A 230,686-nucleotide genomic window follows, 5' to 3' on the forward strand; every position below is an offset into this window, starting at 1 on the left:
AACGGCGCCAACATCTTCACCGCCTCGCTCGTGCTGGCGGTGATGATCCTGCCCTATATGGCGGCGGTGTTCCGCGAACTGTTCCTCACCGTGCCGGCGCAGGTGCGCGAGGCGGCGTACGGCCTCGGCTGCACGCCGCTGGAGGTGGTGCGATCGATCACGATCCCGTCGGTGAAGCGCAGCATGATCGGCGTGATCATGCTCGGTCTCGGCCGCGCGCTGGGCGAGACGATGGCCGTCACCTTCATCATCGGCAACGCGCATGCGATGCCGCGCTCGCTGTTCGACGGCGGCTCGACGATCGCCTCGACGATCGCCAACGAATTCACCGAAGCGACCGGCGTGCTGCATGAAGCCTCGCTGGTCGCGCTGGGGCTGATCCTGTTCCTGATGACCTTCGCCGTGCTCGCGCTGGCCCGCTTCCTGCTGCAGGGGAGCGAGCGCTGATGCAGTCGCGTGCGGCACAGAGGAAGCTGGCGAACGGCATTTTCGTGGGTCTGTGCGGGCTCGCCACGGCGATCGCGCTCGCCTTCCTCGTGGCGATCCTGTGGACGCTGATCAGCAAGGGGCTGAGCGGGATCGGCGCTACGCTCTTCACGATCGATCAGCCGGCGCCGGGATCGAAGGGCGGCCTGCGCAACGCGATCGTCGGATCGCTGATCATGTGCGGGATGGGCATGGCGGCCGCGCTCGTCATTGGCATCCTCGCCGGCACATGGCTGGCCGAATATGCGGTGGGCACGAAGGCCGGCGCGATCGTGCGCTTCCTGAATGATGTGCTGCTGTCGGCCCCGTCCATCCTGATCGGCCTGTTCGTCTACGAGCTGCTGGTGGCGCCGTTCCAGGGCTTCTCCGGATATGCGGGCGCCGTCGCCCTGGCCTTCGTCGCCACGCCGATCGTGGTGCGAACGACCGAGGACATCCTCCTGCTCCAGCCGGCGGCGCTGCGCGAGGCGGGCATGGCGCTGGGCGCGGGCAGGGCGCTCGTGATCCGGCGGATCGTATGGCGTGCGGCACGCACTGGCCTGCTGACGGGCGGCCTGCTCGGCTTCGCGCGCATCAGCGGCGAGACGGCGCCTCTGCTGTTCACGTCGCTCGGCAATCAATTCTACAATGCCAATCCGTCGCAGCCGATGGCCAGCCTGCCGACCACCATCTTCCAGTTCGCGCTCTCGGCCTATGACGAGTGGCAGAACCTCGCCTGGGCCGGTGCGCTGCTGATTGCGGTGGCGGTGCTGGTCGTGAACATCATCGGGCGTATCCTGGCCCGCGAAAGCCATTTGTCGTGAGCGATCCCGCATGACCATGCCGCCTTTTCCCGATCAGATGAACGCCACGGATCGCCCGATCAGCGAACCCGATCCCTCGACGGTGGTGCTGGAGGCGCGCGGCCTCGATTTCTATTACGGCCAGACGCAGGCTTTGTTCGGCGTGGATCTGGTGGTCGAGCGCAACCGGATCACGGCGCTGATCGGCCCCTCCGGCTGCGGCAAGTCGACGCTGCTGCGTGCGCTGAACCGCATCTACGCCCTCTATCCCGGCCAGCGTGCCGAGGGCGAGATCCGGCTGGATGGCGAGGATGTGCTGGCCACGTCCGATCTCTCCGCGCTGCGTGCGCGCATCGGCATGGTCTTCCAGAAGCCCACGCCGTTTCCGATGTCGATCTACGACAATGTCGCCTTCGGCGTCCGCCTCTACGAAAAGAAGAGCAAGGCGGACATGGATAACATCGTCGAGCATGCGCTCCGTCGCGCCGCGCTGTGGGACGAGGTGAAGGACCAACTCGCCAAATCGGGCCTCGGCCTGTCGGGCGGCCAGCAGCAGCGCCTGTGCGTCGCGCGCGGGCTGGCGGTGAGCCCGCAGGTGCTGCTGCTCGACGAGCCTGCCTCGGCGCTGGATCCGATCTCGACCGCCAAGCTGGAGCAGACCCTGTTCGAGCTGAAGCGCGACCTGACGATCGTGATGGTGACGCACAACCTGCAGCAGGCCAGCCGCATCTCCGATCATACCGGCTTCATGTATCTCGGCCGGATGGTGGAATTCGGCCCGACCGACGCGCTCTTCTCCAAGCCGCGATCGACGCAGACGCGCGATTATCTGACCGGCCGCTTCGGCTAGGCCTCCTCACCTTCGCCGGGATGGCACCCGCGCGCGGCTCGCGCGTTGAACCCGGCATGGATAGGATATCGGCAGTCAGCAGCGCGGTGGGCGCGGGCCTGTTCGTCGGCAGCGTGGTGCTGTTGCTGCCGCCGACGCACACCAAGGCCTCTTGGACCAGCGCCTCTTACACCCATCCCGCGCGGGTCTATGACCAGCCGGCTCCCGTGCCCGAGCAGCCCGCCGCCTATCCGGCCGTTTACGCACCTCCGCGCGAGATCGCCCTGACCTCCGAACCCGACGATCGCTCCGATAGCGGCGCGGACACAAGCGACGCGGCGACCGAGCGCGAAATCGCGATCGCGAACGACGATCGTGCCTATGGCGACGGCTATGCGTGGGCGGCCGATCGCGAAGTGCAGGGCATGCGCGAATGCCGCCGACTGGATGGCCCCGGCGCCGAGGGCTGCCGCGATTATGTGGCCAGTCTCGCACCCGCCATGCAGGATTCCGTCGAGAGGGCGCTCAACTGAGGGTGGCTGTGCTGTCCCTGCAACAGTTTGGAAATGGTTGGCGCACGAATCGGTATCTGGCCACACGTGACTTGGAATTGTCACGGCAATCATGCTTGGGACGGCCCGAGCCGCTGAGGCGGCCAGCAAAGGGGCCATTTCCATGTTTTTGAATAGTGTCGGTCGTTCCGCCAAGTTGTTGGCGGGCGTAGCTTTTGTCGCGCTCGGTAGCGCCGCAGCCGTCGCCCAGACGCCGACGACCACCACGGCCGCCGCCGACGAAGGCGATCTCGGCACGATCACCGTCACCGCCGAGCGCCGCAGCGAAAATCTGATGAACGTGCCGATCTCGGTCGGCGTTGCCTCGGGCGACGCGGTGCGCGATTTCCAGGCGGGCGGCGACGATACGCTGCTGACCCTCTCGGGCCGCGTGCCCAGCCTGTACGTGGAATCGACCACGGGCCGCATCTTCCCGCGTTTCTACATTCGCGGCCTCGGCAACGTCGATTTCTACCTCGGCGCCTCGCAGCCGGTGGAGATCATCCAGGACGAGGTCGTGCTGGAGCACGTCATCCTGAAGTCGAACCCGGTCTATGATATCGCGCAGGTCGAAGTGCTGCGTGGTCCGCAGGGCACCCTGTTCGGCCGCAACACCACAGCCGGCATCATCAAGTTCGATACGAACAAGCCGACGATGAACTGGGAAGGCCGTGGCTCGGTTTCCTATGGCACCAAGAATTCGGTGAACGTCGATGCGGGCGTCGGTGGTCCGATCGTGGCCGACAAGATCGCCTTCCGCCTGTCCGGCCTGTTCCAGCATCGCGACGATTGGGTCGACAATGTCTATGTGGGCCCGAAGACGGACGACACCGTCTCGCCCAAGAAGAATGCGCTCGGCGGCTTCGACGAGAAGGACGTGCGCCTGCAGTTCCTGCTGACGCCGAACGATCGCCTCTCGGTCCTGCTCTCGGGCCAGGCGCGCGACTATAAGGGCACGTCGACGATCTTCTATCGCAACTCGATCACCAAGGGCACGAACGACGTGCCCGCGAATTTCGATCGCGGCCAGGTCGCGCTCGACGAGGGCGGCAACAACCCGCAGCATTACAAGACCTATGGCGGCTCGATGAAGGCGTCGCTGGATCTGGATTTCGCGACGCTCACCTCGATCACCGCCTACGAGACGGCCAACGGCTACAGCCGCGGCGACACGGACGGCGGCGCCGCGACGGTCAACCTCGCGAAGGACGGCGCGCTGTTCTACGGCCAGAGCCAGGGCCGCCTGCGCAATCTCGATCAGTGGACGCAGGAAGTGCGCCTCGCCAGCAACGGCTCGGGCCCGCTGAGCTGGCAGGTCGGCGGCATCTATTTCGACTCGCGTGACAATACCGAGTTCGATCAGCGCGGCTTCTTCCTCAATACCGGCGTCGCCGCCCGCAACCCGAACAACTGGGTGCTGCTGCACGACATCAACACGAGCTGGGGCATCTTCGGTCAGCTGAAATATCAGGTGACCGACAAGCTGACGCTGACCGGCGGCGTGCGCGAGACGCGCGACTCCAAGTCGACCCGTCTGGTGCAGAGCTCGCGCAATGCGCTCGGCGTGGACTCCTATCCGGCCACGGCGCGTCGTTACGTGAAGATGTCGGACACCAAGCCCAGCTGGGATGTGAGCGCGCTCTATCAGGTCACGCCCGAGGTGAGCCTCTACGCCCGCGTCGCGCACGGCTTCCGTGGCCCGACGATCCAGGGCCGTTCGGCCGTGTTCAATTCGGACTTCACGACTGCGAATTCCGAGACGAACACCTCGTTCGAGGCCGGCCTGAAGAGCAGCCTGCTCGACAACAAGCTGCGCTTCAACATCACGGGCTTCGCCTATCGCGTGAAGAACATCCAGCTGAACGGCAACGACTCGAACGGCAACGGCGTGCTGTTCAATGCCGACAAGGCGGACGCCTACGGCATGGAAGCGGATATGGAGCTGCGCCCGATCCGCAACCTGACGCTGACGGGCGGCCTCAGCCTGCTGCACACCGAGATCAAGGACAAGAATGTCTATGCGCAGGTCTGCGCGCTCACGGTGGCGGGCGTCAGCCGCGTGGTCTGCACCGTGCAGGATCCGCTGATCCAGCGCCCGCTGTTCGGCGTTCAGACCAACTTCGCGCAGATCGACGGCAATCCGCTGCCGAACGCGCCGAAATATAATCTGAACTTCACCGCCCGCTACGACCTGCCGATCGGTCCGGGCAAGGCCTTCGTCGCGACCGACTGGAACGTGCAGGGCTATACGAACTTCGTTCTGTACAAGACCAAGGAGTTCTACTCGAAGGGCAATTTCGAGGGTGGCGCCAAGGCCGGCTACAGCTGGAATGGTTATGAGGCGGCGGTGTTCGTCCGCAACATCACCAACGAGAAGAACCTGAAGGGCGTGATCGAGAATTACATGGCGGGCGTGTATAGCGAACCGCGCATCATCGGCGTGCAACTGAGCGCCAGCTTCCGCTGACGTTCACACCACCGGCGGAAAAAGGAAGCGGCTGCGGGGGAAACTCCGCAGCCGTTTTCGTTGGGCGCGTTCGGCACGGTCTTTTCTTCGGGACGGGATTGAAGCGGCGTCGCCGCTATATTACTCCTACAAATAAGATCGGAGGGATCGGTCAAGGAGGCGGGGATGGGTGAACGGGCGATGGCGATCGGACGACGCGTTTTTCTGGGCGGCGCGGCGGCGATCGCGACGGCGGCGGGAATGCCGCGCGTATCGGCGCGCGCCGATCGGGGCGTGGCGCTCGCACCGACCCCGCCGATGGGGTGGAACAGCTGGAACAGCTTCGCCACTACGATCACCGAGGCACAGGCGATCGAGACCGCCGAGATCATGGCGGCCCGACTGCTCCCGTTCGGCTATGATGTCTTCACGGTGGACATCCAATGGTATGAGCCGGACGCCAGCAGCTACACCTACAACAAGCATCCGATCCCGGAGATGGATAGCACGGGCCGACTGGTGCCCGCACCGAACCGGTTTCCGTCGAGTGCGGGCGGGAAGGGCTTCGCACCGCTCGCCGCCAAGGTCCACGCGCTCGGCCTGAAGTTCGGCATTCACCTGATGCGCGGCATTCCCCGGCTGGCGGTGGAGCGCAACCTGCCCGTCTTCGGCACCTCCGTCCGTGCCGCCGACATCGCAGATCGCTCCAGCATCTGTGACTGGAACCCCGACATGTACGGCGTCGACATGACGAAGCCCGGCGCGCAGGCTTATTATGACAGCGTCTTCGCACTCTATGCGTCGTGGGGCGTCGATTTCATCAAGATGGACGATATGAGCCGCCCCTATGCGCCGCACCGCGCGGAGATCGAGGCGGCGCACAAGGCGATTCTCGCGACGGGGCGGCCGATCATCCTGAGCCTGTCGCCGGGCGAGACGCCGGTGGAGGAGGGGCCCCATGTCTCAACCCACGCGCAGATGTGGCGGATCAGCGACGATTTCTGGGACGAATGGCCGATGCTGCGTGCGCAGTTCGATCGGCTGGAGCGCTGGACGCCCTATCGGAAGCCGGGGGCATGGCCCGATGCGGACATGCTGCCGCTCGGCCGGCTGGCGCTCGGCAAGCGCGACAGCCGCTTCACTCCCGACGAGCAGCAGACGCTGATGACGCTCTGGGCGATCGCGCGATCCCCGCTCATCATGGGCGGGGATCTGCGCCATCTCGACGCGCCCACGCTCCGGCTGCTGACCAATCGCGACGTGATCGCGGTGAACCAGGCGTCGACCGGCAACCGGCCGCTGGCGATGCCGGAAGGAAGCCGGGCGTGGGTCGCGCGGGCGGGGAAAGGCGGGGCGGCCTATCTCGCGCTGTTCAACCTGAAGAATGCGCCCGCTGACGTGGCCGTATCGGCGGCGAGTGCAGGGCTCGACCCCCGCAGGACGATGCGCGATCTGTGGTCGGGCGAGGCGCTCGGCGCCGTCTCGGAAAAGGTCAGCCGGACGTTGCCCGCGCATGGATCATGTCTGCTGCGGGTCAGCTGACCCGCAGCGCACGGTGGGCTCAGCCGCCGCTCTTGTCCGCCAGCATGCGCGTGCCGCCGTCCTTCACCGCCGCTTCGATCGCGCCGGAGAAGAAGCCCAGCATCGCGGGCAGCACCAGATGCACGCGGACGAGCGCATCCTGCACCTCCAGCGTCGCGGCGATCTCCTGACCCATCGCCCGGATATTGAGGACCATCTCGTCCTCGCTCGGCCAGGCGGACTGGACCTCGGCGAAGCCGCCGGGAATGTGCCCGGCCAGTTCGCCGACGCGCGCCTTCATCCGTTCCCGCGCGCCGGCCCGACCCAACCGGTGCGGTACATCGATCGTGACCGGGTTCATTTCGCGCTGACGCGCCAGACGGCGTTGCCGACATCGTCGGCCACCAGCAGGCCCCCCGTGCGATCGATCACGACACCCACCGGGCGGCCGCGCGCCTGTTCGTCGGCATCGAGGAAGCCGGACAGCACATCGACGGGCAGGCCGACCGGGCGGCCCTTCACGAAGCGCACGAACACCACCTTGTAGCCGGAGAAGGGCTTGCGGTTCCACGAGCCATGCTGGCCGATGAAGGCGCCGTCCGCGAATTGCGGGCCGAGCTTGGGGCCCTCCGAGAAGGTCAGGCCGAGCGACGCGGTGTGCGGCCCGAGCGCATAATCGGGGCGGATCACATATTGCTGCAGGTCCTGATCGTCCGGATCCTTCGGCCGGGTATCGGGCGCGCCGCCCCAATAATACCAGGGCCAGCCATAGAAGCCGCCAAACTGCACTTCGGTCAGATAATCGGGGACGATGTCCGAACCCAGCGCGTCGCGCTCGTTGACGACGGTCCACAGCGTCTTGCGCGTCGGCTCCCACGCCATGCCGTTGGGATTGCGCAGGCCGTAGGCGAAGACGCGATGCTCCTTCGTCTGGAGATCGATCTCGATGATCTCCGCGCGGTCCTTCTCCGCCGCGGCGCCGCGCTCGCCGACATTGCTGTTCGAGCCGACGGTCGCGTAGAGCAGTTTGCCGTCGGGGCTGGCGACGATATTCTTGGTCCAGTGATGGTTGATCGGGCCGCCGGGCAGATCGATCAGCTTCACGGGCTTGGCGGTGATCTGCGTCTGGCCGGGCATGAAGGGCACGCTCACGATCGCATCGGTGTTGGCGATGTAGAGCGTGGTGCCCACCAGTGCCATGCCGAAGGGCGAATTCAGCCCCGAGATCAATGTGCTGCGCGTCTCGGCGATGCCGTCGCCATCCTTGTCGCGCAGCAGGGTGATGCGGTTCGCGGTCTTGGTGCCGGCGCCCGCGCGGCTCATGATGAGGCCCTGAACCTTCGCGAAAAGGCCCTTATTGTCCTCGGGCTTCGGCGGGGCGTTCGTCTCCGCCACCAGCACGTCGCCATTGGGCAGGGGCAACAGCCAGCGCGGATGATCGAGGCCGGTCGCGAAGGGCTGCACCTTCAGGCCTGCCGCCGGTGTCGGCATCTCGCCCGCCTTCCAGCCCACCGCCTTGGCGACATGGACGAGCGGGATGAGCCCGGTGTGGATCGAATCGAGCTTGGGCTTGGTGCCCTGGCCCGCCGTGATGTCGAGCCGCGCGCGCTGGTTGCGCACCGTGAAGTAGAGCCCCGCCGCCAGAGCGACGATCAGCAGGCCGGCGAGGATGAGGATGCGCTTCAGCATGGCGGCGTAACGTTCCAACAGAAAAAAGGTGGCACCCGGTCACATTGCACCCGTTCGTGCTGAGCCTGTCGAAGCACCGTCTTTCTTGGGAAGAAGAACAGCACTTCGACAGGCTCAGTGCAAACGGGATTGTAAGAAGGATCAGCCCGCCGCGATGATCGGGGGATGCAGGCGGAGCCGCTCCACGCGACGCGGATCGGCGGCGGTCACTTCCAGCCGCCAGCCGCTGGGATGCTCCAGCGTCTCGCCTTCCTGCGGCACGTGGCCGGCCAGCACGGAGGCGAGGCCGCCGAGCGTGTCCACATCCTCCTCGATGTCGGCGAGGCGCGGATCGACGATCTCGGCCACTTCCTCCAGCTCGGCGCGCGCATCGGCATCCCAGATGCCGTCGTCGAGCGCGACCAGCAATGCGGTCGGCGCCTCGTCATGCTCGTCCTCGATCTCGCCGACGATCTCCTCGACGATATCCTCGATCGTGATGAGGCCCTCGGTGCCCGAATATTCGTCCAGCACGATCGCGAGATGCGTGCGCGTGGCGCGCATCTCCGCCAGCAGATCCAGCACGCCCATCGATTCCGGCACGTAGCGCGGCTGGCGGATCAGGTCCGTCAGCGTCTCCGGCGGCTCGGCGCCGGTCGCCAGGATGAAGAACACGTCCTTCACATGGATCATGCCGATCACATGATCGAGATCGTCCTGATAGACGGGGAGGCGGCTATGCCCGGCCTCGGCGAACACCTGCACCAGATCGGCGAACGGGATCGTCTCCGGCACCGCGACGATATCGCCGCGCGTGACGCCGACGTCGCCCGCCGTGCGCTCGCCGAAATCCAGCAGGTTGCGGAGCATCTGCCGCTCGGCCACGGACAGATCGCCCTTGGCGGGCGCGCCGTGATCATGTTCCTCATGTTCCTCGATCGCTTCGGCGATCTGGTCGCGAAGCGTAGGCTCGGCCTCATGGCCGAAGAGCAGGCCGCGCAGACCCGCCCACAATCGACCGCCTTCAGTTCCCTCCGGCATGACGCCCCTCAGTCCTCCCGGACGATATAGGGGTCGGCAATGCCGAGACTGCCGAGCGCCGCGCGCTCCAGCTCTTCCATATGGTCCGCCTCGGCTTCCCCCAGTTCATGATCATAGCCTAGCAAATGAAGCAGGCCGTGGACAATCAGGTGGGTGGCATGGTTCTCGACCGTGACGCCTTTCTCCGCCGCCTCGGCCGCGCAGACGCCGTGGGCCAGGACGATATCGCCCAGCAGCACCTCGCCATCGTCGCTGTTGGCGAGGCCTTCCAGCATGTCCGCCTGCACCATCGGGAAGGACAGGACGTTGGTGGCCTTGTCCTTCTGGCGATATTCGCGGTTGAGCGTGCGGACCTGATCGTCGGAGGTCAGCAGCACCGAAACCTCGGCCGCGTAGCCGGCGGTGACGATCGCGCCATAAGGGGTGACGGACAGCGCGGCCGTGACGGCGCGGGCTGCGAGCGCGTCCCACCCCGCTTCGGTCCAGGGCGCCTCGACGGCGGTTTCAACGTGGATCATGCCAGATCCGTCTTGGCGAAATCGTCGCCCTTGTAAAGCAGGCGGGCGTTGTTCGTCTTCGCGCAGGCATAAGCGAAGCAGTCGCCCATGTTGAGTTTGGCGGGGTGGCGGCCCTTGCCGTAGCGCTGATAGGCATCGAGCGCGGCCTCGCGTTCGCTTTCGCCGATGGGCACCAGGGTGAAACCGAGATGCCGGGTGGTCAGATCCAGATCGCGGCGCGCGTCATCGAGTGACAATCCGTGGGAGCGACGTAGCGCCGAGACCGTCTCCCAGCAGCTCATCGCCGACCAAAGAAGCGCGGTTTCCGCCGCGATTCTTCGCACGAAATCATCGCGCTCCGGCTCCCGTGCGATCAGGGCGACGAGGGCGGATGCATCGACAAACAGGCTCAATCCGGATCATCCCACAACGCATCGAAATACGCTTTGTCGGCCTTAAGCCCGGTTGGTGGCGGCAGTGGGTGTTCGTCCCGATATTGATCAAGCCAGGCGATCAACTCATCCGCACTTCGCCGGGCTGGCGGCTGTAGCGCGTCGCGCTCCTTGCGAAGCGCGTCGATCACGGCGGCGCTCTTGCTCACTCCACGCAGCCGCGCCACTTCGCTGGCCAGCTGCGCCGCCTCGTCGCTCTTGATAAACAGGGATGCCATATCGCGCTCCGGGATATCCTTATCCTACTTGGGATATCCCGTGCCTTCAAGCGTCGTCCGGCCCCTCATAGGCCTGCACGATCTTGCCCACGATCGGGTGGCGGACGACATCGGCCGCGCCGAAGCGGATCGTGGCGATCTCGCCAATGCCCTCCAGCCGGTTGACCGCGTCCGCCAGGCCCGACTTGCCGATATCGGGCAAGTCGATCTGGCGCGGATCGCCGCACACCACCATCCGGCTGTTCTGGCCGAAGCGGGTGAGGAACATCTTCATCTGCGCGGGCGTGGTGTTCTGCGCCTCGTCGAGGATCACGAACGCATCGGAGAGCGTGCGGCCGCGCATGAAGGCGATCGGCGCGATCTCGATCTCGCCGGACACGATCCGCCGCTCCACCTGCTCGGCCGGGAGCATGTCGTACAGCGCGTCGTAGAGCGGGCGGAGATAGGGATCGACCTTCTCCTTCATGTCGCCGGGCAGGAAGCCCAGCCGCTCGCCGGCCTCCACCGCCGGGCGCGACAGGATGATGCGCTGCACCGATCCCTGGATCAGCTGCTGCACCGCCTGGGCCACCGCGACATAGGTCTTGCCGGTGCCCGCCGGGCCGAGCGCGAAGATCAGGTCGGCCGATCCCAGCGCCTCCATGTAGCGCGCCTGCGTGGGCGATCGCGGCACGATCGTCTTCTTGCGCGTGCGGATCATCACCTGGGGCGGCGCCGACACATCGTTGCGGATGATGCCGTCCAAAGTCGGCTCGGACGACATCTGGATCACCGCATCTACCATGCCCGCGTCGATATCCTCGCCGCGCACGATGCGATTGTAGAGGCCGGACAGGACATCCCGCGCGCGGCCCGCCGCCTCGGCCTCACCCTCGATCTGCAGCTTGTTGCCGCGGGCCGAGATATAGACGCCCAGACGATGCTCTATCGCTATGAGATTCTTGTCATATTCGCCGAAAAGGCGGCCCAGCAACTGCGGGCGTTCGAAGCTGATTTCCAGGCGGGCACTGTCGCCTGCGCGGGCGGGGACTGGCTTGCGGCTCATCTTGTCCTTTACGGCACGAGTCGATTGGGAATGTGGGCCCGATGTGTGACGATTGCCAGTGCGATTGTGACGAAAGAGGATCCTGCGTTGCAGATCGGATGGCGGGTGCGACTATTTCGCCTGCATCCGCAGACCGCCATCGCAAGGGGGCGTTCAGGCCTTGCCGGGGGCGAACGTCATCGCCAGGCCGTTCATGCAGTAACGCTTGCCCGTCGGCGGCGGGCCGTCGTCGAAGACGTGGCCGAGATGGCCGCCGCAGCGGCGGCAATGCACTTCGGTGCGCTCCATGCCGATCGTGTAATCGGATGTGACCAGCACCGCCTTGGCCAGCGGCGCATAGAAGCTCGGCCAGCCGGTATGGCTGTCGAACTTGGTCTTGGACGAGAAGAGCGGCAGCGCGCAGCCCGCGCAGGAGAAGATGCCCGCGCGATGCTCGCTGTTGAGCGGGCTGGAATAGGGCGCCTCGGTCGCGGCCTTGCGCAGAACCGAATAAGAGGGGCCGGACAGCCGCTTGCGCCATTCGGCATCGGATAAGGTCAACTCGTAGCGGGTTTCGGCCGCGCCGCCCTGCGACGTCCATAACAGGGCCACGGCCGATGCCATGCCCATTGCCCCGATTGCCTCGCGCCGTGAAACCCGCATCATGCGTCTCCTCCCACCCTTATACGGTGGAAAGCCGCTCAAGGTTTCACCGACGTCCCGCGCCCGGATTTGAGGACGTTGCGACGGAACAGCCGCGCGCCGATCCGGACCATCACGGCCAGCGCCGCCACCTGCCACAGCAGGGCGAGCAGATGCGGCCACAAAGCCGGAAACTGCGCGGCGCGAGCCAGCATCGCGAAGGGCGAGGTCCACGGCACGGCGGCCGCGAGCATCGCCACCGCGCCATCGGGCTTGCCGACCGCGGCGGAGGCGAGTCCGAAGATCAGCAATTGCGCCATCGTCAGCGGCATCGAAAGCGTCTGAACCTCGCGCACGCTGCCCGCCTGCGCGCCGACGCCGAGATACAGCGCGCCGATCAGCAGATAGACGCTCCCGAAATAGACGATGCCGAGCGCCAGGAAGACCGGCCAGCCGACGGCGGGCGCGGGCAGGGCGAATTGCGGCGGCAGGAAACCCGCGAGGACCACGCCCACGCTCGTCCACACCGCCACGCCCGTCAGCGACACGCACAGCATCCCCACCAGCTTGCCGAGGAAGATCGCGTCCACCGGCACGGCGGCGGCCAGCAGCTCGATCACCTTGCTGGATTTCTCCTCGACCAGATTGGAGATCATCATGCCGGCCAACAGCATCGTCAGGAAGAACAGCACGAACTGCGCGCCGCGCGCGAGATCGAGGCGGCTGTCGTCGCGCTGCTCCGCTTGCACATCGGCGCGGGTGGTGATGTGGACCGGCGGCGGCAGCGCATGGCCCACGGCGCGCTCGGCCCGCGCGCGATCCACGATCAGGCCGATCCGCCCGGAGAGGCGCGGCAAAGCATCTTCGGGCGCGGAGAGGGTGGGGGCGTCGAGCGAGCCCGTCAGCACGGGCTGCTCGCCTTTCTCCGCCTGTCTCTGCAGGCGGGGAAGCGCAGTCTCGCCCAGCCGCTCGGCCAGCACCGCGCGCGCCGCGATCATCGCATCCGCATCGGCGCGGGACAGGATGAGCTGGACGGACTGGCCGCTATGGCGGGGCGACGATTGCGTCGCCATGATCGCGCCATAGCCGCCGCCGAACAGCAGGGGCACTAGCGGCCCGAGCAGGAAGAATAGGAAGGTGCGCGACCAGACCGTCGCGACATAATCGCGCCGCGCGATCACCCAGGCGGAGCGGAGCAGCCGGCTCATGTGGTCGGCTCCGCTTCTGGTTCGGCGCCGACGATCGCGACGAACGCCTCGTGCAAACTGGGCGGCTCGATCGCGAGCGTCTCGATCCCGGCTCGCGCCGCGATCAGGGCGGCCAGCAAGGGTTCGATGCCCTCCTGGGGAAGCTGGAACTCCCACGCGCCCTCGCGCTGGACGGCATCGGCCGGGAGCGCCGCGCGCCACGGCCCGTCTGCCGCGCGCGTGGCGAGGCGCACGCGTGAAGGCAGGCGGCCGCGCGCTTCGTCGATCTCGCCCTCGAACCGTACCTGGCCGCCGGCGATGATCGCGATCCGCTCGCACAGCCGCTCGGCATGCGCGATGACATGCGTGGAGAAAAGGATCGTGGCGCCCGCCGCCGCCTGTGCGCGGATCAGCCCTTCCAGCCTCTGCTGGTTGATCGCGTCGAGGCCCGAAAAAGGCTCGTCCAGCACGATCAGGCGCGGGTGGTGGACGATCGTGCCGAGCAACTGGACAAGCTGCGCCATGCCCTTGGACAGCGTCCGGATCGCGCGGTCGGCGGGCAGGCTATGTTCGGCCAGCAAAGCGACCGCGCGACGGCGCCCCTCGGCCAGCGGCAGCCCGCGCAGCGCGCCCATGAAGGCGATCGCCTCGCGCGCCGTCATGCCTGGATAAAGCCCGCGCTCCTCGGGCAGATAGCCGACCAAAGGCGCCACCGCGAGCGGATCGGCCGCCCCGAGCAGGCAGCGTTCGCCGCCATCGGGATCGATGATGCCGAGCAGCATGCGCAGCGTGGTCGTCTTGCCCGCGCCATTGGGGCCGAGAATGCCGTAGATGCTGCCCGCCGGCACCGCGAGATCGATCCCGCTGATGGCGGCCATGCCGCCGAACGTCTTCGTGAGCCCTGTGGCCGTGATGGCGAGATCGCGCATGGGGAGGCGCTCATAGCCCTGCGCCGTGCCGCATGCCAGCGGGGCTTGGCGTTCCGCTATCGTTCCACCCGACCGTCACCCAGACTTGTTCCGGGGCCACCGGGCGACAAGCGCAGCAGGCCGAGGCGTGCGAGGAAAGGTGGATGCCGGAACAAGTCCGGCATGACGAAGAACGAGAGGGGCGGCGCTCCGCCCTGAACCTGCTAAGGCCCCTTCGTGCCTGACACCCCGACCCTCGAAGACCGCCTGAAGGCCGAGGCTGCGCGTCTTGGCTTCGTCCAGTGCGGGATCGCCTCGGTCACGCCGGGCTGGCAGGCGGGCGAGCGGCTGCATGCCTGGATCGCGGAGGGCGCGCATGGCGAGATGGGCTGGATGGAGGAGCGCGCCGATCAACGCGCGCACCCCACGGCCCTGTGGTCCGACGCGCGATCGGCGGTGATGCTGGGCATGAGCTACGCCCCGCCCGCCGATCCGATGCTGCTGGCGGACGAGGCCGACATCGGCCGCATCTCGGTCTATGCGCAGGGGCAGGATTATCACGACATCGTGAAGAAGGCGCTGAAGGCGCTCGCCCGCTGGCTGGTCGCGCAGGGGCAGGCGCTGGAGCTGAAGGTGTTCGTCGATACCGCGCCGGTGATGGAAAAGCCGCTGGCGATGCGCGCGGGGCTGGGCTGGCAGGGCAAGCACACCAATGTCGTCAGCCGCGAGCATGGCAGCTGGCTGCTGCTCGGCGCGATCCTCACCAATCTGGATCTCGCGCCCGATCCGGCGGCCGAGGATCGCTGCGGATCGTGCGACGCCTGCCAGCGCATCTGCCCCACGCAGGCCTTTCCCGAGCCCTATCGTCTGGATGCACGACGCTGCATCTCCTACTTAACGATCGAGCATAAGGGCCCGATACCGCGCGAGTTTCGGGAGGCGATCGGCAATCATGTCTATGGCTGCGACGATTGCCTCGCCATCTGCCCCTGGAACAAGTTCGCCGAGGGGGCCCACGCCAACCGCGCCTTCGCCGCCCGCGCCGAACTCGCCGCGCCCGAACTGGCGGACCTGCTCGCGCTGGACGAGCCCGCCTTCCGGCAGGTGTTCGCCGGCTCCCCGATCAAGCGCATCGGCCGCGACCGGATGGTGCGGAACGCCCTGATCTGCGCGGGCAACAGCGGAGACGAAGCGCTGACGGCCGCCGCCGAACGCCTGCTCGACGATCCGGCGCCCGTGGTGCGCGGCGCCGCGATCTGGGCGCTGGGGAAACTCGATCCGGAACGAGCGAGGGCGGCGGCGTGGAAGAAGGGCGTTGAGACCGAAACGTCGGTGATCGAAGAGTGGGATGCGCTCCGTTCGGGGTGAGTACCCGACGCCGCCGGTCGTCCATGGCCTCGCGGCGCACCTTCCCGAACCCCGTCACCCCGGACTTGATCCGGGGTGACGCTTCCTCGATCGCCCTGCAGAAGAAAAGCGGGATCCCGGATCAAGTCCGGGATGACGAGCGAGGAATGGCGGCTATCGCCCCAATAGCGGTCGTACATCGATCGGGCTAACCGATGCACATGGCAAACCTGCTGCATGAATATTGGGAGAACCAAAACGGGGGCGAGTTCGGCCCCGTTCGCGAGCGCGCCGACCAGCTGCGCTCGATCCTCACACCCGGCGCTCGCCTCGTTTTCAGCGTTCACGCGTCGTCATGGCATCAAGCGATGCGGATGCACAACGACCGGCTTGGTTACGGCGAATACCAGCCGACCGAAGGCGTTCCCGACCACTTCTATAGCGAGGAAGAAGTGGCGGAGCAGGACGCCTACCTGACAAACAGGACTGTCCGCTAACCACCCTCAGCAGCCGTTGACCGACAGCCATTCCCGCCGCGCCCCCGACCACCTAAAAGCTCCCTTATGCGCGCCATTCATCACATCGCGATCATCTGCTCCGATTATGATCGCTCGAAGCATTTCTACACCCAGGTGCTGGGCTTCCCCGTCCTCGCCGAAGCCTATCGGGCCGAGCGGGACTCATGGAAATGCGATCTCGACGCGGGCAATGCCCAGATCGAGCTGTTCTCCTTCCCGTCGCCGCCCGCGCGGGTGAGCCGCCCGGAGGCGTGCGGTCTGCGCCACCTCGCCTTCGTCGTCGACGATATCGCGGCCGAGGTGGCGCGGCTGGAAAGCCACGGCATCGTGACGGAGCCGGTGCGGATCGATCCCTACACCGATCGCAAATTCACCTTCTTTGCCGACCCAGACGGCCTGCCGCTGGAGCTGTACGAGGCGGCCTGACCGGCTCGGCCGTGCGCGCCAGCGAGGCGATGCACGAGGCGCGATCGAAATCGGCGCCGGTGGGCGTGCGCGTGTCGATCCACGTCACCTTGGGTTCGCCGCCGCCCGCCGGCGGATAGAGATAGGTATCCAGCACGCAGGCGGGCGAGCGATATTGCAGCTTGCGCCCGCTCCCCTCGCGTATGTCGAGCGCGGCCGGCCCGAACAGGGTGGTCAGCGTCGGAGCGGTCTGCCCCATCACGCGATCGAGGCCCAGAGCGGGCGCCGCCGGGCGCAGCGGCGGCGGTGGCGGCGTCGAGACGGGCGGCGCGGTCGGCCCGCAGGCGGCGAGCGCCAGCACGAGCAGAAGCGGGGAGGCGGGATGGAAACGCTGCATCCTTCGCTCTCTTGCGCCCCCGCTGCGCCAGGGCAAGCCGGTTGCCGCCGGGGCGCGCTGTCTCTAGGCCGGAGCGATCATTCCTCGGAGACATTTGTGAGCGAACCCACCATCGATATCGTCGCCATCGGCAATGCCATCGTCGACGTTCTGGCCTCGGCCGACGACGCATTCCTGACGCAGCATGGCATGTCCAAGGGCTCGATGCGGCTGATCGATGCCGATCAGGCGAAGGGCCTCTATGATGCGATGGGCTCCGCGCGCGAGATCAGCGGCGGGTCGGCGGCGAACACGCTGGCGGGCGCCGCCTCGCTCGGCGCCAAGTGCGCGTTCATCGGCCAGGTCGCGACCGATCAGCTGGGCGAAGTCTTCACGCACGACATCCGTGCGCAGGGCGTCACCTTCGTCACCCCGGCCCGCGAACTGGAAGCGCCGACAGCGCGCTGCCTGATCCTCGTCTCGGAGGATGGCCAGCGCACGATGAACACCTATCTCGGCGCCGCCCAATATCTGCCGCAGGACGCGATCGTCGAGGCCGAGATCGCCAATGCCAAGGTGCTGCTGCTCGAAGGCTATCTGTGGGATCCGGCCGAGCCGCGCGAGGCGATGAAGCGCGCGATCCGCATGGCCAAGGCCGCTGGCCGCAAGGTGGCGCTGGGCGTGTCGGCGGTGTTCTGCATCCTCAACCACCGCGCCGATTTCCTGGCGATGCTGGATGCGGGCGACATCGACATCCTGTTCGCCAATGAAGAGGAAGTGCTGGCGCTGGCGGGCACCGAGAATTTCGACGAGGCGGTGGCCTTCGCGGCCTCGAAGGTGGAACTGCTCGTCACGACGCGCGGCGCGGACGGCGCGATCGCCGTGGCAGGTGGCGAAACCGCCAGCGTTCCCGCCGAGCCGATCGAGAAGATCGTGGATACGACGGGCGCGGGCGATCTGTTCTCGGCCGGCTTCCTCGTGGGCTATGTGAACGGCAAGGGGCTGGAAGAGAGCCTGCGCATGGGCGCGATCGCCGCCGCTGAAGTCATCTCCCACTGGGGTGCGCGGCCCGAAGTGGCGCTGGACAAGCTCATCGCCGAGAAGCTGGGCTGATCTTTCCCTGAAAGCCCGTCTCCTCCGCGGTCTCCGCGCCTTCGCGCGCAAAAACGGTTCACGCGGAGGCGCGGAGGCGCGGAGAAGGTTGGTTCGAGGCTGTACTGCCGGTCAGGATCTGACGGGGCAGAGGCATAAAAAAGGGGCGCTCCCTCGCGGGGGCGCCCCTTTTGTTTGCGCGATGATGCCTCAGTGCGTGCCGGGCACGTCCACATAGGCATCGGGCTCGGCGACATCGATGATGCCCCGGCCGAGGTTCGAGCGGCTGCGGCTGTAGAGGAAATAGACGACCAGGCCGACGGCCGCCCAGCCGAAGAACAGCAGGATCGTTTCCTTCGACAGACTGAAGAACAGATAGACGCAGCCGATGATCGAAACCGGCGCCGTCACCATGATGAACGGCGTGCGGAACGGGCGGTGGCGCGTCGGATCGGTCTTGCGCAGCACCATCACCGCGATCGAGACGGCGGCAAAGGCGAAGAGCGTGCCCGAATTGGACACGTCCGCCAGCAGGCCGACCGGGAAGAAGGCGGCGAAGAGCGTTACGAACACGCCCGTCAGGATCGTGATGACGTGCGGGGTGTGGAAGCGCGGATGGATCTTCGAGAAGAATTCCGGCAGCAGGCCGTCGCGGCTCATCACGAAGAAGATGCGCGTCTGGCCGAACATCATCATGAGGATGACCGAGGGCAGGGCGATGATCGCGGCCGCACCCACCAGCCAGCCGACGAACGGGAAGCCGACCTGCTTCAGCGTCCAGGCCAGCGCCTCCTTCGAGCAGACGACCGCCTGTTCGTGGATCGCGGAGCAGGCGGCCGAAAGAGCCGGCGTGCCGGGCGACAGCACTTCGTGGTTGGGGCCGAACACCGGCTGCGCTCCGACCGTGCCGATCACGCCCGAGGCGACCAGCATGTAGAAGATCGTGCAGATGGCGAGGCTGCCGATCAGGCCGATCGGCATGTTGCGCTGCGGGTTCTTGGTTTCCTCGGCCGCGGTGGAGACGGCGTCGAAGCCCACATAGGCGAAGAAGATCGAGGCGGCGGCGCCCGAAATGCCGGCGAAGCCGAGCGGAGCGAAGGGCGTGAACTGGCCGGTGCGGATCACCGGGATCGTCAGGATCACGAACATCGAAAGCGCGAGGATCTTCACCGCGACCAGCACGGCGTTGACCGAGGCGCTCTCCTTCGTGCCCTTCACCAGCAACGCGGTGATCACGGCCGCGATCAGCATTGCCGGCAGGTTGATGCTGCCGCCGTCAAACGGGCCGCGCACCAGATCGTGCGGGATCGTGATGTTGAAGCTCGTATTGAGCCAGCCGATGAAATAGCCCGACCAGCCGACCGAGACGGCGCCCGCCGCGATCGCATATTCGAGGATCAGCGCCCAGCCGACCATCCAGGCGACCAGTTCGCCCATCACCGCATAGCTATAGGTGTAGGCGGAGCCCGAGACGGGCACCATCGCCGACATCTCGGCATAGCAGAGCGCCGCCACCGCGCAGACGAAGCCGGCGATGACGAAGGAGAGCATCATGCCCGGCCCCGCCTTCTGCGCGGCCTCGGCCGTCAGCACGAAGATACCGGTGCCGATGACGGCGCCGATGCCGAGCATGGTGAGCTGGAAAGCGCCGAGGGAACGCGTCAGGGATTTCTTCTGGGCCGTCGCCAATATGGCATCCAGCGGTTTGACGCGTCCGAATATCATGCAGATTCCCTTTTTTGCCCGGCTTGCGTGGCGGGCCGTTGCCGGAAGAGTAGCTCCAAAAGCGGAACGCGCAACTGTTTAGCGATATGGCGGCCATTCACGGCCTTCGCATCGCTTTCCGGCAAGAAGCGATCGAAGCGGCTTGGATTCCGTTTCGGCGCTGGATCAGCGCTCGCGCGGCACCATTTCGAGGAACTGGCGCCCGCCGAAGATGTGGACGTGGAGGTGCGGCACCTCCTGATGGCCATGCTGGCCCATATTGGCGAGCAGGCGATAGCCGCTCTCCGCCAGCCCCGCCTCGCGCGCGACATGGCCCACGGCGCGCACGAAGCCGGCGATTTCCGTATCGGATGCCTTGGCCGAAAAATCGTCCCACGAGACGTAACGTCCCTTGGGGATCACCAGCAGGTGAACGGGCGCCTGCGGGGCGATGTCGTGGAAGGCGAGGGCATATTCGTCCTCATAGACCGTCTTCGCCGGGATCTCGCCGCGCAGGATGCGTGCGAAGATGTTGGCATCGTCATAGGGGAGCGTGGGGTCGATCGGCATCTCGTCTCGTCCTCTCTCAGGCCGTGCGACTGGCCTTTTCGGCGATGCCGGACGTGCCCTCGCGGCGATCGAGTTCGGCCAATACCTCGGCCAGCGGCACATCCGCATCGGCCAGCAGCACCATCAGGTGGAACAGCAGATCCGCCGCTTCGCCGATCAGTTCCTTGCGATCCTCGGCCAGCGCCGCGACGATCGCCTCGACCGCTTCCTCGCCCAGCTTGCGGGCGATGCGGGGGCGGCCCTTCGCGAACAGGCTCGCGACGTAGGACGAAGCCGGATCCGCACCCCGGCGGGACGCGATCGTCGTTTCCAGACGCGCGAGCGTATCGCTCAAGCGACCGCCTCGAGCAGGCCTTCGAAGATGCGACGGCCGTCGGCATTGCCGTGCGCGGCCTCGATCGCGCGTTCGGGGTGCGGCATCAGGCCCAGCACGTTGCCGGCGGCATTGACGATGCCGGCGATCCCGCGCGCCGATCCGTTGACCTGCTCGCCATAGCGGAAGGCCACGCGGCCTTCGCCTTCGAGGCGGTCCAGCGTCTCCTCGTCGGCGGCATAATTGCCGTCATGGTGCGCCACGGGCAGGCCGATCTCCTCGCCCGCCTGATAGCGGCTGGTGAACAGCGACTGGCTGTTGCCGACTTCCAGCGACACCGTGCGGCAGACGAAGGCGAGGCCGGCATTGCGCATCAATGCGCCGGGCAACAGACCCGCCTCGGTCAGCACCTGGAAGCCGTTGCAGACACCCAGCACCGGCACGCCGCGCTCGGCCGCGTCGGCCACCGCGCGCATCACGGGCGAGCGGGCCGCCATCGCGCCGGAGCGGAGATAATCGCCATAGGAGAAGCCGCCGGGCACGGCGATCAGATCGATCCCGTCGGGCAGTTCCGTCTCGCGGTGCCAGAGCATGACCGGATCGGAGCCCGTGACCTCGCGAATGGCGACGGCGAGGTCGCGATCGCAATTGGAGCCTGGAAAGACGAGAACCGCAGACTTCATGGGGTTACTCCCGTTCGATGCGATAATTCTCGATGACCGTGTTCGCGAGCAGCTTGCGGCACATCGCGTCGAGATCCTCGTCGCTCACGCTCGCGTCATGATCGATCTCGATCAGCTTGCCCTGGCGCACTTCGTCGACGCCGGAGAAGCCCAGCCCGTCCAGCGCATGGTGGATGGCCTTGCCCTGCGGATCGAGGACTCCGTTCTTCAGGGTTACGTAGATGCGCGTCTTCATGCTCGCCTCTGTTCGTCGGTCGGGGCTGGGGCCGGGGCTGTTCGTGATGCGGGCGCTATGGCGCGATGCGAGCGGATCGGCAAGCGAGGCGTTGCGCGCGCGACGATGCGTCGGCCTTTCACTGGCGGAAAGAAGATGCGAGGACAGGGGTTTGCGGCGCGTTGTTGCCGTTCCCGATCGTCCCGGAGACCGATTTGCGTTTGATGTCTTTGCTGCTGTCCACCGCGCTCGGCGCGGCTCTGCCCATGGCCGCCATCGGCGCCACGCCGGGCGCCGAGGATGCGAAGCTCCAGGTCTTGTTCACCGACAGCGACGAGGCACGGCTCAGCCGCAATCCGCTGTCGGCGCTGGCGCGGGGCGACCTGCGCTTCGCGGACAGCATCGGCATGCCCTTCACCGACGCGCATGATGCGGCGGAATGCGCGGCGAGCGAGCGGGACGGGAAGGATCTCCACGCCATCCGCCGCGCGGCGCTTAATGCCACCGATCGCATCGCCTATGACGTGTTCGACACGAATACGAAGCTGGACCTGATCCCGTGCCACGATCGGGATCTGCTGACCTCGTTGGCCGTACGGCCGATCAATCATTTTCAGGGCTTCCACCTGAATTATGCCGAGATGGCCTCGGGGCAGGGCACGGCGCCGTTTCGCACGCTGGCCGATTACGAGAACAATCTGAAGCGCAACCGGGCCTTTGCCGGCGCGATCGATCGGATCATCGGCCGCTTCCGGCAGGGCATGGCGCTGGGCATCGTCGACTCGAAGCTGACGACCCGCAACATGGTCGAGCAGCTCGATCTGCAGATCGCCAAGGGCGTGGAGGGATCGATCTATGCCGCGCCACTGGCGAAGATGCCCGATACGATCGCGCCCGCCGATCAGGCGCGCATCCGGGACGAACAGCTCGCGCTGATCCGCGACGGCATGATCCCCGCGCTGACGCGCCTGCGCGATTTCCTGCGCGACGACTATCTGCCGGCGGCCCGCGAGGGCGTGGGCCTGTCCGCGATGAAGGGCGGCGACAAGGTATATGCCTATCTGATCCGGCGCAGCACGACATTGCCGCTGACCGCGAAAGACGTGCATCAGATCGGTCTTGGCGAAGTCGCGCGCATCCGGGGCGAGATGGAGGAAGCCGCGAAGGCGGCGGGCTTCAACGGCACGCTGGCCGAACTCTTCACCTACATGCGGACCGAAAAGCGCTTCCAGCCGACGAGCGTGGAGCAATTGCGTGAAGGCTTCGGCGCGATCCGGGCGCGCGTGGAAGCGCGGATCGGCGAGCAATTCTCGACCATTCCCGCGGCGCCGCTCGACATCCGCCCGACCCCCGCCTTCAAGGAGAAAACGGCGGCCGGCGGCGAATATATGCGCGGCACGGCCGATGGGACGCGGCCGGGCGTGTTCTTCTACAACGGCTATGATCTGCCCTCCCGCTATCTGTGGGAGTCGGAGACATTGTTCCTGCACGAGGGCGAACCCGGCCATCATTTCCAGATCAGTCTGGCGCAGGAGAATGCGAACCTGCCCAGCTTCATGCGCTATGGCGGGAACACCGCCTTCGTCGAAGGCTGGGCGCTCTATGCCGAAACGCTGTGGAAGCCGCTCGGACTGGAGAGCGATCCGTGGCAGCGGCTGGGTGGGCTGAACGACGAGATGCTGCGCGCGATGCGCCTCGTCGTCGACAGCGGCATCCATGCCTATGGCTGGGATCGCGATCGATCGATCCAGTATATGCTCGACAATTCGCCGGAGGCGGTGACCGACGCGACCGCCGAGGTGGAGCGCTACATCGCCATTCCGGGGCAGGCCCTGGCCTACAAGATGGGCCAGCTGACGATCTCGCGCCTCAAGGCCAAGGCGATGGCGGAACTGGGCGACCGGTTCGATCCGCGCGAATTCCACGCGCAGGTGCTGATGACGGGCGCGCTCCCGCTGCCGGTGCTGGAGAAGAAGATCGACGACTGGATCGCGGCGAAGAAGGGATAATTCCTCCACCCGTTTGGTTCGAGCCTGTCGAGAACTTGGCGAGGCTTCGAGCGAAGTCGAGAAGCCGGGATACGGAGCACGGGCTCTCGATTTCTCTCGATCCCTGGGAGTTCTCGACAAGCTCGAACCAAACGGAATTAGGGTAGGCCGGGCAACCTCCTGTATTGGCGAGGTCATACACCTGCGCTAGTCTCCGGCTATATCGTACAAGGAGCCCTCTTATGCCCGGTCCCAGCCCCTGGTCCCACAGTCGCAGCGCGAGCGTGGCCGACGATATCGATTTCGAGATCAAGGGGCAGGAGCTCCAGTTCCTCGAGATCGAACTGGATCCGGGCGAGAGCGCGGTGGCCGAGGCCGGCGCCTTCGTGTGGAAGGATGCGGCGATCGAGATGACCACCGTGTTCGGCGACGGCAGCGCCGATCAGGGCAGCGGCTTCATGGGCAAGCTGCTGGGCGCGGGCAAAAGGCTGGTGACCGGGGAAAGCCTGTTCACCACCGTCTTCACGCATCAGGGGCGCGGCAAGGCGCGCGTCGCCTTCGCGTCGCCCACCCCCGGCGCGATCCTGCCGATCAAGCTTTCGGACGTGGGCGGCACGTTGATCTGCCAGAAGGACAGCTTCCTCGCGGCTGCGCGCGGCGTCTCGATCGGCGTCCATTTCCAGAAAAGGATCATGACCGGCCTGTTCGGGGGCGAGGGCTTCATCATGCAGAAGCTGGACGGCGACGGCTGGGTGTTCGTGCAGATGGGCGGCACGCTGGTCGAGCGCGAGCTGGGGCCGGGCGAGGTGCTGCACGTCGATACGGGCTGCCTCGCGGCCTTCACGCAGGGCGTCGACTTCGATCTGGAACTGGTGCGCGGTGTGCGGAGCATGTTCTTCGGCGGGGAGGGGGCTTTCTTCGCGCGGCTGCAGGGGCCGGGCAAGGTCTGGATCCAGTCGCTGCCCTTCTCGCGACTGGCCGGGCGGATGCTGGCGGCGGCCGGCGGATTGGGCGGCCAGAATCGCGGCGAGGGATCGGTCCTCGGCGGACTGGGTCACTTCATCGGCGGGAACGAATAAGGGTAATCGTCATTGCGAGCATAGCGAAGAAATCCAGGCCTTCACGCACGGGACTGGATTGCTTCGCCATGCTCGCAATGACGTAAGAATGTCAGCGATCGATCGTCGCCGTCGCGGGATGGTGGCGGTCGAGATGCTTGCGGATGATCTTCAGGTTGCGGCTGTTCGACCGGAAGAAGAAATCCGGCACCGCGCCGATCCACGGGATCGCACCGAGCAGAAAATCGAAGCCGACATTGCCCATCATGCGCGCCATCTGCCAGCGCGACATGCCGAGGTTGCGGGCCTCCCACACCATCCAGCCGCCCAGCGCCGCGGCGATCGCGCTGCCGGCCACGGGGATGATATCGAGCAGCACATCGAGCCCGACGGCGCGATTGAGGCCGGGAATGACGAAGGCGCGCTCCAGCAAGGCCTCCATCGTCTCGATCCGCTTGCGGACGGAGGCGGGATCGCGGCCGAGGCCGGGCAGATTATCGATCATGGCGTGATAAGGGCGCGTCGTACCGGGCACTTCGATCTCCTGTGCGGCATGAGCGCGCCGTGACCGCGCATGTTCCCGCCCGATCAATATGGGGTGCCGGTACGGGCTTGCCAAATAGGGGCTCCGGCGCGAGATCGGCGCCATGTCGCTGTTCCAGAAACTGCTCTGCCGGTTCGGCATCCACGTCCGCTCGCGCAAGCAGGCGAAGCGGAGCGAGGCGGGCTGGAAGAGCGTGTGCCGGGGGTGCGGGCGACCGATGCTCAAGCTGAAGGGCGGAGACTGGCGCGTGATGCTGCAGCCTGACGGCCCGACGCGGGAGGAGCGCGCCCGCCAGCGCGAGGCGGCGGCCCGCAATCGGCGGATGCCGCCCCCCCGCCGGAAACGCCCGACCGAGCGCTGAAGGCGGGGCGCTTCGGGCCCAAATCCTGATGGTCTTAGGTGAGCCGGCCGGCAAAAGCGGTTCTGTCCCGCTCTCGTGCCCCCGGATCAACGATGATGGTGCGGACGGCGGGACTTGAACCCGCACTCCCGAGGGAAACCGATTTTAAGTCGGCAGCGTCTACCGATTCCGCCACGTCCACACTCGGACACGAAAAGGCCGGAATAAGCCGTGCCGTCAATCGTCCTTGATGTTCAGGCGGGCGCGCATTTCCTTGCCCGGCTTGAAATAGGGCACGCGCTTGGCATCGACCGAGACCGGTTCGCCGGTGCGCGGATTGCGCCCGGTGCGCGCATCGCGTGCGCGGGTGGTGAAGGTGCCGAAGCCACGAAGCTCGACGCGGCCGCCCGAAGCGAGGCGGTTCGTGATGGCGTCGAAGATGCAGGTCACGATCCGCTCGACCTCGCTGGCGGCGAGATCGGGATGGTCCCGACTGAGAGCCGCAACGAGCTCAGATCTGATCACGCGAGCGTCCCCTTATTCGATTCGATCGCGAATCGCCGGTATTCGACCCCCCACGGATCGATCCAGCTGCGTAACGGACTTATGCAGACTTCATATAACCAGATCAACATGCGAGCGCGGAGAGCGGCGGTAAACCGCCCTCCGCGCACGGTCATTATGCCTCGTCGCGTGCCTTCAGAGCCGCGCCGAGAATGTCGCCCAGCGACGCGCCCGAATCGGACGAGCCATATTGCTGCACGGCCTGCTTCTCTTCGGCAAGCTGCATCGCCTTGACCGAGAAGGTCGGCTTCTTCGAACGATCGAAGCCGGTGACCATCGCGTCGAACTTCTGGCCGGGCTGGTAGCGCTCCGGACGCTGCTCGTCGCGATCGCGGCCGAGGTCGCTGCGCTTGATGAAGCCATGGGCGCCATCATCGCCGACCTGCACGTCCAGGCCGCCGTCATTGACCGCGAGCACCGTGACCGTGACGACCTGGTTCTTGTTGACGCCCGAGCCGCCGGCCGACGCGCCCGTCGAAACGCCACCGCGCTCCAGCTGCTTGATGCCGAGGCTGATGCGCTCCTTCTCGGGATCGATGTCCAGGACTTGCGCCTGGATCGTCTCGCCCTTGTGGTGCATCGCGAGGGCTTCCTCGCCGGTCACGCCCCAGGCGATGTCCGACATGTGGACCATGCCGTCGATGTCGCCGTCCAGGCCGATGAACAGGCCGAACTCGGTGGCGTTCTTGACTTCGCCCTCGACGGTCGAGCCGATCGGGTGACGCTCGGAGAACGAATCCCACGGGTTCGACTGGGCCTGCTTGAGGCCGAGCGAGATGCGGCGCTTGTCCTCATCGACCTCGAGAATGACGACCTCAACCTCCTGCGAGGTGGAGACGATCTTGCCCGGATGCACGTTCTTCTTGGTCCAGCTCATCTCGGAGACGTGGACCAGACCCTCGATGCCGCTCTCCAGCTCGACGAACGCACCATATTCGGTGATGTTCGTGACGCGGCCCGAGAACTTCGCGCCGACCGGATACTTGGCGCCGGCGCCTTCCCACGGATCGCTCTCGAGCTGCTTCATGCCGAGGCTGATGCGCTGCGTGTCGCGGTTGATGCGGACGATCTGGACGCGGACGGTGTCACCGATGTTGATGACTTCCGACGGATGATTGACGCGCTTGTAGCTGATGTCGGTGACATGCAGCAGGCCGTCGATGCCGCCCAGATCCACGAACGCACCATAATCGGTGATGTTCTTGACGACGCCATCGACCACCTGGCCCTCGGCCAGGCTCTGGATGAGGCCGGTGCGCTGCTCGGCGCGGGTCTCTTCGAGAACGGCGCGACGCGACACCACGATGTTGCCGCGGCGGCGATCCATCTTCAGCACCTGGAAGGGCTGCGGGATGTCCATCAGCGGGGTGACGTCGCGCACGGGGCGAATATCGACCTGCGAGCCGGGCAGGAAGGCCACGGCGCCGTTCAGGTCGACGGTGAAGCCGCCCTTCACGCGGCCGAAGATCACGCCATCGACGCGGTTGCCGGCGGCGAACTCGCCCTCCAGCTTGTCCCAGGCGGCTTCGCGACGGGCGCGGTCGCGCGACAGCATCGCTTCGCCATGGCTGTTCTCGACGCGGTCGACATAAACCTCGACCTCATCACCCACCTTCAGCTCGGCCTTCACGCCGGGCGCGGGCGCGAATTCGCGCAGCGGCACGCGGCCTTCGGACTTGAGACCGACATCGATGACGGCGACGTCATTCTCGATGGCGGTGACGGTGCCCTTCACGACGCGGCCCTCAAAGCCGGTGGACTCGCCACCAAGGACGTCGTTCAGAAGCGCCGCGAAATCGTCGCGGGTGGGAAATGCCGCAGTGGCCATAAGCAGTTCTATTCCTCAGGTTTTCGTTCCGGCCGTCCGGTTGTCTCCGGAGGTCTTCAGCCGATCCGCCGCCGGGGCCTCATGCCCGTGGCGACATCCTTCGTGCATCCGGTTCGCGTCGACCATTCGGGCTTCGCCGGCACAAGGGCGCCAATAGCGAAAAGGCGCGTCGGACGGCGCCCTTTGTCAGGGAACCGTGCCGCGCGCCATCAGGGCATCAGTCGTTTGCCGCTGACCTGATCCGGGCCTCCACGAGCGCGAGCGCCCGCTGGACGGCCGCGTCTATACCCAAATCGGAGGTGTCGAGCAAGGCGGCGTCGTCCGCCTTGCGAAGCGGGGCCGCCGAACGGGCCGAGTCCCGCTCGTCGCGGGCGCGGATATCGTGCAGCACCGCATCCAGATGAACGGCGAGGCCCAGCCCCGTAAGCTCGCGGTGGCGGCGGTCGGCGCGGACCTCCGGGCTGGCCGTCACGAACAGTTTCGCGTCGGCGTGGGGCACGATCACCGTGCCGATATCGCGTCCGTCGAGGACGGCGCCGCCGGACTGGGCGGCGAAATCCTTCTGCCGCTGGAGCAGGGCCGCGCGCACGTCGGGATAGGCCGACACCTGCGAGGCGGCCTTGGCGGCGGCCTCCGATTTCAGCGCCGGATCGGTCAGCGCGTCGTCCGTGAAGCCGCACGCCGTCAGCGCGTCGGCGGCCGAGGCGGGGTCGCCTCCGGCGCGCAGAACGCCGATGCCCACGGCGCGATAGAGCAGGCCCGTGTCCAGATGGGGCAAGCCGAAATGGCGGGCGAGCGCCTTGGCGATCGTGCCCTTGCCGGAGGCGGCGGGGCCGTCGACGGCGATGATCATGCCTTCGTCTTTCCGCGCTGCGTCCACACCTTCACCAGCCCGAGCAGGGCGATGATCGCCCAGACCACCTCCAGCAGCATCGAGGCGAGATTGAAATGGACGGTGAGTGAGGCGATCAGCAGCAGCGAGCCGACCAGATTCAGGATGTTGAAGAACAGGAAGTTCAGGTCCTTCGCCATATTGCTATAGGCATAAGCGACCACCATCATCGCGCTGCCGAGCAGGCCGATCACGTCGGCGAGGACCGGGTTCATGCCTCCGCTCCCAGCGCGCGCATCAGATCGGTGAAGATCGGGAAGCTGGTGGCGACGGGCGCCATGTCGTCGATCGTGACGTCATTCACCGCCGCGAGTCCCGCCACCGCGAAGCTCATCGCGATGCGATGGTCGAGATGGGTGGCGACGGTGGCGCCGCCCGCGAGCTTCTCGCCGCCGGTGCCGTCGATGATCAGGCCGTCCTCGGTTTCCTCGACATGCGCGCCGATCGCGCGGAGGCCGTCCGCCATCACGCGGATGCGGTCGCTTTCCTTCACGCGCAATTCTTCCAGCCCGCGCGTGACGGTCCGGCCCTTGGCGAGGGCGGCGGCCACGAACAGGACGGGGAATTCGTCCACCATCGACGGGACGATGTCGGGCGACACCTCGATCCCCGTCAGGGCGGATCCGCGCACCCGGACGTCGGCCACGGGTTCGCCGCCCACTTCGCGCGGATCGAGCAGGGTGATGTCGCCGCCCATCGCCTGCAGCACCTCGATCAGGCCGGCGCGCGTCGGATTGAGGCCGACATTCTCGACGACGATGTCCGAGCCCGGCACCAGCAGGGCCGCGACGATCGGGAAGGCGGCCGAGGAGGGATCGCCCGGCACGACGATCTGCTGCGGCTTCAGCTCGGCCTCGCCCCGGATCGAGATCAGGCGCGCGCCCTCGATCTGTTCGACCGTCAGGTCCGCGCCGAAGCCGCGCAGCATCCGCTCGCTATGGTCGCGCGTGGCGACCGGCTCGATCACGCGGGTGATGCCCGGCGTGTTGAGTCCGGCGAGCAGGATGGCGGACTTCACCTGCGCGGAGGCGACCGGCAGGCGATATTCGATCGGGACGGCCGGGCAGAGCCCGCGCACCATCAGGGGCAGGCGCCCGCCGGGCGACGCGGAGAATTCCGCGCCCATCTGCGACAGCGGATCGGTCACCCGCCCCATCGGCCGCTTCGAAAGCGAGGCGTCGCCTGTGAAGGTGCAGGTGATGGCGTGCGTGGCGACGAGGCCCATCAGCAGGCGCGTCGACGTGCCCGAATTGCCCATGTCGAGCGCGGCCTGCGGCTGGAGCAGCCCGCCCACGCCCACGCCGGAGATCCGCCAGATGCCATCGCCGCCGCGCTCGATCGCGGCGCCCATGGCGCGCATGGCGGCGGCGGTGGCGAGAACATCCTCGCCTTCCAGCAGGCCTTCCACCCGGCTTTCGCCGACCGCGAGCGCGGACAGCATCAGCGAGCGGTGGCTGATCGATTTGTCGCCGGGAACGCGGACGCGGCCGCGCAGCGGGCCTGTCGCCTTGAAGCGGGCGGGGGCAGGGCTCATCTGTGTGCTATGTGAAGTCATGGGCGGCCGGCTTTGACAGCGGCCTTCCGTCATGGCAAGGCGCCCGCCGTTCGAATGGCCGGGCGCCTTGCCGCCGTTCGCCTTAGCAAATTCGGAGCAAGAATAACGTGGTCAAACCTGAGTGGGGCGCCAAGCGCACCTGTCCGAAGTGCGGCACCCGCTTCTACGATCTGGGCAAGGACGATCCGGTCGTCTGCGTCGAATGCGGCACGAATTTCGAGCCGGAGCTGATCCTGAAGTCGAAGCAGCCGCTGCCGTTCGATGCCCCGAAGCCCAGCCAGGCCAAGAAGGAGTCGGATGACGACCTCGACGAAAACCTGGACGTGGACGAGGACGAGGAGCCCAGCGCGGACGACGATGTCGATCTGGGCGGCGACGACGATATCGGCGTCGACACCGCATCCGAGGACGAAGACCAGTAATTTTTTTCCCTTGCCGCAAGATCGATGAAAAATCTGTCTTGCGGCATCCGGCGGGCTCCCCTAGTGAGCCCCCCACACCGCCGCCGGCTCCCATCCGGCGGCTTAGTCCGAGCCTCTTCCGAGAGGTGAAGGCATGGGGCCGTAGCTCAGCTGGGAGAGCGTCGCGATGGCATTGCGAAGGTCTGGGGTTCGATCCCCCACGGCTCCACCACCTTTCTAACGTGTTGAGTTAGAAGGGGAAATTCTAGAGAATCGGATTCGAAGCGGCTGATTGCTACACTCGTAGCAGGGGCAGTTCGGTGCTACTCCTCTGGCGAAACGCGGCGCCGTTGACGACGTCCGGCAGCCTGTCGCGCAGCCCTAAGCCAGCGCTTTCCTCAGCATATCGCTCCCAGCCAAGGACCATGACCAGGTCACGCGGCGCATCCCCGCCAATCTGATCAGGTCGAAACGACCGCCAATCAGGACCGATGCCTTCTGAAGATCGGCGAGCGGGAGTGTCGGTCGAGCTTGAAGGCGATTCGCTTCGGCCTGCGGAGATTCGTCGAATATCGCTGCGACGGCCGCGGCCGTATCAGTTGCCCGTCAGGGGCACCGCCAGCGATGCGGCGACCTGCATGAGATCGGTTTGACGGCGCACGCCGATCTTGTCGTAGAGGCGGGACAGATGTGTCTTCACCGTGCTCCGCTCGATCCCGAGTGAAGCCGCCGCAGTGGTCTGGGTGTGGCCGGATACGAGGAGCGCGAACACCTTCGCTTCGGTCGCCGTGAGGTCGAACAGGGCCGCCGCCATTTCGGTGGGCGCGATAAACGGCGATCCCAGTTGGGCGAAGAATATGGCCGCGACGGCGCCATGCCCGGATGACCCGGGTCTGCGTGCGAGCGGCAGGACGTACAAAGCGCCCGCGTCCGAATCCTGGCTCCTGAGCGGGATGCCGAGCCCTCGTCGGCCGAGCGCGCCCTCATCGCGCGCTGCCTGTGACACCGCAGCGGCAAGCGCGCTCGTGGCGCCGGCGGACCGCGTCTGGACATGGCCGTCGGTCAGGCGGACGAGCCCACCTTGGTCGAGCAGGCTCACCCCGGCCGGGTTGCCGTGGATCAGTCGCAATTGGGGATCGACCAGGAGGACAGGAACCGTCAGACCATCGAGGGCCGACCCAAGGGCGGTTCGGGCAAGCTCGGCGCCCTCGATCATGCGATTGATCGTCGCGGCGCGCTGGAGATGGGGCACCAGCAGCCGCGCCACCGCAACCTCCCGGTCCGTGATCGGGCCTGCCGTGTGGTGGCGGCCAAAGGCGAGCGAACCGATCGCCGTCGCATCGCGAGCAACCCCGATCGCCATCACATCGATGATCCCCTGAGGCTTCGCAAAGGCCACTTGATACGGGTTGGTCGCGTCCTCGGGATCGAAAGCCGGGTTCGCCCAGGACAGAACGGCCGGTTCGTCAAGCGGAAGGGACTGGATGACGGCCTCGCCACCCCACCGCTCGACGACAGCCGCCGCATTCTCCGCGATCACCGGAAAATATTCGGGAGGGATATTCGTCGTGACGCGACTAATTGCCCTGCCGGAGGGAAGCAGCAGCAGATCGAGCGACGAATTGTGAAAATTGAGCTCGGTCCGGATCGCCTCCATCGCGATCGGCCATCGTGCGGGATCGATCGCGCAATCGTAGATCAGGCCGATTATGTGCGACAACCGTTCCGGCGAGATCGCTTCATCCATTCCTGGTCTCCGATGCGCCGACTTCCGATGAATAACGATCCATTTGCCGAAATAAAGATCGGGGCATCCCCCTTATGGGGGCGCCGGGCCTGAATGCCGGCCGTAGCCTGACTGTATTGGCACGTCGTCGGGTGCAGGTGCGGACAGCGCGAGCGCGATCTTTCGTCGCCTGGGGCAATGTCAGCAGGCCCGCGCGGCGACCGGTTGGGGAGGGTCGTGATATGCTTGGCGTCAACCTGAAATCGCTGTGTGAGCGGGCTTCGGCCGGGGTGCCGGGGGTAAGATGTCGTGTGCGCACTGCGCTCATGACAGCCGGATTGGGTCTGGCGGCCGCGTCGCCCGCTGGCGCGACCAGCTATTACAATGCGTCGGGCAGCGTCGTTACCAACCTCGGGGTCACCGCGAAATACACGACCGATCCGCTGGTCCCGCAGGAGGTGAACCTGGCCGGCGGCAACGGCTGGAGCGTCATCGCGACCGCCAACGACAATGACGGCGGCACGGTGACGGCCGACGTCGGCGTGCCGCCCAACTGGAGCTACGGCACCGGGAATTACCTCCAACAGATCAGCGCGTCGTCAACGTTGAGCTATGATTTCTCGGTCGTCGGCGCCGCTGTCGGCACGATCGTCCAGGTGCTGGTATACGGGGCCGGCCACGCGACCCAGTCGGATCCCAATCTCGGCGGCTATGCCAGCACGAGCTTCCAGTTGGGCGGTCCGGGAGGCGATCTGTTATATTATTCGATCGATACGGTCGGAACGCAGGGCGCGACCAACGGCGGCAGCTTCGTCGTCAACGACGTGATCTCCCTGCAGGTGGGATATACGTATCGCCTTGCCCTAGGTGCCTATGCAAAGGGCGCATCGGACGAAAGCCTCGACGACACTTCGATGCCGAACGGGAAATATGCCACGTTCAGCGCGGGGGCGGATCCACTCTTCACGATCCTCGGCGACAATGCGCTCTCCTATCGCTTCGAAGGGCTGCCGGCGTCAGCGATCGGCGGGCCTGCGTCGGCCGTGCCCGAGCCGTTGAGTTGGGTCATGATGGGGGGTGGATTTGGCTTCGTCGGTGGCGCGATGCGCTATCGCAGGCGCTCGCGCAGCCCCTCCTGCGCCTGAGTGGCTTCAGTCGGACCTTGCGGAAGGATGTGCGCGGCGTGCGATAGGCCGCGCCTCCTTCAAAGCAATAATAACCGCACGGCCGCGACCGCCGCGATGACCAGTCCGCAAACACTCGGATAGAAGGTCAGCGCGAAGCCGAAGGCGCGTGACCGCGCGCCGTTCGCATAGCCGATCCAGAACAGGAGGCGTCCAACCGCAAAAAGCGCCGCGAGGACGATGATCAGCAGCGCGGACGAGGCGATCAGCATCGCCAGCGCGACATGGACCGGAATCGCCAATGCCACCTGCTCCAGGGTGTTTTGCAACAGTGCGTTGGCACGGCTCACCGCCACGGTGCCGCCTGTGGTGCCGCTGCCGGCGATATCGGCGGCCGAGAAGAAACGCAGCCGGGCGACATTGCCGATCGTCGCAGCCAGCCAGCCCAGAACGAACACGTCCGCCCCAGCAGCGATCATCAGGCGGTCGGGTAACGGGCGGGAAGCCGCCGCACCCCAATGCAGGGCCGCCGCCATCGCGAGAAGAGTGAGGCACAACGCCGCAGCCATTCTGACCGCGACGCCGCGCTGCTCTCGCGCGAAACCGATCGAGGCCGAAGGGCGCACGGTGTCCGTCAGATTCGCGAGGGCAGGGGGAGGCCGGACACAGGCCTATCGCATGATGAACACACCGGTATAGTCGCTGTCCGCATCCCCGATCGTGGTGCTGCTGAACTGATAGGTGCCGCCGGAGCGTGTCGCGGGTGAGCGAAAGCGGATGGTCGCCCGCTCATACGCCTTGAGCACAATTTGCCCGTCGGCGGTCCAGCGCCGATCGGAAGGAGCGACGCGGGCGAATTTGAAAAAGGCCTTCTGGGTGAGGTTGTGCCCTTTGTCGGACCGGTTCGAGATGTGCAGCACGTAGGGCGTATCCCGACGGAGAATGATCCGCCCCGGCTGGTAGCCGTGATCCGTCATCGTGATGGTGATGGCCTTCGCCTTCGCCCAATCCGGCGCTTGTGCGGCGGCAGGGGCCGCCAGGGTGAGGCTGAGAAGAAGAAGCGCTTTCATCGCCGGAGGACTCCCGTTGGATTCATGGCGTTTGAAATCGATGCGCTGCCGCATCGTTCCGTGCCAGGGGCTCAGGCTGGCGATCTGCTGCCTCGCAGACCGCCGTTTTCATGTGCGAATATCGGGATAATCCGCTGTGTCCGGCCGATGGAGCCGGGATCCTGGCCGTTATGCCCCGCTCATTTGAGCAGGGCGTCGTCGATCAGATGGTCCAGCTTGGCCCGGTCCTTGGCGGAATAGCCTTTGGGCTTCGGCTTCGGGCTGGTCCTTGCCGGCACGAGCCCGGTCTTGGCCGCCATTTCACAGGCGGGGCTTCGGCCGATCAGCGTGTAGCAGCCCCGGTCGGGCTGGGCGGCGATATACGCATAGCGGGCGATCACCGAGAGCAGGCCGATCACGATCAGCCACAGCATCCATGCCACGAATCCGGAAGGCTTGCCGCCGCCTCTGCGCGCGGACGAACGTTTCGCAGTCTTCGCCTTCGCCAAAACCTACCTCATGATCTCGTCACGCCGGTGCGTGGTGGCTGGCCCTATCCGGGAAGCGCGCGGGTCCGGCAAGGCGCGTTGCGCGCGCGTGCCGGCCATCAGGCGTCGCGAGGCGGTTCGGGTGGCAGGCTTCCGCTCAGGATCTGCATCTGCTGCGGGCTGCTGCCCAGCTCGATCCCGGCGGCAGGCAGATCGGTCAGGAGCCGGAACAGGATGGCGCTGCGCGTGGAATAGACGTCGCGCGGGCCATTCACATGCGCGAAGCTGTTCAGGTTGATCCGCCCGTCGACGATGCCGTCGATGAAGACGGTCGGCTTGGGCTCGTCCAGAACGGCCGGGGTCTCGGCATAGATGGCCAGCAGCATGTCGCGGGCCCTGGCGACATCCGCGCCGAGCGGCAGCGAGAATTGCAGCTGGATGCGGCCGAGCGGATCGGACAGCGTCTTGTTCAGCACGGCCTTGGTGATCAGCTCGGAATTGGGGACGATCAGCGTCGATTTGTCCGCGATCTGGATTTCCGTCGCACGAACGCTGATCCGCTTGATGTCCCCCTCATCGGTGCCGATCCGCACCCAGTCGCCGATCTTCACCGGCCGCTCCGCCAGCAGGATCAGGCCCGACACGAAATTCTGCGTGATCGCCTGCAGGCCGAAGCCGATGCCCACCGACAGGGCCGAGAGGAGCAGGGCGATCCGCTCCAGCCCGATGCCGAGCGAGGCGAGCGCCCAGAGCATGGCGAGGATGAGGCCGGTGTAGCGCGCGACCATCGCGATCGAGTTGCGCGCACCGGCATCGAGTTCCGTCGCGGGCAGATAGCGATCGATCAACCAGCGCTGGATCACGCGCACCACCGCCAGGCCGACCGCCAGCACCACCAGCGCGCGCAGGATCGCGCCGGGCGACACGGTGATTTCGCCGACCGTCAGCCCCTGCGAAGCGCGGGCGGCGATATCGAGCAGGGAGGTGGCGTTCGATCCGAACGGCCCCATCGCCAGCGTAAACGCCAGCGCGACGAGCATGATCCGCAGCCCGGCCGAGACGAACACGCCCGCCTGATCGATCAGGCTGCCACGGATGCCGAAACCCTGGACCAGCGTACGACCCATCCGGCTCTCCCGCGAGATGAAGCCGGTGCAGAGATCGTCGGCGGCGACGAGAAGCAGATAGAGCGCGGCGACAACCAGCGGCCACCACAGCAGCATCTGCGCGATGCTGAGCGCCAGCGAGAAATAGCCGGCGGCGATCGCGAGCAAAGCCACCGCCATCGCGGTCCAGGCGAACAGCGCAACGATGCCGATCCCCGCGCTGGCGAGGCGAGGGGGCGTGTCGCCGGCCGCTTTATCGGAGGGGTGCCCCGCCTTGCGACGCAACGATCCGATCGTTCGCAGGATAGCGGCGGCGAGCGACAGGTTCAGGATAACGCTGACGGCATCGGCGGCCAGGGTCAGCGGGCCGCCATTGCCGGCGGCCGATGCGGTGAAGGCGGTCGCCAGCCCGACGACGAGAACGAACCCGGACGCGACGCGGACCCAGCGCCTGAGCGCGATGGCGGCCTCGTCGCCGATCGCCGGCAGGCGCCACGACGCGAGCTTCGGCTGGAGCAGCGCCTCGCCCAGCGCGGTGATCGCGCCGGCGACGAAGGCGATGCGGACCAGCGCGTTCGATATGCGGCTCCAGTCCGGCGCGATCATGCCGGCATTCTGCAGCCCCGAGACGAAGGCGATCGCGGCGAGGCCCGGCGCCAGCGTGCCGGAAACCGCGATCCAGAGCGCGAGGCCGGAGCGCCGCAGCCGGCTGCCCGGCGCGCGCTCGATCATGAAGGCGCGCCCGAAGCGGGCCGCCGCGATCCGGAGCGGGAGCAGGAGCAGGATCGCCACGACGAAGCCCGCCACGGCCGGCCCGATCCTGTTTCTGGCGAAGGCGGCGCCGATGGCATCCGCCTCCTTTTCCACGAAGCGGCCGACGCGGTGCAGATCGCGCGGCAGGCCGTCGGCAAAATCCCGCCAGAAGGTCAGCGTCAGGGGCGAGGGCGTATGGGCGCTGATCCGCTCGTTGAACGCATCGGCGGCGCTCTCCTCGATTTCCTGGGCGAGCTGGTCCGCCTCAACGCCCAGCAGCTTGCCGCGCTTGATCGCACTGTCCAGCGTCGCGCGGGATCGGGCGAGCTGGCCGCGCTGGATCCGAATGTCCGGTGCCTCGGCCACGCCGGTCGGCACCGGCCCCAGCTGAGCGATCCGGGCATCGATCAACACCATCTGGTCGTTCAGGGAGGCGACGGCCTTGCCCGCCGCATCGTTGACGGCCCGCGCCCGATCGTCGAGTTCGCGGCGCTCGCTGCCGCTCGTCCTGGGCGTGAAGGCGGTTGCGACGGCCTTATATTCGCGCGCGGCGGCGGTCAGCGCGGCGATCGGATCGTCGGCGGGCGCGGCGTCCTGGGCTTTCGCCGCCATCCCGCAGAGGAACACCAGCACGAACAGGATTCTGCCAACCATGGCGGCGGTCTAGTGAAACGGGGGCAATGCTTCAACGTGGCGCATGCAGCCCGGCGATCAGCGGCAGGCTTGCCCTCCATAATAGCTGTCCGGTGAAGCCATCCGAACGGACCTCTGACGATGAAGGGATGGCGCGCTTCGGGATAGGGCAGGGCCGCCCGAATTGTCGCCTTTCGGGTCGTGCGGACCATCAGGCCTCCATTCTTCCAGGCCAAGGACGCTATTCCCTATGGTCCTCCGTCGGCTGTTGCAAATGTCGCACAGTCTCGATCTATCTCTGAACGAAGAGGGAGATAAGCTCACGAATTTCGTGCAAAATTCGGAAAGTACTGGGCGCGCGGTAAGTCGGAATTAAGGAAGTCCCGGCAGAGAAATGGCATCGCCCGTCGAGCGCGGCTTTTCCTGAAGCGCGTCCTCCGGTCGATCCGATTGGCATTAGGGGGTGGGAATGAAAATGCCGGTTTCGAGCTGACATCCGAGAGCGATTTCGAAGTGGGGGCACCTCTCTCCCGCTGATCCGAAGTTGCCATAAATACCAAACTGGAGCGGCGATCCGGGTCATCGGATCGACTGGCTCCGGCCCATGCCGGGCGTGCGCGGCCCTGTCCGCGACGAGCGCCCTCACATCCAGAATCCTCGCGTTTCTCAGGGCGGCCCATGCCTGTGCCGCCGGCCGGAACGTGCGTGTCCTCGCCGCCGCTCGGCTGGAGCGGGCGGACGATCTCATTCGCTTGGAGTATATCGATGACGAAAACCGCTCTGCTGCGCGCGCTGTTCCTGTCGGGCACGGCCTGCGTCGGCGCCGTCGCCCTTCCGCCCGTCGCCGCTGCCCAGGCTACTGCGGCACTCCCCAGCTATACGCTGGATTCGAGCAACGCCACCGTCGGCACCTGGAGCCTGAGCGCCGGCTCGCTCGGTTCGGGCGTCCTCAGCAACCCCTCGACGCTGACGACGGGCAGCAACGTCTTCAACTATGTCGCCGTTTACTTCAGCCCGACCCTGACGGCGACCTACACGTTCGATCAGACGTTCGCGCCCGTGGATACGGTGATGATCCTCTACAGCGGCATTTTCGATCCGCTCAATCCCGGCCTGAATGCCATCATCGGCAATGACGATACTCCAGCTGCCAGCCATCAGACCGCCGGCATGGGCATCGGCACCAATTGCGGCACCGCCAATTTTTGTCCCCAGGTCTCCGCCGCGCTGACGGCCGGCACACCGATCACGCTGGTCATCTCCACCTTCCGTGCCGGCGCCGCCCTGGGCCTCCCGCAGACCTTCTATGCCAGCGGGCCGGGCGACTTCACCGCGGATCAGACGACGCTGCCGACGCCGCCGGTGCAGACGCCCGCCGTCACCACGCCCACGCCGGGATCGGCGCTGCCGACCGGCGCCTATCTCGACGGCGGCACGGTGCAGCTCGACGGCGACGTGACCAGCGATCTCCCCGTTTCCACCAACGGCGGTACGATCGATACCGCGCAGGGCAGCCACACGCTGAGCGGCAACCTCTCCAACTATCTGGGCGCGGCGACCGCTGGTGACGTGACGGTGTCGGGCGGCAACACGCTGACCCTGACGGGCGCCAACAATGGCTATACCGGCACTATGATCGTCACCGGCAACTCGACCCTGTCGGTCGCCGGCACCAACTCGCTCGGGGGCGGGGGCCTCACGCTCGACAACGGCACCCTCGCGACCACGGCTGCGCTTAACGCTGCAACGGCGGTGACGCTCGCCGGTACGAGCAACGTGATCGACACCGGCAACAACCTCGTCACCCTCGCGGGCGGTCTCAGCGGCACTGGCGGCGTGACCGTCACCGGCGGCAATGTCGTCGCCATCACCGGCGCGAACACCGCCACCGGCGGCCTCACCGTCACCGGCGGCACGACCTTGTCCGTCGCAGGCACCAACTCGCTCGGCGCGGGCGGCCTGACGCTGAACAATGGCACGCTCACCACCACGGCTGCGCTCAACGCCGCTACGGCGGTGGCGCTCGCCGGCACCAGCAACGTCATCGACACCGCCAACAATGAAGTGACCCTCGCGGGCGGCCTGACCGGCACCGGCGGCGTGACCGTGACGGGTGGCAATGTCGTCGCCATCACGGGTGCGAACACCGCCACCGGTGGCCTCACTGTCACCGGCGGCACGACCTTGTCCGTCGCAGGCACCAACTCGCTCGGCGCGGGCGGCCTGACGCTGAACAGCGGAACGCTCACCACTACGGCTGCGCTCAACGCCGCTACGGCGGTGGCGCTCGCCGGCACCAGCAACGTCATCGACACCGCCAACAATGAAGTGACCCTCGCGGGCGGCCTGACCGGCACTGGCGGCGTGACCGTGACGGGCGGCAACGTCGTCGCCATCACCGGCGCGAACAGCGCTACCGGCGGCCTCACCATCACGGGCGGCACGACCCTGTCGGTCGCAGGTACGAACTCGCTCGGCACGGGCGGCCTGACGCTGAACAGCGGGACGCTCAGCACCACCGCCGCTCTCAACGCAGCAGCACCGGTCACGGTCGCTGGTACGAGCAACGTCATCAACACCGGCAACAACCTCGTCACGCTCGCGGGCGGTCTTTCCGGCAATGGGGGCCTGACCCTCACCGGCGGCAATGTCGTGGCCATCACTGGTGCGAACAGCGCTACCGGCGGCTTCACCGTCACCGGCGGGACGACCCTGTCGGTCGCAGGTACGAACTCGCTCGGCACGGGCAGCCTGACGCTGACCAATGGCACGCTCAGCACCACCGCCGCGCTCAATGCCGCAGCACCGGTCACGATCGCGGGCACGAGCAACGTGATCAACACCGGCAACAACCTCGTCATGCTCGCGGGCGGCCTCGCCGGCACCGGCGGCGTGACTGTGACGGGTGGCAACGTCGTGGCCATCACCGGTGCGAACAGCGCTACCGGCGGCCTCACCGTCACCGGCGGCACGACCCTGTCCGTCGCGGGCACCAACTCGCTCGGCACCGGCGGCCTCGCGCTCAACAGCGGCACCCTCACCACCACGGCTGCGCTCAACGCTGCAGCACCCGTCACGGTCGCCGGCACGGGCAACGTCATCAACACTGGCAACAACGCCGTCACCCTCGCGGGCGGCCTCACCGGCACCGGCGCGCTCACCCTCACGGGCGGCAACACGATCGCGATGGGCGGCACCAGCACGCTCAACGGCGCCATCTCGCTCCAGGGCGGGACGAAGCTGATCGTGGGTTCGCCGTCCATGGCAGGCTCGCTGTCGGCGTGCGGCGGCATCCTCGTGGGCGCCAACTCCACGATCGGCGGCAACGGCACGATCTGCAGCACCACCGTGGCGAGCGCGGGCATCATGTCGCCGGGCAACTCGCCGGGCACGCTCACGGTTGCCGGTAACGTGACGCTCAACACCGGATCGGTGCTGCTGCTCGATGTGGACGGCCGCACCTATTCGGCGCTCGGCGGCGCCGGCAGCTACGATCGGGTGAACGTGACGGGCGCCTTCGTCAGCCACGGCACGATCACGCCGAACCTGCGCGGCATCACGGGCTCGGCCAACAACACTTTCACGCCGGTGCTGGGCGATGTCTTCACCGTCGTCACGGCCGGATCGGTCAGCGGCAATTTCCAGACGATCGTCCAGCCCACCGTCGGCATGGCCGCCAACACGCGCTTCGACGTGCGCTACAACGCCATGAGCGTGCAGCTGATCGTGACGCCGGCGAGCTTCGCCACGCTGGCGAACACGAACGGCTGGGTCAGCAATGCGCGCAACACGGCGGCGGCGCTCGATACGGTCCGCCCCGATGCGGCGAACCTGACCGGGCCGCTCGCGCCGGTATTCGCGGGCCTTTACGGCCTCGACGCGAACGGGCTGCGGGTCGGGGTCCAGCAGCTGTCGGGCGAGATCCACGCCCAGGCACTGCAGGCCGTCACCGCGGCGTCGATGGCGGGCCTTCAGGTCGTGCGGGATGCGGCCGGCGACGGCTTTGGCGGCTTCGGTGCGGCGGCGCCGCGGCGCGGCGGCATCTGGGGCCAGTATCTCCGCTATACGACCAGCCCGTCGGGCGACTCGCATGCCAGCGGCTATCGCAGCACCAATGACGGCTTCGTCATGGGCGCATCGATCGCCTCGGGCGAAAAGACAATGATCGGCGTCGCGGGCAGCTATCTGCGCAACACCGTGACCACGGATCTGGCCGCGCGGTCTCAGGCCACGATCGGCGCCGGCTATCTCTATGGCGTCTTCCGCCCGAGCGAGGCGATGCAGATCACCGGCGTGGTCGGCGGTTCGCTCGCCGATCTCTACACGCGGCGCGCGATCGCCACGACGGGAGCGGCCGTCACCGCGACATCGGACAAGCAAGTGCTGGCCGTGATGGCGAGCCTCGATGGCCGGTATCGTGTCGTCGCCAGCGGCGGCCTCAGCCTGTGGGGTACGGCGGGCGTGAGCGTCAACGAATCGTCGATCGGCACCATCGCCGAGCGCGCGACCTCGTCCGCTTATGCGCTGTCGCTCGAGGCGGACAGCCGCGCCAGCACCCAGTCCCGCATCGGCGCGCAGGCGCAATATGCGGTCGGGCCCGCCACTTTGTCCGTCACGGGCAACTGGCTGCACCAGATGGGTGACCTGCCCGACGGGCGCCGGACCGTGCGCCTCGGTGACGCGAACTGGCAGATCCAGAGCGTCCGCCTGAACCGCAACGGCTTCAGCTATGGCGGCTCGCTCCGCACGCGGCTGGGCCAGCGCATGATGGCGCAGGTGAGCTACGAGCGCAGCGATCTGGGCGATCATGCCAATGGCAACCGCCTCGCGGTGGGTCTCCAGCTGCTCTTCTGATCCGGTCCCGGCCTGCCGCGCCGTCTTGTCGGCGGCGCGGCAGGCCGATCACGTATCGCCGGCGGAGCGGCGCTTCCGCCGCATCGACGAGGCCGTCGGCGCCAGGCACCGGAGAGGCTGGCGCATCGCGTAGGCGCGCGCGAATGCTCACCTCCAGCACACGATAGCGTCTTCCATCCGACCGGGGCGTTCCTTCGGCACTGCGCATTGGACTCTTTCCCCCGCGAACCGAGCATGTAGTATGCACGGTGACTCGATTACATACATCGAGCGCAGAGGGGGCGGCGATGCGATCCTTATATGTGATGGCGGGGTTGCTCGCCGTGCCGGCCATGGCCGGGGTGGGGACGCCGATTCCCCGGATCGAGACCAAGGCGGGGCGCCATGCTCTGATCGTGGATGGCGCGCCGTTTCTGATCCTCGGCGGGCAGGTGAACAACGGCTCCAATTATCCGGCGCCGCTGGCCACGGCGTGGCCGGTGCTGGATCGTATCCACGCCAATACGGTGGAAGTGCCCGTGGCCTGGCAGCAGATCGAGCCGGAGGAAGGCAGGTTTGACTGGTCGTTCGTGCAGCATCTGCTCGATGAGGCACGCCTACATGACAAGCGCGTCGTGTTGCTCTGGTTCGGCACCTGGAAGAACAGCTCGCCCGCGTACACGCCCGATTGGGTGAAGCTCGACAATCGCCGCTTTCCGCGCATGAAGCGGCGCGACGGCTCCGATCATGACGTCCTGTCCGCGCACGGGGCGCAGACGTTGGATGCCGATCGCCGCGCCTTCGTGAAGTTGATGGAATATCTGCGCGATCATGATCCGCAGAATACGGTGATCCTCGTCCAGCCCGAGAATGAGGTGGGCAGCTATCGCAATCCGCGCGATTATTCGGCCGGGGCGAACCGGCTGTTCGCGCAGCCCATCCCGGTCGCGCTGGCGAAGGCGACCGGCAAGCGGGGCACGTGGGCCGAGGCGTTCGGCGCGCAAGCCGATCGTGCGTTCAACACCTGGTATGTCGCCTCTTATGTCGGGGCGATCGCGGCGGCCGGCAAGGCGGTGAAGCCGCTGCCCATGTACGTGAACGCCGCGCTGGGCGGCCCGATCGCGATACCCGATCCCGAAAAGGTCGAGAGCGGCGGCCCGCAGCAGGACGTGATCGACATCTGGAAGGCGGCCGCGCCCGCAATCGATTTCGAGGCGCCCGACATCTACGATCGCAACGGCACCAACGCCGCCATCTATCTCGAAAAATATGCGCGGCCGGATAACCCGCTGATGGTGCCGGAGATCGGCAACGCGCGCGATTTCGCGCGGCATGTCTATGCGGCGCTGGGGCGTGGCGCGATCGGCTTCGCGCCGTTCGGCATGGATGAGAGCGGCTATTCCAATTATCCGCTCGGCGCGAAGACGCTGGATGCGCCGACGCTCGATGCGTTCGCGCTGCCCTATCAGGCGGTCGGCTCGGTCATGCGGGATTGGGCGCGGCTGGCGTGGGAGCGGCCGACCTGGGGCGTGGCCCGTCCGGACGATGCCCAGCCGGTCACGACGCGCATGGGCGACTGGGCGGTGCGCGTGAGCTGGGGCGAATGGCAGTTCGGATCGAAGGCCTCGACTTCGCTCAAGGCCGATCCGCCGGCCTGGGCGGACGAGAAGGTCGGCGGCGTCGCGCTGCTGCAGCTGTCGGACACCGAATTCCTGCTCGTCGGGGATCATGCGCGCGTCGAAGTCTCGGCGGCGGCCGGCACGCCGTCGGGCGGGATGGTGGTGCGCGTGGAAGAGGGCGCGTTCAAGGCCGGAAAATGGGAGCGCACCAGCATCTGGAACGGCGATCTCACCGATTACGGCATCAATCTCGTCGATCGCCCGCAGGTGCTGAAGATCGTGATGGGGCGCTTTCGCTAAACCCGTAGAACAGGGACCGACCCGGATGAGGATGAAGCTGATCGTCGCGCTTGTGGCTGGGAGCGCAGCCGGTGGGATCCAGGCGCAGAGCGTCCAGCCTGTTCCGGACGGGATCGTCGTGACGCCCGCGCAGGGGCCGGTGGGTCGGATCGCCCTGTCGGTGCATGGCGACGGAATCTTTCATGTCGTGGCGCGCCCGCGCGCGGGCGGCGGACCGCTCGGCCCGAGCCTGATGGCGCCGTCACCGCCTGCGCCGGGCGCGTTCACCGTCACGAACCGGGCCGGGCACGCGATCGTGAAGACGGCGGCGTCGGCGGCGGACGTCGATCTTACGACGGGCGCGATCCGGTTTCTCGATCCCGAGGGGAAGGAATTGCTGGCGGAGGCGGGGGTGACGGCGTTTCGTCCCGTCTCGATCGACGGCAAGCCGTATGTCGCCGTGTCGCAGCAGTTCAACCGGGGCACGGACGAGGGGCTGTACGGCCTCGGCCAGCACCAGAACATGCAGATGGATTATAATGGCGAAGACGTCGATCTTCTCCAGCACAACATGGACATTGCCGTGCCGTTCCTCGTCTCGACGCGGGGTTATGGCCTGCTGTGGGACAACAATGCGATCAGTCGTTTCGGCAATCCCAAACCCTATAGCTTCGTCGGTGGTACGGAGCCCGGCGCGCTGACGGTGACGAGCGGCAATAAGCCCGGCTGGAAGGCGGAGTATCTGCTCGACGGAAAACCCGTCGTCACCCGGCAGGAAGCCACGATCGACTATCAGTATCTCGACGATCAGGCGAAATGGCCCGAGGCGGCGAAGTCGAAGACCGTCGCGGCGACGGGCGGCCAGAATACGGCCGGCAACGCCACGCAGACCCAGAGCGTGATCTGGACCGGCGACGTGCATCCGGCCGTCACCGGTGTCCACAAATTCCGGCTGTACGGCTCCAGCTACTTCAAGGTGTTCGTCGACGGACGCGAGGTGCTGAACCGCTGGCGCCAGAACTGGAACCCCTGGTACGCCAATTTCGAGGTGCCGCTGACGGCGGGCAAGCCGGCGGCGATCCGGGTCGAGTGGGCACCCAATGCCGGCTATATCGCGCTGTTCCACAGCGATCCGCTGCCGGAGGCGGATCGCCACTCGATCTGGTTTTCCAGCGAGGTGGGGCAGGCCAAGGATTATTGGTTCATCCCCGGCGGATCGATCGACAAGGCGATGGCTGGCTATCGCCATCTGACCGGCAAGGCCGAGATGATGCCCAAATGGGCCTATGGCTTCTGGCAGTCACGCCAGCGCTATGAGACGCAGGATCAATTGCTCTCGGTGGTCGATCGCTATCGGCAGCTGGATATCCCGCTCGACAATATCGTGCTGGACTGGCGCTACTGGCGCGATCCCGAATGGGGCAGCCACCGCTTCGATGCGACGCGCTTCCCGGACCCCGCCGGGATGATCGCGCAGGTGCACGACGCGCATGCGAATTTCATGATCTCGGTCTGGCCGAAATTCTATCCGACGACCGACACGTACAAGGAACTGGCGGCGGCCGGTGCGGTCTATTCCGGCAATCTGCGGCAGGGCAATCGCGACTGGGTGGGGCCGGGCTATGCCAGCACCTTCTACGATCCCTATTCGGCGCAGGGGCGCGACCTCTTCTGGAAGCAGGTCGAGCAGCGGCTGGGCGTGCTGGGCGTGGATGCCTGGTGGGCGGATGCGTCGGAGCCGGACATGCATTCCAACGCCTCGCTGGCAAAGCGCATCGACGCGCTCGGCCCGAATGCGCTGGGCCCCGGAGAGGCCTATTTCAACAGCTATCCGCTGATGAATGCGCGCGCCTTCTACGACGGCTGGACGCGCTTCAAGCCGGATGTGCGGCCGTTCATCCTGACGCGATCGGGCTTTGCCGGGCTGCAGCGTTATGGCGCGGCGATCTGGTCCGGCGACGTCGCGAGCCGCTGGTATGATCTGAAGGCGCAGATCTCAGCGGGCGTGAACGCTTCCATGTCCGGCATTCCCAACTGGACGCACGACATTGGCGGTTTCGCGCTGGAAGATCGCTTTTCGGCCAGGAACACCAGGGCTGCCGATCTCGACGAGTGGCGCGAGCTGAACCTGCGCTGGTTCCAGTTCGGCGCGTTCAGCCCGCTGTTCCGCAGCCACGGCGAGGCGCCCTATCGCGAGATTTTCGAGATCAGCCCGGAAGGCTCGCCGATGCGCGCCACGATGATCGCCTATGATCGTCTGCGCTACCGGCTGATGCCCTATATCTACACGCTCGGCGCGGACACGTGGATGAAGGACGGCAGCATCATGCGCCCGCTCGCCGCCGACTTTCCCGACGATGGCGCGGCGCGTCGTCTGAGCGACGAATATCTGTTCGGGGATGCGTTTCTCGCGGCACCCGTGACCGAATATCGGGCGAGGGCGCGGCAGGTTTATTTCCCCGGTGCTGGCGACTGGTACGACTTCGCGACCGGGGAAATGCATCGCGGCGGCACGACAGCGTCCGTAGCGGCTCCGGCGGAGCGCATGCCCTTGTTCGTGCGTGCGGGCGCGATCGTCCCGACCGGGCCGGTCACGCACTATGTCGACGAGAGGCCCGATGCGCCACTGACCCTGCTGGTGTTCGTGGGCGCCGACGGGCGCTTCTCGCTCTACGAGGATGACGGGCGCTCGCTCGCCTACAAGAGCGGCGCCTTCTCCCGTACCCCGATCACCTATGACGACGGGAGCGGGGACGTCTCGATCGGCACGCGCGAAGGGCAGGGCTGGAAAGGCATGCCCGCGAGCAGGACGATCCGGGTTCGCTGGATCGGCACGGGCAAGGCCGGGATCGAAGACGCGAGCCCCGATGCCGAGGTCACCTATAACGGCGCGCCGATCGTCCTGCACCGTCCGCGCGGCTGATATCGTTTGATCCGGGCGAGCGGGCTGCCCGTCCGCTCGCTGGCTTGCCAGCCGCACAAAAAAATCCCGGCCCTTTGTGGGGGCCGGGATTCAGGGGGAAGATCGTCGGGGCGATCAGAAGTTGACGCGCATGCCCACCCGGTAGGTACGACCCAGGACATCGTAGAGCGCCGGATTGAAACCGTAGGTCACGCCATTCTGCGGCGAGGGTTCCGGAGCCTTGTTGAAGGTGTTGTCCACCTTGAAATAGGCGGTCAGGAACTTCGTCACGTTATACGAGCCGCCCAGGTCGAGATAGAAGGCGCCCTTCATCTTGTTGGTGTTGATCGTCGAGGTGTTGCCCGTCGGATCGGTCGCCGGGCAGCTGCCGGGCGTGCACTCGATATATTCGTTCGAGTAGACGCCGTCCGAGAACCAGCGCTCGGTGAGCGAGAGCGAGAACGTGTCCGTATCCCAGCTCTGGATGCCGAACACCTTCCACTTCGGCGTGTTGCCGCGGTTGTTGCCGGCCTGCTCCGTGGGGATCGTGCCCGGCAGGCCCGAGGTTTCGGTATAATGCAGCGTGCGCGTGGCCAGGCCGCGGATCGTGAAGGAACCCGGCAGGCCGACGCCACTCAGCGGACGGCGATAGCTCGCCTCGATATCGAAGCCGTTGGTGCGCACCTTCGCGAAGTTGAACAGCTGCTCGTTGACGAACAGCGGGCCCCTGGCGATGTCGAGATTGAAGGACGAGCAGAACTGGGTGATGTTCTGCTGGAAGCACTGATTGATCGCCGACTGGCCCGTGAAGGGCGTGATGATGCCCTTCACCTTGATGTCGTAATAATCGAACGACGCGTTGAAGCCGGGCAGGAAGCCGGCCTGCGCGCCGTTGAACACGACGCCGCCCGTGGTGTTGCGCGAGGTTTCGGGCTTGAGCGCCGTGTTGCCGATCGTGTTCGACGGCGCCTGCACGAACTGTCCGGCCGTCGGCGATGTGCCGGGCGCCCGCGTATCGAGATACGTCGCGTTCGCGAAGGTCGGCGTGCGGAACAGTTCCGAAAGGTTCGGCGCACGCACGTCACGCGAGGTCACGGCGCGCAGGCGGATGCCCTTCAGCGGCGTGTCCCACGTGCCGCCGATCTTCCAGCTGTTGATCCAGCCCGACGTGCTGTAGCGCGTGCGGCGGAAACCGCCGTTCAGGTTCATGCGGCCGATCATGTCTTCGTTCGAGATCGGCACGTCGAGCTCGATATAGCCTTCGTTGACATTATACCGGCCGCTGCCGTTCTTGTAGTTGCCGGCGTACCAGTTGCCGCCCGTCGTCGTGTTCTGCGTCGGATCGGCCGGATAGTCGGCCGTGTTCGGATTGTCCGCCGTCACGCCGTTGCCGTACGGATCGGCCTTCGTCTTGAACCATTCCCGGCGATATTCGTATCCGAAGGCGACCGATACCGGGCCGGCCCACGTCTCGAACGGCTGACCGTTGATGTTCAGGGCCGCCGCGTTCTGGCTCGACCAGGTGTGCTGGTACGGGCCGATCTTGGGCTTCACATAGTTGAGCGCCGCTTCGGTCACCCCGCCGTCGCCGATGATGTTGAGCGCGACGCAGCCGGCCGCGCGCGCGGCCGCGCTGGAGCAGCCGATCGTGCCGTCAGGCAGACGCACGGCCTGGTAGGCGGCCCTGAACCGGCTGAGGTTGAGCATGTTGTAGACGTTCAGGTTGGTATAGTTGTGCCCATATTCGTAATAGGCGTCGTAGCTCCATCCCGTGCCCAGCGCCTCGAACTTGCCGGTCGCGCCGATCACGCCGCGCAGGCTGGTGCGCACCGGGACGACCCGGATGAAGTCACCGAGCTGCGCGAGCGCCGAGCCATATTGGAACGAGGTGATGTTGTTGTTGGTGCAGGCCTGCTGGATGGAGGCCGGCAGGAACGGGTTGGCGTTCACGTTGGCCAGGCCGCACTGGATGGTGAGGTTGGCCTGCTGGGCGTAGCCCGGATTCGGCGAGTTCTCCGACTTCACGCGTGACGCGTTGAAGGTGAAGTAGATCTCGTTATCCGGCGCGAAATCGTAGCCGACGCGGGTGTAGGCGTTGAAGCGCTCCAGCTTCGAGGCGAGGCTGGTGCCCGCGCCCACGACGCCGCTGGTATCGCCGCCGGAACAGAAGGACGGCGTACAATTCGTCACCGCACCGGTGCCGGTGGGTACGCCGTTCGAGCCATATTGGAACTGGTAGGGCTGGCCGTTGGCGCCGAAGGCGATGCCCTGCAGCGGGCCGGAGGTGATCAGGCCATATTTCGAATATTGATATTGCTGCGCGTTCTGGATGTAGAAGATGCGCGGCTGGCCGGCGGGTGTGTTGGTGGTGCCGGTCTGCACGAAAGCGGGCGAATTATACCAGTCGCGCCCATTGGCGCCGACAATGCCGAAGCCCGGATTGGGCACGCCGCCCTGATAGCCATATTCACCCGCGACCGCGACGTGCAGACGATCGTCCATGAAGCTGCCACCCCAGGCGGCCTGCGCGGTGACGCCCTTGTCGTCGCCATAATCGGTGATGCCGGCCTGGAAATTGGCCTTGAAGCCCTTGAAGCGCTTGTTGGTCACGAAGTTGACGACACCGCCGACCGCGTCCGAGCCGTAGGAAGCGGACGCGCCGCCGTTCACGACATCGACGCGCTCGACGAGCAACTGCGGGAACTGGCTGACGTCCGGCACGCCCGAATAATTGGCACCGACAAAGCGCTGGCCGTCGAGCAGGGTCAGCGTGCGGATCGCGCCGAGGCCACGCAGCGAGAAGGAGCTGAGGCCCTGGATGCCGCTCGACGTGCTGCCGACCGAGGTGGCGCGCCCGGTGGAGCCCTGTAGCGAAGGCAGCTGCGTGATCGCGTTGAAGATGTTCGGCTGCGACAGCTTGGCGATGTCCGCGGCGCCGATCACCTGCGTCGGCGTCGGTGCGGCGAAGCCGCTGGAGGTGATGCGCGATCCGGTGACCACGATGTCAGCGATCTGCGCAGGACCTTCTGCCGCGGCCTGTGTGGTCGTCACGCTCGGCGTCTCGGCCGGTGCCGCCGGATCGACGGTCTGGGCCATGACGGGTGCGGACAGCAGCGCCATCGACAGAGCCGCTCCGCTCACCGTGAGCGAAACACGCCGCCGGATCAGGGCATGGCGATGGGTGGAATGGATTGTCAGCATCAGGCTCCCCTCTTTTCCCGATCGATCAGGGGAGGGGCGTGAATCCCACGGCGCGCGCCGCCGAAAGGCACGGCCCGGCCGCGGTCAGCCCGCGCTCACGAGCAACGCCTGGGACTTCAAGACAACCTCACCTGTCGATCGTTATGATCAATGTCCACCAAATGAGCGACATTGTCGACAAAATAATAATCTTGTGTGCAAGATTTTTCAACGCGGATTTGCGTTGAAAAAAATCGTGAATTTTCAGGGTTGTGGCTCGCCGTTGCGTGCGATCCAGAGGCGGGTGCATTCGGATTGCACGCGCATGTAGCGGCTATAGCCCGCGCTCCCGAGGACGAAGGGATTGGGCTGGCCGGGCTGGCGATAGCGGAGCATCTCCAGCCGTTCGAGCGCCTCATAATGGAGCGGGTGGTTGCCGATCTGGCTGTCGACCTCGGCCTTCGCGGCGATCGGGATCCAGCGCGCGATCGAGCGGATCTGCGCCGCGCGCAATTCCGGCGTCCAGGGCAGCCCGAGCCCACCGTAAAAGCCCACGACATGGCGCTGGCCGCGATCGTGGACCGGAAAGATGGTCGAAAGCGTGCCGGCCGTGTGGCCGGGCGTCACCTGGAAACGGATCGGGACGCCGCCGATCACGCGTGTTTCGCCATCGGCCACGGCGATGTCGCGGGTCGGGGGATCGCCCCAGCCGGACACCTTCAGCCGATCGGCGCCGGTCATCCCATCCCAGTCGATGGCGGAGGCGATGACATGCGCGCCATATGTCTTCTGGAAGAAAGCCGCGCCGCCATAATGATCGCCGTGCGCGTGGGTGATGATCACCGTGCGGATATCGCGCGGGTTCAGGCCCAGCCGCTCCAGATTGGGCACGATGATGTTGCGTGCCTCGTCCGCATTGTTCAGCGAGTCGAACAGGACGAGGCCGTCCTTGGTCCGCAGCACCCAGGCCGAGACGGCCATCTGCCCGACCGAATAGAGATCGTCAAACGCTGCGAACGGTTCGACGAGGCCATTATATTGCTCGCCCTGGGTGCGCTGCTTGTAGCGCGCGTCGAGGATGCAGCGGTGGGCGAAATCGGGAAACAGGTCGGCGCCCGCGATCGTGCGGGCGGCGTTGAAATGCTTCGCCGCCTCCGCTGTGTCCTCTTTCGGGAAATCCAGCGGCTTGGGAAAGTCCGCGACCGGCGTGGGAGGCGCGGCGGCGGATGCGGCAACAAGCAGGCCCGCCGCCCACAGCGCCGCGCCGCGCATCATTTCGTCTCCGGCAGCCCGAAGACATAGACCGCATAGCCGGTGACGGGGCGATGCACTTCGGTCAGCATCGTGCCCGGCTTCAGCTGCGGGCTGCCGCCGCCCAGCGCGGTCGTCACCGCCACATATTGCTTGCCGTCCACCGTGAACGAGACGGGGAAGCCCTGGACGGTGGTGCCCAGCCGCGTCTTCCACAGCGTCTGGCCGTTGCGGACATCGACCGCGCGGAACACACGATCGAAATCGCCGACAAAGGCGAGATTGCCCGCCGTCGAGATGACCGAGGTGAGGAAGGGCGCGCGCTGCTGCATGGTCCACAGCGGCGTCAGATCGGACGCGCGATAGGCGGAGAGGCGGCCGACATTGCCCGCGCTGCCCGGCATCTCGAAATAGACCTGGCTGCCATTGCCCAGCATCAGCACGCAGCTCTGGCTGAGCGGGATCACCACCGCGTCGCTCGGCTGGTGATAGCTCATCGCCTGCCAGTTATGCCCGCCCTCGGGGCCGGGGCAGGAGGAGAGCCACTGGTCCGATTTCTGGTCGATCACGTCCTTGCGGTAGGTCGGCCGGCCCGTCTTCGGATCGATGCTGGTGAAGACGTTCTGGAACACCGTCTGGGTCGAGCCGAGATATTTGCCCGTCTCGCGGTTCAGCTTCCACAGGATGCCAGCCTTGCCGATCGTCAGCAGGGATTTCTCGCTGCCATGATCGATCAGGACGCGCTCGAACACCTCGTCCAGATCGAAGGTCTCGCCGGGCGAATGGTTGAACGACCATTTGAGTTTGCCCGTCGCGGGATCCAGCGCGAGCGTGGAATTGGCGTAATCGGTGGCGCCGGCAGAGGAGCCGCGCTCGTCGCGCCGCCAGGGCTTGGCCTGCGCCGTGCCCCAGTAAGTGGTGTCCAGCACGGGATCGTAGGTGCCGGCGATCCACGTCTCGCTGCCCTTGCGATCGTCGTCCGGCATGCCGCCCCAACTGTCGCCGCCCTTCTGGCCGGTGAGCGCCACGGTCGTGAACTTCCAGTCGCGCTTGCCGGTCGCGGCATCATAAGCGCTGATATAGCAATGGTCGGGCGTGCCCTTGCGGCCGCAATTGGTCATCCCGACGATGACCTTGCCCTTGATGATGATCAGGCCGCCGGTGGAGAAGCCGACGCCGGGCTTTTCGTCGGTGATGTGCGTCTTCCACACCTCCTCGCCGGTGCGCGCGTCGATCGCATAGACATAGCCCTGCGGCGTGTTGACGTAGAGATTGGTGCCGTAGAGCCCCATCGACCGCGTCTCTTCGGACGAGGGGCCGGGGCCGGCACTCTTGGGGAAGGGACCGAGCCGGTTTTCCCACAGCAACTCGCCGTTGCGCGCGTCGAGCGCCTGGATGATGTTGCCGACGCCCCACATGTACATGATGCCGTCATGGACGATGGGCGTATCCTCCATCGTGCCGTTCTCGGGCATCGACCACATCCACTTGAGCTGGAGCTGGCCGACATTGTTCGTGTCGATCTGCGACAGCGGGCTGTAGCTCCAGCCCTGATAATTGCGGCGGAACATCAGCCAGTCGCCGGGCGGCGGCTCGCGCAGCATCGCGTCCGTCACCGGCGCATAATTCTGGATGTCGCCCTTCAGGCTGAGGCCCAGCTTGGTGGGCAGCACGAAGCGGCCGGGATCGGAATATTTGACGAGCTGGCCCGGCGCCGCGAAGCCGGCCGAGGTGGCGGGGGTGGCGCCGGGTTCGGCACCGGCGGTCGCGTCCGGCGCGGGCGGGGCGGCGGCGAAGGCGTCGGCCGGCGCCTTGCCCGAGGCGACCGTGCCGAGCAGAGCGGGGGAAGCGGGATCGAGCGCCGTGCCGCCCACGGCTCCGCCATTCGCATAGAGGATGTAAGAGACGATCGCCGCATAGGTGGCATCGTCCAGGCTGGCGCCGCGCCCATAGGGCATGGAGGCGTGGATCTTGCTGTAGAGCGCCGCGATCGGCCTTTTGCCCCAGACGTTGAAGAAGGACTTGCCGGCGAGGGCAGGCGCGTCGGTGGCGCCGATCATCTCGGGCTGGTGGCAGACGGAGCATTGCTCGGCATAGGCCGTGCGCCCGGCATCCACCTGCGCGCGGGTGAACAGGCCGGTCGTGCCCTGGCCGAAGGCGAGGCCGGCGGCGAGGGCCGCGCCGGCCGTGGCGAGGAACAGGCTGGTGCTGCGGCGGATCATCATGAGGTGGAGATCCTTCAGCGCGCGGTGACGGCGGTTTGGGGCAGGAACCAAGGACCTTGCTGCGGCACACCCTGTTCGGCGCGGGGATGATCCGGCAGCAGCCAGCCCCACAACGTTCCCTTCGGCCCCCAGCTATAGCCCGGCGGTGCCTTCTCGCTGTCGATCTGCACGTAGAGGCGGCCGCCCTTGAGCGCCTGCATCTGCGCTGAAGAGAGGCGGGCACTGCCGCTCACGTCGCCGTCGGTCGCGGTCGTCACCGTCAGCGACAGGATCTTCGTGCCAGGCACGCCGATCGCCGGGCTCAGCAGAATATGCGCGACCGTGGCGCTGGAGGGCAGGCCGTGGAAACGGCCGCTGACCGTGAGCCGATCGCCCGCGACGGTGGCCGTCGCCTCGCCCCGCCCTGCGATCACCGCCTTGGTTTCGTCGTCGAGCGGCATGGGGCCGAGATCGGCGCGATAATCGGCGGCGATGGCCGATTGCGCGCAGAGCAGGGACATGGATATTGCTGCGAACACTAAGCGCAAGGCCGGCCTCTCCCTTGCCCGTTCCGCCGCGCGATCGCGCGCTTTCGGGCCTTCATTGTTGGCTTGACGTTGTGATGGATCGCATACAAGATGTGATCTGTCCATACAACAATGTCGCAACGACGAGGTGGAAACCGCGCTTTTGGCGCCTTTCCAATGGGAGATGGGGATGAAGGCCTTTCTGTATCTTGGCGCCGCCTGTGCGGCGATCGGCATGACCGTGGCGGCTTCCGCGCAGTTTTCCGGGCGCGAGGATCCGATGCCGGTGACGCAGCCGAAAATGCCCACCGATTATTGGGCGCCGAAGCCGACCAATCCGACGGCCTATGCCGCGCCGAACAAGGTTCACTGGAAGCTTTCCGAGATCCTTGCCGCGCACAAGGGCCAGAGCGACTGGGTGCAGCCGATCGTCCGCAATCCCGAGCAGGACGGCGATTACGTGTCGCTGGGCACGGGCAAGAAGACCAAGGCGAAATTCTATCCGGACGATCGGGTGATGTTCATCGTCTGGGATGGCTCCGTGAAGGTCACGATCGACGGGGTCGAGCCGTTCACGGCGACCAAGGGCTTCATGGTGAGCGTGCCCTTCCGCCACATCTATTCGGTCGAGAATGTCGGCGCGAAGCCGGCGCTCTGGTTCGAGGTGCGGCAAGCGGGCTCCGCGCCGCTTTATCCCGCCAGCGAGACGCCCGATCCGTTCGCCGGCAAGACCTACGTGAAGGTGACGGGCAATCCCGGCCCGTCCAAGGATCGCGACACCAACCCGATCTGGGTGGACTTCTTCAAGACGATCGCGGTGGGCGACAAGCCCTATAACGGCAAGTTCGTGTGGGACGATCACTTCACGTCGAACATCCTGCGCGGGCCCAAGGCCGATGCCGTGCCGCCGGATACGAACAAGGGCCATTTCCACACCGACTGGACCGAATTCTGGTTCATCATGGAAGGCAAGATCGGCTACAAGATCGAGGGCTTCCCCTATTTCGTGTCGGAGCCCGGCGATATCGTGACCGCCGCCAAGGGTCGCTGGCACCGCGCCGGCAACGATCCGAGCGCGCCGATGTCCACGCGCATCCCGATCAATCCGCGCCCGGTGATTCTCCACAATTTCGAGCCGGCTCACTGATCGACGAAAAGGGGGCGAGCCTGCGGCTCGTCCCTTGGCTATGGCTGGCCGAATCATCACCGTGAGACAGGAGTGAATAGATGCGCTTTACCGGACCGCTCGCAGCGATCCTGATCGGTGGCCTGGCGCTGGCTAGCCCGGCCTTCGCCAAAGACATCGTCGTCCAGATGAAGAATCGCGGGGCGGACGGCCTCATGGTGTTCGAGCCGGCGTTCGTGCAGGCCGCGCCCGGCGACAAGGTTCATTTCATGCCCACCGATGCAGGCCATAACGCCGAGACGATCCCCGGCATGCTGCCGGATGGCGTGGCTGCCGCGAAGGGCGCGATGGGCAAGGAATTCGTGCTGACCGCCACCAAGCCGGGCCTCTACGGCATCAAGTGCCTGCCGCATTTCAGCATGGGCATGGTCGCGCTGGTCAAGGTGGGCAACGGCGCCGCGCCGAATGCCGCCGCCGCCAATGCCGTCGCACTGCCGCCGCTCGCGAAGAAGCGCATGACGCCGCTTCTCGCCGCCGCGAAATAGGCGCAAGCGGGGAGGGGGCGATGTCCGGTTCGCAACCGATGGACTGTTCGCGCCGGGCCGTGCTGGCCGGCGGCGTGGCGCTGGCCGCGTCGCGCGCCTTCGCCGCCCCCTCCGCCCCGATGGCATTGATCGCCGGAACCTACGCGCAGGAGGGCGGCAAGGGGCTCTATACGCTGACGCGGTCCGGCAGCGGCTGGTCGGTCGATCCGTCCGTACCGCCGATCCGCAACATCTCCTTCGGCACGCGCTCGTCCCGCCTCGGTCTCTCCTATCTCGTGAGCGAGGGGGACAAGGGCAGCCTCGACGTGTTCGATCGGGGCTATGCGTCCGTCGCCGAGCGGGCGACGCGGGGATCCGGCCCCTGCCATGTCGCGCTCAGCGCCGACGGATCGGCGCTGGCCGCCGCCAATTATTCCAGCGGGGACGTCGCCGTCTGGGCGATCGACCCTGCGACGGGCCTGCCCAGGGGCGAAGCGCAGCTTCTGAAGCATACGGGCAGCGGGCCGAACGCCGATCGTCAGGCGGGGCCGCACGCCCACTGGGTGGGCTTCACCAAGGATCTGCACTGGCTCCATTCGGTCGACCTCGGCGCCGACGCGATCTTCGCACATGCTTATGATGCGAGCGCGCAGAAAGCGGGCGAGACGAAGATCGCCTATCGCGCGCCGGCCGGATCGGGGCCGCGCCATCTTGCCCGGCATCCGCGTCTGCCGGTCTGCTATCTCGCGTCCGAACTGTCCAATACGCTGACGGTGCTGGCCGCCGCGACGGACGGCACGTTCCGCAGCATCGATACGATGCCGACCTTGCCCGCCGGCTTCACCGGCCATTCGCAGGTGGCGCATATCGCCATCAATGCGGCGGGCACGCGCCTCTACATTTCCAATCGCGGCCATAACAGCGTCGCCGTCTTCGCGCTGGCGCCCGATGGCGGCGCGCGCCTGCTCCAGCATGCCCCGAGCGGAGGCGACTGGCCGCGCTTCTTCCTCCTGATCGAGGAGCAAGGCGAGATGCTGGTGGCCAACGAGCGCTCCGGCACGGTCGCGCGCCTTTCGATCGGAAGCGACGGCCGGCTGCGTCCGGAGCCGGGCGTGGTGGCCGTGCCCGGCGTGGTGTTCCTGGCACTGAAATAAAGCGCTCGGCCCCCGGCGGCCGAAGCGAACGACAAGCCTGCAACGACAGGCGGATCATTGAGGATGCGCATATGAGGGGATGGCCTTTGAAGGTCGCGGGCGCGCTCGCGCTGACGGCGACGACCGCGCTGGTGGCGGGCATGCCGGCCGGCGACTGGTGGAGCTTCGGGCGTGACGAGGGCGGCGGGCGTTACTCGACGCTCGCCCAGATCACGCCCGCCAATGTCGCGAAGCTGATCCCGGTCTGGACGTTCGAATTGCGGCCGGCCGACAGCACCAGCAAGCGCCTGCTGGTGAGCAACATGACGCCGCTGGCCATCGGCGGCATGCTCTATGTGGCGACACCCTATCGGCGCATCGTGGCGCTGGACGGCAGCACCGGGGCCGTGCGCTGGAGCTACAGCCTGCCGGACGATGACGGGGTGGCGGGGCGATCGATGGATTATTGGCCGGGCGATTCCCGCTCGCCGGCCAGGTTGTTCTTCGGCACGCGATCCGGCCAGCTGCTGGCGCTCGATGCCGCCACCGGCCGCCCGACCGCGGAGTTCGTGCCGATCGACCTGCGGACGGCCGAGATCATGAACGGTTCGAAGGATGGCGACCAAGGCCCTGAAACCTTCGCCTATGAGATCAACAGCGCGCCCGTGCTTGCCGGCGACGTGCTGATCACCGGCGCGCGCCTGCAGGAATCTCCGGCGCGGGGGCCGGCCGGCGACATTCGCGGCTGGAGCGCGCGCACGGGCAAATTGCTGTGGACCTTCCATTCGGTGCCGCGACCGGGCGAGCCTTTCCACGAGACATGGGGCGGCGACAGCTGGGCCCGGCGCTCCGGCGTCAATGCGTGGAGTGCGCTTTCGGTCGATGAGAAGCGCGGCATCGTCTATGTTCCGTTCGGCGCGCCGACCTATGATCGCGTCGGTATCGATCGGCCGGGCGCGAACCTCTTCTCGAACGCGCTGGTGGCGCTCGATGCGCGCACCGGGCGCTACCTCTGGCACTTCCAGTTCGTGCATCACGACATCTGGGATCTCGACCTGCCGGTGCAGCCGACGCTGATGGAGGTGCGGAAAGACGGGCGGACGATCCCGGCGGTCGCGGCGATGAACAAATCCGGCTATCTGTTCGTGCTGGATCGGGTGACGGGCAAGCCGATCTTCCCGGTCAACGAAGTGCCGATGCCGGCCAGCAGCATCCCGGGCGAGCAGACCTGGCCGACCCAGCCGATCCCGTCCGCCCCGCCGCCGATCATCCGGCAGGCGATGACGGCGGACGACATCGCCACGGTCACACCCGAACTGGAGCAACATTGCCGCGCCCGCCTGGCGACGGAGCGCGCGACCTTCGCCGTGCCGTTCGAGCCGCTGCGCGCCGATCATCCGGTCGTGCGCTTTCCCGGAAGCGGCGGCGGGCCGAACTGGGGCAGCGGCGCCTATGACAAGGCGCGGGGGCTGTTCGTCATCAATACGAGCGAACTGCCCAGTATCGAGCAGCTCGGCCGCGATCCGCAGGGGAATTGGTACAATGTCGCGCCGCAGCCTTCCTGGTTCGGCATGGGCGGCCTGAAGTTTCCGTGCCAGCAGCCGCCCTGGGGCAATCTCACGGCAATCGATGTCGCGCAGGGCCGGATCGTCTGGCAGGTGCCGCTGGGCGTGACCGACGCGCTGCCCGCCGATCGGCAGAAGACCGGGCGCCCCAATGTCGGGCCGCCGCTCACGACCTCGACGGGGCTGATCTTCATCGGCGCGTCCGACGATGCGCGGTTCCGCGCGTTCGATACCGGCACCGGGCGCGAATTGTGGACGTTCCGGCTCGGCGCGTCGGCCCATGCCGCGCCCGTCACCTATCGCGGACGGGACGGGCGGCAATATGTCGCGATCGTCTCGGCGGGCGGCTCCTATCTGGGCAGCCCGAATACGGCGAGCCGGCTGGTCGTCTTCGCGCTGCCGCGTGCGGGCGAGATCGGCGTCGCGGCGGCCGCCTCCGCCGCGCAGGCGCCGGAGCGCGATCCGCCGAAGCATCCCGCCGCCGTCGCGGCGCGCTTGCCGGGCAATCCGGCCGAGTTCGCGCCGGGCCCGATGAAGGCGTTCGCGGAAAAGGCCTGCACCGCCTGCCACGTCGCCTCGCAGGTGACGAGCCAGCGCAAGGGCCGGGCCGAATGGGCCGCCACGGTGGAGAAGATGGTGGGCTTCGGCGCGAAGGTGCCGGACGACCAGTTCGATCCGCTGGTGGAGTATCTGGCGACCAATTATCCGGCGAACCCGTGAACAGCCCTTCAGACAAGGACTGCGGTCGGGCGGAGCGAGCCTCTTTCCATCGCAGGCGGGGAGGGGGCATGCTCCCCATCTCGTCCGATCGACGCGCCTCCCGCCGCAGTGATGCATGCATAATGCGATCTTTGCATGCAATCCGTTGACTTGGTCGCGGCGGGATGCAAACACCTGTCCGGTCGCTCGCCTGCCAGCGGCGGGAATCTGCGGGACGCGATCCTGAAAAGGCGCCCTGCATTCCTCTGCCCGGTCCGGCGGACGCCGCAACGATAGCAAGATGGTCGAGAGGGACGAGGGCATGGCGAGATTGACGCGACGGGCGATATTGTCCTTGCCGGTCGCCACCTGGCTATCGGCGAACCTGCCGGCCTTCGGCCAGATCTCGCCCCGCAAGCGCGCCGCCGGCGATACCGACTGGACGAACTATGCGAACGATCTGGCCAATACGCGCTACGCGCCGCTGGACCAGATCAATGCCGCCAATTTCAACGATCTGGAGATCGCGTGGCGCTTCAAGACCGATGCGCTCGGCCCCCGGCCGGAGTTCGTCTACGAAGGCACGCCGCTCATCGTCAACGGCGTCATCTACGCCACGGGGGGGAGCCGGCGCGACATCGTGGCGCTGGATGGCGCTACCGGCGAATTGCTGTGGGTGCATCGCGAGGATGAGGGCGCGCGCGCGAACAATGCCCCGCGCAAGCTCTCCGGCCGGGGGCTGTCCTACTGGACGGATGGCACGGACTCGCGGCTGATCTATGTGACGATCGGCTATCAGATGGTGGCGCTGGACCCGGCGACGGGCGCGCGGATCCCCGGCTTCGGCACAAACGGCATCGTCGACCTGAAACAGGAGGACGATCAGCATATCGATATCGACAATGGCGATATCGGCCTGCACGCTACGCCTTGCGTGGTGAAGGATACGGTGATCGTCGGCGCCGCGCACACCGCCGGCAACGAGCCACGGACGCACGACAATGTGCGCGGTTATGTGCGCGGCTATGACGTGCGGACCGGCAAGCGGAAGTGGATCTTCCACACGATCCCGCTGAAGGGCGAATATGGCTACGACACCTGGCTGGATGGCACGGACAAGATCGGCAATGGCGGCGTCTGGTCGCAGATGGCGGCCGATCCGGAACTGAACCTCGTCTATCTGGGAGTCGAGCTGCCGACCGGCGATGTCGGCGGCCAGTATCGGCGCGGCAACGGCCTGTTCGGCGAGAGCATCGTCGCCGTCGATCTCGATACCGGCCAGCGCAAATGGCATTACCAGACCGTGCATCATGGCCTGTGGGACTATGATATTCCCTGCGCGGCGATCCTGATGGACGTGCCGATCGGCGGCAAGACCGTGAAACTGCTCGCCCAGCCGAGCAAGCAGAGCTTCCTCTACGTGCTGGATCGCGTGACCGGAAAGCCGGTCTGGCCGATCCCCGAGCGCAAGGTGCCCAAGGGCGACATGCCCGGCGAATGGTATGCGCCGACGCAGCCGGTGCCGAGCAAGCCGCCGGCCTATGACGTGCAGGGCATCAGCCCCGACGTGCTGATCGACTTCACGCCCGAGCTTCACGCCAAGGCGCTGGAGCATATCAAGAATTACCGGACCGGGCCGCTCTTCACGCCCGCTTCGATGTTCGACCGGGATGGCACGTGGGGCACGCTGACCGCGCCGAACCTGACGGGCGGATCGAACTGGCCGGGCGGATCGGGCGACCCGGAAACGGGCATCGTCTACATCTATTCGAAGACGCAGGCGGACGTGATGAGCGAACTGCCCAACAGCGATCTCAAGAAATCCGATTTCGCGTTCATCAACGTGCGCGGCATGCCCAATGCGCCGAAACGCGGCGAGGTGACCTATGGCAACCTCACCGTGGAAGGCCTGCCGCTGCTGAAGCCGCCTTATGGCCGGATCACCGCGATCGATCTGAAGAAGGGCGCGATCGCCTGGCAGGTGGCGCATGGCGAGACGCCGGACGAGGTACGCAACCATCCCAGGCTGAAGGGGATGAAGATCCCGAAGACGGGTCGCCCCGGCTTCGTCGGCACGCTGACGACCAAGACGCTCGTGATCGCGGGCGAGCCGGGCCTGTTCACGCTGCCGGACGGGCGCAAGGGCGCGATGCTCTGCGCCTATGACAAGGCGACGGGCGAGCAGAAGGGCGCGGTCTACATGCCCGCCGCCCAGAATGGCGCACCGATGACGTACATGCTGAGTGGCCAGCAATATATCGTGCTGGCGATCGGCGGCGGCAATTACAGCGGCGAACTGGTCGCGTTCCGCTTGCCCGTCTGATTGTGTGGATGTTGGTCAGCTTGCATTCAATGTGCGCGTACGAGAGGTGAAATCGATGAAGCCGTTCGGTCCACTCGCGCTCTGCGCGTCTGCCTTGATCCTGCCGGGCCTCGCGCTGGCACAGGAAGCGGGATCGGCCGCGTCCACCGCATCGGCTGGTGTCTATACGGCGGCGCAGGCCGAGCGCGGGCAGGCGCAATATTCGCAGGTCTGCGCCGCCTGCCATGGCGAGGATATGGGCGGGATCGACGTCGCGCCCCCGCTGACCGGCACGACCTTCAGCGGAAACTGGAAGGGGCAGACCGCGGCGGCGCTCGCCAACCGGATCCGCACCACGATGCCGCTCAACAATCCCGGTACGCTCGGCATCGCGGCGTCGGCGGACGTGACGGCCTATGTCCTGTCCAAGAACGGTTACCCGGCCGGGCAGGCCGAGCTGCCGAAGGAGCCGAGCCGGCTGCAGCAGATCAAGCTCGATTGACGATGGCGGCGTGGCCCTCCCTCGGCGGGTGCCGATGCGACCATGCGGGTCGGGGCGGCTTGCTAGGGCGAAGGGTGCTGGCTACTTTCCGGGCATGGGTCGAGTGAAGTCAAAGGACGCAGCCGAGGCTGCAGCCGCTCCCGCTGAAGGGGAGCAGAAGCAGCCGCGCAAGGGCGATCGTCATCAGGAGGCGGTGAAGCTGCTGCGCGGCATGATCATCGCCGGCGATCTCGCGCCGGGCGAGCCGCTGCGCGAACTGGCCTTCAGCGAACAATTCGGCATGTCGCGCACCCCCGTCCGTGAGGCGTTCCGCACGCTGGCGGCCGAGGGGCTGATCAGTCTGCTTCCCAATCGCACCGTGCAGGTCGCGCTCCTCGACGAGGAAGCGGTGGCTGAGGTGTTCCTGGTGCTGGGCGCGCTGGAGTCGCTGGCGGCGCGGCTGGCCTGCGAACGCATCACCAAGGACCAGCTCGATATCCTCGAGGAATTGCAGGAGGATCTGGCCCATCATTTCGAGACGGGCGATCGCTCCCGCTACCTCGAGGCCAATCGCCTGATCCACGAACTGATCGTGGAGGCGGCGGCCAGCCCCTCGCTGCTGATGGCGTGGCGCCTGCTGCTGCCGCGCGCCGAGCGGGCGCGGCATGTGACGACGCGCGATCATGATCGCTGGGGCCACGCGTTCGAGGAGCATAAGCATATCTATGCCGCGCTGATGAAGCGCGACGGCGCGACGTTGCGCCGTCTGATGGAAGAGCATTTCGCGAACGGTGCGGCCAGCATCCAGCGCGAGCATCGGCGCGCCCGCTCCGAGAAGAGGTGGGAAGCGTTCGAAGGCGGCCCGTCAAAAAAGACGGGATAGTCGCGACGCGCACGATGTGCGCTCTTGTATGCAATGTAAGCACAATGTATGCATGTCCTCATAAGAGGGCAGGTCAGCTGCTCTCGTCCCAATCGTGGGCGGGGAGAAATAGATGCTACCACTTGCGGGCGTACGCGTGCTCGACGTGTCGCAGGTCATGGCCGGGCCGTTCTGCTGCATGCTGCTGGGCGACATGGGGGCCGACGTCATCAAGGTGGAGCCGCCTGTGGTGGGCGATTCCTCGCGCCGCTCGATGGGGTTCCGCCTGAAGGGAGAGGATAGTCCGGGCTTTCTGGCGCTCAATCGCAACAAGCGCAGCATCGTCCTCGATCTGAAGAGCGAGGAAGGGCGCGAAACCTTCTACGCGCTGGTGGGGACGGCCGACGTGGTCGTCGAGAACGGCCGGCCGGGCGTCGCCGATCGGCTGGGCATCGGCTATGATACGCTGAACGCGATCAATCCGCGCCTGATCTACGCCAGCATCTCCGGTTTCGGCCCCAAGGGCCCTTGGGCGAACCGCCCCGGTTACGATCTGATCGCGCAGGCCATGTCGGGCGTCATCAGCTCCACCGGATTGCCGGGGCATGAGCCGGTGAAGAGCGACATTCCCGTCGGCGATCTCGGCGCGGGCCTGTTCGCGGCTTACGGCATCCTTTCGGCGATCATCGCGCGCCAGAAGACGGGCGTGGGCCAGCTGATCACCGCCTCGCTGTTCGAGGCGGCTTTGGGTCTTTCGATCTGGGAGACGGCCGAATTGTGGGGGACGGGCAAGAGCCCCGGTCCGCTCGGCACCGCCAATCGCATGTCGGCGCCCTATCAGGCGGTGAAGGCGTCGGACGGCTATTTCGTCTTCGCGGCCGCCAACCAGAAGCTCTGGCTGTCGCTGCTGGACGTGCTGGGGCGACAGGAACTGAACGAGGATCCGCGCTTCCGCGACAACAGCGTGCGCGTGGCCAATGCCCGTACCCTGATCGAATTGCTGGAGCCGAGCTTCCTGGAGCGCACCGTCGACGAGTGGGTCGACGCCCTGCTCGCGGTGGGCGTACCGGCGGGGCCGATCAACAGCTATGATCGCGCGCTCGACAGCGAGCATACGGCGGCGTGCGCGATGGTGCAGGACATTCCCCATCCGGTGGAAGGCAGCTTCAAGGCGCTGGGCTTCGCGGTGAAGCTGACCGGCACGCCACAGGAGATGCGCCTGCCGCCGCCGCTGCTGGACGAGCATGGCGCCGAGATCCGGGCGGAACTGGCGGCGAGGGACGCATGAGCGACGACGGTGTCGTGCGCTTCCGGCAGGACGGCGCGGTCGGCCATATCCTGTTCGATCGGCCCGCCGCCTATAATGCGCTCACCTGGTCGATGTGGCGCGAGCTGGGCGCGGTGTGCGGCCGGATCGCCGCCGATCCCGCCGTGCGCGTCGTCACGCTGCGGGGCGCGGGCGGGAAGGCGTTCGTCTCGGGCACCGACATTGCCGGCTTCCAGTCCTTCACCAGCGGTAAGGAGGGCGTGGCCTATGAAGCCGAGATGGACTCCTATGTCGGCGCGGTCGAGACGCTGCCGCAGCCGACGATCGCGATCGTCGATGGCTGGGCGGTCGGCGGTGGGCTGGCGTTGTCCTTCGCCTGCGATTTCCGCATCGCCGCCACCGGCGCACGCTTCGGATCGCCGCTCGCCAAGACGATCGGCAATTGCCTGTCGGCGCGCGGCTATCAGCGCCTGATCCAGCATGTCGGCATTCCGATGGCGAAAAGGCTGCTGCTGGCGGCCGAACTGGTGCCCGCCGCCGAGCTGGACGCGCACGGGCTGCTGACGCGGCTGGTCGCGCCCGAGGAGATCGACGCGGCCGTGCAGGAACTGGCCGAGAAGCTGGTCGCGGGCGCGCCGCTCACCCAGCGCGTGAGCAAGGAGGCGATCTATCGCATCTCCACGCAATCCACGCCGGACATCAGCGACCTGATCGAACTGATCTATGGCAGCGAGGATTTCGCGGCCGGCGTACGCGGCTTCCTGACGAAGACGCCGCCGACATGGCGAGGCCGATAGGCCGCCCCGTCAGGCCACCCCATCCAAGGAGCGAACGTGACACCCGCGTCCATCGAGGATTTCCGCACGCTGGCCCGCAGGCGGCTGCCGCGCTTCCTGTTCGATTATATCGACGGGGGCTCCTACGATGAGGGGACGCTCCACGCGAATATCGCGGACCTGCAGACGCTGAAGCTGCGGCAGCGGGTGATGGTGGACGTGTCGCAGGTCGATCTCTCCACGAACTTGCTGGGGCGGGAGGTGTCCTTTCCGGTCGCGCTGGCGCCGATCGGGCTGGCGGGCCTCTATGCGCGTCGGGGCGAGGTGCAGGCCGCCCGCGCGGCGGAGGTGGCGGGCGTGCCGTTCATCCTTTCGTCTTCGGCCTGCTGCGGGATCGAGGAAGTGGCGGCGGGCGTGACGCGGCCGCCGATCCTGCAACTCTACATGATCCGCGACCGGGCGTTCATGGTCGATCTGCTCCAGCGCAGCGCCGCGCTCGGCGTCGAGACATTGGTGCTGACGGTCGACCTGATCATGCACAGCCCCCGGCGGCGGGACGTGCGCTCCAGCCTGACCGGCTCGCAGGGCCTCGCCGCCCGGCTGCAGCGCGCGTTCGAGATCGGCACGCATCCCGATTGGGCATGGGATGTCGGCGTGAACGGGCGGCCGCACACCTTGGGCAATTTCGCGCCGGTGATGGCGGAGGGTGCCGGACTCGCGCAGTTCACCGCGTGGGTCGGGCGCAATTTCGATGCCTCGATCACCTGGGCCGACATGGTCTGGCTGCGCGAGAATTGGCGCGGGCCGATCGTGGTGAAGGGCGTGATGGACGCCGCCGATGCCGCCGCCGCCTGCGAGGCCGGCGTGGACGGTATCGTCGTCTCCAACCATGGCGGGCGGCAGTTGGATGGCGCGCCCTCGTCGATCGCGGCGCTGCCGGCCATCGTCGACGCGGTGGCGGGGCGGTGCGACGTGCTGCTCGACGGCGGCATCCGATCGGGCACGGATATCGTGCGCGCGCTGGGGCTGGGTGCGAAGGGCGTGCTGCTCGGCCGCGCCTGGGCCTTCGCGCTGGGCGCGCAGGGGCAGGTCGGTGTGGCGCGCATGCTGGAATTGCTGCGCCATGAGTTCGCCGTGGCGATGGCACTCACGGGCCAGACGAGCGCGCGGTCCGTGTCGCGCGACGTGGTGCTGCCAACGGCCTGAGGCATTCAAGCCGCCGGATGGTGGTGCGCGGTCGTTATTTTCTATCGTCATCCCGGACCCTTCTACAGGCTCAGGACAGGCTTGATCCGGGATCCCGCTTTTTCTTCAGTTACTTCCAAGGCAGCGGGACCCCGGGTCAAGCCCGGGGTGACGGTTTGGTGGCGGGCGGACTATTCCTCCACCGGCCGATAGAGCAGGCGCGAGGCGTCGATCCGCAGATACATCAGCCCGGCCAGCGCCGAGAGGATCGCCAGCACATACATCGCCGCGTCCCAGCCGCTCCACTTCAGGATATAGCCGGTGATCACGGCGGCCAGCGCGCCGCCGATATTGCCGAACGTGTTCATCACGGCCGAGACCGATCCGGCGAACACGCCGCCCACGTCCAGCGTGAGCGCCCACGAAATGCCCACGGTCAGCTCCAGCCCGAACACGGCAAGCGCGAACCAGCCGACGCTGGCGAGCGGGGAGGCGGACCAGACCGCGACCGGGATCGCCACGGCCGCCAGCGCGAAGCCCGCAATCGCGACGACGCGGCGCGCCATCGTCACGCGCCCGGTCTGCGCGATCAGCCGATCCGAAATCCATCCGCCCGCGACATCGCCGATCACGCCCGCCATCAGCGGCAGGCTGGCGAAGAAGCCCATCTGGACGATGTCGAAGCTGCGGACCTCGTTCAGATATTTGGGGAACCAGGTGAGGAAGATGTTGATGCTGTAGGCGTAGCAGAAATACATCGCCGAGATCAGCCAGAGCTGGGGATTGGCGAGCAGCTGGCGCCACGGCACGGAATGGCGCGCGCCGGATGTGGCCTGCGCGCCCAGCGCTTCGGCGATCATCGTCCGCTCGGCCTCGTTCGCGCCCGCATGCTCGCGCGGGCTGTCGCGATAATAAAAGAACCAGAAAGCGGCCCAGATCAGGCCGACACCTGAGAAGATCAGGAACGGCCCGCGCCAGCCGAGGTGGATCATCAGCCACACCACCAATACGGGCGTGAGCGCACCGCCGAGACGCGCGCCGGCATGCGTGACGCCCTGCGCGAACCCGCGTTCGGACGGCAGCATCCAGCGGGACAGCGAGCGGGTCGCGTTCGGGAAGGCACCCGCCTCGCCGCAGCCGAACAGGAAGCGACACACCATCATCGATCCGGCCGACCAGGCCCCGGTCGTCAGCGCGGTGAAGGCCGACCACCAGACGACCACGCCCGTCAGCGCGCGGCGCGGCCCGATCTTGTCGCCCAGCCAGCCGCCGGGAATCTGGAACAGCGCATAGCCGATCTGGAACACGCTGAAGATCCAGCCCATCGTGATGACGGAGAAGCCGAACTCCTTCTGGATCAGCGGTGCGGTCGTGGAGATGACCACGCGATCCATATAGGTGATCATGTAGGCGAGGACCGTCAGCCACAGCACGACGTGGCGCACGCGGGTCGGGCGCATGGCGGCGGTGGCGGGCGCCGCCTCGATCGGGATGGCACCGCTCATGGGTGGACCGACGGGACCTTGTTGCCCGCCACATAGACGGCGGCGATCCGGCGGCTGTTGCGAATGTCCTTCAGCGGATCGGCATCCAGCACGACGAGATCGGCCCATTTGCCCTGCGCGAGCGTGCCGATATCGGGATTGCGGAGCCACTTGGCGGCGTGACCGGTTGCGGCCGCGATCGCCTGTCCCGGCGTGAGCCCCGCCTCGACCATGCCGGCCAGCTCCCAATGCTCCGAATAGCCGGGCACGCGGCCGGGAGGCCCTGCGTCGGTGCCGAAGCCATAGGGGATGCCGGCGCGCACCTCCTTCATGAAGTTGACCTTCGCCATCTTGTCGAAGGCGGGGAGGCGATCCCAGGCGGGATTGGAGGCGATCGTCTTCTCGCGTTCGGGGCTTTCCAGCTTGGCGAGGGCGGCCGGGCTCAGCGACTGGCGGAAGAAGGGATCCTTCGTGATCGGATTGGGCGCGCCGAAGGCGTGGACCGCCTCCTCGCGGCTCAGCGTGGGGGCCACTTGCCAGGTGCCGTGCGCCTTCATCATGGCGATGAATTCATCGTCGATCGGCTGATCGCGCACGCTGTGGACGAAGCCGTCGAGCCCCTGGCTCACCAGCCGCTTCGCATCCTCCAGATAGAAGACATGGCCCAGCACGCGCATGCCGCGCGCATGGCCTTCGGCGATGATCGCCTGCGTCAGCTCGGCCGGCATCTTCGGCATCGTGTGCAGCTCGTCATCCAGCCACAGCTTGATGAAATCGACATGCTTGGCGACTTGCGCGTCAACCTCCTTGCGGGCTTCCTCCGCGGTGGTGACGGGATGGTTGATCCCGGGCACGCCGCCATAGCCACCCTTGAAGACGAGGCCCTGACCGGCGGTATAGACGCGCGCCATCGTCGGCCGCCCGGCGCGCTGCGCGTCGCGGATCGCGAAGATCGCGTCGCCGTCCGTGCCCATCGATTGCACGGTCGTCACGCCATAGGCAGCGTAGGTCCGCAGATCCTTCTCGACGCTCGCGGTCGTGAAGTTGGCGGCCTGCTGATCGAGATCCTTCACCGTGCCGATATGGACGTGGAGATCGATCAACCCCGGCATCACATATTTGCCCATCAGCGTGACGGTGGTGGCGCCGTTCTTCTTCGGCACGGCCGCCGCCTTGCCGAGCCAGCTGATGCGGCCGTCGTCGATCACCATCGCCATGCCGGGCCTGGCCGGGCCGCCGGTGCCGTCGATCAGCGTGAAGCCGGTCAGGATCGTGGTTTCGGCCTGTGCGGGCGATCCCGCCGCCATCCCGGCCGCCAGCGCGGCGATGGCCGCACCCAAACCCCACAGCGTCGCCCTGTGCCGCATCATCCGCTCCCTTGTCATACTATCAGTCCGCGCGAGACGAGGTTTCGCATCAGCGCGCCGATGCCCATCGTCCAGGGCGGGGCCTCCTCGCTCGTGACCACGCGATTGACGAGCGCGCCGAGCTTCGGCGTCGCGATCCGGACGATGTCGCCCTTTTTGTGGGTGAAGCCGCGCCCCGGCTCCGACCGATCCTCGATCGGCGCGAACATCGTGCCCAGCAGCAGAGCGAGGCCATCCGGATAGTGATGGCTGGCGCCGATCGTCTGGCCGATCAGGTCCAGCGGATCGCGGCTGATCATCGCCATGCTGGACGATCCTTCGAGCCGGAAATTGTCCGGTCCTTCTATCTCCAGCGTGATCACCGACCGGCGGATGTCGTCCATCGTGAAGCGGTCGTCGAACAGGCGGATGAACGGGCCGAGCGCGCAGGAGGCGTTATTGTCCTTGGCCTTGCCGAGCAGCAGCGCGCTGCGCCCTTCGATGTCGCGCAGGTTCACGTCATTGGCGAGCGTGGCGCCGCGCGCCAGTCCACGCGCATCGCAGATGATCGCCACTTCCGGCTCGGGATTGTTCCATTCGGAATCGGCGCGCACGCCGATATCCGCGCCCGCGCCGACCGAGGAGAGGACCGGCGCCTTCGTGAAGATCTCGGCATCCTTGCCGATCGCGACCTCCAGATATTGCGACCACAGCCCGTCCGCGATCAGGATCGCCTTCAATTGCATCGCGCTTTCGGAGCCGGGCTTCACGGACCGGATATCTCCGCCGAGCCGCGTCTGGAAATCCTCGCGGATGCGATCCGCCTCCAGCGCATCGCCGCGCGCCCGCTCCTCGATCACGCGCTCGATCGCGGAGATGGCGAAGGTGACGCCCGAAGCCTTGATACACTGCAGATCGATCGGGGAGAGCAGGCGCGGTTGCATGCCGCCCTCCCAGTCCGGCCGGAAGGCGAGCGCGTCGATCGCGCCGATCGGCGTCCCACGCGGCGGCAGCTCACCGGGGGCGAGGCGATCGAGCAGATCGGCGACGGTCGGGGCGACGCCGGACAGATCCTCGATCTCGCCATCGCGCAGGACGATAGGGGTCGGCCCCTCGGCCGTTTCGATGCGGCCGAGCAGCACGGCATCCTGATGATCGACGGGAAGAAGCTGGTGCATGTCGCTGACCTGCTTCAATAATGATGGATCGAGCGGACGGCGCGAGCGGCGCCGTCAATATGGCGCGACGGCGGATCGCCCCGGAGCGCCGCAAATGGGATCACGACAAGCGCGTGCATCAATTCCCCTCCAGATCGATTCATGCATACAATATTTTATGTTTGCATGCATCTCCCGATGCCCCGTTACTGTCAAGCCGCGAGTCCGGGGATTTCGGTCTTTCCGGACGGCAGCCTACGTCGGGAGACGCGGGATGCCTATGGCTGCTTCCAGACATCGGCCACGCCGTCGATATGCGCGATCAACCGGTTCGCGATCGTGCGATCGTCGGCCAGATCGGGGTGCGAATCGCACCCGCCGAACCGCAGGCCGTTCATCGGTTCGTAGCCGACCCTCCTGTCGCCCGATGCATGGAGCTGGTCCACGACCCTCGCGACCTCCGTCTCGATCTCGTCGCCGCCCAGATCGGTCGCCCAGAACAGGAGGTAAGCGTGCGGGTGACGGGCGCGCAGCATCCGCACGAAGCGGAGGAAGGTGGCTTCGTAATCGGCGTGCAGGGCGTCGCGGTTCGCCCAGCGCTCGCCATCGTGCAGCGGCGTCGAGAAATCGTTGGTGCCGAGCGAGAGGATCAGGACCTGCGGGCGCCAGTGCAGGGCGTCGGCGCGCGCGGATCGATCGAGCAGGGCGAACGGATAGGCTTCCGGCAGGGTCGGGGCGGCGAAGCCATCATAATTGCGCACGATCCCGCGTCCGGAAATGGCGTTCACCTGATAATCGGCATTGATATGGCGGGCGACGAGTGCGGGAATGCCTTGAGACGTATCGGTCGTCGCCCAGACCTCGCTCTGCGTGCAGTGCCGTCGCGCTTCGGACGTGTTGCCGAAGCCGACCGTATGCGAATCCCCGATGAACTCGATCGCATGCGTCCGGTGGGGCAGCGGGGCGGCGTGGGTGGAGGGTGGCGCGAAAAAGCCGCCGAATATGGTCGGCTCGCGCTGGCTCTCGCTCACCACGTCGATCCGCACGCGATGCACGCCGCTGCCTCCGGCGGACACGCGATAGGATCCGGGCACGGGCTTCACGAGAGCGACCGGCGCCTCGCCATCGATGCTGACCCGCAGGCTGACCTCGCCGGGGCCGACGCGGAAATAGATCGACGGGCCGGCAAAGGCCGTCTCGAAATAGGTGCCAGGCCATTGACGAAGGATGTCGCCGTTGGGCTGCGAGACGGCGCGTCCGTGCGTGGCGAAGGGCAGGGCCTTGAGGCCGGGCGGCCCCTCCGCCTTCATCACGATCTGGGAGCAAACGGGCGCGGCGATCGAGCCGAGAAGGAGTGCCGCCAGCCAATGCGCTTTCATTCCGGTCTCCGTCGCCCGCTTGCAAATCTAGTATGCAAGATTTGAATCATGCGTAAGTATGATCGAGGTGCCGCAGCGATAAAGGCGGCAAACAGCCTTGGGGAGGGGTGATGTCGAACGGAGCCGATCTTTTGCGGATGAATCGCCGCACGGCCTGCGGTGGGCTGCTGGCCGGGCTGGCGATGGGCCTGGCCTCCGCTCCGGCCATCTCGCAGGTCCTGCCGAAGGTGGTGGGCAAGAGCTTTCGGCTCGACAGTCCGCACGCCACCTATGCGTTCGGCGTGAACGAGCGTGGCCAGCTCCAGTCGCTTTACTGGGGCGCGCCGCTTGCCGCCGGCGATCCGCTTCCTCCCGCCATCGCGGCGAAGGAATTGTCGTCGAACGAACTGGCGTCGACGATGACGCCGTTCGAGTTTGCCGGCTTCGGCGGCGGGCTGACGACGGAGCCGGCGCTCAAGGTGACGCTGCCCGATGGGACGCGCGATCTGGAGCTGCGCTACGTCGATCACCGGATCGAGGCCGGGGCCCTGATCATCCATCTTCGCGACATCACGACCGCGATCGACGTGCATCTGCGCTACGCGATGGATCAATCGACCGGGCTCGTAATCCGCTCGGCCGTCGTCGAAAATAACACGCGCGACTGGATCCAGGTCGATCAGCTGGCGGCGGGCAATATCAATCTGCCCGCCGCCGAGGATTATCGGCTCCATTATCTGGCGGGGCGCTGGTCGGCGGAATGGCAGCTGCAGTCGCGCGCGGTCACGCCGGGCTCCACCGTGATCGAGAGCCGGCGCGGCGTCACGTCGCATCAGGCCAATCCGTGGCTCGCCATCGGTCGGGATGATGTGGCGGAGGAAAGCGGGGCGGTGTGGTTCGCGGCGCTCGGCTGGAGCGGATCGTGGCGGATGACGGTCGATCGCGATGCGATCGGCGCGGTGCGCGCGTCCGCCGGCTATAATCCGTTCGACTTTTCCTATCGCCTGAGGCCGGGCGAGACACTGGCCTCGCCAAACCTGTATCTGGGCTTTTCCGGAGACGGCTTCGGCGGCGCCTCGCGATTGTTCCACCGCTATCAGCGCGCGGAGATCCTGCCCGGTGTCGGTCACGTCAGGCCGCGCCCGGTGCTCTACAATTCGTGGGAGGCGACCCAGTTCGACGTGACCGAGGCGGGGCAGATCGCGCTTGCGGAAAAGGCCGCGAGCATCGGCTGCGAGCGCTTCGTGATGGACGACGGCTGGTTCGGCGCGCGCGATTCCGACAAGGCAGGGCTCGGCGACTGGACGGTCAACCGGCGCAAATTTCCGAACGGTCTCGGCCCGCTGATCCGGCGCGTGAAGGCGCTGGGCATGGATTTCGGCCTGTGGGTGGAACCCGAAATGGTGAACCCGGACAGCGATCTCTATCGCGCGCACCCCGATTGGGTGATCAACTTTCCGGGGCGCCCGCGCACCGAGGCGCGCCAGCAGCTCGTGCTGAATCTCGCGCGCCGCGACGTTTGCGATCACATCCTCACATTGCTCGATAAACTCCTGACAGAAAACGATATCGCCTTCATCAAGTGGGACCATAACCGCAACTGGTCCGAACCGGGCTGGCCCGAGGCGGCGCCCGCCGAGCAGCAGAAGATCTATGTCGATTATGTCGACAATCTCTACGCGCTGATCGCCGAACTGCGCCGTCGTCACCCGCGCGTCGAGATCGAATCCTGCGCCAGCGGAGGTGGGCGCGTCGATCTCGGCATCATGCGCCTGACCGATCAGGTGTGGGTGTCGGACAATACCGATCCCTATGACCGGATGAGCATCCAGGACGGCTTTTCGCGCGCCTATACGCCCGCGATCATGATGGCGTGGGTGACGGATTCGCCGAACTGGGTGAACAAGCGCAGCACCCCGCTCGATTATCGTTTCCTGTCCTCGATGCAGGGCGCGCTCGGCATCGGGGCCAATCTTCACCATTGGACGGCCGAGGATTTCGCGACGGCGCGCGCGATGATCGCGGCCTACAAACGGATCCGCTCCACGGTGCAGCAGGGCGATCTCTATCGGCTGTTGCCGGCGCGAAAGGAAGGAGACCGGTCCGCGACCCTTTCCGTCTCGCCGGATCGCAGGCAGGCGGCCTTGTTCGCCTTCACGCGTTCGACCACGATGCGCGAGACGGCGATGCCGGTCACGTTGCTTGGGCTCGATCCCGCGCGGCGCTATGCGATGACGCTGATCGCGGGCGAGGTGGCGCCGGGCACGCCCGCGCAGGCGAGCGGCGCCTTCTGGATGGGGCGCGGCGTGGATTTCGTGATGACGGGCGATTTCCGGGGCTGCGCCGTCCGCTTCGACGCGGTCTAGCGACGCGGTCTAGCAACGGGGCCTCGACGCGGGGCGGGCTCAGCCTTGCCGCGTTCGCGCGATCTGCCGGAGCAGGTTCTGCGCGTCCGCGGCGGTGAGCAGCGCGCCGCGACGTTTGATGCCCGCCTGCGGCGCGCCGGGGCCGCTGCTGCGATATTCGCTGAAGCGCGCTTCCTCCGGCTGCAGCATGTGGCGGTTGTTCCCGGCGCGATCGGTGAACCACATTTCCGTCCAGCCCGCAGGCGCGATGTGGGCGTCCATCCAGCAATCCAGGCAGGCGGCCATGCCGACCGCCATCGGATCGCCATATCGGCCATCGTCGAAGCGCTTCGACGGGCGCCACGGGCGGCCGAGGAACACGCTGCCGTCGGCCACGCCGCTCTCGCGCGTCAGGCGGCAGCGATGAAGGAGCAGGCCCACGGCGCGCTCCGCCAACGTGCTGGGGGCGACGACATATCCCGTCACCTGCGCGGGATCGGGGCGCAGGCGCGAGCGTATCTCGCATCGCTCGAACAAGGCGCTGCCTGCGCCGAAGATGAAATCGTAGCTGCCGCTGATCAGGCAGTCCGAAAAGCGCGAGGAGCCCGCATCGACGAACAGGCTGTCCTGATGGCTGTGGATATCGACACGATCCAGCTGCGCACCGTCGCTGCCCTCGATCAAGGCGAGCGCGATCGCTTGCGGCCCGGCCGGCGCGTCCGACAGGAGGCGCGGTCCGGTCTTGCGCATCTCCGCCGTGCCGTCGAACCGGTTGTCGATCGTCAGCGATCGCGCCGAGAAGCCGGGCGCGGTGACCTTCACGACCGCGGTGCGGAAGGTGCCATAGGGGCGGCCGTCGGGCGCGATCAGGCCGGAGGCGGCCGTGAAGCAGAGGCGCGTGGCGGCGCGATCCTCGCCCACCAGTTCCACATGGGGGCGATCGATCACGAACTGCCCCGTCCAGTCGCCGCGCGCGATCCATATCCGATAGGGGCGCCGCGCGTCGGCGGGGGCCGCCTTCAGCGCCGCGTCGAGATCCGGAAAGCGGCGGCCGGCGGGCAAAGCGGTGCGCTCCGGCGGCGCCACGACGGCGTCATAGGAGGGGGCCGCCGCCCGGACGGCGACGGGCAGCAGCGCGGAGGCGAGGATGCCGGAGAGGGCGGCGCGTCGCGGGATCGGGGGCTGCACGAACATGGTCATGGGAAAGCGCGAACCCCTCCTTGCGCCATCCCCGTTCCCGTCGAGTTGTGCGGTCGGGCTGGCGCTCAGGGCTTGCCGACATTCTTCCGCTCGAGCAACCAGCCGCTGTCCTTGCACAGTCCGCACTCCTTGCCGACGAACGCGGCTGCGGCCTGTTGGCTGCCGTACAATTGCCATTGCAGCCAGTGCAGCGCGACCTGCGCCTCGCTGCCGCCATTGGCCTGGTTGAACGTGCCGAGATGGCCGACGGGGTGATCGGCGAGGAACACGGGGACGTGCGCGATCCGCTCGAAATCGTCCATGCCATTCTCCCAGGCGATGTCGCGCGGGCCGCCGAGAATGTAGAGGACGGGCGTGTGCAGCGCCTTCAGCTGATCCTTGCTGGTGGCCATGCCGGTATTGGGCGCGCGGTCATCATTGAAGAAGCCGGTGTGGAAGGCGACCACCGCCTTGATGCGCGGATCGGCCGCCACCTGCAGCGCCTGCAGCCCGCCGCAGCTGGTGCCGGCGACGGCGACGCGGGCGAGATCGAGCTTGCCCGCATAAGGCGCCGCGCCCGCATTGGCCTTGGTGGCGAGATCGAGGCCGGCCAGCACGTCGGCCGTGGTGGTGTGGCCCAGGTCCGGATCCTTCGCGGGCATCGGCTGCTCCGGACCCGTCAGCATCGCGCCGGGCGCCACGACGAGGAAGCCGTGCGAGGCGATCTCCTCCAGCAGCAGGCGCGCGCTGGCGCCGTCGCCGCGACAGCCGCCATTGGCCCAGAGCAACACGCCGAGCGGACGGCCCACCGCCGCGACATCGCGCGGGCGATAGACGACATGATCGGGGAAAGCGGGATCCACCGCCTTGATCGCGGGATAGGGGCCGGTGCCGGGTCCGTCGGGCATCGTCCATTTGAGCGGGCGCTGGGCGGCGCCATCTTCCGCCAGCGCGACATCGCCCGGCCGCTGGCTGCGCGGCGCCTGCGCGCCTGCGCCCGCCGCGATCATCATCGCCATCACCGCCGCCGAACCGATCCGCATCGTGCCTCTCCTGTTAGTTATGTGAGGTAACAGAATACGGATCGCATTTTCATGCAAGCGATTTCATGCGCTCTCGCGGGCGATGATGCGGAAGCCGACGTCGACATGGCGGCTGGGCACGGTGCCACCCGCCGCGCGCGTGCGGAGGATCGTATTCACCTCGGCCGCGATCCGGCCGCCGTCGATATCGACCGAGGTGATGGTCGGCCGCATGTCGCCCGCCAGCCGCAAATTGCCGAAGCCGGTGACGGCGAGCTGGTCCGGTACGCGCACGCCCGCCGCCAGCGCCTCGACGATCAGCCCCTGCGCGATCCAGTCCGATCCGCACACCACCACGTCAGGCCGCTCGGGCAGATCGGCCAGCCCGCGAAAGGCGAGTCGCCCCTGGCCGAAATGGCTGGGGATGTTGACGATGAGCCGGCTTGGCTCGCTGCCGCCGTCCGCGATCCACTGCTCCGAAAAGCGGCTGGCGCGGCGGGCGGAGCGGGGCGAGCCGGGGACGACGAGGTGCGGGCGCCGATAGCCCCGGCCGTGGAGGAAGCGCGCCATGTCCGCGCCGACCTCGGCGTGCGAGAAGCCGACGGCGACATCGATCGGATCGTCGGGCAGGTCCCATGTCTCGATCACGCTGGTGGCCTGCCGCCGCAGCCGGGCGCGCAAGGCGGGCTCGCCGACGATGCCGGTCAGGATGATCGCATCCACCCGGCGCGAGAGGGCAGCGTCGATCTGCGACTCGAGGCGATGATTGTTCGGGCCGGTCAGGGACATGACCACGCTGTTGCCCTCGGCCGTCAGCCGCTCGATCATCGCTTCCATCGTATCGTTGAAGATCGATTGCGCGATGTCCGGCACGAGGGCCGCGATCAGGCGCGAGCGCTTGGAGGCGAGCGCGCCGGCATTCAGGTTCGGCAGGTAATTGGTCTGCTCGATCGCATCGCGAATCCGCTCGGCCGTGGCGGGGGCCACAACGCCCGGATTGTTGAGATAGCGGGAGACGCTGGCGGTGGAGACACCGGCCAACGCGGCGACATCGTCGAGACGGGGGGCACGGGACACCATCATGGCACTGTAAAGTGCGACGGGCGGAGAGCAAGTCGGGCTTGCAAGCGCTTGCATGAAGGCGTAGCAATATTGTTATGTCGCATGACTTCGATCCCCTGCTGCCCGAAACGTTCGACAGCGCGAACGCCGATTACAAGCGGCTGCGTGCCGAATGTCCCGTGGCGCACAGCGATGCCTGGGGCGGTTTCTGGGCGCTGATGAAACATGAGGATGTCGCGCAGGCCGCCGCCGACTGGCAGACCTACGTGACCTCGAAGCAGAATGTGGTGCCCAAGGTGGCCTTCACCGGCCGCCGCCCGCCACTCCACCTCGATCCGCCCGAACATACGCCCTACCGACGCGCGCTCGCCCCGCTGCTCACCGAACGTAAGGTCGCGCGGCTGGAGCCGGTGATCCGGGGCGTCTGCCGAGACCTGCTGGCGGACATGGTTGCGAAGGGCGGGGGCGATGTCTGCGCCGATTATTCCGCGCACATGCCGGTCGCGGTGTTCGCGCACTGGATGAACCTCGATCCCGAGGCGGTCGCCGCGCTGACCGATGCGGGCAAGCGCTACAATGTCGCGGTCCAGTCCGCCGACATGGAGACGACCAAGGAGACGAGCCTCCTCCTCTACGACATGGCGCGCAAGGTGGTGGCCGATCGCCGCGCGGCGCCGCTGCCGGTGGACGAGGATGCGACGAGCGCTTTGCTCGCCGTCCGTGTCGACGGTGCGGAACTGCCCGAGGAGATGATCGTCGGCACGATCCGGCAGGTGCTGGTGGTGGGGCTGATCGCGCCGAGCGTCGTGATCGGCGCGATCGCCGTGCATCTCGCGCGGCATCCCGATCTGGCCGACCGGCTGCGCGCCGAGCCCGATCTGATGCCCGCAGCGATCGAGGAATTCCTGCGGCTCTACACGCCCTATCGCGGCTTCGCGCGCACCGCCAAATGCCCGGTCACGATCAAGGGACGGCACATCCCGGCCGATGAGCCGATCGCGCTCGTCTATGCCTCGGCCAATCGCGACGAGGATGTGTTCGAGGATGCCGAGAGCTTCCGGCTCGATCGGCCGAACATGAAGGACTCGCTCGCCTTCGGGCGCGGGCCGCACATGTGCGTCGGCGCGGCGCTGGCGCGGCTGGAGCTGCAGGTGGCGGTGGAGGAATTGCTGAAGGCGGCGCCCGGCTTCACGCTGGACGGCGAGCCCAAGCCGACGCGCTTCCCCGAAATCGGCGCGCTCTCCGTGCCGATCCGCTTCGGGACGGCGCAAGCATGACCGGCACCGTCCTCGCCGTCGGCGATCTCGCGATGGATCGCGAGAATTACGACGAGAGCTTCGTCGCCACGGCGGACGTGCTGCGCGCGGCCGATGTCGTCTTCGGTCAGCTGGAGACGAGCTTCGCGGACAAGGGCGTGCGCGCGCCGCAGGCCCGCCATGCCGTGCTCGCGCGACCGGACGGAGCGGCGGCGCTGGGCCGCGCTGGGTTCGATCTGATCTCGATGGCGGGCAATCACGTCCTCGACTGGGGCAATGACGCTTTCTTCGAGACAAAGTCCCATATCGAGGCGGCGGGCATGAGGACGGTCGGCGCGGGCGCCAATATCGCCGAAGCGCGCAAGCCCGTGATCTTCACGCTGGAGGACGGCACCACCGTTGCCTTCCTCGCTTATTCCAGCATCCTGCCGCAGGCCTATTGGGCGGACGAGCGCCGCCCCGGCTGCGCGCCGATGCGGGCCTTCACCTTTTACGAGCAGATCGAGCACGACCAGCCCGGCACGCCCGCGCGCATCCACTCCTATCCCCATCGCGAGGATCTGGCCGCGCTGGAAGCGGACGTGCGCGCCGCGAAGGCGCAGGCCGATCTCGTCTTCGTCTCCTGCCACTGGGGCATCCACTTCGTTCGCGCGACGATCCCCGATTATGCACGGGACGTGGCGCGCGCGGCGATCGCGGCGGGCGCGGATGCGATCCTCGGTGGCCATCCGCATATCCTGAAGGGCTGCGAGATGATCGACGGCAAGCCCGTCTTCCACTCGCTCTGCAATTTCGCGACCGACCTGCGGATGGACGAGGCGCATGCCAAGTCGAAGAGCTGGAACGAGATCCGCGTGCTGGCGGAGGAATGGGAGCCGGATTTCGGCAGCCTCTACAATTTCCCGAAGACGGCGCGCCTCTCGATGATCGCACGGTTCGAGATTGCCGGGGGCGAGATTCTCCGCACGGGTTTCCTGCCGCTCTACATCGATCGCGATGCCGTGCCCCGCATCGTCGGGCCCGAGGATCCGCGCCACGGCGAGGTGCTGGCCTATATGGCGGCGATCACGCAGGAAGCGGGCCTCAACGCGCGCTACCGGATCGGCGCGGACATGGTGGAGATCGTCGCATGAGTGCGCGCACCAGGCTGTCGCTGGAAGCGATCGTCTTCCTCTATTTCCTGTCCTATCTGCCCAACGTCATTCTGACGAAGCTGGTGACGAGCTTTCCGAGCCCCACGCTCGGCCGCCCTCTGACGGGGCTGGAAACGCTGCCCGCCACGCTGATCCTCAACACGCTGATGACCTACGGCTTCATCTGGGCATCGGGCTGGCATCGCGCGGCGAACAGCATGCAGGTGGGCGGCGTGCGCGTGCCGATCCCGACGCGCTACACCTTCCTGTCCGGTATCGGCACCGCGCTCGTGCTGTTCACCGTGCCTCTGTCCTTCACGTTCCAGGGCGTGAGCATCCCCTTCATCCAGTTGCTGATGCGTGGGGACATCCTGATCATCGCGCCGCTGGTCGACCTGATCTTCGGGCGGCGCGTGCGCTGGTGGAGCTGGGCGGCGCTCGTAATGGTGGCATTCGCGTTGTTCATCACGGTCAAGTCGCGCGGGGGGCTCGAACTGCCGCCGCTCGCGCTGCTGACGGTGCTGCTCTACACGGTCGGCTACTTCATCCGCCTCGCCGTGATGACGCGCGTGGCCAAGACGGGCGACGACGCCTCGATCCGCCGCTATTTCGTGGAAGAGAAGATCATCGCGCTGCCGATGGCGGTGATCGTGCTGGGCCTGATCTCGGCCTCGGGCTTCGGCGGGCAGGCGGGGCAACTGGGCTTCGGCTTCATCGGCGTCTGGTCCGATCCGGTGATGCTGTGGCTGGTCGGCATCGCCATCACGCTCACGATCGTCTCGATCTTCGCCGCCGTGATCCTGCTGGATGCGCGCGAAAATGCCTATTGCGTGCCGATGGAGCGCGCGGCGAGCCTCATCGCGGGCATTGGCGGCGCGATCCTGCTGGCGATGTTCTGGGGCCTGCCATGGCCCAGCAGCGCCGATCTCACCGGCGCGGTCATCCTGATCGCCGCCATCGTCCTTCTCTCCGTCGCGCCGCGTCTGACGACCAGCGTGCGCCGCGCCCGTGCGGAGGCCCAGTAACCGAGCAGTTTCGAACACCACCCGTGAAGCGCCGCAACGACGGCGACCGGGATAACAGGAGAGGAAAACATGGAGAGGATCATTTCGTGCGCCGGTCCGCGTCTGGCCGGTATCGCGATCGGCGCGCTGGCCATCGCGCTGGCGCAGGGCGCGTCGGCCCAGACGGCGGCGCCCGCCGCCCCGACCGCGAAGCCGGCTGATGCCGCCACGGCCAGCGCCGCCCCCTCGCAGCCGAATATCGAAGAGATCATCGTCACGGGCAGCCGCATCAAGGGCGTCTCGGCGGTGGGATCGAACGTGATCGCGATCGATCAGTCCAAGATCGCCGCCGAGCCCGTCACCTCCACCGCCGATCTGCTACGCCGCGTGCCGCAGGTGATCGGCCTCGGCCAGAACCGTAACGGCGGCACCGCGCAGAATGCGGGCGCGAACGCCACGCGCGGCGCCGGCATCAACCTGCGCGGCATCGGCACCAACGCCACCCTCATTCTCGCGGACGGGCGGCGACTGCCCGCGCAGGGCACACAGGGGCAATATACCGATCCCTCGGTGCTGCCCTCGATCGCGCTCTCCCGCGTGGAGGTCGTGGCCGATGGCGCGTCCGCCATCTATGGCTCCGATGCGGTGGCGGGCGTGGTGAACTTCATCATGCGCAAGAATTTCGACGGTGCCGAATTCCGCCTCCGCAGCGGCTTCACCGGCGGCTCCTATGGCGAGCAGCAGGCGGCGGGCATCTTCGGCAAGACCTGGACCGGCGGCTACCTGACCGTGTCGGGCGAATATACCCATAACAGCGCGCTCACGGCGAGCGATCTGCCCTGGTATCAGGACGACAATCGCTACCGTGGCGGCCGCGATCTGCGCGTGACGAACTGCCAGCCGAGCACGATCACGGCGGGCGGCCGCACCTATGCGATCCCGCAGGGTGGCGTGACCAACGCCAATGTCGGCTCGCTCGTCGCGGGTACGAGCAACAAATGCTTCTACAACGCCTATGACTGGGTGATCCCCTCACAGACGCGCTACAGCGTGCTGGCCAATGTGAGCCAGGATATCGGCGAGAGCATCCGCATCTTCGGCGACGGCTTCTATTCGCGCCGCAACGGTAGTCTGCTGAACAACAACACGACCTTCACCGCGACAGTGACGCGCGCCAATCCGTTCTTCGTATCGCCCGTGGCGGGTGCCACCTCCGTCACCGTGCCCTATTCGCTGGTGCCGGAACTAGGCAGCGATAAATATCCCTATCGCGCCTATAGCTGGAGCACGTCGGGCGGCGTCGAGGCCAAGCTTTTCAGCGACTGGACCGGCACGGCTTATTACAGCCACGGCGAATCCTACGACATCTCCGATCGGCGCACCGGCGTGAACGCCGCCGCGCTGGCGGCGGCCTTGCTCGACACCAATCCGGCCACCGCGCTCAACGTGTTCGGCGGCCCGAACAATCCCGCGACGCTGGCGCGCATCCACGACAATTATTTCCAGATCATCGGCAAGAACAAGCTGGACGTCGCCAACCTCCAGTTCAGCGGCACGGTGATGGAATTGCCGGGCGGCAAGCTGAAGCTGGCCTTCGGCGGCGAATATCGGCGCGAATATACGTTCACCGATCTCGTCTCGGGCAGCAGCGCCGCGCAGATCCACACCGCCGACAGCGGCAGCCGCAACGTGAAGGCGGTGTTCGGCGAACTCTATGTGCCGATCGTCGGCGGTGGCAATGCGATGACGGGTATCCAGGAACTCAGCCTGTCGGTCGCCGGCCGCTATGAAGATTACAGCGACTTCGGCAGCACCAGCAATCCGAAGGTGGGCGTCACGTGGAAGCCGGTGCGCGGCGTCGCGATCCGGGGCAGCTACGGCACCTCGTTCCGTGCGCCGACCTTCACCGAAGTATCCACGATCGCGGGTGGCGCGGGCCTCTATTACGACACGCTGCCGGGCGCCTCGGGCAACGTGCAGGGCATCGGCATCGCCGGCGGCAATCCGAACCTGAAGCCGGAGACGGCGACCACCTGGTCCGGCGGCGTCGAGGTGAAGCCGCTGGCGGTGCCAGGGCTCACGATCACGGGCACTTACTGGAACATCGATTACAAGAACCAGATCCAGGCGCTGCGCGGCACCTCCGGCATCCTGACCAATCCGCTCTACGCCTCGTTCGTCACGCTTAATCCCACGGCGGCGCAGGTGGCGGCGCTGATCGGGTCGGGCCTGCCGATCAACAATGCGATCAACGCGTCCAACGTCGCCTTCATCGTCGACGGGCGGCGGCAGAATCTGGGCCGCTCCAAGGTGTCGGGCGTCGATTTCGGCGTGAACTACATGATGAGCCTCGGCGACTGGAAGCTCGATAGCGGCGTGCAGGGCACCTATTACACCCGCTACAAATTCCAGGCGGTGCCGGGGGCGGCGCTCGCCAGCGTGATCGGCACGATCAACTTCCCGCAGCGCTTCCGCGTGCAGGCCGATCTCGGCGTGGCGCACGGCAAGGTGAAGGGGCGCGTCACGCTCAACCACCTGAGCGGCTACGACAATACGGGCATCACCCCGATCCAGAAGGTGAGCGATTATGATACGGTCGATGCCTCGATCGGGATCGACATCACGCCGCGCCTGACGCTCTCGGTCGACGTCCGCAACCTGCTGAACGAGGATCCGCCCTTCGTCGATCAGACGCGCGGCTATGATCCGCAGTCGACCAATCCGGTGCCGCGCCTCGTCTCCGTCACGGCCGGGGTGAAATTCTGATGCGGGCGCGCGTCTCCCTCCTCGCTCTGGCCGGTGCGCTCTGGGCCGGGCCGGCGATGGCGCAGGGCTGCGCCGATCTGGCGGGCGATCAGCCGGGCAAGGTGCGCGTCACCGCCGCCGCGCAGGTCGCGGTCGGGCAGGATGTGGACGCGCTGCCGGAGACGCGCGGCTCGTACAAGCCGGTGCCGGTCACGATGCCCTTCTGCCGCGTGCAGGGCGTGATCGAGGGCAATATCGGCTTCGAACTGTGGCTGCCGGCGGGGGATCGGTGGAATGGTCGCCTGCTGGGCGCGGGCGTGGGCGGCGATGCGGGCGTGTTCAACTTCGCCGATCTCAGTCGCCGCGTCAGCGAGGGCTTCGCCGCCGTCACCACCGACAGCGGGCACAAGATCAGCCAGAAGCGCTGGATGGCCGATCTCAAGGCGCGCGTGGATTACGAGCATCGCGCCACGCATCTGGCGACGCTGGCGGCCAAGGCGCTGGCGGCGCGTTTCTACGCGAAGCCGGTGATGCACAGCTATTTCCTCGGCTGCTCGGGCGGCGGACGGCAGGGTCTGAAGGAGATGGAGAATTATCCGGGCGATTATGACGGCATCGTCGCCGGCGCGCCGGGGCCGTACATGCCGCTCATCTCCGTCCGCATGATGTGGTTCTCGCTGATGCAGAAGCACGATCCGGCGGGCGCGCTCACCGATGCCGACTGGGCGCTGTACGAGAAGAAGGCGATCGCGGCCTGCGACGGCAAGGACGGCGTGAAGGACGGAATCGTCGAAAATCCGCTGGCCTGCACGTTCAGGCCCGCCATTCTCGCCTGCAAGCAGGGGCAGGGGAGTGACTGCCTCGCCGTGCCCAAGGTGAAAATGATGGAGGCGATCGTCGCGCCGATGCGGGACGAGAAGGGCCGGCCGATGGATCGCGGCCTGCTGCCCGGCGTCCGCACCCGGCCGGGGCCGCCTTCGCCCTTGCTCGCGGCGATGTGGGGCGATGCGGTCTATGATGATCCGAACTGGAACGAGGACACGTTCCAGCGCACGGCCGATCTGAACAAGGTCAATGCCGTGATGCCCGAACTGCGCGCCGACAAGGTGACGATCGCGCCCTTCATCGCGCGCGGCGGCAAGGCGATCATCTATCAGGGCTGGGCGGACCCGTCCGTGATCGCCGGGCCGACCGTGGATTTCTACCGCAGGCTGGAGGCAGCGCAGGGCGGCGCGGCGAAGCTCTCGCAATCGGTGAAGCTGATGATGGTGCCCGGCATGTATCATTGCCGGGGTGGGCCGGGCGTGGACCAGTTCGGCGGCTCCGGCCAGATCAACGCGCCGGGCGATGCCTCGCGCGACATTCTCTGGGCCGTGATCGACTGGGTGGAGAAGGGGCAGGCGCCGCAGACACTGACCGGCGCGCGCATCGTGGACGGCAAGCCCGTCTTCACCCGCGCGATCTGCCCGTTCCCCAAGTCCGCCCGCTATGACGGGAAAGGCGAGGATAGTGATGCCCGCTCCTATACGTGCGAGGCCGATCCGGTCCTCGCATCCTATCGCTGACCGGGAGGGCGGGACGATGCGCCGGATGTGGATGAGCATGGCCGCCCTGCTGGCGATCGGGGCCGCGTCGCCCGATCCCGCGGGCGTCACCCATGTCGGGGGCAGGCTCGACAATGGCGCCAACTGGGCGGCCGACATGCCCGCCCGGTGGAACGGCACGGTGCTGCTGTTCAGCCACGGATTTAGCTCGGCACCGGGCAACCCGGCGCGCAACCGGACGCGTGAGGGCGGCGCTGAATTGCTGGCGAAAGGCTATGCGCTGGTCGGCAGTTCCTACAGCGCCACCGGCTGGGCGCTGGAAGAGGCCGTGCCCGATCAGATCGCGACGCTGGACGCCTTCGCCACCCGTTTCGGCAAACCCAGGCGCGTGATCGCTTATGGGGAGTCGATGGGGGGGCTGGTCACGGCCGCTTTGGTCGAGCGCCACCCCGAGCGGATCGACGGGGCGATGCCGATGTGCGCGTCCGTGTCGGGCGTGGTGGGCATGGAAAATCAGGCGCTCGATGGCGCATGGGCGCTGAAGACGCTGGTCGATCCGGGCGCGCCGCTGAAGATCGTGAACATCTGGCAGCAGGGCGGCCCGCAGCCGCCGATCCGGGAGGAGGGGCCGGCAGTGGATGCGCTGATCGCCAAGGCGATGGCGACGCCGCAGGGGCGGGCGCGGCTCATCCTCGCCAGCGCCTTCGCCCAGCTTCCCGACGAGCCGGACGACAAGGCTCCGCCGGCGGGTTCTCCCGATACCGAGGCGCGCGCGCAGGCCTATGCGCGCTGGTTCGCGATGGGCGTGTTCTTCCCGCGCTGGGATCAGGAGCGGCGCGCAGGGGGCAATGCCTCCTGGAATATGGGGATCGATTATCGCGCGCAGCTTCAGGCCTCCGGCCGCGCCGAGGCGGTGCGGACCGCGTATCGCAGCGCCGGCCTGTCGCTCGATGCGGATCTCGCGCTGTTGGCCAAGGCACCGCGCATCGCGGCGACCCCCAAGGCGGTCGCCTATATGCGCGCGAATTTCGTTCCCTCGGGCAAGCTGTCGCGGCCGGTCCTCACGCTCCATACGACGGGCGACGGCGCGACGATGGTGACCTACGAACAGGCCTATGGTGCGATGGTCGCGCGGGCCGGTTCGGGTTCCCAGCTACGGCAGGCCTATGTCGCGGCGCCGGGCCATTGCACCTTCTCGATCGGAGAGACCGTCGCCGGGATCGAGGCGCTGGACCGGAGGATCACGCAGGGCCGCTGGGACGAGGCCATGCTCTCGCCTGGAGCGCTCAATCAGGCCACGAAGGAGGCCTCGGGCGAGACAGGACGCTTCGTCGCCTATCGCCCCGCGACGTTCCTGCGGCCCTGCGGCGTCAAAAGCGGATCCTGCCAGGGCGAGCCGCGACCGGCGATGTGACCATGTGCCGATGGGGCAGGCCGATCTCGCGCTTCGCGACGCGCATCCGCTCAGGCATGGTGCGTCCTGGATGGCGGATCTCTCTCCGTCGCGTACGGGAGTGATCGCATGAAGCCGGTATTACGGACGCTCGGTCTGCTGGGCGCGATCCTGTGCGGAACGGCGGCGGCGGCCGGACGCAGCGAAACGTTGCGCGTCATCTTCATCGATGTGGAAGGCGCCGCCGCGACCCTGTTCGTGACGCCGCAGCATCACGCCCTGCTCATCGATGCGGGATGGCCGGCGGCGCTGAGCGGCGGGTCCGTCGCGGGGGCGGACATGCCGCCCGCTCCGCGCCAGACGAGCGCCCAGCGGATCGCCGCGGCCGCGAGATCGGCCGGCGTATCGCGCATCGATTATCTGCTGCTGACCCATTATCACACCGATCATCTCGGCGGCGCGCTGGAACTGGCCGGGCTCATTCCGATCGGCACGTTCGTCGATCACGGGCCCAATCGCGAGCCTCCGTCCGCCGAGCCTCCGGCCAACCGACGCGGCTATCAGGCGGCCGAGCTTTACGCCGCGTACAGCGCCGGGATCGCCGGTCGGCCGCACCGGGTGATGCGGCCGGGAGAGACGATGTCGCTCGACGGGCTGACGGTCACCGCGATCGACGCGGACGGCGCGATCATCGATCATGCGCTGGCGGGAGCGGGTGGGCCGGGAGCGGGTTGCCCGGCCACCGCCCAGACCGTCGATATCGGCACGGACGAGAATCCGCGCTCGCTCGGCACCGTCCTGCAATGGGGTAGCGGGCGCATCCTGGCGCTGGGCGACACGACGCGCGTCGTGGAGGACAAACTTGCCTGCCCGCGCGATCTGATCGGCCCGGTGGATCTGATGATCGCCGACAATCACGGCTCCGCCAATGCGGGCAGCGCGCGGTTGCTCGATACCGTTCGACCGTCGCTTTATGTTTTCAACAACGGCGCGGCGAAGGGGGCCGATGCCGGCTCGCTCGAATTCGCGGCGGCGGCGCCCTACGTCCAGGCCAGCTGGCAGCTCCATTTCGCCACGCGCAGTCCCGATCTGAACGCTCCGTACGAACGGATCGCGAATTGGGGCGATCAGGACGGACATGCGCTTGTGGCGGAGGTGGGCAGGGACGGGACGATCGTCATGATCAATACCCGCACGGGGCTTTCCCGGCGCTACACCCGGGGCGAGCGGCCGAAGTCGCGCTGACTCGGTAGAGGCCCGGCTGAGGATCCGTCATGCGTGCGGTGCAACATGAACGGAAAAGTTCGCAAGCACAGGGAAATGGCGTCACCGGATGGTCGGTCTTATGTGCGCCGCACAATGACTTCCGTATCCACGCGCCCCGCGCTCGGTCAGCAGCCGAGCGTTCAGATCCTGATGAGCGTCCTCTGCACGGCGCTCGCTTACTTCGCCGTCGGCCTGCCTCTGGCGGTGCTCCCGCAATGGGTGAATGGCGATCTCGGCTTCAGCGCCGCCACGGCGGGGCTGGCCATCTCGATCCAATATGTCGCCACCATCGTCAGCCGGGGCATGGTCGGCCCGATGGTCGATACGTCGGGCCCGAAGCGCGCCATCCTATTCGGTCTTTCGTGCAGCGTCGGCAGCGGCGTGGTGCTGCTGGCGGCGGCGCAGCTGACGGCTTACCCCGCGCTGGCGCTGGCGACGTTGTTTCTCAGCCGGATGATCCTCGGCTTCGGGGAAAGCCTGGTGGGCACCAGCGCGATCGCGTGGGGGATCGGCCGGGCCGGCGATACGCACACGGCCAAGGTCATTTCGTGGAACGGCATCGCCACCTATGGCGCGATCGCCGCGGGCGCGCCCGTCGGCGTGATGCTGCTGCATCTGGGCGGGATGGCGGCCGTCGGCATCGCATTGGTCTGCACGGGGCTGATCGGGCTGGTCTTCGTCTGGCCGCAGTCGGCCACGCGCATCATTTCCGCCGAACGCCTGCCTTATTCCGCCGTCTTCGCCCGCGTGCTGCCTTATGGCGCCGCGCTGGGGCTCGGCGGGATCGGCTTCGGCGTGATCACCGCCTTCATCGCGCTCGATTATGCGGCGCATGGCTGGGCGGCGGCGTGGACGGCGATCAGCGCCTTCGGCTGCGCGTTCGTCTTCGGTCGCTTGATGTTCGTCGGCAGCATCGCGAAGCATGGCGGGCTGCAGGTCGCGCTCACCTTTCTCGCGATCGAGACGGTGGGGCTCGTCACGGTCTGGCTCGCCGGAACCGCCTTGGTCGCAGCGACGGGCGCCGCGATCGCCGGGCTGGGCTTTGCGCTGATCTTCCCGGCGCTGGGCATGGTCGTCGTCGATCTGGTGCCGCCGCAAAGCCGGGGAAGCGCGATCGGCGCCTATTCGATGTTCACGGATATCGCATTGTGCATCACCGGCCCGGTCGCCGGCATTCTCGCGACCAAAGCGGGCTATGAGGCGCCGTTCCTGTTCGGCGCGGTCGGCTCGTTGCTCGGCCTCGGCATCACGGTGCTGCTCTTGCGGAAGGTGTCGGGCCCCGTCCGCTGGTTCCAGCTTCGATAGACCGCCAAGCCGGTCCGCCGGCGCCGGGCGTGCCGCTCGCTGCCGCCTCGGCTGACATCGGGCCGCAATCCTTCGACGATCAGTCCAGTCGCGCCAGAAACCCCTCGATCTCCGCCAGCGCGTCCGGCTCGTCGAGCATCGGCGCGTGGCCGACATGGGCGACGATCCGCAGCGCCGCATCGGGGTGGCCAGCCACCATCTCCTCCGCCGCCTCCTGATCCAGCAGATCGGACCGCTCGCCGCGCAGCAGCAGGATCGGCCGCTCGCGGACGAGCGCGTCCCAGCGCTGCTGCGGATCGGTCACCAGCGGTTTCGTCTTGAACGGGGTCGCGATCGCCGGATCATAATCCGCCTCGATCCGGCCGTCCGCCTCGCGATACAGGCGCTTGGCCATGTCCTGCCAGTCGACGGCGTCGTAGTGGGGCAGGGCCTCGGCATTCAGCTGGCGCAGATGGTCCGCCGCCTCCTGCCAGGTCGCGACCGGCCCGCCGGTTCCGACATAGCCCGCGATCCGCTCCAGCCCCCGGCTCGCCAGGCGCGGCCCGATATCGTTGACGATCGCGGCGGCGATCAGATCGGGCGATCGCGCGGCCAGTTCCATCGTGATCAGCCCGCCCATCGACGTGCCGATGAAGATCGCCTGCCGGATCCCCAGCGCGTGGGCGAGCCGTTCGACGTCTTCCGCATAGCAGGGCAGTTGATACGTGTCGGGCGCGGCGCGCGCGGAGAGGCCACGCCCGCGCACGTCCACCGCCAGCACGCGCCGCCGCAACTGGGCGATGCGCGGCGCCAGCTTCGCGAAATCCTTCGCATTGCGGGTCAGCCCGTGAAGACAGATCACCGGCAGGCGCGCATCGCCCTCGGCGGCGGGATAGTCCCGCGCGTGGAGGCGCAGGCCATCCGAGGAGGGCCAGTAGCGATTCATCCAATGCCTCATGGCCGCTCTCCTTTGGGGGCGAGCCCGTTCGCGACCAGATCGCCGCTGACCCGCGTGACCTCCTCGATCGAAATGCCGTCATCCCACACGCCGAAGCGCAGGCCGAGAAACACGTTGATGCCCATCAGCGCCCAGGCGCGCACCTCGGCCGCGCCCGGAGCCGCTCCGGGGCTGATTTCGCCGCGTGCCTCGGCGGCTTCCAGCCGGGCGGTGATGCGCTCGGCCGTGCGCGCATAATGCTCGCGATAGCTAGCCGGATCGACAAATTCCGACTCGTCGATGATCCGGTAGATCTCCTTGTGCTGGCGGACGAAGGCGAGGAAGGCGGCCTGCCCGGCCTGCTCCATCGGGATGCCGCCCTGCACGCCTGCCAGCCGGGGCGTTACGAAATCGCGCACCTGCCCGCTCAGATCGCGCACCAGCGCCGTGAAGATCGCCTCCTTGCTGTCGAAATAGGTGTAGAAGCTGCCGATCGCCATGCCGGCGCGCGCGGTGATCCGGCTGATCGCCGCCTCGTGAAAACCCTTCTCGCCAAATTCCTCGGCGGCGGCATCCAGCAGCGCGCGCAGGGAGCGGCGGCCGCGTGCCGTCTTGGGCGTCTTGCCGCCCGACTGGTCCCCCCCGGCGGTCGGGGCGCCTCGTTCAGCCATATCTCTCCCCGTACGACTCAAATCGGGCCTTGCACCATTTTTCGTATTTGAAACCCGGTTCAGGTTTCAGTATGAGGAGTGAAGACGAAGCGCAAGCGACACGCTCAAGCGCTCGAGAACAGGGAGAGTGATATGGGCCTCACGGCATCTTCATTTCGTGCGCTTCTGGCGGCCGGCGTCAGCCTGACGGCGGCGATGGCACCGGCCAGCGCGCAGGACGCGGCGGCGAGCGCCCCCACCGATACCAAGGCGCAGGCACCGATCAGCACCGACACCGCGCAGGAGATCATCGTCAGCGCCCGGCGTCGCGACGAAACGCTGCTGACGGTGCCGATCGCCGTCTCCGCCTTCAGCGGCGACAAGCTCGCCAAGACCGGCGCGATCGACCTGACCGACATCCAGACGGTGACGCCCAACACCACCTTCAAGGCGGCGCGCGGCACCAATTCGACACTGGCGGCCTTCATCCGTGGCGTCGGCCAGCAGGATCCGGTGCCGGGGTTCGAGGCCGGCATCGGCATCTATCTGGACGACGTCTATCTCAACCGCCCGCAGGCCTCCGTGCTCGACATTTACGAGGTGGAGCGGATCGAGGTGCTGCGCGGGCCGCAGGGCACGCTCTATGGTCGCAACACGATCGGCGGCGCGGTGAAATATGTGACGAAGCGCCTGCCCGACGATTTCGCGGTCACGCTGCGCGGCACCTACGGCTCGTATAACGAGACGGACGGCGTGGTCAGCGTCTCGGCCCCGATCGGTGATCTGTTCAAGGTTGGCGTCACCGGCGCGCGGCTTCGCCACGACGGCTTCGGCCGCAACGTCAATCTGGGCATCGACAATTACAACAAGGACGTCTGGGCCGGGCGCGGCACGATCGAATTCGAGAGCCCGGACCGGCGCCTCTTCGTCCGCATCACCGGCGACTATACGGACGACAGGTCCAACCCGCGCAACGGCCACCGCCTGATCCCCGGCCTCCTTTCGGGCACGCCGGTTCTGTCCGACGTGTTCGATACGCAGGCGGGGCTCAACAATCCGAAGAACAGCGTGAAGGGCGGCGGCATCTCGATGTCGGCTACCGCCGAACTGACCGATCATGTCACCTTCCGCAGCATCAGCGCCTATCGCGGTGACAAGAGCTATACGCCGATCGACTTCGACGCGCTGCCCGCCGTCGATGTCGATGTGCCGGCCGTCTACAAGAACAACCAGACGAGCCAGGAATTCCAGCTGCTCTACAAGAGCGACAAGCTGAACGGCCTGATCGGCTATTATTATCTGGGCGCCGATGCCAGCACCGGCTTCGACGTGCTGCTCTACACGACCGGCGGCACCGCGCTGCCGGGGCTGGACGCCTATACGCGCGGCGACGTGCGGACCGAAACGCACTCCGTCTATGGCGACTTCACCTATGATTTCACGCCGAAGCTGAGCCTCTCGCTCGGCGGCCGCTATACGTGGGACCAGCGCGAGAGCCAGGTGTTCAAGGCCAATTATCTGGGCGGCTTCACCAGCGAATTCGGCGGCAATCCCACCCTGCTCGGGGTTCCGTCGACCAATTTCCAGGGCAAGGCGAACTTCAAGAAATTCACGCCGCGCGCCTCGCTCAGCTACAAGATCACGCCCGAGCATATGGTCTATGCGTCCTACTCGGTCGGCTTCAAGGGCGGCGGCTTCGATCCGCGCGGCACGGGCTCCAACGCGCCGATCAGCAATGCTGCGGCGGGCCGCACCTATCAGGACATCTACAATTTCCTGCTGTTCAAGCCGGAGACGGTGAAGAGCTATGAAATCGGCTGGAAGGGATCGCTGCTCGATCGCCGCATCACCTTCGCGGTCGATGGCTTCTACGCCGATTACAAGGACGTGCAGGTGCCCGGCTCCTCGGGCTGCACGGTGGGCGGCGTGCAGACCTTCTGCGGCATCACCACCAATGCCGCCAAGGCCCGGATCAAGGGCGCCGAGTTCGAGGGCAATGCCATTCTTGCGCGCGATTTCGCCGGCGCCGGATCGTCGGTAAACCTGGGCGGTACGCTCGGCTATATCGAGGCCAAATATCGCAGCTTCATCGCGGGCGTCCCGCCGACCGACGTGTCCGATTTCCGCGTCTTCCAGAACACGCCGAAATGGACGACCAGCGGCACGCTGAGCGCCACTCTCCCGGTCGCGGCCGGATCGCTGCTGGCTTCGACCACCGTCTCCTATCGCAGCCTGACCCACCAGTTCGAGACGGCGAGCCCGTTCCTCGATCAGGCGGGCTACACGCTGCTGGACGGCAACATCGTCTATACGTTCGCGACCGGGCGCTATTCGATCGGCGTCCACGGCAAGAACCTGACCAACAAGAAATACAAGACCGCCGGCTATCAATATATCAACGTGACGGCGGCGGGCGTACCGATCCTGACGCCGACGGGCGGCTATACGCCGACTTTGGGCCGCGAAGGCGTCGCCACCGCTTTCTACGGCAATCCGCGCCAGGTGCTGGCCACCTTCACGGCCAAATTCTGATGATGGTGGACGGCGGCGAGGTCGGCACCGTGTCCGTCGTCCGGAGGGCGGGACGGCGGGCGCCCGGTGTGGTGCTCGCCATGCTGCTGCTAGTGTACAGCTTCAACTTCCTCGATCGGCAGATCGTCAGCATCCTCGCCGCGCCGATCAAGGCCGAGTTCGGGTTGAGCGACAAGCAGCTCGGGCTGCTCGGCGGGCTGGCCTTCGCGATCCTCTATTCGACGATGGGCATCCCGCTGGCGTGGCTGGCGGACCGGACGAAGCGGACATGGGTGATCACGGGCTCGCTCGCCGCCTGGAGCGCGTTCACCGCTCTGTGCGGCGTGGCGGGCAATTTCACCCAGCTGCTGCTGTTCCGCGTGGGCGTCGGGGTCGGGGAGGCGGGGGGCGTCGCGCCCTCCTATGCGGTGATCGGGGAGATCTTCCCGCCGAACAGGCGCGCACGGGCGCTGGCCATCTATTCGCTGGGGATCCCGATCGGATCGGCGCTGGGCGTTCTGTTCGGGGGCTATATCGCGGCGCTGGTCAACTGGCGGGCGGCATTCCTGTGGGTGGGATTGGCCGGACTGCTGATCGCGCCGATCTTCGCTTTGGTGGTGAAGGAACCGCCGCGCGCCGCGCCCACCCTCGAAAAGCCCGCAATCGGGCAGGTGTTTGCGATCCTTGCGGCCAAGCCGAGCTTCTGGCTTCTCTCGTGCGGGGCGGCGTCCAGCTCGATGCTCGGTTACGGGCTGGCCTTCTGGCTGCCCTCGCTGCTGCGGCGTTCGTTCCTGCTCGATCTGCCGGCGACCGGCCGCTTCTTCGCGGGGCTGGCGCTGATCGGCGGCACGATCGGGATGGTCGCGGGCGGCTGGATCGCGGATCGCCTCGGCGAGCGCGACAAGGGCGCCTATGCGCGCGTGCCGGCGATCGCGTTCCTGATCGCGGTGCCTCTGTTCGCGGCCGCGATGCTGAGCCATTCGGTCGCGCTGGCGTTCGTGCTGTTCCTGATCCCGCAGGGGCTGGCCTATGTCTGGCTCGGCCCGGTACTGACCGCCGTCCAGCATCTCGTGCCCGCGCAGATGCGCGCGACTGCCTCTGCCAGCTTCCTCACGATCAACAATCTGATCGGCGTCGGCTTCGGCGCGCTGGCGATCGGATCGCTGTCCGATGCGCTGGCGCCCCGTCTCGGAGAGGAGGCGCTGCGCTGGGCGATGATCGGTTCGCTGGGATTCTATGCGCTGGCGGGGATCCTGATGCTGATCGCCTCAAGGCATCTGTCCCGCGACTGGACTCAGGCGTAGATTGAAGGTCGGGCGCGGGGGCGGAGTCCGTTCGGGAGTCGGTGCGCCGGGATCGTTGGGGGTGACGATGCGGAACATGCGGTTCCTTCTGCTGCTTCTCGGCCTTGCCACGGCACAGCCGTCCTTCGCGGCGTCTCCGAAGAAGCTGCCCGCGCTGGGGGCGGATCCCGCACGCACGTCGGTCTCGGGCCTGTCCTCGGGCGGCTTCTTCGCGATGCAATATGCGGTGGCCTATTCGTCCGGCACGATCGGCGCCGGGATCGTCGCGGGCGGCCCTTATGCCTGCGGGCTGCTGGGCCTCGCGGCGGCCCTGCCGTGCATGCAGGGCAAACCTTCCGGAGCGGGCGCCTTCAACGCGGCGCTCTGGTATGCCGGCTTCGGCGCGATCGATCCGACCGACCATATCGCGCACCAGAAAATCTATCTGTTCCACGGCACGCAGGACAAGATCGTGTTCCAGCCGGCGATGGATGCCGTTCGTGATTTCTACGTCGATCTGAAGGTGCCGGCGGCCAACCTCCTGTATGTGAAGGAAGTCGCGGCGGGGCACGCATTCATCTCCGATCGGATCGGAGGCGCCTGCGATGCCAATGGCGATCATTATATCAATCGCTGCGATGTGGGCGGCCAGCCCTATGACCAGCCCGGCGCGATCCTGGCCCATCTGCTCGGCCCGCTGAAGCCCAGGGCGACGACGCTTTCGTCCGTGCCGATTCCGTTCGATCAGCGCCCTTATCTGCCGCTCGCCAGCGCGATGGCGGATACGGGGTATGTCTATATTCCCAAGGACTGCCGGAAGGCGGCCGCGCATTGTGCCGTCCATGTCGTGTTCCATGGCTGCGGCCAGAGCGCGGCCTATGCGGGTGCCGATGTCTATGCCGGCCTCGGCTATAACGCGTGGGCGGATACCAACGGGATCGTCATCCTCTACCCGCAGGTGGACAAGAGCCCGGTGGCGCCCTTCAATCCGCAGGGCTGCTGGGACTGGTGGGGCTATACCGGCCCCGCGCTCGGCGGCTTCCCCCGCTTCCAGACGCAGAGTGCTCCGCAGATGCGGGCGGTGCATGACGTGGTCGCCAGGCTGCAGGCCGCGCGCTGATGATCCTCGACGGGATCGGCATGCCCCAGCATCGCGGCTCGTACATATCCGGCTTCCGCACGGCCTGTCCCGATGCGGAGATTGCGGGGGTCACCCATTACGTCACCGCCCGCTTCGGCGCGAAGCCTTCCCATGTGACGGCCGCCGACGTGAAAGGGCTGCGCGCGCAATGATGTGCCATTTTCCGAGGGAGCGAATGCATGCACATGATCGACTGGAATCTGTATCGCGATCAGCTGGCGGCGGGGGTCGGCGCGCTCGGCAAGCTCACGCCCGAGACGGTGCGCGGATATGCCGGCCTGAGCCATGCCAACGCCAAGACCGGGCATCTCGATGCCAAGATGCGCGAACTGATCTCGGTCGCCTGCGCCATCACGCTGCGCTGTGACGGCTGCATCACCGTCCACACCGATGCGGCGCGCAAGGCCGGCGCGACCGAGGAGGAACTGAGCGAAGTGCTGGGCGTGGCGATCGCGCTGAATGCGGGCGCCGCGCTCGTCTATTCCACGCGCGCGATGGACGCGTTCGCGGCCTCCGGCGAAGTCTGATCGATCGGGCAGGCGGGGCCCCGGTCGTAACGCCGGGGCGCCGCCCCCATATGGCGGGCGCCGCCCATTCGGAGCCAGCCCATGTCCGAGAAGATCGTCAGAATACCGGGACCCGATCACCCCATCACGATCGAACCCAATCCGCATCGCATCGTCGTCAGGCTCGGCGGCAAGGTGATCGCGGAAACGACCGAGGCGCTCACGCTGCGCGAGGCGAGCTATCCCGCCGTCCACTATATCCCTCGCGCGCATGTCGATATGGCGGCGCTGGAGCGCACCGATCATGGCAGCTATTGCCCCTACAAGGGCGAGGCCTCCTATTTCAGCATTCCGGCGGGTGGCGCGCGTTCGGTGAATGCGATCTGGACCTACGAGGCGCCCTACGAGGCCGTCGCCGCGATACGCGGGCATCTCGCTTTCTATCCCGACCGCGTCGATGCGATCGAGGAACAGGCGGACTGACGACAGCGACGTCGGTTTCCCCGCATCCAGCCGCCGCGCGTCGCGCCGGATAGGATAACGGCCCGCTTCCCCGGTGGACCCCGTCGGCACATGGATGCCGGAAGGATGCCGGGGAAACGGGCCGTTCCCGTTCCACGAAGGGAGAGAGCGTTACGGCAGCGTGTAGGCGATCACATAGTCGCCCAGCTTGGTGCCGAACGATCCGTGGCCGCCGGCGGCCGTGACGACATATTGCTTGCCGCCCACCGCATAGGTCATCGGCGTGGACTGGCCGCCCGCGGGCAGGCGTGCCTGCCACAGCATCTTGCCGGTCGTGACGTCGAACGCGCGGATGTAATTGTCCATCGTCGCGGTCAGGAAGGTCACGCCACCCGCCGTCGCCATCGTGCCGCCCAGCATCGGCATGCCGAGCTTGAAGGGCAGCGGCAGGACGGAATCGCGCGTCGTGCCGACCTTATGCTTCCACACGATCTTGTTCGTGTTGAGATCGACGCCCGACATGTAACCCCACGGCGGCGCCATGCAGGGGAAACCCAGCGGCGACAGGAAGGGGTGAAGGTCGACGCCGAAGGGCAGGCCGTACATCGGCTGCACGCCGATCTCGCTGCCCGCCGGATGCGCGCCATTGGGCGCCGGCGGGTTGTTGGGCCCGCGCGGGATCAGCTTGGAGACGAACGGGAACACGATCGGGTTGGCGATCGCGATCTGGCGCTGCGGATCGACCGCGATGCCACCCCATTCGAACATGCCGACGTCACCGGGGAAAACGAGCGTTCCCTGCGTGCTGGGCGGCGTGAACGGCCCTTCATAGCGCATCTGCTTGAACATGATGCGGCAGGCCAGCTGATCGAACATCGTGGCGCCCCACATGTTCGCGTCGGTCAGATGCTCCTTCGGCTGGAAGGTCAGCTCGGAGAAGGGCTGGGTGGGCGACAGGCGATCGCCCGGCGCGGCCCCCTGGGGAACCGGCCGTTCGGGCGCTGCGACGATCAGCTTGCCGGTCTTGCGGTTCAGCACGAAGATGTTGCCGCTCTTCGTCGGCGCGTAGATCGCCGGGATGATGCCCTTGGCTGTCCGCAGATCGAGCAGGCTCGGCTGCGAGGGCAGATCCATGTCCCAGAGATCGTGATGGACCGTCTGGTAGGACCAGACGCGCTTGCCGGTGTTGACGTCGAGCGCGACCAGCGCGCTCATGTAGCGCTCCATCGTCGGCGTGCGATTGCCGCCCCAGATGTCGGTCGCGGCGCCGCCCATCGGCAGATAGACGAGGCCAAGCTTCTCATCGAGCGCGGAGATCGACCAGCTGTTGGGCGAACTGGCGGTATAGTGATGCGTGGCCGAGGGCAGCGCATTCTCGTCGATCGCGCCGGAATCCCAGGCCCAGATCAGCTTTCCGGTATGAACGTCGAAGCCGCGGATCACGCCGGACGGCTCGGTGGTCGAGTAATTGTCGATCACGGCACCCGCCATGATGACGACCGACTTGGTGACGGCCGGCGGCGAGGTGCCCTCGTAGAAGCCCTTGTGCTTGACGGTCATGCCGTCCTTGAGATCGATCTGACCATGGTTGCCGAAGGCGTCGCAGGTCTTGCCGGTCTTGGCGTCGATCGCGAACATCCGGCCGTCATTGGTCGGCAGGAAGAGGCGCTCGGGGCACTCGGCCGGAACGGGCTTGCCGTCCGACGTCAGGGCACCGGCCTGCGTGGCATGATAGGACACGCCCCGGCAGGTGAGATGCTGGAAGGTGGGATCATCGACCACCTTGGGATCGAACACCCACTTCTGCTTGCCGGTGGCGGCGTCCAGCGCGAACACCTTCTGGTGCGGCGAGCAGAGATAGACGGTGTCGCCCACCTTGAGCGGGGTCACCTCGTCGGTGGTCTCGATCGAATCGTTCGGGCCCTTCATGTCGCCGGTGCGGAAGGTCCAGGCGACCTTCAGCTTGCCGACATTGTCGGGCGTGATCTGCTTGAGCGGCGAGAAATGATCGCCCGCGCCCGTGCGGCCATAAGCGTGCCAATCCTCGTCGGGGACGGTGACGGCATCGGTATCCGGCAGCGCGCCCGCGATCTTCGTGGGCAGCGAACCCGAAAGATCGTCATTGGTCTTCGTCAGCGAGACGCCGACCACGATCAACGCGGCGACGATCACACCTACCAGCGGGGTCTTCCACGGGCGACGCGTCGCCGGGAAGGAGCGCACGACCCACGGGGCCAGCAGCCACAGGCCGAGCAGGACGAGGATGTCGCCGCGCGGAGCGAGCGGCCAGAAATTGAAGCCGACCTCGGCCAGCGCCCAGATCATCGTGCCGACGAGCAGCAAAGCGTAGAGCGGGTAAGCGAGGCGGTTACCGCGCCACAGCAGCACCGCATTCGCGATCAGCACGACGCCGGCGATCGCGTAGTAAAGCGAGCCGCCGAGAGCGGCGAGCCAGATTCCGGCCCCGGCGGTGACCAGGCCTATGGCAAGAGTGAGGAGCGCGGAGATGCGCGCCCAGATCCCGGGGCGCTGCGCGCGCTCCGGGGGCGTCAGATGGGGTGGAGAGTCGCTCAAAGATTACGTCCTGATTGCCGCATGACGATCGCGCGGCTCATCGCGGGGCGGGGGCCTCGCGCGGGACATCTGCGACCAACAGCGGACAGTAAGGATCGCCACCGGACCGCTGGGATGCAGACCCGCCGACGAAGCAAATGCTGCCCGGCAACCTCTCTAGGACGAGGGGGCCCCTACGCCCCACCGAACGGGGGCACAACCTCCAAAGACTGGTTTTGCTCCATAACTTTTACAGAGTGGAGAAAATCCAGCAAAAGAAGAGTTTGGCCGAATTGGTCCTAATGTCCACCGGTCAGCAGTCGGCTGGCGCGCAGCCGCGCCACCGCGAGATCGACGAAGGTGCGAACCTTGGCGGGTGCCTGGCGCCCCTGCGGGTGCAGCACGTGGATGGGCAAAGGAGGGTCTTCATGATCCTCCATCACGATCCGGAGCTGGCCCGCCGCCAGCGCCGGCCCCACCTGATATTCCAGCGCCCGCGTCAGTCCCCAGCCGGCGATCGCGGCCGAGATCGCCGCCTGATTGGTGTTGGTCTGCAGGCCGATATGGACGGTCACGCGCTGATCGTCGCGAAAGCGCCACTCGGGCGAGGAAAAGGCGCCGGTCGAGGCGGCGATCCGGTGCGCCTTCAGATCGGCGGGCTCGGTCGGCGTGCCCGCCCGCGCGAAATAATCGGGTGACCCGCAGATCACGTGGCGCACCGATCCCACCCGGATCGCGGCGAGGCCCGAATCCGCCAGGCGCCCGATGCGGACGGCGACGTCTATGCCTTCCTCGATCATGTTCACCGGCCGATCGACGAACAGCGTGCGCCCCGCCATCGTGGGATAGGTATCGAGATATTCGGTCAGGATCGGCAGCACATAGAGGTGCCCGAAGAGAAGCGGCGCCGTCACGGAGAGCGTGCCGGAGGGCGTGGCGTAGGAACCGGCGGCGGCCGCCTCGGCTTCTGCCATATCGGAGAGGATGCGCCGGCAATCCTCGACATAGCGGGATCCGGCTTCCGTCAATCGCACCGACCGGGTGGTCCGCACCAGCAGCCGCGCGCCGATCAGATCCTCCAGCCCGGCGATCGCGCGGGTGACGGCGGGCGGGCTCATGTGCAGATGGCGTGCCGTCTCGGCAAAGCTTCCGGTTTCGGCGACCTTCGCGAAGATCCGCATCGCCTGCCAGCGGTCCATTCCATTCCCTCGTTCGTGCGGCCGGTGTCAAAGAGGAGCGGATCGGCCTGCGTCCGCTCCTTCTATGGCAGGTCCGGCCCACGCGCTTCCGGAATGTGCCGGCCTACCGTTTCTGACGGATTTCACGGTTTTTTCACGATGAATTCGCGCGCATCTTCCGGGTCGTTTGACGCATTGAGGCGAAGAAGGCGGCGTCGGAGGGCGCGGGCCCTCTCGGCTGGAGACGATCTAGCAGGGGTAGGGCAACATGATGAGGAAGCTCTGGAAGTGGACATGGCCGAGCCTTGTGATCGCGGGCAGCATCCTTTCGGGTGCGCCGGCCTTCGCGCAGACTGCGACCCGGCATGTCGCCTATGACGATATCAATCTCGCCTCGGCCGCAGGGCAAGCGAGGCTCCGGCACAGATTGGACAGCGCTGTGACCGCCGTTTGCGGCGAGCAGGCCGCGCTGACGATGCTGAGCGTGGCGCACGCGGTCCAGCGCTGTCGCGCGGATGCACGGCAGGACGCGCAGATGCAGCTGTCCGCCATGTACAACGGATCCCAGAAGTTGGCTGCCAAGGGACGCGACCTAGTCGTCGCTAGCCGCTGATGGGGGCCGGGGCGGTGGTTTGGGGACGCCGCCCCGGCTGTTTTTCTTTCCCTGGTGTAGAGCGTTCGGTTTGAGTTCGAGTACCCGTAGCCCAGCTTACCAGCTCGCTTTGTCCGCGTCGCAGACCTCGCGTTTGCGACGAAGCGATGGGCGACAAACCCCGCCTTTTGGCCGATCACGTGAGGACCAGCTTTACCCGATGCCTAGCCCGGTTTACGTTTCGCGGCAGGAACAAGGGGCGGGCTGTCCATGCCGATCACGTCAGGGGACGCCGAGCCGCGCGCGGCCGAACGATTGCAGCTGCGACTCTTCGGTGAATTCGCCGCGCGCGAAGGCGATAGCGGTATCGAAGTCACCCCGCGGGGACGCAAGGCACGCGGCATCCTCGCTTATCTGGCCCTCACCCATCGCCATCGGGCGAGCCGCGAGGTCGTGGCCGAACTCCTCTGGAGCGATCGGGGGGAGGAGCAGGCGCGCGCCAGTCTGCGCCAGTCGCTGGCGGAGTTGCGAAAGGCGCTCGGCCTGTGCGCGGACGCGATCGAAATCACCCGCGATACGATGGTCCTTCATGCGGGCCTGTTCGGAAGCGACGCATCCGCGATCATTGCCGCGGCCCATGACGGCCGGCTCGCCGAGCTTCCCGCGCTGCTCCAGCAGCTCGATCCCGAACTGTTGCGGGATCTGGAAGGACTCTCGCCCGGGTTCGACGCCTGGCTCATTGCCGAGCGCACCGCCCAGCGGGACCGTCTCGTCGCCGTGCTGCTCGAAGCAGCGGAAGGGCGTCTGACGATGGAGACGGCACGTTACGTCCGTGAAATCGCGAACCAGCTCGAGCGGCTCGATCCCGGCAATGAAGGTGTCGCGCGGCTGGGAATGCGGGCGGATGCCCTCGAAGGCAATCTCGCCTCGGTCCACCGTCGCTATCGGCGGCTGTCCGCCTCGCTGCAGAGCGAGTTCGGCGTCCCGCCGTCCCCTGAAACGCATGCGACGTTCGTCGAGCTCACGGCGCTCCGTCCGATGCTCGATCGGCCGGAGCTGGGGGCCGCCGTCGGTCCGACGACGGTCGCGGCCGGGCTGTCGAGCCCCGTCATCGAACCGCCCGTCATCATCGTGGCGCCGGTCGCGTGGATCGGGCGCAGGAGCGATGGCGCGGCGATCGCCACGATCTCGACGGATGAGATCACCACGGTTCTCGGCCGCCATCGCGACATCCGCGTCCTGGCGATCGACAGTTCGGATCTCCACCGCGTCGCGGATGTCTGCAGCACCGCCGTCGTGACCTATCTGCTTTCGGGCACGCTCCGCGAGGTGGGCGACCAATTCCGGCTGAACGTGAAGCTGGCCTCCAACGACAGCGGCATGCTGCTGTGGTCCGAACAGATCACGATCGAGGAGGCCGATCTCGACAAGGCCGTGGAATTGATCGTGGCGCGCACCGTGGGCGCCGTCGCGCCGGTGATCGAGCGCGACCTGATCCTGAATCTTCCGCCGCGCGTCCACGATACGGACGACAGCTACGCCGTCTATGCGCGGGCGCGAAAGCTGGCCCGCACCGGGCAGACCTTCGCCGAGATCAAGGAGGCGGCCGATCTGCTGGAAGGCGTCGTGCTGCGAACGCCTTCCGACGTCCGCTCGCGCCTGCTGCTCGTCCAGCTCTACAATACCGATTTCTGGCAGACCTCGGCCGGACACGACACGGTCGAACTTCGCGCGCGCGCGCTGACGCTGGCGCGTGAGGCGTGGGCACTGGATCCGCATCATCCGGTCGTCCACCTGCGGATGGGCTGGTGTCATCTGCGCGGCGGCAACTGGTCCGAAGCGGGGCAGGCGTTCGAAAAGGCGCTCGGGCTCGGCGCGAACAATGCGCGCGTGATCAACGCTGTGGGCTCCGGCCTGGCGCTGCTCGGCGAGATTCACGAGGCGCAGGCGACGATCGCGCGCGCCTTCGCGATCAATCCTTTCCCGCCGCCCGATTACCACGCCGATGCCGCCGTCGTGCTGGCGCTCGCCGAGCGGGCCGACGAGGCCGAGGAACAGTTCAGGGGCTCGACCCATGCGGGGCTGCATTATCATGCGGTCCGGTTGGCCAATGCGTCCAGCCATCAGCCGAGAGACCGCGTCGTCGCGCTCGCCGCCGAGGTTCGTCGCGGTTTCGCGCGCGTCTGGCGTGGCGGCATGCCGCTGGACGACGACGCGATCATCGAGTGGACCGAGCGGTTCATGCCGCTGCGCCAGAGGGCCCATCGCCGGCTGATCGACGACGGGCTGACGCGGGGGTTCGCGCTGGCGAGCTGATCGGCCCCCGGCCGGGCGGGAGCTGCATAATTTTATCAACGTGGGAGGCACTTATGGCTGACGATCTGGTTTATGTTTCTTCGCAGCAGACCGAGGGCGCGGAGCCCGCGCTCGCGAAGCCGGTCTTCCTCATCGAGCATGAGGGCAAATTGTATCTCACGCGCGCCGTGTGGGAATATCATGCGGGCGACGACGCCACGGACGCCGTGAAGGTGGGTGTCGGCCAGATGCGCGAACTGTTCGACCAGCATGCCGATGCCGGGGTGAAGGCTGCCGCCCTGCCGCCGCAGCAGCATGTGGCCAGCTCGTTCGAACTGAGCGGCCCCAAAAAATCTTAATCTCGTGAAAGCGGAGATCGAGCGGCGCGCCCTCGCTGCGGCGGCGCGCTGCGAGGTCACGCGTCTCGCCGACATTACAGGCCTGGATCGGGTGGGTGTGCCCGTGTGGCAGGCCGTTCGACCACGAAGCAAAGCCTTGTCCGTCCATCAGGGCAAGGGTTTCGACGCGTGCTCGGCCCGAATTGGAGCTCTCATGGAAGCGGTTGAAAGTGCGTGCGCGGAAGCGTGGTCCGGGATCGGGCCGGATTGTTCGTGGCACGCGCTCCCGCCGGGCCGGCGAAGCCCGGTGGTGGATGATTTCGCCCGCGAGCGCGGAATGCTCGATCCCGGCGAGACCCTTCGGTGGGTGGAATTGGTGTCGATCGGCGGGACGACCTCCTTCTTCGTGCCCGAGAGCATCGTCTCGCTCGACCTGACCCGCGAGGATGACGGTCGGTTCGGGCGATGCAGCACGGGACTGGCCGCGCATTTCTCGGCCGACGGCGCGATCCGCCACGCGCTGCACGAAGTGATCGAGCGGGATGCGCGCGGGGAGTGGCAGAGGCGGGGGCAGGCCGGGTCGCTGGGCTCCCGCATCGCGATCGAGACGATCGCCTATGGCTGGTTTCAGGAACTGGTGAAGCGCCTGAACGAGATCGACGTCACGGTGCGCGTCAATCGCGTGCCGGGCGTCGTGCCGATCGAGGTCTTCGTCGTCGAGCTGCTCGACGGGGCCGAACCGGATCGGGATCATGCGGCGGCGGGTGGCGCCGGCGCGCATGAGGAAACGGAGGCGGCTCTGCGCGCGGCCATGCTGGAGGCGCTGCAGTCCCGGCTGACGATGATCGCGGGCGCGCGCGACGATCTGCCGATCCGGTCCGCTCATCCGCATCGCCGCCCCCTCGGTCTGGGTTTTCCCACGCCGAGCTTCATCAAGGAGCAGCCGCTGGTGGCGGACAATACGCCGCCGCTCGACGATGCCGGAGCCATCCGCAAACTGGTCGGCGCGCTGGCCGCGGCGGGATATGATCAGGTCGGCTGGCTTCGTCTGTCGTCGGACGAGTCGGAAGCGATCGTCGTCAAGGTGGTGGTGCCTGGCCTGGGAGATCTCTGGCGCGAACGCCGGGACGCCGCGACATGCATGTCATAGCCTTTGCCGGGCCGAGCCGGCCGGCCGTTCTCGATCCCGCGATCGATTGGCGACCGCCGGCCGCCGCCGGGGACCTGATGTGCCTGATCGAGGAGCGTCCGGATCGCGTCGTGCTGATCGACGGATATTTCGATGTCCGCCCGGCGCCCTGGCACAAGGAAATCCTGCTGCTCATCGAGCAGGGGATCACGGTGATCGGTGCCGCCAGCATGGGGGCGCTGCGCGCCGCCGAACTGGCGCCTTATGGAATGATCGGCATCGGCGCGATCTTCTCGGCCTATCGGCGGGGACGGCTCGTCGCGGATGACGAGGTGGCGGTGCTGCACGCGCCGGATGCGCTGGGATGGCGGCCGCTGACCGAACCGCTCGTCAACGTGCGCGCGAACATCCTGAGAGCGGTCCATGCGCATGTCGTGGCGCCGGCCTCCGCCAGGATCATCCTCGAAATCGCGACGGACCTGAACTTCCGCGATCGCGAATGGCGGCTTATTCTCGATCGGGCGAGGGCGCGTCTCGGGGCGGACCCGATCGATCTGCTGGCGCGCTGGCTGGCGAACCACCGGATCGACTGGAAGGCGCGCGATGCCGCCCGCGCGATCCGGTTCGCGCGCCACGGCCGGCCGGCCGATGCCGAGCCCGTGCACACGCCGCGCACCTGTTTCCTGCGAAACCTCGGCGATCATAAGCAGATCCGATTGCCGGAGATGCGCCCGCCCGTCGCGGCCGGCTGGGCACGCTCCGATGAAGCGGATGGCCATCGGATCGGCATGCACCCGCTCACGGCCTGACCGGCTGACCAAGGCCTTGCGCGTTGTGCAAGGTTCCCGCAGCGCCGATAGCGCATCGCATCCGGCGCCCGATTGTGCTTCCATATTCGGATTGATCGCCAGGGGAGGTGCGAGAGCGTGGGATCGTGCCGTATTGTAGCGTGTCGGCCGACAGGGTCGCATGGGAGCGAAGATGCGCGTTTTGTTGGTTGAGGATGATCGCGAGTTGGCGGCTCATGTCAGGGCGCGGCTGGAGAAGCAGGACCATGTCGTCGTCGTCGCGGAAGACGGGGCGGACGGGTCCTCGCGGGCGATCGACGGCGATTTCGATGTGGTGATCCTCGATCGCATGCTGCCCCGGATGGACGGCATCAGCGCGCTCAAGGCGATGCGCGCCGGCGGCGTGCTGGCACCCGTGCTGATGCTGACGGCGCGCGGATCGATCGAGGATCGGGTCGAAGGGCTGGATGCGGGCGCGGACGATTATCTGATCAAGCCGTTCGCCTTGGCGGAACTGGCGGCGCGCGTCTCGGCGCTGGGCCGGCGGTCGCGTGCGCCCGATCATGACGGCATCGTCGCGATCGGCAGTATCCGGCTGGACCGCGTCGACCGGTCCGTGACGCGCGCGGGCAAGGCCATTCCGCTCCACCCGCGCGAATTCCAGCTGCTGGACATGCTGATGCGCCACGGTGGCCGCGTGGTGACGCGCGCGATGCTGCTCAAGGCGATCTGGCGGTTCGACTTCGATCCCGAAACCAAGATCGTCGAAAGCCATATGAGTCGGCTTCGCGCCAAGCTGGACGGCGGCTTCGCGACCGGCGCGATCGAGACGATCCGTGGCGAGGGCTATCGCGTCCGTGGCGACGCCTAACCCCACGCGGCGCACCGCCTACCGGATCGCCGGCTATTATGCGCTGAGCTTCGCGCTCGCGTCGCTGCTGCTGGGCGGCGGCATCTGGGGATTTGCCAGGCGCACGCTGCGCCAGGCGCTGGACGATCGCCTGCAGAGCGAATTGACGACATTGCGCGGCGCGGCCGAGCGCGAGGGGCGTACCGCGCTGATCGAGGATATCGTCGCGCGGGATCTGGTGCCCGGCGCGGGCGGCTATGCGCTGATCGGCCGCGACGGTCGGCGGATCGCGGGCAAGGTGGACACGGGGCGGCCGGGATGGGGCCTGTCCGACATTCGCGTGCGCCTGGCCGACGGCACCGATATTCCCGGCCGCTCCGCCGCGCTGCGCCTGCCGAACGGCGAGACATTGGCCGTGATCGGCGAGGCGGAATCGCTGGGGCGGATCGAGCATACGTTGCTCGCCATCGCCGGCGCGGGCTTCGGCCTGATGATCGCGATCGGCGTGGTCGGCGGCTTTCTGATCGGCCATGTGATCCATCGACGCCTGGCTGCCGTCGACGATGCCGCGCGCGCGATCATGGCGGGCAATCTCGCCCGGCGCATCCCGATCGGGGAGGGCGACGACGAGTTCGATCGCCTGTCTGATACGCTCAACCGGATGCTCGACCATATCGGGCAGTTGATGGACAGCCTGAGGCATGTCTCCGCCGACGTGGCGCACGATCTGCGCACGCCGCTGTCGCGCCTCCGCGTCACGCTGGAGGCCGCCAGCGACGCCGACGAGCCTGCCGAGCGCGAGCGACGCATCATGGAAGCGCTGGATCGGGTGGATGGGCTGATGGCGCTCTTTTCCACGATCCTGCGGATTTCGGAGATCGAGCGCGGCGCGGTCCGCAAGCGGTTCACGGCGGTCCGGCTGGATCTGCTGGCGGCGGACCTGATCGAGACCTATGCGCCCGCGGCGCTCGACGGAGAGAGATGCATCACGGCGGCGGTCGAGCCGCACGTGACAACATCCGGCGACGAGGGCCTGATCGGGCAGGCGATCGCCAACCTCCTCGAAAATGCGCTGAAGCACACGCCGGAGGGAACGCGGATCGAGGTGGCGGTCGCCTCCGTCGATGGCCACCCGAGGCTGACGGTGCGGGACGACGGGCCGGGGGTGCCGGCCGAGGACCATGCTCTGGTGCTGCGCCGCTTCGGTCGTCGGGAAGCGAGCCGATCGGGCGACAGCTATGGGCTGGGCCTCACGCTGGTCGCTGCGGTGGCGGCGACGCACCGCGCCGAACTGATCCTCGCGGATGCGCAGCCGGGCCTGTCCGTGACGCTGGTTTTTCCGCCGGAAGTTTGAAACTCTGGTACTTTCGAACGCTCAGGCGCTTTCCGCTTTGCGCTTCCGCCGCCGCCGTCGCCTAGCCGGATCACCCGGATCGGAGACGCCATCATGCAAGCCCGTACGTTCACTCTTCTCGCAGCCGCCCTGATCGCAGCCGCGCCGGCCATGGCGGCGACCCCCGCCTATCGGGTGACCGGCAGCATCGCGGGCCCGGACGGCGGCTGGGACTATGCGAGCGTCGATCCCGCCACCCGTCGTCTCTATGTGGCGCACGGCAATGCGATCATGGCCGTGGACCTCGCCAGCGGGGTCGCGACCCCGGCGCTGTCGCCCGCCGCGCACGCGCATGCGGTGCTGCCCATTCCCGGATCGGGGCTCCTGCTGGAGACGGAAGGCGATACCGCCACCGTCCGTCTCCTGAATGCCGCGACCGGCGCCGAGACGGCGCGCATCCCGGTCGGCAAGAAGCCCGACGCGGCGATCTGGGACCCGGTTCGCAAGCGCGCGGTGGTGATGAATGCCGACTCCGGCACGATCATGCTGGTCGATCCCGCCACCGCGAAGGTGACCGCGACGATCACCGCCGCGCCGGGGCTGGAGTTCGCGGCGCTGGACGCGTCGGGCCTCCTCTATGTGAACAATGAGGATCGCGATCAGATCGCGGTCGTCGACCCCGACAAGGCGCGGCTGCTCGGGTGGATCGCGCTGCCGGGCTGCAAGGGCCCGACCGGCATGGCCTATGCGCCCACGGCGCGGGTGATCGTCTCCGCCTGCGGCAATGGCATCGCCGCGATCGTCGATCCGAAGACGCGCAGGATGATCGGCACGGCCGCGATCGGTATGGGCGCGGATGCGGTGATCCCCGATCCCGCGCGCAAGCGGCTGTTCGTGCCGGCGGGTCAATCCGGCACGCTCACGGTGCTGGACGAGGCGCCGGGGCAGGTGCGTGCCGTCGAGACGGTGACGACGGACGTGTCCGCGCGTACCGGAACCGTCGATCCCACGGACGGCAAGGTCTATCTGCCCGCCGCGAAGATGGCGGCGGCCGACACGCCCGGCGGACGCCCCCGGCCGGTCCCCGGCAGCTTCCATCTGATCGTCGTCTCGCCGCAGTGACACGTCTGCTTCCGTGTACAGGGATAATCCTGCTGTGCGGTGCCCTGGGAGCCTGCGCCGCTTATCGCCCCGCGCCCGTATCCCCTTCGGCCGCCGTCCCCCAGCGTGCTGCCCGCACCCTGCCGGAGGCGCAGAACTGGTCGACCTCCAGCCTGCTGGCGCAGGCGATCCTGTGGTCGCCCGCGATCCGCGAAAGCGCGGCCAATGTGCGCAGCCTCGTGGCGGCCGCGCGCGCCGCGCGCGTGCCGCCGCCGGGATCGCTGCAGCTGACGTCCGAATATTCGCATGACGACAATCCGAGCAAACCGTGGCTCGGATCGGGCCTGTTCGACATTCCGCTGGATATCGGCGGGCGGCGCAACACGCGCATCGACGCGGCCGATCTCGCCACGCTGCAGGGGCGCTACGATTATGGCGAGGTGGTCTGGACGGCGCGGTCGGCGATCCGGCGGGCGCTGATCGATCGCCAGTTCGCCGACAGGCTGACGCCGCTGGCGGCGCGCGCGCTGGCGCTGCGGCAGGACCGGTACGATAAATTGCAGGCGCGCGTGGGCGCGGGCGAGGAGGCACGGCCGATCTCGATCCTCGCCCAGCTGGACCTCGCCAATGCGCAGCGCCGTGCGCGCGATATCACCGCTCGCCGCGCCCAGGCCGATGTCGCGCTCGGCAACGCGATCGGCGCCGATCCGGCCGCCGTCGCCGCGATCGCCGTCGAGCCGATCGAGGGAAGCGCGCCGGTTCCGTCGCACCCGGATCTCGCCGGCTGGCGGCGGGATGCCTCGGCGGGGCGCCGCGACGTGCTGCGCGCGATCGTCGATTACGATCTTGCCGAAAATGCCGTGCGTCAGGAGGTGGCGAACCAATATCCCGCACTCCGCATCCAGCCCGGCTACACCTATGAGCGCGGGCTGGTGAAGCTCCCCTTCGGCGTCGCGCTCCAGCTGCCGCCGATCGACCTCAACCGCGCGGCCCTTGCCGCCGCCGAGCGGAAGCGCGCGCAGGCGGGCGTGAAGCTGGAGGCGCTGCAATCGACGATCCTGGGCGAAGTGGATCGCACCGCGACCGCGCTGGCGGCCCAATCCTATGCCGAGACCGTCACCGCGACGCGCGACGTGCCCACCGCGCGCCGCCTCGCCGAGCGCGCCGCCGCCAGCCTGCGCGAGGGCGCGGGCGACCGGGTGGACGAGGAAGCGGCGGCCGCGACCGCGATCGATACCGAGATCGCTCTGATCGAGGCGATGCGGCTCGCGTGGCTCGCCTCGGTCGATCTCGAGGATGCGCTGCGCCGCCCGAACGATCCGCGTGACGGGCTGGTGCTGGAACAGGCGATGAAGACGTTGGGAGACACGAAGTGAGGCGCTGGCCCGCAATCTGGACGGGGCTGCTTGCGCTGGCCCTCCCGCTCAAGGCCGGGGCGGAAGCGCCCAAGCCGGTGATGCTCGACGGGGCGACCCTGCGCCGTCTGTCCGTGACGACTGCGCCGGCGCGGATGGTGACGCAGGCCGGATCGGTCGCGGGCTTCGCGCGCGTGCTGGATCCGATCCCGCTCGCTCAGCTGGACGCGGACATCGCGGCGGCCCGGCCGACGGCGGCGGCCTCGGCGGCGGAGGCGGCGCGCAGCCAGGCCCTGTTCGCGGAGGATGCGACGGTCTCGCGCAAGGTGGCGCAGGCGGCGGCGATGCAGGCCGGCGGCGACAATGCGCGCCTGTCGCTGCTGGTGCGTCGTCTCGGGCTGGAATGGGGCCCGGCCATATCGCGGCTGAGCGATGCGCGGCGCGGAGCGCTCGTCGCGGCCCTGTCGTCCGGCCGCTCCGCGCTGGTGCGGATCGACAGCGCCAATGGCGTGGGGCAGGCGGGCCTGCATATGGTGCAGCTCGATCTTGGCGAGATGGGGAGCGCGACCGCGACGATCCTCGGGCCTGCCCGCGCGGCCGATCCGCGCCTGCAGTCGCCCGGCCTGATCGCGCAGGTGTCCGGGCCCAAGGCGGCCCTGCTCTCGACGGGTCTGTCCGTGACCGCGAAGCTCGGCGGCACGGCCCACGCCAGCATCTTCGTGCCCAATGCCGCGATCCTGCGCGTCGAGGGCGCATCGTGGGTCTATCGGCGCATCGGCGCGCAGGCCTTCGCGCGGACGCGCCTGATCGCGCCGGTCGCCACGGCCGGCGGCCTTCTCGCGGGAGGATTGCGGGCGGGCGATCCGATCGTGACGAATGGTGCCGCGGCGCTCTACGCGGCCGAGCGCGGCGGCGGCCCGGCGGAAGGCTGATCGCATGCTGACGCATATCGTCCGCTGGTCGCTCGCGCGGCCCTGGCTGGTCACGGCGGGAGCCGCGCTGCTGCTGATCTACGGCGCGGTCGTGCTCGGCCGCGTGAAGTTCGACGTGTTTCCGGATTTCGTGCCGAGCCAGGCCGAGGTGCAGACCGAGGCGCCCGGCCTTTCGCCCGATCAGGTGGAGCAACTCGTCACGCGCCCGATCGAGCAGGCGGTGAACGGTGCGGCGGGCGTCGCCTCCGTCCGCTCGGAATCGATCCAGGGTCTGTCGATCGTGACGGTGATCTTCGCCGACGGGGTCGATCCCTATCGCGCGCGCCAGATCGTGGCGGAAAGCCTCAGCGAGGCGGCGGGCGCGCTACCTCAGGGCGTGAAGGCGCCCAAGGTGCAGCCGCTCACCTCATCGACGATGGACCTGCTCAAGGTCGGCTTCACGAGCGACAAGGTGGACCCGACGGCCCTGCGCGACTTCATCCAGTGGCAGGTGCGGCCGCGCCTGCTCGCGGTGCCGGGCGTGGCGCGGGCGACCGTCTATGGCGGCATCATCCGCCGGGTGGAGGTGCAGGTTCGGCCTGACGATCTGGCGGCGCGCGATCTCGCGCTGTCCGACGTGGCGAGCGCCGTGCAGCAGGCGACCAGCGTGATCGGTGGCGGCTATATCGATACGCCGCAGCAGCGCCTGCCGATCGACGCGCACGGGCAGGCGCGGGGTGCCGGCGATATCGCGGCGGCCCCGCTGGCGCTGCCCCCCACGGCCGCCGGCGCGCCGGCCACAGCGACGCGCGTGGGCGACGTCGCCACCGTGGCCGAGGGGGCATCGCCCAACAACGGCGACGCGCTGATCATGGGCAAGCCGGGCGTGCTGATCAGCCTGTCCAGCCAATATGGCGCGAACACGCTGGAGGTGACCCGCGCGGTCGAGGCGGCACTGGCGGAATTCAGGCCCGCATTGGCCGCGCAGGAGATCACGATGCGGCCCGGGCTTCACCGCCCCGCCAATTTCATCGATGCCGCGCTGCACGGGATCATGGACGATCTGGTGATCGGCGCGGTGCTGATCGCCGTCGTCCTGCTGCTGATGATGCGCAACGTGGCGGCGGTGCTGATCTCGTTCGTCAGCATCCCGCTCTCGCTGCTCACCGCGATCATCATCTTCGATCGCTTCGGCGTCACCATCAACACGATGACGCTGGGCGGCATGGCGGTGGCGCTGGGCGTGGTGGTCGACGATGCGATCATCGACGTGGAGAATATCATTCGTCGCCTGCGCTCCGCGCCGGACGGGGAGGCGCCGACCGCGACGATCCTGGCCGCCTCGGTCGAGGTCCGCGCGCCGGTGATCTACGCGACGCTCGTCGTGTCGCTGGTGCTGGCGCCGGTGCTGATGCTGAGCGGCCTGCAGGGCGCCTTCTTCGCGCCGCTCGCCACCGCCTTCATCCTCGCCACGCTGGCGTCGCTCGTGGTTGCCATCGTCGTGACGCCGGCGCTCAGCCTGCTGCTGTTGCGCCATGCCCGGCTGCCGGAGGAGCCCGCGCCGCTCCGCCGGCTGAAGGATGCGGTCGTCCGGCTGCTGATCCGCTTCACCGAAGCCTCGCGCCTCGTGCTGATCGGATCGGTCGCGGCGGTGCTGATCGCGGCGGCGGCGACCGTCACCTTCACCACCGAATTGCTGCCCTCGTTCAAGGAGGGGCATTTCGTGCTGGGCGTGACGGGGCCGCCCGGAACCTCGCTCTCGGTGATGCGCGCCTATGGCCAGCATATCACGCGCGATCTGCTGGCCATTCCCGGCATCGATACGGTGGAGCAGCAGATCGGCCGCGCCGAGGGCGGCGAGGATACGTGGGGCAGTGAGCGCTCCGAATTCCATGTCGAGCTGAAGCCCGGTTTGTCGGGCGCCGAGCAGGATGACGTGCAGGACCGGATCCACGCGGTGCTGGACGGCTATCCCGGTCTCGTCACCGAAGTGCTGACGTTCCTGGGCGACCGGATCGGCGAATCCCTTTCGGGCGAGACGGCCTCGCTCGCGATCGGCATCTATGGCGGCGATTCCGCCACGCTGGATCGCACGGCGGACCGGATCGTGGCGGTCGTGGAGACGGTGCAGGGCGCGGTCGACGTCCAGCGCGCCACCCCGCCGCGCACTCCGGTGGTGCGGGTCGGTGTCGATACGGCGCGCGCCGCCGCGCGCGGCATCGGCACCGCCGACATCCTGTCCACGGTGCAGGCCGCGTATCAGGGCAATGCGACGGCCCAGATCTTCAAGCAGGATCGCTCGATCGACGTGGCGCTGACCGTGCCGCCCGAACTGCGCGAGACGCCGGAGGCGATCGGCAATCTGCTCGTCCGCTCCGCTTCCGGCGTGGCGATGCCGCTGGGGCAGGTCGCGCGCGTCTCGCTCGATCAGGGGCGTACCGTGATCGCGCATGAAGGCGGGCGGGTGCGCGAAGTGGTCACCACCAATCCACCGCCGCAGCAGGCCGCCGCCGTCACCGCCGCCGTCAAGCAGGCGATCGCCGATCAGGTGAAACTGCCGCCCGGCGTCTATCTGGAATATGAGGGCACGGCCGATGCCGCCGTCGCCGCGCGCAACGAATTGCTGCGCAATGTCGGCTTCGCCATCGCGGGGATGATCGCGCTGCTCGCGGTCGCCTTCGGAAGCTGGCGGTCGGTGGCGCTGATCTTCGCGTCCGCGCCGCTGGCGATGATCGGCGGCGTGATCGCGGTGCTGCTGAGCGGGCGCGATCTGTCGCTGGGCTCGCTGGTGGGGTTCGTCACCTTGTTCGGCGTCGCGGCGCGCAACACCATCCTGCTCCTCTCCCACGCGGACCATCTGGTGCAGGCCGAGGGCCATCCCTGGTCGCTCGACACGCTCGTCCTCGCGACGCGCGAGCGCATGACGCCGATCCTGATGACGGCGCTCGTCACCGGCCTCGGCCTGTTGCCGCTGGCGATCGGCAGCGGGCAGGCCGGGCGCGAGATACAGGGGCCTATGGCGATCGTGATCATGGGCGGGCTGGTCAGCTCGACGCTGACGACGTTGCTGATCCTTCCGGCGCTGATCTGGCGCTTCGGGGGCAGGCGCGCATGATCGACGGTCCGCGTCCCGCCCGTCCCGTCATGTTGCAGGATCGCAATCGCGAGAGCGGCCGGAGGACCGACAGCAATGCGGACCGGGCCTGTCTGGTCGCTCCTACCCTCCATTCGCGAGGCCATTGATCGCAGCCATGTCGTCGGACTGGAGACCTCCCCGCGCGCTGCGCCCGGCCGAGCGCAAGGTGCTGCGCCTGTTGCGCCTGGCCGCGCAGGCCGCCGCCACGGGGCCGGGCGAAAAGCCGGATCCGCTGGCGGATGCGCTGCGCGATCATGATGCATCCCGAAGGATGTTTCTGACCCTGGATGCTCCGTTCATCGCGCCGGAGGAGCATGATTTCATCCAGATGGTCGCGCATCTCCAGCGCAGCGCGCACGGCGGGGAAAGCGACGATCCGATCGTGCATGCGGCGATCACCGTCGTCGCGTGTCTGGGGGCGCTCAACCTGCGATTGCCGCCGCCGATCTCGCCCGAACCCCCGGCGCTTCTGAAGGCCCTGATCGTCGCCACGCGCGCCACGGCGGCGGGATACGCCGATGTCGGTATCCGCCGGGGCACCGCCCGCGCGCGCGCGCTGGAATTGCTCGATCGACAGGGCGGCGCATCGCGCGAGGAATTGGTCGCTTTGGGCCTGTCGCGCCAGAATCTCAGCCTGCTGGTTAAAGCGGGGCTGGCGGTTCGTATCGGGGAGATGTTCTACCGGCCGGGCGGATAGGGCTGCACGCGCTTCGCTTTCGATTTAATGTTACAACATCTCATTCATCTCCAGGTCAGCGTCTGTCGATCATGCCCGCCGCTCACGATCATGCCGGCGAGCATGACGACCGATCACGATCGACGACCGTGCGAGATGAAAAGGGGCGCCCTGAGTGGGGCATGGATCACCAGACAGTGAGGGAATGAGCGGCCCGCGCGCACTGCGGCCCGGCGGGTCGGTGCGGCGCACGGCGCTCGCCGTCGCGATCCTTCTCGCGCTGCTTTGGCAAGGCGTCGTCGCGCGGGCCCATGTTCATCTGCCGCATCTCGCGGCGCAGCTTTCGGTGCAGGACACCTCCGTCCGGATCGGCGCCGCGTCCGAATTCGGACTGTCCGACGACGAGACCGCCTGCCTCCTGTGTCGGGAGCTGGCACAGACGGCGGATTATCTCGCGCCGGCTCCGATCGCGGTGGCCGGGCCGTCCGCGTTCCACGCCATCGTCACGGCCGCCCTGCTGCTGCTCTGGCCGCGTCGTCATCTGCCGCCCGGCTGGCGCGGCCGCGCGCCTCCCATCCTTTCCGAACATCACCAGCCCTAGACAAGGAGCGCGCGTCACGCCGCTCCGCTTGCCATGCCGTGTTGCCCGAGGGGCGCCGGCATCGCGACAGACTGCCGGAGTTTTCCCTGATGCGATCCTTCACCATGCTCAGCGTGGCCGCCGCCGCGTTCGCCCCTGCGGCCGCTTATGCCGATCCCGCCGCTGCGCCCGCCACCGGCGCCGACGACCGGAACACCATCGTCGTCACCGCCTCTCCCTTCGCCACCTTCAGCGACGATACGCCGACGATCGTGGCCAAGGTGGATCGGTCGCAGATCCTGCAGAGCGGCGGCGGCAGCATCGCCGATGCGCTGGCCACCACGCCGGGCGTCTCGGCGACCAGCTTCGCCGCGGGCGCCAGCCGCCCGATCATCCGGGGCATGGACGCCACCCGCGTCCGCCTGCTGGAGGATGGGGCGAGCAGCTCCGACGTGTCCGACATCGGACCCGATCACGGCATCCCGATCGATCCGCTGGCGGCGCAGAGCATCGAAGTGGTGCGCGGGCCGTCGACGCTGCGCTATGGCAGCCAGGCGATCGGCGGCGTGGTCAACGTGCTGAACAATCGTGTGCCGCTCACCCAGCCGACCCAGCCGATCACGGGCGAGGTGACGGGCAGCTACGGCACCGCTGCCGACATGGGCGAGATTTCGGCGCTGACCGACGTGAAAGCCGGCGATTTCGCGTTCCACGCCGACGGCTTTGATCGGCGCGCGACCGATTACGACACGCCGCTGGGCACGCAGGAGAACAGCTATATGCGCGCCCGGGGCGGATCGCTGGGCGGCTCCTATTTCTTCGGCGACAGCCATGTCGGCGCCGCCGTCACCCAGTATAACGCCAATTACGGCATACCGAGCGACGACACCCATATCGTCATGCGCCAGACCAAGGCGCTGACCCGGGACACGATCGCGATCGACTCGGGCCCGTTCAAGTCGCTCGACCTGACGGGCAGCTATGCCACCTACAGGCACAGCGAGGTGGAGCCCGACGGCACGGTCGACACGACCTTCCGCAACAAGGAATATGACGGCCGGGCCGAACTGCTGCTGAACCCGATCGGCCCGGTGCAGAATACGGCGGTCGGCGTGGAGGTGCAGCGGCGCCGCTTCTCGGCGGTGGGCGTGGACAGCAGCTATCTGTTCCCGACGCTCACGCAGAGCGAAGCCGCTTACCTTTTCACCGAAATGCCGCTGACCTCCGCGTTGCGCCTGCAGGCGAGCGGCCGGGTGGAGCATGTCAGCGTCCACGGCACGCCCGCCAGCGACGTCGCGACGAAGGTGGATTATACGCCGATCAGCGGATCGGTCGGGGCGTTGCTGGATGCCGGATCGGGCGTGAAGCTGGGGCTGACCTTCTCCAGCACCGGCCGCGCGCCGGCCCAGACCGAATTGTTCGCGCGCGGCGGGCATGACGGACCCAACACGTTCGAGACGGGCGATCCCAATCTCCGGATCGAGCGCGCCAATTCGCTGGAAGGCACTTTGCGCGTACGCCGTGGCAAGCTGCATTTCGACGGCAGCCTCTACAGCACCTGGTTCCACAACTATATTTACGGCGATCTGACGGGCCGGGTCTGCGACGATGACGGCGTCTGCGCGGTGGATGGCGACGGCGATTTGCGCGAGCTGAACTATCGCCAGCAGGGAGCGCATTTCTATGGCGCCGAGGGCGAGGCGACCTACGAGCTGATCAAATCCTCATTCGGTTCTCTCTCGGCCAGGACGCTGGCCGATTATACGCGCGCCACGCTGGACAATGGCGGCAATGTTCCGCGCATCCCGCCCTATCGCGTGGGCGGCGGGCTGACGTGGCAGAGCAAGCCCTTCGATGCGAACGTGCTGCTCCTTTATGTCGGCAAGCAGGACAGGTTCGGTGCGTTCGATACGGAGACGCCGCACTATAAGGAGCTGAATGCCCAGATCGCTTGGCGGCCGTTCCGGTCGCAGCCGGGCGTGGAGCTGGCGCTGGTCGGACAGAATCTGACCAACGACGTGCAACGCGCGGCAACGTCGCTGAACAAGGACGAGGTGGTGATGCCGGGCCGCAACGTCCGGCTGGTGCTCCGCGTGGCGACCTTCTGATCCGTCCCGCCGCCCGTGGATGTCACGGGCGGCGGAAAAGGGGGGTTACCGCGTCGTCCCGCCGCCAAGCGCCTGATAGAGCGCCGCCACGTCCGCGATCCGCGCAACCCGCGCGTCGACCAGCGCATTGGCGGTCTCGATCCGGGCGGCGGTCGCGTTGAGCAGAGCGAGGCTGCCGACCTGTCCCAGCCGCAGCTGAACATCGAGATAGCCGTAATTCTCGCGTGCGCTGGATGCGGCCGTTTCCGCCGCCGCCAGGCTGCGCCGGTCGGCATCCAGCGCGGTCAGGGCGTTGGCCACGTCCCCGAACGCGCCCAGCACCGCCGCGCGATATTGCGCCTTGGCGATGTCGAGCGCGGCCTCGGCCGAGCGCTGCTGCGCCCGCAATGCGCCGCCGTGGAACAGGGGTTGGGTGATCCCGCCGATCAGCGTCCAGAAGGGATTGCCGTCGCGGAACATGTCGCCGAACGCCACCGCCTGCCCGCCGACCGATCCGCTCAGCGCGATCGAGGGCAGGCGCGCCGCGATCGCCACGCCCACGTCGGCGCTGGCGGCGTGCAGAGCGGCTTCGCTCGCGCGCACGTCGGGCCGCTGGCGGACGAGATCGGAGGGGAGGGACACGGGCAGGTTCGCGGGCAATGTCAGCGTGTCGAGATCCACGCTGGCCGGCAGCGGCTCGTGCGGATCACGCCCGAGCAGGATCGAAAGGCTGGTCTGCTGCGCCACCAGATCCTTCTGCAGCGCCGGTAGCGCGGCCTCGGCCTGCGCCACCACCGTCACCTGCGCCGCCACGTCCGCCTTGCCGATCGCGCCGAGCGACAGCTGGACGCGCAGCAGCGCCAGCGCCTCGCGCGCGGCCTTCAGCCCTTCCTCGGTCGCGGCGATCTTCTTCCGCAGCGCGGCTTCCGTGATCGCGGCGACGACGACGTTGCTGACGACGGTCAGCCGCGCGGCCTGCAATCGGAAGGCGGTCGCCTCCGCCGTCGCCCGCGCCGATTCCACTTTGCGGCGGACGCCGCCGAACAGATCGAGCGGATAGGAGACGGTGAGCGAGGCGGTGTGCAGGCTGTAGCGATAGACCCCCGGATCGGCGAGCGGATCGGACAGCGCCTTCGAAACGCGGGTGCGCTCCGCCTGATAGCCGGCATCGACCTCCGGCAGGAGCCCGCCGACTTCGGCCGAGGCCTGCGACCGAGCTTGCCGCAGCGTCGCGTCGGCGACCGCGATATCGGTATTCTTCGCCAGCGCCATCGCGACGAGCTGGTTCAGCGCCTCGCTGCCGAACTGCGTCCACCAGAGCGACGAGACCGCGCCGCCATTCACGAGCTGCTGACCCGGCGTGGTCGCGGTCGCCGGAATTTCCGGGGCGACTGGTGCCGGCGTGTAATCCTTCGCCGTGGGGGCGGGGGGCGTCTTGAAGGTCGGGCCGACCGCGCAGCCGGCCAGCAGCAGCGCCAGAGCAAGCGGGCTGGCGGCCGTGTGGAAACGGATCATGCCAGCGCCTCCTCTTCCGGCTCGCCGTCCGGATCGGCACCGGGCGGCGTGTGGCGCGAGAACATGTCGATCAGCACGGGCAGCGCGAGCAGGATCAGGATCGGCGCGAGCAGCATCCCGCCGACCACGACGATCGCGAGCGGCTTCTGGACCTGGCTGCCGATACCGCTGGAGAAAGCGGCGGGGACGAGGCCGATCGCGGCGACCAGGCAGGTCATCAGCACCGGGCGGAGGCTGTTCTCGCACGCCTTCACCAGCGCCTCGGCCCGCTCCAGCCCGTGGTCGATCGCCTGATTGAAGGCGGTCAGCACGATGATCCCGTCCATCACCGAAATGCCGAGCAAGGCGACGAAGCCGATCGCCGCCGAGATGGAGAAGGTCGTGCCGGTCAGGATCAGCGCCAGCACGCCGCCCACCAGCGCCATCGGCATCACCGAGGCGGACAGCAACATGTCCCGCGCCGAGCCGAAGTTCAGGAACAGCAGCACGAGGATGAGCGCGAGGCTGATCGGCACGACCAGCTCCAGCCGGTCGATCGCGTCCTGCAGATTGCCAAGCTCGCCCGCCCATTCCAGATGGTAACCGGGCGGCAGCTTCACATCGTGCGCCACGCGCTTCTGGGCCTCGGCGACGGCGCTGCCCAGATCGCGCCCGCGCACCGCGAATTTGATCGGGATGTAGCGCTCCTGATGCTCGCGATAGACGAACGAGGGCCCGCTGATCAGGCGGATGTCCGCCACTTCGGAGAGCGGGACGGGGATGGTGGCGCCATCGGCACCGGGCGCGCCGACCGTGATCCGGCCGATCGATTCGATGCTCTGCCGCTGCGAGGGCTGCAGGCGCACGACGATCGGGAAGTGGCGGTCCGTGCCATGTTCGTAGAGTTCGCCGGCATCCTGCCCGCCGATCGAGGCGCGCACGACCTGGTTCACATCCTCGGGCGTCAGGCCGTAGCGGGCGGCGCGGTCCCGATCGACCGCGACCTGCACGGTCGGCTGGCCGAGCAGCTGGAACACGCCCAGATCGGTGATACCGGGCACCTTGGCCATCGCGTCTTCGATCTTCTTGCCGGTCGCTTCCAGCGTCGCGAGATCGGGGCCGTAGAGCTTGATCGAATTGGCGCCCTTCACCCCGGATGCCGCCTCCTCGACATTGTCCTCGATATATTGGGAGAAGGAGAATTCCACGCCGGGGAAGCGCTCGGCGAAGCGATGCTCCATCTCCTCGGTCAGCTTGGCCTTGGTCATGCCGCGCGGCCATGTGTCGAACGGCTTCAACGGCGCGAAGAATTCGGCGTTGAAGAAGCCGGTGGCATCGGTGCCGTCATCGGGGCGGCCATGCTGGGAGACGACCGTCTCCACCTCGGGATAGCTGGCGATGATGCGCCGCGCCTCGTTCACCACCTTCTGCCCGTCTTCTAGCGAGACGGAGGCGGGCATGGTGGCGCGGATCCACATATTGCCCTCTTCCAGCTTGGGCAGGAATTCGATGCCGAGCGTGCGCGTGGCGAGCCCCGTGCCGAGGACCAGCACGATCACGGCGCCGAGGGTCAGCACGCGGTTGGCGAGCGCGAAGCGCACCGAGGGTTCGTAGACGGCGCGGATCTTGCGGATGATCCACGTCTCCACTTCGTCCAGCCGATCCGGGAGCAGCAAAGCGGAGAGCACCGGCGAGACGGTGAAGGTGGCGATCAGGCCGCCGGCAATGGCATAGGCATAGGTCTTCGCCATCGGGCCGAAGATGTGGCCCTCGATCCCGGTGAGCGTGAAGAGCGGGATGAAGCTGGCGATGATGATCGCGGCGGCGAAGAAGATGCCGCGATTGACCTCTCCCGAACCGCGCAGGATCGCGCCCATCCGGCTGCGCCACGTATAGGCGCCCTCGCCATGCTCGACGGCGTGGCTGCGCTCGACCAGATGGCGGAAGATATTCTCCACCATGATCACGGTGGCATCCACGATCAGTCCGAAATCGAGCGCACCCACGGACAGCAAATTCGCGGATTCGCCCGAGACGGTGATGATCAGCATCGCCACGGAAAGGGCAAAGGGGATGGTGGCCGCCACGATCACCGCCGAGCGCAGATTGCCGAGGAACAACCACTGCAGCACGAAGATCAGGACGATGCCCTCGATCATGTTGTGGATCACGGTGTGCGTCGTCAGCTTGATCAGGCCCGAGCGATCGTAGATCCGCTCCAGCTTCACGCCGGGGGGCAGCACGCCCGATGTGTTGATATCGTGGATCGCCGCCTCGACCGCCGCGATCGTCGGGCTGGATTGCGCGCCGCGATACATCAGCACCGTGCCCTGCACGATATCGCTGTCGTCATTCTGTCCGGCGATGCCCAGGCGCGGCTGATTGCCGATCTTCACCGTGGCGACATCGCGCAGGCGGACCGGCTGGCTGCCGTTCATCCCCACCAGCACGCGATTGACCTCGTCCACCGAGTGGATCAGGGCCACGCCGCGCACGATCGCGCTCTGTGGCCCGATCGTCACGGTCTGGCCGCCGACATTGGCGTTGCTCTTGTTGAGGGCGTCGATCACGTTGGCGACGGTGACGCCCTCGGCGACGAGGCGATCATTATCGATCACCACATCATAGGTGCGCGTCTTGCCGCCCCAGCCGGTGACGTCGATCACGCCCGGCACCGCCTTGATGCGCCGTTCGACCACCCAGTCCTGAATGGTCTTGAGATCCATCACCGAATAGCCGGGGGGGCCGACCACGCGATAGCGATAGATCTCGCCGATCGGGCTGACGGGCGAGATTCCGGGCGAGACGCCGTCGGGCAGGCCATCCACCTGGCCCAGCCGGTTGATCACCTGCTGCTGCGCCTGCTCGAACGTGTAATCGTAGGTGAACTGCACCTTCACGTCGGACAGGCCGAACAGCGAGATGGTGCGGATCGTCTTCACGTGCGGGATGCCCGCCATCGCGACCTCGATCGGGATCGTGATGTTGCGCTCGATCTCCTCGGCCGAGATGCCGCTATTCTGGGTGACGATCTCCACCGAGGGCGGAACCGGATCGGGATAGGCCTCGATATTCAGGTTCGCGAAGGCGAAGCCGCCGGCCGCCAGCATCGCGGCGAGCAGCAGCACGACAAGGACGCGCTGGCGGAGCGCGGCGGCAATGATGAAGTTCATGGCGCGATCAGCTCGGGATGCCGGCTTCGTTGACGAAGATCGCGCCGCTGGTGACGATCATCTCGCCCGGCTTCAGGCCGGCGATCACGTTGACCTGCCCGTCGGCCGCGCCGTCCGCGATCGTCACGTCGCGCGCGACCAGTCTGTTGCCGGGCTGGGCGACCCAGACGCGCGCCGTATCGCCCTCGCGGATCACGGCCTCGGCCGGCACCTGCACGCCGGCGAAAGCGCTGCGGCTCGCCTGCGGGCGGATCGTGAAGCTGGCGAACATCTGCGGCTTCAGCGCACCATCGGGATTGGCGATGACGGCGCGCACCGGCAGGCGATGCGTGGCGGGATCGAGGCCCGAGCCGACGACGCTCACCCGCGCCGAGAAGGTCCGGCCGGGCGAGGAGGGGGTCGTCACGTCCAGCCGGTCGCCGACATGGACGTGTCGCGCGTCGCCCTCCGCCACCTGCGCGATCAGCCAGACCGAGGCCGGATTGGTGATGACGAAGATCGGGTTGGTCTGGCCGGAGCCGAGATATTGCCCGGCCGCCAGCGAGCGGGATGCCACCACGCCGCCGATCGGCGCGCGCACGGTGGCAAGCGCACCGCCCGTGCCCCCCTTCGTGCCGTCGCGAAGATCTCCCGCCGTGCCGCCCTGTATCTTCAGCTGGTCGGCGGCGGTGGCGTAAGCGGCCTCGGCCGTCCGCAGCGCGGCCTGCGCCGCGATCAGATCGGCCTGCGCCTGCAGAGTATCCTTCTGCGCGCCGCCGCCATTCTTGAAGATCAGCTCCTGTCTGTGGGCGGTGCCTTCGGCGATGCGGATCTGCGCGCGGGCATTCTCCCGCTGGGCCGAGGCCGTCACCAGCGCGTCGCGCGCCTGGCTGCGCTCGGTCGAGCGGATGATGGCGAGCGGCTGGCCCTCGCGTACCGTCTGCCCCGGCTCGACCAACACCTTCACCACCTGTCCGGTCAAAGGCGGGACGATCGGCGTAGAGACGTCGTCATTGGTGGAGATCACGCCCGTCGCATGGACGGCGGCGCCTTCGCCGGGCCGGCCGACGCGCTGGATGGAGAGGCTGGCGAACTGCTGCGGGGATGCCTGGAATATCCCCGGCGTCTTCTCCGTCGCGGCCGGATCGGGATCCGCCGTGTGGAACACGGTCGAGGCGACCACCACCAGCAACAGCCCGCCGGCGACGCCGCCCGTGATGAGCAATTGCCGCGAACGGGGCAGCGTCGGGCCTTGGGAAACGGACGACATGGAACCTCGCGAAAACCGGATTTCGCGCCGTAGACTCTGAAGCTGATGCGAAGCTGACGAAGGCTCAGTCGGGGAGAATGATCGCCGCCGTCAGACCGGGACCGTCGCGCTGGTCGAGCCGCAGTGTCGCGCCGAGGATATGCACGGCGCGGCGGGCGATCGGGATGCCGAGCCCGGCGGGGGCGCCATCGGGGCGGGCAGGGGGCGTGAGCAGCGTCTCGCGCCGCTCCGCGCTGATGCCGGGGCCGCGATCGCTGACGACGATGGACGGGCCACCCACGGCATGGGTCACGCCGATTTCGACGATCCCGCCGCCGCGCGCATGGGCGATGGCATTATCCACCAGTGCGGCGAGGCCGACTTCGAGACACGCTGCATCGGTGCGCGCGATCACCCGATCGTCATGCGTGAGCGCGAATTCCAGCCCGGCCTTCGCCGCCACCAGCGCGCGATCCGCGATCGTGCGGGTGGCGAGCGCGACCAGATCCACGTCGGCGGGCTCGAACCGCGCCGTCTCCAGTCGCGCGAGCCGGACCATCTGCGAGACGATCGCACTGGTACGGTCGACGCTGGCGAGCAGGGCATCGGCATCGTCGCGATGCTCGGGCGCGGCATGGCGCGCGAGCAGTTGCGCGCGCACCTTCAATGCCGCCAGAGGCGTGCGGAGCTGGTGCGCGGCATGATCGGCCAGCGCCTGTTCGTGATCGAATGCCTCGCGCACCCGATCGAACAGGCGGTTGATCGCGGCGATGAGATCCTCGAAATCGCCGGGCCAGTCGGTATCGGTCAGCGGATCGAGATCCTGCGGCGAGCGGCTGGCGAGGGTGAGCCGCAGGCGATCGACCGCCGAGAGCCCGCGCCGCAGCGTCCACCACAGTAATGCCGCGCTGCCGAGGATCAATGCCGCCAGCGGGATCAGCAGGCGCTTGGCGCCGCTGATGAGCAGGGTCGTGCGGACCTGCTTCTGCTCGGCGATCACGATCAGCAGATGGTGGCGGGGAATGATGAGGCCGTAGCTGCGCCAGCGATGGCCGTCCGCCTCGAACGTGCCGAAGCCCTCCCGTCGCGGCATGGCCTGCGCGATGCCGGTTCCTTGCGGCGGCACGGCCATCTGCCCGCCGTGAAAAACGGCGAAGCGGCGCCACGGGGCCGAGGCCTGGAAGGCGGCGACGTCCTCGTCACTCAGCAGGCGCTCGGTCGGCCGATCGCGATGCCAGGCGGGGAAGACGGCATCGCCATCCACCTCCTCCCGCATCAGCAGGAAGAGCACCTGCGCCGCTGTCGTCAGCTGTTCGTCCGCGCGCCGGTTGATGTCCGCCCGCACGATCGCGAACAGGAGCGCGGCCATCGACAGGGCGATCACCACCGTGAGCGCGACGAGATAGGCGTAGAGCTGGCCGGCGAGCGACCGCCGGAGCCGCCCCCTCATCGCGCGACCATGTAGCCGAGGCCGCGCGCCGTCACGATCGCCTCCCGCCCCAGCTTGCGGCGCAGCGACGAGACCGCGACCTCCACGGTGTTGCTCTCGATCAGCCGCTCATTGTCGTAGAGCGCGGCTTCGATCTGGGATTTGGTGATGAACTGTCCGGCGCGGCGCATCAGCAGCGCCAGCACCTTATATTCCTTGGCGGTGATGGCGACGGGCTCGCCATTCAGGGCGACCGTCTGCCCGGCCAGATCGATCGCGATATCCCGCACGGTGAGCAGGTCCGTCGCCCGCCGGTCCGCCCGACGAAGCTGCGCGCGCACGCGCGCCGCCAGTTCGTCGACATCCACGGGCTTGACGAGATAATCGTCGGCGCCGGCATCCAGTCCCCGGATGCGCTGGCTCGTGCGGTCCTGCGCGGTGATGATGATGATCCGGGCCGTGTGGCGCAGCGACCGGATCGCGCGGATCACCTCCAGCCCGTCCACATCGGGCAGGCCGAGGTCCAGCAGCACGACGCCATAGGCCTCCGCCTCGATCAGGGCGATGCCGTCCTCTCCGCGCGTCGCCCAGTCGACCGCATGGCCCGCCGCCTCCAGCGCCCGGCGCAGCGCGCTGCCCAGCGACGGGTCATCCTCGACGAGAAGCAGGCGCGAAATGACTCTCTCCGGCGGCACCGGCCGCAGGGGACGGCCTCTGCCGACTGTATCCGCTCATACCCGACAGGCAAACCGGGCGCCGCACTCGCCCCACCCGCGCGCCTCCCTTGCGGCGCGCGGGCATCCCGGTCTGCGGTGGTCAGGCTTTCGTGAGCGGTCTCGGCATCGGCACCTTGCCGTCATGATCCGGCATCCTGGGATAATCGGGCGCGGTGAGGCCCGTGACCAGATCGGCGATCTTCACCGGCTGCCCCGTCTGGAAACAGCGATTGGCGGCCATGCCGATCAGGGCGGAGGCGGCGCCCGCGCGTTCGTCGGCGCGGCGCAGCAGGGGATCGGCGGGCGCGTTCGGATCGAAGATCTCCGCCAGCATCACGGTATCGCCGCCGCCATGGCCGCCGGCACCGGTCGCGGGCGGGATGTCGCGCGGATCGCCCCGCATCGGGATGATCCGCGTCTGGATCTCGTCCCCCATGCTGCTGCCGTTCAGCCCGGAAATGCCGGCCTGCTCGATCACGACATGCTCCAGCCGGCCCTTCGTGCCGTTGAACGCGATCGTATAGCCCTCCCACGCATTGAAGGCATTCAGGCTGTAGCTCAGCGTGGCGCCGCCCTGATATTTCACGATCACGTTCATCGTGTCCTCGATGCTGATCTCCGGCCGCCACACGCACTGATCGCGGAAATAGCCGTCATATTTCTCGGCATCGAGATACATGGCCTTCAGCGCGGGATCGTCCTTCAGGCTGAAGAAGAAGGTGCAGTCGCCGGTTTCGGGGCAGGTGTGGCAGCGCTCGTGACCGCCGACGAGGCCAAAGCGCTTCGCCATGGCGGGCGTGTAGAAATCGCGTTTGCCCACCGCCTGCACCTCGACCGGCATGTCCGACAGCCACCAATTGACCAGATCGAAATGGTGGCTGGCCTTGTGGATCATCAGCCCGCCCGACATCGCCTTGTTCGAATGCCAGCGCCGGAAATAATCCGCGCCGTGGCTGGTGTTCAGCAGCCAGTGGAAATCGACCGACAGGACATCGCCGATCTCGCCCGACATCAGCAGCTCCTTCACCTGGCTGCGATAGGGGGCGTAGCGATAATTGTGCGTGATGCGGATGTGGCGGCCGGTGCGCTTCACGGCATCCAGGATGCGCTGCGCTTTCTCGGGCGTGGTCGTCATCGGCTTTTCGGTGAGGACGTCGCACCCCGCCTCCAGCGCGCGGACGAGATAATCGTCGTGGAACGTGTCCGGCGTGGTGACGATGATCACGTCGGGCCGCTGCTCGCGGACCATCTTGTCGAATTCGGTCGCGAGATAGGGCTTGGGGGCGGGGGCGCCGTTCTGCCCGGCCAGCTTGCCGACCAGCGCAAGGCGGCCGGGATTGGTGTCGACCGCCGCGACCAGCTCGGCATGCGCCTTGTGCGGCCCCCAGATCGCCTGCTGGTACATGCGATTGCGGCTGCCGACGCCGACCGACACGTAGCGCTTACGCTTCGCCTGTGCAGCAGCAGCCGGAAGCGCATCGAGCGACGCCACCGCGATGGCGGAGCCGGCGGCGAGGCCGCCCAGGAGTTCACGCCGCTTGATCGTCGAGCCTTCCAGATCGTTCATCCTATCCTCCTTTGATCATCGTCTTTTTGTTTGCGACCGATCGGTGCGATCGGGTTGTCAGACAGCGCATGTTCCGCGCGCCCAGGGCCGAACGGGGATGTCGGCCCGACCTCGTCTTCGGCCGGCGGGACTGCACCGCACCATGATTCGCGCCGTGCCGCCAGCTGACGAACCTACCTATTCGAGTAACCTGCAACACCACAAAATTACACGGAAAATCTACTCGGAAAAATTATGTTACAAAGGCCATTGCGGGCGCAGACGAGCATGCGAATTCCGCCCCGAATAGATCTGATCGCACCTGCAATAAATGTGCGGAATCGCCTCCGGACTGGATATCCGACATTAGGTCAGAAGATCTGACGCAAGACAGGCCTGTGCATAACTTGTGATACAACTACTTTACAATCGCCCGGCCGATGATATTCCCGGCGACAAGGGCCGAAGAGCCCAGACATGAAGGGGGGCTGAAGAAAACTGCCGTCGTGGGCAGGGCTCTCCCGTGCAAAATGGAGAGAGACATGACCAAGCGACCGCATCGCACCACCGCATCCCTGTTCGGAGCCGCCTCGGGCGCGGCCCTCGTGCTGGCGATGACCGCGGCTCCCGCCATCGCCCAGACCCGCCCCGCTCCGAAGCCTGCGGATCAGACCGCGTCGGGCACCCCCGACACGGATACGGCGGCGGACAATCCCACGCCGAACGCGCCCGGCACGATGGAGGATATCGTCGTCACGGGCTTTCGCGCCTCGCTGAACAGCGCGATCAACCTCAAGCGCAACGAGACCGCCGCGATCGACAGCATCGTGGCCGAGGATATCGGCAAGTTCCCGGACGCCAATCTCGCGGAATCGATGCAGCGTATTCCGGGTGTGGCGCTGTCGCGCGGTGACGGCGGCGAGGGCAAGAACATCTCGGTGCGCGGTCTCGGCGCGGCCTTCACGCGCGTCCGCATCAACGGGATGGAGGGCACGTCCCAGACGGGCGCATCCGATATCTACGGCGCCGGCAATTCGGGCCGCAGCTTCGACTTCAACGCCTTCCCGACCGAAATCTTCTCGTCGCTTGCCGTCCGCAAGACGCCGTCGGCCGACGTGGAGGAGGGCTCGCTCGGCGCGACCGTCGATCTGCGCGCGCCGCACCCGATGGATTTCCACACCGACTTCGTCGCGACCGCGACGGCCAAGGGCATCTACAATCAGGTGAGCAAGAGCGCCGATCCGCGCATCTCGGCGCTCGTCTCCAAGAAATTCCTGGATGGCACGCTCGGCATCCTCGGCTCGTTCGCCTACAGCAAGCGCCACCTGCGCGAGGTGGGCTATTCGGCGGTGAACATCCTGCCGGCCTATATCGACGGCGGCTTCTGCTCGCCGGTCGGCTATGCGCCGCAGAACCCGGCCAACAATGCGGCGCGCGGCACCACCGCCACGGCCTGCAGCACCAATAATCCGCGCACCAGCACGGTGGCGGCCTACAATACGATCCAGAATCTGCGCGGCATCACCAACCAGCCCGGCGGCGGCGCCTTCTTCCCGCGTATCCCGCGCTACGTGAATTCGGAGCAGGATGCGGAGCGCATCGGCGGATCGCTGACGTTGCAGTGGAAGCCGGACGACAATACCGACATCTCGCTCGACGGCCTCTATTCGCGCTTCGACGTGGAGCGGCGCGACAATTATATCGGCGCCATCTCGTTCGGCCGTACCGCCACCAACGGCGGCAAGCCGATGACGTCCGTGCGCGACATCCAGTTCAACCAGAACGGATCGCTCATGTACGGCCTGTTCGACGGGGTCGATGTCCGTTCCGAGGGCCTCGTCGACAAGTTCATCTCGACGTTCAAGCAGGGCAATCTGAACTTCGAGCATCGCTTCTCGGACAAGCTGAAGATCAGCGGCATCGCCGGTTATTCGCATTCGCGCTTCTACAGCCCGCTGCGTCTGCAGACCTTCATGGACATCATCAACGTCAACAATTTCTCGATCGATTTCCGACAGAATAACAAGATTCCGACGATCGGCTTCGGCGTCGATGTCGCGAACCCGGCCAATTTCAGCTACGCGCCGAGCCCGGACAACAATTTCACCGTGCTGGGCGGCTTCAGCACGGCCGGCCGGCCGCTGCGGCAGGACACCAAGAACAAGACGTTCGAGGGCAATGTCGAATGGAATCTGGTCGAGCATATGGCATTCAAAGCCGGTGGCCAGTTCCGCGAGAGCAATTTCCAGATCCGCGGCCAGAATCTGATCCCGAGCCAGGTGCCCGTGCAGGCGCTGTCGGCGGGCACGACGCTCGCCAGCATCACCCGGCAGATCAACAATTTCGGCAGCCTGCTGGGTGACGGCTCGCCCGCCTCGTTCTCGGCGATCGATCCGGCGAAGTGGCGCCAGGCGGTGGGCTTCGACAATTTCCAATATTGCGGCATCGAATGCGGCGCGGCGCGCTCCGGCGTGCGCGAACGCGTCACCAGCGGTTACCTGATGACGACGTTCAACACGGAGGACATGCTGCCCATCCCGATCCGGGGCGATGTCGGCATCCGCTATGTCCACACGCAGCAGGATTCGTTCGGCTACATTCCGGTCGCGGCGGCGGCGGGCGCGCAATATCCCACGGTCGGTCAGCGCGGCGACGTCAACCGATCCTATACCGACTGGCTGCCGTCGGTGAACCTGGTCGCGGAGCTCACGTCCAAGCTGCAGGCGCGTTTCTCGGCGGCGAGCGTGATGTCGCGCGCCGAACTCGGCCTGCTGACGCCCACCTCCGGCGTCACGGTCGCGACGCGCACGGGCACCGTCAACAATCCCTTCCTCGATCCCATCCGCGCGGATACCTATGACGCCGCGCTGGAATGGTATTTCGCGCCGGGATCGCTGCTGTCGGTCGCCTACTTCCACAAGAAAATCCAGTCCTACATCCAGCAGATCTCCAGCCAGGTTCCCTATAGCTCGCTGGGTCTGCCGGATGCGCTGCTGGCGGGGACGCCCTCGACCCCGGCCGATCTCTTCACGGTCAACCGCTCGACCAACACGCCGGGCGGCCCGCTCAACGGCGTCGAGGTCAATGCGCAGTTCCCGCTGACCTTCCTGCCGGGCATCCTGAAGAATCTCGGCGTGCTGGGCAGCTACACCTACGTCAAATCGAAGATCAATTATGTATTGGCCAGCTCGAACGGCGTGCCGACCCAGACATCGACCGACGATCTGATCGATCTGTCCAAGAATGCGGCGAGCGGGACGATCTATTACGAGGACAAGCGCTTCAGCATCCGCTCCACCGCCAGCTATCGCAGCAGCTTCAACCGCGGCATTCCGTCCGGCGCGAATGACAGCGACGTGCGTGCCAATGCCAGCACGCTCTATGTCGATGCCTCGGCCTCGTACAATCTGACGGAGAATATCAAGCTGATCGTCGAGGCGCAGAACCTGACGGACGAGCGCAACACGCTGTATATCGACAGCGTCCGCAAGGACACGTTGTTCCAGACGCGGCAGGGCCGGACCTTCACGATCGGCGCCACGGCGAAGTTCTGAAGGGGCTAGTATCCTTCCCCGCCAGGGGAGGTGTCAGGCGTCAGCCTGACGGAGGGGGAGGAAGCGGAACGGTCGCGGACCTCCCCCTCCGTCGCCACAGTGTCGGGTCGCCCATGCCCCCGGCATGGGCTTGGATTGCCGGGGGCAATCCAAGCCGACACTCCTTGGCGGGGGGAGGATGAAACCAAAAAGGGGCGCCGGTGATGAGCCGGCGCCCCTTTGTATCGAGGATGTGTGCGCGCTTCAGGATGCGCTCTCGCCGAAGATCAGCCCCTGGCCGTTGCCGCCCTCCATCGGGCCGCCCTTGCGCAGCATCGCGATCACCTCGGCGCCCGCCAGCAGGACCGGACCATAGCCGTGGGCCGCGCGGACGTGTCGGGGGCGGAAATAATAGAAAGCGGGATCGAAGGCGACGCCGGTGCCGACGCAGACATCCTCCACTTCGCCCGCCTGCGACACCTTGGTCGATACACCGTTCCACGCGAGCATCGCGACGGGCGCGTAGGCGCGCCGGTCGATCCAGCCGCGATTGACCGCACGGGCGATGGCGTAGGCATACATGGCGCTGGCCGACGTCTCGAGATAGCTGTCGGGCCGATCGAGCAGCTGATGCCACAGGCCGGTGCCGGACTGGACCTTGGCGAGCCCGGCCACATGCGCGCGCAACTGCTTCAGGATGGCGCCGCGCTGCGGATGATCGGCGGGCAGCACTTCCAACAACTCGACCATCGCCATCACGGCCCAGCCGTTGGCGCGACCCCAGTGGAAGGCGGGATGCGGGTCCATGCCCTCGGCCCAGGCGTGCATGTAGAGGCCCTTCTCGGGCACGAACATGCGCTGCGAGAATTGCAGGACCTGACGGACGGCATCGTCATAATAGGCCCGGTCGCCGGTCAGCGCGCCCATCTGCGCGAGGCCGGGCACGCTCATATAGACGTCGTCGAGCCACAAGGTGACGGGCAAGGGACGTTCGCGCGCCAGCGTGCCGTCCTTCATGCGGAACTGTCGCTTGGCCATCCAGTCGAGATAGACGTCGATCTGCGGGCGGATATTAGCGTCGGCCAGCCCCGCGCGCTGGCCCTTGATCAAAGCGGCGGACATCGCCCCGGAATCGTCGAGCCGCTCGGGCGCCAGCATGTTTCGGACGGGCGTGGACTTGGGCTCCGTGCCGAGCTTGCGATAGCGGGCGGCGACGTCCGCCACGAAGTTCATCCGATCGGCCGCGTAGCGCGTATAGCGTTTGTCGTTGGTCACGTCGCCGGCGAGCATCGCCCCCGCATAGGTGACGCCCCATTCGTAGCTGGTGAGCAGGAAGCCGGGCTTGAACTTGCTCTGCGCGGTGATGCTGGCGAGCGGCACGTCGCGGCCGGCGGCGTCGACCATGCCCACGGGCGTCTCGCGATCGATATAGCCGAGCACGCGATCCATCACCGCCTTGATCGCCTGCTCGGACGGGCGGAGATAGGGCATCGGATAAGCTGGCGCGAGGCGGGTGGCGCCGTCGATCGCGACGTTCACCGGCGCCCGGCTCATCGGTGGTGCGGAGGCCATCTGCGCCTGCGCGCCGCCCGCCAGCAGAGCGCATGCGGCCGCAAACGGGGCCGCCTCGAGGATCGTCCTGTGCATCGCCTCTCCTTTCGCCGGCCCGCCCTGTGGCAGTGCCGAATCCGTTTTATCGTACAACATCAAGCCTCGTCGCGGCGTGACTTGCAACCCATGCCGTGCAACATTGTATGACAAGTATGAAGCCCTGCGTGTGACAGCGGCGAAGGAGCAGGATGATGGTGGGGATGCTCGATCGTCGAACCGTGCTGGCGGTGGGTGCGCTGCTCGCCACCGGCCTCAAGGCGCGGCCGAAGGCGGGTGATGGCTGGGAGCGCGCCGCCGGGATCGTCGCCCGCGTGCGCCCGCCCGTCTTCCCCAAGCGTGACGTCGATATCCGCGCCTATGGCGCGCAGGCGGGCGGGCGCGTTCTTTGCACGCGGGCCTTCGCCGATGCGATCGCGGCCTGCGTCGCGGCGGGTGGTGGGCGCGTGATCGTGCCGGACGGCCGCTGGCTGACGGGCGCGATCCGCCTGCAATCGAATGTCGAGCTGCATCTGGAGGAGGGCGCGGTGCTGCTCTTCTCGACCGACCCCGCGCTCTATCCGATCGTGGCGACGCGCTTCGAGGGCGTCGAGCTGATGAACTATTCGCCGCTCATCTATGCCAGCGACGTGCGCAATGTCGCGGTGACCGGGCGCGGCACGATCGACGGGCAGGGGGCGGCTTGGTGGTCGTGGAGCGGCAGTGCCCGCCACGGCTGGCGCGAGGGCCTGCCGAACCAGCGTACGGCCCGGATCCGGCTGTTCGAAATGGCCGAGAAAGGTGTTCCAGTGGCGGAGCGCCGCTTCGGCGAAGGCAGCTATCTGCGGCCTAACCTGATCCAGTTCCAGCGCTGCGACACCGTTTTGATCGAGGGCGTCACGCTGCGCGATTCTCCCTGCTGGAACGTGCATCCGGTCGCGAGCCGCAATGTCACGTTGCGCGGCGTGACGGTCAGCGGCCTCGGCCCGAACAATGACGGCTGCGATCCGGAATCGGTCGACGGGATGGTGATCGAGGATTGCACGTTCGACACCGGCGACGATTGCATCGCGATCAAGTCCGGCCGGAACGCCGATGGCCGCCGCCTCGCTTTGCCCTCGCACGACATCGTGATCCGCCGCTGCACGATGAAGGCGGGCCATGGCGGGGTGGTGATCGGCAGCGAAGTCTCCGGCGGTGTCGAGAATGTGTTCGCCGAGCAATGCACGATGAGCAGCCCGGATCTCTGGTATGCGCTGCGCTTCAAATCCAATGCGGTGCGCGGCGGGCGAATCGCGCATGTCCGGGCGCGCGACATCACGGTGGGGCAGGTCGGCAAGGCGGCGATCACCTGTGATTTTCAGTATGAGGAAGGCAGGAACGGGCCGTTCACGCCCGAACTCGACGATATCGTGGTCGAGCGGCTGAAGGTCGCGGATGCGATCCGCGTGCTGGATTGCCAGGGCCTGCCGAAGGCTCCCGTCGGCCGCATGACCCTCCGCGATTGCCGCTTCGATGGCGTGCGCGAGCCTAGCATCGTCGAGCGGATCACGGCGCTGCGGCTGGACGGCGTGACCGTCAACGGACGCCCCGTCGCGAAACTGTGACGGCCCCCATCTTCGGGCGCCACCTGCCGCCCGCATAAAAATCATTCCGCGCGTGACGGAAAATGCGCGCCGGACACTCTTCGGCTTCAGGGAGAGCAGCCACGACACGTCGAGAGCTTGCGGATTGGGTGGGACGTGAGATCCTGCCGCACGAGCGCGAGGTGCGATCGTGGTTGCGTCGTCGCGTCCCCAGCGATGTCGATGTCGAGGACATTGTCCAGGAATGCTATTGCCGGATCGCCCAGCTGACCGACGTTTCGCATGTGACGATGCCGCGCGCCTATTTCTTCTCGGTGGCGCGCAATCTGGTCCATCAGACGATCAAGGTGGCGCGGGTGGTGAAGATCGAGGCGATGTCCGATCTCGACGACTGGGAGAGCGAGGAGCCTTCGCCCGAGCGGATCGCGGCCGCGCGGCAGGAATGGGGCCGCGTGCAGGCGGCGATCGGCCAGCTCTCCGAACGGGCCCGGCGGATCTTCATCATGCGTAAGATCGATGGCCTGGCGCAGAAGGAAATCGCCCGTGCGCTCGGCGTGACGGAAACGGTCGTCGAGAATGATGCGAGCCGCGGCCTGCGATCGGTGCTGCGTGCTCTGACCGAGCCTGAGCCCGAACAGATCGTCACGCCCCCAGCGGAAGGCCTTGGCCATGCGCGATCGCGTTGAGGACGAAGCCGCGCGCTGGGCGCTGCGCGATCCGCTGACAGCGGAGGAGCAGGCCCAGCTCGACGAATGGCTGGCGCGGAGCTGGCGTCATCCCGGCGCCCTGCTGCGCGCGCAGGCGGCGCTGAGCATGATCGATCATGCGCTCGTGCCGGAGGAGGAGGCAGGGCCCGAGGCCATGGCCCCTGTCCCGAACTCGCGGCTCGCGCCGACGCGCCGTTGGGTACTGGGTGGGTTGAGCAGCGCTGCGGCGGCCGCACTGGGGCTCGTCGGCTGGCGTGCTTTGCGTGGCGAGCGGGTGATGACGGTGCGCGGCGAGATACGGCGCCTGCCGCTGGCGGACGGATCGGTCGCGACGATCGACACCGAAAGCGAATTGCATGTTGCAATGGCGGGCGAGACGCGGCGGATCGCGATCACGCACGGGCAGGCCTGGTTTCAGGTGGCGAAGGATCGGCATCGCCCGTTTGTGGTGGACGCGGGGATCGCGCAGGTGCGCGCGGTCGGCACGGCCTTTTCGGTACGCCGCAATGGCGAGCAGGTGGAGGTGGCCGTCACCGAGGGAACGGTCGTCGCGTGGCCCACGGGCGCCAAGGGCACGATGAACGTGCTGACCGAGGGCCAATATGCGACCTTCTCGATCAATGGCGAGGCGCCCCGCACCGGCACGGCACCCGCTGAGATCAATCGCTCGCTGGCATGGCGCGATGGCGAGATCTCGCTTGAAGGCGAGACGCTGACCAGCGCCGTCTCCCAGTTCAATCGCTACAATGAGCAGCAATTGGTGTTGGCCGACCCCAGTCTTGGCGAAGAGCGGCTCGTCGGCCTGTTCAAGGTCGGTAATCCGCAGGAATTTGCCTCGATGTTGGAAAAGACGTTGAGCATCGAGGTGACAGTCACGCCCCACGAAATCCGGCTCGCCCGAAAATATTCGCGACCGATCTGACGGAAATCTTCCGATCTGCACTCTTCCCCTTCGAGAGCACGCCACATGAGGCGCGCCCGTGATAAAAGGAGGGGTTATCGTGATATTGTCGCGTAGCGCGCTATTGGGATCCGTCGCGATCGCCGCCATGGTCATGATGGCGGTGGAGGCCAAGGCCGAGGTCCGCCGCTTCGATATCCCCGCCCAGCCCGCGCGCACCGGCATCCCGCTCTTCGCGCATCAGGCCGGCATCCAGATCCTCGTGCCCGAATCCCAGACGGACGGCCTCATGGTCGCCTCCGTCCAGGGCGACATGGAGGTGGAGACGGCGTTGCGGCAGCTCCTGTCCCGCACCGATCTGCAGCCCGTGACGTTCGGCAAATCGATCCTGCTGAAGCGGCCGGGTGCGAACGGGGCGGCGGTCCGCACCAATTATCTGCAGTCGGCGCCGATGAGCGCGCCTGCGCCGGCGGCGCCGATCGCGGAGGATCCCGCACCCGGCCAGCCGCCCGAGGATATCGTCGTCAGCGGCTTCCGCTCCAGCCTCGACAAGGCGCTGAACATCAAGGAGAGCGCGCCGGGTCAGGTGGACGCGATCCTGGCCGAGGACATGGCGAAATTCCCCGACCTCAATCTGGCGGAATCGATCCAGCGCCTGCCCGGCGTGACGATCGATCGCGAGAATGGCGAGGGCCGCACGATCAGCGTGCGCGGCCTCGGCTCGCAATTCACGCAGACGCGCATCAACGGGATGGAGGCGCAGGCGGCGCTGGCCGGCAATGGCAATCGCGGCTTCGATTTCTCGATGTTCGCGTCCGAGCTGTTCAACAGCATCAAGGTGAACAAGACCCAGTCGGCGGAGCTGGAGGAAGGCTCGCTCGGCGCGACGGTCGATCTGCAGACGGGGCGCCCGCTCGGCTTCGGCGCCGGGCTCCATTATGCCTTGTCGACGCAGGGATCGTATAACGATCTCGCCAAGAACACGCAGCCGCGCATCGCCGGGCTGGTCAGCTGGTCCAATCCCGACAAGACGTTCGGCGTGCTGCTCTCGGCCGCGTTCAGCAAGCGCAATCCGATCAGTGAGAGCTTCAACACCACGCGCTGGCAGGCGGGCGATCCGACCAAGGGCTATGGCGCGGTCAACAGCAACAATTTCGGCGGCTGCATTCCCTGCACCACCGATGCCCAGCGCAATGCCGTGCTGGGCGCCTTCTATCCCCGCATCCCGCGCTACACGTTCGGGTCGGTCAATCTGCAGCGGCTGGGTCTGACGGGATCGGTGCAATGGTCGCCATCCGACAAGACCGAAGTGGCGGTGGACGTGCTGTTTGGCCGCTACAAGTCGACCGCCGAAAGCCCCAATATCGAGGCGATCGGCTTCAGCCGCTCGGCCGGTGGCGTGCGCGATACGATCGTGGATGCCTATGAGATCGATCCGTCCAAGAATACGATCTCCTACGGCGTGTTCGACAATGTCGACGTGCGCGTGGAGAATGGGCTGGAGAAGACCAAGAGCACCTTCCAGCAGGTGTCGCTCAACGCCCGGCATGAATTCACCGATCGCCTGCGCGGCACGATCAAGCTGGGGGAATCGGAATCGCGGGCGCGCACGCCCCTGTCGGTCGCCTACAAGTTCGATGCGCTCGACAAGGACGGTTATACCTACGATTTCCGCCAGAATGATCGCCTGCCGCTGATCTCCTACGGCTTCGACGTGACCGACGGGCGCAATTTCACGCTGACCGAATGGAGCAAGAGCAGGAGCGGCACCAACTTCCGCCTCCGCAACGCCAGTGGCGGGCTGGAATATGATCTGCTCGACGGGCTCACGCTGAAATCGGGTGGCGCCTATCACACCTACGGCTTCGATACGTTCGGCTATCAGGCGGCGGTCACGGTGCTGAGCGGCGCGGATCGCGCGACGGACGTGACCAACCTCGGCAAGATCGTGAGCCTCGACGGCAAGCTGGGGATCCCGAGCGGGAGCGACCTTTCCTATATCGCGCCCGATATCGACAAGATCAGCAACTTCATCAGCCTGTACGACAATCCGCTGGTGCCCGCGTATAACGGCACGCGGCGCGTGCAGGAGAAGGATGCGGGCGGCTATCTGCAGGCCGATTTCTCGACCGAATTGTTCGGTGTGAAGACGCGCGGCAATGTCGGCGTGCGCTATGCGCGTACGGCCGTGGATTCCACCGGCTTCCTCGCGATCGGCGCCGCCAACAGCAATGTGACGGTGACCAACGATTATCAGGACTGGCTGCCGTCCTTCAATCTCGCGATCGAGCCGCTGCACAAGGTGACGGTGCGCCTCGGCGCGGCGAAGGTGATGTCGCGCCCGTCGCTGGGCGATCTCACGCCGGGCGGCTCGCTCTCCACGACGACGCAGCGCGTGACCTATGGCAATCCGCTGCTCAAGCCGTTCCGCGCGACCAATTATGACGCGTCGATCGAATGGTATTTCGCGCCCGAGGCGCTGATCGCGGTCGCGGGCTTCATCAAGGATATCCAGTCCTTCACCTCGCAATCCACCGAGACGGTGCCGTGGCGCAGCCTCGGCCTGCCGGACAGCCTGCTCGTCGGCACGCCTTCGTCACCCGACATGGATTTCGACGTGACGCGTACGATCAACGGGCAGGGCGGCACGCTGAAGGGCATCGAGATCCAGTATCAGCAGCCTTTCACCTTCCTGCCGGGCGTGTTGCGGAACTTCGGCTTCATCGGCAACGCCACCTTCGTGAAGTCGCGCGTCAATTATGGCGCGGCCGGCACCAACCGGCTCACCGGCCAATCGAACCGCACGTTCAACGCGACGCTCTATTACGAGACGAAGAAGATCAGCACGCGCGTCTCGGCGGCCTATCGCGGCCAGTATCTGGTGGCCTTCCCCGGCGGCAACGGCAACACGGAGGAGGGCGTGAACGGCACGCTGAACATCGATGCCTCCTTCGCCTACAATCTCACGAAGAACATCACGCTGCAGATCCAGGGCGTGAACCTGACCGACGAATATAATGATCGCTACACCGACGTGACCGATCGCGTGTCCAACTATCGCCATTTCGGCCGCGAGATCCTGTTCGGTGCGCGTGCGACCTTCTGATCCCGTGCCTGCCGGCAAACCCGTTCCGGAGAGACTGATGCCCCACGCCCGCCGCCTGTTCCCGTTGCTCGCTGCCGTGGCGGGCATCGCCGAGATGCCGCTTGCGGCCCATGTGGTGGGCTTCAACGGCCCCGCCCAATCGCTGACGGCGGCGCGGATCGCGACGCTTCCGGCAGGCGAGCGGGCGGCGTGGGCGGCGTATCTGGCGCGGTCGGACAAGCTCGGGAAGGCGGATCGGGCCAGCCTCGCGGCGGAGCGCAAGCCCGGCCAGATGTGGGCGCTGCCGCCGGACCATTATGGGCCGGGTATCAAGTCGATGCCGCTGGACAAGGATGCGGGCTGGTATGCCGGGCCGGAGGCGCACCGGATCGCGGAGAACGTCCTGAGCTTCCAGACTCCCGCCGGCGGCTGGGGCAAGAATCAGGACCGGAGCGCACCGCCGCGCCAGCCGGGACAGGATTATGCCAACAAGGCCGAGCAGACCAATCCGGACCGCACCAATCTGGACGCGCCGCACGACATCTACTGGACGTTCGTGGGCACGCTCGACAATGGCGCCACGGTCGGCGAGCTGCGCTTTCTCGCCAAGGTGATCGCGGCCGCACCCGCGGGCTCACCCGATCGGGCGCGCTATGAGGCGAGCTTCGTAAAGGGCGTGCGCTACCTGCTCGACGCGCAATTTCCGAACGGCGGCTGGCCCCAGATCTATCCGCTGGAAGGGGACTTTCATGACAGCGTGACCTTCAACGACAATGCCGTCGCGCGCGTCGCCCAGTTGCTGCGCGAGGTAGGCGAGGAGCCGGGCTATGACTATGTCCCGGCCGAGATGCGGGCCCGCGCCCGCACCGCGCAGGCGAAGGCGGTGGAGGTGATCCTTGCCGCGCAATATCGGATGAAGGGTCGCCCGGTCGGCTGGCCGCAGCAGGTCGATCCGCTGACGCTGGCTCCGGCTCCGGCGCGCAATTTCGAGCCCGCCGCGATCTGCAGCGACGAGACGACCGACGTGCTGTTGTTCCTGATGGAGCAGAAGGATCCCAGCCCCGCCATCCGCCGCGCCGTGGTGGACGGCGTCGGCTGGCTGAAGGCAAGCGCGGTCTATGGCAAGGCGTGGATCACGACGCCCGACGGCCGCAAGCTGATCGATCGCGATTATGGTGGCCCGCTCTGGTCGCGCCTCTATGATCCCGCGACGAACAAGCCGATCTTCGGCGATTGGGACAAATATGTTCGCGATGACGTGAACGAGATCTCGATCGGGCGGCGCAACGGCTATGGCTGGTATGTGACCACGCCCGAAAAGGCGATCGACACCTACCATATCTGGCGCGAAACCTGGCGCGTGAAGGAAACCGAGCCGTCCTGATGCGGAAGGTGATCGGATGGCGGGAGAGGTGAGGGTGGGGCGCGGATTGTTGGGTACGGCGGTGGTTGCCATCGCGGCGATGGGGAGCGGTGTCGTGCAGGCCGCACCGCCGATCGATCGGCAGGCTTTGGTGACGCGTCATGGGGTGCATCTTACCAAAATCGATCCGCATGCGCCGGTGATGCTGGGCAATGGCGAACTGGGTTTCACCGCCGACATTACCGGCCTGCAGACCTTCGCGGATCGCTACACTCCGATCGCGCCCTTGCTGACGATGGCGCAATGGGCGTGGCACAGCTTTCCCAACGAGGCGGGCTATGTCGAGGCGAACGGGCTGAAGCCGATCGCCGTGCCCGGCCGGGGCGAGCAGCCTTATGCCGCGATGGGATCGATGGCGGAGGCGGCGAGCAATCCGGCTTATGCGTGGCTGCGCGCCAACCCCCATCGTTTCTCGCTCGCGCGCCTGTCGCTGGCGTTGGGGACGGAGGGTGCGGCGCCCGATTTCGCGAGCATCACGGGCGCGGATCAGCGCCTCGATCTGTGGACCGGCACGCTCACCAGCCGCTTCACGCTGAAGGGCGCGCCGGTGACGGTGGTGACGCGGGTGGCGGCGGATTCGGATGCGCTGCTGGTGGAGATTACGTCCCCGCTGGTTGCCTCTGGAGCGCTGGGGGTGGCGGTGCGCTACCCGGGAGTGACGCCCGCGATCAATCCCGATCCCTCTGGCTGGACGCCGCGCGCGGGCGATACGATCCGGTTCGAGAAGAGCGGCGCTGGAGAGGTGCGGGTCGAGCGGACGATCGATGCCACGCGCGTCTGGTCGGCGGTGGCGGTGAATGGGTCGGTCGGTCAGGCGGGCGATGGCCTCGTCGCTCGCGCCAAGGGATCGGACAGGCTGGTGCTGGTGGTACGCTTCGATCGGGCGGGTCCGGTCGCGGCGGGCGACGAGGCCGCGCTGGCGGCAGGGACGGCAGCGCACTGGCGCGATTTCTGGACGAAGGGAGCTGCGGTCGACTTCACCGGCAGCACCGATCCGCGTGCATCCGAGCTGGAGCGGCGCGTGGTGCTGTCGCAGTACCTCTCCGCGATCAACGGGGCGGGGTCGCTGCCGCCGCAGGAAGAGGGTTTGTTCTCAAACAGCTGGTTCGGGAAGTTCCATCTCGAAATGCACCCGTGGCATTCGGCGTGGCAGGCGCTCTGGGGCCATCCCGAGCTGCTGGAGCGCAGCCTCGGCTGGTATCTCGGCCATCTGCCGGCGGCGCGCGAGGAGGCGGCGCGGCATCGCGTGGCGGGGGCCTGGTGGCCGAAGATGGTGGGGCCGGAAGGGCGCAACAGCCCGAGCAACATCTCGCCCTTCCTGATGTGGCAGCAGCCACACCCGATCCTGCTGGCCGAACTGGTGCGGCGTGCGGGCGATGGGAAGGCCGCGCTGGCGCGCTATGGCGAGATGGTGGACGCCACCGCCGATCTGCTCGCCAGCTGGCCTTTGGATGGCGCCAGCGGCCGCAAGGATCTGGGGCCGCCGCTGATCCCGGCGCAGGAAAATTATGATCCGCTGACGACGCGCAACCCCACGTTCGAGCTGGAATATTTCCGCTGGGCGCTGGGCGTGGCGGAGGAGTGGCGGCGCCTGCGTGGCCTGCCGCCCAAGCCCGAATGGGAGCGGACACGCGCGCATCTGGCTCCTCCCGCGATGCGCGATGGCCTGTATCTTCCCGCCGAGAGCGTGCCCGATTTCTGGACGGTGGCCGAAAGCGCCGCCTGCCGCACGCATGCGGACAAGGAGGAATGCCGCAATCGCGATCATCCCTCCTTCCTGATGGCGGACGGCTTCATCCCCGGCGACCGGATCGATCCGAAGGCGATGCGGCGGACTTTGGACGCGGTCGCCAACACCTGGGATCTGCGCCAGACCTGGGGCTGGGACTATCCGATGATCGCGATGACGGCGGCGCGCGTCGGCGATCGCGAGCATGCGGTCGACTGGCTGTTCGCCGATCGCAAGAACAACCAGTGGGGCGTGACGGGGATGACGCCGCGCGTGCATCTGGATGGCGCGGCCGACGCGCTGGTGCCGAAGACGGGTGGCGCAGGTGGCGCCCAACTGGCGGACAATCCGGATGGCACCGGCTTCCGTCGCGCGGCCGAGACCTATTTCCCGTCCAACGGATCGCTGCTGATGGCGGTGGGCCTGATGGCGGGTGGCTGGGATGGATCGGAGGGCGCGGCGCCGGGCTTCCCGGCCAAGGGCTGGACGGTGCGCGCCGAGGGGCTGGTGAAGGCACCGTGACAGGGGGCGATCTCGCGCTGACGCGGCGGGCCTTGCTGGGTGCGGGGGCCGTAGTGCTGGCCTCGGGCGCATCCGGGGTGACGCCTCCGGTGACGGGGGATGCGCCGGTCGAATGGATCGATCCCAAGACCGGACATCGCATCACGCGCCTCTCGGGCGACGAGGGCGGCAGCAAGCCCTATTTCTACCGCAACTGCTTCACGCCGCAGGGCGATCTGATGGTTTTCTCCACTGAGGCGGGGATTGCCACGGTCGATCTGAAGACGCTGAAGCGCCGGCTGGTGGTGGCCGATGCGAAGGCCGATCTGCTGTTCGCCAGCCGACGCGCGCGCAAGGCCTATTACAGCGTCTCCGATCCCGGTGACGGCCAGCCGACCGATCGGCCGCGCACCTTCTTCACCGTCGATCTCGACAGCGGCCGCAGCACGCGCATCGGCCGGATCGAGCAGGGGCAGGTGGGCGCGGTCAATGCCGACGAGACCCTGCTGGTCGGCACCGTGGCCTATGGCGACCAGCCGCTGCAGCCCGACGTGGCCGATCCGCGCAACCGCAAGCTGGGGCAGGCCGAATATGCCGCCAACGGCCCGGACGGAAAGCCGCTCAACTTCGCCAAGGCCAAGGGCGTGCGGATGCTGCAGCGCTGGGCGGCGCGCGTGCCGATGGACTTGTTCGTGCTGGATCTGCGCACCGGCGAACGGCGCGTGGTCCACAAGGCCCATGACTGGCTCAACCATCCCCAATTCTCGCCCACCGATCCGGGCCAGATCATCTTCTCGCACGAGGGGCCGTGGCATCGCGTGACGCGGATGTGGCGCATCCGCACGGACGGCTCCGGCCTCGAACCGCTCCACCGGCGGACGATGAACATGGAGATATGGGGGCACGAATTCTTCAGCCCCGACGGGAAATGGGTCTGGTACGATCTGCAGACGCCGCGCGGGCAGGTCTTCTGGGTGGCGGGGATCGAGCTGGTGACGGGGCGCCGTGTGTGGCAGCGGGTCGAGCGCAACGACTGGTCGGTCCATTACAACATCGCGCCCGACCAGACCCTGTTCGCGGGCGACGGCGGCGACGCCGACATGGTGGCGCACGCGCCCGACGGGAAATGGATCGTGCTGTTCCGGCCCGAGCCGATCGTGGATGCGGACGAGGCGGTCTATGATGCGGGCCTCGTCACGCCGCAAACTTGCCGGAGCGAGCGGCTCGTCGACATGAGCCGTCACGATTACCGATTAGAGCCGAACCTGTGCTTCACGCCGGACGGCAAAGGACTGGTGTTCGTGTCGAACATGCATGGCCGCAATCATGTTTACCGGGTGGATGTGGCGCGGGCATGAGGATGAAGGAGAGCAAGGTTTTGCGACGGACGATCGGGCTGACCTTGGCCCTGGCGACGATGGCGCTTCCGGTGGCGGCTCAAGCCGAGCCTACCTGCGTGGCGACGCTGGGCGCCGATCCGGCGTGGCGCGACGTGCCCGCCCGGCCCGATCTGCGCTTCGATCCCGCGAAGCTCCCCGATCGGGCGCAGGTGATGTCCGCGCTGGACTATGTTGCCGCCGCGCAGATCGCGGACATGGCCTGCCGACCGCTGCCGCTCGCGACTGGAGGGGCATTGGACAGTGCCTCCTCCAACTGGGTGGCGGCCGCTTTCTATGTGGGCGCCGAGCGGCTGGCGCGCGAGAATCGCGATCCGCGCGTGCTGCGGTTTCTCAGCGCGGTGGCCGAGCATTACAATTATGCGTTCCGGGGCGCGCGCCTGACCAAGACGTTGCTCAACGCGGACGATCTGGCGATCGGCGATCTCTATGCCGAACTCTATGCGCGCCGCCGCCAGCCGGGCACGTTGGTGCCGCTGCGCCAGCGCGCGGATGTTCAGGTGCCGTATCTGACCCGGAAGGAGCCGGGCGAGGGGCTGATCTGGTGGTGGAGCGATGCCCTGTTCATGGCGCCGCCGGTGCTGGCGCGCCTGTCCGCGCTGACGGGCGATCCCCGCTATCTGCAGGCGATGGATGCCGAGTGGCGGCGCACGGCGGCCGTGCTGTGGGACGAGAAGCAGTCGCTGATCGCACGCGATGCCCGCTTCAAGCAGGGCGCGAAGGGCCGGCGCGAGACTTTGTTCTGGTCGCGCGGCAATGGCTGGACGCTGGCGGGGCTCGCCCGCGTGATCGAGGCGATGCCGGCCGATTATGCGGGCCGCGCTTTCTATGTCGATCTGTTCCGCAAGCTCGCGATCCGCGTGGCGGGGCTGCAGCAGGCCGACGGCCTCTGGTCGAACAGCCTGCTCGACCGCGCGGCCTTTCCGGAGCCCGAGACGTCGGGATCGGGCTTCTTCGTCTATGGGCTGGCGTGGGGCGTGAATCACGGCCTGCTGGACCGCGCGAAGATGCTGCCCGTCATCACGCGCGGCTGGGCGGGGCTGAACGATCATGTGCTGCCCTCGGGCCTCGTCGGTGCGGCGCAGAAGACGGGCGACCAGCCCGCGCATGTCGCGCCCGGTGACGTGGGGCCTTATGCGACCGGCGCCTATCTGCTCGCCGGGGTGGAGGTGGCGCGGCTGGGCGCGCCCGTCCGCGCGCTGCCTGAGCCGGAGCCCGCCAGGGACGATGCCGCGACGATCGCGGCCACCACGCCGATGCCGCCGCCTCCCGCCACGGTGGTGGGTGACGCCGAATTGGCACGGCGCGCCGAGGAAATGCGCGCGGTGGAAGCATTGTCCTATGATCCCGATCGCGAGGCCGTTACGCCCGCCCGAAATAGGTGAGGATTTCTGCCATGACTGCCGTGCCCGCAAGCCGCTTCACCCGTCGCGGCTTCGCCGTCTCCGCGCTGTCGGTGATCGCCTGGCCGCAGGCGGCGCGGGCGGTGGCGCCCAAGTCCGGACAGGTCTCGATCCTGCGCTTCGGCGCGCGGGCGGACGGCAGGACGGTCAACACGAAAGCGATCCAGGCCGCGATCGACAAGGTCGCGGCGGGCGGCGGCGGCACGGTGACCGTGCCCAAGGGCGTGTTCGTGAGCGGCGCCCTGTTCCTGAAGCCGGGCGTGAACCTGCATCTCGACAAGGGCGCGGTGCTGCGCTGCTCGACCGACATGAGCCACTTCCCCGTTCAGCGCACGCGGATCGAGGGGCATTTCGAACCGCGCTTCAATCCGGCGCTGATCAACGCCAAGGATTGTGACGGGCTGACCATTTCGGGCGAGGGCACGCTGGACGGGGCCGGTCGACCGATCTGGGACGAATTCTGGCGGCGGCGCAATGCCGCGCCCGATCCGCACAATTTCCCGAACCTGAGCGTGGCGCGCGCCCGGCTGGCCTTCATCGAAAGCTCGCGCGGGGTGACGATCGAGGGCGTCACCTTCAAGGATTCGCAATTCTGGAATCTCCACCTCTATCGCTGCGAGGAGGTGACGGTGCGCCGCGCGCGCTTCAAGGTGCCGGACGATTACAAGCAGGCGCCCAGCACCGACGGCATCGATCTGGACAGCTGCCGCAAGGTGACGATCGAGGGCTGCTTCTTCTCCGTCACCGACGATTGCATCGCGGCCAAGGGATCGAAGGGGCCGCACGCGCTGGAGGATCGCGACAGCCCGCCGGTGGAGGCGATCCGCGTGCGCGACTGCACCTTCCGGCGCGGACATGGCGTGATGACGTTGGGCAGCGAGGCCACTTTGGTGCGCGACGTCGTGGTCGAGAATTGCCGCGTGGTGGGGCCGGTCAATGTCGCGGTGCTGAAGCTGCGCGCGGATACGCCCCAGCATTATGAGGATATCCACTTCCGGAACATCACGCTGGAAGCGGAGGGCGCGGCGATCCTGTTCGTCCAGCCCTGGTCGCAATATACCGATCTGAAGGGCGCCGCGCCGCCAAGGTCGGTCGTCCGCAACGTCACGCTGAGCGGCATCAAGGGGCGCTTCGGCGCGTTCGGCGTGGTGAAGCCCAATCCGGGCCAGACGGAGATTTCCGGCATCGCGCTGGAGGATATCGACGTGACGCTGGACAAGCCGCAGTTGGAAACGGCGGGCTCTCCGGGCATCACGTTCCGCCATGTCGTCGTGAACGGGAAGCCCGTTTCGGCCTGACCCTTGATTGCCCCGACCGAAGAAGGATCTCCACCAGAATGAGCGCGGGTAAGCGGGTCGCGAAGGCCCTGCGTCTATGGCCTTTGGGGCTGCCTCTGGCGCTGGCGCTGGCATCGCCGGGGGAGGCCCAGACGACGCCCGGCGGCACGCTGTGGGATCGGTTCGTCTCGCCACCCGACGAGGCCCGGCCGATGGTGCGCTGGTGGTGGTTCGGCCCCTCCGTGACCGAGGCGGAGCTGGATCGCGAGATCGGGGCGATGAAGGCGGGCGGCTTCGGCGGTTTCGAGGTGCAGCCGACCTATCCGCTCTCACCCGACGACGCGCGCGCGGGCATCCGCAATCTGCCCTATCTGTCGCAGCCCTTCCTCGATGCGCTGCGCCATGTCGGCGAGACGGCGCGGAAGGACCGGATGCGGATGGACCTGACGCTGGGGAGCGGCTGGCCGTTCGGCGGGCCGCATATCCCGGCGACGCAGGCGGCGTCCGAACTGCGGCGACTGAAGCTGACGATCCCGGCCGGGGCGGATCATGTCGCGCTTCCGGCTCTGGGGGCGGGCGAGCGGCCGGTGGCGCTGTATGTGGACGGGCGGCATGTGCCGCTGGCGGCGGATGCGGCGATCGCCCCCGCCCAGACCGAGCGGGCGGCGCAATTGTTCATCGCCGGGCGCACGGGCCAGCAGGTGAAGCGCGCGGCCGTGGGTGCCGAAGGCTTCGTGCTGGATCATGCGAGCAGGGAGGCGGTGGAGACGCATCTCAAGGCGGTCGGCGATCGGCTGATGACGGCGTTTCAGGGCGAGCAGCCGCCTTATGCGATCTTCTCCGACAGTCTGGAGGCCTATGGCTCCAGCTGGACCGACGATCTGCCGGCCGAGTTCGCGAAACGACGCGGCTATGATCTGATGGATCATCTGCCGGCCTTGTTCGACGAGGGGACGGACAGCGCGGCGGTGCGCTTCGACTGGGCGCACACGCTCTCCGAGCTGGTCGACGAGCGCTATCTCGCGCCGATCACGGCCTGGGCGCATGCGCACGGCACCAAATTCCGCGCGCAGGTCTATGGCTTCCCGCCGCCGACGCTCTCCAGCAATTCTCTGGTCGATCTGCCGGAGGGCGAGGGGGCGAACTGGCGGCAATTCACCTCGACGCGCTGGGCGACCTCGGCCGCGCATGCGTATGGCCGGCCGGTCGTGTCGTCCGAGACGTGGACGTGGCTGCATTCGCCCTCGTGGGCGGCGACGCCGCTCGACATGAAGGTGGAGGCGGATCGCCACTTCCTGCAGGGGATCAACCAGCTGGTCGGCCACGGCTGGCCCTATACGCCGCCGGGCGTGCGGGAGCCGGGCTGGGCTTTCTACGCCGCCTCCGCGCTCAACGATCACAATCCCTGGTATCCGGCGATGCCGGCGGTGAACCTCTATCTCCAGCGGGTGAGCGCGATGATGCGCGAGGGCGCACCAGAGGCCGATCTCGCCGTCTATCTGCCGATCGAGGATGCGTTCGCCGACCTTCGCCCCGAACATGCCTCGGTCAACGAGGAGATGGGGCATCGGCTGGACGAGGCGGTGCTGGCGAAGGTGCTGGAGGCTGGCTGCACGTTCGACCTGATCGACGCGCAGGCGATCACGGCGGGCAAGCTCGCGGCGCGGACGTTGGTGCTGCCGCATCTCACGCGGATCGATCCGGAGGCCTATCGCCGGATCGCGGCGTTCGCGCGCGGTGGCGGCACGGTGATCGCCGTCGATGGCCTGCCGCAGATGGCGGGCGGGCTGCGCGATAGGGAGGCGAGCCGTGCGGTGGCGAAGCTGTCCGCCGATTTGCTGCGCCGGCACGTGATCACAGTGGTTTCCGGGTCAGATCTGTCATTGGATCTGAAGAGGCGCGGGCTGGCGGCGGTGCAGCTGGAGCGGCCCGTGGCGGCCTTGGGCACCGTGCATCGGCGGTTGCCGGACGGCGATCTCTATCTGGTCGTGAATACCGGCGCCGAGGCGATCGCGACCACGGCGCGCTTCCGCAGCAGCGGCGAAGGCCAGTGGTGGGATCCAGTGAGCGGCCAGCGCTGGAGTGCGGGCACCGGCCCGGTGGCGGTGCGGCTCGCGCCTTATGAGAGCCGGCTGCTGGTGTTCGCGCGCGGGCTGGCGACGGCGCCCCCACGGACGGCGACCCTCACGCCGATCCCGGTCGATCTGGCGGGCGGCTGGACGATGCAGACGACGGGCTCGGCCGCGGCAGCGCCTGCGCCAGGGACGAGCTGGACCACCGATCCGGCGCTTCGGCATTATTCGGGCGCGGTGCGTTACAGCCACGCGATCACGCTGCCGGGCGCGGTGGTGCCCGGCGAGCGGGTCTGGCTCGATCTGGGCGAGGGCACGCCCACGGCGGCCAGCCCGGCCGCCCGTCCCAAGGCGGATATCGCGGCGCCGGTGCGCGAGGCGGCGATCGTCCGCGTCAACGGGCAGCAGGCGGGGATCATCTGGGCGTCGCCCTGGCGACTGGATATCGCGCGCTGGCTGAAGCCGGGCACGAACGATCTGGAGATCGTGGTGATGAACGGCGCGCTCAACGCGGTCGCGGCGAAACCGCGTGCCGATTATCGTCTGCTCACAGCGCGTTACGGCGAACGCTTCACAGATCAGGATCAGGACAAGATCGCGCCGGTCCCGTCGGGTCTGCTGGGATCGGTGCGGCTGCTGTCGGAGAAAGCCGATCGGTGACGGTCGCTCGCTTACCGACATGAGAAAGGCTCACGCGTTCGATCGGAACGCGTGAGCCTTTGCCCGATCAGGGCCGATCAGGCGTGCATGCCTCAGAAGCGCATGCCGAGGCCCACACCGAAGACCAGCGGATCAAGCGAGACCTTCACGCGCTGCGTGCCGGCGGCGGTGGTGTCGAGCCGCACTTTGGTGTCGATGTCGATATATTTGACGTCGAAGTTCAAAAATACCTTCGGCGTTATGTCGACATCGACACCGGCCTGCGCCGCCCATCCGAAGCTGTCGCTCATGTGGACGTGCGTGGGGCCAACCGCTGCTTCCAGGCCGCTCGACGCCTTCTCGTTCCAGAAGACGGTGTAGTTGATGCCGGCGCCCACATAGGGGCGGACATGCGAGGTCGGCAGGAAGTGATATTGCGCGGTCAGCGTCGGCGGCAGCACCCAGGTGGAGGCGAGCTTGCCGATCGATCCGGTGGTGCCGGTGCGGCCGCTGGCCTTGTGCTTGGTGGTGGAGGCGATCAGTTCGAAGCCGATATTGTCCGTCGCCATATAGGTGAAGTCGATTTCCGGCATCGGGCTGTTGTTCACCTTCACCTTCTCGCCGGGGAAGGCGGGGAGGACGCTGCCAGAGGATTCGTTCGGGGCGACGAGGATCGCGCGCAGGCGCACCAGCACGTCGCCCGCGCGGATGCCGACCCGCTCGCCGCCGGTGGGCGCCGGGGCAGCCTCCGTCTGGACGGGACCGGCCTGTTCCGGCGCGGGTTGCTCCGGGGCTGCCTGTGCCTGCGCCGGAGCGGAGGCCAAGGCGGTTCCCAGCGCGCCAGCGACAATGGCGATTTTGGACAGGCTGTTCATCGACTTGCTCCCTTATTCGTGGTGAAGTCGGCTGTAGGTCCGGTGGCGGCGTGCTGCCCTTGATCGGGAACAAGCGCGGATTTGACGAAGATCAAGGGCGTCTTCGCGCAAGAAGATCACCACCATCGCATGTGGCCCTATCATCCCGATCTGCTCGCGCGGCCGGTGCCGCGCTACACCAGCTACCCCACGGCGGCCGAGTTCACCGGCGCGGTGGGGCATGAGGACATGGTGGATGCGCTGTACGATCTGCGCGAGGGCACGACCGTCTCGCTCTATCTGCACATCCCTTATTGTCGCGAGATCTGCTGGTATTGTGGATGCAATACGGCGGTGGCGAACCGGCCCGCGCGGCTGGATGCCTATCTGACGCAATTGCATACGGAGATCACGCTGGTCGCCGCCCAGCTGGCCGGGCGCGTGAAGGTCGGGCGGATCGCCTTCGGCGGCGGCAGCCCCAATGCGATCGGCGCGGATGCCTTCACCGCTCTGGTGCGGCATCTGCGCGACGTCTTCACCTGCGACGATGCGATCCTGTCGGTCGAGCTGGATCCGCGTGGCTTCACCGAAGTTTGGGCCGAGGCGATGGGCGTGGCGGGCGTTTCACGCGCCAGCCTGGGCGTTCAGACGTTCGACCCGGCGTTGCAGCACGCGATCGGCCGGGTGCAGCCGGCGGAGGATATCGCGCGCGCCGTGACGTTGCTGCGCGGCGCGGGCGTGGACTCGATCAACTTCGATCTGATGTATGGCCTGCCGGGGCAGGATGCGGCCACGCTGGCGGTCTCGATCGATGCCGCGTTGGCGCTCCGGCCCGAGCGGCTGGCGGTGTTCGGCTATGCCCATGTGCCCCACATGATCCCGCGCCAGCGCCGGATCGACGCGAGCGCGCTGCCCGATGCGCGCATGCGGTTCGAGCAGGCGTGGCTGGCGCATGAGCGACTGACGGCTGCGGGCTATCAGGCGATCGGCTTCGATCATTTCGCATTGCCCGAGGATGCCCTGGCCAAGGCCGCCGCCGCCGGCACGCTCCACCGCAATTTCCAGGGCTTCACCGAGGATCAGGCCGAGGTGCTGATCGGCCTCGGCGCGAGCGCGATCAGCCAGTTTCCGGATCGGCTGCTGCAGAACGAGAAGAATAGCGGCGCGTGGCGCGGCGCGCTCTCGCTCGGCAGCTTCGCCGTCTCGCGCGGGCTGCACCGTTCGGGGCAGGACCAGATCCACGGCCGCGCGATCGAGGATATCCTGTGTCGCGGCGCGGCCGACATTGCGGGCGTGGCGGAGCGCGACGACATCGCCGAACGGCTGCAACCGTTCGAGACGCGCGGCCTGCTGCACTGGCAGGGGAGCCGCTTGGTGCTGGAGCAGGATGCGCTGCCTTATGCGCGCGTGATCGCGGCGACGCTGGATTGCCATCGCGGCCAGAGCGGCGTGCAGTTCAGCAGCGCGGTCTGACGGCGCCGGAGAGCCGGCGGCCGCTCTCCTCTTCGCCACCTGAGCCGCGCTCGACGCGTATTTCCGAAGGGGCGGCATGGTCGCGGGCGGCTGGATCGGCCTTCGCGCCTGGGACGCCGATCGGCTCTATGCCGCGATCGGTGCCCTGCGCTCCGGCGTTTCCAGTGTGAGGCGACGATCGCACAGATCGAGCAAGGCCGGCCGGTGGCTGACGACGATCAGCCCCTGGCCGGTTTGCGCCAGCCGCGCCTCCAGCCGGGCGATGACCAAGGCTTCCGTGGCGGCGTCCAGCCCTTCGCAAGGCTCATCGAGCAGCAGCCACGGAGCGGCCGAGACATAGGCGCGCGCGAGGGCGAGCCGCCGTCGTTCGCCCCCCGAAAGCCGCGCGCCGTCGTCGCCCAGCCATGTGTCGAGCCCCTGCGGGAGCGCACGCACCACGCCCTCCAGCGCGGCATCGGCGAGCGCCTGCCAGAGATCCGCGTCGGTCGCGGCGGGGCGCGCGAGCAGGAGATTGTCGCGCACCGTGCCCGCGATCAACGCGGCATCCTGCGGCGCCCAGGCGAAGGCGCCGCGATCGAGCGCCGGCTCCGATCCGCGCAGGCCGATCAGCCCTTCCAGCAAGGTCGTCTTGCCCGATCCGGACGCGCCGGCGAGCGCCAGCCGGGCGCCGGGCGGGAGCGTCTCGCCCGCGACGACCAGCGTGTCACTCGGATCCGGTAAGCCCGGTAGGGGCGACACGGCGGCGTCGAACAGCGCGCCGAGACGAGCCTCTGCTTCGCGCAGGCGGCCCCGATCGGCGAAGCTGCGCATGACGGGCGCGATCGCGTCCACCGTCATCGCCGCCGCCAGCGCGGAGAGCGCGGCGATGGCGGCGCCGGCATCGACCGACAGCAACAAAGCGAGGCCGGCCGCGCAGGCCATACTGCAGGCGTGCAGCCATTCGAACCGACCGACCACGTCCGCCTGCGCGCATTGTGCCTCCGCCAGCCGGTCGCCCGCGGTCGCGAGGCGCGCCGCCGCCCAGCCCTCGAGCCCGAAGCAGCGCAGCTCAGCGGTCGCGGCGGAGAGGGAGGCGACCTCGTCGCGAAAGGCGCCGGTGGCGCGCTGGACGGCGGCACCGGGCTGCTCCAGCCGTCGGGCGAGGCGAGCGCCCGTGACGAGCGCGAGCGCGGCGCACAGGATCGTCGCCAGCATCGGCCGCCAGCCGCCGAGCGCCGTCATCGCCGCGCCGGACAGGATCGCGGCGCCGACTGCCCAGCGGCCGGACAGGCGGACGAAGCGCAGCTCGATCGCATCCACGTCACCGATCAGGCGCGCGGTGGCCTCCCCCCGACCGAGCGCCAGCGACTGGCTGGGCGGGCTGGCAGCGATAGCGCGGTAAAGAGCCGGGCGCAGACGCGCCATCGCGCCCAGCGCGGCGGCGTGGCCCGCCAGCCGCTCGCCATAGCGCGCGCCGGTGCGGACGATCGCGAGCAGGCGGATGCCGGCCGAGGGCAGCATATAGTTGAAGCTCTGGGCGGCGGCGATCCCGGCCGCGCCGGCAAAGGCGGCGGCGGTGATGAACCAGCCGGACAGGCCGAGCAGCACGACCGAGGCGGCGGCGACCAGCGCGGCGCAGGCTCCGGCCTGGCGCAGGCGGCGGCGTTCGGCGCGGCGCTCCGCCGCGAGCAGTTCGATCAGCGTCATGCATCATCCCCCAGCCGAATGACGCGATCCGCGATCGCGGCCAGCGCGGGGCTGTGCGTGGCGATCAGGGTCGCGCGGCCGCGTGCGGCCCGTGCGATCGTGGCGATCAGGGCCGTCTCGGCTGCCGCATCCAGATGCGCGGTCGGTTCGTCGAGCAGCAGAAAGGGGGCGGGCTTGAGCAGGGCGCGGGCCAGTGCCAGCCGTCTCGTCTCGCCGCCCGAAAGGCCGCCGCCGCGCATGTCCAGCCACGTGTCCAGCCCATCTTCGCGACGCGCGAGCATCGGGCCGAGCCCGGCGGCGGCGATCACGCGGCGCAGCGCCGCCTCGTCGGCATCGGGATAAGCGAGCAGCAGATTTTCGCGGATTGTCCCGCTGATCAGCAGGGGATGCTGGCCCGCCCAGCTGGCCGACGCCGCGAGCGAGGACAGCCGCACCGGGCCGAGCGACATCGTCCCGCTCGTCAGCGGCGCGAGGCCCAGCAACAGATGCAGCACGCTCGTCTTGCCGCTGCCCGAGGGGCCGAGCAGCGCGACCGTCTCGCCGCTTTCGATCATCAGCGACAGATGGCGGACCGCATCGCGATCCGAGCCCGGATAACGGATCGTCACGTCGCGCAGCATCAGCGCGCCGATCGTGGGGATGCCGACGGAGGGAACAGGAGCGGGGGCAGGGATCGCCATCAGCGTCTCGGCGGCGGTGTCCGCGGCCTGCTTGTCGTGATAGGCGGCGGCCAGGCGGCGCATCGGCGCGTAAAATTCGGGCGCCAGCGCCAGCACGAAGAAGGCCTGACCCAGAGTCAGCGTTTCGGGCACGTGCACCGGCAGCAGGCCGAGCAGCGAGAAGCCGCAATAGACCGCCACCAGCGCGACCGAGAGCGCCGCGAAGAATTCGAGCGAGGCCGAGGACAGGAAGGCGACGCGCAGCACGCGCAGCGTCCGCCCGGCGAGATCGGTCGCGGCGGACCCGATCGCCTCCGCCTCGCGCCCCTCGGCCCGGAAGGCGAGGATCACGGGCAGCATCCGCACGCGATCGGCGAAGCGGCCGGACAGGCGCTGGAGCGCGACGAACTGGCGGCGCGATTCGTCCGCCGCGGCACCGCCCGTCAGGATCATCGCCGCGATGAAGGGCGCCAGGGTGCCGATCAGGATCAAGGCGGCGAACCAGCTGGCGCACGCCGTGGCCGCCAGCACCATCACGGGCGCGATCGCCGCCGCCTGCCGCGCCGGCACGAAGCGGGCGACGAAGCCGTCGAGCGCCTCCACCGCATCCACCATCTGCATCGAGAAAGCGCCCGCATCGACCGGCTCGCCCGGTGCGCGGTGCAGGGCGGAGAACAGGACGCGATCCCGCACCGCGCGTTTGGCCCGCGCCGCCTCGCGCGCGCCGGTCCGCACCGCCGCCATCGCCAGCAGCCCGCGCATCGCGCCGGCCACGACGGCCAGCGCCACCCACGGCAGCACCGCCAGCGCTCCGGTGGGCACGCCACTCACACCGCCCGCCAGCGCGCCCGCGAACAGGATCGCGGCCCACGTATCGAGCAGCAGCAGGACGGTGGCGCCGCGTGCCGATCCGGCGGAGCGGCGAAGCCACCGCGCGCGCTGCGCGCCTATCTCTGCTGTCGTCCCCGTCATGCGCTTTCTGTCACCCGACGCAGGCCCGTCGTCTTTGATCGCGATCAATGTCGCTTGGCGGCATACAGTCCAGCGAGAGATCAAAGGGCTCACGTCCGGCCCCGCGAGGGAGACTCGAATCATGGATCCAGGTGTCGTCGATCTGTCACGGCTGCAATTCGCGCTGACAGCACTCTATCACTTCCTGTTCGTTCCGCTGACACTCGGCATGAGCTTCATGCTCGTCATCATGGAATCGGTTTATGTGATGACGAACCGCGAGGTGTGGCGCGTCACCACCCGCTTCTGGGGCAAGATCTTCGGGATCAACTTCGTGCTGGGTGTCGCGACCGGGCTGACGATGGAATTCCAGTTCGGCACGAACTGGTCCTATTTCTCCCACTATGTCGGCGACATTTTCGGGGCCCCGCTCGCGATCGAGGGCCTGATGGCCTTCTTCCTCGAAGCGACGTTCGTCGGGCTGATGTTCTTCGGCTGGGATCGCCTGTCGAAGGTCGGCCACCTGTTCGTCACCTTCCTGGTGGCGCTGGGCACGAACCTTTCGGCGCTGTGGATCCTCGTCGCCAATGGCTGGATGCAGAATCCGGTCGGCGCGACCTTCAATCCCGATACGATGCGGATGGAGGTGACCGATTTCGGCGCGGTGCTGTTCAATCCGATCGCACAGGCCAAATTCGTCCACACCGTCAGCGCGGGCTATGTCTGCGCCTCGGTGCTGGTGCTGGGCGTCTCGGCCTTCTGGCTGCTGAAGGGACGCTTCGTGCCGGTCGCGCGGCGCTCGATGACGGTGGCAGCGGCGTTCGGCCTCGCGGCCTCGCTGTCGGTGGTCGTGCTGGGTGACGAGAGCGGTTACGCGCTGACGGACAACCAGCGCATGAAGCTCGCCGCGATCGAAGCGGCGTGGCACACGGCGCCGGCACCGGCCGGGCTCACCATCATCGGCCTGCCCGACGTCAAGGATCGCACCACGCGCTATGAGGTGAAGGTGCCCTGGGTGCTGGGCCTGATCGCGACGCGCAGCCTGGACGGCACCGTCACCGGCATGTCCGAACTGGTGCTGAAGGCGCAGGAGCGCATCACCTCGGGCATCGTCGCTTATGATGCGGTGCAGGCGCTGAAGGCCGACCCCGGCGACGCGCCGGCGCGCGCCCGGTTCGAGGCGCACAAGCGCGATCTCGGCTATGCGCTGCTGCTGAAGCGGACCATGTCCGATCCACGCAAGGCGACGCCGCAGCAGATCAGTGCGGCGGCCTGGGATACGGTGCCGAGCGTGCCGCTGATGTTCTGGTCGTTCCGCGTGATGGCGGCGGTCGGCTTCGCGATGATCCTGATGTTCGCCACCGCGTTCACGCTCTGCTCGCTCCGGCGGCACATGGATGCGCGCTGGTTCCTGAAGCTGGCCGTGGCGGCGATCCCGCTGCCGTGGATCGCGATCGAGCTCGGCTGGATCGTCGCCGAAATGGGGCGCCAGCCCTGGGCGATCGACGGCGTGCTGCCGACCTTCCTCGCGCCGAGTTCGCTCAGCCGGGGCGCGATCATCACGACGATCGCGGGCTTCACCGCGCTTTACGGTACGATGGCCGTGATCGAGGTGCGCCTGATGCTCGCCGCGATCCGGCACGGACCGGAAGAGCGTGAGGAGCAGCCCGCACCGGGTCCGATCCCGGCCAGCATGTCCGTGACGGCCTGAGCAAGGAGGCGACGATGTTCGATTATGAAACGCTGCGCCTGATCTGGTGGGCGCTGCTGGGTGTGCTGCTGATCGGCTTCGCACTGACCGACGGCTTCGATCTGGGCGTGGCGGCCCTCCTGCCGTTCGTCGCCCGGAGCGATGTCGAGCGGCGGATGGTGATCAATTCGATCGGGCCGACGTGGGAGGGCAACCAGGTGTGGTTCATCCTCGGCGGCGGCGCGATCTTCGCGGCCTGGCCGTTCGTCTATGCGGTCAGCTTCTCGGGCTTCTATCTGGCGATGTTCCTCGTCCTGTCGGCCTTCATCCTGCGGCCGGTGGGCTTCAAATATCGCTCGAAGAAGCCCGATCCCGCCTGGCGTTCGCGCTGGGACTGGGCGCTGTTCGTGGGCGGCTTCGTGCCGGCTCTGGTGTTCGGCGTGGCGGTGGGCAACGTGCTGCTGGGCGCGCCCTTCCGCTTCGATGGCGACCTGCGCGTCTTCTACGAAGGTACGTTGCTGGGGCTGTTCACGCCGTTCACCTTGCTGTGCGGGCTGCTGTCGGTGGCGATGCTGGTGATGCACGGTGCGGCCTGGCTCGTGATCAAGGTGGAGGCGGGGCCGGTCGCCGATCGGGCGCGCATGTTCGGGACGATCGCGGCATTCCTGTCGATCCTGCTGTTCGCGGGTGGCTTCGCATTCATCGCCTGGAGCGGCATGGGCTATCACATCACGAGCGTGATCGATCCGGCCGGACCCTCCAATCCGCTCCGCACCACCACCGCGCAGGCGGCGGGCGCGTGGCTCGACAATTATGCGAGCCACAGGTGGATGATGCTGGCGCCCGTGCTCGGCTTCGCCGGGGCGGCGCTGGCACTGGTCGGCATCCGCCGCGACGGGGAGCTGGCGGCGTTCGCCGGATCCTCGCTGGCCACGGTCGGCATCATCGCGACGGTGGGCTGCTCGATGTTTCCCATCATCCTGCCGTCGAGCATCGATGCCCATTCCAGCCTGACCGTCTTCAACGCATCGTCGACGCACAAGACGCTGGGGATCATGCTGTTCGTCACTGTGGTGCTGCTGCCGATCGTGCTGCTCTACACGGCCTGGGCCTACAAGGTGATGTTCGGCCGGGTGACGACGCACGCCGTGAACACCAATCCCGATTATTACTGACACGAAAGGAACGACCAATGTGGTATTTCACATGGGTTCTCGGCCTTGGCCTGGCGGTCGGCTTCGGAATCCTGAATGGCATCTGGCACGAATTCCACCTGCCGATGGATGAAGATAACTAAACGTTAGGTTCAAAAACGGGGTTATCCCGCCCAAAAATGAGGCCGGTCCGTTCCTGTTGGGGAGCGGGCCGGCCTTTTTCATGCTATAGGCGGAGAGTGTCCGGGCGGGATCTGGGGCAATATGTCCTGCGGACACGAAATCGCGGCTATGCTAGGAAAATTGCATGACCTCGCACCACATATGTGCCGATTGCGCCGTGCGTGACCACGCGCTTTGCGGAAGCCTCAACGATACCGAACTGACGGCGCTGAACGCACTGGGCCAGCGTCGCCGGATCGGGCCGACGCAGGTGGTGGCCTGGGCCGGCGACGAAGCGGTGGTGTGCGGCAACATCCTGTCGGGCGTGCTGAAACTGGTCGCGGCGACGGCCGACGGGCGGGAGCAGATCGTCGGCCTGCTCTATCCGGGCGACTTCTTCGGGCGGCCCTATGCTGGGCAGACCGATTTCACGCTGACCGCGCTCACCGATGCCGAATTGTGCATCTTCCCGCGCGTCGCGTTCGAGCGCGTGCTGGAGGATCACCACCGCATGGAGCGGCTGCTGCTCCAGCGCACGTTCGACTCGCTGAACGAGGCCCGGGGCCGGATGCTGGCGCTCGCGCGCAAATCGGCGGGCGAGAAGGTCGCGGGTTTCCTGATCGACATGGCGGCGCGCGCGGGCGACGCGGCCTGCCGCGCGGCACCGGACGGACCCGTCACGTTCGATCTGCCGCTCACGCGCGGCCAGATCGCCGACGTGCTGGGCATGACGATCGAGACGGTGAGCCGCCAGTTGACCAAGATGCGCGCCAGCGGCGTGATCGGCCTGCCCGGCGGGCGCGCGGTGACGATCAGCGACAGCGCCGCGCTCGCCGCGCAGGCGGAAGCGGCTTAGGGTTTGTCCCGCCTCCTCATCCTTCCCCGCCAGGGGGAGGTGGCGCCGAAGGCGACGGAGGGGATGGAAGCGAGGCGGTCGCCATCCTCCCCCTCCGTCAGGCTATGCCTGACACCACCTCCTGGCGGGGGATGATGAGGAGGCGAACTCTTAAACCGCCACGCGCTCCACGAAGCGATCCACCAATAGTGCGCGCGCGTCTTTCGTCAGGCGGTGGGCGGCCAGCGCCAGAATGGCCAGCTGTTCGAACTCGATCGCGCGGCGGCACCCGTTGAAGAATCCGCGCAGCAGATAGCCGAGCGCCTCGGCCGAGAGCAGTTTCTCGCCGATCGGCGAGGGGCGCAGCATCGCGACCAGCTCGAACGCGCTATAGGCATCGCTGGCATTGCCGCGGCGGACATGCTCGATCAGCGCGGCCGCGAACGGCTCGGGCGAGCTGCGCACCAGCATCTGATTGAGGAACGGCATTTCATCCCGCTCCTCCAGGGCGGCCGTTTCCAGCAATTGCTGGCAGATGGCGTCGCGCTCTTCCGGGGCGGGAAGCGACGGGAGCGCGTCGGCGATGGCTTCCAGCCGATCGCACAGCGCCGCGCGGGACCGATGGGCCTGCATCAGGGGGATCAGATCGATCTCCTGCACGACATGCCAGCGGCGCGCGAATGGTATGACGCTCCCCTCCAGCTGATTATGTTCCATCGCCGGCACTCCTTCCACGCGGATGGTGCGCCTCCGGGTCGTCCCGATCCTTGACCGGGATCAAAGTGGATCCCGCCTCGACGCGTCGCGATCTCCTTTTCAGGAATTTCGAATTTCAAGCGCGGCATTATCCCACTGTTTGGGATAAAAGGGCCGAACTATTCTCTTTTGCAACGGCGGCGTCCTTCGCTTGCCGACAGGAGATTTTCCATGGCTACGCTGTTCGACACCAAGACCTCGACCTCCTCCGTGCCCGGCGTGCTGCCGCTGATCGGCCGCATCGGCATCGCCGCGATCTTCGTGCTGAGCGGCCTTTCGAAGCTGGCGGATCCGGCCGGCACGATCGGCTATATCCAGTCGGCGGGGCTGCCGCTGCCGCAGGTCGGTTACGCGATCGCCTTGCTGGTGGAGCTGGTCGGCGGCCTCGCCCTCATCCTCGGTTACCGCACGCGCCTCGTCGCCGCGATCCTCGCATTCTTCTCGATCGCGACCGCACTTGCCTTCCACAATGCGCTGGGTGACCAGATGCAGTTCATCAACTTCTTCAAGAATGTCGCGATGGCGGGCGGCCTGCTCAACGTGGTGGCCTTCGGTGGCGGTCGCCTCAGCCTCGACGCGCGCCGCTAAGAGTCGGTTTGAAAACGCGCCCTTCGAGCGCGTTGCGGCACCGGCCCGCTCCCCCACCCGACCTCCCATAGAATATCCTGATTGGGAGGTCGGGTGGGGGAGCGGGCCGGTGCCGCCTCGAAATGCGATCTTCCTCGCATTTCGCAGACGAACCTAAACCATAAATCCCGGAATTGTCAGGCGGGCGTCCTTCGTGGAGAAGGGCGCCCGTCGCCGCGTTCGCCGGCGATTGCCATCGCAGCCACCATCGCATCGAGGGAGACGACGCATGATACCCACGCCGGACTGGGACGAACCCTGCATGCTTACCCAGACCGGTGGCGAGGACATGCAGGGGCCGCTGGCCGAACTCGTCCTGTTCGCGACGCGCGTGGAGCTGCCCGACCGGCCGGATTATCTCCTGATCTCGGCGGCACTGGGCGAGGTGGATAACGAGCAGCTCGAAGAGCTGCGGCGTCGGCCCGACTTCCCGCTGATGGCTTGAGCCCTTCGCTTCAAGGCGAACAGTGCTCCTGCGAATGCAGGAGCCCAGAGCTTTGAACGTGGCGCTTGCAGCCTTGGGCTCCTGCGTTCGCAGGAGCACGGGATACGCGCTTACGGCGTCCTGAGGGTCGATCTGCTCCAGGCCGGGACAAAGCGCGCAATCCCGCTTATGGGTGGGAAATGCCTCGTCCCTCACGTCCCGCTCCGGGGCTCCCCAGCCGCCAGCAGATCCTCGATTTCATCGCCGCCAGCGATACGCCCGCGGGCAAGCGCGAGATATCGCGCGCGTTCGGCCTGCACGGGCAGGAGAAGATCACGCTCAAGGCCTTGCTCAAGGACATGGCCGACGAGGGGCTGATCGACAGCGCCCCCGGCCGCGCCTTCCACAAGATGGGCGGCGTGCCGAAGGTGACGGTGCTGCGCGTGGTGGATGTGAGCGAGGGCGGACAGGCCTTCGCCGTGCCCGAAAGCTGGCATGCCGATACGCCGCCGCCGCGCCTGCGCGTGCTGGAGCGCGGCCGCCGGAGCGGCGCGTTCGGCGTGGGCGACCGGATGCTCGCGCGCACCGAGGAGGTGGGGCAGGGCTGGGTCGCGCATCCGATGAAGAAGCTGGCGCGCGGCGAGGAACTGGTGCTGGGCGTGCTGCACAAGGAAGGCGACCGCCTCTGGCTGAAGCCGGTCGACAAGCGCGAGAAGCGCGAACTGCAGGTGTCCGATGCGGGCGAGGCGCAGGTGGGCGATCTGGTGCTGGCCGAGAAAGCCGGGCGCCCGCCGCGCATCATGGCGCGCGTCACGGAGCGGCTGGGCCAGCCGTTCGAGCCGCGCAGCTTCAGCCTGATCGCGATCCACAAATTCGGCATTCCCGATCGCTTCTCGGAAGACACGATTCAGGAGGCGGAGCGCATGGCGCGCCAGCCGCTCGGCGAAGGTCGCGAGGATCTGCGCCACCTGCCGATCGTCGCGATCGATCCGGCCGATGCGCGCGATCATGACGATGCGGTGTGGGCCGCGCCCGACGAGGATCCCGCCAATCCCGGCGGCTTCAAGGCGGTGGTCGCGATCGCGGACGTGAGCTTCTACGTGCGCCCCGGCTCCGATCTGGACCGCGAGGCGCGGCGGCGCGGCAACAGCGTCTATTTCCCCGATCGCGTCGTGCCGATGCTGCCGGAAACGCTTTCGGCCGACATCTGTTCGCTGAAGGAGGGCGCCGATCGCGCGGCGATGGCCTGCCACCTGACGATCGCGGCGGACGGGACGCTGAAGGCGTGGCGGTTCAGCCGCGCCGTCGTGCGGATCGCGGCGAACATCGCCTACGAGGATGCGCAGGCGGCGATGGATGCGGACGTTGCGCGTGAAGCACGTGCTTCGACTTCGCTCAGCACGAACGGGGAGGGGGAGGAGCCACCTTCAGACCCGTTCGTCCTGAGCCTGTCGAAGGACGTGCTGCAAGGGCTTCGGCAGCTCTGGGCGTGCTGGGCCCTGCTCGCCAAGGCACGCGATGCCCGCGAGCCGCTGGATCTGGACCTGCCGGAGCGGCGCGTAATGCTGGACGAGAAGGGGCGCATCCTCTCGGTCGCCCCGCGCGAGCGGCTCGATGCGCATCGGCTGATCGAGGATTATATGATCGCCGCCAACGTCGCCGCCGCCAAGGTGCTGGAGGCGAAGAAGGCGCAGGTGATGTACCGCGTCCACGAGGCGCCGAGCCGCGAGAAGCTGGTCGCGCTCAAGGACTATCTGGAGACGTTCGATATCTCCTTCGCGCTGGGGCAGGTGATCCGCCCGGCGACGTTCAACCGCATCATCGAGAAGGTGGGCGACGTCGATTTCCGGCCGCAGATCATGGAGCAGATCCTGCGATCGCAGACGCAGGCTTATTATGCGCCGGTCAATCAGGGCCATTTCGGCCTGTCGCTGGGCAGCTACGCCCATTTCACCAGCCCGATCCGCCGCTATTCGGATCTGCTCGTGCATCGGTCTCTGGTCGGCGCGTATCGATTGGAGCCGGCGATCGAGCAGACCCGCCTCGCGCCCGCCGACGCGGCCGATCTCACCGCCGTCGGCCAGTCCATCTCGGCGGCCGAGCGGCGCGCGATGGAGGCCGAACGCGAGACGATCGATCGTTATGTCGCCGCCTTCATGGCGACCAGGATCGGCGAACTGGTCGAGACGCGCATCACGACGGTCAAGAATTTCGGCTTCTTCGCGACGGTGGAGGGGTTGGGTGGCGACGGCCTCGTGCCGGTCTCCACACTGGGCGCCGAGCGCTTCCATTATGACGAGGCGGCGCAGACGCTGACCGGCGAGGAAAGCGGGGACAGCTATGCGCGCGGCATGCGGCTGACGCTGCGGCTGGTGGAGGCCGATCCGATCGGCGGCTCGCTGCGCTTCGAACTGGCCGAGGGCGCGAACCATCTGCCGATGCGCGGAGGCGCGCCGAGGCGCGACCGCGTGGTGAAGGGCCGACGCGGGCGGCCGGCGAACATCCGCCATCAGGGCAAGCGGCGGTAACGTAGAGCCCGCTCCTTATCCTCCCCCGCCAGGGGGAGGTGGCGCCGCAGGCGACGGAGGGGGCGATCGGCGACCGGCCCGCTTCCTCCCCCTCCGTCAGGCTGACGCCTGACACCTCCCCCTGGCGGGGGAGGATGGGGATAACGGTTCCCCAACTCCACGACGCGGCCTCTCCGGACGATCAACCGCGCAGATCCCCGGAACAGGGTGACGCGCACGCCGTTGGCTGGGGATGATCCACCGCGAAGGGCGCTTATGCTGACGTCGATCCCCGGCATTCCCCCGTGGCTGTCCGATATCGCGGCGGTCGCGCTCGTGATCTTGGGGGCGCTGATCTTCCACAAGGTGGCGATGTACGTCGCGGTGCGGGCCGCGCGGCGCACGTCGACGGTCGTCGACGATCTGATGCTGGAATGCCTGAGTGCGCCGATCCGCTGGCTGTTGGTGGCGCTGTCGGTTTCGGCGCTGGAGCCCGCGCTGAACCTGAGCGAAGGCATGCAGATCGTCTGGCGGCGTGTGCTCGGCATCGTCATGCCGGCGTTGCTGGGATGGCTGGCGGTGCGGCTGCTCGGCGCGATGCACCGGATCGTGCAGGCGCAGGCGGATATCAGCGTCGAAGACAATCTGCGCGCGCGCCGTCGCCGCACGCGCTCCGCCATCCTCAATCGCGTGGCCGTGCTGGTGGTGGTCGGCATCACGTTCTGCCTGATGCTGATGAGCATCCCCAGCATCCGGTCGATCGGCGTCACGCTCATCGCCTCGGCGGGCCTCGCCGCTCTGGCGATCGGTGCCGCCGCGCAGCCCACGCTGAAGAATCTGATCGCCGGCCTGCAGATGGCCTTCACCGAGCCGATCCGGCTGGACGACGTCGTCATCATGGACGGCGAATGGGGGCGGATCGAGGATATCCGCCTGACCTATGTGGTCGTGCGGATCTGGGACGACCGGCGCCTCGTCGTGCCCGTCTCCAAATTCCTGGAGGAGAGCTTCCAGAACTGGACGCGAGAGACCAGCCAGCTGATGGGAAGCGTCTTCTGGCAGCTCGATCCCGCGACCGACATCGCCCGCCTGCGCGAAAAACTGGGCGAGATCATCCGCGCCAATCCACGGTGGGACCGGCGCTTCTTCAACCTTCAGGTGACCGAGGCGCGGGTGGATTCGATCGAGGTGCGCGCGCTGATGACGGCGCGCGACGCCAGCGTCGCCTTCGATCTGCGCTGCGACGTGCGCGAGGCGATGCTGGACTTCATGCGGACGGAAATGCCCGAGGCCTTCACCCGCAACCGCGCCGATCTGGTGATTCAGTCGACGGGCGCGGAGGTCGTCTCGTCGGCCGGCTGACAGGCGTTGAGCAGCACTTCCGTGAAGCGCTGGCGCCACCAGATCACGTCCTCGCGCTGGACATTGTCCATCAGCGCCTGCCAACGCTCGATCCGTTCCTCGCGCGGCATCTTCAGCGCGGTGAGGATCGCGTCGGACATCTCTTCCGCGCTGTACGGATTGACGATCACGGCTTCCTTCAGCTGCAGCGCCGCGCCCGCGAAGCGGGAGAGGATCAGCACGCCGGGATCCTCGGGATCCTGCGCCGCCACATATTCCTTGGCGACGAGGTTCATGCCGTCGCGCAGCGGCGTCACCAGCCCGATCCGGGCGGCGCGATAGACGCCAGCCAGCACGTCGCGGGGATAGCCCTGATTGACGTAGCGGATCGGCACCCAGTCGAGATCGGCATAGGCGCCGTTGATCCGGCCCGAAATGCCTTCCAGCCCGGTGCGGATTTTCTGATAGGTTTCGACGGAGCCGCGCGACGGCGGCGCGATCTGGAGGAGGAACACCTCCTTCCGCTCGCCGGGATGCTCCTTCAGGAAGCGTTCGTAGCCGAGGAAGCGTTCTTCCAGGCCCTTGGAATAATCGAGCCGGTCGACGCCGACGATCATGTCGCGGCCGACCGCGCTGTCACGCATCTGGCGAAAGGCGAGGCGCGCGCGCGTGCTCTGCGAAAGCTCGGCGAATTCCTTGGCGTCGATGCCGATCGGGGCGGCGATGGCGCGCATCGAGCGCCCCTTGAGCGTCACCACGTCCCCATCGACCGTACCGCCCAGTTCGTTGACGACATAATCGAAGAAGGCCTGCAGCCATTCCTCGGTATGGAAGCCGACCACATCATAGGCGAACAGGGTCGTCACCAGATCCTCGGCCTCGGGCAATGTCGAGAGCAGGCGCTGCGGCGGCCAGGGGATGTGGAGGAAGAAGCCGATCCGGTTCTTGCAGCCGCGATTGCGCAACTCGTCGCCCAGCGGCAGCAGATGATAATCCTGGATCCACACGATATCGTCCGGCTCGATCAGCGGGCGGACGGTATCGGCGAAGCGCTGATTGACGCGCTGATAGCCGCCCGCGAAGCCGCGCTCATATTCGGCCAGGTCGATCCGGTAGTGGAAGAGCGGCCACAGCGTGCGGTTCGCATAGCCGTCATAATATTCCTCGACGTCCTGCGCCTCGAGATCGACGGTCGCGGTGGTCACGTCATGCGCGCGCTGCAGGTTGATGTGGCCGGTGAACTGTTCGGTCGTCTCGCCCGACCAGCCGAACCAGATGCCGCGATATTCGCGGAGCGCCGCCGAGAGCGCGACGGCGAGGCCACCCTGCGCGCCGGAATGCGATCCGGTGGGCGCCGAGACGCGGTTGGAGATGACGATCAGTCGGCTCATCGTATGCTTGTCCAGGGTTTGCTCAGCATCGCGGCGCAGTTGATCATGCCGACGAGCGAATAGGTTTGCGGGTAATTGCCCCAGAGCTCGCCCGTGACGGGATCGATATCCTCCGACAGAAGCCCGGCGGACGTGCGCCGGGTGAGCATCTCCTCGAAGAGTTCGCGTGCATCCTCGGTCCGGCCCGTCGCCTGAAGCGCTTCGATCAGCCAGAAAGTACAGACGTTGAAGGCGGTTTCGGGCAGGCCGAAATCGTCCTCCGTCGCATAGCGCAGCATGTGCGATCCGCGCCGCAGCCCTTCCTCGACGGCCTTGAGCGTGCCGAGAAATTTGGGATCGTCGGGCGACAGGAAACGCAGGTCGAGCAGCTGGATCAGGCTCGCGTCCAGATCGTCGCCCGAGAAGGTGGCGGACATGCGGTTCGTGTCCGGCCGCCAGGCCGAGGCGATGATGCCGTCCTTGATCTGGCCCGCGCGATCATTCCAATATTCGCGCCGTTCATCCAGCCCCAGCACGTGCGCGGCATTGGCCAGCCGGTCGCACGCGGCCCAGCACATGGCCGAGGAATAGGTGTGCACGCTCTGGCGCGTGCGCAGCTCCCACAGGCCGGCATCGGGCTGGTCGTGGAATTGCCACGCGCGCTCGCCCACTTTTTCCAGCGCCTCGAAATCCTCGATCGTGGCGGGGCGGAACAGGCGGCGATCGAAGAAGGCCTGCACGTTGCACAGCACGATCTGGCCGTAAGCGTCGTGCTGGATCTGCTCATAGGCCTGATTACCCACGCGCACCGGGCCCATGCCGCGATAGCCCGGCAGATCGGGCGCGAACCTCTCTTCCAGCGTCGCCTCGCCCAGCACGCCGTAAAGCGGCTGGATATGGCCGCCCTTGGCATTGTCGACGATGTTGCGGAGATATTCGAGATAGGCTTCCAGCACGTCGAGCGCGCCCAGCCGGTTCAGCGCCTGCACCGTGTAGTAAGCGTCGCGGATCCAGCAGTAGCGATAGTCCCAGTTGCGCTGCGATCCGGAATGTTCGGGGATCGAGGTGGTCAGCGCGGCGACGATCGCGCCCGTCTCCTCATGCTGGCAGAGCTTCAGCGTAATGGCGGAGCGGATCACCACATCCTGCCATTCCAGCGGGATGGCGAGGCCGCGCACCCAATGCTGCCACTCCTGCCGCGTGGCGTAGAGCATCTCTTCGATCGTGGCGCCGACGTTGCGATCGAAGCTCTCGTCGGGCCCCAGGAAGAAATAGAGCGGCCGCTCGACGCGGAACACATGTTCTTCCCGGATCAGCCCCACCGGTGCGGTGGTCGTCAGGCGCAGCGTCACGCCGTCCCCGGGGAAGCGGATATGGTTCGATCCGCCCATGCGGGTGGTGCAGTGGCCGCCCCAGCCGCAGGTGGGGCGCAGCTTCACCCGGATGCGCGGGCTGCCGGAAATGGGCCGGATGATCCGGCAGAAGGAGGTCGGGCGATAGGTGCGTCCCAGCCGATCGAAGCGCGGGCAGAAATCGGTGATCTCGATCGCGTTGCCGGACGTGTCGGTCATGCGGCTGACGAGAATGGGGGTATTGCGCTCATATCGCTGCTCGGTCGTGGCGAGGTCTTCCAGCTCGATCGCCCAGAAGCCCGTCGTCGCCGCCTCGCCGCCGACCAACGCGGAAAAGAGCGGATCGCCGTCCACGCGCGGCACGCAGGCCCACACGAACCGCGCCTCGCGATCGATCAGCGCGCTGACCTGGCAATTGCCGATCGGCCACAGATCCAGATCGGGGGTCATGCCGGCACCATCGCCGCCGCTTCCAGCCAGTCGAGCGCATCCGACACGGCAGGCAGGCGATAGCGCGCGGCGCTCGGCCTTTCGTCCCCGATCAGCACGCCGCTGCCGCCCAGCGTCCGCGCCATGGCGAATGCGGCCTCGTCGGTCACGTCGTCACCGAACACCAGCGGGACGGTGCCCATCATCGGCGCCTGCTTCATGAAGGCGCTGACGGCGGCGCCCTTGTCGGCGCCCGGCATCCGGAGTTCGACCACCATTTTGCCGTGCAACAATTCAATGTCGCTGGAATGGGCCAGGCTTTCGGCGAAGCGCAGGCAGGCGCGCTCTTCGTCGGGCGCCTCGCGATAATGGATCGCCACCCCGAACGGCTTTTCCTCCACCAGCACGCCGGCGCGCCCTTCGCTGAAGCCGGCGATCCGCGAGATGGTGGGGGCGAGCCACAGGGGCGGGGGGATGTCGATGCGGCGCCCGTCGGGCCAGAGCATCTCGGCACCGTGGCTGCCGCTCAGCGCCAGCGCGGAAACGTCGAGCAATGCGGCGACCTGGGCGAGGGGGCGTCCTGTCACGATCGCGACGCGGCCGGGCAGCGCCGCCTCCAGCGCGCCCAGAATGGCGCGAAGCCGATCGGTGACGATCACCGCGTCGGGCCGCGCCGCTATCTCTACCAATGTCCCGTCGAAATCGAGGAACAGGCTCGCGTTGCGGATCAAATCCACCGGAGGCGCGAGCCGCCCACCTACCATGGTCGTCGTCTCTTGCTGCATCACGGTAGAAAGGATGCGGAGCCGGATCGTTCCACGTCCGCGTCGATTCCGGCCGATGGACGACGAGCCGTGGGCCCGGGGCGACGAGTGGCCGGCGCGGTTCAGCCCGTGTTTCTGTTCGGTGTCACCCGCGCCGCTTCCACCGGTTCAGGGCTGCGGGCAGGGCAGGATCAGTTCCGCATCGCTCGCCAGTCGCATCCTGGCGATGCCGAAGCGGACCGCGCCGTTCGTCTGCAATCCGAAGGGCGACGTGATCGTGTCCGCCGGCATGGTCGGGAAGCAGCGCAGCGGAATGCCGACATCGATCCACTTGCCGACCGGAATCGCATCGGGGGCGAGCGGGATCTCCTCGCCGCATTTCTCGCCGCAACGCATGCCCAGCATCGTGCCGGCCGGGATCGGCGTTTCGAACTGGAGCGAGACGACCATCATCACGTCGCCATTGCGCTCCCGGGTCAGATCGATCGGCGCCTGCGTGCCGAGTTCGACGCGCTGCCCGCCGCCGCCGGCCAGCGTGAAGCGTCGCGCGCCCTCCTGCACCAGATGATCGATCGCCTCCACCTTCACGCGTCCGCCCAGCGCCTGCGTGGGCACGGAGACGACGCGGGCGGGCGTGGACTCGCCGTCGCTGATCTGGAGCGACCAGCCCACGGTGGGCTCGCCGGCCGCCATCAGGATGCCGCCCGTATCGACATCGGGCACGCCCGAATCCTCGCTGAGCGTCCGCCACGGCTTTCCACGTTCGCTTCCGTCCAGCCCGTAGCCGATCGGGAAAAGGTCGGCGCTGTCAGGGCGGGCCGTGACAGGCCAGCGCGTGGGCAGACGCCCGGTGAAGCGGGGTGCCGCGCCATGGGCGGGCGCGATCAGCTTGTCGGCCACGCCTTCTCCCTCGCTTCCCGGCAGCCACGCCACGACGAAGGCATCGGCCACGTTCATTTCGGGGCTCACGAACAGCGGCCGTCCGGTCAGCATCACCGCTACCACCGGTATGCCGGCGGCCTTGAGGCGCTTCATCGTCTCCAGCGGCTTGCGGAGATCCGCGCGGAGCTGGAGCGCCTTCAGGTCGCCCTGAAATTCGGCATAGGGCGTCTCTCCGAACACCACGATCGCCGCGTCCGGCTTGCGCGTGAACGTCCCGTCGGGCGCATAGTCGGCATGGCCGCCGCCCGTTTCGATCGCGCCCTTGAGCCCCTCCCAGATCGTCGTCGTGCCCGGAAACTGCGAGCGCGGTACGGCGGTGCCCTGCCACGAAATCGTCCAGCCGCCGGATTGGCGCGTCATGTCGTCCGCGCCGTCACCCGCCACGAGGATACGGGCATTGGGCCTGAGCGGCAGCACGCCCTGATTCTTCAGCAGCACCAGAGATTTGGCGACCGCCTCGCGCGCGATGGCGCGATGCTCGGGCGATCCCAACGTCGCCCACTCGCCCGCGCCGGGGCGCGACGAGGGCTTGCCCGCCTCGAACAGGCCGAGCTGCATCTTCACGCGCAGGATGCGCGACACGGCATCGTCCAGCCGCGCCTTCGGGATCGTGCCGTCCTTCACCTGCGCGATCAGCGAGGCGTAGAGCGGCTTCCAGCTGTTCGGCGCCATATACATGTCGACGCCCGCATTCAGCACCTGCGGGCAGCTTTCGGGCGAGCAGCCCGGTAGCAAAGCGTGCGCGTTCCAGTCGGTCACGACGAAGCCGCCAAACTGCATCCGGCCCTTCAGCACATCGGTCAGCAGCCCGCGATTGCCGGCGATCTTCACGCCCTGCCAGCTCGAGAAACTCGCCATCACGGTCAGCACGCCGGCATCGATCGCCGGGCCGTAAGGACGGCCGTGAATATCCCGCAAAGCCTCCTCGCTGATGCGCGCGTCACCCTGGTCGCGGCCCTCGAAGGTGCCGCCGTCCGCCAGGAAATGCTTGGTGCTGGCCAGCACATGCAGGCCCTTCAGCATAGGGCCGCTATTGGGCGGCCCCTGCAGCCCGAGGATCATCCGGCCGGCATAGCTGGCGACCAGCGCGGGATCGGACGAATAGCCCTCATAGGCGCGGCCCCAGCGGTAATCCTGCGGCACGGTAAGCGTCGGCGCGAAGGTCCATTCCTGTCCGGTCACGCGGATTTCAGCCGCCGTGGCCGCGCCGATCCGCTCGATCAGATCGGGATCGCGCGCGGCGCCGAGGCCGATATTGTGCGGAAAGAGCGTCGCGCCGATTACGTTGCTGTGGCCGTGCACGGCATCCGTGCCCCAGATGATCGGAATGGCCACGCCGCCCCCGGATTTATCGACCGACGCCTCGTAAAATTCGTCCGCCAGCTGCAGCCATTTCGGCGCCAGTGCGCGATCGTCGCCATACGGGCCCGAATTGCCGCCGTTCAGCACCGAGCCGAGATGGTAGCGACGCACATCGTCGGGCGTGACGCTGGCGAGGTCCGCCTGCAGGATCTGGCCAACCTTCTCCTCCAGCGTCATCCGCGCCAGCAGATCGGCGATACGCTTTTCGGTCGCGGGGTCGGACTTTACCGGCCAGTGCGCTTCCGGCCAGATCTGGGGATGGACGGTGGCGGGCGCCGCTGCGGGCGTGGGAGAGGGCGCGGGCTGGGCCATCGCGACCCCTCCGATCGCCGAGCAGCACATGGACGCAGCAACAAGCCGAGATCGCAGCATTCACCCCTCCGTGCGCCGTTCGCCATGTTGGGAATAGGTCGCGATGGAGGTTCTGACAACGTTGACATAGCTCTGTCAAGAAGGGGCGGGATCATCTCTTCGTGGGAGCATAGGCCAGCACCACCAGCACCGCCGTCGCCGCGATCGCCGCCGTCGCCCAGCGAACGGAGGCATGCGGGATCATCAGCGTGATCGCGATCGCCTGCGGCGCCAGCACCTGCGCGGACTTCCGGGCGAGGTTCACCAGGGCGTAGACCTGCACAGCATAACCGCGCCCATTTGCGTCCAGCGCCTCACATTCGCTGACGGCTTCGGGGGCGAGCGACCACAGCATCACGGACGCGCCTTCGCCCGCCACGATCGCGACGGCGGTGGCGATCAGCACGGGATACAGGGTCGAGGAGAGGAGCGCGGCGGCGATCGCGCCCGTCTGGAGAATCACCGCGGCGACCAGCACGGGCGACCGACCGAGACGGGCGCCCAATGCCGCCCAGATCGGCGCGCTGACGAGCAGGGCCAGCGGTGGGAAGAGGGCGAGATAGACGCCCATCCGCGCCACGCCGAATTCCTCGAACGTGAACAGCAGGGATTTGTCGAGCACGGTGATGGTCGTGCCGCTGACGAGGATCGTTGCCAGCAGGCGCCTGAGCTGCGGCGAGGCGCGCAGGAGGCGGGCGAACGCGATCCGCGCCGAGGGGGCGTCACCGGTCGGGGAGGACAGGGGCGGGCGCCCGGCATCGGCCCCCGGCCGCACGCGTTCCCGCACGCCGAATGCCGCCAGCAGGAATGCCGGCACGGACAATATGGCGAGCAGCAGCGCGCCATGTCCGAAGCCCTCGCCCTCGGCGCCCGATCCCGCAAGTGCGACATAGACTGAGGCTGCGATCAGGCCGCCCGTCGCCGCGCCCTGCATCCGCACGCTGCTGAGCGCGAGCTGATCGCCGCGCAAGGGCGAGATGCGCGCGGTGAGGGCGCCGTAGGGGATGTTGCCGACGCTGTAGGCGATCCGCAGCAGACAATAGGTGATCAGCACCAGCGCGATCGTCGATCCGCCCGCCAGCGGCGGCATCGAGAAGGTGGCGGCGAGCAACGCCGCGGCGATCGGCCCGCCGACCGCGACCCAATAGCGCAGCGGAATATGTCGGCTCGCCCGATCGGCTATGACGCCGATCAGCGGGTCCGCGATCCATTCCACCAGTCCGCCGGCCAGGAACACGGCGGAAGCCACCGGGGGGCTCAGCCCCAGATGGCGGACGTAGAAGAACAGCAGATAGAATTCGGTGGATTGCCAGATGAAGTTGAAGCCGAGATCGCCCGCCGCGTAGCTCCACCGCTCGCGCCGGCCGATCACGTTGCGCGTGGACGCACTGCCGATGCCCGCACGATCAGTCGGTGGGCGTGCGGCTCCCGTTCCGCATGTTCGGCGCCCTCGAGGCTCGCGACCAGCATGTCGGCGGCGGCGCGCGCCATTTCGAACACGGGCTGCTGGATCGTCGTGAGCGGCGGCCAGGTGATGCGTGACACTTCGGAATCGTCGAACCCCACCACCGAAAGCTCGTCCGGCAGGCGCAGCCCGATCTCGTGCGCCGCCATCAGCGCGCCGACGGCCATGTCGTCATTCTGCGCGAGGATCGCGGTCGGCCGGTCGCGGCGGGCCAGGATGCGGCGGCCGGCCTCCATGCCGCTGTCGAACGTGAACATGCCCGGCTCGATCATCGCCTCGGCCATGTCCAGTCCGCCTTCCGCGAAGGCGATGCGATAGCCGTCCAGCCGGGCGCTCGTCGCCGCATGGCTGGGGTCGCCGCAGATGATCGCGATCTTTCTGTGGCCGAGCGCGATCAGGTGGCGCGCGGCATCCTTGGCGGCCGCCACCTCGTCCAGCATCGTATAGGGCGCGATCTCCAGCTGGGTGGTCGGCGCGATGCGCGCGAAGCGGATGCCGGCCTTCTCCAGATCGGCCAGCACACCCGGATGGTCGCAGACCGGCGGCGCCAGCACGACCCCGTCCAGCGCAGCGGATCGGGCGAGACCGACGACCTCCTCGGCATGCTCCACCGTGGATCCGATCGGCAGCACCACCAGCCGGTAATGGCTGCCGCGCAGCCGATCGATCACGCCCATCTGCAGCTCGACCACGTAGCTGGGGCTGGGATTTTCGAACACGAGGCCGACCAGATAGGATCGGCGCCGAACCAGCGCCTGCGCCATCACGTTCGGATGGTAATTGAGCTGGTCGGCCGCCTCGCGCACGCGCTTGCGAAGCTCCTCGCTCACATGCGGTTCGCCGTTCAGCACGCGGGACACCGTCTTGGTCGAGACGCCGGCGAGACGCCCGACATCGATGATGGTGTTTCTCTTTTCCGGCACGTTCGGCCTCGCCCTCATGGTCTGGATCGTCGCATGCGGCGTCCTTCGCGCAAGAGCTATTGGGTTCTGCGGGCCCGGTCCAGAGCGGTGCGCGCAAGCGGGGTTTGTGCGCTCGCCCCAAAATGGCGGGAAAAAGCGTCGTCATCGAAACAGAATGACACAATCGTTGACAACGTAGGACAATGAGAACATTCATCGGGGCGAGGCGCCACCGATAAGGCGCCCACGGAGGCTGTTAGCCAGCGGCGACACGCCGCAGAACGAGGGGATGATCCATGCAAGGCTTTAGCCGGTCGGCGGCGCTCGTGCGCTCCGTTTCCGCGACCGCAATCACGACATGCCTGTTGCTTCCCACGGCGGGCCACGCCCAGTCCGTAGCCGGCACGGCTGCGGCGAGCGCGCCGATCGTGACGGCGCAGGCCGAAAATCCGGAAGAGATCGTGGTCAGCGGCGTACGCGCTTCGCTGGAACGCTCGATCGCGATCAAGCGCGAATCGGTCGGCGTGGTGGATGCGATCTCGGCCGAGGATATCGGCAAGTTCCCTGACACGAACCTCGCGGAATCGCTCCAGCGCATCACGGGCGTTTCGATCAACCGCCGCAACGGCGAGGGTGCGCAGGTGACGGTGCGCGGCTTCGGCCCGCAATATAATCTGGTCACGTTGAACGGTCGCCAGTTGGCCGCCTCCGACCAGACCACGGTGGGCGGCGACGAATCCGCGGACTTCAACCGGAATACCAGCCGCTCGTTCGACTTTTCGAACCTCGCATCGGAAGGCGTGAAGACGCTGGAGGTGTACAAGACCGGCCGCGCCGCCATCCCGACGGGCGGCATCGGCGCGACCATCAACGTCGTCACGCGCAAGCCGCTGGATGCCAGCCAGAGTGGCTTCACCGGATCGCTGGGGGCCAAGGCCAATTACGACACCAGCGTCGATGCCTGCCTGCACTGCGGATCGAAGGTCACGCCCGAAGTCTCCGGCCTCGCGGGCTGGAGCAATGCCGACCAGACGTTCGGCGTCTCGCTGTTCGGCAGCTACCAGAAGCGCAATTTCTCCAACGTCAACGCGACCTCGAACGCCTGGAACATCACCACGCTTTCGGAATTTCTCGCGCCCGACAGCGGCAACGTGAATGCCGCCACCAAGATCACCAATGCGCCGTCCGACCCGAATGCGCTGGTCGCCCGGCCGAACGACTTCCGCTACCATTTCTCGGAAGGCACGCGTGAGCGCATCAACGGGCAGGGCGTTATCCAGTTCAAGCCGACCGACCGGTTCGAAGTGTCGGCCGACGCGCTGTTCGCACAGAACAAGCAGAGCGAGCGCCGCTCGGACCAGTCGAACTGGTTCAACCGGCCGTTCGATCAGGTCACGTTCGATCAGGGCCATTCGGTCGCCACGGCGGTCTATCTGCATGAGGTGATTGCGGGCGAGACCAAGGATGCGGGCTTCGAGCAGCAATATCGCGCGCAGAAATCGAAGCTGCAGGATTATGGCCTCAACGCGAAGTGGGATCTGACCGACAATTTCCGCGTCGTGGCAGATGGCCATTATGGCCGATCCACCAGCACACCGGACAATCCGAACGGGATGAGCTCCACCCTCGTCGCGATCAGCGCGCCGACGCTGGCGGCCCATTCGGTGGATTATACCGGCGGCTTCCCGATCCAGACCGTCACCTTCGTCGATCCGGCGACGGCCAGTGCGCTGCATCCGGCGGTGAAGGGCAATGGCAATGGCGTGCTGGACGTCGGCGATCTGGGCAGCCAGGTCGGTCGTCAGGTGGCGACGACGTTCAAGCAGACCCTGAAGGAAGCGCGGCTGGATGCGGGCTGGGATCTGGGCGGCGGCAGCCGCGTCGATTTCGGCGGCGATTATCGCACGACCAACACGCGATCGACCCAGACCAGCTATTATCAGACGCTCGGTGACTGGGGCAACGCCGCGCCGCGCGACGTGAACCAGATCGCGCCGGGGCTGGTGCAGGCCTTCTGCCTGGCCTGCAAATTCACCCATTATGATCCGAAGGCGACCGGCGACGGCCTGATCGCTTTCCGCGCGGAGGATCCGGCCGCGCTCTACAATGCGCTGTCGAAATATTATTCGAACATTCCGGGCCATGCGAACGCGATCAACGGCTTCAACGATGATCGCGTGAAGGAGGATATCTGGGCGGCCTATGCCCAGGTCACCTGGAAGGCGAAGCTGGCCGGGCACGATGCCAGCCTCGTCACGGGCCTGCGCTATGAGCGGACGACCGTGAAATCCAATTCGCTGCAGGCCGTGCCGACCGCGATCGTCTGGCAATCGGACAATGATTTCACGACGATCGTCTCGTCGAGCTATCAGCCGCTTGCCGCCAAGGGCAAATATAACAATCTGCTCCCGTCGATGGATTTCCAGGTCAATCTCCGCAACGACCTGATCGCGCGTCTGTCGGCCAGCCGGACGATCTCGCGGCCGAGTTACGGCAATCTCTTCGCCTCGACCTCGACCAAGGTACCGAGCGACGCGACGGCGGTCGGCGGCAAGATTTCGGCCGACCAGAATGATGCCGGGCTGCAGCCGCTGATCTCGGACAATGTCGATCTCTCGATCGAATGGTATTTCAAGCCAGCCAGCTACATTTCGGCGGGCTTCTTCGAGAAGCGCGTCCACAATTTCATCGGCAATACGGTCGTCCAGAAACCGCTGTTCAACCTGCGCGATCCCAGCTCCGGCGCCGCCGGCAGCCGATCGGGCACGGCGAAGGCGCAGCTGCAGGGAATCGGGGCCGACATCACCAACGTCAACCTGTTCACCTATACCGCATTGCTCCAGCAGAATGGCGGCAACGTCGCCGCAGCGACCTCGACCTTCCTCGCCAATTACAATGCCACGGCGCGCGCGCTGAATCAGGCGTTCGTGGACAGCACGCTGGCGGCGGTCGACATCATCGCCGACAACAATGATCCGCTGTTCAACTTCAATGTGAACACGCCGATCAACAATCGCGATGCGAAGCTCTACGGCTTCGAGGTGGCCGGCCAATATTTCTTCGGGAATACCGGGATCGGCGTCGCGGCCGCCTATACGTTCGTGCGCGGCAATGTGAGCATCGACGTGGCGGCCGATCCGAATGTCGATCAGTTCGCGCTGGTCGGCCTCAGCGATACGGCCAACGCCACGCTGATCTATGACAAATACGGGATTTCGGGGCGCCTGAGCTACAATTGGCGCGGCAAGTTCCTGTCCGCCACCAATCGCGACGCCTTCCACAATCCCGAATTCACGAAGGCTTATGGTCAGGTGGACGTGAACATCAGTTACGACATCACGCCGCACATCGCCGTGTCGTTCGAAGGCATCAACATCTTCGAGCAGGGCGTGAAGACCTATGCGCGCTCCCCGAACGAGATCTGGTTCGCGCAGGAAGCGGCGGCGCGTTACCTGATCGGCGCGCGGATCAAGATGTAGCGGGCGGAGGCGAGGGATGGTCTTTCACCGGATCCGGCGAAGAACATCCCTCCCTTTCGGGACCCGAACATCTTATGGAACTTGCCGGTCGAGGCGGGGAGCGGCCGGCCCTTTTTTTGATCGCCCCGAAGAGCGCGTCGATGTCACCTCCGATATTGTTGAATAATCTGGATCATCAAGATCTGCGGATCACACTGGGGCATGACCCGGCCTTCGGCGACGCGGTCAACCAGACGCTCGTCTTCCCGACCGAATATGAAGCGCTGCAGCGGGACTATCCGATCCTGTTTCGCGCGAAGGCGGGCGGGGGCTATCATTCGGTCGTGCTGCTCGGCTTCGACCGGGACGAGAATCTGTTCCTCGAGGACGGGCGCTGGAAGGCGCGGTCCATTCCGGCGCTGCACCAGCGCGGCCCCTTCTCGATCGGGCTTCCCGGCCGCGACCCGGATGGCACGCCATCCGGAGAGCCGATGATCCACGTCGATCTGGATCATCCGCGCGTGACGGCGCCGGGGGGCGAGCCCGTCTTCCTGCCGCACGGCGGCAACGCGCCCTATCTCGATCATGTCTCGAAGGTGCTGCGGTCGATCTTCCTCGGCAGCGAGGCGAGCGGGCCGATGTTCGCGGCGTTCGAACGTTTCGGCCTGATCGAGCCGGTGACGCTGGAGGTCGATCTCGGCAATGGCCGCCATGTTGCGATCCCGGATTGCTTCACGATCGGGCGGGAGAGGCTGCGCGGTCTGGATGGCGATGCGGCGGCGGCCTTGCATGCGCAGGGTTTCCTCCAGCCGGCGATGTGGGTGGCGTCGTCGCTCGGCAATCTCGCGCATCTGATCGATTTGAAGAACGCCCGCACGGCGCAGTTCGGATGATCCCCGCGCCGCGCGATGTCCAGACGATCGAGGCTGTCGGTGGGGGCATCCTGCCCTTCGCCGACATCGCCGCCGCCAACGAACCGGTGCTGCTGAAAGGCGCCGTCCGCGACTGGCCGATCGTGGCGCTGGGGCGGGAGGGGCCGCGCGCGGCGATCGCCTATCTCGCCGGTTTCGATGCGGGGCTCCCGGTGGTCGTCTATTCCGGCCCGCCGGAGATAGGGGGCCGTTTTTTCTACGATGACCGGATGGGGATGAACTTCACCGCGCGGAAAGGCGGGCTGACCGAGGTGCTCGCCCGGATCTCCGCCCATCTCGGCGATCCCGCCGCGCCCGCTCTCTATGTCGGCTCCACCGATCTCGACACGTTCCTGCCCGGCTTCCGCGCGGCCAACGATCTGCCGCTCGGGCCGCCCGTGACGACGCATCAGGACGTTCTCGCCAGCATCTGGATCGGCAACCGGACCACCGCTGCCACGCATTACGACATGTCGAACAACATCGCCTGCTGCCTCGTCGGCCACAGGCGCTTCACGCTCTTCCCACCCGATCAGATCGCCAATCTCTATCCGGGGCCGCTGGAGCCGACGCCGGGCGGGCAGGTCGTCAGCATGGTCGATCCGCGCGCGCCCGATCTGGAGCGTTATCCGCGCTTCCGCGAGGCGGCCGCTTACGCCCGCGTGGCAGAGATGGAGCCGGGCGACGTGCTGCTCTATCCGGCGCTGTGGTGGCACAATGTGGAGGCGCTCGACGCCTTCAATGTTATGGTCAATTACTGGTGGAATGCGGTGGCGTCGCATGCCGACACGCCGATGACGACGCTGCTCCACGCGATGCTCAGCCTGCGCGATCGGCCGCTGGCCGAGAAGCAGGCGTGGCGCGCGGTCTTCGATCATTACGTGTTCGGCGATGCGGATGTGCCGCGCGCGCATCTGCCCGAGGCCGCGCAGGGGTTGCTCGGGCCATTGGGGCCGCTCGACGCGCGCAGGCTGCGCGCGATGCTGCTTCAGAAAATGAACCGATAAGAAGGGGGAAGGGCGCGATGCCGAAAGTGATGAAGCGCGTGGTGATCGCGGGCGGCGGCACGGCCGGCTGGATCACCGCCGCCGCGCTCAGCAAACAGCTCGGCCCGCTCCTGGATATCACATTGGTCGAGTCCGACGAGATCGGCACGATCGGCGTGGGCGAATCCACCATCCCCACCGCGCGCACCTTTCACGGGCTGATCGGGATCAACGAGCAGGCGTTCATGGCGGAGACCGGGGCCGCCTTCAAACTCGGCATCTCGTTCGAGCATTGGGCGCGGATCGGGGACATGTATTTCCATGCCTTCGGGGAGATCGGCAAATCCACCTGGATGGGGCCGTTCCACCATTTCTGGCTGCAGGCGCGCGAGCGCGGCATCGGCGGCTCGCTCGACGATTATTCCTATGAATTGAAGGCGGCAGAACAGCGCCGGTTCGCCACGTATGAAGGCTCGCCGATCGGCTACGCCTATCATCTCGATGCGGGGCTCTATGCGCGCTACCTTCGCAAGGAGGCCGAGACGAGCGCGATGCGCCGGATCGAGGGCAAGATCCAAAAGGTCGAGCAGGATGGCGAAAGCGGCCACATCACGGGGCTGGTGCTGGAGTCCGGCCAGCGGATCGAGGGCGATCTGTTCATCGATTGCACCGGCTTTCGCGGCCTGCTGATCGAGCAGACGCTGGCCGCCGGTTATGAGGATTGGAGCCACTGGCTGCCCAATGACAGCGCGATCGCCAGCCAGACGCGCTCTGTGGAGCCGGCCGTCCCGTATACGCGCGCGATCGCGCATGGCGCGGGCTGGGAATGGCGGATCCCGCTGCAGCATCGTGTCGGCAACGGCCTCGTCTACAGCAGTCGTCACCTGACCGACGACGAGGCGCATGCGCGCTTCCGCGAGCGGATGGAGGGCGAGATCCTGATCGAACCCAAGCTGATCCGTTTCCGCACCGGGCGCAGGCGCGACGTGTGGGTGAAGAATTGCATCGCGCTGGGGCTCGCCGGTGGTTTCGTCGAGCCGCTGGAATCCACCAGCATCCACATGATCATGATCGCCGTGATCCGCCTGCTGCAGTTGTTCCCGTTCGGCGACGATCAGCCGGTGCTGGCGCGGCGCTTCAACGATCTGGCCGAGCGCGAGATCGAGGGCATCCGCGATTTCGTCATCATGCATTACAAGCTCACCGAGCGCGACGACACGGCCTACTGGCGCGCATGCCGTGATATGGCGATCCCGGATACGCTCCGCGCGCGGCTCGATCTGTTCCGCGAGAGCGGGCATGCCTACCAGACGCCCGACGAACTGTTCCGCCTCGATTCCTGGGTGCAGGTGATGTTCGGCCAGCGCTGGGTGCCGCAGAGCTACCACCACATGGCCGCGATCATGGACACGGCCCGGCTGGAGGAAGCGCTGGGCGATCTGCGGCGCGGCATCGTCCAGGCTGTCGCCAAGCTGCCGACGCAACAGGCTTTCCTCGACAGCTATTGCCGCGCCGATCCGGCGATCGCCTCGGTGCGCTAGGCGGGGAGGGGGCGATGCTGCTGTTCGGCCAGATCGCGCTGATCCTGCTGCTCGCGCGATGCGTCGGGTGGATCGGGCGGCGCTGGCTGGGCCAGCCGCAGGTCGTGGGCGAGATGCTGGCGGGCGTGCTGCTCGGGCCGTCCGTGTTCGGCGCGCTGCTGCCAGGCCTGCAGGCGACGATCTTTCCCGCCGGCAGCCGTCCGGTGCTGCAGGCGCTGGGTCAGTTCGGCATTGCGCTCTACATGTTCCTGATCGGCACGCATTTCCGCACCGATCTGTTCCGCCACAAGGCGCGCGGCGCTTTCGCCGTGTCGCTGGCGGGCATCGCCACGCCCTTTCTGGTCGCCGTTCCGCTGGCGGCCCTGTTGATCGGGGTGCCGGGGCTGTTCGTGGAAGGCCTGTCGCGCCCGGCGGCGACCCTGTTCCTCGGTGCCTGCATCTCGCTCACCGCCTTTCCGATGCTCGCGCGGATCATCGACGAGCGTGGCCTGTCGAACAGCCAGACCGGGACACTGCTTCTCTCGGCCGCGGCGTTTGACGATGCCTGCTCCTGGGGCGTCCTCGCGATCGTGCTGGCGCTGTTCGAGAGGGCCAATGTCGCGATCCTCGCGATAGCCGGCGGGATCGGCTGGACCCTGCTGGTGCTGTTCGGGGCGCCGTTGCTGTTCGCCCCGCTGGCGCGGCGGGTCGAGCAGGCGGGGGGAATGAGTGGGGGCGTGCTGGCGATCACGCTCGCCTTGTTCTGTGTGTCCGCGTTCGTGACGGATGCGATCGGGCTGCATGCCGTCTTCGGTGCCTTCCTGCTGGGCACGCGCATCCCGCGCGGCGCCTTTGCGGAAGGGCTTCAGCAGAAGCTCGACGGCTTCGTGAGCGTGGCGCTCCTGCCTTTGTTCTTCACCTATTCGGGGCTGGTGACGCGCTTCGATCTTCTCGTCGGCGCCTCCCTGCTGCCTGCGACCTTGCTTCTGCTCGTCGCGTCGATCGCGTCGAAAGGGGGTGCCTGTTTCGTGGCGTCGCGGATCGCGGGCGAGGACCGGCGCACCGCCTTCGGCATCGGCGCTCTGATGAATGCGCGCGGGATGATGGAATTGATCATCATCGGCATTGGTCTGGAGAAGGGCATCATCGGCGCGCCGCTGCACGCGATGCTCGCCCTGATGACGATCGTGACGACGATGGCGGCGGGCCCGGCCTTCGATTGGGTGAGGCGCGGCAGGACGGACCCGCTTTCCGCACCGGGCGGCGGGGCGGCGTCGGCCCGGTCGGACGCATAGGCGATGCGGATCGGTCAAAGGGCCGATTCCGCATCGTCGCCCCCCGCTTGTCGTCGGACAAGAAAGTGGCGGCTGGCCAAGAACGAGCCAGCCGCCAGTTGGGAGGATCGGGAGGCGCCGCCCACGGGGGATGCGGCGGCGCCAAATATTATGCGCGGCGAAACCGGCTTTGTTTCCGAAGATCGAAACTGCCCCCGGAGACCAGTCCGCCGTCATCAAATGGTAGCGTTATCTCTAAGTCGAAAGGTACTTCATCAGACAACGTTGTCAACAACTCGACTCGATTTTCTGCAAGAAAAGAAATTTGGCCGCACCTTGCACGATGGATGGCGCCCAGACCGATTTCAGGCTTGCCCGTGCGCGCACAGATGATAGCGTTATCAACAACGATAGAAGCCACCGGAACCGGTGATCAGGAGAGGTTATGAACGGACGCTTCCGCCCCAAAAGCCACATGATCGCGATCGCCTGTCTGGCGCTGCTGGGATCCGCATCCCGCGCGGCGACGGTCGCCCCGCCGATCTACAAGGATGCGACCCGCCCGATCGAGGCGCGCGTGGACGATCTGCTCGGCCGGATGACGCTGGAGGAGAAGATCACCCAGATCACGGCGATCTGGGAAGCCAAGGCGACGATCTTCGACAGCAAGCTCCAGCTCGATCCCGCGAAGCTGCGCGCGCGCTATCCGAACGGGATCGGCCAGTTCACCCGGCCCTCGGACGCCAAGGGCCCGGTCTCGCCGCGTGTCGTGCCGGGGCGCGGCGTCCGCCAGACGACCGATCTGGTCAACGCGCTCCAGCGCTGGGCGGTGAACGAGACGCGGCTGGGCATCCCGATCCTGTTCCACGAAGAGGCGCTGCACGGCTATGCCGCGCCCGGCGCGACCAGCTTTCCGCAGGCGATCGCGCTCGCCTCCTCCTGGGATCCCGATCTCGTCCGCCGGATCAACGGCGTGATCGCGCGGGAGGTGAGCGCGCGCGGCGTCAGCCTCGCACTGTCGCCCGTCGTGGACATCGCCCGCGATCCGCGCTGGGGCCGGATCGAGGAGACGTTCGGCGAGGATCCCTATCTGGTCGGCGAGATGGGCGTCGCGGCTGTCGAAGGCCTGCAGGGCCCCGGCCGCGCGCGCCTGATAGGCCCCGATCATGTGTTCGCCACGCTCAAGCATCTCACCGGCCACGGCCAGCCGGAGAGCGGCAACAATATCGGCCCGGCCCCCGTCTCCGAACGCGAACTGCGCGAGAATTTCTTCCCGCCGTTCGAGGAGGTGGTGAAGCGCACCGGGATCGAGGCGGTGATGGCCTCGTACAATGAAATCGACGGCATGCCCTCGCACGCCAATCGCTGGCTGCTGCACGATGTGTTGCGCGGCGAGTGGGGCTATCAGGGCGCGATCGTCAGCGATTATTCGGCGGTCGATCAGCTGCGCGACATCCACCACATCACGGACAGTCTGGAAGGCGCCGCCACGCGCGCGCTGGCGGCGGGCGTCGATGCCGATCTGCCCGAGGGCCTGTCCTATGCCACGCTGGCGAAGGCGGTGCGCGAGGGGCGGGTGCGCGAGGCGGATGTGGATGCGGCCGTGCGCCACATGCTCGATCTGAAGTTCCGCGCGGGCCTGTTCGAGCATCCCTATGCCGATGCCGCCCGCGCCGAGCGCATCACGAACGATGCCGAGGCGAAGGCGCTGGCGCTGCTCGCCGCCCAAAAATCGATCACCCTGCTCAAGAATGACGGCATGTTGCCGCTTGCCATGCCCGCCGCCGGCAGCGGAAAGACGATCGCGGTGATCGGGCCGAGCGCGGCGGTGGCGCGGCTCGGCGGCTATTATGGCCAGCCGCCGCACAGCGTCTCGATCCTCGAAGGCATCCGCACCAAGCTGGGCACGCGCGCCAACATCGTCTTCGCGCAGGGCGTGAAGATCACCGAGAATGACGATTGGTGGGAGGATGCGGTCAAGCTCGCCGATCCGGTCGAGAACCGGAAACTGATCGCGCAGGCGGTGGAGGCCGCGCGCGGCGCCGACACGATCATCCTGTGCATCGGCGATACCGAGCAATCGAGCCGCGAGGGTTGGGCGCCCAACCATCTCGGCGATCGCGACAGCCTCGATCTCGTCGGCCAGCAGCAGGACTTGTTCGATGCGCTGAAGGCGCTCGGCAAGCCGATCACGGTCGTCCTGATCAACGGCCGTCCGGCCTCCACCGTCACGATCGCGGAGCAGGCCAATGCGCTGCTCGAAGGCTGGTATCTGGGCGAGCAGAGCGGCAATGCCGTGGCCGACGTTTTGTTCGGCACGGTCGATCCGGGCGGCAAGCTGCCGGTGACGATCCCGCGCTCGGTCGGCCAGCTGCCGGTCTATTACAATGCCAAGCCGTCCGCGCATCGCGGCTATCTGTTCACCGAGAATGCGCCCCTGTTCCCGTTCGGCTGGGGCCTCAGCTACACCCGCTTCGAGATCGGCGCGCCGCGCCTGTCGCGCAGCAGGATCGGCACGGGCGAGACGGTGCAGGTCGCGGTCGATGTCCGCAACAGCGGCGAGCGCGCCGGGGACGAGACGGTGCAGCTCTACATCCACGATGTCGTGAGTTCGGTGACGCGCCCGATCAAGGAATTGCGCGGCTTCCAGCGTGTGACGCTGCAGCCGGGCGAGCGCAGGACGCTCACCTTCACGCTCACGCCGCACAGTCTGGAGATGTGGAACGATCAGATGCGCCGCGTCGTCGAGCCCGGCACGTTCGAGATCATGACCGGCCCCAATTCGGTGGACCTGAAGAAGGCGGTTCTCACCGTCGAATAAGCGATCCGTACTCCTGCGAACGCAGGAGCCCAGGGCTGCAAGCGCACCGCCCGAAGCTCTGGGCTCCCGCCTTCGCGGGAGTACGGGAGGGCGCCTCGATCAGTGCTTGGACAAGGTCCGGTCCAGCGCGTCCTGCCAGCCCGCGATCAGCCGTGCGCGCTTGTCCTCGGGCATGTGGGGCTCGAACGCGGCATCGCGCGACCAGATCGCCTCCAGCTCGTCGAGGCCCGACCACAGGCCGACCGCAAGGCCCGCATGGAAAGCCGCGCCGCGCGCGGTCGTCTCCAGATCGTCGGGGCGCTCGACGGGCGCCTGCAGCAGATCGGCGAGGAAGGTGCACAGCCAGTCGTTCGCGGCCATGCCGCCATCGACGCGCAGGATATCGGGCCGGTGGCCGCCATCCTTCACCATCGCCTCGACCAGATCGAGCGTCTGATAGCCCACCGCCTCCAGCGCGGCACGGGCGAGATGCGCCTGCGTGGCGCCCAGCGTCAGGCCGAAGATCGCGCCGCGTGCGTCCGGATCCCAGTGCGGCGCGCCGAGGCCGACGAAGGCCGGCACCATATAGACACCGTGGCTGTCCGGCACCTGCGTCGCCATGTCGTTCGTCTCGCGGGCGTGCGTGATCACGCCGATGCCGTCGCGCAGCCACTTCACCGCCGCGCCCGCCACGAAGATCGAGCCTTCCAGCGCATAGGTGGTCTTGCCGTCGATCCGGTAGGCGGGGGTGGTGAGCATGCGATGCTCGGAGGTGATCGCCTCCTCGCCCGTATTCAGCAGCAGGAAGCAGCCGGTGCCGTAGGTGGATTTGGCGGTGCCGCGCGCGAAGCAGGCCTGGCCGAACAAAGCCGCCTGCTGATCGCCGGCAATGCCTGCGATCGGGATTTCGGCGTCGAGCAGACCGGGCGCGGTCGTGCCGAACAGGTGCGCATTGTCATGCACCTCGGGCAGCATCGATGCCGGCACGCCGAACAGTTCGCACAATTCCTCGTCCCAGCGATTTTCGTGGATGTTCCACAGCATCGTGCGCGAGGCATTGGTGACGTCGGTCGCGTGGACCTTCCCCTCGGTCAGGCGCCACAGCAGGAAGCTGTCGATCGTGCCGAAGGCGAGTTCGCCACGCTCGGCCCGCGCGCGCGCGCCCTCCACCTTGTCGAGGATCCAGCCGATCTTGGTGGCGGAGAAATAGGGGTCGAGCAGCAGGCCGGTCTTGGCGCGCACGTTCGGCTCGGCGCCATCCGCCTTCAACTGCGCGCAGCGCTCGGCGGTGCGGCGATCCTGCCAGACGATCGCATTGTGGATCGCCTCGCCGGTCTTGCGATCCCACACCACGCTCGTCTCGCGCTGGTTGGTGATGCCGATCGCGGCGATCGCGTCGGCGCCCACCTTGCTCGTCTCGATCGCCTCGCGTGCGGTCGCCAGCACGTCGCGCCAGATGTCCTCGGGATCATGCTCCACCCAGCCGGGCTCGGGATAATGCTGTGGGAATTCGCGCTGGGCGGTGGCGACCCGCTTGGCGCGCGCATCGAAGATGATGCTGCGCGTCGAGGTCGTGCCCTGATCGATGGCGAGGATGTAGCGGCGCTCGGCCATGTTGCTCTCTCCTTGAATTCTTATGCGGATGCGCCGCCGCGCGGCGGCAGATAGGGCTTCACAAGGAACTGGTAGATCGCGCCGCCGGTTACGCCGCCCAGCAGCGGCCCGGCGATCGGCACCCACCAGTAATTGTTGGGGCCGGGAAACGCCGATCCGCCCCAGCCGGTGAGGAAGCAGAACAGGCGCGGGCCGAAATCGCGCGCCGGGTTGATCGGCCATGCTTCCAGAAAGCCGAAGCAGGCGCCGATCGTGGCCACCAGCAGACCGATCATCAGCGCGCCCGAATTGGCCTGCGGGGCGACGGTGTTATATTCGTCGGTGATCGCGAAGATGCCGAGCAGCAGCACCGCCGTCAGCACCACTTCGTCCCAGAAAGCGTGGATCGGCGTGATGTGCGCGCCGGGGGCGGTGAAGAACACGCCCGCCGCGCCGCCATCCGCGCGCGTCAGCCCGTGGGTAGTGTTGTAGGCGTCGATCACCGGGCCGAAGAGCTGGTGGACGATCGCCGCGCCGATGAACGCGCCCACGATCTGCGCCGCCACATAAGGCAGCACCTTTTTCACCGGGAAACCGCGAAACACGGTGAGCGCCAGCGTCACCGCCGGGTTCGCATGCGTGCCCGAAACCGAGCCTGTCACGAAGATCGCCAGCGTCACGGCCAGCCCCCAGGCGATGCACACGCCCCAGTAAGCGGTGGCGTAGGGGCTGGGATCGTACAGCGTGATCATCGCCGCCGCCGAGTCGCCCAATGTGATGATGATGGCGGTCGCCAATGCCTCGGCGATCAGTTCGCCCCGCAGCTTGTATGCCTGCGTCGTCATGCCTTCTCCTCTCGCTTCCCGGGCTTGCGGCCGGGCCAGCGATGCGAGTCCTCTGCCGTTTTCGCTCGAACGTCAAATATTTTCGTTTCATTTTCGTTTGCGCGGTTCTATTTTCGTTTTGCGGCCATAGGGCACGCATGGAAAGGGATGTGGATGAACGAGGCGGCGCGGGCTGAGGGCCCGGTGGTCGACCTTCTTGTGGTCGGCGGCGGTATCAATGGAGCGGGGATCGCGCGCGACGCGGTCGGCCGTGGCCTGTCCGTCTTGCTGGTCGAGCAGGACGATCTGGCGGCGCACACCTCCTCCTCCTCGACCAAGCTGATCCATGGCGGCCTGCGCTATCTGGAATATGGCGAGTTCCGGCTGGTCCGCGAGGCGCTGATCGAGCGTGAGCGGCTGTGGGGCATGGCGCCGCACATCATCTGGCCGCTGCGGTTCGTACTGCCGCAGACCCAGTCGCCGCGTCCGGCTTGGATGGTTCGACTCGGCCTGTTCCTCTACGATCATCTCGGCGGCCGGAAGAAACTGCCCGGCACCGAGACGATCGATCTCGGCCGCACGCGCTACGGCAACGGGCTCAAGCAATCGAAGGGCAAGGCCTTCGTCTATTCGGACTGCTGGGTGCAGGACAGCCGCCTGACCGTGCTGAACGCGCGCGACGCGGCCGATCGCGGCGCCGACATCCGCACCCGCACCAAGCTGATTTCCGCGCAGCGCGTCGGCGAGGGCTGGGTCGCGACGATCGAGGATGAGAGCGGCCAGCGCGAGGTGAAGGCGCGCGTCCTCGTCAATGCGGCGGGGCCGTGGGTGGCGGACGTGCTGGGCCGCGTGCCCGATGCGAATGTCGATCGCGGCGTGCGCCTGATCAAGGGCAGCCACATCATCGTCGATCGCCTGTACGAGGGCGACCACGCCTTCATGCTGCAGAATCCCGATCGCCGCATCGTGTTCACCATTCCCTATGAGGGTCGCTTCACGCTGATCGGGACTACCGATGAGCCGTGGGAAGGCGCCCCCGCCAAGGCGCAGATCAGCGCGGGCGAAACCAGCTATCTGCTCGAGACCGTGAACCGCTATTTCACGAAGGGCCTGAGCGAGAGCGACGTGGTCTGGAGCTATGCCGGCATCCGCCCGCTCTATGACGACAAGGCCGGCAGCGCCTCGGCCGTGACGCGCGATTATGTGCTGGATCTGGATGCGGGCGAGGGGCGGGCGCCGATGCTCAGCATCTTCGGCGGCAAGATCACCACCTATCGCAAGCTGGCCGAACATGCGCTGGAGGAACTGGCGCGCTTCTTCCCCGACGCGAAGCCGGCCTGGACGGCCGGCGCGACGCTGCCGGGCGGCGACATGGCCGATTTCGAGACGTTCGTGGGCAAGCTCGTGGCCGCGCGGCCGGGCCTGCCCGCCGATCTGCTCCGCCGTCTCGCGCGCGCTTACGGGACCTGCGTCGATGATCTGCTCGGAAGTGCGGGCACGCTGGCCGATCTGGGCGAGGATCTCGGCGGCCATCTGACGACGCGCGAGGTGGAGTATCTGCGCGAGCGCGAATGGGCGCGCACGGCGGAGGACATCCTCTATCGCCGCTCGAAGCTCGGCCTGCATGTGCCGCCGGGAACGTCCGAGCGGCTGACCGCGTATCTCGCCGCACAGCCCATGGCCGTCACGGCAAGCTGATGGCCGCCGAGGGGGCAGACATCGTCGCGCAGCGCCATGCCCGGATCCTCGAGATCGCGCGGCATGCGGGCAGCGTCGCCGTGGAAACGCTCGCCGCCGAACTGGACGTGACGCCACAGACCATCCGGCGCGATCTGAACATGCTCGCCCAGCGATCGATGCTGTCCCGCGTGCATGGCGGGGCTGTCGTCACCTCGGGCGTCGACAATCTGGATCGCGAGGCCCGGCGCCATGTCGCGGCGGGGGCCAAGGCCGCGATCGGCGAGGCTGCCGCCGCGCTCGTCCCCAACGGCGCGAGCCTGTTCATCAATATCGGCACGACGACTGAGGCGATCGCCCGCGCTCTGGTGGATCATCGCGATCTGCTGGTCGTCACCAACAATCTCAACGTGATCGACATCCTCGGCAACCGCCCCTCGATCGAGGTGATCGTGGCGGGCGGCAAGGTGCGCGGCACGGATCGCGCGGTGGTCGGCGCGCTGGCGATGGATTTCATCCGCGCCTTCAAGGTGGATTATGCGCTGATCGGCGCCTCGGCCGTGGACGAGGAGGGCACTTTGCTCGACTTCGACGTGGACGAGGTGCGTGTCTCGCAGACGATCATCACGCAGGCCCGCACCGTGATCCTCGGCGTCGATCGCACCAAGTTCGGCCGGCCCGCGCCGGTCCGCATCGCGGAGATGGATGCGATCGATCATCTCGTCACCGATCGCATGACCGATCCGGCGGTGGCGGCGGCGTGCAGGGCCGCGAACGTTGCCGTGCATGAGACGGAGAAATTGGACTGACCAAAAATTCAGATCCGGTATAATAAGCCGGACGGAAGAGGGGATGGAATGAGGCGAGTGAAGCATCTCAGGTGGTGGATCGTCGCGCTGATCTGCGCGGGCACGATCGCCAATTATCTCGCCCGCAATTCGCTGGGCGTGCTGGCAGCCGAGCTGAAGACCAGCCTGTCCATGTCCACCCAGCAATACAGCTATGTCGTCGGCGCGTTCCAGCTGGCCTATACCGTGATGCAGCCGGTGGCGGGCGCGATCGTCGATCGGATCGGCCTGCGCGCCGGCTTCGCGCTGTTCGGTCTCGCCTGGTCCGCGGCGAACATGCTGCACGCGCTGGCCTTCAGCTGGCTCACCCTCGCTTTCTTCCGCGGCCTGCTCGGCCTCGCCGAATCCGCCGCCGTGCCCTCGGGGATCAAGGCCATCGCCGAATGGTTTCCCGCGCGCGAGCGGTCGGTCGCGGTCGGCTGGTTCAATGCGGGCACCTCGATCGGCGCGCTGATCGCGCCGCCGATCGTGGTGGCGGTGTCGCTCTGGGCCGATTGGCGCGTGGCCTTCATCGTCACCGGCGCGGTCGGCCTGATCTGGGCCGCCGCCTGGTATGGCTTCTATCGCTCCCCCGCCACGCATCCCGCGATCACGCCCGAGGAGCGGGCCCTGATCGCGTCCGACAGGCCCGCAAACCCCGTCACCCGCGCCACCACACGCGAAATCCTCGCCAGCCCGCGCTTCTGGACGATCGCGGTGCCGCGCTTCCTGGTCGAGCCTGCGTGGCAGACGTTCAGCTTCTGGATCCCGCTCTATCTCGCCTCCGAACGTGGCATGGATCTGAAGCAGATTGCGATGTTCGCGTGGCTGCCCTTCCTCGCCGCCGATCTGGGCGGGGTGCTGGGCGGCTATCTCTCGCCCTTCCTGATCCGTCGCTTCGGCGTCACGCTGATCCCCTCGCGCGTGGCGGGCATCGCCATGGCGGCGGTGCTGATGATCGCGCCGGGCTGCATCGGCCTCGTCGCCAGCCCCTATGCCGCGATCGCGCTCTTCTGCATCGGCGGCTTCGCGCACCAGATCATCTCGGTGCTGATCAACACGCTCTCGGCCGACGTCTTCACCGCCGAGGAAGTGGGCACCGCCAACGGCTTCGTCGGCCAGGCCGGCTGGGTCGGCGGTTTGCTCTTCTCGCTGCTGATCGGCCAGCTGGCCGACCTGATCGGCTACGCGCCCTTGTTCGCCTGCCTGTCCGTCTTCGATCTGATCGCGGCCGCGATCCTGATCCTCGCCATTCGTCATCTCACGCTTCCGGAGTCCGCCCGATGAGACGCGCCACGCTTTCCAATCCGCCGCGTTTCCGCGTCACCGATCGCGCCACCGGCCGGGTGACGCTCACCGCCGATACGGGCGCGGTCGCCCACCTGTTCGTGCTGGAGGACGATATCGTCCGCCTGCTGCTGCTGGCCGAGGGTGCGGTGACGAGCCCGCCGAGCTGGGCCATCGCCCCCGGCGCCGAGGATATCGCCGAACCCGGCCGCGACCGGATGGACGTGAGCGGCTTCACCTGCCCGGACTATCTGCTGGAGACGGATGAGGGCGTGCTGGTCCTCGCCACGCGCCGTATCCGCCTGACCGTCCAGCTGCACGGCCTCCACTGCAGCTGGGAGCAGAAGGTGGCAGGCGAATGGCGCCTGATGGCGGCCGATCGCCCCACCCAGTCCTATGATTTCGGCTGGTGGGACGGCCGCACCTATCACTATCTCGCGCGGCGCTCCGGCGAGCGCTTCTTCGGCCTCGGCGACCGCTCCGGCGATTGCGATCGCGCCGGTCGCAGCTTCCGCCTCACCAATCTCGATCCGATGGGCTTTGACGCGGAGAATGCCGATCCGCTCTACAAGTCGATCCCGTATGTCCTCGTCGCGGACGGGGAGGGGGCCTGCCACGGCGCCTTCTACGACAGCTCCTCCGACATCAGCTTCGATTTCGGGCGCGAGCTGGACAATTATCATGGACATTATCGCCACATGATCGCGGCCTCCGGCGATCTCGATCTGTGGATGATCGCCGGGCCCGATCCGCTGGCGGTGACGAAGCGCTTCACCTGGCTCACCGGTCGCCCCGCGCTGATGCCGCGCTGGTCGCTCGGTTACTCCGGCTCGACCATGACCTATACGGACGCGCCCGATGCCGAGGCGCAGATGGCGGGCTTCCTCGACAAACTGGCCGAGCATGATCTCGGCTGCACGTCGTTCCATTTGTCGTCCGGCTACACCTCGATCGGCGACAAGCGCTACGTGTTCAACTGGAACCGCGACAAATTCCCGGATCCCGCCGCCTTCGTGAAAAGCTATGCGGATGCAGGCGTCCAGCTTGTGCCCAACATCAAGCCGGCTCTGCTCCGCAGCCACCCGCGCTATGACGAGGTCGCCGCCGCCGGCCTGTTCGTGGCGGACGAGGCGGGCGAGCCGATCGAGGCACAGTTCTGGGACGAGGCGGGCAGCTATATCGATTTCACCGATCCGAAGGCGGCCGCCTGGTGGCGCGATCAGGTGAAGACGGCTCTGCTCGACAACGGCATCGTCTCCACTTGGAACGACAATAACGAATATGAGATCTGGGATGCGCGCGCGCGCTTCGCCGGCTTCGGCACGCCGCGTTCGGCCGCCGAGATGCGCCCCGTTCAGCCGCTGCTGATGAGCCGCGCCTCGCGCCGCGCGCAGACCGAGTATTTCCCCGATCGCCGGCCTTACGTGGTCACCCGATCGGGCATGGCGGGCCTCCAGCGTTATGCGCAGACGTGGAGCGGCGACAATCGCACCGAATGGAAGTCGCTCCGCTACAATGCGCGCCAGTCGATCGGCCTCGCTCTGTCGGGCGTGTCGAACAGCGGGCACGATATCGGCGGCTTCGCCGGTCCCGCACCGTCGCCCGAGCTGCTGATCCGCTGGGTTCAGGCGGGCGTGATGATGCCGCGCTTCAGCATCCACAGCTGGAATGACGATCGCACCGTCAATGAGCCGTGGATGTACCCACAGGCTCTGCCCGCGATGCGCCGCCTGCTGGCGCTGCGGCAGACTCTGGTGCCGTTCTTCTACGATCTGCTCCACCGTTATCATGCCGAGTATGAGCCGATGGTGCGCCCCACCTGGCTGGATTTCCCCAACGATCCGCAGGCGTGGGCCGAGTGTGACGAGCATCTGCTCGGCCCCGATCTGCTGGTCGCCTGCGTGATGGAGGAGGGCGCCACCGAGCGCACCGTTCGCCCGCCCGCAGGCGCCGACTGGATCGACGTATGGAGCGGCGCGCGGCTGGAAGGCGGCATCACGCATATTCTGTCCGCCCCGGTGGAGGGAAACCCGCCGCTGCTGGCGCGCGCGGGATCCGCGATGCTGGTGGATCTCGCCACGGGCGGCTGGCGGCCGGGCGAGGCCGATCGCGGCATCTGGCTGTTCCCGCCCGCCGAGGGCACGTTCGATTGGTCGGCCATCGAGGATGGCGGCGACGGTGCCGCGCCGGTCGATCGCTGGCACGTCCGGGGAGAGGCCGATGCCGCCCAGATCCGGATCGAGATCACGAGGGTCGGGCCGGGCTCCGGCGACCCTCGCGTGACCCTGCTGCTGCCGCCGGGCGACGCACGCGACATCGTGGTGGGCGGCGGCGCTGGTGCGCCTGTCGAACGCGATAGTCGCAGAGGTGTCACACTCACGCTCTGAATCGCAAGTCGGTTAGACCAATATGGGAGCGATAACGGTAAAATTGCGTAGAGTTGCTTGAATCTGGTCAGGCCATTTGATAGGCACGGGTCTGAGCCGAAACAAAGAATAATCGGCCTGAAACATAGGGGAGGTTGAATGACCCGCTTTCAAAGCAATGTCGCCCGTGGTGCGTTTGCCGCCGGGCTGATCCTAGCGGCCACGCCGCTCTGGGCGCAGGCGGCGCCCGATGCGGCCGCGCCCGCTGCCGAACCAGCCGCCGCGCCCGCCGCCCGCGCCGCCAACGATCCGGGCGAAATCATCGTCACCGCGCAGAAGCGCGCCGAAAACGTCCAGTCCGTGCCGCTCGCCGTCTCGGTCGTCTCGCCGACCCAGCTCGCCGCCGCCGGCGTCCGCCAGTTCCAGGATCTCGGCAAGATCGCGCCGTCGCTCACGATCCGGCCGGCCGAGCATCCGGTGAACGCGAACATCTCGCTGCGCGGCGTCGGCACCTTCGCCTTCGGCATCGGCGTGGAGCCCAGCGTCGCCGTGCTGACGGACGAAGTGCCGCTCGCCTTCCAGGCGCGCGCCTTCACCGATCTGCCCGACGTGGAGCGGATCGAGGTGCTGCGCGGGCCGCAGAGCACGCTTTACGGCAAGTCGGCGTCGGCCGGCCTGATCAACATCATCACGCGCAATCCGACCGACACCTTCCATGTCCGCGCCAACGCCACGGCAACGACGGATTCCGAATATGGCGGCAATTTCAGCATCTCGGGCCCGATCAACGAGAAGCTCGGCTACATCGTCTCGGCCAGCTATTCCTCTTGGGATGGCAATGTGAAGAACCTCTTCAACGGCAAGGACGTCAACGGCCGCAAGACGTTCAACACGCGCGGAAAATTGCGCTTCAAGCCGAGCGGCACCGCCACCTTCACGCTCTCCGCCAATTATCTGGACGGCAGCACCGACGTGGGTCGTCCGTTCGTCCGCCTGTCGTCCAATGCGCGCCTGCGCGGCGTCGCCGCGTTGACGCAGGCGGTGACGATGCCGGGAGTCGTCGTCAGCACCGACAATACCGACATCAGCAACAATTATGACGCGCGCACCAAATATTCGGGCTGGGGCGGCAATCTGCGTGGCGAGATCGAATTGGGCGAGATGAGCCTGATCACCGTCTCGTCCTACGACAAGTTCCACCTCCACGATTATCTGGATCATGACGATACGTCGGTGCCGACCAGCATCAGCAATTTCGGCAGCAACATCCAGGTCGGCGAGTTCAAGTCCGAACTGTACACGCAGGAAGTCCGCCTGCAGTCGCCGTCGAGCAAGCCGTTCCGCTACACGGTCGGCGCGTATTACGCGCATGTCGCATTCGAGCGGCCGTTCGTGCGCGGGCCCTATTTCTCGCTCGCCAACTGGTACGCCACCTCGAAGTCGCGCCAGATTGCGGGCTTCGTCCAGGCGGACTGGGAGTTCCTGCCGCACGCCACGCTGACCGGCGGCGCACGCATCCAGAACGAGAAGATCGACTACACCTTCAAGGATAATCTGGCGGTGGCGCCGGCCGCCTCCTTCTTCAGCGGCGGCGCGAAGGATACGGCCGAGACGTGGAAGGCGAGCCTGCGCTACGAATTCACGCCCACGATCAGCGCCTTCGCCACCTATGCCACCGGCTATAAGGGCCAGACCTACGATCTGACGACCGGCTTCAACGCGAACCGTCAGGCGGCCGGCCCGATCAAGCCCGAAAAGTCGAAGGACAAGGAACTGGGCATCCGCACCCAGTGGTTCGATCATCGCCTGACCTTCAACATCACTTTGTTCCAGACCGACTATAAGAACCTGCAGGCGCAGACGATCGAGACGCTGGCGGACGGCACCTCGAACTTCCGCCTCACCAATGTCGGCAAGCTGGGCACGAAGGGCGTCGAAGTCGATACGACGGCGCGCGTCGGATCGGACATCACGCTGGGCGCCTCGATGGCCTATCTGGATGCCAAGTATAAGTCGTTCCCGGTCGCGCAATGCTATCCGACGCAGACGGTGGCGCAGGGTTGCATCGATCCGGGCGGCGGTGCCGCGAGCTACCAGAATCTCACCGGGACGCGCGCCGTGCAGGCGCCGAAATGGAAGTTCTCGGCCACCGGCGAATATTCGCCGGCACTCACCGACAAGCTGCGCGGCATCGTGCAGGGCAACTGGCAGTATCAGAGCAGCATCTTCTATGCCTCGCGCGATCCCGAGCTGACGCAGAAGGGCTATCACATCGTCAATGTCGGCCTGGGTGTCCGCAGCCAGGATCGGAAGTGGGAAGTGGTCGGCTTCGTCAACAATCTGTTCGATCAGCAATATTTCCCGGCTCTGGTAAACAGCGCGGGCAATTTCGGTCTCTCGGCGTCCAATCCGGGACAGGCGACGCAGGCCGTGCTGCCTCGAGACTTCCGCCGTTATGGCGGCGTCCGGGTCGGCCTGACCTTCTGATCTCCGGGGCGGGGGCGAGCGATCGCCCCCGCCTTTTTTCCGGGACCGTCGCGGTATCCGTCAAAGCCTCAATTCCGTTCGTGCTGAGCCTGTCGAAGCACTGTTCTTCTCTTCCTACCGCAAGAAAGAGGAACGGCCCTCCAACCGGCTCAGGGCAAACGGAAGGGGAAAAGCGGGTTCGCAATGATCCCTTTCTGATGGGGTGACTATGATGCTTCGCGCCTTGGCCGCTCTCGCCCCGGCCGCTCTCGCCATGTCCGGCATCGCGCTCGTCCTTCCGGCCTCGGCGCAACAGGCTCCCGCCATTCCGGGTGTCGATGCGCCCGAACTGGCGCGGCTGGGTACGCATCCGGTCGGCGTGGCGGATGTCGAGTTCGTCCAGCCGGGGCAGGCCGATCCCCTGTCGGAAGGCGCCACGCCCGCGATCGTCGATCGCCATCTTCCGATCAAGGTCTGGTATCCCGCCGCCACGCCGGGGCCCGGCACCACCTATCGCGCCGCGCTTCCCGGCGAGAATGGCGCGGATGTCGCTTTCACGGTGCCCGGCATCGCCACGCCCGGCGCACGGGCGGCCGCCGGCAAATTTCCGCTCGTGATCCTCGCCCACGGTTACAGCAACGTGCCCGAGGCGCTGTCGTGGCTCGGCGAGAATCTCGCGAGCAAGGGCTATGTCGTCGTGGCCCCCGCCTTTCGCGATCCCGCAATCTCCAACCGAACGCCTGCCGCAGCAGCGGGCCCGCTCGCGCGCCGTCCGCTCGATATCGTCTTCGCCGCTGCCGAGGCGCAGCGCCGCGCACGGGCAGGGCAGGGCGTCTTCGCCGCGGCCGACCCGGCGCGGACCGTGCTGATCGGTTATTCGATGGGCGGCTATGGTGTGCTTACCGCCGCCGGCGCCCCGCTCGATTCCAAGCTGGCAGCGGCCACGCGCGGCGTCCTCGCGCCTTATGTGACGGGTGGCGCCAAGGCCGGCGACATGAGGGTGGCCGATCTGAAGGCCGTCGTCGCCATCGCCCCGCCCGGCAATCTGCGCGGCACGGCCTTGTGGGCCTCGCCCGGCGTCGCCGCGATCCGCACGCCGACACTTTTCATCGTCGGCAGTCAGGATCATGTCGTCGGCTATGATCCGGGCGTGCGGACTTTGTTCGCGGACGAGGTCCATGCGCCGCGCTACCTGCTCACCTTCCGCGAGGCGGCGCACAGTATCGCGTTGATCGGCGCCCCGCCCGAGATGCGAAAGACCTTCTGGGACGAGGACTGGTTCGAGGACAGCGTGTGGCGCAAGGACCGCCTGCTCGCGGTGCAGGCCCATTTCATCACCGCCTTCCTCGATCGCACCGTGAAGGGCGACGCCGCCAAGGGCGCCTATCTCGATGGCCTCGTGCCCAACTCGGACGATGGCGTGTGGGCCGATGCCCCGTCCGGCCGCTACGCGGGCTATAGTCCGGGCGCGCCCGCCTCGACGATCTGGAAGGGCTTCCAGCCGAGCCGCGCCAAGGGCATGTCGCTGGAATATCGACCCGGATCCTAGGCATCCGACGAAATCATAACGGGAGATGATGATGCGAAAGACGATGGCTTATGGCCTGATCCTGCTGGCGGCGCTGCCCGCGCTCCCCGCCCTCGCGCAAGAGGCCGCACCTCCGCCGCCGGCCCCGCCGCTCGCCACCGTCGCCACCAGCCCGCACCTCATCTCCGCCGACATGCGGGCGGGCATGGAATTGTCCGGACCCTGGCATTATTCGATCGATCCGTTCCGCTCGGGCATTTCCGGCTTCCACGGCGCGATGCCCGATCCGGGCCAGCAGCGCTGGCTGGACATCGATCCACGCGCCGAAATGGCGAAGGATGGGCGCGTTCTCTACGAATTCGATCTCGGCCATTCTCCGCTCACCACCTTGCCCTCGTCCTGGCTCACCGAGGCGCCCGAACTGCGCCATTATCAGGGGCTGATGTGGTATCAGCGGACCTTCCCGGTCGCGGCCGGGCGCAAGGGGCGCTTCTTCCTCCGCTTCGGGGCGGCCAACTACAAAACGATCGTCTATCTGAACGGCAAGCCGGTCGGCCGGCACGAGGGCGGCTTCACGCCCTTCGCGTTCGAAGTGACGAAGCTGCTGCGCGACGGCGACAATCAGGTCACCGTCGGCGTCGACAGCACGGTGGATGCCACGACCGTGCCGCCCACCGTCACGGATTGGGAGAATTATGGCGGCGTCACCCGTCCGGTCCGCCTCGTCATGACGCCGGATACCTATGTGGACGACGCCTGGGTGCGCCTGACGCGCGACGGCAGGCTCGCCGCCGATGTGCATCTGGATGGGCCTCAGGCCGCCAACCGCACGATCCACCTTCGCATCCCCGAGCTGAAGCTGGATCAGGCGGCCACCACGGACGGGCAGGGCAATTGGCACGGGCTGGTCACGACGCCCGCCGCTCTCGTCCGCTGGTCGCCCGATCGCCCGAAGCTCTACGATGTCGCCGTCTCCAGCGGCGAGGATGAGTGGAAGGATCGGATCGGCTTCAAGACGATCGAGGTGCGCGGCACCGATATCCTGTTGAACGGCAAGCCCATCTTCCTGCGCGGCATCTCCGTGCATGAGGAGGAGATCGGCACCGAGCCCACCCGCGCCATCACCCCCGCCGCCGCCCGCGCGCTGCTGAGCGAGGTGAAGACCGGGCTGCACGGCAATTTCGTCCGCCTCGCCCATTATCCGCATGGCGAGGCGATGACGCGCATGGCCGACGAACTCGGCCTGCTCGTCTGGAGCGAGGTGCCCGTCTATTGGCAGGTCGCCTGGTCCAACCCGGACACGCTGGCGACGGCGCGCAACATGCTGGCCGAGAATATCACCCGCGACCACAACCGCGCCTCGGTCGCGATCTGGAGCGTGGCGAACGAGACGCCGATCACGGACGCGCGCAACACCTTCCTGCGCACCCTGATCGCGGACGTCCGCAAGCTCGACGACACCCGCCTCGTCAGCGCGGCCTTGCTGGTGGAGCGTGAGAAGGGCTCGGGCGCGCCGGTGATGGCGATGGTCGATCCGCTGGCCGACGCGCTCGATATCGTCGCGATCAACACCTACAATGGCTGGTACAGCCAGGATCGCCTCGCGACCCTGCCGTCCTCCACCTGGAAGGTGCCGACCGACAAGCCTTTGATCTTCTCCGAATTCGGTGCGGACGCCAAAGCGGGCTTCCACGACATCAAGGATCCGCAGAAGTTCTCCGAGGAATTCCAGGCGGAATATTATCGCCAGACGCTGGCCATGGCGGACAAGCTGCCGATGCTGCGTGGCCTTTCGCCCTGGATCCTCAAGGACTTCCGCTCGCCCCGCCGCCAGAATCCCGATTTCCAGCAGGGCTGGAACCGCAAGGGCCTGATCTCCGAAACGGGCCAGCGCAAGGAAGCCTTCGGCGTGCTGTCCGGCTATTATGCGAAGAAGGAAGCGGCCGCGAAATAGGAGAGCTGCGCCCGCTACCCCAACTCCGTTCGTTCTGAGCGAAGTCGAAGAACGTGCTTCAAGCGGTGCCCGCGAGGCCCGTGCTTCGACTTCGCTCAGAACGAACGGAGGACGGGGGGCGACCCTTGATCCCGCCACCCACCCTGCCGATAAGGCCGCATGGACATCCCAATCGGTCGGCGCGACCTTCTTCTCGGGGCGGGCGCCACAGCGCTCATCGGCACCACGGCATCCGGCAAGGTGTCCCCCGCCGATCCCCTGCTGTTCGCTTACTTCCTGACCGGCAAGGATGACGGCGTCGGCCTGAAGCTGGCCACCAGCGACGATGGTTACACGTTCCGCGCGCTGGGCGGCGGCCGCACCTTCCTCGCACCGGAGGTGGGCGAGAAGAAGTTGCTGCGCGATCCCTTCGTGTTTCGCGGCGCCGGGCCGGATGCGCCGTGGCACATGGTCTGGACCACCGCGTGGGAGGGCGTGACGATCGGCCACGCCACCACGCGCGATTTCCTCCACTGGTCGCCCCAGCGCGCCATACCGGTGATGGAAGGCGTGGCGGGCGTCCGCAATTGCTGGGCGCCCGAGGCGATCCACGATCCCGCGACCGGCCTGTTCACGCTCTTCTGGTCCAGCACCGTCACGGGCCGCTTCACGGAGACGGCGAGCAGCTCCGAATCCGCCTACAATCATCGCCTCTGGTGCACGCGCACCCGTGATTTCGAGCGCTTCACGCCGCCCGAACCGTTCTACGATCCGGGCTTCAGCGTGATCGACGGCACCTTCGCCACCGCGCCCGACGGCAGCCTCACTCTGATCGTGAAGGACGAGACGGTGACGCCGCCCCGCAAATGGCTGCGCGCGGCAAAGGCCAGGGGCCCGAACGGCCCGTTCGAGCCGCTCGGCGCGCCCTTCACGCCCTCGTGGGTGGAAGGCCCGATGACGACGCGCATCGGCGCCGATCTCGTCTGCTATTACGACGTCTATCGCGACGGCCGCTGGGGCGCCGCGAAGACGCGCGACATGGTGACATGGCAGGATGTGAGCGACCGGCTGACGATGCCGCCCGGCGCGCGCCACGGATCGCTGGTGCGGGTGCCGAAGGAGGTGATTGCGGCGTTGGGGTGAGGGGCTGGCAGCCTCTGTGCTGAACGATCGCGATGGGTGAACAACGGCCATATATTGCCTCGTCATCCCGGCCTTGAGCCGGGATCCCACTATCTTTGCGATGCTCCGAAAAACAAGAAGCGGGACCCCGGCTCAAGGCCGGGGTGACGAGGTTATCGACATGTCAGGAACGGGTGGAAAGCGGCCGTCCGTTCAGGCCCTCTCCGGCGAAGGCTGGAGAGGATTATGCGGCAACGTCCGCCACCGCCGATAGTCGACACTCCCATCCCCCGTCATCCCAACGAAGGCTGGGATCCATGTCCCTCTCTCAATGAGGCAATGATCGCCGGAATAGAAATGGATACTGGCCGGCGCTGACATGACGGATCAGGAGCGGGGACGCTCTCACGTCCCCGCCACACCTCGATCACCAGTTCCACATCGTCCCGTCTTCCAGCCGCGCCACTGGCAGATACGCCGGCTTGTACGGATACTTCGCCGCCTCGGCCTCGTCGATGTCCACGCCGTGGCCCACCGTCTCGCCCGGATAGAGCAGGCCGTCCTCGAAATGATAGGCGTGGGGGAAGACGGCGTCCGTCTCCGGCGTGTGGCGCATATACTCCTGGATGCCGAAATTGGGCACCCACGTGTCGAAATGGAGCGCCGTGCCCATCGTGACCGGCGAGAGATCGGTCGCGCCATGGCAGCCGGTGCGCACCTGATAGAGGCTCGCCAGATCGGCCACACGGCGCAGATGGCTGACGCCGCCCGATCCCACGATCGTCATGCGGATATAGTCGATCAGCTGGTTCTGGATCAGGTCCTTGGCGTCCCAGATCGTGTTGAAGATCTCGCCCACCGCCAGCGGGGTGGTGGTGTGCTGGCGGACGAGCTTGAACGCCTCCTGATTTTCGGCGGGCGTGCAATCCTCCAGCCAGAAGAGTTGGAACGGCTCCAGCAGCTTGCCGAGATTGGCGGCCTCCAGCGGGGTGTAGCGGTGGTGGCCGTCATGCAGCAGGTGATGGTCGAAGCCGTAGGTGTCGCGGATCTTCTCGAACAGCTTCGGGATGTAATTCAGCGCCTTGCGCGTGTCCCAGCCCATCAGCGAGGGCAAAGAGGCATCGGCGGGCTCGTAATAGAGCTTGCCGCGCCCGACGCCGTACACACCTTCCACGCCCGGAATGCCGGTCTGCGCGCGGATCGCCTTGTAGCCCATGTCGATATAGTGGCCGACCGCGTCGACCGTCTCTTCGATGTCGGTCCCGTTGGCATGACCATAGACCATCACGCCCTCACGGCTCTTGCCGCCAAGCAGGTCGTAGAGCGGCATGTTGGCCATCTTGGCCTTGATATCCCAGAGCGCCACGTCGACGGCGGCGATCGCGCGCATCGTCACGGGCCCGCGCCGCCAGTAAGCGCCGCGATACAGATATTGCCAGATATCCTCGATTCTGCGCGGATCCATCCCGATCAGGCAGGGGACGACATGATCCTGAAGATAGGAGACGACAGAAAGCTCGCGCCCGTTGAGCGTGCCGTCGCCTATGCCATATACGCCCTGATCGGTCTCGATCTTGAGCGTCACGAAATTCCGGCCCGGACAGGTAACGATGACTTTTGCCGCAGTGATCTTCATCTCTTCCAACTTCCGCTCTGTCGTTTGCGGCGATGGTAGCATCCGGCTTGCCGATTTCAAGAAAATTGGTATGTCCGATTTGTGCGGGGTGAGGATATGACGGGTTCGCCGAACAAAGCGATCGAGGCGGCATCGCCGGTGGGCGAGGCGCCGATGCAGGCGGATCGCCTGTACCAGCGGCTTGCCCGACAGCTGTTCGATGAACTGGCGGCGGGCCGCTACGAGATCGGCGCGCGCCTGCCCGCCGAGCGCGAGCTGGCGACGCTCTACAATGTCAGCCGGCCGGCCGTGCGCGAGGCGATGATCGCGCTGGAAGTGCAGGGGCTGATCGAGGTCAAGGTCGGCTCCGGCGCGTATGTGCGGCGCCTGCCGGGCAGCAAGGATCATCCCGATTTCCACGCCACCGCCTTCGAGTTGACCGAGGCGCGTCTGGTGTTCGAGGGCGAGGCGGCCGCGCTCGCCGCGATGCAGATCGGTGATGCGGAGCTGGACGCGCTGGATGCGCTGGTCGATCGGATCGCGCGGGAGAATGAGGAGCCGCAGTTCAGCGACAAGGCCGATCACGAATTTCATCTGCTGATCGCGCGGGCGAGTCGCAACGCCGTGATCGCGGATACGGTCGAGCGACTCTGGCAGATGCGCTCCAATTCGCCCGACTGCGCCTTGCTGCACGAGAAGGCGCGCACCGCGAACATCCGCCCGGATGTGGACGAGCATGCCGCGATCGCCCGTGCGCTGCGGGCGCGCGATCCGGAGGCGGCGCGCGGGGCGATGCGCGCGCATCTGGGGCAGGTGATGGATTATCTGCTGTTCACCACGGAGGAGCGCGCGATCGCACAGGCGCGCCGTTCGGTGGCATCGACCCGCGCACGCTTCGGTCGTACGCCCAAGGCCTGAGCCCTGCGGCAGCCTATGCCGTCCTGGCTTGACCAATTGAGGGCAGTCACTTTACCAATTCCGGAAAGCAATCGCGTCGGGAGAGCGAAGATGGTCCGGATCCTCGTCATGGCGGGCCTTGCCGCCTTCGCCCCGCCGGTTCAGGCACAGGCTCAGGGGACGGCACCGGATCGACCGCAAGTGACGGTCGAGGGCGGCGCGCTGGCGGGCGTCAGCGTCGATGGCGTCACGGCCTTCAAGGGTATTCCCTTCGCCGCGCCGCCGGTCGGCCCGCTGCGTTGGCGCGCGCCGCAGCCTGCCGCCGCCTGGTCGGGGGTTCGCGACGCCACCGATTATGGCCATGATTGCGTGCAGAATTATTCCGGTTTCCAGCAACGCGGATCGGAGCCGGCGGAGGATTGCCTCACTCTGAACGTGTGGCGGCCGATGGGGGCTGCGGGCAAGCTGCCGGTGATGGTCTGGATCTATGGCGGCGGCTTCGTGAACGGCTCCGCCTCCCGGCCCATCTATGCCGGCGATCGCTTGGCGAAGCAGGGCATCCTGGTGGTGAGCTTCAACTATCGCCTCGGCCGCTTCGGCACGTTCGCGCATCCCGCGCTGACGCAGGCGAACGAAGATCAGGGCCTCTTCGCCAATTACGGCTTCATGGACCAGATCGCGGCGATGCGGTGGATCCGGCGCAACATCGCCGCCTTCGGGGGCGATCCGGACAACGTCACGATCGTGGGCGAGAGCGCCGGCGGCATGTCCGTCCACAATCTGATCACCTCGCCGATGGGCAAGGGGCTGTTCGCCCGCGCCTTCATCGCTTCGGGCGGCAACGGCACGTCGATCGGGGGCACGACGATGGCGGATGCCGAGAAGGTCGGTGCCACCTTCGGCCAAAGCCAGTCGATCGCGCCCGGCGATCCGCAGGCCCTCGCGAAGCTGCGGGCGTTGCCGGTGGAGGCGGTGCGGGGCGATATCGCCCTGGGATCGGTATTAGGCGCAGGCCCCCGCACCTTCAGCAGTCCGTTCCCGGATGGGAGGGTCGCGCTCGATGTCGCCACCGCCTATCGGAGCGGCGCCTATCAGCATGTTCCGATCGTGATCGGCGCGACGAGCGGCGATCTGGGCGGGAAGGGCGGCATGATGATCGCGGGTGCGCGTATGCTGGCCGGCGAGATCTCGGCCGCCGGGGTGCCGACTTATTATTACCGCTTCTCCTACGTCGCCGATGCCGCCCCGACGCCGAAGAGCGAAGGCGCGATCCATGCGGATGATCTGCCTTATTATTTCGACACCGCCGACGTGAAATATGGCGCCGCGACCAGACCCGCCGACAGGCGGATGGGCCATATCATCTCGGCCTATCTCGTGAACTTCGTGAAGACCGGGGATCCGAACGGCGGTGGGCTGCCGAAGTGGGCGCCCTATCGCGGAGCCGATGGCACGATGATGGACTTTTCCGAGGCCGGGACTGCGGTGGCGGGGCCGGACCCGTGGGCGCACGACAGGTCCGGCAAGGCGGAGACCAAGCCGAAGAAGATTTCATCCTCGGCGAGTTAGGCGAGGCGACGAGAGTCTTGCTCTCCGTCATCCCGGACTTGATCCGGGGTCCCGCTGCCTTCTTTTGATCACGTGAAGGCAGCGGGACCCCGGATCAAGTCCGGGGTGACGAACCTCACAGCGCCCGGAACCTGAAATCCCGAAACCGGGCCGTGCCCGTGCCGGCCGAATAGAGGCCCGGTCGCAGCATCAGGAAGCCACCCCGCACATTGTGGTGATAGCCGGAGACTTCCATGCCGCGGTCGAAGCGGGTCCAGCTCTTGCCGCCGTCGCCGCTGGTGTGGATCGCGACGATGTGGCGCTTGTTGGCGATCCGAATCCGCATCCGGCGGCCATGAGGGTTGGCGGGGCGACCGCGCTCGATCCCATATTGGTGCGTGACGAACCGCTGCTCGTCGAAGCCCAGCCCGCAATAGAGCTTGTCGTCGTAGAACAGGACGAGCCCGGCCGTGCCGCCCGGCTCGATCTCGATATCGCATTCGAATTCGTAGGCGGGATCGCCCGCGATCAGCATCAGCGGGGAGGAACTGGACGGCGCCTCGCCGCGCGCCCGCATCAGCAGCGCGCCCTCCTCGACCCGGACCCGATCCTTCTCGTCCGGAGCGGGGCGGAAGAAGCTCCACTTGGAGCCCATCTCGAGCGTCGTGAAAGCGTCGGACAGCTTATGGCCGTGCGGACCGCCCTTGCCGCCCTTCGGCTTGGGCAGGGGCTTCGAGAGATCGCCGCCCAGCATCTCGAACCAGCCGTCCGGGGTCCAGCGGATCGGATCGAGCAGGGTCTGGCGGCCGAGCGTCCAGAAGCCGTTCTCGAAGCCGTGATAGACGACCCACCAGCTGGCATCCGGCGCCTCGACCAGAGAGGCGTGGCCGCGCGACCACCATGTCTCCCGATCGTCGACGGTGCGGACGAGGGGATTGCGCGGATGATTCTCCCATGGCCCGTGGATCGAGCGCGAACGGGCGGCGATCACCATGTGGCCGGTGGGCGGACCGGCCGTGCCGCCGACGGCGGTGATCAGATAGAAATAGTCGCCGTGCCGCTGCACCTTGGGGCCCTCGGGCGAGAAGCCCTCGACATCCCACTCCGGCGGATAATGCCAGGGATCATAGACATGCTCGACCGCGCCCACCGTGGAGAGGCCGTCGTCCGCCAGCCGGATGCGATCGCCGCCGGAGAGGAACAGCCAGCGCGAGCCATCCTCGCCCACGACATGGCAGGGATCGATATGGTTGGGCAGATGGAGGTCGATCGGCTCGCTCCACGGCCCGTCGATATGATCGGACCAGATCACGTAGCTGGTGTTCGGCTCGGCCTTGACCGGGATGTAGAGGAAATAGCGACCCTGATGCTTGACCAGGCTCACCGCCCAGACCGAGCCGATATTCCTGTGGAGCGCGGGGCGGCGGGGGCGCCAGTTCACCAGATCCTGCGAGTGCCAGATGATCAGGCCCGGATAGGAATCGAAGCTGGAGAAGGTCATGTAATAATCCGCGCCGTCCTTCAGGATGGCGGGATCGGGCCGGTCGCCGGAGATCAGCGGATTGAGGAAATGCCCGTCGCCGAGATCGGCGATGCGCTGCCCGTCGAAGCCGCGCTGCCAGGGGGAGGCGGAGGGCGGAGTGGCGGAGGTGACGGCCAAAGCCGTTTTTGAAAATCCGGGACCGGCGAGGGTGGCGCCCCCGGCCAGAGCGGCGAGCAGACTTTCGCGGCGCGTGACGGACAAGGCGCGGTTCCTCCCTGTAATGGCGCACTTTTCTCGGGCAGGCCGGAGTGCGTTAGCGCTATCAGGGGTATGGCGCGGGGCGATGCCTGTCAACGCGGCGGTGCCGGTGACGGCTGTGGTGACGGGGTGTGGTGACGGGTGGGTGACGGAGGTGGCCCGGCGCGAGGCCGGGCCGGGGCGTCAGTCTTCCTTGGGGCGGGTGCGGAGCAGCGAGAGCGGCAGCAGCAGGAGCATGAACAAGGTGGCGGAGACGATGCCGCCGACGATGACGCAGGCGAAAGGGCGCTGCGTTTCCGAGCCGATGCCGGTGGAGAGCGCCGCCGGGAGCAGGCCGAGGCCCGCCATCAGCGCCGTCATCAGGATCGGGCGGAGACGATCGATCGCGCCCTCGATCACGGCAACCTCGAACGTGTCGCCATTCACGAAGCGGTGCGTGATATGCTCCAGCATCACCACGCCATTCTGCACCGAAATGCCCGCCACGGCGATGAAGCCGACTGCGGCGGACACGGACATGTGCAGCCCGGCGATGCCGAGCGCGAAGATGCCACCGACCATCGTGAAGGGCACCATGGCGAGGATCAGCACGGCCGAGCGCACCGAACGGAACGCGCCGAACAGCAGGATGAAGATGCCGAACAAGGCGATCGGCACGATGACCGCGAGACGCTTCATCGCGCGCTGCTGGTTTTCGAACTGGCCGCCCCACACCATCCGGTAGCCGGCCGGCAGCTTGACCTGATCGGCGACCGCCTTCTGCGCATCGGTGACGAAGCCGCCCTGATCGCGCCCGTCGACATTGGCCTTCACCGCCGCGTTGCGGCCGCCATTCTCGCGGCTGATGCGCGAGGCGCCGACGCGCAGATCGACATGCGCGATCTCGCCCAGCGAGATCGTGCCACCCGCCGGGAGCGGGATCTGCAAGGCGGCCAGATCGTCGACCGCGCGGCGCTGATCGGGCGCGAAACGCAGCACGATATCGAAGTTGCGATCCGCTTCGTAGGCCGTGCCGACGACGGCGCCGCCGAAGGCGGTGGCGATGGCGTTGTTGGCATCGGTGGAGTTCAGGCCGTAGCGGGCCATCGCATCGCGATCGAGCACGGCGCGGATCTCGGTCTGGCCGCCGGACTTGACCGCATCCACGTCGGCCGCGCCCGGCACGGCGGCGATCACGCGCGCCGTCTTTTCGGACAAGGCTTCGAGGATCGAGAGATCGGGGCCGAAGATCTTGACCGAAATCTCGCCCTTCACGCCCGACAGGCTTTCCTCGACGCTGTCCTCGATCGCCTGGCTGAAATTGGTCGGTACGCCCGGAATGGCGGCGATACGCTTGCGCATATCGTCTTCCAGCGCCGCCTTGGTCGGGAATTGCGAACGCCAGTCGCCGCGCGGATTGAGATCGATCAGCATCTGCAGGCTGGACGGGCCCTTGGGATCGGTGCCGTCATCCGGGCGGCCGGCTTCGGAGCTGACCTGATGCACTTCGGGATAGGAGAGCATGATCGCACGGATGCGCGCCTCGACACGGCGCGTCGTGTCCATCGCCGCCGACGGGGTCAGCTGGATTGTCAGCCAGATATTGCCTTCGTCCAGCTTGGGCAGGAATTCCGAACCGAGCCTCGGCACATAGGCGGCGGACAGGATCAAGGCGGCGATCGAGATGCCGAAGACCAGCTTTCCGCGCTCACCGGCCTTCATCATCACGGCGCGATAGCGATCGCGCAATTTGTCCATCCAGGCGATGTGCTTCTCGGCCATGTCGTAGCGATCGGTGAGGAAGCTCAGCACGGATGGCAGGAAGGTGAGCGTCAGGACCAGCGCCGCCGCCAGCGCGAACGAGAGCGTGAGCGCCACCGGCGAGAACATCTTTCCTTCCACGCGCTGGAAGGTGAAGATAGGCACGAAGGCCATGATGATGATGGCCTTGGAGAACAGGATCGGCCGCGCGAGATTGGCGACCGTGTTCCGCAGCACCTGACGCCGCCGGGTCTGATCCGGCTGGACGCCGTGATGCTTTTCCGCCTCCAGCGACAGCGCCACCATCAGCGCCTCGACCAGCACGACGGCGGAGTCGATGATGATGCCGAAATCGACCGCGCCCATCGAAATGAGATTGGCGGGCACGCTCACGCCGCTGAGGCCGGCAAAGGCCGCGAGCAGGGCCAGCGGGATGATCGCCGCCACCGCCAGCGCCGCGCGCCAGTTGCGCAGGAAGATCAGCAGCAGCACCGTGACCAAGGTGGCGCCGACGACGAGATTTTCGGCCACCGTCTCCACGGTGCGATCGAGCAGCTTGGTGCGCTGATAGGTCGGGCGGATCTGGATCGGCTGGCGGCCGGTGCGCTTGGCGTCCAGCGCGAACTGGGCGTTGAGCTGGTCGACCGTCTCGCGCACGCCCTTCACGACGACGGAGGCGTTCTGGCGCTTGACCATCGTGACGATGCCTTCGCTGACATCGTTCTCGCGATCGATCGCGACCATGCCGCTACGCTCGGGCGTGCCGATCACGACATCGCCCAGATCGCGCACGCGGATGGTGGCGCCGTCCTTGGCCTTCACCACGGCATTGCCGACATCGTCGATATTCTTGAACAGGCCGATGCCGCGCACGACGACGGCTTCGTCGCCGCGCGGGATCGTGCCGCCGCCGACGTTGGAATTGGCGTTGCCCACGGCCGTCTGGATATCGGACAGCGTGACGCCATAGCGCTTCAACGCGTCGGGACGGACGAGGATCTGATATTGCTTGATGCTGCCGCCGAAGCTGGTGACGTCGGCTACGCCCGGCACCATGCGGAGCGCGGGGCGCACGACGAAATCCTGGATCGCGCGCGCTTCATAGAGCGGCATGTCCTTCGGCTTTTCGAGCACGTAGCGATAGACTTCGCCCACCGCCGTCGAAAGCGGGGCGAGGCTGGGCACGGTGCCCGCCGGCAGATCCGCGTCGCGCAGCTTTTCCAGCACCTGCGAGCGGGCGAAATAATCGTCCGTGCCGTCGGCGAAGATCATCGTCACCACGGACAGGCCGGTGATCGAAACCGAGCGGATGTCGGTGACGCCCGGCGTGCCCGCCACGGCGCGCTCGATCGGCAGCGAGATGGCGCGCTCGATCTCCTCGGGAGCCTGGCCCTGCTGCTGCGTGATGACCACGACCTGCACGTCCTGCACGTCGGGGAAGGCCTCGATCGGCAGGGTCGTCACCGCGCGGCCGCCGACGATGATCAGAGCGATCACCATCACGATCACGAAGATCCGCTTCTCTACGGCGAAGCGGGCCAGTTTTTCGAGCATGCCGGTCAGTCCCCGGCCAGCTGGGCGTTCAGCAGCAGCGCGCCTTCGCCGACGATCCTGTCGCCATCCTTGATCCCGTCCGTCACATAAGAGGCGCTGTCGCCGCGCTGGCTCACCTTCACGGGGATGCGGCGGAAGCGGCCGGGTCCTTCGACGCGGAAGAGATAGGTCTGCATGCCCTGCTCGAAGAGCGCGGCATTGGGGACCTTCACGGCGCGGCGGCCGTCATCGGTGACGAGGCGCGCGCGGGCATACATTTCGGGCTTCAGCGCCATATCCGGATTGGCGACCTCGGCGCGCACCTGCACGCGGCGCGTGCCGGGATCGACGGCGAGGCCGATCTGGCTGATCTTCCCCTCGAACCGGCGATCGGGGAAGGCCGGCACGTCGAACTCGATCTTCTCGCCGATGCGCGCGCGGGAGATGGAGGTCTCCGGCACGTCGACATAGAGCCACAATTTCTTCGGATCGGTGACGGTGAAGAGCGGGCTCTGGCCGGCGGCGATCTGCTGGCCGGGATTGATCTGGCGATCGACCACGGCGCCGGTGACGGTGCTGGTCAGCGCCAGCGAATCGCCCGCGCCCTGGCCGAGATTGCCCAGCCGCAGGCGCGCGCGCTCCAGCTCCGCCGAGGCGGCCGACGCATCCGCCTGCGCGCCTTCCAGATCGCGCCGCGCGATGGCGCCGCCCGAATAGAGCAGGTTCGAGCGCTGCATCTCGCGCGCCTTGCGATCATTGTCGGCGCGCGCCTTCAGCACGTCCGCGCGCGCCTGGCCGATGTCCGGCGCATCGAGATAAGCGAGCGGCTGGCCGGCGCGCACGGTCTGGCCGATATCGGCCATGATCCGGGTGACGCGGCCCGCGATCGGCGCGCCGACACGGCTCGTCTCGGATTCGTCCACGCCCAGACGCGCGTTCATGTCGTCCGACACGGGCAGGGGGCTCATCGCCGCCGTCACGGTCTGGATCGAATCCAGCTCGGGCGATCCGGCCGCATAGGTGATGAGATCGGTCGACTGGGTGGCGGGGGCCGCGGGCGCGTCCGCTTTCTTGCCGCAGCCCGCCAGTGCGGCGAGCAACGTCAGCGAGACCAGGCCCGTGCAGGAAATCAGCCTGCTTCTCATCGTCAATCGTCTCCGCTCGTTTCGGCGGCCCGCACGCGGGCGATCGCGCGGGCCTCATCGCTATGGGCGTCGATCGCCCCCAGTTCGGTGGTTCTGAGCGCGCGCCGCGCATCCAGCAGCTGGAGCAGCGAGGTGGCGCCGTTGGTATAGGCGAATTCGGCGACATCGGCCGCACGGTGCGCGGCGGGCAGCTCCGACTGATCGAACAGCTGGCGCCGGCGGATCGCCTCCTCCAGCGCGCGGCGCGCGATCACGATTTCGGCGGTAGCGGTGGCGAGCGCCTTGCGCGCATCGGCCTCGGCCTGGACCAAAGCGGTGCCGGCGGCATCCACTTCGCCGCTATAGCGATTGCGGACCGGGATCGGCACGGAGATGCCGACGCCCATGCTGCTGCCGACGCCGAGATCGCCGGCGGCCCGCTCATATTGCGCGCCGACCGTCACGTCCGAATAGCGCAGCGCGTGCGCGCCATCGAGATTCTTGCGCGCCGCCTCGATCTGGGCCTGCGCGCTCAGCACGTCCGGGCGGCGCAGGGCGACGGCGTCGGCGGGCTCGGTGCTGACCTGGGTGGAGGAGGGCCAGTCGCCGGTGGTGGAGAGCAGCGGCGCCTGCGCCTCGCGCCCGATCAGCCCGGCGAGCGCGAGCTGGCTTTCGCGCCAGTCGGTCACGGCCTGCTGGGCATCGGTCTGGGCGTGGATCGCCTCCACCTTCTGGCGGGCGAGATCGCCCTGCGACAGGCCGCCCGCATGCTCCTGCTTGCCGGCGATCTTCGCGCTGTCCGTATAGGCATTGGCGATGGCGGTGAGCAGCTCGACCTTCGCCTCGGCCGCCTTCAGATCGAAATAGGCGCCGGTGACGGCCTGGCGCATCTGACGGCGGGCGTCGGCGAAATCATCCTCGGCCGATTGCACCATCGCGCGGGCGGCGCCGGTGCGTGCGCGCCTTTTGCCGCCGCGCTCCAGCGGCACGTCGATTCGCGCGACCGTGTCCGCCACCTGCCCGTAAGGGAGATTGCCGATCCGGTTCGGGCGGACCTGCACCGCATTCACGCTGAAGACGGGATTCGGCGCGGTATCGGCGCTGCGTAGATTGGCCTGCGCGGTCTTCACCGCCAGCCGCGCCGTCAGCACGTCGATATTGGCGCTTTCGGCGGCCTCGATCGCGGACGGAAGCGTGAGCGGCATGAGCCCCTCCTGCGGGGGCGCGGCATGAGCCGTTCCCGCACCGATCACCGCGGCGAGAATTCCGATCCACATACGCCGCGCTACGGAATTCAAATCCGCGCCTTCTGAAGACATCAATGGCCCGACTTCGTGCCAGAGTGAAGATAGCCGATGCGTAACCGAAAGCGCTGCAAGTTCAAGCTCCCCGAAACCCGTTGGCGATGCGATCAGGAGAGCCTGTCTGACAAGGGCCTCGGCGCGCTAGCGGAGCGTTTACAACGTCTCATGAACGATATTGCAACACCGGAAAGCCGTGGAATATTCGACGATTTTCGCGGTTTTACGATGTTTTACGGCATGCCCCGGCGCGCAAGGGCGATGCCGGCGAGGTTTCGGGATCGGGGCACCTGCCGCATCCGCAGACGCGGGATGCGGGGCGCGAGCGACCGGAATTTTTCGAGATAGGGCTGCAGGTGCGGGCTGCGGCAGGGCCAGCGTCCGGAGGCCTGCTCGATCACCAAAGTGGAATCGCCGATCAGCAAAGCGTCGGTCGCGCCGGCCGCGATCGCCAGCTCCAGCGCGTGGAGCAAAGCGAGCCACTCGGCCTCATTATTGTCGCCCGATCCCAGATCGTCCCGGAAGAAAGCCTGGCCGCGCAGGACGGCGGCGATCTCCATCGGGCCGGGATTCGGGCGGCAGCCGCCATCGAAAAAGAGGGTCGTCCGGTCGCGCCGCATCGGGCGATCATCGGCGTTTCGTGCGTTGGGGTAAACGGGAAGGGCGCGTCGGGGTGTCACTCTCGGCCCGATGAGGGTAGGGGCAACGCCGGGCGGCCATTGGGGGCGCCTGAGTCCATAGGGAACGGAATGGCTTTCAAGGTACCAGATTTCAACGAACGGACGGCGGCAGCGGCGGCGGCCAAGCAGCGCGCGCTGGACAAGTTGCGCGCCAAGCCGGCGCTGGATCCCGCCGTCGTCGCCGAGCGGCAGGCGGCGCGCGAAGCGCGCGAGGCGGCCGAGGCGGAGAAGCGCGCGGCGCGGCAGGCCGAGCTTGCAGCCGCCAAGGCGGCGAAGGCGGAAGCCAAGGCGGCCCGGGCTGCGGCCGAGCTGGAGCAGAAGCAGGCCTCGATCAAGCCGCAGAAGACCGCGGAAGAGCTGAAGGCGGCGCGGGATGCGCGTTATGCGGCGCGCAAGGCCCGCAAGAAGTGATCCCCCGCGAGGTGATCGCGGTCGCGGACGTGCCGGGCGGTCCGCCGCTCCGGCTCGTCCGCCACGGCGGCGATCACATCATCATGCTCGAACGCAACGAGCTGATGAGCACGCGCAAGAGCGGATCCGAAAAGGCGCTGGCGACGATGACGTGCGAGCGTCTCGGCCAGCGCAAGGCGCCGCATCTGCTGATCGGCGGCTACGGCATGGGCTTCACCCTGCGCGCGGCGCTGGGCGAGCTGGGCGCGGATGCGCGGATCACGGTGGCCGAACTGGTGCCGGACATCCTCGACTGGGCGCGCGGGCCGATGGAGGCGCTCACCGACGGCTGCCTCGACGATCGGCGCGTGGAGGTCCGCATCGGCGATGTCGGCGCGGCGATGGAGGCGGGCCGCTATGACGCGATCCTGCTCGACGTCGACAATGGCCCGGACGGGCTGACGCGCCCGGCCAATGACGCGCTCTATTCGATGGCGGGCCTCGCGCGGGCGAAGCGCGCGCTGCGGCCGGGTGGAATCCTCGCCGTCTGGTCCGCCGGACCCGATCCGACGTTCACGCGGCGGCTGGGGGCGGCGGGCTTCGCGGTCGATGAGGTGAAGCTGCGCGCCCGCGAGAACGGCAAGGGCCCGATCCACGTGATCTGGTTCGCCAGCCTCAGATAAACCTCGGGATCGGCCCGATCTGGGGCGTCTGGTCGGGCAGGTCGACGAAATCCTCGTCGACGAAGCACCAGCCCCAGCCTTCGGGCGGATCATAGCCCTCAATGATCGGATGGCCTGTCGCGTGGAAATGCGCGGTGCCATGCTTGCCGGGCGACTGATCGCAGCAGCCGACATGGCCGCAGACCCGGCACAGCCGCAGATGCACCCACCAGCCGCCCGTCTTCAGGCATTCCTCGCACCCCTTGGTGGCGGGGGTGACATCCCGGACGCTGGCGGAATGGCTGCATTGGGACATGGAGGCTCCTGGATCCGGGGACTTTAGAAAGTCAGCCGGACTTCACGGTGAATGCAAGAGGTGCTGTTCTTCCTTTCGCGCGAGGTCGAAGGAAGGACGGTGCTTCGACAAGCTCAGCATGAGAGGGTGGAGGGAGATTCTGAACCCCGCTCCTGCGTCGGCTGCGATGAGTGGTGGATCGCGGCCTGTTTCCTGTAAGGGCTACGGCATGGATATCGCCGTCACGCCGCCGCTCGTCGCAGCCCCGCCCGTCTCGGCGCGGGCGGAAGCGGGCGCGCTCGCGCGGCTGGCCGGGCCGCTCGTCGGCGCGAATCTGCTGCAGATGGCGATCGCGGCGGTGGACGTGGTGTTCGCCGCGCGCCTCGGCCCGCGCGATCTGGCCGCCGCCACGCTTGGCAGCTATTTCTTCAATATCCTGAGCTACGCACTGATCGCGCTGGCCGCCGCCGCCGCGCCGCTGATCGCGGCCGAACTGGGCCGCCGCGCCCATGCCGTGCGCGAAGTACGCCGCAGCTTCCGCATGGCGATGTGGGCGGGCTTGCTCTGCGCGATCCCGGTGATGCTGCTGCTCTCGCAGGGCGAGGCGCTGTTCCTGCTGGCGGGGCAGGATCCGATCGTGGCCGAGCGCGCGGGCGGCTTCCTCTCGGTGCTGCTGTGGGGGATGCCGCTGGCGGTGGCGGCGGGCGTGATGCGCTCCGGCTCCGCCGCGCTGGGGCGGCCGGGCTGGACCTTCCTCGTCACCGGGCTGGCGCTGGTGCTGGACGTGGTGGGCAACTGGGCCTTCATCTTCGGCCATCTCGGATCGCCCGCCATGGGCCTGAAGGGATCGGCGCTCGCCAACGTGCTGGCCTATGCGGCGATGGCGCTGTGCTTCGGGCTCATCCTGCTCTTCGATCGCAAGCTGCGGCGCTATCGCCTGTTCGGCCTGTGGTGGCAGTTCGACATGGTCCGCGCGCGGGACATCCTGCGGCTCGGCCTGCCCATTTCGGTGACCTGGGTGTTCGAGGCGGGGCTGTTCACGGGCGCCGCGCTGCTGATGGGGCTGATCGGGGTAGCCGAGGTGGCGGCGCATGCGATCGCGCTGAACATCGCCGCCGTCGCCTTCCAGATCCCGTTCGGCATCGCGCAGGCCGCGACGATCCGCGTCGGCCTCGCCTTTGGGGCGGGGGACCGGCCGTGGGTGGCGCGCGCGGGCAATGTCGCGCTGACGGCGGGGATCGGCGTGATGGGGGTGACGGCCTTCATCATGTGGGCCGTGCCGGACGTGCTGATCTCCGCTTACCTCGATCCGGCCGTGCCGGCGGACGCGGCGGTGGCGGCGCTGGCGAAGCGCTTCCTGGCGGTGGCGGCCGTGTTCCAGCTGGTGGACGGCGCGCAGGCGGTGGCGGCGGGCGTGCTGCGCGGGCTGCAGGATACGCGCGTGCCGATGGTCATCGCGCTGGCGGGCTATTGGGTGCTCGGTTTCGGCAGTTCGGTGATGCTCGGCTTCTTCACGCCGATGGCGGGCGTGGGCATCTGGTGGGGGCTGGCGATCGGCCTCGCGGTGGTGGCGGTGCTGCTGGTGGGGCGCTGGCGGGCGCGGGCGCGGCTCGGGCTGCTGCCGGCTTTGTCGCAAGCATGAGGGCCGCATGAGCGATATCGGCGCGATCGTCCGCGATATCGCGCGGGAGATGGCGGCCGTCGCGCAGCGCGGGCGCGTGGCCGACTATATCCCGCCGCTGGCCGAGGTGGATCCGGCGCGCTTCGGGATCGCGGTGGTGGAGGCGGACGGCGCCTGCCATCTGGCGGGCGACGCCGACATGCCCTTCTCGATCCAGAGCGTGTCCAAGGTCTTCTCGCTCACGCTGGCGCTGGGCAAGGTGGGCGACGCTTTGTGGCAGCGCGTGGGGCGGGAGCCTTCGGGCAGCGCGTTCAACTCGATCGTCCAGCTGGAGACGGAGAGCGGCATTCCCCGCAATCCCTTCATCAATGCGGGCGCGATCGTCGTTTCGGATGTGGTGCTGGCCGGGCATCAGCCGCGCGAGGCGATCGCCGAGATCTTGCGCTTCACGCGCGCGCTGGCGGGCGACGACGCGATCTTCGTGGACGAGCATGTGGCGCAGGCCGAGCAGGGCACGGGCTTCCGCAACGCCGCGCTCGCCAATTACATGCGGGCCTTCGGCAACCTCCGCCATCCGGTGGAGCAGGCACTGGGCGTCTATTTCCACCAGTGCGCGATCGCGATGTCCTGTCGCCAGCTGGCGTTGGCCGGGCGCTATCTGATGCTGGCGGGGCGCAGCCCGGCGACGGGCGGATCGGTGATCTCGGCCGCCCGCGCGCGCCGCATCAACGCGCTGATGATGACGTGCGGCCATTATGACGGATCGGGCGAGTTCGCCTATCGCGTGGGCCTACCGGGCAAGTCCGGCGTGGGCGGCGGGATCCTCGCCATCGCGCCCGCGCGCGCCTCGATCGCGGTATGGTCGCCGGGGCTGAACGAGCGCGGCAATTCGGAGATCGGCACGATCGCGCTGGAGCGGCTGGTGCAGCGGACGGGCTGGTCCGTATTCGGGCCGAGTTATTAGGGCTGGTTTAAGCCCACCACTTTCCGTTCGCGCTGAGCCTGTCGAAGTGCCGTTCTTCTTTTTCGACGTCGGGAAGAAGGACGGTGCTTCGACAGGCTCAGCACGAACGTTTTTCGGGGTGAGGTGTTTGGTCTCGGACGATCCGTCATTCCCGCGTCGCAGCCGCCGCGCTAGAAGCACGCGCATGAATCCGAACCTGAACCTCACCGCCGATCGCCCCACCTTCGTCACCCATCTCGAATGTTCTATGACGGGCGAGCGTTATGAGGCGGATCAGGTCCACGGCCTGTCGCGGGTCGGGCGTCCGCTGCTGGTGCGCTACGATCTGGAGGCGGTGAAGGCGCAGGTGGATCGCGATGCCATCGCCGCGCGACCGACCGATCTGTGGCGCTGGCGCGAGCTGCTTCCGGTGCGGGCGACGCGCGATATCGTGAGCCTCGGCGAGATCGAGACGCCGCTGGTGCCGCTGCCCGCCAGCGGCGGCGCGAACGTGCTGGTGAAGGATGAGGGGCGCCTCCCGACCGGATCGTTCAAGGCGCGCGGTCTGGTGATGGCGGTGGCGATGGCCAAGGCGCTGGGGATCACGCGCATCGCCATGCCCACCAACGGCAATGCCGGCGCGGCGCTGGCCGCCTATGCGACGCGCTGCGGGATCGAGACGATCGTCTTCTGTCCCGAGGATACCCCCGAGATCAACGTGCGCGAGATCGCCTTGCAGGGCGCGCGGGTATGGCGCGTGAACGGGCTGATCGACGATTGCGGCGCGATCGTGGGCGAGGGCGCGAAGCAGGGGCGCTGGTTCGATTTCTCGACGCTGAAGGAGCCCTACCGGATCGAGGGCAAGAAGACGATGGGGCTGGAACTGGCCGCGCAGCTCGGCTGGCGCCTGCCCAAGGCGATCTTCTACCCCACCGGCGGCGGCACGGGCCTGATCGGCATGTGGAAGGCCTTTGCCGAGTTGGAGGCCCTGGGCTGGATCGGTGCCGAGCGGCCGAAGATGTTCGCGGTGCAGGCCGCGGGCTGCGCGCCGATGGTGAAGGCCTTCGACGAGGGCGTGGAGCATGCCGAGCGCTGGGAGAATGCGCATACGGTGGCGGCGGGGATCCGCGTGCCGCGCGCGGTGGGCGATTTCCTGATCCTGCGGGCCGTGCGCGAGAGCGGCGGCAAGGCGCTGGCGGTGGAGGACGAGGCGATCCTGCGCGCGGTGGACGATGCGGCGAAGCAGGACGGGCTTTTGCTGTGCCCCGAGGGTGGCGCGACGCTGGCCGCCTATCGCCGCGCACTGGCCGAGGGGCTGGTGGGCGCGGAGGATGAGGTGGTGCTGTTCAACTGCGCCACCGGCCTCAAATATCCGATGCCCGAGGCGCCGAACTGGCTGGACCGGACGCAGCCGATCGATTTCGACCGGCTGTAGGGCGGGGCGAACCCTTCCATACGTCATGCTGAACTTGTTTCAGCATCCATGACCTGCCCGTTGCGCCTGGAGTGGCGCTCGGGTGATGGACCCTGAACCAAATTCAGGGTGACGAGAGGTGGAAAGCGTTCCTAGCGGATCGCGCCGCTCGCGATCAGGCGGGGGAGCAGGGTGAGCGCGCCGGCGATCGGCCAGCGGCGCTGCCAGGGCTTGATCTCCACCTTCTGGCCCGAGTGGCGGCTGATCTTCCACGCGAGATAATCGATCCCGCCCGCATAGGTGGCGCTGGCCTTGGCGAGACGGGCGAGGGTGAGCCACTTGCCGTTGCGGCGGAGCGTGGCCCAGCGGCGGGCGGCGGCGGCGGGGGTGAGCTGGGACGGGCCGGTGATGGCGAGGACGGCGCGCCCGAACGTCTCGTAGCGGGCGGGATCGGCATCGACGACCGATCCAGGGCGGTTGGCGCGCTCCGCCCGGAGTTCCGCGCCGTAGGTGAGACGGAAGCCTTCGCGCCAGATCGTGAGGGGGTCGCCTTCCTCTATCCGTTCGTCCTGAGCGAAGTCGAAGGACGGGCTCCGGGCGGGGGCGGTTGGAGCCGGTGCTTCGACTTCGCTCAGCACCAACGGGTCGTTGGGTGGTGAGGGCAGCATCGGCAGGGCCAGCGCGAACAGAGTCGGAGCGGCGAGGGACACGGCATCGACGATGCGGCGGGCGGCGTCGGCATCCGCCTGCCATACCAGCCGGGAGGGCTGGGCGAATCGGGCCCAGACCGAGACGGTCTCCGCCTCCGGCCCGTTGAGGCGAGCGAAATCGTCGGCGCTCAGCACCGCATATTTGGCGACGAGGCCATCATGCTCGAACGGGAAGACGTTGGGCGGCAGCAGGCGGTTCGCGGTGGCGAGCCAGCGGCGGTCGAACGCCTGATCGTAGCTTTCCACGATCAGGTAGAAATCGAGCATCAGCCCGTCGAAGCTGCGCTCGCGCAGGCAGGAGCCGTAGAACAGGACGCCGAGCGCCGTAGGGTGGCGCGCCGCAATGGCGGCGGCCATCGCGGTGACGGGCGTGGGGACGGGCTCGGCCAGTTCAGCGGCGACGAGGTCGCGGAGGGGGGGAGGCATGTTCATTGTCCCTGTCATGCTGAACGCGTTTCAGCATCCATGACCTGCCTTCTCAACGGGCGATACCGTCGATGGATTCGGGTGATGGATGCTGAAACGCGCTCAGCATGGCGATGGCCGATTTCAGGCCGCGAGGCGGACGAAGGGCAGGGGATCGGTGTGGCGCAGCACGATCGTGCGGCCGGCGCCCGCCTGGAACACCTCGCCATCGAGGATCAGGCTGGAATGGTCGCCCGAGATGCGGATCTCGTCGCCACTCTCCACCTGCACGCCGTGCAGCCGGCCATAATCGAGCTTGCCGAGCGCGCTGGTGATCACCGCGCGCAGCAAAGCGAGCGGATTCTGATCGACGAGCAGCAGTTGCAGCGCGCCGAGGCGGCCGTCCGAGGGAACGTTCGAACCCAGCAGCAGCTTCTTGAGCGTGGTGACGATCAGCAGCGAGAAATGGCCCTGGATCTGGCCCTGGCGGATCAGCTGCACCTTCACCGAGGAGGGGCGCGGCGGCAGGAAGGCGGCGCGCATCCCCAGCACCAGCGACAGCATCAGCGCGAAGAAGGTGAGCACGTGGCTCAGCCAGTTGGGCAGGCCGAGCGGGTAGATCTTGTTGCGGCAATAGAGGATCGAATCGGCCAGTCCCGCGCCGCCGAGGAACATGCCCAGCACCGGCGTGCCGCCATCCTCGCTCAGCGCGATCAACTCGCGGCTGACAATATGATCCTTGATCGGGCCGCGCGCGATCTCCAGCACCTTCTCCAGCGCGACGATCGGATCGCCGACGGCGCCCAGATCCAGCGCGATCAGGTTGGTCTTGCCGTTGGGCAGCACCGCCACGGGCGGCGGCGTCTGGCCGAACTGGCCGCCATGATAGAGTTCGGTCAGCGTCGACTGCACCGTGCCGTCGCCGCCGTTGATGACGAGAATCGCGGGCTGGACGCGCGCGATCGTCTTCAGCGCGGCGCCGATCTGGTCCGCGCTCTCCACCTCATAGTGGAAGATCTCGGGATGGTCCGCGCAGAAGCTGCGGACGCGCGGGAGCAGCGACCGGTTGCCGGTCGACTGCGGATTGGACAGAAGCGCGATACGGACCATCGATATCCTAGGGGCGTTCGGCGGATGCGACCGGCTTGACCGCTCCGCCTTGAATATAATTGAGAATCACGGGCACCTTCGTCACGCCCGCCACCTTCACCTCGACCTGCGCGGGCGAGGGGCGGCGCTTGAACACGACATCCATCAGCGAGACGTTCGGATTGCCGGAGAAGCCGCCGCCGTCGGACATGTCGGACTTGCCGCTGCCGTTCACGTCATGGCGGATCGAGATCGCATATTTGCCGGGCGCGGGCACGACCATGCACACGTCCAGCGCGCCGCTGGCGGGCGCGGGCACCTCGACACGCTCGATATAAGTGCCCTTGTCGAAATAATGATCGGGATCCCCGCCATAGGACTGGACGCGGACCAGACCCGTGCGCGCCTTCAGGCCCAGCACGCGCACCAGCATCGCCGGCTTCTCGGAGCCGGCGGCGCAATCCGCGGCGTGCGGGCCGACGATCGCGGCGGCCGCGATCGGGGGCGCGACGACGCTGCCCGCGCAGAGCGCAGCGGCAACGACGGGCACGAGAAGTTTAGACATGACCAACCAACTCCCGGAAGCTATAGCCCACCGCCACTGGCGACGGGCGGAACACGCCCCCATGCCGACTGCAGATTGGCGGCGAATGCGGCCAGATCATGGTGACGGAGCGTCTGCATTTTGAATTCTGCCAAGATGGTCGATCGTTACCTCGCCCGCCTGATCGCCGTGCCGCTCGCTGCGACGCTGGTGATCGCGGCGATGCTGCTGCTGCTCGACAAGATGCTCCGCCTGTTCGACTTCGTCGCGCAGGAGGGCGGGCCGGTCAGCGTGGTGTGGCGGATGCTGGCGAGCCTGATCCCCGAATATCTGTCGCTGGGCATCCCGATCGGGCTGATGCTGGGCATATTGCTGGCCTTCCGCCGCCTCGCCACCACGTCCGAGCTGGACGTGATGCAGGCGGTGGGGATGAGCTATGGCCGGCTGCTGCGCGTGCCTTTCTACTATGCGGGCGCGCTGGCGCTGGTGAACCTGGCGATCGTCGGCTTCGTCCAGCCTTATGCGCGCTATGCCTATGAGGGCCTGCGCTACGAGCTGCGCTCGGGCGCGCTGGGCGCCTCGATCAAGGTGGGCGAGTTCACCAAGCTGGGCAAGAAGATGACGCTGCGGGTGGAGCGCAGCCGCGACGGCGGGCGCGAGCTTTCGGGCCTGTTCGTGATGGCGCAGGGCGACGACGGCAAGAGCCTGGCGGTGACGGCCGAGCATGGCCGCTTCATGGCGACGGACGATCCCGACACGATCATCCTGCGGCTGCGCAACGGCAGCCTCGTCCATAACGCGCCGGGCTTTGCCGCGCCGCGCGTGCTGACCTTCGTGAATCACGATCTGCCGATCGACCTGCCGCGCGAGGAGAAATTCCGGCTGCGCGGCGGCCGCGACGGCGAGATGACCATCCCGGAACTGGTGCGATCGGGCCATACGCCCGGCAACGAGAAACTGGAGCGCGCGCGCAGCCGGGCCGAATATCATTTCCGGCTGGTGGAAGTGGCGACGATGCTGCTGCTGCCGATGTTGGCGGTGGCGCTGGCGGTGCCGCCGAAGCGATCCAGCTCCGCGCTGGGCGTATTCCTCTCGATCGTGATGATCGTGACCTATCACAAGGTCAACGAATATGCGGAAGCGCTGGGCAGCCTGGGCAAGATCGATCCGCTGATCGCGCTCTGGGTGCCGTTCGCTCTGTTCGCGGCCCTGATCTGGTGGATGTATCACACGCTGGCGCACAAGCCGGGCGGGCAGCCGATCGGCGCGCTCGAAAGGAGCGCGGAGAAAGCGTGGAAATGGGTGCTCAGCCGCTTCTCCAGCGATCGCAAGGCGAAGGCGGCATGAGCCGGGGACCGGGACTGCTGCCGCCGGCCACGATCGGCTGGTATCTGGCGAAGACCTTCGTGTCGCGCTCCGTGGCCGTGCTGGCCGCGCTGGTGCTGGTGCTGATGACGCTCGACCTGCTGGGCGAATCGGGCGACATCCTCGCCTTTCCGGGCAACGGACAGGCGGCGATCCTCCATTATGTGGGGCTGCGCGTGCCGCAGATCATCGCGCGCTTCCTGCCTTTCTCGGTGCTGCTGGGCACGCTGATCACGCTCGTCCGCATGAACGCCAACAGCGAGATCATCTCGATGAAGGCGGCGGGCATCTCCGCGCACCAGATCCTGGCGCCGCTGGGCATTGCGAGCCTCGCGATCGCGGGCCTGTCCTTCTGGTTCAACGATCATGTGGTGGCGCGCTCCACCGCCGCGCTGACGGCATGGCAGAACGTGGACTATGGCATCGTCAAGGACATGCGCGGCGTGGTCGACAATGTGTGGGTGCGCGACGGCGACGACCTGATCCATGTCGATCATGTCTCGGGGCGGGGCGCGGGCACGCGGCTGAGCGGCGTGGAATATTATGACCGCACGCGCGACCGGCTGACCGTGCTGGCCAAGGGCGAGCGCGGCCATCTGGAAAATGGCGCCTGGAAGATCGAGCAGGTGCAGTTGTTCGACGTCCGCTCCGGCACGCTCCGGGATGTGCCGGCGATGACGATCGGCAAGGGCATCGCGCCGGATCGCTTCACGCTGGCCTCCGTGGACGGCGACAGCCGCTCCTTCCGTTCGCTGTGGGAGGCGATCGGCGAGCTGCAGGCCAGCGGGCGGCCGACCGGATCGCTGCGGACGATCCTGTGGCACAAGATTTCCGGCCCGCTCTCGACCCTGCTGATGCCGCTTCTCGCGGGCGTGGCGGGCTTCGGCCTCGCCCGATCGGGGCGGCTGTTCATCCGCGCCGTGATCGGCATGGCACTGGGCTTCCTCTATTTCGTGGCGGACAATTTCGCGCTCGCGATGGGCAATCTGGGCGCCTATCCGCCGATGCTGGCCGCCTGGGCGCCCTTCCTGCTGTTCCTCATCATCGGTGAGGCGGTGCTGATCCGCACCGAGGAGTGACGACCGGATCGGGCGCGGCCGAGTCCGGCGCCCCTGATGCGGCCCCCGACGCCGCCCATGCGGTGCGCCAGCAGGCGGCGCGCGGGGCGGGAACGGTCGCGCTCTCCCGGCTGGGGGCTGTCGTCGAGGTGGTGAGCCAGCCGGCTTATACCTGGATGTTCGGCCTGCCGACCTACGGTCTCTACATGGTGCTGTGGAGCCTGGTGAACATGGCCGAGAACATCTTCGATCTCGGCGTGACCAGCGGCCTGCAGCGGATCCTGCCGGCCTGCACCGAGCCCGCCGAGCGCGCGCGCGCCGTACGCGCCGCCCTGCTGCTGGGGATCGTGCCCAATCTGGCGGTGGCGGTGATCGCCTTCCTGCTGGCGCCGCAGATCGCGGACATATTGAACGTCGCCGCGAAGGACAGCGGCAAGCTGGTGACCGGCATCCGCATCTTCGCCTGGGCCCTGCCTTTGTGGGCCACGGTGGAGGTATCGACCTCGGCGGTGCGCGCCAATCACGCCTTCGGCCCCGAAGTGCGCGTGCGGCTGATGTGGGAGCAACTCGCGCGGCTGGTGGCGGCCGTGCTGCTGTGGGCGGCGGGCGTGCAGACGCTGGGGCTGCTGCTGGCGCATCTGATCTCGCTGGCCTTCACGGCGGCCTCCTCGCTACGCCTGCTCAACCGCTACGTGCCGCTGCGTCGGGTGATCGCGATCCGCTGCGGGCGGGCGATGACGCACGACATGGCGCTGGCGGGGCTCTCGGTACTGCCGGCCAACATCCTCGCGCGCGCGTTCAGCGATCTGGCGACGATCGTCGCCAATCTGCTCGCGCCCGGCGCGGCCGGCGCTTCGGCGGCGGGCCTCTATGCGATCGCGCGCAAGGTGGCAAGCATCCCCCAGATCGTGCGCCAGACCTTCGGCTATGTGCTGGGGCCGATCGCGGCGGCGGCGGCAAGGGGCGACCGATCGACCTTGCAGGCGCTCTACGATTTCGCGGTGCGGCTGTCGCTGTTGCTGGCCCTGCCGACCTGCGTGGGGCTGGCGGCGGCGGGGCCGGCCATTCTGGGCAGTTTCGCGCATGGCGCCGAGGCCGGTCTGCCGATCCTGATCATCCTCGTCACCGCGCGCGGGATCGAGGCGGCGGTGGGGCCGGCCTCGTCGATCCAGCAGGTGATCGGCCGGCGCGTGCTGCCGCTGCAGAACAGCCTGGTGGCGACGCTGGCGGCGGGCGCGGTGCTGGCGGCGACGGCGGGACGCTGGCCGGGAGTGGCGGTGGCGCTGGCGGTGGGCACGGGTCAGGTGATGGTCGCGGCGCTCTCGATCGGGCAGCTCAGCCGCGAGGAAGGCCTTGCCGCATTCGCGCCACCTTTCCTTTATACGCTCTGCGTCGCGCTTGGCGCATCGGCCGCGATCGTCGTCGTCGCGATCCTCACGATGGCCGCTCCCCTCGCCGTAAGTGGCGTTCTGACGGTGGTTGCGTGGATGGCTGCCCTGTGGGCGGGCCTGAAACTGGGCCTGGCCGACTCCGACAAAATGGCGCTCGGCAAGACCGCGCGGCGGCTCAAGCTCGCGTAAAGACTGGGTTTCCTGCGATAAGCCGTTATCCGACAGGGATCAGCGGAAAATCGTCTATACGGCGTTCAGGAACCTGTCACCCACAATTCTGTTAATGTTAGCACATGCAGCACTGATCGTTTCGCCTTCGGGCCGATCCGGCGAAGCTGCTCCGGTTTTGTCAGGTGAGAGATCCTATGATGCTGCCCGCACGCGCCGTCTTCGACGCGGCGTTACTAGACCTGTCGCTTACGACGGTGGCCGCCGCGCTCTTCATGGCGTGGCAGATCCGCACTCCGTTCGGGATCGATCAGTCACGTGGGCGGCAGATCCTGCCCGTCTGGGCCACGGCCGTAGGCTGCGCGGTCGCAGCCGCGCTGCTGACCGGCGAGTCCACCGGCGCGCTGGTCGCGACGATCCTGGCGCTGCTGGGCGCGAGCCTGGCCAGCTGGGCGATGCCGCGCCTCACGGCGGCGGGCGCCCTGGCGCTGGCGGTGCAGCCGCTGCTGCTGCTCACCGCGCTGCCCTGGTCCTTCGTGGTGCTGGTCGACCTGTCCTATCCGATGTGGGCGCTGGTGCTCTGGGTGATGGGCTCGACGGTCAGCGTGCTGCTGCTGGGCTTCAACATGGCCGGATCGATGGTGCGGCAGGCGATGCTGACCCACGTCAGCTGGGATCGTCCGAACCAGCCGATGCCGCCCAAGCTCAATCGCGATGCGCCGATGATCTCGGTGCAGGTGGCCTGCTATGCCGAACCGCCGGAGCTGGTGATCGCGACGCTGGATAGCGTGGCCAACCAGACCTACCCGAATTTCGAGGTGATGGTCTGCGACAACAACACCAAGGACGAGGCGCTGTGGCGCCCGGTGGAGGCGCATTGCCGCCGGCTGAACGCCAAGCTGGGCTTCGAGCGCTTCCGCTTCTTCCATGTCGCCCCGCTGGAGGGCGCCAAGGCCGGCGCGCTCAACTGGCTGATGCCGCGCATGGACAAGCGCGCCTCGCTCGTCGCGGTGATGGACGCAGATTATCTCGCCGAGCCCGATTTCCTCGCCAAGATCTCCGGTTTCTTCGACGATCCCAAGATCGGTTACGTCCAGACGCCGCACGATTATCGCGAGCATGAGGCCAGCACCTATCTGCGCGGCTGCTACTGGGAATATATGCCGACCAACAAGGTCGTCTATCCGGGCATCAACGAATATAACGCGGCCTTCACGATCGGCACGATGTGCATCGTCCGCGCCAACGTGATCCGCGAAGTGGGCGGCTGGGCCGAATGGTGCCTGACCGAGGATAGCGAGATTTCGATCCGCATCCGCAAGATCGGCTATGACGGCGTCTATCTGCCGCAGACGTTCGGCCGCGGCCTGATCCCCGAGACGTTCGAGGATTATCGCAAGCAGCGCTTCCGGTGGACGGCCGGCCCGGTGCAGCAGCTTCGTCGCTACTGGCGCTATTTCCTGCCGCGTCCGTTCGGCCTGAAGTCCGACCTCAACACCTGGTCCAAGCTGCTGGAATGCCAGCGCGCGGCGGATCCGCTGGTGAAGCTGGTGGGCACGGGTTTCGGCTTCATCATGATGATGGTGGCGACGGTGCTGACCGCGACGGGCGCCCTGCCGGACATGATGCTGCCGGGCGTGACCTGGGCGATGATCGGCACGCAGCTGCTCGCGGCGGTGGTGCTGGGCTGGCGCTATTACACGCTTTCGGGCTGCACGCGGATTTCGGACATGCTGCTGGCGGAAGTCGCCAAGGCGAGTCTCTCCTACGTGCAGATGACGGCGGCGATCGCGGGCCTGTCCTCGAAGCCCCGTCCGTGGACGCGGACGCCCAAGTTCGCGGTGGCCGGTTCGTGGCAGCGCGCCTTCACGGCGACGATCCCGGAGACGGCGATCGGCGCGGCCCATCTGGTGCTGATCGTGGCGCTGTTCATGATCTCGCCGATGATCGGCGGGCACATGACGTTGCTGGCGGCCGGCGCACTGTTCCTCTCGGGTGCGCGCTTCCTGGCCGCCCCCGCCATGGCCCTGCTGGGTGAGCGCGATCTCACCCGGCGGGAGGCGCTGGAGCGCGAACAGGCGGCCCGCTTCGCGGCGATCCACCGTCGGACGGCGTTCAAGATCGCCTGATCCCAGGCGATCGACCGGCCCCGGCGGGGGGCGGGCGGGCCGGACACGCTGTGCCGACGGGCGGAGAATACCCCCTATGCGCGCGACGACGCGATCTGCCCCGGCCGAAAGGTGGCGGGGCTTTGCCGCGTTAGGATCCGGCTGCGGGACGGGGAAGCGGCGGGGTGACGGTCGACGTCCCGTCAGACCCTTGCCGCCCGGCCCAATGTGGTGACGATCGGCCTGGGGCCGGAGCGGTCCACCGCCGCCTCGATCCCGTAGACCGCGCGCAGGCGGTCGGGCGTCAGCACCTCCTCGGCGGTTCCGTCACAGGCGAGGCGGCCGCCATCCAGCAGCAGCAGACGATCGCAATAGCGCGCGGCCATCGTCAGATCGTGCAGCACCGCGATCACCAGCGCGCCGGCGCGGGCTTCGTGCGCCAGCACCTCCATCACGTCGATCTGGTGGCCGGGGTCGAGCGAGGCGAGGGGCTCGTCCGCCACCAGCCCCGACGCGCCGACCGCCAGCGCGCGCGCCAGCATCACGCGGGCGCGTTCGCCCCCGGAAAGCTCGGTGGCGATGCGGTCGCGCAGGGGGGTGACGCCGGCTTTCTCCATCGCGCGCTCCACCATCGCCTCATCCTGCGCCGACACGCGCGAAAGCGGGGCGAGATGGGGCAGGCGGCCGAGCGCGACGAGGCGCTCCACCGTCAGCGGCCAATGCAGCGTCTGGCCCTGCGGGAGATAAGCGAGCGCGCGGGCGATGGCGCGGCGGGGCAAAGCGGTGACGTCCTGCCCGTCGATCAGAGCGCCGCCCGAAGCGGGCTTCGTCAGCCCCAGCAGCGCGCGCACGAGCGTGGACTTGCCCGCCCCGTTGGGACCGATGATGCCGATGAGCGCGCCGGAGGCGAGCGTGGCGCTGACCTCCCGCACCACCAGCCGGCGGCCGAGCGATACGCTCAGGCTTTCGAGCGTGACGGTCACCACAGGCGGCGCTCCCGCATCAGGTGGATCAGGAAGACGGGCACGCCGAGGAACGAGGTGACCACGCCCAGCTTCAGCTCGTTGCTGGCGGGGATCAGGCGCACGGCGATGTCGGAGAGGGTGAGCAGCACCGCGCCACCCAGCAGCGAGGGCAACAGGATCGAGGACGGGCTGCGATCGGTGAGCGGGCGGATCAGGTGCGGCACGATCAGGCCGACGAAGCCGATCGATCCCGACACCGCCACGGCACCCCCCACGCCGATTGCGACCCCGAGCAGCAGGCGCGTGCGCGTGCGTGCGAGATCGACACCGAGCGACTGGGCGCCATCCTCGCCCAGCGTCAGCGCATCCAGCGTGCGGCCGTCGAACAGCAGCAGGGCCGTGCCGATCACGACGCAGGGCAGAGCGATCCAGACATGCTGGATCGAGCGATTCTCGAGCGAGCCGAGCAGCCAGGACATGATCTCCATCGCCGCGAAGGGATTGGCGGAGAGATTGAGCGCGAGGCTGATGCCCGCTCCCGCCAGCGTGGAGACGGCGATGCCGGCGAGGATCAGGGTGAGCGGGCTTTCCGAACGACCGGAGAGCGCGAACAGCATCAACAGTGCGACCAGCCCGCCGCCGATGGCGAGCAGGGGCAGCAGCAGGACATGCCACGCCGCCAGCCCGAAATAGAGCGCACCGACCGCGCCCAGAGCGGCCGCGTTGGACGCGCCCAGTACCGACGGCTCGGCCAGCGGATTGCGGAGATAACCCTGCAGCACCGCGCCGGCGAGGCCGAGCATTCCGCCCACCAGCAGCCCCACGATCAGGCGCGGCAGGCGCAGATCGAGCAGGATCGCGGCGGCGACCGGATCGCCATGCCCCGCCAGCACGGCGATCAGCCGCGCCGGGCCGATCGAGACGGCGCCCAGCGCGAGCGAGGCCACCGCCGACAGGAACAGCAGGAGGATGAGGCCGGGAACAAGCGCCGGATGACGGGCGCGGAGGGAACGGGAATTCTGCAACCTGCGCCTCGTGGTGGAGAGCCCGGCCCGGTCGCGCTTGTGCGGCCGGAGCGTGCGTCTATGGATCGGTTCATGTCGTTTCGGAACCGTCTTCGCACCGTTGTTATCGCGGGCGGCCTCGCCTCGCTAGTCTGCGGCGCGGGGGCGGCGACGCCCCCGGCGCGGCCGCACCGGATCGTGTCGCTGAACCTGTGCGCGGACCAATATCTGCTGGCTTTGGCCGATCGCGACCAGATTGCCGGCCTCACGCGCAATGCGAACAATCCCGACATGTCGGCCGAGGCGGCGCGGACGCGCGGGATCCGCCTGCTCGGCCAGTCGGCGGAAGAGGTGCTGGAGATCGAGCCCGATCTGATCGTGGGCATGCCGATGCGGCGCGCGGGCATCATGAGCGCGATCGCCGGGCGCGGCTATCGGACGATGGATCTGAAGATGGCCGACAGCTACGCCGACATCGTCGAGCAGATCCGGCAGATCGCGGTCGCCGTCGGCCATCCCGAGCGGGGCGAGGCGATGATCCGGCGGATGGACGCCGAACTGGCCACGATCCCGAAGGCGCCGCACGGCGGCGTGGCGGCTTATTATCAGCGGCGCGGTTTCCTGAGCGGGAGCGGCACGCTGATCGACGACCTGATGCTGCGCGTCGGGCTGACCAATCTCGCGACGAAGCTGGACAAGCCGGTGCTGTCGCAGATGAGCCTGGAGGAGGTGATCGCGTCGCGCCCCGATTATCTCATCATGGAAAGCGCGACCCGGCAGGTGACCGATCAGGGGACGGAGATGCTCCACCATCCGCTGCTGCGCGGGATCCGGCGGCTTTATATCCCGCAGGCGTGGACCGTGTGCGGCGGGCCGGCTTACGTGCTGGCGGCGCGCAGCCTTTCGCGCCAGATCAGCGCTCGCTGACATTTCCCCGCCCGTCGATCCGGGCCTGCCAGCCGCGCCGCTCCAGTTCGGGCGTGGCGGAGGCTTCAGTGGGGAAGCCGAGGCACAGAAGGGCGACGAAGCGCCATCCGCCGGGCACGTCGAGCCGCTGCGTGACGCGGGCGGGATCGAGGATCGACACCCAGCCGAGCCCGATGCCGCGGGCGCGGGCCGCCAGCCAGAGTGTGTGGATCGCCAGCACGACCGAATAGGTGCGCGCCTCCGGCATGGTCGCGGCGCCGAGGCCCGATCCGGCGGCGGTTGCGTCATCGCAGAAGACGGCGAGGATCTCCGGCGCCTCGCGCAGGCCGTGCAGCTTCAGCGCGGCATAGGCCGCCCGCTTTTCGGGATCGGGGATGGCGGCGCCCGCACGGGCGGCTTCCTCGTCGACATGCGCGGCGAGCCATTCGCGCAGCTCCGGCGACCGGACGCGGATGAAGCGCCACGGCTGCGAAGGCCGACCGAGGGCGCCAGCTGGGCCAGCGCCAGCAGCTCCGTCACGTCACGTTCGGGCAGCGGATCGGTGCGGAAATGGCGCACGTCGCGGCGCCAGGTCAGCAGGGTTTCCAGTTCGCCGTGGAAGGCGGGGCCGAACAAAGGCGGCGTTTCGGCCAAGATCAGAACTCGATTCCGGCCTGCGCCTTCACGCCCTGATCGCGGAACGGATGCTTGATCTGCGTCATCTCGGTGACGAGATCGGCGGCCTCGATCAACGCCTCGGGCGCGTTGCGGCCGGTGAGGATCACGTGCGTCATCTCCGGCTTGGCGGCGAGCGCTTCCAGCACCTCGTCCAGTGGCAGATAATCGCAGCGCAGCACGATGTTAAGCTCGTCCGCTACCACCATGTTGTAACTGGGATCGGCGATCATGCGCTTCACCTCGTCCCACGCGGTGCGCGCCACGGCGATGTCGCGCGCGCGATCCTGCGTGTCCCAGGTGAAGCCTTCGCCCATCGGCTTGAATTCGATCCGGTCGGGGAAGGCATCGAACACGGCCTTCTCGCCCGTGGCCATCGCGCCCTTCACGAACTGGACGACGCCGACCTTCTGACCATGCCCGATCGCGCGCACGACCATGCCGAGCGCGGCGGTGGTCTTGCCCTTGCCCTTGCCGGTGTGGACGATCAGCAGGCCTTTCTCGACCGTCTTCGACGCGACGATCCGCGCCTGCGCGGCCTGCCGCTTCTTCATCTTTTCCGTGTGCTGCTCTTCGGTGCGTTCGGCCATGAGGGCGTCTATCGCGAAACGCCATCGAGCGCGAGGGCGGGGCTGCCCGATCCGCGCGCCGTCCGCCGTATCGGCGGTTATCGGCCGGAATCCCGGAGTCACCGCGTTCGAGATGCTCCGTGCATATCACGGTTTGATATTGATTATCATTTGCGTATAGGCGCTTCCCTTCGTTCGAGAAGGGGTGGGAAAAGTGCATATTCGCCGGGTCGTGGTTCTTCTGATGTCGAGCATCTGCATGCCTGCCGGCGCCGAAACGCTTTCGGCCGGCGGCGACATCGCAGCGCCGCCGGCGGACGACATCGTCGTCTCGGCCGCCCGCACCGTGCTGCCCGCCAGCGCCCTGCCGCTGACGGTGGATGTGGTGGGGCAGGAGGAATTGTTCCGCCAGATCGCGATTTCGGGCTCCGTCGTCGATGCCCTCTCGGCGATGCTGCCGGCTTTCTCGCCCACGCAGGACAAGATCAACGGATCGGGCGTGAAGCTGCGCGGACGGACGCCGCTCTACACGATCGACGGGGTGCCCCAGTCCACCCCGATCCGCAACGACGCGCGCGACGGCTACACGATCGATCCCTTCTTCATCGACCGGATCGAGGTGATCTACGGATCGAACGCGCTGCAGGGGATCGGCGCCACGGGCGGCGTGGTCAATCAGGTGACGGTGAAGGCTCCGGCGCAGGATGGCATCAGCGGCCGTGCGATGCTGCAGGGCAATGCCGGCGACGATGTTTCGGGTTCGTCGATGGGCGGCAAGGCGGGCGGGCTGCTGAGCTACCGATCGGGCGCGTTCGACGTCACGGGTGGCGTGGCCTTCGAGCGGCGCGGCGTGTTCCTCGACGGCGACGGCAAGCGCATCGGCATCGATCCGAACAACAGCGAATTGCAGGATACGGACACGCTGTCCTTCTTCGGACGGGCCGGCGTCGATCTCTCGCCCAG

Annotated in this window: 178 protein-coding genes, 2 tRNA genes and 1 pseudogene (2 of these 181 running past the window's edge); 105 read left to right on the plus strand and 76 right to left on the minus strand. The window is 67.3% G+C overall.

Annotated elements, in window-relative coordinates; genetic code table 11:
- The 6 genes from pstC to HL653_RS15650 form a co-directional block, all read left to right on the plus strand.
- Window positions 1-447, plus strand: the final stretch of a protein-coding gene (pstC, locus tag HL653_RS15625) for a phosphate ABC transporter permease subunit PstC (RefSeq protein ID WP_171745337.1). Its footprint begins 501 nt before the window's first position; 447 of the gene's 948 nt are visible here — the last part of the coding sequence; the start codon falls outside the window, past its left edge; it ends in the stop codon at window positions 445-447.
- The gene (gene pstA, locus HL653_RS15630; protein ID WP_171745338.1) at window positions 447-1,289 is read left to right on the plus strand and encodes a phosphate ABC transporter permease PstA; all 843 of its coding nucleotides are present in this window, start codon (window positions 447-449) and stop codon (window positions 1,287-1,289) included. The genes pstC and pstA overlap by 1 nt, the downstream gene beginning before the upstream one ends.
- A 37-nt stretch (window positions 1,290-1,326) precedes the next feature.
- Window positions 1,327-2,118, plus strand: coding sequence for a phosphate ABC transporter ATP-binding protein PstB (pstB, locus tag HL653_RS15635; RefSeq protein ID WP_171747022.1), 792 nt, complete (start codon window positions 1,327-1,329; stop codon window positions 2,116-2,118).
- 56 nt (window positions 2,119-2,174) lie between these two features.
- A complete protein-coding gene (locus tag HL653_RS15640; protein ID WP_171745339.1) occupies window positions 2,175-2,630 on the plus strand; it encodes a hypothetical protein in 456 nt (151 codons plus the stop codon).
- Between the two features lie 142 nt (window positions 2,631-2,772).
- Window positions 2,773-5,115, plus strand: coding sequence for a TonB-dependent receptor (locus HL653_RS15645; protein ID WP_171745340.1), 2,343 nt, complete (start codon window positions 2,773-2,775; stop codon window positions 5,113-5,115).
- Between the two features lie 240 nt (window positions 5,116-5,355).
- Complete coding sequence (locus HL653_RS15650; RefSeq protein ID WP_253718117.1) at window positions 5,356-6,636, plus strand: glycoside hydrolase family 27 protein; 1,281 nt, start codon at window positions 5,356-5,358, stop codon at window positions 6,634-6,636.
- A gap of 19 nt (window positions 6,637-6,655) precedes the next feature.
- On the opposite strand, the gene HL653_RS15655 is transcribed toward HL653_RS15650, so the two are convergent.
- The 10 genes from HL653_RS15655 to HL653_RS15700 form a co-directional block, all read right to left on the minus strand.
- A complete protein-coding gene (locus HL653_RS15655) occupies window positions 6,656-6,916 on the minus strand; it encodes a polyhydroxyalkanoic acid system family protein (protein WP_253716945.1) in 261 nt (86 codons plus the stop codon).
- Window positions 6,917-6,972: 56 nt separating this feature from the next.
- Complete coding sequence (locus tag HL653_RS15660) at window positions 6,973-8,304, minus strand: sorbosone dehydrogenase family protein (protein ID WP_171745342.1); 1,332 nt, start codon at window positions 8,302-8,304, stop codon at window positions 6,973-6,975.
- Window positions 8,305-8,445: 141 nt separating this feature from the next.
- Window positions 8,446-9,324, minus strand: coding sequence for a hemolysin family protein (locus HL653_RS15665; protein WP_171745343.1), 879 nt, complete (start codon window positions 9,322-9,324; stop codon window positions 8,446-8,448).
- An 8-nt stretch (window positions 9,325-9,332) separates the two neighbouring features.
- Window positions 9,333-9,842, minus strand: a complete 510-nt coding sequence (gene ybeY / locus HL653_RS15670; RefSeq protein ID WP_171745344.1) for an rRNA maturation RNase YbeY — start codon at window positions 9,840-9,842, stop codon at window positions 9,333-9,335.
- Window positions 9,839-10,234, minus strand: a complete 396-nt coding sequence (locus tag HL653_RS15675; protein WP_171745345.1) for a type II toxin-antitoxin system VapC family toxin — start codon at window positions 10,232-10,234, stop codon at window positions 9,839-9,841. The genes ybeY and HL653_RS15675 overlap by 4 nt, the downstream gene beginning before the upstream one ends.
- Window positions 10,231-10,491, minus strand: a complete 261-nt coding sequence (locus HL653_RS15680; protein WP_171745346.1) for a type II toxin-antitoxin system VapB family antitoxin — start codon at window positions 10,489-10,491, stop codon at window positions 10,231-10,233. The genes HL653_RS15675 and HL653_RS15680 overlap by 4 nt, the downstream gene beginning before the upstream one ends.
- A 46-nt stretch (window positions 10,492-10,537) precedes the next feature.
- Entirely contained in the window at window positions 10,538-11,536 is a 999-nt protein-coding gene (locus tag HL653_RS15685; RefSeq protein WP_171745347.1) for a PhoH family protein, read from the minus strand.
- Window positions 11,537-11,689: 153 nt separating this feature from the next.
- Window positions 11,690-12,178 carry a peptide-methionine (R)-S-oxide reductase MsrB gene (msrB, locus tag HL653_RS15690; RefSeq protein WP_216600036.1) on the minus strand — a complete coding sequence of 163 codons (489 nt, stop codon included), beginning with the start codon at window positions 12,176-12,178 and terminating at the stop codon, window positions 11,690-11,692.
- Window positions 12,179-12,216: 38 nt separating this feature from the next.
- A complete protein-coding gene (locus tag HL653_RS15695; RefSeq protein WP_171745349.1) occupies window positions 12,217-13,365 on the minus strand; it encodes an ABC transporter permease in 1,149 nt (382 codons plus the stop codon).
- Window positions 13,362-14,273, minus strand: a complete 912-nt coding sequence (locus HL653_RS15700; protein WP_171745350.1) for an ABC transporter ATP-binding protein — start codon at window positions 14,271-14,273, stop codon at window positions 13,362-13,364. Before HL653_RS15700 ends, HL653_RS15695 begins: the two co-directional genes overlap by 4 nt.
- 216 nt (window positions 14,274-14,489) lie before the next feature.
- Here HL653_RS15700 and queG point away from each other — a divergent pair, with 216 nt between their 5' ends.
- The 3 genes from queG (at window position 14,490) to HL653_RS15715 (ending at window position 16,543) form a co-directional block, all read left to right on the plus strand.
- Window positions 14,490-15,620, plus strand: coding sequence for a tRNA epoxyqueuosine(34) reductase QueG (queG, locus tag HL653_RS15705; RefSeq protein WP_171745351.1), 1,131 nt, complete (start codon window positions 14,490-14,492; stop codon window positions 15,618-15,620).
- A 200-nt stretch (window positions 15,621-15,820) separates the two neighbouring features.
- Complete coding sequence (locus tag HL653_RS15710) at window positions 15,821-16,096, plus strand: hypothetical protein (RefSeq protein WP_171745352.1); 276 nt, start codon at window positions 15,821-15,823, stop codon at window positions 16,094-16,096.
- A gap of 66 nt (window positions 16,097-16,162) precedes the next feature.
- On the plus strand, window positions 16,163-16,543 hold the full coding sequence (locus HL653_RS15715; RefSeq protein WP_171745353.1) for a VOC family protein: 381 nt from the start codon (window positions 16,163-16,165) through the stop codon (window positions 16,541-16,543).
- Here the strand turns inward: HL653_RS15715 and HL653_RS15720 are convergent.
- Window positions 16,488-16,919, minus strand: coding sequence for a hypothetical protein (locus HL653_RS15720; protein ID WP_253716947.1), 432 nt, complete (start codon window positions 16,917-16,919; stop codon window positions 16,488-16,490). The genes HL653_RS15715 and HL653_RS15720 overlap by 56 nt on opposite strands.
- Before the next feature lie 96 nt (window positions 16,920-17,015).
- Between HL653_RS15720 and HL653_RS15725 the strand changes: the two genes are divergently transcribed.
- The gene (locus HL653_RS15725) at window positions 17,016-18,011 is read left to right on the plus strand and encodes an adenosine kinase (RefSeq protein WP_171745354.1); all 996 of its coding nucleotides are present in this window, start codon (window positions 17,016-17,018) and stop codon (window positions 18,009-18,011) included.
- 189 nt (window positions 18,012-18,200) lie between these two features.
- On the opposite strand, the gene HL653_RS15730 is transcribed toward HL653_RS15725, so the two are convergent.
- The 5 genes from HL653_RS15730 to purS form a co-directional block, all read right to left on the minus strand.
- The gene (locus HL653_RS15730) at window positions 18,201-19,715 is read right to left on the minus strand and encodes an amino acid permease (protein ID WP_171745355.1); all 1,515 of its coding nucleotides are present in this window, start codon (window positions 19,713-19,715) and stop codon (window positions 18,201-18,203) included.
- A gap of 165 nt (window positions 19,716-19,880) precedes the next feature.
- On the minus strand, window positions 19,881-20,264 hold the full coding sequence (locus HL653_RS15735) for a histidine triad nucleotide-binding protein (protein ID WP_171745356.1): 384 nt from the start codon (window positions 20,262-20,264) through the stop codon (window positions 19,881-19,883).
- A gap of 16 nt (window positions 20,265-20,280) precedes the next feature.
- Entirely contained in the window at window positions 20,281-20,598 is a 318-nt protein-coding gene (locus HL653_RS15740; protein WP_171745357.1) for a phosphoribosyl-ATP diphosphatase, read from the minus strand.
- Window positions 20,595-21,260 (minus strand): phosphoribosylformylglycinamidine synthase subunit PurQ, encoded by a 666-nt coding sequence (gene purQ, locus HL653_RS15745; protein ID WP_171745358.1) that lies wholly within the window; start codon window positions 21,258-21,260, stop codon window positions 20,595-20,597. Before purQ ends, HL653_RS15740 begins: the two co-directional genes overlap by 4 nt.
- A gap of 4 nt (window positions 21,261-21,264) precedes the next feature.
- A complete protein-coding gene (gene purS / locus HL653_RS15750) occupies window positions 21,265-21,495 on the minus strand; it encodes a phosphoribosylformylglycinamidine synthase subunit PurS (protein ID WP_171745359.1) in 231 nt (76 codons plus the stop codon).
- Window positions 21,496-21,698: 203 nt separating this feature from the next.
- On the opposite strand from purS, the gene HL653_RS15755 reads away from it, so the two are divergent.
- Together HL653_RS15755 and HL653_RS15760 are read left to right on the plus strand one after the other, a co-directional pair.
- Window positions 21,699-23,483, plus strand: coding sequence for a DUF885 family protein (locus tag HL653_RS15755; protein ID WP_171747024.1), 1,785 nt, complete (start codon window positions 21,699-21,701; stop codon window positions 23,481-23,483).
- 221 nt (window positions 23,484-23,704) lie between these two features.
- Window positions 23,705-24,541: a TIGR00266 family protein gene (locus HL653_RS15760; RefSeq protein ID WP_171745360.1), complete on the plus strand. Its 837-nt coding sequence runs from the start codon at window positions 23,705-23,707 to the stop codon at window positions 24,539-24,541.
- A 91-nt stretch (window positions 24,542-24,632) separates the two neighbouring features.
- On the opposite strand, the gene HL653_RS15765 is transcribed toward HL653_RS15760, so the two are convergent.
- On the minus strand, window positions 24,633-25,025 hold the full coding sequence (locus tag HL653_RS15765; protein WP_171747025.1) for a DUF4112 domain-containing protein: 393 nt from the start codon (window positions 25,023-25,025) through the stop codon (window positions 24,633-24,635).
- 142 nt (window positions 25,026-25,167) lie between these two features.
- Here HL653_RS15765 and HL653_RS15770 point away from each other — a divergent pair, with 142 nt between their 5' ends.
- Window positions 25,168-25,425, plus strand: coding sequence for a hypothetical protein (locus HL653_RS15770; protein ID WP_171745361.1), 258 nt, complete (start codon window positions 25,168-25,170; stop codon window positions 25,423-25,425).
- Between the two features lie 96 nt (window positions 25,426-25,521).
- On the opposite strand, the gene HL653_RS15775 is transcribed toward HL653_RS15770, so the two are convergent.
- The 6 genes from HL653_RS15775 to aroA all read right to left on the minus strand — a co-directional run bounded on the left by HL653_RS15775 (window position 25,522) and on the right by aroA (window position 30,222).
- Window positions 25,522-25,606 (minus strand) — tRNA-Leu (locus tag HL653_RS15775).
- Between the two features lie 35 nt (window positions 25,607-25,641).
- Window positions 25,642-25,929 (minus strand): integration host factor subunit beta, encoded by a 288-nt coding sequence (locus HL653_RS15780; protein WP_171745362.1) that lies wholly within the window; start codon window positions 25,927-25,929, stop codon window positions 25,642-25,644.
- A 154-nt stretch (window positions 25,930-26,083) separates the two neighbouring features.
- The gene (gene rpsA / locus HL653_RS15785) at window positions 26,084-27,796 is read right to left on the minus strand and encodes a 30S ribosomal protein S1 (protein WP_171745363.1); all 1,713 of its coding nucleotides are present in this window, start codon (window positions 27,794-27,796) and stop codon (window positions 26,084-26,086) included.
- A 217-nt stretch (window positions 27,797-28,013) separates the two neighbouring features.
- Window positions 28,014-28,649, minus strand: coding sequence for a (d)CMP kinase (cmk, locus tag HL653_RS15790; protein WP_171745364.1), 636 nt, complete (start codon window positions 28,647-28,649; stop codon window positions 28,014-28,016).
- Window positions 28,646-28,903, minus strand: coding sequence for a hypothetical protein (locus tag HL653_RS15795; RefSeq protein ID WP_171745365.1), 258 nt, complete (start codon window positions 28,901-28,903; stop codon window positions 28,646-28,648). The genes cmk and HL653_RS15795 overlap by 4 nt, the downstream gene beginning before the upstream one ends.
- Window positions 28,900-30,222, minus strand: a complete 1,323-nt coding sequence (gene aroA / locus HL653_RS15800) for a 3-phosphoshikimate 1-carboxyvinyltransferase (RefSeq protein WP_253716949.1) — start codon at window positions 30,220-30,222, stop codon at window positions 28,900-28,902. Before aroA ends, HL653_RS15795 begins: the two co-directional genes overlap by 4 nt.
- A 128-nt stretch (window positions 30,223-30,350) precedes the next feature.
- Here aroA and HL653_RS15805 point away from each other — a divergent pair, with 128 nt between their 5' ends.
- Window positions 30,351-30,665 (plus strand): TIGR02300 family protein, encoded by a 315-nt coding sequence (locus tag HL653_RS15805; protein ID WP_171745367.1) that lies wholly within the window; start codon window positions 30,351-30,353, stop codon window positions 30,663-30,665.
- A 135-nt stretch (window positions 30,666-30,800) separates the two neighbouring features.
- Window positions 30,801-30,876: transfer RNA gene (locus HL653_RS15810), tRNA-Ala, on the plus strand.
- Between the two features lie 363 nt (window positions 30,877-31,239).
- Here the strand turns inward: HL653_RS15810 and HL653_RS15815 are convergent.
- The gene (locus HL653_RS15815) at window positions 31,240-32,391 is read right to left on the minus strand and encodes a helix-turn-helix transcriptional regulator (RefSeq protein WP_171745368.1); all 1,152 of its coding nucleotides are present in this window, start codon (window positions 32,389-32,391) and stop codon (window positions 31,240-31,242) included.
- Window positions 32,392-32,696: 305 nt separating this feature from the next.
- On the opposite strand from HL653_RS15815, the gene HL653_RS15820 reads away from it, so the two are divergent.
- A complete protein-coding gene (locus HL653_RS15820; protein ID WP_171745369.1) occupies window positions 32,697-33,515 on the plus strand; it encodes a PEPxxWA-CTERM sorting domain-containing protein in 819 nt (272 codons plus the stop codon).
- Between the two features lie 59 nt (window positions 33,516-33,574).
- Here HL653_RS15820 and HL653_RS15825 read toward each other — a convergent pair whose 3' ends face one another.
- From HL653_RS15825 to HL653_RS15840, 4 genes are all read right to left on the minus strand, one after another.
- A complete protein-coding gene (locus HL653_RS15825; RefSeq protein ID WP_253716951.1) occupies window positions 33,575-34,120 on the minus strand; it encodes an MAPEG family protein in 546 nt (181 codons plus the stop codon).
- Between the two features lie 45 nt (window positions 34,121-34,165).
- A complete protein-coding gene (locus HL653_RS15830; RefSeq protein WP_253716953.1) occupies window positions 34,166-34,618 on the minus strand; it encodes a cupredoxin domain-containing protein in 453 nt (150 codons plus the stop codon).
- A 125-nt stretch (window positions 34,619-34,743) separates the two neighbouring features.
- Window positions 34,744-34,986, minus strand: coding sequence for a hypothetical protein (locus tag HL653_RS15835; RefSeq protein WP_171745370.1), 243 nt, complete (start codon window positions 34,984-34,986; stop codon window positions 34,744-34,746).
- Between the two features lie 164 nt (window positions 34,987-35,150).
- Window positions 35,151-37,544 carry a DUF3772 domain-containing protein gene (locus HL653_RS15840; protein WP_171745371.1) on the minus strand — a complete coding sequence of 798 codons (2,394 nt, stop codon included), beginning with the start codon at window positions 37,542-37,544 and terminating at the stop codon, window positions 35,151-35,153.
- Between the two features lie 744 nt (window positions 37,545-38,288).
- Between HL653_RS15840 and HL653_RS15845 the strand changes: the two genes are divergently transcribed.
- The 3 genes from HL653_RS15845 (at window position 38,289) to HL653_RS15855 (ending at window position 47,177) form a co-directional block, all read left to right on the plus strand.
- Complete coding sequence (locus HL653_RS15845; protein ID WP_171745372.1) at window positions 38,289-42,377, plus strand: autotransporter outer membrane beta-barrel domain-containing protein; 4,089 nt, start codon at window positions 38,289-38,291, stop codon at window positions 42,375-42,377.
- Between the two features lie 287 nt (window positions 42,378-42,664).
- The gene (locus tag HL653_RS15850) at window positions 42,665-44,275 is read left to right on the plus strand and encodes a DUF5597 domain-containing protein (RefSeq protein ID WP_171745373.1); all 1,611 of its coding nucleotides are present in this window, start codon (window positions 42,665-42,667) and stop codon (window positions 44,273-44,275) included.
- 25 nt (window positions 44,276-44,300) lie between these two features.
- Window positions 44,301-47,177 (plus strand): TIM-barrel domain-containing protein, encoded by a 2,877-nt coding sequence (locus HL653_RS15855; RefSeq protein ID WP_171745374.1) that lies wholly within the window; start codon window positions 44,301-44,303, stop codon window positions 47,175-47,177.
- A 114-nt stretch (window positions 47,178-47,291) separates the two neighbouring features.
- Here HL653_RS15855 and HL653_RS15860 read toward each other — a convergent pair whose 3' ends face one another.
- The 4 genes from HL653_RS15860 to HL653_RS15875 all read right to left on the minus strand — a co-directional run bounded on the left by HL653_RS15860 (window position 47,292) and on the right by HL653_RS15875 (window position 54,312).
- Complete coding sequence (locus tag HL653_RS15860) at window positions 47,292-50,357, minus strand: TonB-dependent siderophore receptor (protein WP_171745375.1); 3,066 nt, start codon at window positions 50,355-50,357, stop codon at window positions 47,292-47,294.
- Between the two features lie 243 nt (window positions 50,358-50,600).
- On the minus strand, window positions 50,601-51,611 hold the full coding sequence (locus tag HL653_RS15865; protein ID WP_171745376.1) for an MBL fold metallo-hydrolase: 1,011 nt from the start codon (window positions 51,609-51,611) through the stop codon (window positions 50,601-50,603).
- Window positions 51,608-53,812: a PQQ-binding-like beta-propeller repeat protein gene (locus HL653_RS15870; protein ID WP_171745377.1), complete on the minus strand. Its 2,205-nt coding sequence runs from the start codon at window positions 53,810-53,812 to the stop codon at window positions 51,608-51,610. Before HL653_RS15870 ends, HL653_RS15865 begins: the two co-directional genes overlap by 4 nt.
- 14 nt (window positions 53,813-53,826) lie before the next feature.
- Window positions 53,827-54,312, minus strand: coding sequence for a CHRD domain-containing protein (locus HL653_RS15875; protein WP_171745378.1), 486 nt, complete (start codon window positions 54,310-54,312; stop codon window positions 53,827-53,829).
- 196 nt (window positions 54,313-54,508) lie between these two features.
- On the opposite strand from HL653_RS15875, the gene HL653_RS15880 reads away from it, so the two are divergent.
- From HL653_RS15880 to HL653_RS15925, 10 genes are all read left to right on the plus strand, one after another.
- Window positions 54,509-55,465: a cupin domain-containing protein gene (locus HL653_RS15880; RefSeq protein WP_171745379.1), complete on the plus strand. Its 957-nt coding sequence runs from the start codon at window positions 54,509-54,511 to the stop codon at window positions 55,463-55,465.
- A gap of 80 nt (window positions 55,466-55,545) precedes the next feature.
- The gene (locus tag HL653_RS15885) at window positions 55,546-55,989 is read left to right on the plus strand and encodes a pseudoazurin (protein ID WP_171745380.1); all 444 of its coding nucleotides are present in this window, start codon (window positions 55,546-55,548) and stop codon (window positions 55,987-55,989) included.
- A gap of 20 nt (window positions 55,990-56,009) precedes the next feature.
- Complete coding sequence (locus HL653_RS15890) at window positions 56,010-57,122, plus strand: lactonase family protein (protein WP_171745381.1); 1,113 nt, start codon at window positions 56,010-56,012, stop codon at window positions 57,120-57,122.
- 71 nt (window positions 57,123-57,193) lie between these two features.
- Window positions 57,194-59,386 (plus strand): PQQ-binding-like beta-propeller repeat protein, encoded by a 2,193-nt coding sequence (locus HL653_RS15895; RefSeq protein WP_171745382.1) that lies wholly within the window; start codon window positions 57,194-57,196, stop codon window positions 59,384-59,386.
- Window positions 59,387-59,687: 301 nt separating this feature from the next.
- On the plus strand, window positions 59,688-61,688 hold the full coding sequence (locus tag HL653_RS15900) for a PQQ-binding-like beta-propeller repeat protein (protein WP_171745383.1): 2,001 nt from the start codon (window positions 59,688-59,690) through the stop codon (window positions 61,686-61,688).
- A gap of 55 nt (window positions 61,689-61,743) precedes the next feature.
- Window positions 61,744-62,169, plus strand: coding sequence for a cytochrome c (locus HL653_RS15905; RefSeq protein WP_171745384.1), 426 nt, complete (start codon window positions 61,744-61,746; stop codon window positions 62,167-62,169).
- Window positions 62,170-62,272: 103 nt separating this feature from the next.
- On the plus strand, window positions 62,273-63,031 hold the full coding sequence (locus tag HL653_RS15910) for a GntR family transcriptional regulator (RefSeq protein ID WP_171745385.1): 759 nt from the start codon (window positions 62,273-62,275) through the stop codon (window positions 63,029-63,031).
- Window positions 63,032-63,143: 112 nt separating this feature from the next.
- Entirely contained in the window at window positions 63,144-64,298 is a 1,155-nt protein-coding gene (locus HL653_RS15915; RefSeq protein WP_171745386.1) for a CaiB/BaiF CoA-transferase family protein, read from the plus strand.
- On the plus strand, window positions 64,295-65,074 hold the full coding sequence (locus tag HL653_RS15920) for an enoyl-CoA hydratase (protein ID WP_171745387.1): 780 nt from the start codon (window positions 64,295-64,297) through the stop codon (window positions 65,072-65,074). Before HL653_RS15915 ends, HL653_RS15920 begins: the two co-directional genes overlap by 4 nt.
- A 36-nt stretch (window positions 65,075-65,110) precedes the next feature.
- Window positions 65,111-66,259 (plus strand): L-lactate dehydrogenase, encoded by a 1,149-nt coding sequence (locus tag HL653_RS15925; RefSeq protein ID WP_171745388.1) that lies wholly within the window; start codon window positions 65,111-65,113, stop codon window positions 66,257-66,259.
- A gap of 170 nt (window positions 66,260-66,429) precedes the next feature.
- Here the strand turns inward: HL653_RS15925 and HL653_RS15930 are convergent, their stop codons facing one another.
- From HL653_RS15930 to HL653_RS15945, 4 genes are all read right to left on the minus strand, one after another.
- Entirely contained in the window at window positions 66,430-67,743 is a 1,314-nt protein-coding gene (locus HL653_RS15930) for an MFS transporter (protein ID WP_171745389.1), read from the minus strand.
- On the minus strand, window positions 67,740-69,092 hold the full coding sequence (locus HL653_RS15935; protein WP_253716955.1) for an amidohydrolase family protein: 1,353 nt from the start codon (window positions 69,090-69,092) through the stop codon (window positions 67,740-67,742). Before HL653_RS15935 ends, HL653_RS15930 begins: the two co-directional genes overlap by 4 nt.
- Window positions 69,093-69,103: 11 nt before the next feature.
- Window positions 69,104-70,246: a fumarylacetoacetate hydrolase family protein gene (locus HL653_RS15940; protein WP_171745390.1), complete on the minus strand. Its 1,143-nt coding sequence runs from the start codon at window positions 70,244-70,246 to the stop codon at window positions 69,104-69,106.
- A gap of 257 nt (window positions 70,247-70,503) precedes the next feature.
- Window positions 70,504-71,604 (minus strand): SGNH/GDSL hydrolase family protein, encoded by a 1,101-nt coding sequence (locus HL653_RS15945; protein WP_171745391.1) that lies wholly within the window; start codon window positions 71,602-71,604, stop codon window positions 70,504-70,506.
- A 110-nt stretch (window positions 71,605-71,714) separates the two neighbouring features.
- Between HL653_RS15945 and HL653_RS15950 the strand changes: the two genes are divergently transcribed.
- A complete protein-coding gene (locus tag HL653_RS15950; protein WP_253716957.1) occupies window positions 71,715-73,949 on the plus strand; it encodes an alpha-galactosidase in 2,235 nt (744 codons plus the stop codon).
- A 39-nt stretch (window positions 73,950-73,988) separates the two neighbouring features.
- Here HL653_RS15950 and HL653_RS15955 read toward each other — a convergent pair whose 3' ends face one another.
- The 3 genes from HL653_RS15955 to HL653_RS15965 all read right to left on the minus strand — a co-directional run bounded on the left by HL653_RS15955 (window position 73,989) and on the right by HL653_RS15965 (window position 77,212).
- On the minus strand, window positions 73,989-75,128 hold the full coding sequence (locus HL653_RS15955) for a pectinesterase family protein (protein ID WP_171745392.1): 1,140 nt from the start codon (window positions 75,126-75,128) through the stop codon (window positions 73,989-73,991).
- A gap of 65 nt (window positions 75,129-75,193) precedes the next feature.
- Window positions 75,194-76,150, minus strand: a complete 957-nt coding sequence (locus HL653_RS15960; RefSeq protein ID WP_253716959.1) for a dienelactone hydrolase family protein — start codon at window positions 76,148-76,150, stop codon at window positions 75,194-75,196.
- Between the two features lie 63 nt (window positions 76,151-76,213).
- Complete coding sequence (locus HL653_RS15965; RefSeq protein WP_171745393.1) at window positions 76,214-77,212, minus strand: LacI family DNA-binding transcriptional regulator; 999 nt, start codon at window positions 77,210-77,212, stop codon at window positions 76,214-76,216.
- A 74-nt stretch (window positions 77,213-77,286) separates the two neighbouring features.
- Here HL653_RS15965 and HL653_RS15970 point away from each other — a divergent pair, with 74 nt between their 5' ends.
- From HL653_RS15970 to HL653_RS16005, 8 genes are all read left to right on the plus strand, one after another.
- A complete protein-coding gene (locus HL653_RS15970) occupies window positions 77,287-78,468 on the plus strand; it encodes a cytochrome P450 (protein ID WP_171745394.1) in 1,182 nt (393 codons plus the stop codon).
- Window positions 78,465-79,580 (plus strand): CapA family protein, encoded by a 1,116-nt coding sequence (locus HL653_RS15975; protein ID WP_171745395.1) that lies wholly within the window; start codon window positions 78,465-78,467, stop codon window positions 79,578-79,580. Before HL653_RS15970 ends, HL653_RS15975 begins: the two co-directional genes overlap by 4 nt.
- Window positions 79,577-80,605 carry a hypothetical protein gene (locus tag HL653_RS15980; RefSeq protein WP_171745396.1) on the plus strand — a complete coding sequence of 343 codons (1,029 nt, stop codon included), beginning with the start codon at window positions 79,577-79,579 and terminating at the stop codon, window positions 80,603-80,605. Before HL653_RS15975 ends, HL653_RS15980 begins: the two co-directional genes overlap by 4 nt.
- Before the next feature lie 69 nt (window positions 80,606-80,674).
- Complete coding sequence (locus tag HL653_RS15985) at window positions 80,675-83,350, plus strand: TonB-dependent siderophore receptor (RefSeq protein ID WP_171745397.1); 2,676 nt, start codon at window positions 80,675-80,677, stop codon at window positions 83,348-83,350.
- Window positions 83,350-84,894 carry a tannase/feruloyl esterase family alpha/beta hydrolase gene (locus HL653_RS15990; RefSeq protein WP_253716961.1) on the plus strand — a complete coding sequence of 515 codons (1,545 nt, stop codon included), beginning with the start codon at window positions 83,350-83,352 and terminating at the stop codon, window positions 84,892-84,894. The genes HL653_RS15985 and HL653_RS15990 overlap by 1 nt, the downstream gene beginning before the upstream one ends.
- 16 nt (window positions 84,895-84,910) lie before the next feature.
- Window positions 84,911-86,287, plus strand: coding sequence for a S9 family peptidase (locus HL653_RS15995; protein WP_171745398.1), 1,377 nt, complete (start codon window positions 84,911-84,913; stop codon window positions 86,285-86,287).
- A 108-nt stretch (window positions 86,288-86,395) separates the two neighbouring features.
- Window positions 86,396-87,511: a ComEC/Rec2 family competence protein gene (locus HL653_RS16000; protein WP_171745399.1), complete on the plus strand. Its 1,116-nt coding sequence runs from the start codon at window positions 86,396-86,398 to the stop codon at window positions 87,509-87,511.
- 114 nt (window positions 87,512-87,625) lie between these two features.
- Window positions 87,626-88,837 carry an MFS transporter gene (locus HL653_RS16005; RefSeq protein WP_171745400.1) on the plus strand — a complete coding sequence of 404 codons (1,212 nt, stop codon included), beginning with the start codon at window positions 87,626-87,628 and terminating at the stop codon, window positions 88,835-88,837.
- A 79-nt stretch (window positions 88,838-88,916) separates the two neighbouring features.
- Here the strand turns inward: HL653_RS16005 and HL653_RS16010 are convergent, their stop codons facing one another.
- On the minus strand, window positions 88,917-89,774 hold the full coding sequence (locus HL653_RS16010; protein WP_216599877.1) for an alpha/beta fold hydrolase: 858 nt from the start codon (window positions 89,772-89,774) through the stop codon (window positions 88,917-88,919).
- A complete protein-coding gene (locus HL653_RS16015) occupies window positions 89,771-90,424 on the minus strand; it encodes a TetR/AcrR family transcriptional regulator (RefSeq protein ID WP_171745401.1) in 654 nt (217 codons plus the stop codon). Before HL653_RS16015 ends, HL653_RS16010 begins: the two co-directional genes overlap by 4 nt.
- Window positions 90,425-90,556: 132 nt before the next feature.
- Here HL653_RS16015 and HL653_RS16020 point away from each other — a divergent pair, with 132 nt between their 5' ends.
- From HL653_RS16020 to HL653_RS16045, 6 genes are all read left to right on the plus strand, one after another.
- The gene (locus HL653_RS16020) at window positions 90,557-92,935 is read left to right on the plus strand and encodes a TonB-dependent receptor (RefSeq protein WP_171745402.1); all 2,379 of its coding nucleotides are present in this window, start codon (window positions 90,557-90,559) and stop codon (window positions 92,933-92,935) included.
- An 80-nt stretch (window positions 92,936-93,015) separates the two neighbouring features.
- Window positions 93,016-94,218: an MFS transporter gene (locus tag HL653_RS16025; RefSeq protein ID WP_253718119.1), complete on the plus strand. Its 1,203-nt coding sequence runs from the start codon at window positions 93,016-93,018 to the stop codon at window positions 94,216-94,218.
- 76 nt (window positions 94,219-94,294) lie between these two features.
- Entirely contained in the window at window positions 94,295-95,317 is a 1,023-nt protein-coding gene (locus HL653_RS16030; protein WP_216599878.1) for a PHB depolymerase family esterase, read from the plus strand.
- Entirely contained in the window at window positions 95,317-95,490 is a 174-nt protein-coding gene (locus HL653_RS16035) for a hypothetical protein (protein WP_171745404.1), read from the plus strand. The genes HL653_RS16030 and HL653_RS16035 overlap by 1 nt, the downstream gene beginning before the upstream one ends.
- A gap of 27 nt (window positions 95,491-95,517) precedes the next feature.
- Window positions 95,518-95,865 (plus strand): carboxymuconolactone decarboxylase family protein, encoded by a 348-nt coding sequence (locus HL653_RS16040; RefSeq protein ID WP_253716963.1) that lies wholly within the window; start codon window positions 95,518-95,520, stop codon window positions 95,863-95,865.
- 81 nt (window positions 95,866-95,946) lie between these two features.
- Entirely contained in the window at window positions 95,947-96,327 is a 381-nt protein-coding gene (locus HL653_RS16045; protein ID WP_171745405.1) for a DUF427 domain-containing protein, read from the plus strand.
- A gap of 150 nt (window positions 96,328-96,477) precedes the next feature.
- Here the strand turns inward: HL653_RS16045 and HL653_RS16050 are convergent, their stop codons facing one another.
- Together HL653_RS16050 and HL653_RS16055 are read right to left on the minus strand one after the other, a co-directional pair.
- Window positions 96,478-98,880 (minus strand): glucose/quinate/shikimate family membrane-bound PQQ-dependent dehydrogenase, encoded by a 2,403-nt coding sequence (locus HL653_RS16050; RefSeq protein WP_301337928.1) that lies wholly within the window; start codon window positions 98,878-98,880, stop codon window positions 96,478-96,480.
- Window positions 98,881-99,158: 278 nt separating this feature from the next.
- Complete coding sequence (locus HL653_RS16055) at window positions 99,159-100,058, minus strand: LysR family transcriptional regulator (RefSeq protein ID WP_171745406.1); 900 nt, start codon at window positions 100,056-100,058, stop codon at window positions 99,159-99,161.
- 247 nt (window positions 100,059-100,305) lie between these two features.
- Here HL653_RS16055 and HL653_RS16060 point away from each other — a divergent pair, with 247 nt between their 5' ends.
- From HL653_RS16060 to HL653_RS16125, 14 genes are all read left to right on the plus strand, one after another.
- Entirely contained in the window at window positions 100,306-100,650 is a 345-nt protein-coding gene (locus HL653_RS16060) for a UrcA family protein (protein ID WP_171745407.1), read from the plus strand.
- Window positions 100,651-100,899: 249 nt separating this feature from the next.
- Window positions 100,900-102,945 carry a tetratricopeptide repeat protein gene (locus HL653_RS16065; RefSeq protein ID WP_171745408.1) on the plus strand — a complete coding sequence of 682 codons (2,046 nt, stop codon included), beginning with the start codon at window positions 100,900-100,902 and terminating at the stop codon, window positions 102,943-102,945.
- Window positions 102,946-102,998: 53 nt separating this feature from the next.
- Complete coding sequence (locus HL653_RS16070) at window positions 102,999-103,283, plus strand: hypothetical protein (protein ID WP_171745409.1); 285 nt, start codon at window positions 102,999-103,001, stop codon at window positions 103,281-103,283.
- 103 nt (window positions 103,284-103,386) lie between these two features.
- Window positions 103,387-104,412 (plus strand): YcaO-like family protein, encoded by a 1,026-nt coding sequence (locus tag HL653_RS16075; protein ID WP_253718120.1) that lies wholly within the window; start codon window positions 103,387-103,389, stop codon window positions 104,410-104,412.
- Window positions 104,400-105,200, plus strand: coding sequence for a TfuA-like protein (locus tag HL653_RS16080; protein ID WP_171745411.1), 801 nt, complete (start codon window positions 104,400-104,402; stop codon window positions 105,198-105,200). The genes HL653_RS16075 and HL653_RS16080 overlap by 13 nt, the downstream gene beginning before the upstream one ends.
- Before the next feature lie 172 nt (window positions 105,201-105,372).
- A complete protein-coding gene (locus HL653_RS16085; protein ID WP_171745412.1) occupies window positions 105,373-106,050 on the plus strand; it encodes a response regulator transcription factor in 678 nt (225 codons plus the stop codon).
- Window positions 106,037-107,383, plus strand: a complete 1,347-nt coding sequence (locus tag HL653_RS16090; protein ID WP_171745413.1) for a HAMP domain-containing sensor histidine kinase — start codon at window positions 106,037-106,039, stop codon at window positions 107,381-107,383. Before HL653_RS16085 ends, HL653_RS16090 begins: the two co-directional genes overlap by 14 nt.
- A gap of 93 nt (window positions 107,384-107,476) precedes the next feature.
- Window positions 107,477-108,484 (plus strand): YncE family protein, encoded by a 1,008-nt coding sequence (locus tag HL653_RS16095; RefSeq protein ID WP_171745414.1) that lies wholly within the window; start codon window positions 107,477-107,479, stop codon window positions 108,482-108,484.
- Window positions 108,481-109,839 carry a TolC family protein gene (locus tag HL653_RS16100; RefSeq protein WP_171745415.1) on the plus strand — a complete coding sequence of 453 codons (1,359 nt, stop codon included), beginning with the start codon at window positions 108,481-108,483 and terminating at the stop codon, window positions 109,837-109,839. Before HL653_RS16095 ends, HL653_RS16100 begins: the two co-directional genes overlap by 4 nt.
- The gene (locus tag HL653_RS16105; protein WP_171745416.1) at window positions 109,836-110,750 is read left to right on the plus strand and encodes a hypothetical protein; all 915 of its coding nucleotides are present in this window, start codon (window positions 109,836-109,838) and stop codon (window positions 110,748-110,750) included. The genes HL653_RS16100 and HL653_RS16105 overlap by 4 nt, the downstream gene beginning before the upstream one ends.
- Before the next feature lie 4 nt (window positions 110,751-110,754).
- On the plus strand, window positions 110,755-113,844 hold the full coding sequence (locus tag HL653_RS16110; protein ID WP_171745417.1) for an efflux RND transporter permease subunit: 3,090 nt from the start codon (window positions 110,755-110,757) through the stop codon (window positions 113,842-113,844).
- Between the two features lie 136 nt (window positions 113,845-113,980).
- Window positions 113,981-114,562, plus strand: coding sequence for a type IV toxin-antitoxin system AbiEi family antitoxin domain-containing protein (locus HL653_RS16115; protein WP_171745418.1), 582 nt, complete (start codon window positions 113,981-113,983; stop codon window positions 114,560-114,562).
- 184 nt (window positions 114,563-114,746) lie between these two features.
- Complete coding sequence (locus tag HL653_RS16120) at window positions 114,747-115,142, plus strand: hypothetical protein (RefSeq protein ID WP_171745419.1); 396 nt, start codon at window positions 114,747-114,749, stop codon at window positions 115,140-115,142.
- 89 nt (window positions 115,143-115,231) lie between these two features.
- A complete protein-coding gene (locus HL653_RS16125; protein ID WP_171745420.1) occupies window positions 115,232-117,229 on the plus strand; it encodes a TonB-dependent receptor in 1,998 nt (665 codons plus the stop codon).
- A 45-nt stretch (window positions 117,230-117,274) separates the two neighbouring features.
- Here the strand turns inward: HL653_RS16125 and HL653_RS16130 are convergent, their stop codons facing one another.
- The 6 genes from HL653_RS16130 to HL653_RS16155 all read right to left on the minus strand — a co-directional run bounded on the left by HL653_RS16130 (window position 117,275) and on the right by HL653_RS16155 (window position 126,815).
- Window positions 117,275-118,723 (minus strand): efflux transporter outer membrane subunit, encoded by a 1,449-nt coding sequence (locus HL653_RS16130; RefSeq protein WP_171745421.1) that lies wholly within the window; start codon window positions 118,721-118,723, stop codon window positions 117,275-117,277.
- Complete coding sequence (locus HL653_RS16135) at window positions 118,720-121,875, minus strand: efflux RND transporter permease subunit (RefSeq protein WP_171745422.1); 3,156 nt, start codon at window positions 121,873-121,875, stop codon at window positions 118,720-118,722. The genes HL653_RS16130 and HL653_RS16135 overlap by 4 nt, the downstream gene beginning before the upstream one ends.
- 7 nt (window positions 121,876-121,882) lie before the next feature.
- Window positions 121,883-123,124: an efflux RND transporter periplasmic adaptor subunit gene (locus HL653_RS16140; RefSeq protein ID WP_171745423.1), complete on the minus strand. Its 1,242-nt coding sequence runs from the start codon at window positions 123,122-123,124 to the stop codon at window positions 121,883-121,885.
- Between the two features lie 64 nt (window positions 123,125-123,188).
- Entirely contained in the window at window positions 123,189-124,553 is a 1,365-nt protein-coding gene (locus HL653_RS16145; protein WP_171745424.1) for a HAMP domain-containing sensor histidine kinase, read from the minus strand.
- Entirely contained in the window at window positions 124,550-125,227 is a 678-nt protein-coding gene (locus tag HL653_RS16150) for a response regulator transcription factor (RefSeq protein WP_216599879.1), read from the minus strand. Before HL653_RS16150 ends, HL653_RS16145 begins: the two co-directional genes overlap by 4 nt.
- Before the next feature lie 121 nt (window positions 125,228-125,348).
- Window positions 125,349-126,815 carry a Gfo/Idh/MocA family oxidoreductase gene (locus tag HL653_RS16155; RefSeq protein ID WP_171745425.1) on the minus strand — a complete coding sequence of 489 codons (1,467 nt, stop codon included), beginning with the start codon at window positions 126,813-126,815 and terminating at the stop codon, window positions 125,349-125,351.
- A gap of 521 nt (window positions 126,816-127,336) precedes the next feature.
- Between HL653_RS16155 and HL653_RS16160 the strand changes: the two genes are divergently transcribed.
- Entirely contained in the window at window positions 127,337-130,348 is a 3,012-nt protein-coding gene (locus tag HL653_RS16160; protein WP_253716965.1) for a TonB-dependent receptor, read from the plus strand.
- A 243-nt stretch (window positions 130,349-130,591) separates the two neighbouring features.
- Here HL653_RS16160 and HL653_RS16165 read toward each other — a convergent pair whose 3' ends face one another.
- Window positions 130,592-131,974: a glycoside hydrolase family 105 protein gene (locus tag HL653_RS16165; RefSeq protein WP_216599880.1), complete on the minus strand. Its 1,383-nt coding sequence runs from the start codon at window positions 131,972-131,974 to the stop codon at window positions 130,592-130,594.
- Window positions 131,975-132,126: 152 nt separating this feature from the next.
- Here HL653_RS16165 and HL653_RS16170 point away from each other — a divergent pair, with 152 nt between their 5' ends.
- From HL653_RS16170 to HL653_RS16215, 10 genes are all read left to right on the plus strand, one after another.
- Window positions 132,127-133,521 carry a glycoside hydrolase family 28 protein gene (locus HL653_RS16170; protein ID WP_216599881.1) on the plus strand — a complete coding sequence of 465 codons (1,395 nt, stop codon included), beginning with the start codon at window positions 132,127-132,129 and terminating at the stop codon, window positions 133,519-133,521.
- A gap of 128 nt (window positions 133,522-133,649) precedes the next feature.
- Complete coding sequence (locus HL653_RS16175; protein WP_171745426.1) at window positions 133,650-134,186, plus strand: RNA polymerase sigma factor; 537 nt, start codon at window positions 133,650-133,652, stop codon at window positions 134,184-134,186.
- Window positions 134,170-135,129, plus strand: coding sequence for a FecR domain-containing protein (locus HL653_RS16180; protein ID WP_171745427.1), 960 nt, complete (start codon window positions 134,170-134,172; stop codon window positions 135,127-135,129). The genes HL653_RS16175 and HL653_RS16180 overlap by 17 nt, the downstream gene beginning before the upstream one ends.
- Before the next feature lie 79 nt (window positions 135,130-135,208).
- Window positions 135,209-138,214, plus strand: coding sequence for a TonB-dependent receptor (locus tag HL653_RS16185; RefSeq protein ID WP_171745428.1), 3,006 nt, complete (start codon window positions 135,209-135,211; stop codon window positions 138,212-138,214).
- A gap of 37 nt (window positions 138,215-138,251) precedes the next feature.
- A complete protein-coding gene (pelA, locus tag HL653_RS16190) occupies window positions 138,252-139,577 on the plus strand; it encodes a pectate lyase (RefSeq protein ID WP_171745429.1) in 1,326 nt (441 codons plus the stop codon).
- A gap of 61 nt (window positions 139,578-139,638) precedes the next feature.
- The gene (locus HL653_RS16195; protein WP_253716967.1) at window positions 139,639-141,867 is read left to right on the plus strand and encodes a hypothetical protein; all 2,229 of its coding nucleotides are present in this window, start codon (window positions 139,639-139,641) and stop codon (window positions 141,865-141,867) included.
- Window positions 141,864-143,204, plus strand: coding sequence for an oligogalacturonate lyase family protein (locus HL653_RS16200; protein WP_216599882.1), 1,341 nt, complete (start codon window positions 141,864-141,866; stop codon window positions 143,202-143,204). The genes HL653_RS16195 and HL653_RS16200 overlap by 4 nt, the downstream gene beginning before the upstream one ends.
- Window positions 143,201-144,628 carry a glycoside hydrolase family 105 protein gene (locus tag HL653_RS16205; RefSeq protein ID WP_216599883.1) on the plus strand — a complete coding sequence of 476 codons (1,428 nt, stop codon included), beginning with the start codon at window positions 143,201-143,203 and terminating at the stop codon, window positions 144,626-144,628. The genes HL653_RS16200 and HL653_RS16205 overlap by 4 nt, the downstream gene beginning before the upstream one ends.
- Before the next feature lie 11 nt (window positions 144,629-144,639).
- Window positions 144,640-145,944, plus strand: coding sequence for a glycoside hydrolase family 28 protein (locus HL653_RS16210; RefSeq protein WP_171745430.1), 1,305 nt, complete (start codon window positions 144,640-144,642; stop codon window positions 145,942-145,944).
- A gap of 38 nt (window positions 145,945-145,982) precedes the next feature.
- The gene (locus HL653_RS16215; RefSeq protein WP_171745431.1) at window positions 145,983-148,655 is read left to right on the plus strand and encodes a glycosyl hydrolase; all 2,673 of its coding nucleotides are present in this window, start codon (window positions 145,983-145,985) and stop codon (window positions 148,653-148,655) included.
- Window positions 148,656-148,747: 92 nt separating this feature from the next.
- On the opposite strand, the gene HL653_RS16220 is transcribed toward HL653_RS16215, so the two are convergent.
- A complete protein-coding gene (locus tag HL653_RS16220) occupies window positions 148,748-149,509 on the minus strand; it encodes an OmpW family protein (protein WP_171745432.1) in 762 nt (253 codons plus the stop codon).
- 129 nt (window positions 149,510-149,638) lie between these two features.
- Between HL653_RS16220 and hemN the strand changes: the two genes are divergently transcribed.
- Window positions 149,639-150,961, plus strand: a complete 1,323-nt coding sequence (hemN, locus tag HL653_RS16225) for an oxygen-independent coproporphyrinogen III oxidase (protein WP_171747043.1) — start codon at window positions 149,639-149,641, stop codon at window positions 150,959-150,961.
- Between the two features lie 126 nt (window positions 150,962-151,087).
- Here the strand turns inward: hemN and HL653_RS16230 are convergent, their stop codons facing one another.
- Window positions 151,088-152,647, minus strand: a complete 1,560-nt coding sequence (locus HL653_RS16230) for an ATP-binding cassette domain-containing protein (RefSeq protein WP_171745433.1) — start codon at window positions 152,645-152,647, stop codon at window positions 151,088-151,090.
- The gene (gene cydD, locus HL653_RS16235; protein ID WP_171745434.1) at window positions 152,644-154,278 is read right to left on the minus strand and encodes a thiol reductant ABC exporter subunit CydD; all 1,635 of its coding nucleotides are present in this window, start codon (window positions 154,276-154,278) and stop codon (window positions 152,644-152,646) included. The genes HL653_RS16230 and cydD overlap by 4 nt, the downstream gene beginning before the upstream one ends.
- A gap of 121 nt (window positions 154,279-154,399) precedes the next feature.
- Between cydD and HL653_RS16240 the strand changes: the two genes are divergently transcribed.
- The 4 genes from HL653_RS16240 to HL653_RS16255 all read left to right on the plus strand — a co-directional run bounded on the left by HL653_RS16240 (window position 154,400) and on the right by HL653_RS16255 (window position 158,119).
- Window positions 154,400-155,968, plus strand: coding sequence for a cytochrome ubiquinol oxidase subunit I (locus tag HL653_RS16240; RefSeq protein WP_171745435.1), 1,569 nt, complete (start codon window positions 154,400-154,402; stop codon window positions 155,966-155,968).
- Window positions 155,969-155,982: 14 nt separating this feature from the next.
- A complete protein-coding gene (gene cydB / locus HL653_RS16245; protein ID WP_171745436.1) occupies window positions 155,983-157,122 on the plus strand; it encodes a cytochrome d ubiquinol oxidase subunit II in 1,140 nt (379 codons plus the stop codon).
- 17 nt (window positions 157,123-157,139) lie between these two features.
- On the plus strand, window positions 157,140-157,244 hold the full coding sequence (gene cydX, locus HL653_RS16250) for a cytochrome bd-I oxidase subunit CydX (protein WP_171745437.1): 105 nt from the start codon (window positions 157,140-157,142) through the stop codon (window positions 157,242-157,244).
- 197 nt (window positions 157,245-157,441) lie between these two features.
- Entirely contained in the window at window positions 157,442-158,119 is a 678-nt protein-coding gene (locus HL653_RS16255) for a Crp/Fnr family transcriptional regulator (protein WP_253716969.1), read from the plus strand.
- A 150-nt stretch (window positions 158,120-158,269) separates the two neighbouring features.
- On the opposite strand, the gene HL653_RS16260 is transcribed toward HL653_RS16255, so the two are convergent.
- Window positions 158,270-158,815, minus strand: coding sequence for a hypothetical protein (locus tag HL653_RS16260; protein ID WP_171745439.1), 546 nt, complete (start codon window positions 158,813-158,815; stop codon window positions 158,270-158,272).
- 210 nt (window positions 158,816-159,025) lie between these two features.
- Here HL653_RS16260 and HL653_RS16265 point away from each other — a divergent pair, with 210 nt between their 5' ends.
- From HL653_RS16265 to HL653_RS16280, 4 genes are all read left to right on the plus strand, one after another.
- A complete protein-coding gene (locus HL653_RS16265; protein WP_171745440.1) occupies window positions 159,026-159,442 on the plus strand; it encodes a DoxX family protein in 417 nt (138 codons plus the stop codon).
- A 268-nt stretch (window positions 159,443-159,710) separates the two neighbouring features.
- Window positions 159,711-159,926, plus strand: a complete 216-nt coding sequence (locus HL653_RS16270; protein WP_171745441.1) for a hypothetical protein — start codon at window positions 159,711-159,713, stop codon at window positions 159,924-159,926.
- Between the two features lie 179 nt (window positions 159,927-160,105).
- Window positions 160,106-162,433, plus strand: a complete 2,328-nt coding sequence (locus tag HL653_RS16275) for a ribonuclease R family protein (protein ID WP_171745442.1) — start codon at window positions 160,106-160,108, stop codon at window positions 162,431-162,433.
- A 255-nt stretch (window positions 162,434-162,688) separates the two neighbouring features.
- Window positions 162,689-163,774 carry a mechanosensitive ion channel family protein gene (locus HL653_RS16280; RefSeq protein ID WP_171745443.1) on the plus strand — a complete coding sequence of 362 codons (1,086 nt, stop codon included), beginning with the start codon at window positions 162,689-162,691 and terminating at the stop codon, window positions 163,772-163,774.
- Here the strand turns inward: HL653_RS16280 and otsA are convergent.
- The 6 genes from otsA to HL653_RS16310 all read right to left on the minus strand — a co-directional run bounded on the left by otsA (window position 163,735) and on the right by HL653_RS16310 (window position 172,729).
- Entirely contained in the window at window positions 163,735-165,144 is a 1,410-nt protein-coding gene (gene otsA / locus HL653_RS16285) for an alpha,alpha-trehalose-phosphate synthase (UDP-forming) (RefSeq protein WP_171745444.1), read from the minus strand. The two genes, HL653_RS16280 and otsA, sit on opposite strands and share 40 nt — an antisense overlap.
- On the minus strand, window positions 165,141-166,925 hold the full coding sequence (locus tag HL653_RS16290) for a glycoside hydrolase family 15 protein (RefSeq protein ID WP_171745445.1): 1,785 nt from the start codon (window positions 166,923-166,925) through the stop codon (window positions 165,141-165,143). Before HL653_RS16290 ends, otsA begins: the two co-directional genes overlap by 4 nt.
- Window positions 166,922-167,668, minus strand: a complete 747-nt coding sequence (gene otsB, locus HL653_RS16295; RefSeq protein WP_171745446.1) for a trehalose-phosphatase — start codon at window positions 167,666-167,668, stop codon at window positions 166,922-166,924. The genes HL653_RS16290 and otsB overlap by 4 nt, the downstream gene beginning before the upstream one ends.
- A 168-nt stretch (window positions 167,669-167,836) precedes the next feature.
- Complete coding sequence (locus HL653_RS16300) at window positions 167,837-170,284, minus strand: glycoside hydrolase family 3 protein (protein WP_253716971.1); 2,448 nt, start codon at window positions 170,282-170,284, stop codon at window positions 167,837-167,839.
- Between the two features lie 151 nt (window positions 170,285-170,435).
- Complete coding sequence (locus HL653_RS16305) at window positions 170,436-171,719, minus strand: MFS transporter (RefSeq protein WP_367613615.1); 1,284 nt, start codon at window positions 171,717-171,719, stop codon at window positions 170,436-170,438.
- Entirely contained in the window at window positions 171,692-172,729 is a 1,038-nt protein-coding gene (locus HL653_RS16310; protein ID WP_171745449.1) for a LacI family DNA-binding transcriptional regulator, read from the minus strand. Before HL653_RS16310 ends, HL653_RS16305 begins: the two co-directional genes overlap by 28 nt.
- 257 nt (window positions 172,730-172,986) lie before the next feature.
- On the opposite strand from HL653_RS16310, the gene HL653_RS16315 reads away from it, so the two are divergent.
- The 6 genes from HL653_RS16315 (at window position 172,987) to HL653_RS16340 (ending at window position 183,660) form a co-directional block, all read left to right on the plus strand.
- Window positions 172,987-176,169, plus strand: coding sequence for a TonB-dependent receptor (locus HL653_RS16315; RefSeq protein WP_171745450.1), 3,183 nt, complete (start codon window positions 172,987-172,989; stop codon window positions 176,167-176,169).
- Window positions 176,170-176,309: 140 nt separating this feature from the next.
- The gene (locus HL653_RS16320; protein WP_171745451.1) at window positions 176,310-177,041 is read left to right on the plus strand and encodes a SapC family protein; all 732 of its coding nucleotides are present in this window, start codon (window positions 176,310-176,312) and stop codon (window positions 177,039-177,041) included.
- Window positions 177,038-178,066, plus strand: a complete 1,029-nt coding sequence (locus HL653_RS16325; protein ID WP_171745452.1) for a cupin-like domain-containing protein — start codon at window positions 177,038-177,040, stop codon at window positions 178,064-178,066. The genes HL653_RS16320 and HL653_RS16325 overlap by 4 nt, the downstream gene beginning before the upstream one ends.
- Window positions 178,067-178,083: 17 nt before the next feature.
- On the plus strand, window positions 178,084-179,586 hold the full coding sequence (locus HL653_RS16330) for a tryptophan halogenase family protein (RefSeq protein WP_171745453.1): 1,503 nt from the start codon (window positions 178,084-178,086) through the stop codon (window positions 179,584-179,586).
- Window positions 179,587-179,600: 14 nt separating this feature from the next.
- Window positions 179,601-180,860: a cation:proton antiporter gene (locus HL653_RS16335; protein WP_171745454.1), complete on the plus strand. Its 1,260-nt coding sequence runs from the start codon at window positions 179,601-179,603 to the stop codon at window positions 180,858-180,860.
- Window positions 180,861-181,314: 454 nt separating this feature from the next.
- Window positions 181,315-183,660 carry a glycoside hydrolase family 3 N-terminal domain-containing protein gene (locus tag HL653_RS16340; RefSeq protein WP_171747044.1) on the plus strand — a complete coding sequence of 782 codons (2,346 nt, stop codon included), beginning with the start codon at window positions 181,315-181,317 and terminating at the stop codon, window positions 183,658-183,660.
- A 99-nt stretch (window positions 183,661-183,759) separates the two neighbouring features.
- On the opposite strand, the gene glpK is transcribed toward HL653_RS16340, so the two are convergent.
- Window positions 183,760-185,253 carry a glycerol kinase GlpK gene (glpK, locus tag HL653_RS16345; RefSeq protein ID WP_171745455.1) on the minus strand — a complete coding sequence of 498 codons (1,494 nt, stop codon included), beginning with the start codon at window positions 185,251-185,253 and terminating at the stop codon, window positions 183,760-183,762.
- Between the two features lie 20 nt (window positions 185,254-185,273).
- A complete protein-coding gene (locus HL653_RS16350; protein ID WP_171745456.1) occupies window positions 185,274-186,077 on the minus strand; it encodes an MIP/aquaporin family protein in 804 nt (267 codons plus the stop codon).
- A 153-nt stretch (window positions 186,078-186,230) separates the two neighbouring features.
- Here HL653_RS16350 and HL653_RS16355 point away from each other — a divergent pair, with 153 nt between their 5' ends.
- The 8 genes from HL653_RS16355 to HL653_RS16390 all read left to right on the plus strand — a co-directional run bounded on the left by HL653_RS16355 (window position 186,231) and on the right by HL653_RS16390 (window position 199,283).
- On the plus strand, window positions 186,231-187,754 hold the full coding sequence (locus HL653_RS16355; RefSeq protein WP_171745457.1) for a glycerol-3-phosphate dehydrogenase: 1,524 nt from the start codon (window positions 186,231-186,233) through the stop codon (window positions 187,752-187,754).
- Window positions 187,754-188,542: a DeoR/GlpR family DNA-binding transcription regulator gene (locus tag HL653_RS16360; protein WP_171745458.1), complete on the plus strand. Its 789-nt coding sequence runs from the start codon at window positions 187,754-187,756 to the stop codon at window positions 188,540-188,542. The genes HL653_RS16355 and HL653_RS16360 overlap by 1 nt, the downstream gene beginning before the upstream one ends.
- Before the next feature lie 48 nt (window positions 188,543-188,590).
- Window positions 188,591-189,847, plus strand: coding sequence for an MFS transporter (locus HL653_RS16365; protein ID WP_171745459.1), 1,257 nt, complete (start codon window positions 188,591-188,593; stop codon window positions 189,845-189,847).
- Window positions 189,844-192,234, plus strand: coding sequence for a TIM-barrel domain-containing protein (locus HL653_RS16370; protein WP_171745460.1), 2,391 nt, complete (start codon window positions 189,844-189,846; stop codon window positions 192,232-192,234). Before HL653_RS16365 ends, HL653_RS16370 begins: the two co-directional genes overlap by 4 nt.
- Before the next feature lie 138 nt (window positions 192,235-192,372).
- The gene (locus HL653_RS16375; protein ID WP_171745461.1) at window positions 192,373-194,700 is read left to right on the plus strand and encodes a TonB-dependent receptor; all 2,328 of its coding nucleotides are present in this window, start codon (window positions 192,373-192,375) and stop codon (window positions 194,698-194,700) included.
- A gap of 208 nt (window positions 194,701-194,908) precedes the next feature.
- On the plus strand, window positions 194,909-196,228 hold the full coding sequence (locus tag HL653_RS16380; RefSeq protein ID WP_171745462.1) for a dienelactone hydrolase: 1,320 nt from the start codon (window positions 194,909-194,911) through the stop codon (window positions 196,226-196,228).
- Window positions 196,229-196,253: 25 nt separating this feature from the next.
- Entirely contained in the window at window positions 196,254-198,161 is a 1,908-nt protein-coding gene (locus tag HL653_RS16385) for a glycoside hydrolase family 2 protein (protein WP_171745463.1), read from the plus strand.
- 159 nt (window positions 198,162-198,320) lie between these two features.
- On the plus strand, window positions 198,321-199,283 hold the full coding sequence (locus tag HL653_RS16390) for a glycoside hydrolase family 43 protein (protein ID WP_253716974.1): 963 nt from the start codon (window positions 198,321-198,323) through the stop codon (window positions 199,281-199,283).
- A 406-nt stretch (window positions 199,284-199,689) separates the two neighbouring features.
- Here HL653_RS16390 and manD read toward each other — a convergent pair whose 3' ends face one another.
- On the minus strand, window positions 199,690-200,898 hold the full coding sequence (gene manD, locus HL653_RS16395; RefSeq protein ID WP_171745464.1) for a D-mannonate dehydratase ManD: 1,209 nt from the start codon (window positions 200,896-200,898) through the stop codon (window positions 199,690-199,692).
- 153 nt (window positions 200,899-201,051) lie between these two features.
- On the opposite strand from manD, the gene HL653_RS16400 reads away from it, so the two are divergent.
- Window positions 201,052-201,795, plus strand: coding sequence for a FadR/GntR family transcriptional regulator (locus tag HL653_RS16400; protein WP_171747046.1), 744 nt, complete (start codon window positions 201,052-201,054; stop codon window positions 201,793-201,795).
- A 90-nt stretch (window positions 201,796-201,885) separates the two neighbouring features.
- Complete coding sequence (locus HL653_RS16405) at window positions 201,886-203,343, plus strand: carboxylesterase/lipase family protein (RefSeq protein ID WP_253716976.1); 1,458 nt, start codon at window positions 201,886-201,888, stop codon at window positions 203,341-203,343.
- 115 nt (window positions 203,344-203,458) lie between these two features.
- Here the strand turns inward: HL653_RS16405 and HL653_RS16410 are convergent, their stop codons facing one another.
- The 5 genes from HL653_RS16410 to HL653_RS16430 all read right to left on the minus strand — a co-directional run bounded on the left by HL653_RS16410 (window position 203,459) and on the right by HL653_RS16430 (window position 211,381).
- On the minus strand, window positions 203,459-205,066 hold the full coding sequence (locus tag HL653_RS16410; protein ID WP_171745465.1) for a family 43 glycosylhydrolase: 1,608 nt from the start codon (window positions 205,064-205,066) through the stop codon (window positions 203,459-203,461).
- Window positions 205,067-205,246: 180 nt separating this feature from the next.
- Entirely contained in the window at window positions 205,247-208,357 is a 3,111-nt protein-coding gene (locus HL653_RS16415; protein ID WP_171745466.1) for an efflux RND transporter permease subunit, read from the minus strand.
- A 5-nt stretch (window positions 208,358-208,362) separates the two neighbouring features.
- On the minus strand, window positions 208,363-209,481 hold the full coding sequence (locus HL653_RS16420) for an efflux RND transporter periplasmic adaptor subunit (RefSeq protein ID WP_171745467.1): 1,119 nt from the start codon (window positions 209,479-209,481) through the stop codon (window positions 208,363-208,365).
- A gap of 2 nt (window positions 209,482-209,483) precedes the next feature.
- Complete coding sequence (locus tag HL653_RS16425; RefSeq protein ID WP_171745468.1) at window positions 209,484-210,665, minus strand: TolC family protein; 1,182 nt, start codon at window positions 210,663-210,665, stop codon at window positions 209,484-209,486.
- A 329-nt stretch (window positions 210,666-210,994) separates the two neighbouring features.
- Window positions 210,995-211,381: a reverse transcriptase-like protein gene (locus HL653_RS16430; RefSeq protein WP_171745469.1), complete on the minus strand. Its 387-nt coding sequence runs from the start codon at window positions 211,379-211,381 to the stop codon at window positions 210,995-210,997.
- Window positions 211,382-211,510: 129 nt separating this feature from the next.
- Between HL653_RS16430 and HL653_RS16435 the strand changes: the two genes are divergently transcribed.
- Together HL653_RS16435 and HL653_RS16440 are read left to right on the plus strand one after the other, a co-directional pair.
- Window positions 211,511-211,852 carry a DUF6481 family protein gene (locus HL653_RS16435; RefSeq protein WP_171745470.1) on the plus strand — a complete coding sequence of 114 codons (342 nt, stop codon included), beginning with the start codon at window positions 211,511-211,513 and terminating at the stop codon, window positions 211,850-211,852.
- The gene (locus tag HL653_RS16440; RefSeq protein WP_171745471.1) at window positions 211,849-212,514 is read left to right on the plus strand and encodes a spermidine synthase; all 666 of its coding nucleotides are present in this window, start codon (window positions 211,849-211,851) and stop codon (window positions 212,512-212,514) included. Before HL653_RS16435 ends, HL653_RS16440 begins: the two co-directional genes overlap by 4 nt.
- Here HL653_RS16440 and HL653_RS16445 read toward each other — a convergent pair.
- Window positions 212,507-212,809 (minus strand): UBP-type zinc finger domain-containing protein, encoded by a 303-nt coding sequence (locus tag HL653_RS16445; RefSeq protein WP_171745472.1) that lies wholly within the window; start codon window positions 212,807-212,809, stop codon window positions 212,507-212,509. The genes HL653_RS16440 and HL653_RS16445 overlap by 8 nt on opposite strands.
- 208 nt (window positions 212,810-213,017) lie before the next feature.
- Between HL653_RS16445 and HL653_RS16450 the strand changes: the two genes are divergently transcribed.
- The 3 genes from HL653_RS16450 (at window position 213,018) to HL653_RS16460 (ending at window position 216,787) form a co-directional block, all read left to right on the plus strand.
- Entirely contained in the window at window positions 213,018-214,430 is a 1,413-nt protein-coding gene (locus tag HL653_RS16450; protein ID WP_171745473.1) for an MATE family efflux transporter, read from the plus strand.
- A 7-nt stretch (window positions 214,431-214,437) separates the two neighbouring features.
- A complete protein-coding gene (locus HL653_RS16455; RefSeq protein WP_171745474.1) occupies window positions 214,438-215,373 on the plus strand; it encodes a glutaminase in 936 nt (311 codons plus the stop codon).
- Between the two features lie 184 nt (window positions 215,374-215,557).
- A complete protein-coding gene (locus HL653_RS16460; RefSeq protein WP_171745475.1) occupies window positions 215,558-216,787 on the plus strand; it encodes a threonine synthase in 1,230 nt (409 codons plus the stop codon).
- 131 nt (window positions 216,788-216,918) lie between these two features.
- Here the strand turns inward: HL653_RS16460 and HL653_RS16465 are convergent, their stop codons facing one another.
- From HL653_RS16465 to HL653_RS16475, 3 genes are all read right to left on the minus strand, one after another.
- The gene (locus HL653_RS16465) at window positions 216,919-217,902 is read right to left on the minus strand and encodes a hypothetical protein (RefSeq protein ID WP_171745476.1); all 984 of its coding nucleotides are present in this window, start codon (window positions 217,900-217,902) and stop codon (window positions 216,919-216,921) included.
- Between the two features lie 123 nt (window positions 217,903-218,025).
- Window positions 218,026-218,991, minus strand: a complete 966-nt coding sequence (locus HL653_RS16470) for a diacylglycerol kinase family protein (protein ID WP_171745477.1) — start codon at window positions 218,989-218,991, stop codon at window positions 218,026-218,028.
- Window positions 218,992-218,998: 7 nt separating this feature from the next.
- A complete protein-coding gene (locus HL653_RS16475; RefSeq protein WP_171745478.1) occupies window positions 218,999-219,535 on the minus strand; it encodes a DUF2141 domain-containing protein in 537 nt (178 codons plus the stop codon).
- A 135-nt stretch (window positions 219,536-219,670) separates the two neighbouring features.
- On the opposite strand from HL653_RS16475, the gene lptF reads away from it, so the two are divergent.
- From lptF to HL653_RS16495, 4 genes are all read left to right on the plus strand, one after another.
- Window positions 219,671-220,861 carry an LPS export ABC transporter permease LptF gene (lptF, locus tag HL653_RS16480; RefSeq protein WP_171745479.1) on the plus strand — a complete coding sequence of 397 codons (1,191 nt, stop codon included), beginning with the start codon at window positions 219,671-219,673 and terminating at the stop codon, window positions 220,859-220,861.
- A complete protein-coding gene (gene lptG, locus HL653_RS16485; protein WP_171745480.1) occupies window positions 220,858-221,958 on the plus strand; it encodes an LPS export ABC transporter permease LptG in 1,101 nt (366 codons plus the stop codon). Before lptF ends, lptG begins: the two co-directional genes overlap by 4 nt.
- On the plus strand, window positions 221,955-223,517 hold the full coding sequence (locus HL653_RS16490) for a lipopolysaccharide biosynthesis protein (protein WP_171745481.1): 1,563 nt from the start codon (window positions 221,955-221,957) through the stop codon (window positions 223,515-223,517). The genes lptG and HL653_RS16490 overlap by 4 nt, the downstream gene beginning before the upstream one ends.
- 176 nt (window positions 223,518-223,693) lie before the next feature.
- On the plus strand, window positions 223,694-225,625 hold the full coding sequence (locus HL653_RS16495) for a glycosyltransferase (protein ID WP_171745482.1): 1,932 nt from the start codon (window positions 223,694-223,696) through the stop codon (window positions 225,623-225,625).
- 182 nt (window positions 225,626-225,807) lie between these two features.
- Here the strand turns inward: HL653_RS16495 and HL653_RS16500 are convergent, their stop codons facing one another.
- Both HL653_RS16500 and HL653_RS16505 read right to left on the minus strand, forming a co-directional pair.
- On the minus strand, window positions 225,808-226,590 hold the full coding sequence (locus tag HL653_RS16500) for an ABC transporter ATP-binding protein (RefSeq protein WP_171745483.1): 783 nt from the start codon (window positions 226,588-226,590) through the stop codon (window positions 225,808-225,810).
- Window positions 226,584-227,594 (minus strand): iron ABC transporter permease, encoded by a 1,011-nt coding sequence (locus HL653_RS16505; RefSeq protein WP_171745484.1) that lies wholly within the window; start codon window positions 227,592-227,594, stop codon window positions 226,584-226,586. The genes HL653_RS16500 and HL653_RS16505 overlap by 7 nt, the downstream gene beginning before the upstream one ends.
- 72 nt (window positions 227,595-227,666) lie before the next feature.
- On the opposite strand from HL653_RS16505, the gene HL653_RS16510 reads away from it, so the two are divergent.
- Complete coding sequence (locus tag HL653_RS16510) at window positions 227,667-228,500, plus strand: ABC transporter substrate-binding protein (RefSeq protein WP_171745485.1); 834 nt, start codon at window positions 227,667-227,669, stop codon at window positions 228,498-228,500.
- Here the strand turns inward: HL653_RS16510 and bluB are convergent.
- Together bluB and cobO are read right to left on the minus strand one after the other, a co-directional pair.
- Window positions 228,487-229,133, minus strand: a pseudogene (gene bluB, locus HL653_RS16515) (5,6-dimethylbenzimidazole synthase). The gene HL653_RS16510 and the pseudogene bluB overlap by 14 nt on opposite strands.
- 2 nt (window positions 229,134-229,135) lie before the next feature.
- Window positions 229,136-229,744, minus strand: coding sequence for a cob(I)yrinic acid a,c-diamide adenosyltransferase (cobO, locus tag HL653_RS16520; RefSeq protein ID WP_171745486.1), 609 nt, complete (start codon window positions 229,742-229,744; stop codon window positions 229,136-229,138).
- A gap of 238 nt (window positions 229,745-229,982) precedes the next feature.
- Here cobO and HL653_RS16525 point away from each other — a divergent pair, with 238 nt between their 5' ends.
- Window positions 229,983-230,686 carry the 5' end (the start) of a TonB-dependent receptor gene (locus HL653_RS16525; protein ID WP_253716978.1) on the plus strand. It continues 1,384 nt past the right edge of the window, so only the first 704 of its 2,088 coding nucleotides appear in the window; the start codon lies at window positions 229,983-229,985; its stop codon lies beyond the right edge, outside the window.

Origin of the sequence: Sphingomonas sp. AP4-R1, from assembly GCF_013113735.1 — a bacterium.
Taxonomy (GTDB): domain Bacteria; phylum Pseudomonadota; class Alphaproteobacteria; order Sphingomonadales; family Sphingomonadaceae; genus Sphingomonas_I.

Coding starts and splice junctions, on each gene's coding strand:
- pstA (WP_171745338.1), top strand. CDS start 447: ATGCAGTCGCGTGCGGCACAGAGGAAGCTGGCGAACGGCATTTTCGTG.
- pstB (WP_171747022.1), top strand. CDS start 1,327: ATGAACGCCACGGATCGCCCGATCAGCGAACCCGATCCCTCGACGGTG.
- HL653_RS15640 (WP_171745339.1), top strand. CDS start 2,175: ATGGATAGGATATCGGCAGTCAGCAGCGCGGTGGGCGCGGGCCTGTTC.
- HL653_RS15645 (WP_171745340.1), top strand. CDS start 2,773: ATGTTTTTGAATAGTGTCGGTCGTTCCGCCAAGTTGTTGGCGGGCGTA.
- HL653_RS15650 (WP_253718117.1), top strand. CDS start 5,356: ATGCCGCGCGTATCGGCGCGCGCCGATCGGGGCGTGGCGCTCGCACCG.
- HL653_RS15655 (WP_253716945.1), bottom strand. CDS start 6,916: ATGAAGGCGCGCGTCGGCGAACTGGCCGGGCACATTCCCGGCGGCTTC.
- HL653_RS15660 (WP_171745342.1), bottom strand. CDS start 8,304: ATGCTGAAGCGCATCCTCATCCTCGCCGGCCTGCTGATCGTCGCTCTG.
- HL653_RS15665 (WP_171745343.1), bottom strand. CDS start 9,324: ATGCCGGAGGGAACTGAAGGCGGTCGATTGTGGGCGGGTCTGCGCGGC.
- ybeY (WP_171745344.1), bottom strand. CDS start 9,842: ATGATCCACGTTGAAACCGCCGTCGAGGCGCCCTGGACCGAAGCGGGG.
- HL653_RS15680 (WP_171745346.1), bottom strand. CDS start 10,491: ATGGCATCCCTGTTTATCAAGAGCGACGAGGCGGCGCAGCTGGCCAGC.
- HL653_RS15685 (WP_171745347.1), bottom strand. CDS start 11,536: ATGAGCCGCAAGCCAGTCCCCGCCCGCGCAGGCGACAGTGCCCGCCTG.
- msrB (WP_216600036.1), bottom strand. CDS start 12,178: ATGCGGGTTTCACGGCGCGAGGCAATCGGGGCAATGGGCATGGCATCG.
- HL653_RS15695 (WP_171745349.1), bottom strand. CDS start 13,365: ATGAGCCGGCTGCTCCGCTCCGCCTGGGTGATCGCGCGGCGCGATTAT.
- HL653_RS15700 (WP_171745350.1), bottom strand. CDS start 14,273: ATGCGCGATCTCGCCATCACGGCCACAGGGCTCACGAAGACGTTCGGC.
- HL653_RS15710 (WP_171745352.1), top strand. CDS start 15,821: ATGGCAAACCTGCTGCATGAATATTGGGAGAACCAAAACGGGGGCGAG.
- HL653_RS15715 (WP_171745353.1), top strand. CDS start 16,163: ATGCGCGCCATTCATCACATCGCGATCATCTGCTCCGATTATGATCGC.
- HL653_RS15720 (WP_253716947.1), bottom strand. CDS start 16,919: ATGCAGCGTTTCCATCCCGCCTCCCCGCTTCTGCTCGTGCTGGCGCTC.
- HL653_RS15730 (WP_171745355.1), bottom strand. CDS start 19,715: ATGATATTCGGACGCGTCAAACCGCTGGATGCCATATTGGCGACGGCC.
- HL653_RS15735 (WP_171745356.1), bottom strand. CDS start 20,264: ATGCCGATCGACCCCACGCTCCCCTATGACGATGCCAACATCTTCGCA.
- purQ (WP_171745358.1), bottom strand. CDS start 21,260: ATGAAGTCTGCGGTTCTCGTCTTTCCAGGCTCCAATTGCGATCGCGAC.
- purS (WP_171745359.1), bottom strand. CDS start 21,495: ATGAAGACGCGCATCTACGTAACCCTGAAGAACGGAGTCCTCGATCCG.
- HL653_RS15755 (WP_171747024.1), top strand. CDS start 21,699: ATGTCTTTGCTGCTGTCCACCGCGCTCGGCGCGGCTCTGCCCATGGCC.
- HL653_RS15760 (WP_171745360.1), top strand. CDS start 23,705: ATGCCCGGTCCCAGCCCCTGGTCCCACAGTCGCAGCGCGAGCGTGGCC.
- HL653_RS15765 (WP_171747025.1), bottom strand. CDS start 25,025: ATGATCGATAATCTGCCCGGCCTCGGCCGCGATCCCGCCTCCGTCCGC.
- HL653_RS15770 (WP_171745361.1), top strand. CDS start 25,168: ATGTCGCTGTTCCAGAAACTGCTCTGCCGGTTCGGCATCCACGTCCGC.
- rpsA (WP_171745363.1), bottom strand. CDS start 27,796: ATGGCCACTGCGGCATTTCCCACCCGCGACGATTTCGCGGCGCTTCTG.
- cmk (WP_171745364.1), bottom strand. CDS start 28,649: ATGATCATCGCCGTCGACGGCCCCGCCGCCTCCGGCAAGGGCACGATC.
- HL653_RS15795 (WP_171745365.1), bottom strand. CDS start 28,903: ATGAACCCGGTCCTCGCCGACGTGATCGGCCTGCTCGGCAGCGCGATG.
- aroA (WP_253716949.1), bottom strand. CDS start 30,222: ATGAGCCCTGCCCCCGCCCGCTTCAAGGCGACAGGCCCGCTGCGCGGC.
- HL653_RS15815 (WP_171745368.1), bottom strand. CDS start 32,391: ATGGATGAAGCGATCTCGCCGGAACGGTTGTCGCACATAATCGGCCTG.
- HL653_RS15820 (WP_171745369.1), top strand. CDS start 32,697: ATGACAGCCGGATTGGGTCTGGCGGCCGCGTCGCCCGCTGGCGCGACC.
- HL653_RS15830 (WP_253716953.1), bottom strand. CDS start 34,618: ATGCGGCAGCGCATCGATTTCAAACGCCATGAATCCAACGGGAGTCCT.
- HL653_RS15840 (WP_171745371.1), bottom strand. CDS start 37,544: ATGGTTGGCAGAATCCTGTTCGTGCTGGTGTTCCTCTGCGGGATGGCG.
- HL653_RS15845 (WP_171745372.1), top strand. CDS start 38,289: ATGACGAAAACCGCTCTGCTGCGCGCGCTGTTCCTGTCGGGCACGGCC.
- HL653_RS15850 (WP_171745373.1), top strand. CDS start 42,665: ATGCGATCCTTATATGTGATGGCGGGGTTGCTCGCCGTGCCGGCCATG.
- HL653_RS15855 (WP_171745374.1), top strand. CDS start 44,301: ATGAGGATGAAGCTGATCGTCGCGCTTGTGGCTGGGAGCGCAGCCGGT.
- HL653_RS15860 (WP_171745375.1), bottom strand. CDS start 50,357: ATGCTGACAATCCATTCCACCCATCGCCATGCCCTGATCCGGCGGCGT.
- HL653_RS15865 (WP_171745376.1), bottom strand. CDS start 51,611: ATGATGCGCGGCGCGGCGCTGTGGGCGGCGGGCCTGCTTGTTGCCGCA.
- HL653_RS15870 (WP_171745377.1), bottom strand. CDS start 53,812: ATGATGATCCGCCGCAGCACCAGCCTGTTCCTCGCCACGGCCGGCGCG.
- HL653_RS15875 (WP_171745378.1), bottom strand. CDS start 54,312: ATGTCCCTGCTCTGCGCGCAATCGGCCATCGCCGCCGATTATCGCGCC.
- HL653_RS15880 (WP_171745379.1), top strand. CDS start 54,509: ATGAAGGCCTTTCTGTATCTTGGCGCCGCCTGTGCGGCGATCGGCATG.
- HL653_RS15885 (WP_171745380.1), top strand. CDS start 55,546: ATGCGCTTTACCGGACCGCTCGCAGCGATCCTGATCGGTGGCCTGGCG.
- HL653_RS15890 (WP_171745381.1), top strand. CDS start 56,010: ATGTCCGGTTCGCAACCGATGGACTGTTCGCGCCGGGCCGTGCTGGCC.
- HL653_RS15895 (WP_171745382.1), top strand. CDS start 57,194: ATGAGGGGATGGCCTTTGAAGGTCGCGGGCGCGCTCGCGCTGACGGCG.
- HL653_RS15900 (WP_171745383.1), top strand. CDS start 59,688: ATGGCGAGATTGACGCGACGGGCGATATTGTCCTTGCCGGTCGCCACC.
- HL653_RS15905 (WP_171745384.1), top strand. CDS start 61,744: ATGAAGCCGTTCGGTCCACTCGCGCTCTGCGCGTCTGCCTTGATCCTG.
- HL653_RS15915 (WP_171745386.1), top strand. CDS start 63,144: ATGCTACCACTTGCGGGCGTACGCGTGCTCGACGTGTCGCAGGTCATG.
- HL653_RS15920 (WP_171745387.1), top strand. CDS start 64,295: ATGAGCGACGACGGTGTCGTGCGCTTCCGGCAGGACGGCGCGGTCGGC.
- HL653_RS15930 (WP_171745389.1), bottom strand. CDS start 67,743: ATGAGCGGTGCCATCCCGATCGAGGCGGCGCCCGCCACCGCCGCCATG.
- HL653_RS15935 (WP_253716955.1), bottom strand. CDS start 69,092: ATGATGCGGCACAGGGCGACGCTGTGGGGTTTGGGTGCGGCCATCGCC.
- HL653_RS15940 (WP_171745390.1), bottom strand. CDS start 70,246: ATGCACCAGCTTCTTCCCGTCGATCATCAGGATGCCGTGCTGCTCGGC.
- HL653_RS15945 (WP_171745391.1), bottom strand. CDS start 71,604: ATGAAAGCGCATTGGCTGGCGGCACTCCTTCTCGGCTCGATCGCCGCG.
- HL653_RS15950 (WP_253716957.1), top strand. CDS start 71,715: ATGTCGAACGGAGCCGATCTTTTGCGGATGAATCGCCGCACGGCCTGC.
- HL653_RS15955 (WP_171745392.1), bottom strand. CDS start 75,128: ATGACCATGTTCGTGCAGCCCCCGATCCCGCGACGCGCCGCCCTCTCC.
- HL653_RS15960 (WP_253716959.1), bottom strand. CDS start 76,150: ATGCGGATCGGTTCGGCGGCGGTGATGGCGATGATGATCGCGGCGGGC.
- HL653_RS15965 (WP_171745393.1), bottom strand. CDS start 77,212: ATGATGGTGTCCCGTGCCCCCCGTCTCGACGATGTCGCCGCGTTGGCC.
- HL653_RS15970 (WP_171745394.1), top strand. CDS start 77,287: ATGTCGCATGACTTCGATCCCCTGCTGCCCGAAACGTTCGACAGCGCG.
- HL653_RS15975 (WP_171745395.1), top strand. CDS start 78,465: ATGACCGGCACCGTCCTCGCCGTCGGCGATCTCGCGATGGATCGCGAG.
- HL653_RS15980 (WP_171745396.1), top strand. CDS start 79,577: ATGAGTGCGCGCACCAGGCTGTCGCTGGAAGCGATCGTCTTCCTCTAT.
- HL653_RS15985 (WP_171745397.1), top strand. CDS start 80,675: ATGGAGAGGATCATTTCGTGCGCCGGTCCGCGTCTGGCCGGTATCGCG.
- HL653_RS15990 (WP_253716961.1), top strand. CDS start 83,350: ATGCGGGCGCGCGTCTCCCTCCTCGCTCTGGCCGGTGCGCTCTGGGCC.
- HL653_RS15995 (WP_171745398.1), top strand. CDS start 84,911: ATGCGCCGGATGTGGATGAGCATGGCCGCCCTGCTGGCGATCGGGGCC.
- HL653_RS16000 (WP_171745399.1), top strand. CDS start 86,396: ATGAAGCCGGTATTACGGACGCTCGGTCTGCTGGGCGCGATCCTGTGC.
- HL653_RS16005 (WP_171745400.1), top strand. CDS start 87,626: ATGACTTCCGTATCCACGCGCCCCGCGCTCGGTCAGCAGCCGAGCGTT.
- HL653_RS16010 (WP_216599877.1), bottom strand. CDS start 89,774: ATGAGGCATTGGATGAATCGCTACTGGCCCTCCTCGGATGGCCTGCGC.
- HL653_RS16015 (WP_171745401.1), bottom strand. CDS start 90,424: ATGGCTGAACGAGGCGCCCCGACCGCCGGGGGGGACCAGTCGGGCGGC.
- HL653_RS16020 (WP_171745402.1), top strand. CDS start 90,557: ATGGGCCTCACGGCATCTTCATTTCGTGCGCTTCTGGCGGCCGGCGTC.
- HL653_RS16025 (WP_253718119.1), top strand. CDS start 93,016: ATGCTGCTGCTAGTGTACAGCTTCAACTTCCTCGATCGGCAGATCGTC.
- HL653_RS16030 (WP_216599878.1), top strand. CDS start 94,295: ATGCGGTTCCTTCTGCTGCTTCTCGGCCTTGCCACGGCACAGCCGTCC.
- HL653_RS16035 (WP_171745404.1), top strand. CDS start 95,317: ATGATCCTCGACGGGATCGGCATGCCCCAGCATCGCGGCTCGTACATA.
- HL653_RS16040 (WP_253716963.1), top strand. CDS start 95,518: ATGCACATGATCGACTGGAATCTGTATCGCGATCAGCTGGCGGCGGGG.
- HL653_RS16045 (WP_171745405.1), top strand. CDS start 95,947: ATGTCCGAGAAGATCGTCAGAATACCGGGACCCGATCACCCCATCACG.
- HL653_RS16055 (WP_171745406.1), bottom strand. CDS start 100,058: ATGGACCGCTGGCAGGCGATGCGGATCTTCGCGAAGGTCGCCGAAACC.
- HL653_RS16060 (WP_171745407.1), top strand. CDS start 100,306: ATGATGAGGAAGCTCTGGAAGTGGACATGGCCGAGCCTTGTGATCGCG.
- HL653_RS16065 (WP_171745408.1), top strand. CDS start 100,900: ATGCCGATCACGTCAGGGGACGCCGAGCCGCGCGCGGCCGAACGATTG.
- HL653_RS16070 (WP_171745409.1), top strand. CDS start 102,999: ATGGCTGACGATCTGGTTTATGTTTCTTCGCAGCAGACCGAGGGCGCG.
- HL653_RS16080 (WP_171745411.1), top strand. CDS start 104,400: ATGCATGTCATAGCCTTTGCCGGGCCGAGCCGGCCGGCCGTTCTCGAT.
- HL653_RS16085 (WP_171745412.1), top strand. CDS start 105,373: ATGCGCGTTTTGTTGGTTGAGGATGATCGCGAGTTGGCGGCTCATGTC.
- HL653_RS16095 (WP_171745414.1), top strand. CDS start 107,477: ATGCAAGCCCGTACGTTCACTCTTCTCGCAGCCGCCCTGATCGCAGCC.
- HL653_RS16110 (WP_171745417.1), top strand. CDS start 110,755: ATGCTGACGCATATCGTCCGCTGGTCGCTCGCGCGGCCCTGGCTGGTC.
- HL653_RS16115 (WP_171745418.1), top strand. CDS start 113,981: ATGTCGTCGGACTGGAGACCTCCCCGCGCGCTGCGCCCGGCCGAGCGC.
- HL653_RS16120 (WP_171745419.1), top strand. CDS start 114,747: ATGAGCGGCCCGCGCGCACTGCGGCCCGGCGGGTCGGTGCGGCGCACG.
- HL653_RS16125 (WP_171745420.1), top strand. CDS start 115,232: ATGCGATCCTTCACCATGCTCAGCGTGGCCGCCGCCGCGTTCGCCCCT.
- HL653_RS16130 (WP_171745421.1), bottom strand. CDS start 118,723: ATGATCCGTTTCCACACGGCCGCCAGCCCGCTTGCTCTGGCGCTGCTG.
- HL653_RS16135 (WP_171745422.1), bottom strand. CDS start 121,875: ATGAACTTCATCATTGCCGCCGCGCTCCGCCAGCGCGTCCTTGTCGTG.
- HL653_RS16140 (WP_171745423.1), bottom strand. CDS start 123,124: ATGTCGTCCGTTTCCCAAGGCCCGACGCTGCCCCGTTCGCGGCAATTG.
- HL653_RS16145 (WP_171745424.1), bottom strand. CDS start 124,553: ATGAGGGGGCGGCTCCGGCGGTCGCTCGCCGGCCAGCTCTACGCCTAT.
- HL653_RS16155 (WP_171745425.1), bottom strand. CDS start 126,815: ATGAACGATCTGGAAGGCTCGACGATCAAGCGGCGTGAACTCCTGGGC.
- HL653_RS16160 (WP_253716965.1), top strand. CDS start 127,337: ATGACCAAGCGACCGCATCGCACCACCGCATCCCTGTTCGGAGCCGCC.
- HL653_RS16165 (WP_216599880.1), bottom strand. CDS start 131,974: ATGCACAGGACGATCCTCGAGGCGGCCCCGTTTGCGGCCGCATGCGCT.
- HL653_RS16170 (WP_216599881.1), top strand. CDS start 132,127: ATGATGGTGGGGATGCTCGATCGTCGAACCGTGCTGGCGGTGGGTGCG.
- HL653_RS16180 (WP_171745427.1), top strand. CDS start 134,170: ATGCGCGATCGCGTTGAGGACGAAGCCGCGCGCTGGGCGCTGCGCGAT.
- pelA (WP_171745429.1), top strand. CDS start 138,252: ATGCCCCACGCCCGCCGCCTGTTCCCGTTGCTCGCTGCCGTGGCGGGC.
- HL653_RS16205 (WP_216599883.1), top strand. CDS start 143,201: ATGAGGATGAAGGAGAGCAAGGTTTTGCGACGGACGATCGGGCTGACC.
- HL653_RS16210 (WP_171745430.1), top strand. CDS start 144,640: ATGACTGCCGTGCCCGCAAGCCGCTTCACCCGTCGCGGCTTCGCCGTC.
- HL653_RS16215 (WP_171745431.1), top strand. CDS start 145,983: ATGAGCGCGGGTAAGCGGGTCGCGAAGGCCCTGCGTCTATGGCCTTTG.
- HL653_RS16220 (WP_171745432.1), bottom strand. CDS start 149,509: ATGAACAGCCTGTCCAAAATCGCCATTGTCGCTGGCGCGCTGGGAACC.
- hemN (WP_171747043.1), top strand. CDS start 149,639: ATGTGGCCCTATCATCCCGATCTGCTCGCGCGGCCGGTGCCGCGCTAC.
- HL653_RS16230 (WP_171745433.1), bottom strand. CDS start 152,647: ATGACGCTGATCGAACTGCTCGCGGCGGAGCGCCGCGCCGAACGCCGC.
- cydD (WP_171745434.1), bottom strand. CDS start 154,278: ATGACGGGGACGACAGCAGAGATAGGCGCGCAGCGCGCGCGGTGGCTT.
- HL653_RS16240 (WP_171745435.1), top strand. CDS start 154,400: ATGGATCCAGGTGTCGTCGATCTGTCACGGCTGCAATTCGCGCTGACA.
- cydB (WP_171745436.1), top strand. CDS start 155,983: ATGTTCGATTATGAAACGCTGCGCCTGATCTGGTGGGCGCTGCTGGGT.
- cydX (WP_171745437.1), top strand. CDS start 157,140: ATGTGGTATTTCACATGGGTTCTCGGCCTTGGCCTGGCGGTCGGCTTC.
- HL653_RS16260 (WP_171745439.1), bottom strand. CDS start 158,815: ATGGAACATAATCAGCTGGAGGGGAGCGTCATACCATTCGCGCGCCGC.
- HL653_RS16265 (WP_171745440.1), top strand. CDS start 159,026: ATGGCTACGCTGTTCGACACCAAGACCTCGACCTCCTCCGTGCCCGGC.
- HL653_RS16270 (WP_171745441.1), top strand. CDS start 159,711: ATGATACCCACGCCGGACTGGGACGAACCCTGCATGCTTACCCAGACC.
- HL653_RS16275 (WP_171745442.1), top strand. CDS start 160,106: ATGCCTCGTCCCTCACGTCCCGCTCCGGGGCTCCCCAGCCGCCAGCAG.
- HL653_RS16280 (WP_171745443.1), top strand. CDS start 162,689: ATGCTGACGTCGATCCCCGGCATTCCCCCGTGGCTGTCCGATATCGCG.
- otsA (WP_171745444.1), bottom strand. CDS start 165,144: ATGAGCCGACTGATCGTCATCTCCAACCGCGTCTCGGCGCCCACCGGA.
- HL653_RS16290 (WP_171745445.1), bottom strand. CDS start 166,925: ATGACCCCCGATCTGGATCTGTGGCCGATCGGCAATTGCCAGGTCAGC.
- otsB (WP_171745446.1), bottom strand. CDS start 167,668: ATGGTAGGTGGGCGGCTCGCGCCTCCGGTGGATTTGATCCGCAACGCG.
- HL653_RS16300 (WP_253716971.1), bottom strand. CDS start 170,284: ATGGCCCAGCCCGCGCCCTCTCCCACGCCCGCAGCGGCGCCCGCCACC.
- HL653_RS16310 (WP_171745449.1), bottom strand. CDS start 172,729: ATGAGGGCGAGGCCGAACGTGCCGGAAAAGAGAAACACCATCATCGAT.
- HL653_RS16315 (WP_171745450.1), top strand. CDS start 172,987: ATGCAAGGCTTTAGCCGGTCGGCGGCGCTCGTGCGCTCCGTTTCCGCG.
- HL653_RS16320 (WP_171745451.1), top strand. CDS start 176,310: ATGTCACCTCCGATATTGTTGAATAATCTGGATCATCAAGATCTGCGG.
- HL653_RS16325 (WP_171745452.1), top strand. CDS start 177,038: ATGATCCCCGCGCCGCGCGATGTCCAGACGATCGAGGCTGTCGGTGGG.
- HL653_RS16330 (WP_171745453.1), top strand. CDS start 178,084: ATGCCGAAAGTGATGAAGCGCGTGGTGATCGCGGGCGGCGGCACGGCC.
- HL653_RS16335 (WP_171745454.1), top strand. CDS start 179,601: ATGCTGCTGTTCGGCCAGATCGCGCTGATCCTGCTGCTCGCGCGATGC.
- HL653_RS16340 (WP_171747044.1), top strand. CDS start 181,315: ATGATCGCGATCGCCTGTCTGGCGCTGCTGGGATCCGCATCCCGCGCG.
- glpK (WP_171745455.1), bottom strand. CDS start 185,253: ATGGCCGAGCGCCGCTACATCCTCGCCATCGATCAGGGCACGACCTCG.
- HL653_RS16350 (WP_171745456.1), bottom strand. CDS start 186,077: ATGACGACGCAGGCATACAAGCTGCGGGGCGAACTGATCGCCGAGGCA.
- HL653_RS16355 (WP_171745457.1), top strand. CDS start 186,231: ATGAACGAGGCGGCGCGGGCTGAGGGCCCGGTGGTCGACCTTCTTGTG.
- HL653_RS16360 (WP_171745458.1), top strand. CDS start 187,754: ATGGCCGCCGAGGGGGCAGACATCGTCGCGCAGCGCCATGCCCGGATC.
- HL653_RS16365 (WP_171745459.1), top strand. CDS start 188,591: ATGAGGCGAGTGAAGCATCTCAGGTGGTGGATCGTCGCGCTGATCTGC.
- HL653_RS16370 (WP_171745460.1), top strand. CDS start 189,844: ATGAGACGCGCCACGCTTTCCAATCCGCCGCGTTTCCGCGTCACCGAT.
- HL653_RS16375 (WP_171745461.1), top strand. CDS start 192,373: ATGACCCGCTTTCAAAGCAATGTCGCCCGTGGTGCGTTTGCCGCCGGG.
- HL653_RS16380 (WP_171745462.1), top strand. CDS start 194,909: ATGATGCTTCGCGCCTTGGCCGCTCTCGCCCCGGCCGCTCTCGCCATG.
- HL653_RS16385 (WP_171745463.1), top strand. CDS start 196,254: ATGATGATGCGAAAGACGATGGCTTATGGCCTGATCCTGCTGGCGGCG.
- HL653_RS16390 (WP_253716974.1), top strand. CDS start 198,321: ATGGACATCCCAATCGGTCGGCGCGACCTTCTTCTCGGGGCGGGCGCC.
- manD (WP_171745464.1), bottom strand. CDS start 200,898: ATGAAGATCACTGCGGCAAAAGTCATCGTTACCTGTCCGGGCCGGAAT.
- HL653_RS16400 (WP_171747046.1), top strand. CDS start 201,052: ATGCAGGCGGATCGCCTGTACCAGCGGCTTGCCCGACAGCTGTTCGAT.
- HL653_RS16405 (WP_253716976.1), top strand. CDS start 201,886: ATGGTCCGGATCCTCGTCATGGCGGGCCTTGCCGCCTTCGCCCCGCCG.
- HL653_RS16415 (WP_171745466.1), bottom strand. CDS start 208,357: ATGCTCGAAAAACTGGCCCGCTTCGCCGTAGAGAAGCGGATCTTCGTG.
- HL653_RS16420 (WP_171745467.1), bottom strand. CDS start 209,481: ATGAGAAGCAGGCTGATTTCCTGCACGGGCCTGGTCTCGCTGACGTTG.
- HL653_RS16425 (WP_171745468.1), bottom strand. CDS start 210,665: ATGCCGCTCACGCTTCCGTCCGCGATCGAGGCCGCCGAAAGCGCCAAT.
- HL653_RS16430 (WP_171745469.1), bottom strand. CDS start 211,381: ATGCGGCGCGACCGGACGACCCTCTTTTTCGATGGCGGCTGCCGCCCG.
- HL653_RS16435 (WP_171745470.1), top strand. CDS start 211,511: ATGGCTTTCAAGGTACCAGATTTCAACGAACGGACGGCGGCAGCGGCG.
- HL653_RS16445 (WP_171745472.1), bottom strand. CDS start 212,809: ATGTCCCAATGCAGCCATTCCGCCAGCGTCCGGGATGTCACCCCCGCC.
- HL653_RS16450 (WP_171745473.1), top strand. CDS start 213,018: ATGGATATCGCCGTCACGCCGCCGCTCGTCGCAGCCCCGCCCGTCTCG.
- HL653_RS16455 (WP_171745474.1), top strand. CDS start 214,438: ATGAGCGATATCGGCGCGATCGTCCGCGATATCGCGCGGGAGATGGCG.
- HL653_RS16460 (WP_171745475.1), top strand. CDS start 215,558: ATGAATCCGAACCTGAACCTCACCGCCGATCGCCCCACCTTCGTCACC.
- HL653_RS16465 (WP_171745476.1), bottom strand. CDS start 217,902: ATGCCTCCCCCCCTCCGCGACCTCGTCGCCGCTGAACTGGCCGAGCCC.
- HL653_RS16470 (WP_171745477.1), bottom strand. CDS start 218,991: ATGGTCCGTATCGCGCTTCTGTCCAATCCGCAGTCGACCGGCAACCGG.
- HL653_RS16475 (WP_171745478.1), bottom strand. CDS start 219,535: ATGTCTAAACTTCTCGTGCCCGTCGTTGCCGCTGCGCTCTGCGCGGGC.
- lptF (WP_171745479.1), top strand. CDS start 219,671: ATGGTCGATCGTTACCTCGCCCGCCTGATCGCCGTGCCGCTCGCTGCG.
- lptG (WP_171745480.1), top strand. CDS start 220,858: ATGAGCCGGGGACCGGGACTGCTGCCGCCGGCCACGATCGGCTGGTAT.
- HL653_RS16495 (WP_171745482.1), top strand. CDS start 223,694: ATGATGCTGCCCGCACGCGCCGTCTTCGACGCGGCGTTACTAGACCTG.
- HL653_RS16510 (WP_171745485.1), top strand. CDS start 227,667: ATGTCGTTTCGGAACCGTCTTCGCACCGTTGTTATCGCGGGCGGCCTC.
- cobO (WP_171745486.1), bottom strand. CDS start 229,744: ATGGCCGAACGCACCGAAGAGCAGCACACGGAAAAGATGAAGAAGCGG.